217 protein-coding genes, 1 tRNA gene and 1 pseudogene (2 of these 219 cut by a window edge) are annotated in these 224340 nt (G+C 69.3%); 83 read left to right on the forward strand and 136 right to left on the reverse strand.

Going from position 1 to position 224340, the window contains the following annotated elements:
- A protein-coding gene (locus ACP699_RS09605; RefSeq protein ID WP_151485712.1) for a hypothetical protein crosses the window boundary here: on the reverse strand, positions 1–309 show its beginning. Its footprint begins 312 nt before the window's first position; only the first 309 of its 621 coding nucleotides appear in the window; it begins with the start codon at positions 307–309; the stop codon falls past the left edge of the window.
- 90 nt (positions 310–399) lie between these two features.
- Between ACP699_RS09605 and ACP699_RS09610 the strand changes: the two genes are divergently transcribed.
- Positions 400–1839 (forward strand): MFS transporter, encoded by a 1440-nt coding sequence (locus tag ACP699_RS09610; RefSeq protein ID WP_082524284.1) that lies wholly within the window; start codon positions 400–402, stop codon positions 1837–1839.
- A 15-nt stretch (positions 1840–1854) separates the two neighbouring features.
- On the opposite strand, the gene ACP699_RS09615 is transcribed toward ACP699_RS09610, so the two are convergent.
- The 5 genes from ACP699_RS09615 to ACP699_RS09635 all read right to left on the reverse strand — a co-directional run bounded on the left by ACP699_RS09615 (position 1855) and on the right by ACP699_RS09635 (position 7186).
- The gene (locus tag ACP699_RS09615) at positions 1855–2256 is read right to left on the reverse strand and encodes a hypothetical protein (protein WP_426170800.1); all 402 of its coding nucleotides are present in this window, start codon (positions 2254–2256) and stop codon (positions 1855–1857) included.
- Between the two features lie 29 nt (positions 2257–2285).
- The gene (locus ACP699_RS09620; RefSeq protein ID WP_017829562.1) at positions 2286–3251 is read right to left on the reverse strand and encodes a serine hydrolase; all 966 of its coding nucleotides are present in this window, start codon (positions 3249–3251) and stop codon (positions 2286–2288) included.
- Between the two features lie 110 nt (positions 3252–3361).
- A complete protein-coding gene (locus ACP699_RS09625) occupies positions 3362–5326 on the reverse strand; it encodes a M13 family metallopeptidase (RefSeq protein WP_426170803.1) in 1965 nt (654 codons plus the stop codon).
- 10 nt (positions 5327–5336) lie between these two features.
- The gene (locus tag ACP699_RS09630; protein WP_151486602.1) at positions 5337–6485 is read right to left on the reverse strand and encodes a sensor histidine kinase; all 1149 of its coding nucleotides are present in this window, start codon (positions 6483–6485) and stop codon (positions 5337–5339) included.
- Between the two features lie 2 nt (positions 6486–6487).
- Entirely contained in the window at positions 6488–7186 is a 699-nt protein-coding gene (locus ACP699_RS09635; RefSeq protein ID WP_426170805.1) for a response regulator transcription factor, read from the reverse strand.
- 167 nt (positions 7187–7353) lie between these two features.
- Between ACP699_RS09635 and ACP699_RS09640 the strand changes: the two genes are divergently transcribed.
- Entirely contained in the window at positions 7354–7800 is a 447-nt protein-coding gene (locus tag ACP699_RS09640) for a DM13 domain-containing protein (protein ID WP_055866216.1), read from the forward strand.
- Positions 7797–8273, forward strand: coding sequence for a DoxX family membrane protein (locus tag ACP699_RS09645; RefSeq protein ID WP_426170807.1), 477 nt, complete (start codon positions 7797–7799; stop codon positions 8271–8273). The genes ACP699_RS09640 and ACP699_RS09645 overlap by 4 nt, the downstream gene beginning before the upstream one ends.
- 5 nt (positions 8274–8278) lie before the next feature.
- Here ACP699_RS09645 and ACP699_RS09650 read toward each other — a convergent pair whose 3' ends face one another.
- Positions 8279–8830 (reverse strand): DUF1992 domain-containing protein, encoded by a 552-nt coding sequence (locus ACP699_RS09650; protein WP_055874714.1) that lies wholly within the window; start codon positions 8828–8830, stop codon positions 8279–8281.
- A 102-nt stretch (positions 8831–8932) separates the two neighbouring features.
- Between ACP699_RS09650 and ACP699_RS09655 the strand changes: the two genes are divergently transcribed.
- Together ACP699_RS09655 and ACP699_RS09660 are read left to right on the forward strand one after the other, a co-directional pair.
- A complete protein-coding gene (locus ACP699_RS09655) occupies positions 8933–10255 on the forward strand; it encodes an MATE family efflux transporter (protein ID WP_127483114.1) in 1323 nt (440 codons plus the stop codon).
- Positions 10256–10388: 133 nt separating this feature from the next.
- Positions 10389–10700 (forward strand): hypothetical protein, encoded by a 312-nt coding sequence (locus tag ACP699_RS09660; RefSeq protein WP_055866925.1) that lies wholly within the window; start codon positions 10389–10391, stop codon positions 10698–10700.
- 27 nt (positions 10701–10727) lie between these two features.
- Here the strand turns inward: ACP699_RS09660 and ACP699_RS09665 are convergent, their stop codons facing one another.
- Entirely contained in the window at positions 10728–11408 is a 681-nt protein-coding gene (locus tag ACP699_RS09665; protein ID WP_426170811.1) for a TrmH family RNA methyltransferase, read from the reverse strand.
- Between the two features lie 139 nt (positions 11409–11547).
- Between ACP699_RS09665 and ACP699_RS09670 the strand changes: the two genes are divergently transcribed.
- Both ACP699_RS09670 and ACP699_RS09675 read left to right on the forward strand, forming a co-directional pair.
- Positions 11548–12816 (forward strand): Nramp family divalent metal transporter, encoded by a 1269-nt coding sequence (locus ACP699_RS09670; RefSeq protein ID WP_426170813.1) that lies wholly within the window; start codon positions 11548–11550, stop codon positions 12814–12816.
- Positions 12817–12835: 19 nt separating this feature from the next.
- Positions 12836–13132, forward strand: a complete 297-nt coding sequence (locus ACP699_RS09675; protein WP_017829573.1) for a hypothetical protein — start codon at positions 12836–12838, stop codon at positions 13130–13132.
- A gap of 27 nt (positions 13133–13159) precedes the next feature.
- Here the strand turns inward: ACP699_RS09675 and ACP699_RS09680 are convergent, their stop codons facing one another.
- Positions 13160–14605, reverse strand: coding sequence for a Na+/H+ antiporter NhaC family protein (locus ACP699_RS09680; protein WP_426170815.1), 1446 nt, complete (start codon positions 14603–14605; stop codon positions 13160–13162).
- Positions 14606–14615: 10 nt separating this feature from the next.
- Complete coding sequence (locus ACP699_RS09685) at positions 14616–16286, reverse strand: amidohydrolase (RefSeq protein ID WP_426170817.1); 1671 nt, start codon at positions 16284–16286, stop codon at positions 14616–14618.
- A gap of 83 nt (positions 16287–16369) precedes the next feature.
- Here ACP699_RS09685 and ACP699_RS09690 point away from each other — a divergent pair, with 83 nt between their 5' ends.
- Genes ACP699_RS09690 through ACP699_RS09710 form a run of 5 tightly spaced genes read left to right on the forward strand, consistent with a single transcriptional unit; the run spans position 16370 to position 19281 of the window.
- Positions 16370–17026 carry a TetR/AcrR family transcriptional regulator gene (locus ACP699_RS09690; protein WP_426170819.1) on the forward strand — a complete coding sequence of 219 codons (657 nt, stop codon included), beginning with the start codon at positions 16370–16372 and terminating at the stop codon, positions 17024–17026.
- Between the two features lie 9 nt (positions 17027–17035).
- Positions 17036–17668 carry a metal-dependent transcriptional regulator gene (locus ACP699_RS09695; RefSeq protein ID WP_055866231.1) on the forward strand — a complete coding sequence of 211 codons (633 nt, stop codon included), beginning with the start codon at positions 17036–17038 and terminating at the stop codon, positions 17666–17668.
- A 54-nt stretch (positions 17669–17722) separates the two neighbouring features.
- Positions 17723–18535 (forward strand): HAD-IIA family hydrolase, encoded by an 813-nt coding sequence (locus ACP699_RS09700; RefSeq protein ID WP_021198233.1) that lies wholly within the window; start codon positions 17723–17725, stop codon positions 18533–18535.
- 3 nt (positions 18536–18538) lie between these two features.
- Positions 18539–19117 carry a YdeI/OmpD-associated family protein gene (locus ACP699_RS09705; protein WP_426170822.1) on the forward strand — a complete coding sequence of 193 codons (579 nt, stop codon included), beginning with the start codon at positions 18539–18541 and terminating at the stop codon, positions 19115–19117.
- Positions 19114–19281, forward strand: coding sequence for a hypothetical protein (locus ACP699_RS09710; protein ID WP_167497469.1), 168 nt, complete (start codon positions 19114–19116; stop codon positions 19279–19281). The genes ACP699_RS09705 and ACP699_RS09710 overlap by 4 nt, the downstream gene beginning before the upstream one ends.
- A 25-nt stretch (positions 19282–19306) precedes the next feature.
- Here ACP699_RS09710 and ACP699_RS09715 read toward each other — a convergent pair whose 3' ends face one another.
- From ACP699_RS09715 to ACP699_RS09755, 9 genes are all read right to left on the reverse strand, one after another.
- Positions 19307–20935 (reverse strand): ABC transporter ATP-binding protein, encoded by a 1629-nt coding sequence (locus ACP699_RS09715; RefSeq protein WP_426170825.1) that lies wholly within the window; start codon positions 20933–20935, stop codon positions 19307–19309.
- Positions 20932–22080 (reverse strand): serine hydrolase domain-containing protein, encoded by a 1149-nt coding sequence (locus tag ACP699_RS09720; RefSeq protein ID WP_426170827.1) that lies wholly within the window; start codon positions 22078–22080, stop codon positions 20932–20934. Before ACP699_RS09720 ends, ACP699_RS09715 begins: the two co-directional genes overlap by 4 nt.
- Positions 22077–23228, reverse strand: a complete 1152-nt coding sequence (locus ACP699_RS09725) for an enolase C-terminal domain-like protein (RefSeq protein ID WP_426170829.1) — start codon at positions 23226–23228, stop codon at positions 22077–22079. The genes ACP699_RS09720 and ACP699_RS09725 overlap by 4 nt, the downstream gene beginning before the upstream one ends.
- 13 nt (positions 23229–23241) lie before the next feature.
- The gene (locus ACP699_RS09730; RefSeq protein ID WP_302793660.1) at positions 23242–23745 is read right to left on the reverse strand and encodes a GNAT family N-acetyltransferase; all 504 of its coding nucleotides are present in this window, start codon (positions 23743–23745) and stop codon (positions 23242–23244) included.
- Positions 23742–24932: an anhydro-N-acetylmuramic acid kinase gene (locus ACP699_RS09735; protein ID WP_055874749.1), complete on the reverse strand. Its 1191-nt coding sequence runs from the start codon at positions 24930–24932 to the stop codon at positions 23742–23744. The genes ACP699_RS09730 and ACP699_RS09735 overlap by 4 nt, the downstream gene beginning before the upstream one ends.
- A complete protein-coding gene (gene murQ, locus ACP699_RS09740) occupies positions 24932–25837 on the reverse strand; it encodes an N-acetylmuramic acid 6-phosphate etherase (RefSeq protein WP_017829586.1) in 906 nt (301 codons plus the stop codon). Before murQ ends, ACP699_RS09735 begins: the two co-directional genes overlap by 1 nt.
- A complete protein-coding gene (locus ACP699_RS09745; protein WP_017829587.1) occupies positions 25834–26721 on the reverse strand; it encodes an ABC transporter permease in 888 nt (295 codons plus the stop codon). The genes murQ and ACP699_RS09745 overlap by 4 nt, the downstream gene beginning before the upstream one ends.
- A complete protein-coding gene (locus ACP699_RS09750; protein WP_017829588.1) occupies positions 26718–27689 on the reverse strand; it encodes an ABC transporter permease in 972 nt (323 codons plus the stop codon). The genes ACP699_RS09745 and ACP699_RS09750 overlap by 4 nt, the downstream gene beginning before the upstream one ends.
- 66 nt (positions 27690–27755) lie before the next feature.
- Entirely contained in the window at positions 27756–29303 is a 1548-nt protein-coding gene (locus ACP699_RS09755) for an ABC transporter substrate-binding protein (RefSeq protein ID WP_017829589.1), read from the reverse strand.
- 165 nt (positions 29304–29468) lie between these two features.
- Between ACP699_RS09755 and ACP699_RS09760 the strand changes: the two genes are divergently transcribed.
- The 3 genes from ACP699_RS09760 (at position 29469) to ACP699_RS09770 (ending at position 31860) form a co-directional block, all read left to right on the forward strand.
- Positions 29469–30371, forward strand: coding sequence for a MurR/RpiR family transcriptional regulator (locus tag ACP699_RS09760; RefSeq protein WP_017829590.1), 903 nt, complete (start codon positions 29469–29471; stop codon positions 30369–30371).
- Positions 30368–31516: an MFS transporter gene (locus ACP699_RS09765; RefSeq protein ID WP_426170835.1), complete on the forward strand. Its 1149-nt coding sequence runs from the start codon at positions 30368–30370 to the stop codon at positions 31514–31516. The genes ACP699_RS09760 and ACP699_RS09765 overlap by 4 nt, the downstream gene beginning before the upstream one ends.
- Before the next feature lie 119 nt (positions 31517–31635).
- Positions 31636–31860 (forward strand): hypothetical protein, encoded by a 225-nt coding sequence (locus tag ACP699_RS09770; protein WP_426170837.1) that lies wholly within the window; start codon positions 31636–31638, stop codon positions 31858–31860.
- A 19-nt stretch (positions 31861–31879) separates the two neighbouring features.
- Here the strand turns inward: ACP699_RS09770 and ACP699_RS09775 are convergent, their stop codons facing one another.
- A complete protein-coding gene (locus ACP699_RS09775; RefSeq protein ID WP_055874767.1) occupies positions 31880–32782 on the reverse strand; it encodes an ROK family protein in 903 nt (300 codons plus the stop codon).
- Positions 32779–33339 (reverse strand): orotate phosphoribosyltransferase, encoded by a 561-nt coding sequence (gene pyrE, locus ACP699_RS09780; RefSeq protein ID WP_017829594.1) that lies wholly within the window; start codon positions 33337–33339, stop codon positions 32779–32781. The genes ACP699_RS09775 and pyrE overlap by 4 nt, the downstream gene beginning before the upstream one ends.
- A gap of 185 nt (positions 33340–33524) precedes the next feature.
- On the opposite strand from pyrE, the gene ACP699_RS09785 reads away from it, so the two are divergent.
- Positions 33525–34370: an exodeoxyribonuclease III gene (locus ACP699_RS09785; RefSeq protein WP_017829595.1), complete on the forward strand. Its 846-nt coding sequence runs from the start codon at positions 33525–33527 to the stop codon at positions 34368–34370.
- A gap of 11 nt (positions 34371–34381) precedes the next feature.
- Complete coding sequence (locus tag ACP699_RS09790; protein WP_055866249.1) at positions 34382–35191, forward strand: Cof-type HAD-IIB family hydrolase; 810 nt, start codon at positions 34382–34384, stop codon at positions 35189–35191.
- A 3-nt stretch (positions 35192–35194) separates the two neighbouring features.
- Here ACP699_RS09790 and ACP699_RS09795 read toward each other — a convergent pair whose 3' ends face one another.
- Positions 35195–37234, reverse strand: a complete 2040-nt coding sequence (locus ACP699_RS09795) for an MSCRAMM family protein (RefSeq protein WP_426170841.1) — start codon at positions 37232–37234, stop codon at positions 35195–35197.
- 245 nt (positions 37235–37479) lie between these two features.
- On the opposite strand from ACP699_RS09795, the gene ACP699_RS09800 reads away from it, so the two are divergent.
- From ACP699_RS09800 to ACP699_RS09820, 5 genes are all read left to right on the forward strand, one after another.
- Positions 37480–38745 (forward strand): sensor histidine kinase, encoded by a 1266-nt coding sequence (locus ACP699_RS09800; protein WP_270410995.1) that lies wholly within the window; start codon positions 37480–37482, stop codon positions 38743–38745.
- Positions 38742–39422 (forward strand): response regulator, encoded by a 681-nt coding sequence (locus tag ACP699_RS09805; RefSeq protein ID WP_055866254.1) that lies wholly within the window; start codon positions 38742–38744, stop codon positions 39420–39422. The genes ACP699_RS09800 and ACP699_RS09805 overlap by 4 nt, the downstream gene beginning before the upstream one ends.
- A 54-nt stretch (positions 39423–39476) precedes the next feature.
- Positions 39477–40649 (forward strand): benzoate/H(+) symporter BenE family transporter, encoded by a 1173-nt coding sequence (locus ACP699_RS09810; protein ID WP_141386989.1) that lies wholly within the window; start codon positions 39477–39479, stop codon positions 40647–40649.
- A gap of 97 nt (positions 40650–40746) precedes the next feature.
- Positions 40747–41631, forward strand: a complete 885-nt coding sequence (locus ACP699_RS09815; RefSeq protein WP_302794608.1) for an ABC transporter ATP-binding protein — start codon at positions 40747–40749, stop codon at positions 41629–41631.
- Positions 41628–42716 (forward strand): ABC transporter permease, encoded by a 1089-nt coding sequence (locus ACP699_RS09820; RefSeq protein ID WP_426170845.1) that lies wholly within the window; start codon positions 41628–41630, stop codon positions 42714–42716. Before ACP699_RS09815 ends, ACP699_RS09820 begins: the two co-directional genes overlap by 4 nt.
- Positions 42717–42819: 103 nt before the next feature.
- Here the strand turns inward: ACP699_RS09820 and ACP699_RS09825 are convergent, their stop codons facing one another.
- Positions 42820–46290: a proline dehydrogenase family protein gene (locus ACP699_RS09825; protein ID WP_127483140.1), complete on the reverse strand. Its 3471-nt coding sequence runs from the start codon at positions 46288–46290 to the stop codon at positions 42820–42822.
- Positions 46291–46425: 135 nt separating this feature from the next.
- Here ACP699_RS09825 and ACP699_RS09830 point away from each other — a divergent pair, with 135 nt between their 5' ends.
- Both ACP699_RS09830 and ACP699_RS09835 read left to right on the forward strand, forming a co-directional pair.
- On the forward strand, positions 46426–47334 hold the full coding sequence (locus ACP699_RS09830; RefSeq protein ID WP_055866264.1) for a LysR substrate-binding domain-containing protein: 909 nt from the start codon (positions 46426–46428) through the stop codon (positions 47332–47334).
- A gap of 120 nt (positions 47335–47454) precedes the next feature.
- Entirely contained in the window at positions 47455–48042 is a 588-nt protein-coding gene (locus ACP699_RS09835) for a nitroreductase family protein (protein WP_055866266.1), read from the forward strand.
- A gap of 87 nt (positions 48043–48129) precedes the next feature.
- Here ACP699_RS09835 and ACP699_RS09840 read toward each other — a convergent pair whose 3' ends face one another.
- Together ACP699_RS09840 and coaBC are read right to left on the reverse strand one after the other, a co-directional pair.
- Positions 48130–50337, reverse strand: a complete 2208-nt coding sequence (locus ACP699_RS09840; protein ID WP_017829611.1) for an ATP-dependent Clp protease ATP-binding subunit — start codon at positions 50335–50337, stop codon at positions 48130–48132.
- A complete protein-coding gene (gene coaBC / locus ACP699_RS09845) occupies positions 50315–51628 on the reverse strand; it encodes a bifunctional phosphopantothenoylcysteine decarboxylase/phosphopantothenate--cysteine ligase CoaBC (protein WP_426170849.1) in 1314 nt (437 codons plus the stop codon). The genes ACP699_RS09840 and coaBC overlap by 23 nt, the downstream gene beginning before the upstream one ends.
- Positions 51629–51696: 68 nt before the next feature.
- On the opposite strand from coaBC, the gene ACP699_RS09850 reads away from it, so the two are divergent.
- Positions 51697–52398, forward strand: coding sequence for an NRDE family protein (locus tag ACP699_RS09850; protein WP_127483143.1), 702 nt, complete (start codon positions 51697–51699; stop codon positions 52396–52398).
- A gap of 37 nt (positions 52399–52435) precedes the next feature.
- On the opposite strand, the gene ACP699_RS09855 is transcribed toward ACP699_RS09850, so the two are convergent.
- Positions 52436–53410, reverse strand: a complete 975-nt coding sequence (locus tag ACP699_RS09855) for a GlxA family transcriptional regulator (RefSeq protein WP_426170852.1) — start codon at positions 53408–53410, stop codon at positions 52436–52438.
- 86 nt (positions 53411–53496) lie between these two features.
- Here ACP699_RS09855 and ACP699_RS09860 point away from each other — a divergent pair, with 86 nt between their 5' ends.
- Genes ACP699_RS09860 through ACP699_RS09870 form a run of 3 tightly spaced genes read left to right on the forward strand, consistent with a single transcriptional unit; the run spans position 53497 to position 54965 of the window.
- Positions 53497–53658 (forward strand): hypothetical protein, encoded by a 162-nt coding sequence (locus tag ACP699_RS09860; RefSeq protein WP_426170854.1) that lies wholly within the window; start codon positions 53497–53499, stop codon positions 53656–53658.
- Between the two features lie 55 nt (positions 53659–53713).
- Positions 53714–54346 carry a LysE family translocator gene (locus tag ACP699_RS09865; protein WP_426170856.1) on the forward strand — a complete coding sequence of 211 codons (633 nt, stop codon included), beginning with the start codon at positions 53714–53716 and terminating at the stop codon, positions 54344–54346.
- Positions 54347–54404: 58 nt separating this feature from the next.
- Positions 54405–54965: a hypothetical protein gene (locus ACP699_RS09870; protein ID WP_170287836.1), complete on the forward strand. Its 561-nt coding sequence runs from the start codon at positions 54405–54407 to the stop codon at positions 54963–54965.
- Positions 54966–54994: 29 nt separating this feature from the next.
- Here the strand turns inward: ACP699_RS09870 and ACP699_RS09875 are convergent, their stop codons facing one another.
- Complete coding sequence (locus ACP699_RS09875) at positions 54995–56218, reverse strand: glycosyltransferase (protein ID WP_426170859.1); 1224 nt, start codon at positions 56216–56218, stop codon at positions 54995–54997.
- A 6-nt stretch (positions 56219–56224) separates the two neighbouring features.
- On the reverse strand, positions 56225–57457 hold the full coding sequence (locus ACP699_RS09880; protein WP_055874809.1) for a glycosyltransferase: 1233 nt from the start codon (positions 57455–57457) through the stop codon (positions 56225–56227).
- 125 nt (positions 57458–57582) lie between these two features.
- Here ACP699_RS09880 and ACP699_RS09885 point away from each other — a divergent pair, with 125 nt between their 5' ends.
- A complete protein-coding gene (locus ACP699_RS09885; protein ID WP_055866278.1) occupies positions 57583–58170 on the forward strand; it encodes a hypothetical protein in 588 nt (195 codons plus the stop codon).
- A 47-nt stretch (positions 58171–58217) separates the two neighbouring features.
- Complete coding sequence (locus ACP699_RS09890; RefSeq protein ID WP_426170862.1) at positions 58218–59561, forward strand: DUF2252 domain-containing protein; 1344 nt, start codon at positions 58218–58220, stop codon at positions 59559–59561.
- A 24-nt stretch (positions 59562–59585) separates the two neighbouring features.
- Here ACP699_RS09890 and ACP699_RS09895 read toward each other — a convergent pair whose 3' ends face one another.
- The 5 genes from ACP699_RS09895 to ACP699_RS09915 all read right to left on the reverse strand — a co-directional run bounded on the left by ACP699_RS09895 (position 59586) and on the right by ACP699_RS09915 (position 67328).
- Positions 59586–62594 (reverse strand): alpha-mannosidase, encoded by a 3009-nt coding sequence (locus ACP699_RS09895; RefSeq protein WP_426170864.1) that lies wholly within the window; start codon positions 62592–62594, stop codon positions 59586–59588.
- An 81-nt stretch (positions 62595–62675) separates the two neighbouring features.
- Positions 62676–64142 (reverse strand): family 20 glycosylhydrolase, encoded by a 1467-nt coding sequence (locus tag ACP699_RS09900; RefSeq protein ID WP_426170866.1) that lies wholly within the window; start codon positions 64140–64142, stop codon positions 62676–62678.
- Positions 64139–65053, reverse strand: a complete 915-nt coding sequence (locus ACP699_RS09905; RefSeq protein WP_426170868.1) for a carbohydrate ABC transporter permease — start codon at positions 65051–65053, stop codon at positions 64139–64141. The genes ACP699_RS09900 and ACP699_RS09905 overlap by 4 nt, the downstream gene beginning before the upstream one ends.
- Positions 65050–66003, reverse strand: coding sequence for a carbohydrate ABC transporter permease (locus ACP699_RS09910; RefSeq protein WP_055866286.1), 954 nt, complete (start codon positions 66001–66003; stop codon positions 65050–65052). Before ACP699_RS09910 ends, ACP699_RS09905 begins: the two co-directional genes overlap by 4 nt.
- 35 nt (positions 66004–66038) lie before the next feature.
- Positions 66039–67328: an ABC transporter substrate-binding protein gene (locus tag ACP699_RS09915; protein WP_426170871.1), complete on the reverse strand. Its 1290-nt coding sequence runs from the start codon at positions 67326–67328 to the stop codon at positions 66039–66041.
- 163 nt (positions 67329–67491) lie between these two features.
- Here ACP699_RS09915 and ACP699_RS09920 point away from each other — a divergent pair, with 163 nt between their 5' ends.
- Positions 67492–68778 (forward strand): glycoside hydrolase 5 family protein, encoded by a 1287-nt coding sequence (locus tag ACP699_RS09920; protein ID WP_426170873.1) that lies wholly within the window; start codon positions 67492–67494, stop codon positions 68776–68778.
- A gap of 10 nt (positions 68779–68788) precedes the next feature.
- On the opposite strand, the gene ACP699_RS09925 is transcribed toward ACP699_RS09920, so the two are convergent.
- Positions 68789–69811 (reverse strand): LacI family DNA-binding transcriptional regulator, encoded by a 1023-nt coding sequence (locus tag ACP699_RS09925; RefSeq protein ID WP_302793691.1) that lies wholly within the window; start codon positions 69809–69811, stop codon positions 68789–68791.
- A 123-nt stretch (positions 69812–69934) separates the two neighbouring features.
- On the opposite strand from ACP699_RS09925, the gene ACP699_RS09930 reads away from it, so the two are divergent.
- Positions 69935–70933 (forward strand): EndoS/ChiA family endoglycosidase, encoded by a 999-nt coding sequence (locus ACP699_RS09930; RefSeq protein ID WP_426170876.1) that lies wholly within the window; start codon positions 69935–69937, stop codon positions 70931–70933.
- A gap of 31 nt (positions 70934–70964) precedes the next feature.
- Here ACP699_RS09930 and ACP699_RS09935 read toward each other — a convergent pair whose 3' ends face one another.
- On the reverse strand, positions 70965–72599 hold the full coding sequence (locus tag ACP699_RS09935) for a fucose isomerase (RefSeq protein WP_426170878.1): 1635 nt from the start codon (positions 72597–72599) through the stop codon (positions 70965–70967).
- Entirely contained in the window at positions 72596–74128 is a 1533-nt protein-coding gene (locus tag ACP699_RS09940; RefSeq protein WP_302793696.1) for an FGGY-family carbohydrate kinase, read from the reverse strand. Before ACP699_RS09940 ends, ACP699_RS09935 begins: the two co-directional genes overlap by 4 nt.
- 195 nt (positions 74129–74323) lie before the next feature.
- On the opposite strand from ACP699_RS09940, the gene ACP699_RS09945 reads away from it, so the two are divergent.
- Positions 74324–74614, forward strand: a complete 291-nt coding sequence (locus ACP699_RS09945) for a hypothetical protein (protein ID WP_017829636.1) — start codon at positions 74324–74326, stop codon at positions 74612–74614.
- Between the two features lie 17 nt (positions 74615–74631).
- On the opposite strand, the gene ACP699_RS09950 is transcribed toward ACP699_RS09945, so the two are convergent.
- From ACP699_RS09950 to ACP699_RS10005, 12 genes are all read right to left on the reverse strand, one after another.
- Positions 74632–75618 (reverse strand): LacI family DNA-binding transcriptional regulator, encoded by a 987-nt coding sequence (locus tag ACP699_RS09950; protein ID WP_017829637.1) that lies wholly within the window; start codon positions 75616–75618, stop codon positions 74632–74634.
- Between the two features lie 179 nt (positions 75619–75797).
- The gene (locus tag ACP699_RS09955; RefSeq protein WP_055866303.1) at positions 75798–76238 is read right to left on the reverse strand and encodes a DoxX family protein; all 441 of its coding nucleotides are present in this window, start codon (positions 76236–76238) and stop codon (positions 75798–75800) included.
- Positions 76239–76343: 105 nt separating this feature from the next.
- Positions 76344–77213, reverse strand: coding sequence for a dihydrodipicolinate synthase family protein (locus tag ACP699_RS09960; protein WP_302793699.1), 870 nt, complete (start codon positions 77211–77213; stop codon positions 76344–76346).
- Complete coding sequence (locus tag ACP699_RS09965) at positions 77210–78865, reverse strand: tripartite tricarboxylate transporter permease (RefSeq protein ID WP_055866307.1); 1656 nt, start codon at positions 78863–78865, stop codon at positions 77210–77212. Before ACP699_RS09965 ends, ACP699_RS09960 begins: the two co-directional genes overlap by 4 nt.
- The gene (locus tag ACP699_RS09970; RefSeq protein ID WP_055874848.1) at positions 78862–79419 is read right to left on the reverse strand and encodes a tripartite tricarboxylate transporter TctB family protein; all 558 of its coding nucleotides are present in this window, start codon (positions 79417–79419) and stop codon (positions 78862–78864) included. Before ACP699_RS09970 ends, ACP699_RS09965 begins: the two co-directional genes overlap by 4 nt.
- Before the next feature lie 64 nt (positions 79420–79483).
- The gene (locus tag ACP699_RS09975; RefSeq protein WP_302793702.1) at positions 79484–80452 is read right to left on the reverse strand and encodes a tripartite tricarboxylate transporter substrate binding protein; all 969 of its coding nucleotides are present in this window, start codon (positions 80450–80452) and stop codon (positions 79484–79486) included.
- 120 nt (positions 80453–80572) lie between these two features.
- Entirely contained in the window at positions 80573–81235 is a 663-nt protein-coding gene (locus tag ACP699_RS09980) for a GntR family transcriptional regulator (RefSeq protein ID WP_055866313.1), read from the reverse strand.
- Positions 81236–81287: 52 nt separating this feature from the next.
- Entirely contained in the window at positions 81288–81701 is a 414-nt protein-coding gene (locus ACP699_RS09985; RefSeq protein ID WP_164743761.1) for a heat shock protein transcriptional repressor HspR, read from the reverse strand.
- Between the two features lie 40 nt (positions 81702–81741).
- Positions 81742–82725, reverse strand: a complete 984-nt coding sequence (locus ACP699_RS09990; protein WP_017829652.1) for a DnaJ C-terminal domain-containing protein — start codon at positions 82723–82725, stop codon at positions 81742–81744.
- A gap of 7 nt (positions 82726–82732) precedes the next feature.
- The gene (locus tag ACP699_RS09995) at positions 82733–83386 is read right to left on the reverse strand and encodes a nucleotide exchange factor GrpE (protein WP_055866319.1); all 654 of its coding nucleotides are present in this window, start codon (positions 83384–83386) and stop codon (positions 82733–82735) included.
- Positions 83387–83388: 2 nt separating this feature from the next.
- Positions 83389–85254 (reverse strand): molecular chaperone DnaK, encoded by a 1866-nt coding sequence (gene dnaK / locus ACP699_RS10000; protein WP_055866321.1) that lies wholly within the window; start codon positions 85252–85254, stop codon positions 83389–83391.
- Positions 85255–85428: 174 nt separating this feature from the next.
- Entirely contained in the window at positions 85429–86727 is a 1299-nt protein-coding gene (locus ACP699_RS10005; RefSeq protein WP_426170886.1) for a DUF222 domain-containing protein, read from the reverse strand.
- Between the two features lie 172 nt (positions 86728–86899).
- On the opposite strand from ACP699_RS10005, the gene ACP699_RS10010 reads away from it, so the two are divergent.
- A complete protein-coding gene (locus tag ACP699_RS10010; protein ID WP_055866328.1) occupies positions 86900–87700 on the forward strand; it encodes a MerR family transcriptional regulator in 801 nt (266 codons plus the stop codon).
- 20 nt (positions 87701–87720) lie between these two features.
- On the opposite strand, the gene ACP699_RS10015 is transcribed toward ACP699_RS10010, so the two are convergent.
- Entirely contained in the window at positions 87721–88131 is a 411-nt protein-coding gene (locus ACP699_RS10015; protein WP_055866330.1) for a hypothetical protein, read from the reverse strand.
- Between the two features lie 180 nt (positions 88132–88311).
- Here ACP699_RS10015 and ACP699_RS10020 point away from each other — a divergent pair, with 180 nt between their 5' ends.
- Together ACP699_RS10020 and ACP699_RS10025 are read left to right on the forward strand one after the other, a co-directional pair.
- Positions 88312–89292: an NAD(P)/FAD-dependent oxidoreductase gene (locus tag ACP699_RS10020; protein ID WP_302793708.1), complete on the forward strand. Its 981-nt coding sequence runs from the start codon at positions 88312–88314 to the stop codon at positions 89290–89292.
- Between the two features lie 63 nt (positions 89293–89355).
- Complete coding sequence (locus ACP699_RS10025; RefSeq protein WP_302793709.1) at positions 89356–90018, forward strand: hypothetical protein; 663 nt, start codon at positions 89356–89358, stop codon at positions 90016–90018.
- 30 nt (positions 90019–90048) lie between these two features.
- On the opposite strand, the gene ACP699_RS10030 is transcribed toward ACP699_RS10025, so the two are convergent.
- Positions 90049–90510: a DUF3817 domain-containing protein gene (locus ACP699_RS10030; protein ID WP_017829660.1), complete on the reverse strand. Its 462-nt coding sequence runs from the start codon at positions 90508–90510 to the stop codon at positions 90049–90051.
- A gap of 153 nt (positions 90511–90663) precedes the next feature.
- Here ACP699_RS10030 and ACP699_RS10035 point away from each other — a divergent pair, with 153 nt between their 5' ends.
- Positions 90664–91581, forward strand: coding sequence for a helix-turn-helix domain-containing protein (locus ACP699_RS10035; protein ID WP_151485660.1), 918 nt, complete (start codon positions 90664–90666; stop codon positions 91579–91581).
- A gap of 26 nt (positions 91582–91607) precedes the next feature.
- Here ACP699_RS10035 and ACP699_RS10040 read toward each other — a convergent pair whose 3' ends face one another.
- Positions 91608–92804, reverse strand: coding sequence for an MFS transporter (locus ACP699_RS10040; protein WP_302793710.1), 1197 nt, complete (start codon positions 92802–92804; stop codon positions 91608–91610).
- Positions 92805–92918: 114 nt separating this feature from the next.
- On the opposite strand from ACP699_RS10040, the gene ACP699_RS10045 reads away from it, so the two are divergent.
- A complete protein-coding gene (locus ACP699_RS10045; RefSeq protein WP_302793711.1) occupies positions 92919–94040 on the forward strand; it encodes a hypothetical protein in 1122 nt (373 codons plus the stop codon).
- A 188-nt stretch (positions 94041–94228) separates the two neighbouring features.
- Positions 94229–95131 (forward strand): serine protein kinase RIO, encoded by a 903-nt coding sequence (locus ACP699_RS10050; protein ID WP_426170891.1) that lies wholly within the window; start codon positions 94229–94231, stop codon positions 95129–95131.
- On the opposite strand, the gene speB is transcribed toward ACP699_RS10050, so the two are convergent.
- Genes speB through ACP699_RS10070 form a run of 4 tightly spaced genes read right to left on the reverse strand, consistent with a single transcriptional unit; the run spans position 95125 to position 100743 of the window.
- Entirely contained in the window at positions 95125–96081 is a 957-nt protein-coding gene (gene speB / locus ACP699_RS10055) for an agmatinase (RefSeq protein WP_426170893.1), read from the reverse strand. The genes ACP699_RS10050 and speB overlap by 7 nt on opposite strands.
- A gap of 48 nt (positions 96082–96129) precedes the next feature.
- Entirely contained in the window at positions 96130–97731 is a 1602-nt protein-coding gene (locus ACP699_RS10060) for a thiamine pyrophosphate-binding protein (protein WP_426170895.1), read from the reverse strand.
- Positions 97732–97741: 10 nt separating this feature from the next.
- Positions 97742–99409: an amidohydrolase gene (locus ACP699_RS10065; protein WP_055874882.1), complete on the reverse strand. Its 1668-nt coding sequence runs from the start codon at positions 99407–99409 to the stop codon at positions 97742–97744.
- Positions 99406–100743, reverse strand: coding sequence for an MFS transporter (locus ACP699_RS10070; RefSeq protein ID WP_055874885.1), 1338 nt, complete (start codon positions 100741–100743; stop codon positions 99406–99408). Before ACP699_RS10070 ends, ACP699_RS10065 begins: the two co-directional genes overlap by 4 nt.
- Positions 100744–100965: 222 nt before the next feature.
- Here ACP699_RS10070 and ACP699_RS10075 point away from each other — a divergent pair, with 222 nt between their 5' ends.
- On the forward strand, positions 100966–101862 hold the full coding sequence (locus tag ACP699_RS10075) for an Lrp/AsnC family transcriptional regulator (protein WP_017829669.1): 897 nt from the start codon (positions 100966–100968) through the stop codon (positions 101860–101862).
- A 3-nt stretch (positions 101863–101865) separates the two neighbouring features.
- On the opposite strand, the gene ACP699_RS10080 is transcribed toward ACP699_RS10075, so the two are convergent.
- From ACP699_RS10080 to ACP699_RS10095, 4 genes are read right to left on the reverse strand one after another with little or no spacing between them, the layout of a single operon-like run.
- Positions 101866–102849 carry a serine hydrolase domain-containing protein gene (locus tag ACP699_RS10080; RefSeq protein WP_426170899.1) on the reverse strand — a complete coding sequence of 328 codons (984 nt, stop codon included), beginning with the start codon at positions 102847–102849 and terminating at the stop codon, positions 101866–101868.
- Between the two features lie 13 nt (positions 102850–102862).
- The gene (locus tag ACP699_RS10085; protein ID WP_017829671.1) at positions 102863–103780 is read right to left on the reverse strand and encodes a carbohydrate ABC transporter permease; all 918 of its coding nucleotides are present in this window, start codon (positions 103778–103780) and stop codon (positions 102863–102865) included.
- Positions 103780–104754 (reverse strand): carbohydrate ABC transporter permease, encoded by a 975-nt coding sequence (locus tag ACP699_RS10090; RefSeq protein WP_055866355.1) that lies wholly within the window; start codon positions 104752–104754, stop codon positions 103780–103782. The genes ACP699_RS10085 and ACP699_RS10090 overlap by 1 nt, the downstream gene beginning before the upstream one ends.
- Positions 104755–104809: 55 nt before the next feature.
- Complete coding sequence (locus ACP699_RS10095; protein WP_055866357.1) at positions 104810–106093, reverse strand: ABC transporter substrate-binding protein; 1284 nt, start codon at positions 106091–106093, stop codon at positions 104810–104812.
- Positions 106094–106329: 236 nt separating this feature from the next.
- Here ACP699_RS10095 and ACP699_RS10100 point away from each other — a divergent pair, with 236 nt between their 5' ends.
- From ACP699_RS10100 to ACP699_RS10110, 3 genes are all read left to right on the forward strand, one after another.
- Complete coding sequence (locus ACP699_RS10100) at positions 106330–107196, forward strand: MurR/RpiR family transcriptional regulator (RefSeq protein ID WP_051056561.1); 867 nt, start codon at positions 106330–106332, stop codon at positions 107194–107196.
- A gap of 2 nt (positions 107197–107198) precedes the next feature.
- The gene (locus ACP699_RS10105; RefSeq protein ID WP_151485653.1) at positions 107199–108374 is read left to right on the forward strand and encodes an exo-beta-N-acetylmuramidase NamZ family protein; all 1176 of its coding nucleotides are present in this window, start codon (positions 107199–107201) and stop codon (positions 108372–108374) included.
- A gap of 81 nt (positions 108375–108455) precedes the next feature.
- Positions 108456–109862: an MFS transporter gene (locus ACP699_RS10110; protein ID WP_426170904.1), complete on the forward strand. Its 1407-nt coding sequence runs from the start codon at positions 108456–108458 to the stop codon at positions 109860–109862.
- Positions 109863–109874: 12 nt separating this feature from the next.
- Here the strand turns inward: ACP699_RS10110 and ACP699_RS10115 are convergent, their stop codons facing one another.
- Positions 109875–110510 (reverse strand): MarR family winged helix-turn-helix transcriptional regulator, encoded by a 636-nt coding sequence (locus tag ACP699_RS10115; protein ID WP_241244587.1) that lies wholly within the window; start codon positions 110508–110510, stop codon positions 109875–109877.
- 119 nt (positions 110511–110629) lie between these two features.
- Between ACP699_RS10115 and ACP699_RS10120 the strand changes: the two genes are divergently transcribed.
- Positions 110630–111400: a hypothetical protein gene (locus ACP699_RS10120; protein ID WP_426170908.1), complete on the forward strand. Its 771-nt coding sequence runs from the start codon at positions 110630–110632 to the stop codon at positions 111398–111400.
- Positions 111401–111526: 126 nt separating this feature from the next.
- The gene (locus ACP699_RS10125; RefSeq protein ID WP_426170910.1) at positions 111527–112558 is read left to right on the forward strand and encodes an FUSC family protein; all 1032 of its coding nucleotides are present in this window, start codon (positions 111527–111529) and stop codon (positions 112556–112558) included.
- Between the two features lie 18 nt (positions 112559–112576).
- Here the strand turns inward: ACP699_RS10125 and ACP699_RS10130 are convergent, their stop codons facing one another.
- Both ACP699_RS10130 and dcd read right to left on the reverse strand, forming a co-directional pair.
- Positions 112577–113086: a hypothetical protein gene (locus tag ACP699_RS10130; protein WP_426170912.1), complete on the reverse strand. Its 510-nt coding sequence runs from the start codon at positions 113084–113086 to the stop codon at positions 112577–112579.
- Position 113087: 1 nt separating this feature from the next.
- A complete protein-coding gene (gene dcd / locus ACP699_RS10135) occupies positions 113088–113693 on the reverse strand; it encodes a dCTP deaminase (protein WP_055874903.1) in 606 nt (201 codons plus the stop codon).
- 106 nt (positions 113694–113799) lie between these two features.
- On the opposite strand from dcd, the gene ACP699_RS10140 reads away from it, so the two are divergent.
- Positions 113800–118245, forward strand: a complete 4446-nt coding sequence (locus ACP699_RS10140; RefSeq protein WP_426170914.1) for a glycoside hydrolase — start codon at positions 113800–113802, stop codon at positions 118243–118245.
- A 125-nt stretch (positions 118246–118370) separates the two neighbouring features.
- Positions 118371–118444, forward strand: a tRNA-Gly gene (locus ACP699_RS10145).
- Between the two features lie 263 nt (positions 118445–118707).
- Here the strand turns inward: ACP699_RS10145 and ACP699_RS10150 are convergent.
- The 5 genes from ACP699_RS10150 to ACP699_RS10170 all read right to left on the reverse strand — a co-directional run bounded on the left by ACP699_RS10150 (position 118708) and on the right by ACP699_RS10170 (position 122317).
- Positions 118708–119160, reverse strand: a complete 453-nt coding sequence (locus ACP699_RS10150) for a DUF6855 family protein (protein WP_426170916.1) — start codon at positions 119158–119160, stop codon at positions 118708–118710.
- Between the two features lie 4 nt (positions 119161–119164).
- Entirely contained in the window at positions 119165–119836 is a 672-nt protein-coding gene (locus tag ACP699_RS10155; protein WP_426170918.1) for a hypothetical protein, read from the reverse strand.
- Positions 119837–119955: 119 nt separating this feature from the next.
- On the reverse strand, positions 119956–120405 hold the full coding sequence (locus tag ACP699_RS10160; RefSeq protein ID WP_151485646.1) for a hypothetical protein: 450 nt from the start codon (positions 120403–120405) through the stop codon (positions 119956–119958).
- Positions 120406–120478: 73 nt separating this feature from the next.
- A complete protein-coding gene (locus ACP699_RS10165) occupies positions 120479–121648 on the reverse strand; it encodes a hypothetical protein (protein ID WP_426170920.1) in 1170 nt (389 codons plus the stop codon).
- A gap of 213 nt (positions 121649–121861) precedes the next feature.
- Entirely contained in the window at positions 121862–122317 is a 456-nt protein-coding gene (locus ACP699_RS10170; RefSeq protein WP_426170922.1) for an OsmC family protein, read from the reverse strand.
- Positions 122318–122453: 136 nt separating this feature from the next.
- Here ACP699_RS10170 and ACP699_RS10175 point away from each other — a divergent pair, with 136 nt between their 5' ends.
- The 3 genes from ACP699_RS10175 (at position 122454) to ACP699_RS10185 (ending at position 125644) form a co-directional block, all read left to right on the forward strand.
- A complete protein-coding gene (locus ACP699_RS10175; protein ID WP_151485643.1) occupies positions 122454–122657 on the forward strand; it encodes a hypothetical protein in 204 nt (67 codons plus the stop codon).
- A 219-nt stretch (positions 122658–122876) separates the two neighbouring features.
- Positions 122877–124703 carry an AMP-dependent synthetase/ligase gene (locus tag ACP699_RS10180; protein WP_426170925.1) on the forward strand — a complete coding sequence of 609 codons (1827 nt, stop codon included), beginning with the start codon at positions 122877–122879 and terminating at the stop codon, positions 124701–124703.
- Between the two features lie 17 nt (positions 124704–124720).
- Complete coding sequence (locus ACP699_RS10185; RefSeq protein WP_055874926.1) at positions 124721–125644, forward strand: DUF1295 domain-containing protein; 924 nt, start codon at positions 124721–124723, stop codon at positions 125642–125644.
- A gap of 4 nt (positions 125645–125648) precedes the next feature.
- On the opposite strand, the pseudogene ACP699_RS10190 reads toward ACP699_RS10185, so the two are convergent.
- Positions 125649–126383, reverse strand: a pseudogene (locus ACP699_RS10190) (2-oxo acid dehydrogenase subunit E2); the annotation flags it as partial.
- A gap of 170 nt (positions 126384–126553) precedes the next feature.
- Here ACP699_RS10190 and ACP699_RS10195 point away from each other — a divergent pair.
- The 7 genes from ACP699_RS10195 (at position 126554) to ACP699_RS10225 (ending at position 134307) form a co-directional block, all read left to right on the forward strand.
- Positions 126554–127984 carry an MFS transporter gene (locus tag ACP699_RS10195; protein WP_055874930.1) on the forward strand — a complete coding sequence of 477 codons (1431 nt, stop codon included), beginning with the start codon at positions 126554–126556 and terminating at the stop codon, positions 127982–127984.
- A gap of 40 nt (positions 127985–128024) precedes the next feature.
- The gene (locus tag ACP699_RS10200) at positions 128025–128525 is read left to right on the forward strand and encodes a universal stress protein (RefSeq protein ID WP_055874933.1); all 501 of its coding nucleotides are present in this window, start codon (positions 128025–128027) and stop codon (positions 128523–128525) included.
- A 162-nt stretch (positions 128526–128687) separates the two neighbouring features.
- Positions 128688–128900, forward strand: a complete 213-nt coding sequence (locus ACP699_RS10205) for a heavy-metal-associated domain-containing protein (protein ID WP_055866402.1) — start codon at positions 128688–128690, stop codon at positions 128898–128900.
- Positions 128897–129862: a hypothetical protein gene (locus ACP699_RS10210; RefSeq protein ID WP_055874936.1), complete on the forward strand. Its 966-nt coding sequence runs from the start codon at positions 128897–128899 to the stop codon at positions 129860–129862. Before ACP699_RS10205 ends, ACP699_RS10210 begins: the two co-directional genes overlap by 4 nt.
- Before the next feature lie 69 nt (positions 129863–129931).
- Positions 129932–132199: a heavy metal translocating P-type ATPase gene (locus ACP699_RS10215; RefSeq protein ID WP_055874939.1), complete on the forward strand. Its 2268-nt coding sequence runs from the start codon at positions 129932–129934 to the stop codon at positions 132197–132199.
- 53 nt (positions 132200–132252) lie between these two features.
- On the forward strand, positions 132253–132528 hold the full coding sequence (locus tag ACP699_RS10220; RefSeq protein WP_055874941.1) for a YHS domain-containing protein: 276 nt from the start codon (positions 132253–132255) through the stop codon (positions 132526–132528).
- A 222-nt stretch (positions 132529–132750) separates the two neighbouring features.
- Positions 132751–134307, forward strand: a complete 1557-nt coding sequence (locus ACP699_RS10225; protein ID WP_426170930.1) for a serine hydrolase domain-containing protein — start codon at positions 132751–132753, stop codon at positions 134305–134307.
- Positions 134308–134323: 16 nt separating this feature from the next.
- Here the strand turns inward: ACP699_RS10225 and ACP699_RS10230 are convergent, their stop codons facing one another.
- The 9 genes from ACP699_RS10230 to ACP699_RS10270 all read right to left on the reverse strand — a co-directional run bounded on the left by ACP699_RS10230 (position 134324) and on the right by ACP699_RS10270 (position 138973).
- On the reverse strand, positions 134324–134527 hold the full coding sequence (locus ACP699_RS10230) for a hypothetical protein (RefSeq protein ID WP_017829698.1): 204 nt from the start codon (positions 134525–134527) through the stop codon (positions 134324–134326).
- A 38-nt stretch (positions 134528–134565) separates the two neighbouring features.
- On the reverse strand, positions 134566–135180 hold the full coding sequence (locus ACP699_RS10235) for a hypothetical protein (protein WP_017829699.1): 615 nt from the start codon (positions 135178–135180) through the stop codon (positions 134566–134568).
- Positions 135177–135761: a DUF6286 domain-containing protein gene (locus ACP699_RS10240; RefSeq protein WP_017829700.1), complete on the reverse strand. Its 585-nt coding sequence runs from the start codon at positions 135759–135761 to the stop codon at positions 135177–135179. The genes ACP699_RS10235 and ACP699_RS10240 overlap by 4 nt, the downstream gene beginning before the upstream one ends.
- A complete protein-coding gene (locus ACP699_RS10245) occupies positions 135758–136153 on the reverse strand; it encodes a hypothetical protein (protein WP_210699565.1) in 396 nt (131 codons plus the stop codon). Before ACP699_RS10245 ends, ACP699_RS10240 begins: the two co-directional genes overlap by 4 nt.
- Entirely contained in the window at positions 136153–136341 is a 189-nt protein-coding gene (locus ACP699_RS10250; protein ID WP_017829702.1) for a DUF2273 domain-containing protein, read from the reverse strand. Before ACP699_RS10250 ends, ACP699_RS10245 begins: the two co-directional genes overlap by 1 nt.
- A complete protein-coding gene (locus ACP699_RS10255; RefSeq protein ID WP_055866421.1) occupies positions 136338–136853 on the reverse strand; it encodes an Asp23/Gls24 family envelope stress response protein in 516 nt (171 codons plus the stop codon). The genes ACP699_RS10250 and ACP699_RS10255 overlap by 4 nt, the downstream gene beginning before the upstream one ends.
- A gap of 152 nt (positions 136854–137005) precedes the next feature.
- Entirely contained in the window at positions 137006–137641 is a 636-nt protein-coding gene (locus tag ACP699_RS10260; RefSeq protein WP_426170935.1) for a DUF1684 domain-containing protein, read from the reverse strand.
- Positions 137642–137677: 36 nt separating this feature from the next.
- Positions 137678–138487, reverse strand: coding sequence for a sugar nucleotide-binding protein (locus ACP699_RS10265; RefSeq protein ID WP_426170937.1), 810 nt, complete (start codon positions 138485–138487; stop codon positions 137678–137680).
- A 24-nt stretch (positions 138488–138511) separates the two neighbouring features.
- A complete protein-coding gene (locus ACP699_RS10270) occupies positions 138512–138973 on the reverse strand; it encodes a MarR family winged helix-turn-helix transcriptional regulator (protein WP_426170939.1) in 462 nt (153 codons plus the stop codon).
- 115 nt (positions 138974–139088) lie between these two features.
- On the opposite strand from ACP699_RS10270, the gene ACP699_RS10275 reads away from it, so the two are divergent.
- A complete protein-coding gene (locus ACP699_RS10275) occupies positions 139089–140291 on the forward strand; it encodes an MFS transporter (protein WP_426170941.1) in 1203 nt (400 codons plus the stop codon).
- A 65-nt stretch (positions 140292–140356) separates the two neighbouring features.
- Here the strand turns inward: ACP699_RS10275 and ACP699_RS10280 are convergent, their stop codons facing one another.
- Positions 140357–141007, reverse strand: coding sequence for an MIP/aquaporin family protein (locus tag ACP699_RS10280; protein ID WP_017829708.1), 651 nt, complete (start codon positions 141005–141007; stop codon positions 140357–140359).
- A gap of 251 nt (positions 141008–141258) precedes the next feature.
- Between ACP699_RS10280 and ACP699_RS10285 the strand changes: the two genes are divergently transcribed.
- A complete protein-coding gene (locus ACP699_RS10285) occupies positions 141259–142644 on the forward strand; it encodes an APC family permease (RefSeq protein WP_426170944.1) in 1386 nt (461 codons plus the stop codon).
- A complete protein-coding gene (locus ACP699_RS10290; protein ID WP_426170946.1) occupies positions 142631–142846 on the forward strand; it encodes a multidrug transporter in 216 nt (71 codons plus the stop codon). Before ACP699_RS10285 ends, ACP699_RS10290 begins: the two co-directional genes overlap by 14 nt.
- A gap of 181 nt (positions 142847–143027) precedes the next feature.
- On the opposite strand, the gene ACP699_RS10295 is transcribed toward ACP699_RS10290, so the two are convergent.
- From ACP699_RS10295 to ACP699_RS10335, 9 genes are all read right to left on the reverse strand, one after another.
- The gene (locus ACP699_RS10295; RefSeq protein WP_426170948.1) at positions 143028–145010 is read right to left on the reverse strand and encodes a putative Ig domain-containing protein; all 1983 of its coding nucleotides are present in this window, start codon (positions 145008–145010) and stop codon (positions 143028–143030) included.
- 162 nt (positions 145011–145172) lie between these two features.
- Positions 145173–146498: an RNA polymerase sigma factor gene (locus ACP699_RS10300; protein WP_426170950.1), complete on the reverse strand. Its 1326-nt coding sequence runs from the start codon at positions 146496–146498 to the stop codon at positions 145173–145175.
- Between the two features lie 156 nt (positions 146499–146654).
- Positions 146655–147242: a cysteine hydrolase family protein gene (locus ACP699_RS10305; RefSeq protein ID WP_127483197.1), complete on the reverse strand. Its 588-nt coding sequence runs from the start codon at positions 147240–147242 to the stop codon at positions 146655–146657.
- 136 nt (positions 147243–147378) lie between these two features.
- Positions 147379–148146 (reverse strand): SDR family NAD(P)-dependent oxidoreductase, encoded by a 768-nt coding sequence (locus ACP699_RS10310; protein WP_055874971.1) that lies wholly within the window; start codon positions 148144–148146, stop codon positions 147379–147381.
- Complete coding sequence (locus ACP699_RS10315; RefSeq protein ID WP_055866457.1) at positions 148143–148757, reverse strand: nucleoside/nucleotide kinase family protein; 615 nt, start codon at positions 148755–148757, stop codon at positions 148143–148145. The genes ACP699_RS10310 and ACP699_RS10315 overlap by 4 nt, the downstream gene beginning before the upstream one ends.
- A gap of 94 nt (positions 148758–148851) precedes the next feature.
- Entirely contained in the window at positions 148852–149859 is a 1008-nt protein-coding gene (locus ACP699_RS10320) for a sugar ABC transporter substrate-binding protein (RefSeq protein WP_127483200.1), read from the reverse strand.
- A 51-nt stretch (positions 149860–149910) separates the two neighbouring features.
- Positions 149911–150942, reverse strand: coding sequence for an ABC transporter permease (locus ACP699_RS10325; protein ID WP_017829716.1), 1032 nt, complete (start codon positions 150940–150942; stop codon positions 149911–149913).
- Positions 150943–150944: 2 nt separating this feature from the next.
- Complete coding sequence (locus ACP699_RS10330) at positions 150945–152444, reverse strand: sugar ABC transporter ATP-binding protein (RefSeq protein ID WP_127483201.1); 1500 nt, start codon at positions 152442–152444, stop codon at positions 150945–150947.
- Positions 152441–153496: an NAD(P)-dependent alcohol dehydrogenase gene (locus ACP699_RS10335; protein ID WP_055866465.1), complete on the reverse strand. Its 1056-nt coding sequence runs from the start codon at positions 153494–153496 to the stop codon at positions 152441–152443. The genes ACP699_RS10330 and ACP699_RS10335 overlap by 4 nt, the downstream gene beginning before the upstream one ends.
- Positions 153497–153749: 253 nt before the next feature.
- Between ACP699_RS10335 and ACP699_RS10340 the strand changes: the two genes are divergently transcribed.
- Complete coding sequence (locus tag ACP699_RS10340; RefSeq protein WP_055874985.1) at positions 153750–154817, forward strand: LacI family DNA-binding transcriptional regulator; 1068 nt, start codon at positions 153750–153752, stop codon at positions 154815–154817.
- Positions 154818–154843: 26 nt separating this feature from the next.
- On the opposite strand, the gene ACP699_RS10345 is transcribed toward ACP699_RS10340, so the two are convergent.
- The 3 genes from ACP699_RS10345 to ACP699_RS10355 are packed head-to-tail and all read right to left on the reverse strand — an operon-like array spanning position 154844 to position 157658.
- Positions 154844–155500, reverse strand: coding sequence for a transaldolase family protein (locus tag ACP699_RS10345; protein WP_055874988.1), 657 nt, complete (start codon positions 155498–155500; stop codon positions 154844–154846).
- Positions 155501–155511: 11 nt separating this feature from the next.
- Positions 155512–156969 (reverse strand): xylulokinase, encoded by a 1458-nt coding sequence (xylB, locus tag ACP699_RS10350; protein ID WP_426170956.1) that lies wholly within the window; start codon positions 156967–156969, stop codon positions 155512–155514.
- Positions 156966–157658, reverse strand: coding sequence for an SIS domain-containing protein (locus ACP699_RS10355; RefSeq protein ID WP_055874994.1), 693 nt, complete (start codon positions 157656–157658; stop codon positions 156966–156968). The genes xylB and ACP699_RS10355 overlap by 4 nt, the downstream gene beginning before the upstream one ends.
- A 97-nt stretch (positions 157659–157755) precedes the next feature.
- Between ACP699_RS10355 and ACP699_RS10360 the strand changes: the two genes are divergently transcribed.
- The gene (locus ACP699_RS10360; RefSeq protein WP_055874997.1) at positions 157756–158706 is read left to right on the forward strand and encodes a sugar-binding transcriptional regulator; all 951 of its coding nucleotides are present in this window, start codon (positions 157756–157758) and stop codon (positions 158704–158706) included.
- Positions 158706–159332: a hypothetical protein gene (locus tag ACP699_RS10365; RefSeq protein WP_426170959.1), complete on the forward strand. Its 627-nt coding sequence runs from the start codon at positions 158706–158708 to the stop codon at positions 159330–159332. The genes ACP699_RS10360 and ACP699_RS10365 overlap by 1 nt, the downstream gene beginning before the upstream one ends.
- Before the next feature lie 147 nt (positions 159333–159479).
- On the opposite strand, the gene ACP699_RS10370 is transcribed toward ACP699_RS10365, so the two are convergent.
- The 4 genes from ACP699_RS10370 to ACP699_RS10385 all read right to left on the reverse strand — a co-directional run bounded on the left by ACP699_RS10370 (position 159480) and on the right by ACP699_RS10385 (position 163981).
- Entirely contained in the window at positions 159480–160106 is a 627-nt protein-coding gene (locus ACP699_RS10370) for a hypothetical protein (protein ID WP_426170961.1), read from the reverse strand.
- A gap of 171 nt (positions 160107–160277) precedes the next feature.
- Positions 160278–161588, reverse strand: a complete 1311-nt coding sequence (locus ACP699_RS10375) for an FGGY family carbohydrate kinase (protein ID WP_055866491.1) — start codon at positions 161586–161588, stop codon at positions 160278–160280.
- 47 nt (positions 161589–161635) lie between these two features.
- The gene (gene corA / locus ACP699_RS10380; protein ID WP_055866495.1) at positions 161636–162652 is read right to left on the reverse strand and encodes a magnesium/cobalt transporter CorA; all 1017 of its coding nucleotides are present in this window, start codon (positions 162650–162652) and stop codon (positions 161636–161638) included.
- Between the two features lie 36 nt (positions 162653–162688).
- Positions 162689–163981, reverse strand: coding sequence for a serine hydrolase domain-containing protein (locus ACP699_RS10385; protein ID WP_426170965.1), 1293 nt, complete (start codon positions 163979–163981; stop codon positions 162689–162691).
- 95 nt (positions 163982–164076) lie between these two features.
- Here ACP699_RS10385 and ACP699_RS10390 point away from each other — a divergent pair, with 95 nt between their 5' ends.
- The gene (locus ACP699_RS10390) at positions 164077–164391 is read left to right on the forward strand and encodes a DUF2470 domain-containing protein (protein ID WP_426170967.1); all 315 of its coding nucleotides are present in this window, start codon (positions 164077–164079) and stop codon (positions 164389–164391) included.
- A gap of 46 nt (positions 164392–164437) precedes the next feature.
- Positions 164438–165085, forward strand: a complete 648-nt coding sequence (locus tag ACP699_RS10395) for a heme oxygenase (biliverdin-producing) (protein WP_055875006.1) — start codon at positions 164438–164440, stop codon at positions 165083–165085.
- A 21-nt stretch (positions 165086–165106) separates the two neighbouring features.
- Here ACP699_RS10395 and ACP699_RS10400 read toward each other — a convergent pair whose 3' ends face one another.
- Complete coding sequence (locus tag ACP699_RS10400) at positions 165107–166501, reverse strand: ATP-dependent DNA helicase (protein ID WP_055866505.1); 1395 nt, start codon at positions 166499–166501, stop codon at positions 165107–165109.
- A 113-nt stretch (positions 166502–166614) separates the two neighbouring features.
- Between ACP699_RS10400 and ACP699_RS10405 the strand changes: the two genes are divergently transcribed.
- Positions 166615–167685, forward strand: a complete 1071-nt coding sequence (locus ACP699_RS10405) for a hypothetical protein (protein WP_219869899.1) — start codon at positions 166615–166617, stop codon at positions 167683–167685.
- 18 nt (positions 167686–167703) lie between these two features.
- Here the strand turns inward: ACP699_RS10405 and ACP699_RS10410 are convergent, their stop codons facing one another.
- The 11 genes from ACP699_RS10410 to ACP699_RS10460 form a co-directional block, all read right to left on the reverse strand.
- Positions 167704–169704 carry a cytochrome c oxidase assembly protein gene (locus tag ACP699_RS10410; protein ID WP_426170970.1) on the reverse strand — a complete coding sequence of 667 codons (2001 nt, stop codon included), beginning with the start codon at positions 169702–169704 and terminating at the stop codon, positions 167704–167706.
- Between the two features lie 88 nt (positions 169705–169792).
- Complete coding sequence (locus ACP699_RS10415; RefSeq protein WP_017203554.1) at positions 169793–170080, reverse strand: HU family DNA-binding protein; 288 nt, start codon at positions 170078–170080, stop codon at positions 169793–169795.
- A 241-nt stretch (positions 170081–170321) separates the two neighbouring features.
- On the reverse strand, positions 170322–171158 hold the full coding sequence (locus tag ACP699_RS10420) for a hypothetical protein (RefSeq protein ID WP_426170973.1): 837 nt from the start codon (positions 171156–171158) through the stop codon (positions 170322–170324).
- 124 nt (positions 171159–171282) lie between these two features.
- Positions 171283–171588 carry a 30S ribosomal protein S14 gene (gene rpsN, locus ACP699_RS10425; protein WP_017829734.1) on the reverse strand — a complete coding sequence of 102 codons (306 nt, stop codon included), beginning with the start codon at positions 171586–171588 and terminating at the stop codon, positions 171283–171285.
- 3 nt (positions 171589–171591) lie between these two features.
- Entirely contained in the window at positions 171592–171762 is a 171-nt protein-coding gene (gene rpmG / locus ACP699_RS10430) for a 50S ribosomal protein L33 (protein WP_017203558.1), read from the reverse strand.
- Positions 171762–171998, reverse strand: coding sequence for a 50S ribosomal protein L28 (gene rpmB, locus ACP699_RS10435; RefSeq protein WP_017203559.1), 237 nt, complete (start codon positions 171996–171998; stop codon positions 171762–171764). The genes rpmG and rpmB overlap by 1 nt, the downstream gene beginning before the upstream one ends.
- A 161-nt stretch (positions 171999–172159) precedes the next feature.
- Positions 172160–174283, reverse strand: a complete 2124-nt coding sequence (locus tag ACP699_RS10440; RefSeq protein ID WP_426170977.1) for an alpha-galactosidase — start codon at positions 174281–174283, stop codon at positions 172160–172162.
- A gap of 61 nt (positions 174284–174344) precedes the next feature.
- Positions 174345–175676: an ABC transporter substrate-binding protein gene (locus ACP699_RS10445; RefSeq protein WP_288969281.1), complete on the reverse strand. Its 1332-nt coding sequence runs from the start codon at positions 175674–175676 to the stop codon at positions 174345–174347.
- Positions 175677–175750: 74 nt separating this feature from the next.
- Complete coding sequence (locus ACP699_RS10450; RefSeq protein ID WP_017829737.1) at positions 175751–176635, reverse strand: carbohydrate ABC transporter permease; 885 nt, start codon at positions 176633–176635, stop codon at positions 175751–175753.
- Positions 176632–177558 (reverse strand): carbohydrate ABC transporter permease, encoded by a 927-nt coding sequence (locus ACP699_RS10455; protein WP_047524211.1) that lies wholly within the window; start codon positions 177556–177558, stop codon positions 176632–176634. Before ACP699_RS10455 ends, ACP699_RS10450 begins: the two co-directional genes overlap by 4 nt.
- Positions 177555–179564 (reverse strand): beta-galactosidase, encoded by a 2010-nt coding sequence (locus ACP699_RS10460; RefSeq protein WP_426170980.1) that lies wholly within the window; start codon positions 179562–179564, stop codon positions 177555–177557. The genes ACP699_RS10455 and ACP699_RS10460 overlap by 4 nt, the downstream gene beginning before the upstream one ends.
- A 140-nt stretch (positions 179565–179704) precedes the next feature.
- Between ACP699_RS10460 and ACP699_RS10465 the strand changes: the two genes are divergently transcribed.
- On the forward strand, positions 179705–180715 hold the full coding sequence (locus tag ACP699_RS10465; protein ID WP_426170982.1) for a LacI family DNA-binding transcriptional regulator: 1011 nt from the start codon (positions 179705–179707) through the stop codon (positions 180713–180715).
- On the opposite strand, the gene ACP699_RS10470 is transcribed toward ACP699_RS10465, so the two are convergent.
- The 12 genes from ACP699_RS10470 to ACP699_RS10525 all read right to left on the reverse strand — a co-directional run bounded on the left by ACP699_RS10470 (position 180655) and on the right by ACP699_RS10525 (position 193419).
- Positions 180655–181434, reverse strand: a complete 780-nt coding sequence (locus ACP699_RS10470) for a DNA-3-methyladenine glycosylase (RefSeq protein ID WP_426170984.1) — start codon at positions 181432–181434, stop codon at positions 180655–180657. The genes ACP699_RS10465 and ACP699_RS10470 overlap by 61 nt on opposite strands.
- A gap of 1 nt (position 181435) precedes the next feature.
- Positions 181436–183352 (reverse strand): hypothetical protein, encoded by a 1917-nt coding sequence (locus ACP699_RS10475; RefSeq protein WP_426170986.1) that lies wholly within the window; start codon positions 183350–183352, stop codon positions 181436–181438.
- Entirely contained in the window at positions 183342–184142 is an 801-nt protein-coding gene (locus ACP699_RS10480) for a TIGR03943 family putative permease subunit (protein ID WP_141386919.1), read from the reverse strand. Before ACP699_RS10480 ends, ACP699_RS10475 begins: the two co-directional genes overlap by 11 nt.
- Complete coding sequence (locus ACP699_RS10485) at positions 184135–185175, reverse strand: permease (protein ID WP_082524298.1); 1041 nt, start codon at positions 185173–185175, stop codon at positions 184135–184137. Before ACP699_RS10485 ends, ACP699_RS10480 begins: the two co-directional genes overlap by 8 nt.
- Complete coding sequence (locus ACP699_RS10490) at positions 185172–185588, reverse strand: Fur family transcriptional regulator (RefSeq protein ID WP_017829745.1); 417 nt, start codon at positions 185586–185588, stop codon at positions 185172–185174. Before ACP699_RS10490 ends, ACP699_RS10485 begins: the two co-directional genes overlap by 4 nt.
- A gap of 46 nt (positions 185589–185634) precedes the next feature.
- On the reverse strand, positions 185635–186513 hold the full coding sequence (locus ACP699_RS10495; RefSeq protein ID WP_373695463.1) for a metal ABC transporter permease: 879 nt from the start codon (positions 186511–186513) through the stop codon (positions 185635–185637).
- Positions 186510–187343 carry a metal ABC transporter ATP-binding protein gene (locus ACP699_RS10500; protein ID WP_055866537.1) on the reverse strand — a complete coding sequence of 278 codons (834 nt, stop codon included), beginning with the start codon at positions 187341–187343 and terminating at the stop codon, positions 186510–186512. Before ACP699_RS10500 ends, ACP699_RS10495 begins: the two co-directional genes overlap by 4 nt.
- On the reverse strand, positions 187340–188353 hold the full coding sequence (locus ACP699_RS10505) for a metal ABC transporter solute-binding protein, Zn/Mn family (protein WP_426170990.1): 1014 nt from the start codon (positions 188351–188353) through the stop codon (positions 187340–187342). The genes ACP699_RS10500 and ACP699_RS10505 overlap by 4 nt, the downstream gene beginning before the upstream one ends.
- Before the next feature lie 164 nt (positions 188354–188517).
- Complete coding sequence (locus ACP699_RS10510; protein ID WP_426170992.1) at positions 188518–190206, reverse strand: glycoside hydrolase family 13 protein; 1689 nt, start codon at positions 190204–190206, stop codon at positions 188518–188520.
- A 50-nt stretch (positions 190207–190256) separates the two neighbouring features.
- On the reverse strand, positions 190257–191135 hold the full coding sequence (locus ACP699_RS10515; RefSeq protein WP_055875050.1) for a carbohydrate ABC transporter permease: 879 nt from the start codon (positions 191133–191135) through the stop codon (positions 190257–190259).
- Entirely contained in the window at positions 191135–192073 is a 939-nt protein-coding gene (locus tag ACP699_RS10520) for a carbohydrate ABC transporter permease (RefSeq protein WP_055866606.1), read from the reverse strand. Before ACP699_RS10520 ends, ACP699_RS10515 begins: the two co-directional genes overlap by 1 nt.
- Positions 192070–193419 (reverse strand): ABC transporter substrate-binding protein, encoded by a 1350-nt coding sequence (locus ACP699_RS10525; RefSeq protein WP_426170996.1) that lies wholly within the window; start codon positions 193417–193419, stop codon positions 192070–192072. Before ACP699_RS10525 ends, ACP699_RS10520 begins: the two co-directional genes overlap by 4 nt.
- 100 nt (positions 193420–193519) lie before the next feature.
- Here ACP699_RS10525 and ACP699_RS10530 point away from each other — a divergent pair, with 100 nt between their 5' ends.
- Positions 193520–194740: an ROK family protein gene (locus ACP699_RS10530; protein ID WP_426170998.1), complete on the forward strand. Its 1221-nt coding sequence runs from the start codon at positions 193520–193522 to the stop codon at positions 194738–194740.
- Positions 194741–194747: 7 nt separating this feature from the next.
- On the opposite strand, the gene ACP699_RS10535 is transcribed toward ACP699_RS10530, so the two are convergent.
- The 4 genes from ACP699_RS10535 to ACP699_RS10550 all read right to left on the reverse strand — a co-directional run bounded on the left by ACP699_RS10535 (position 194748) and on the right by ACP699_RS10550 (position 199411).
- Positions 194748–196094, reverse strand: coding sequence for a dihydrolipoamide acetyltransferase family protein (locus ACP699_RS10535; RefSeq protein WP_426171000.1), 1347 nt, complete (start codon positions 196092–196094; stop codon positions 194748–194750).
- Between the two features lie 28 nt (positions 196095–196122).
- Entirely contained in the window at positions 196123–197088 is a 966-nt protein-coding gene (locus ACP699_RS10540; RefSeq protein WP_055866953.1) for an alpha-ketoacid dehydrogenase subunit beta, read from the reverse strand.
- A gap of 11 nt (positions 197089–197099) precedes the next feature.
- A complete protein-coding gene (locus tag ACP699_RS10545; RefSeq protein WP_288969859.1) occupies positions 197100–198227 on the reverse strand; it encodes a thiamine pyrophosphate-dependent dehydrogenase E1 component subunit alpha in 1128 nt (375 codons plus the stop codon).
- A gap of 116 nt (positions 198228–198343) precedes the next feature.
- On the reverse strand, positions 198344–199411 hold the full coding sequence (locus ACP699_RS10550) for a histidinol-phosphate transaminase (protein ID WP_055866622.1): 1068 nt from the start codon (positions 199409–199411) through the stop codon (positions 198344–198346).
- Positions 199412–199496: 85 nt separating this feature from the next.
- Here ACP699_RS10550 and ACP699_RS10555 point away from each other — a divergent pair, with 85 nt between their 5' ends.
- Genes ACP699_RS10555 through ACP699_RS10565 form a run of 3 tightly spaced genes read left to right on the forward strand, consistent with a single transcriptional unit; the run spans position 199497 to position 200523 of the window.
- Positions 199497–199703: a ribbon-helix-helix protein, CopG family gene (locus ACP699_RS10555; protein WP_055866625.1), complete on the forward strand. Its 207-nt coding sequence runs from the start codon at positions 199497–199499 to the stop codon at positions 199701–199703.
- A gap of 3 nt (positions 199704–199706) precedes the next feature.
- Positions 199707–200087, forward strand: coding sequence for a type II toxin-antitoxin system death-on-curing family toxin (locus ACP699_RS10560; RefSeq protein ID WP_426171003.1), 381 nt, complete (start codon positions 199707–199709; stop codon positions 200085–200087).
- A gap of 34 nt (positions 200088–200121) precedes the next feature.
- Positions 200122–200523, forward strand: a complete 402-nt coding sequence (locus ACP699_RS10565) for a phage holin family protein (RefSeq protein ID WP_055866628.1) — start codon at positions 200122–200124, stop codon at positions 200521–200523.
- 11 nt (positions 200524–200534) lie between these two features.
- Here the strand turns inward: ACP699_RS10565 and ACP699_RS10570 are convergent, their stop codons facing one another.
- Positions 200535–201851: a hypothetical protein gene (locus ACP699_RS10570; RefSeq protein WP_426171006.1), complete on the reverse strand. Its 1317-nt coding sequence runs from the start codon at positions 201849–201851 to the stop codon at positions 200535–200537.
- Entirely contained in the window at positions 201848–202159 is a 312-nt protein-coding gene (locus ACP699_RS10575; protein WP_288969956.1) for a hypothetical protein, read from the reverse strand. The genes ACP699_RS10570 and ACP699_RS10575 overlap by 4 nt, the downstream gene beginning before the upstream one ends.
- Positions 202160–202319: 160 nt before the next feature.
- On the opposite strand from ACP699_RS10575, the gene ACP699_RS10580 reads away from it, so the two are divergent.
- Both ACP699_RS10580 and purB read left to right on the forward strand, forming a co-directional pair.
- On the forward strand, positions 202320–202769 hold the full coding sequence (locus ACP699_RS10580) for a low molecular weight protein-tyrosine-phosphatase (RefSeq protein ID WP_426171568.1): 450 nt from the start codon (positions 202320–202322) through the stop codon (positions 202767–202769).
- 23 nt (positions 202770–202792) lie between these two features.
- Positions 202793–204175, forward strand: a complete 1383-nt coding sequence (purB, locus tag ACP699_RS10585) for an adenylosuccinate lyase (protein ID WP_051056563.1) — start codon at positions 202793–202795, stop codon at positions 204173–204175.
- 45 nt (positions 204176–204220) lie between these two features.
- Here purB and ACP699_RS10590 read toward each other — a convergent pair whose 3' ends face one another.
- Genes ACP699_RS10590 through ACP699_RS10600 form a run of 3 tightly spaced genes read right to left on the reverse strand, consistent with a single transcriptional unit; the run spans position 204221 to position 206716 of the window.
- The gene (locus ACP699_RS10590; RefSeq protein WP_055875077.1) at positions 204221–205654 is read right to left on the reverse strand and encodes an MFS transporter; all 1434 of its coding nucleotides are present in this window, start codon (positions 205652–205654) and stop codon (positions 204221–204223) included.
- A 58-nt stretch (positions 205655–205712) separates the two neighbouring features.
- Entirely contained in the window at positions 205713–206069 is a 357-nt protein-coding gene (locus ACP699_RS10595) for a hypothetical protein (protein ID WP_017829767.1), read from the reverse strand.
- The gene (locus ACP699_RS10600; protein WP_426171009.1) at positions 206066–206716 is read right to left on the reverse strand and encodes an acyl-CoA synthetase; all 651 of its coding nucleotides are present in this window, start codon (positions 206714–206716) and stop codon (positions 206066–206068) included. The genes ACP699_RS10595 and ACP699_RS10600 overlap by 4 nt, the downstream gene beginning before the upstream one ends.
- 305 nt (positions 206717–207021) lie before the next feature.
- Here ACP699_RS10600 and ACP699_RS10605 point away from each other — a divergent pair, with 305 nt between their 5' ends.
- Positions 207022–207945, forward strand: coding sequence for a hypothetical protein (locus ACP699_RS10605; protein ID WP_017829769.1), 924 nt, complete (start codon positions 207022–207024; stop codon positions 207943–207945).
- Here ACP699_RS10605 and ACP699_RS10610 read toward each other — a convergent pair.
- A complete protein-coding gene (locus ACP699_RS10610) occupies positions 207933–208772 on the reverse strand; it encodes a sulfurtransferase (protein ID WP_127483233.1) in 840 nt (279 codons plus the stop codon). The two genes, ACP699_RS10605 and ACP699_RS10610, sit on opposite strands and share 13 nt — an antisense overlap.
- A gap of 119 nt (positions 208773–208891) precedes the next feature.
- Between ACP699_RS10610 and ACP699_RS10615 the strand changes: the two genes are divergently transcribed.
- Positions 208892–209803 carry a DMT family transporter gene (locus ACP699_RS10615; protein WP_426171012.1) on the forward strand — a complete coding sequence of 304 codons (912 nt, stop codon included), beginning with the start codon at positions 208892–208894 and terminating at the stop codon, positions 209801–209803.
- On the opposite strand, the gene ACP699_RS10620 is transcribed toward ACP699_RS10615, so the two are convergent.
- Positions 209793–210812: a zinc-dependent alcohol dehydrogenase family protein gene (locus tag ACP699_RS10620; protein ID WP_219869886.1), complete on the reverse strand. Its 1020-nt coding sequence runs from the start codon at positions 210810–210812 to the stop codon at positions 209793–209795. The genes ACP699_RS10615 and ACP699_RS10620 overlap by 11 nt on opposite strands.
- 129 nt (positions 210813–210941) lie before the next feature.
- On the opposite strand from ACP699_RS10620, the gene ACP699_RS10625 reads away from it, so the two are divergent.
- The 4 genes from ACP699_RS10625 to ACP699_RS10640 all read left to right on the forward strand — a co-directional run bounded on the left by ACP699_RS10625 (position 210942) and on the right by ACP699_RS10640 (position 213484).
- Positions 210942–211601, forward strand: a complete 660-nt coding sequence (locus ACP699_RS10625) for a GTP cyclohydrolase II (protein ID WP_017829773.1) — start codon at positions 210942–210944, stop codon at positions 211599–211601.
- A gap of 17 nt (positions 211602–211618) precedes the next feature.
- The gene (locus tag ACP699_RS10630; RefSeq protein WP_055866647.1) at positions 211619–212092 is read left to right on the forward strand and encodes a MarR family winged helix-turn-helix transcriptional regulator; all 474 of its coding nucleotides are present in this window, start codon (positions 211619–211621) and stop codon (positions 212090–212092) included.
- Positions 212093–212162: 70 nt separating this feature from the next.
- Positions 212163–213053, forward strand: a complete 891-nt coding sequence (locus ACP699_RS10635; RefSeq protein ID WP_426171015.1) for a helix-turn-helix transcriptional regulator — start codon at positions 212163–212165, stop codon at positions 213051–213053.
- 65 nt (positions 213054–213118) lie between these two features.
- On the forward strand, positions 213119–213484 hold the full coding sequence (locus tag ACP699_RS10640; protein ID WP_426171017.1) for a helix-turn-helix domain-containing protein: 366 nt from the start codon (positions 213119–213121) through the stop codon (positions 213482–213484).
- 112 nt (positions 213485–213596) lie between these two features.
- Here ACP699_RS10640 and ACP699_RS10645 read toward each other — a convergent pair whose 3' ends face one another.
- From ACP699_RS10645 to ACP699_RS10660, 4 genes are all read right to left on the reverse strand, one after another.
- Positions 213597–214187 carry a ClpP family protease gene (locus ACP699_RS10645; RefSeq protein ID WP_426171019.1) on the reverse strand — a complete coding sequence of 197 codons (591 nt, stop codon included), beginning with the start codon at positions 214185–214187 and terminating at the stop codon, positions 213597–213599.
- Positions 214184–214798, reverse strand: a complete 615-nt coding sequence (locus tag ACP699_RS10650; RefSeq protein WP_055866661.1) for a ClpP family protease — start codon at positions 214796–214798, stop codon at positions 214184–214186. Before ACP699_RS10650 ends, ACP699_RS10645 begins: the two co-directional genes overlap by 4 nt.
- Positions 214795–214917 carry a hypothetical protein gene (locus tag ACP699_RS10655; RefSeq protein WP_258185869.1) on the reverse strand — a complete coding sequence of 41 codons (123 nt, stop codon included), beginning with the start codon at positions 214915–214917 and terminating at the stop codon, positions 214795–214797. The genes ACP699_RS10650 and ACP699_RS10655 overlap by 4 nt, the downstream gene beginning before the upstream one ends.
- Before the next feature lie 87 nt (positions 214918–215004).
- Positions 215005–216432 (reverse strand): hypothetical protein, encoded by a 1428-nt coding sequence (locus tag ACP699_RS10660; protein WP_426171022.1) that lies wholly within the window; start codon positions 216430–216432, stop codon positions 215005–215007.
- Between the two features lie 214 nt (positions 216433–216646).
- On the opposite strand from ACP699_RS10660, the gene ACP699_RS10665 reads away from it, so the two are divergent.
- Positions 216647–217120: an acyl-CoA thioesterase gene (locus ACP699_RS10665; RefSeq protein ID WP_017829781.1), complete on the forward strand. Its 474-nt coding sequence runs from the start codon at positions 216647–216649 to the stop codon at positions 217118–217120.
- A gap of 28 nt (positions 217121–217148) precedes the next feature.
- Here the strand turns inward: ACP699_RS10665 and ACP699_RS10670 are convergent, their stop codons facing one another.
- Complete coding sequence (locus tag ACP699_RS10670) at positions 217149–218399, reverse strand: trans-sulfuration enzyme family protein (protein WP_426171024.1); 1251 nt, start codon at positions 218397–218399, stop codon at positions 217149–217151.
- A 112-nt stretch (positions 218400–218511) separates the two neighbouring features.
- Between ACP699_RS10670 and ACP699_RS10675 the strand changes: the two genes are divergently transcribed.
- Both ACP699_RS10675 and ACP699_RS10680 read left to right on the forward strand, forming a co-directional pair.
- Positions 218512–218979 (forward strand): Lrp/AsnC family transcriptional regulator, encoded by a 468-nt coding sequence (locus ACP699_RS10675; protein ID WP_017829783.1) that lies wholly within the window; start codon positions 218512–218514, stop codon positions 218977–218979.
- Positions 218980–219057: 78 nt separating this feature from the next.
- Positions 219058–220767 carry an AMP-binding protein gene (locus ACP699_RS10680; protein ID WP_426171027.1) on the forward strand — a complete coding sequence of 570 codons (1710 nt, stop codon included), beginning with the start codon at positions 219058–219060 and terminating at the stop codon, positions 220765–220767.
- 4 nt (positions 220768–220771) lie between these two features.
- Here the strand turns inward: ACP699_RS10680 and ACP699_RS10685 are convergent, their stop codons facing one another.
- Together ACP699_RS10685 and ACP699_RS10690 are read right to left on the reverse strand one after the other, a co-directional pair.
- Positions 220772–221203, reverse strand: coding sequence for a hypothetical protein (locus ACP699_RS10685; protein ID WP_426171029.1), 432 nt, complete (start codon positions 221201–221203; stop codon positions 220772–220774).
- A gap of 135 nt (positions 221204–221338) precedes the next feature.
- The gene (locus ACP699_RS10690) at positions 221339–222811 is read right to left on the reverse strand and encodes an MATE family efflux transporter (RefSeq protein ID WP_055875119.1); all 1473 of its coding nucleotides are present in this window, start codon (positions 222809–222811) and stop codon (positions 221339–221341) included.
- 155 nt (positions 222812–222966) lie between these two features.
- On the opposite strand from ACP699_RS10690, the gene cycA reads away from it, so the two are divergent.
- On the forward strand, positions 222967–224340 hold the 5' portion of the coding sequence (gene cycA / locus ACP699_RS10695) for a D-serine/D-alanine/glycine transporter (RefSeq protein ID WP_426171031.1). It continues 96 nt past the right edge of the window; 1374 of the gene's 1470 nt are visible here — the first part of the coding sequence; the start codon lies at positions 222967–222969; the stop codon falls past the right edge of the window.

The raw sequence follows: 224340 nt of genomic DNA on the forward strand, positions 1-224340 counted from the left end.
CTCACGCGGGGCGATCGCGCCGATGAACGGCAGCCCACCGATCTCCCACCCCGCGCGCACCTGCCAGTGCTCGTCGTGCCAGATCGTGAACTCGCTCGGGGCGCAGGGTCCGCATTCGGCCGGGTCCTGCTCGCCGCCGCGGGGCTTCTCCGGCACCAGCATCGGTTCGAGCGGTCGCATCGTGATCGTCTCGAAGGCCCACGGCAGTCCCTCGGCGACGGCAGAGGCGTCGAGTGCCTCGCCGATCGGGAGCCTGCGGTGGAACGCGGAATCGGCGGGATGCTGGTCGATCGTGGCGTCTTCGCTCATCTCCCCATGCAATCACGGACCGCGTGCCGCCGGGTCGATCGAGCCCGGGTGTTCGACCCCGTGACACTCGATCGCCGATAGCCTGAGTCGGTGGGTGCGAGCGAGGACAGAGCCAGGAAACGTCTCTCCCGGACCCCACCCAAGTGGGCGATCGTCGCCGTGCTCGCCTTCGCGGGCCTGTGCTCCTCGTTCATGTTCACGCTCGTCGTCCCGCTGCAGGCCGAGCTCCCGCAGCTGCTGAACGCCTCCCGCGAGGACACCACCTGGGTCGTCACCATCACGCTGCTCGTCGCCGCCGTCGCCACCCCCATCTCGGGCCGGCTGGGCGATATGTACGGCAAGCGCCGGGTCGTGATCGCGCTGCTCGCGATCCTGATCCTCGGCTCCGTGATCGCTGCGGTCTCCGGTTCGATCGTCGGAGTCATCATCGGTCGCGCACTCCAGGGTGCGGTGACGGGGGTCGTCCCGCTCGGCATCGCCATCATGCGCGACGTACTGCCTCCGGAACGGCTCGGCACCGCCGTGGCCCTCATGAGCGCGACCATGGGTGTCGGCGGAGCGATCGGCATGCCGGTCGCCGCCCTCCTCGCCCAGAACGCCGACTGGCACATGCTGTTCTGGCTCGCGGCAGCCCTCGGCGTCGTCGGCCTCGTCCTCGTGCTGGCGGTGATCCCCGAAGACGTGCTGCGCTCCCCAGGCCGCCTCGACGTGATCGGCGCCATCGGCCTCGCGATCGGCCTCACCGGCGTCCTGCTCTTCGTCTCCCGAGGTGCGCAGTGGGGCTGGACCTCGCCGCTGACGCTCGCCTGCATCCTCGGCGGACTCGCGGTGCTGCTGGTGTGGGGCTGGTATCAGCTGCGCACCAAGGATCCTCTGCTCGACCTCCGGGTCGCCGCGCGACCCGCCGTGCTCTTCACGAACATCGCTGCGATCGGCATGGGATTCGCGCTCTTCGCCTCGAACGTCACGTTCCCGCAGCTGCTCGAAGCTCCGTCGATCGGCGGGGGCTTCGGCCTCGACATGGTCGCCGCGTCGCTCGTGATCATGCCTGCGGGCCTCGTGATGATGGTGATCTCGCCGCTCTCCGGCTGGCTGGAGCGCACCGTGGGTCCGCGCCCCCTGTTCACGGTCGGCGCCACCGCGATCGTGCTCGCCTACGTCTTCGTGCTGCTGTGGTCTTCCGAGGTGTGGCACGTCCTCGTCGCGAACCTGCTGATCGGCGTGGGCATCGGGTTCACGTTCGCCGCGATGCCCATGATCATCATGCGCTCGGTTCCGGCCAACGAGACCGGCGCATCGAACGGCCTGAACGCGCTGTTCCGCTCGATCGGAACGTCGGGAGCCTCGGCCGTGATGGGCGGCGTGCTCGCCGCGATGAGCATCGACATCGACGGCGTGGCCGTGCCCACCAGGGCCGCTTTCGAGGTGTGCTTCTGGCTCGCGATCGCCGCCGGGGTGATCGCGATGGTGCTGTCGCTGTTCATCCCGAAGCAGCGCGCGTCCGAGCAGCATCCGTCGCTGCCGGGGTGAGGACGCCTCGCGCGTTCAGCGGGAGATCGTGCGCGGGTCGGGGTCGTCGTCGCGCGGTGTGCGCAGCCGGTCAGGGATCGGCCACGCCAGGATGAACTGCGCCGTCGCAGGCCGCGTCATGTCGCCGAAGTCGTCGATCTTGACGACGATCCGCCCTGGCACGCCGTCTTCGTCGGGCGTCACCTCGAGGATGCGCACCCGCAAGGGGCGCTCGTCCTCGCCCTCCAGCATCCACGGATCGGCGAGCCAGGCGATCCCGTGCTCGTCCAGCGCCGCTTCGGCTTCGAGCCACTCCGTCGCTGCGGTGACGGGCCGCCCGAGCACATCGACGCCGACCCAGTCGTCGCCGGCGGGGTGGATCCATCCGAGCAGTTCGCCGTCGTCGCGGCGGTGCGGGGTCCAGTCAGGTCGTGGCATCCCTCGATGCTAGCGACGTGACGACGGCGTCAGTGCGTGTATTCCATGAGCTCGACGCCGAGCACCCGGAAGGCGTCGTGCGCACGCAGGCGGTGCGTGATCGAGAGATCGTCGAAGCACACGATGAGCGAGTAGGCGACGCCGGCGCGGGGCCCGGCCAGCACACCAGCCTCGGCCCGAACCCCGCGATCGCGGCCGGTCTTGTTCACGAACAGCAGGCCGTGGGCATCGTGATCGTGCGCGAACGGATCGAGACCCGTGGATGCCGCGACCAGGCTCAGGTCCTGATTCAGGCTCAACCACTCCGACACCTGTGCGCTGACGGCGGCATCGACCACCTGCGAGTTCACGAGGGCGGAGAAAAGTCCGGCGAGCTCGCGTGCGGATCCCACGGCCACCTGCGGGGCGTCGTCAGGACCACGGCGGTCGCGGAAGCGGTCGAGAAGGGCCGTGCGGCGCAGACCCAGCGACTCGATGCGCTCGCGCACCCGGTCGTGGCCGACCTTGTGAAGCAGAGCGTTCACCGCGATGGGATCCCCCGCGGTCGCCGCCATCACGGCGAGGTCTTCCAATGGCAGGGCCGGTGCGTGCAGATGCCGCCACAGGCCCGAGGTCTCCACCGGCTCGAGGCTCTCGCGTTCGACGATCTCGAACGGATCGAGAGCACCGCTCTGGAAGCCGGCAGCCACCTCGATCAGCAGAGGCACCACTCCGAGACCCGCGATCGGCATCGTGACATGGTCGTCGCCGGCGAGCACGTGCACATGGTTGTCGAGGTCGACGACGTGCACCGAGACCTGCGCCCCGGAGTCGACCAGGCCCTCCAGCGAACGCAGCGTGGCGGTGAACGACCGGCGTCCGGCAGCGGCGCGTCGGGGAAGCCGGCGACTGGTGCGCTGCGAGCGGCGACCCGCACCGGAGGCCTCCTGGGCAGCGCCGAGAGACTCGGGGGCCGAGGAGTTTCGGAGACCTTCACCAGGCTCGAGAGCGCCCACGCTGATCCTTAGGGGGGTGGATGTGCGGGATACCGAGGGGAGACGCTCCCCAGCGGCAGGGCTATCGTAACCCCACCGCCGGGGGACGGTTCACAGAGTGTGACGATTGGTCACCAGATGGTCACTCGCGACGCCGCAGGCAGCCAGAGGGCGTCGTTCTCGCTCACACCGAACGCCTCGTAGAACGCGTCGATGTTGCGAACGATCTGGTTGCAGCGGAACTCGTTCGGCGAGTGCGGGTCGATCGTCAGCAGGCGCAGCGTCTCGGCGTCACGACTCTTCTGCTGCCACACCTGCGCCCACGAGAGCAGCAGGCGCTGCACGCCCGTGTATCCATCGATCACCGGGGCCTCCGCGCCGCCGAGCGAGAGCTCATAGGCCTTGAGCGCGATCCCGAGGCCGCCGAGGTCGCCGATGTTCTCACCGATCGTGAGCGCGCCGTTCACGTGGTGCTCGGCGTCGAGGCCCTCGGGCACCAGCGCATCGTACTGGGCGATCAGCGCCTTGGTGCGCTCCTCGAACGCCGACCGGTCGGCATCCGTCCACCAGTCCTGCAGGCGTCCGTCGCCGTCGTAGCGGCTGCCCTGGTCGTCGAAGCCGTGGCCGATCTCGTGGCCGATGACCGCACCGATGCCGCCGTAGTTCGCCGCCGCGTCACGACCGGCGTCGAAGAACGGGTACTGCAGGATCGCCGCGGGGAACACGATCTCGTTCATGGACGGGTTGTAGTACGCGTTGACCATCTGCGGCGGCATGTGCCACTCGGTGCGGTCGATGGGCGTGCCTACCTTGTCGATGTTGCGGTCGTGCTCGAAGATCGAGGCGCGGCGCACGTTGCCGAACAGGTCGGCCCTGTCGATCTCGAGGCTCGAATAGTCGCGCCAGACCTCGGGGTGCCCGATCTTCGGGGTGAAGGAGTCGAGCTTGGCGAGTGCGCGCTCGCGGGTCTCGGCCGTCATCCACTCCAGCTCGGTGATGCTCTGCCGGTACGCCTCGATGAGGTGGGCGACCAGCTCGTCCATCGCGGCCTTCGCCGTCGGCGGGTAGTGGCGCTCGACGTACACCTTGCCGATCGCCTCTCCGAGCGCACCCTCGGTGAGCGAGACGCCGCGCTTCCAGCGCTCGCGGATGGTGGGGACGCCGGTGAGCTCGGTGCCGTAGAACGAGAAGTTCTCCTGCACGAGGTCGTCGGTCAGGTACGGGGCCGCGGCGTGCACGGCCTTGGCGCGCAGCCACGCCTTCCAGTCGTCCAGGCGCTCGGGGGTCAGCAGCGAGCCGAGGCCTTCGAAGAAGCTGGGCTGCGAGACGACGACCTCGTCGAAGGCCGCGGGGTTCGACGGCGAGACCGCCTCTCGCCACGGAGTCAGGTCGATGCCGGCGAGCGCCTGCAGCTCTTCCCACGTGTTGAGGTTGTACGTCGCCACCGCATCGCGGCTGCGCACGTTGTCCCAGTGATGACCGGCGAGCTCGGTCTCGAGCGCGATCGCACGGTCGGCGTTCACGGCGGCATCGGCCACGCCCGCGAGGCCGAGCAGACGCTCGAGGTGCGCACGGTACGCGGCCCGGGTGTCGGCGAAGGTGTCGAGACGGAAGTAGCTCTCGTCGGGCAGCGACAGACCGGCCTGCACGAGCACCGGAACATAGCGCTCGGGGTCGCCGGGATCGCCGTCGACGTACAGGCCGATGATCGACGCACGGCCGTCGCGGTCGTAGGCGCCCACCGTGCGCAGGAACGTCGGAACGTCGGCGATCGCATCGATCTCGGCGAGCGTGTCGGCAAGCGGCGCGACGCCGGCGGCATCGATGCGCGCGGTGTCCATGAAGCTCGCGAACAGGTCGCCGATCTTGCGGGCGAGAGTGCCCTCCGGGGCATCCTGCGACTCCTCGATGATCGCGCGCACGTCTTTCTCTGCCTGCTCGGCGAGAAGATGGAACGAGCCCCAGCGCGCCTTGTCGCCCGGGATCTCGGTGCGGGCGAGCCAGGCGCCGTTCACGTGACGATAGAGGTCGTCCTGCGGGCGGATGTCGGAGCTGAACTCATCAAGGGCGAGGCCCACGGGAAGAACGTCAGTCATGCTCCCCAGCCTATGACCCGCCTCCCCCGGACGGCAGGAGCACGTTCATGCGGAACCCCTCATCGGTGCGCTCGGCGAACACCTCCCCGCCGTGAGCACGTGCGAGACCGCGCGCGATCGACAGCCCGAGGCCCGCGCCGGAGGCCACCCCGTCGCGATCGGTCGGAGCCGTGCGCGCCGCATCCTCGCGCCAGCCGACGTCGAACATGCGGTCCAGATCCTCCACCGCGACCCCGGCGCCGTGATCGAGGATGCCGAGCACGAGACGGTTCCGGTCGATCTCGGTGGCCGAGATGACGATCTCCGTGCCGCGTGGGGCGTGCCGGATCGCATTGGTCAGCAGGTTCACGATGATCCGTCCGAGCTGATGCGGATCCGCCCACAGCACGTGCGCGCCCACCCCGCGCTCGACGATGCGCACGCCGTGGCGGGCGGCGGCGGCCGCGACATCGGCGACGGCATCCGAGACCACATCGAGCAGGTCGACCTGCTGCGTCTGCAGCTGCACCGCTCCGGAGGTCAACGTGGACAGCTCGAACAGGTCGTCGACCATGCGGCTCATGGTGTCGACCTGCACCCGAACCTGCCCCGCGAAGCGCTCAGGGGCATCGGCAGCCCCCTCCTCGATCGACTCGGCGAGCGCGCGTACCGCCGTCAACGGAGTGCGCAGATCGTGTGATATCCAGGCGAAGAACCGCCGCCGCGCCGAGTCCAGCCGCTCCAGTTCGGCACTCGCGGCGTCCACCTTCCCCGACACCTCGGCCAGCTGCGCCGACAGGTCGTCCAGCTCGCGGGATCCGCCCTGCTCGGCGACGATCACGCCGCCGCGGCCGACCTCGTCGAGCGATGCGGACAGGCGATCGAACGACGACCGCATCGCCCTGGCCACGACCCAGGCCGTCGCGAGGCCCAGGATGAGGGACACCGCGATCACGGCGAGGAGCACGGTCAGGTCATGCGTGGAGATGTACATCTCCAGCGAGATCGCGACGACGGATGCCGCCATCGCGACGACACCCGCGCTCGCGACCAGCATCAGCTGCGCACGGAACGACCGGCGGCGCAGAACCCGCAGCAGGACGAGGGTGAGCGCCGCGACGCACGCGGCGACGAGCAGGCACGTCAGCACGATCAGCAGCACGTCGGCTGCGGAGAGCATGATCACGAGCGGTCCCCCTCCGCCGAGAATCGATAGCCGACGCCCCATTGCGTGCGCAGGTGGATGGGGTCTCGAGGATCTACCTCGATCTTCTCCCGCAGCCGGCGCACGTGCACGGTGATCGTCGAGGCCTCACCGAAGCTCCACCCCCAGGCCTCACGGAGGATCTCGTCGCGCCCGAGCGGACGCCCCTGGTTGCGCACCAGGAAGTGCAGCAGGTCGTACTCGCGCGCGGTGAGGGGGACCTCCTCCTGGCGCACCCAGACCCGACGCCGGAGGGGATCGATCACGAAGACGCCGGCCCGCACCTCGCCGACCGAGGCCTGCACCACCTGCGAGCGGCGCACGAGCGCCCCGACCCGCAGGAGAAGCTCCCGCAGCGAGAACGGCTTCGCGAGGTAGTCGTCGACGCCGAACTCGAAGCCCTCGATGCGGTCATCCACCTGCCCGAGCGCGGTGAGCATCATGATGGGCACGTCGGAGAACGAGCGCAGATCGCGGCACAGCTCGTCGCCGCTGATGCCGGGCAGCATTCGATCGACGATCACCACATCGGGGACGGTGTCACGCAGCGCCGTGCGCGCCGAGACCCCGTCACCGAAGCTGGAGACCGCGTAGCCGTTGGCCCGCAGGTACGCCCCCACCGCCTCCCTGACGGTGGGGTCGTCTTCGACCACGACGACCTCGGTTGCCTCCTGCATGGGGTCGACACTAGTCGCGCGATCCGCGCCATCGTGCGGTTCCTTACGGTCCCGAAAGGTCTTCCCCGCGGCGCTCGTCTCGTTCGTAGCGTTCTTCGAAGTGCGATCCGCCGCGGCATCCGTCGTCGCGGCCACACCGTCGCACACACAGTGAACAGGAGAACCTCATGCGCAAGATCGCTCTCGCCGCCACAGCGGCCCTCACCCTCGCCCTCGCCCTGTCGGCGTGCAGCTCGCCCGCAGCGACCGAGGACACCACGCCCTCCTCGTCGGCGTCGCAGAGCGCGGACTCGGGTGCCGCGATGACGATGACAGAGAAGACCGGGGCGTTCATGGGCCTGAACGAGAAGACGGTGTCCGGCACCGTCACCGTGACCGACGACGAGATCACCCTGTCCGGCTTCTCGTCCGACGAGGGTCCCGATCTGCACGTCTATCTCACCGACGGCACCGATGAGGCCGCCGTCTCCGCCGGCATGCTCGTCGACGCCGTCTCGTTCGACACCGCCACGCAGACCTTCACGCTCGACGGTGTCGACACCTCGAAGTACTCGTATGTCGTGATCCACTGCGACAAGGCGAAGGCCGTGTTCGGAGCAGCCGAGCTCTCATGACCGGATCGCGACCCGCAGGCGCCCTGGCCCTGTCGCTGCTCGACGGCGGGGCCAGGGTGGCGGTCGGGGTGCTCTGGATGATCGAGGGCTTCCTGAAGTACCGCGCCGGATTCGGGGCGGCCGACATCGAGTTGGTGGCGCAGAGCACGGAGGGGAACCCTCGGGTGCCGTGGTTCTTCGAGCCGCTCGGGTCAGTCATGGGGACGGCGCCGGCCCTGTTCGGTGTGGTGATGCCCGCTCTCGAGGTCGTTCTCGGAGTGCTGCTGGTCGCGGGATCGCTGACCAGGATCGCGGCCTTCGTGTCGATCGGGACGCTGATGCTCTATTGGAGCGCCGATCAGCTGATCGCGCAGTATCCGGCGATGGTCGTGCTCTCCGCGGTCGTCCTCCTCCTGCCCGGTTCGGGACGGTTCGGGATGGACGGATGGTTTCGTGCACGTCGGTCGCGAGCGACCGGGCGGAGACCCGGGTGAATCCGTCAGCTGCGGCGCCGCACGCGGAAGCGTCGGCGTCGCGGCTGCTCGGCGGGGGCGGCCTTCGGCCGCGCCGCCCGACGCTCCGCCCAGGCGGCCACCTCGGCGTCGACGTCGCGGGGTGACGTGACGACGGGCGGACCGCCCTGAAGCTGTCGGCGCGCTTCCCGCACACGCCGGTTGAAGTCTTCGACGACGGTGCGCACATCCGACTCGCGACCGAGCAGATCGAGCTGGTCGTTCAGTTCCCGGTCTTCCGTGCGCAGCAGGATCGCCGGGGGCCCGAGACCGGTCAGGTTCTCGGTCTCGATCTTCCGGCGGATCCACCAGTCGGGGTCGTGGTGGGTGCCGAGTCCTTCGAGGGGCTTGCCCGCGCCGGGCAGGTCGTCGAACTCTCCGCGGCGGATCGCCACCTGGATGGCCGTCTCGATGAACGCGGCACGATCGACGGCCGCAGCGATCCCCGGCGGCGTACCCGACTCCTCGTCACCGTCGGCGCTCTCACCGTTCTGCCTGCTCGCGAGATACCGCGCCGCCGCGTCTCGGGGATCCGTCATGAGGCACCTCCGTGCATCCGAGCTCCCTCCCACCCTACGACGGCGGCCACAGACGGAGGCAGCACGGAAGGCGGGGTCGGTCCCAGGTCATAGGCTCGGAGGATGACCGCGCGTGCCTCCCTCAATCGAGACATCCTGCGGTTGGCCGTCCCGGCTCTCGGCGCTCTGATCGCGGAGCCGGCGTTCCTGATCGTGGATGCCGCGCTCGTCGGACACCTCGGAACCACCCCGCTCGCCGGTCTCGGCATCGCGGGCGCCGTGCTCCAGACGATCGTCGGGCTGATGGTCTTCCTGGCCTACTCGACCACCCCCGCTGTCGCCCGACGCTTCGGGGCGGGGCAGCCCGGCGAGGCCGTCTCCGTCGGCGTCAACGGCATGTGGCTCGCGCTCGGGCTCGGCGCCGTGCTCGCGGTGATCGGCGCCGTCTCCTCTCCGTGGCTGGTCTCGCTGTTCGGTGCGGGTGAAGCCGTCGCCGCTCAGGCGAACGAGTACCTGGTGATCTCGATGTGGGGCCTGCCGGCGATGCTCATCGTGTTCGCCGCGACCGGACTGCTGCGCGGCATGCAGGACACCATGACGCCGCTGTGGATCGCGGGACTCGGTTTCGGTGCGAACGCCCTGCTCAATTGGCTGTTCATCTACGGACTCGGCTGGGGCATCGCCGGATCCGCCGCCGGAACCGTGACCGCGCAGTGGGGGATGGTCGCCGCCTACGTGCTGGTCGTCCGCCGCCTCGCCACGCGTCACAGCGCCTCGTTGCGCGCGCAGAGCGCGGGCCTGCGCAACACCGCGACGTCGGGTGGATGGCTGTTCCTGCGCACCGTGAGCCTGCGCGTGGCCCTGCTCGCGACCGTGGGTGTGGCGACCGGCATCGGCACCGACGAGCTCGCCGGATGGCAGATCGTGTTCACGATCTTCTCGGCGGCGGCCTTCGCCCTCGACGCGCTCGCGATCGCGGCCCAGGCGCTCATCGGCAAAGAGCTCGGAGCCGGAGACGAGCAGCAGGTGCACCGTGTGCTCGCCCGCACCGTCGCCTGGGGAGCCTGGTTCGGCGTGATCGTCGGCGGACTGATCGCCGCAGCTTCCGGGGTGCTCGGAATCGTCTTCACGGGCGACGCCGAGATCGCGGCGCTCGTGCAGCCCGCGCTGCTCGTGCTCGCGGTCGCCCAGCCGATCGCCGGTGTCGTCTTCGTGCTCGACGGGGTGCTCATGGGGGCGAACGACGCCCGATACCTCGCGATCGCTGGTGGCCTGAACCTGGTGCCGTTCCTGCCCGCGCTCTGGATCGTGGCCGCGACCGGGGTCGACGGCACCGCCGGTCTCGTCTGGCTCGCGCTCGCCTTCTTCGGCGTCTACCTTCTCGCACGGCTCGGCACCCTGGGGTGGCGCGTGCGATCGGGGCGCTGGCTTGCCGCCGCGGCCTGACGGCGAGTGGTCTCATGCTGCACTGATCTGCACCTTCACCACTTCTCCACAACCGCCGGAATCCGCGGAATACTACGTCGCCGACCCCTGGCGCCTTCGACGATGATCGGGTGACACTGAAGGGATGCTGGGGATGACGGAACCACAGGTCTGGACACTGATCGGCGTCTTCGCCGCGGGGATGTTCGGCACCATCACGCTGATCTCGACGATGTTCCTTCGCACGATGCAGAACGGGTTCGACGGCGTGCGGACGGAGATGCGGAACGAGTTCGCGAGCGTGCGGACCGAGTTCCGGAACGAGTTCGCGAGCGTACGCACCGAGATGCGGAGCGAGTTCGCGAATGTGCGGACAGAGATCGGAGCGGTGCACGGGCGAATCGATCACCTGGATCGCGACGTCAACGCGATCTACCGTCACCTGTTCGGCATCGACCGCGGGTGACGCCGTGCGCTCTCAGGCTGGAGAGCGTCAGCCCGCGTATCTCCGGCACCACTCGTACATGATCACGGCGGCTGCCGCGCTGGCGTTGATCGAACGGGTCGAGCCGTACTGGGTGATCTCGATGTGCGCGGAGGCAGCGGCGAGCGCCTCGTGCGAGAGCCCCGGTCCCTCCTGACCGAACAGCAGCACGCAGCGCTGCGGCAGGTCGGCTCTGTCGACCGGCACCGCACCCTCGACGTTGTCGACTGCGATGATCGGGAGCGCTTCGGAGGCGGCCCAGGCGGCGAACGTCTCGACGTCTTCGTGGTGCACGACGTGCTGGTAGCGGTCGGTGACCATGGCCCCCCGCTTATTCCATCGACGGCGACCGATGATGTGCACGGTGTCGGCGAGGAAGGCGTTGGCGCTGCGCACGATCGACCCGATGTTCATGTCGTGCTGCCAGTTCTCGATCGCGACATGGAACGGATGCCGCTGCGTGTCGAGGTCGGCGACGATCGCCTCCATCCGCCAGTAGCGATAGCGGTCGATCACGTTGCGGGTGTCTCCTGCAGCGAGGAGCTCGGGGTCGTACTGCTCACCGGCCGGCCACGCATCCTCGCCCCCCGGCCAGGGGCCGACGCCGTAGCCGGGCTGGGCGATCGAACCCGTGCTCACCGCGTCCGCGGGAACCTCGGGGGTCGTGCTGTCCGGCGCGGCGTCTTCCATCCCGCCAGGCTATCGCCGCCGCGCACTCCTGCCTGCCCTCGCCCCTGCGAACGCGACCCGAGCAATGAGCGCCCGAGATATTTAGGTGGACCGAAAAATGCGCTACGGTTTCGGTGTGCCTAAAAATTCCTCACTCCCGATGACGGCTCCCGCCGCGCCCGCGGCCCGGGCTCCGCGGAGCCTGTGGCTGCTCGGACCCGCACTCGTCGCCGGCGTCGCCTACCTCGACCCCGGCAACGTCGCCAGCAACATGACCGCAGGCGCGCAGTACGGCTACCTGCTGGTGTGGGTGGTGCTCGCCGGCAACGTGATGGCGTGGCTGATCCAGTACCTCTCCGCCAAGCTGGGGGTCGTCACCGGGCAGAGCCTTCCCGAAGTGCTGGGCGCACGGCTGAAGCGGCCCTGGGCGCGCCGCGCCTACTGGCTGCAGGCCGAGCTCGTCGCGATGGCCACCGACCTGGCCGAGGTCATCGGCGGCGCGGTCGCCCTCAATCTGCTGTTCGATGTGCCGCTGCTGCTCGGCGGCCTGATCACCGGTGCGGTCTCGATGATCCTGCTCACGGTGCAGAGCCGGCGCGGCGCCCGTCCGTTCGAGTTCGTGATCATCGGGCTCATGGCCATCATCACGATCGGCTTCGTCGCCGGAGTCTTCGTCGCACCACCGGACCCGGCAGGAGTCATCGGCGGGATGGTCCCCCGCTTCCAGGACACCGGTTCGGTCCTGCTGGCCGCGTCCATCCTCGGGGCGACCATCATGCCGCACGCGATCTATGCGCACTCCTCGCTCGCCCGCGACCGTTTCGGTGCGACAACCTCCCATGCCGGCGACGAGGCCGTGCGCACCGAGACCTCGCGCATCCGCCGCCTGCTCACGGCCACCCGCTGGGATGTCTCGATCGCCATGGTGATCGCCGGTTCCGTGAACCTCTGCATCCTCCTGCTCGCCGCGGCGAACCTCGCCGGCGTCGAGGGCACCGACTCGCTGGAGGGGGCCCATGCCGCCCTCGCCGCCGGACTCGGACCGGTCGTGGCGACCTTCTTCGCCGTGGGCCTGCTCGCCTCGGGCCTGGCCTCGACCTCGGTCGGCGCCTACGCCGGGGCGGAGATCATGCACGGCCTGCTGCATGTGCGCATCCCGCTGCTCGTGCGTCGACTGGTGACGCTGATCCCCGCGCTCGTGATCCTCGGCATCGGCTTCGACCCGACGCTCGCCCTGGTCCTCAGCCAGGTGGTGCTGTCGTTCGGCATCCCGTTCGCGCTGATCCCCCTGGTCGTGCTCACCGCGCAGCGACGCACCCTCGGCGCCTGGGTCAACCGACGGTGGACGACGGCGGCGGGGGTCCTCGCCACTGTGCTGCTGATCGCGCTCAACGGCGCCCTGCTCTGGCTGGTGCTGACGGGAGCCTGAGCCCGGATAGGCTCGATGCATGTCTGCCGAGAGCGCCCGCCGCAACGTCCGCATCCTCACCTGGATCGGCTTCGCGACCGGCGTGATCGGCGGCCTGCTGATCGCCTTCCCCACGGTCATCGGCCTCGCCAGCCCCTGGGTGCAGGTCGCGCTCGGCGTCGCCACGCTCGTGATGGCATTCCGTGCGCGCAAGATCGGCATGGCCGAGGTCGAGGGGTTCGACGGCCGACTGTCACTGGCCGCCGCCCTCCTCGGATTCCTCGTCCTGTTCTTCGCCGGTCAGGCCGCCTTCATCATCCTGACGACACTGGGCTGATCCGCGCGAGGATCGGGTCGGCGCGGACTACGCCGTGACGAAGCCCGTGACCAGGTAGAGCACGAACGACAGCCCTGCGGCGATGCCCGCGTACGGCAGGATCGCGAGCATGAGGTTGATCGGCTTGATGCCGATCGACCTCGACGCGAGGATGATGCCGTCGCCGTAGAGGCAGGTGGTACTGCCCAGCGCCGCTCCCGAGAACACCGCGGCGCCCGCGAGGATCGGGTCGGCGCCGAGCGCGAGCGCCAGCGGCAGGACGACCGGGGTGATCACCGCGGCGAGGTCCCAGAACGATCCGGTGGCGTACGCGTAGATGCCGCACACTGCGAACACGATCGCCGGCAGCAGTGCCGGGGTGAGCACCGGCTCGGTGACCTGGATCACGAACTCGGCGAGCTGCAGGGTGATGTTCATCTCCTGCACCATGAACGCGAGGACCGTGAGGATCATCACGAACAGCATGCTCTCGATACCCTCGAGCGCGGCATCCAGCACCCCACGGATGCTGAGTCGGCGCTGCACGAGCACGATCACCAGAGTGACGGCGAGAGCCGCGGCCGTGCCGGCCACGACGTTCGCGTTGGTGGCGATCGTCACCCCGACCAGCACGGCCATCGCGATCAGGAAGCCCCAGGGCTGCGGCTTGCGCCCGGTGTCGGCAGAGGTCGCGAGCGCGGTGGCCACCCGCTGCGCGGTCGATCCGTCGGGGTCGTCGGCCTTGAGCTCGGCGAGGAGAGTGGCCCCCTCGGCCCGCCGCTCGTCGTCAGTGGTGCCGAGCGGGAAGACGTCGCCGTCTCGCTCCGCCCGGATCGCGTCGCGCTTGATCACGCCGAGCTTCGGCAGCCAGCCGATGCTCATCAGCAGGGCGACGGCGAGTGCCGCCCACCCGAAGAAGATGAACGGGATCGCCTGCAGGTAGGCGCCGAACCCCGTGCCGCCGACCGTGACGCCCTGCGCCTCGAACAGACCGGAGAAGAACAGCGCCCACGTCGAGACGGGGACGAGCACGGCGATGGGTGCGGCCGTCATCTTCATGATCGCGCCGAGCTGGGTGCGGGGTACCCGGTAGCGATCGGTCACGGGCTTCATCGAGGTACCCGTGGTCAGCACGTTCAGGTAGTCGTCGACGAACAGCACGACCGAGAGCAGGAACGTCAGCACGGTCGACTTGCGCCGCGAGGTGACGAATCGCTCCGCCCAGCGTGCGAAGTCGGTGACGATGCCCGACTTCTCGAACAGCATCATCAGGATGCCGAACAGCGCGACGATCAGCAGCAGCCACTGCGCCGTGGCGTTGGAGAGGGCTTTGCCCGTGTACTCGACCCAGACGTCGAAGCCACCCCAGCCACCGAGGATCAGCGCCCCGGCTACGGTGCCGCAGAACAGGGCGAACAGGGTGCGGCGGGTGGCGACCGCGACGATCAGGATCACCACGATGGGCAGGAGCGCGAGTGCGCCGAATTCAGGCATGGGAGTCACCTCAGTGTGAAGGGATGCGGGTGCGAAGAGCGTGCGAGTGGTGCGGTCGAGCCGGGGGCCAGGGCTCGACGCCGCCGACGACCGTCCCCTGTACGGGAAGGTCGGGGAGGTCGTCCGGGGCGACGTGCAGCGGGTTCTCCGCCCACACGGCGTAGTCGGCGCGGAACCCGGGGGCGATGCGGCCGAGGTCGGCATCTCCCTGGGCGAGGGCGGCGCCCACGGTGTAGCCGTGCAGCGCCTGGTAGGGGGTGAGCGCCTGGTCGGGCTCGAACACCGGGGCGTCGGGGTCGCCGGGACGCCGGCGCAGCATCGACCACGCGAGGCCGATGCGGGCATCGTTCTGGGCGATGGGCCAGTCGGATCCGAGGGCGAGGCGCGCTCCGGCCTCCCAGTAGTCGCGCACTCGCCAGGCGCGGGCGGCGCGAACGGGACCCAACCGGTGCGACCAGTCGTCCGAACCGTCGGCCTTGCGCCACTGCATGTGCAGAGGCTGCATGGAGGCGGTGATCCCCGCGGCGGCGATGCGTGCGACGTCGCGGTCGGTCGTCGTCTCGAGGTGCTCGATGCGGTGCGGGGCTCCACCGGCGCTGCGCACACCGGCGGCGAGATAGGCGTCGACGACTTCCCCGACGGCACGATCGCCGATCGCGTGGGTCGCCACCTGGAACCCGGCTTCGGCGTATCGCCGCACGGTGCGGGCGTATGCGGCGGCATCCTTCCAGAACGGCTCCAGGCCCGCCCCTGCGGTATCCGGCTCGTGGAGCCAGGCGGTTCCGGTCTCGACCACGCCGTCGGCGTAGAGCTTGACCACGCCGCCGCGCCACCGGTCGCCGCGGCGGTCGCGCATGGCGAGGTTGGCGGCCGTGCGCTCCTCGTCGAAACCGGGTTCGTGGTCGATGGCCGACACGATGCGGATCGGCAGTCCTGGTCCCTGCTCCAGGGCGTCGAGCAGGTCGAGCGTGGCGAAGCCGCCGTCCATGATCGTGCCGCCGGTAAGGCCGGAGTCGCGCAGGCCACGCAGCAGTTCGTGTCCGACGGCGAGGGTCTGATCGCGGGTCAGCGCAGGGGCGCTCAGCCGCACGGGCTCGTAGGCGCCGAGCTCGCGCAGCTCCCCGGTGGGGCGGCCATCGGCATCGACGACCACGCACGACGAGTCCTCGAACGCGCGCGCGCCGGTGATGCCCGCACGCGCGAGTCCCGCACGACTGGCGAGGGCGGTGTGCCCGTCGAACACGATCAGCAGCGCCGGGAGTCCGCGCACCGCGTCTTCGATCGCCGCCGCCGTCATCGGCAGCTCGTGGAACACGTCGTAGTCGAGGTTCCAGCCGCGCACCCACGGGTCGGAGTCCTCGGCGAGCGCGCGATCGGCTTCGGCTCGAAGCGCCGCGAGGAGCGCGGAGCCGGTGGTCAGGCCGCCGAGGTCGATCCCCGCCGTCAGCTCGATGCCCTGAATGGGATGCAGGTGCGCGTCGATGAGTCCGGGGGTCACCGCTGCGCCGCCGAGATCGCGGACGACGGTGCGGGGTCCGCGCAGCTCACGCACCAGGTCGTCGTCGCCGACGGCGAGGAAGCGGCCGTCGCGCACGGCGAAGGCTGTGGCGTGCGGGCGGCGCGGGTCCATCGTCACCACGTGCGCGCCGGTGACAATGGTGTCGGCGTCGAAACCGGTCATGGGCTGTACCTTCGTCGTGGTGAATCGTTCGGTATTGAAAGAGTTTCAATAAAATACCAGACGCCTGAGCAGAATCGAGCACGATGACGAAATCTCCGCGCAGAGTCGGTCGCCCGTCGACCCAGGTGCTCACCGAGGAGCGCATCCTGAAGGCCGCGTTCGCGCTCAGCGCTCAGCGCACTCCGCGCCAGTTCACGATGACCGCACTCGCCGAATCGCTGGGTGTTCGCACCTCGGCGCTCTACCACCACTTCGCGAACCGGGACGCCGTGATCCGGGCGATGCGCGGGCAGGTGAGCCGCGCACTCGTCTCCCCCGTGCTCCACGAGATGCCGGTCGAAGACGCGCTTCTCACCTGGGCGCACAGCTACCGTGACGCCGCGATCGCCGCACCGGAGGCCATGGTCATGCTCGCGACCTCGCCGATCGACGCCGACGAGGGCTCGTTCGCCGACTACGAGCAGATCGCCCGATTGCTCTCCGCCGACAGCTGGCCGACCGACACCATCGTGGACGCCATCGTCGCCCTGGAGTCGTTCATCATCGGCTCCGCACTGGATGCCCTCGCCCCGGCGGACAACATGGCTCCGGGCGCGCTCGCTGCGCAGTTCCCCACCTTCGCCGAGGCCGAGGCCGCCCGCGCGCGGCTCAGCACGGATCCAGCCCGGCGCACGTTCGAGATCGGCGTGCGCGCCCTCATCCACGGACTCACCGCATGGGCACGCGAGAGCACCACGTAGGCTGGTCCGGTGGCATCCCCTGCAGCTGACGACTATCTGAAGACCGTCTACGCGCACACCGAGTGGCAGGACGCACCGATCACTCCCTCGGTGCTCGCCGCGAAGCTCGGCATCGCTCCGTCGTCGGTCACCGAGATGGTGAAGAAGCTCGCCGCCGCCGGACTCGTGTCGCACGTGCCCTACGGTGCGGTGCGACTGACGGAGGCCGGCACCGCCCGCGCCCTCGCCATGGTGCGCCGGCACCGGCTGGTCGAGACCTGGCTGGTACAGGAGTTCGGCTACGGCTGGGACGAGGTGCACGACGAGGCCGAGGTGCTCGAGCACACCATCAGCGACCGACTGCTCGAGGGCATCGACGCCCGCCTGGGACGCCCCCGCTTCGACCCCCACGGCGATGCGATCCCCGACGCCGACGGCCGCATCGAGCGCGAGCCGTTCGTGCTGCTCGCGGATGCGCCGGTCGGGCACACGGGGCGCGTGCTGCGGGTCGACGACCGCGACCCCGAGCTGCTCCGAGCCCTCGAGCCCCTCGGGCTGACGGTCGCATCGACCGTGACGGTCACGGCATCCGGGGTCGAGATCGACGGCGCGCAGACGGCTCTTCCCGACGAGGCGGCACAGGTGGTCTGGCTCAGCGCCTAGCTCCCTCTGCAACACGGTCAGGTGCGCGTCACCCCTGCCCTCTAGGCTGTGCACATGGCACAACGTGATGACATCGAATGCTGGCTCACCGACATGGACGGCGTGCTCGTCCATGAGAACGACGCCATCCCCGGAGCGTCCGAACTGCTCGCCGGATGGGAGAGCGCGGGCATCCCGTACCTGGTGCTCACCAACAACTCGATCTTCACCGCTCGCGACCTGTCGGCACGCCTGCGCATCAGCGGACTGCACGTGCCGGAGGAGCGCATCTGGACCTCGGCGCTCGCGACCGCCGATTTCCTGAAGCAGCAGCTTCCCGGAGGCTCGGCCTTCGTGATCGGAGAGGCCGGCATCCTCACCGCGCTGCACGACGCCGGCTTCATCATGACCGAGACGAACCCCGACTTCGTGGTCGTCGGCGAGACGCGCAACTACTCGTTCGAGGCGATCACCAAGGCGATCCGCCTCATCATCGGCGGCGCGCGCTTCATCGTCACGAACCCGGACGCCACGGGCCCGAGCACCGACGGACCGCTCCCGGCCACCGGCGCGATCGCCGCCCTCATCACGAAGGCCACGGGCAAGGAGCCCTACGTCGTCGGCAAGCCGAACCCGATGATGTTCCGCTCTGCACTGAACAAGATCGGCGCGCACTCGAAGCGCACGGGCATGATCGGCGACCGCATGGACACCGACGTCGTGGCCGGCATCGAGGCGGGCCTGCACACCGTGCTGGTGCTGACCGGCATCAGCGACCAGGCCGAGATCGAGAAGTACCCCTTCCGCCCCGACGAGATCGTGCAGTCGGTGGCCGACCTGCTGCCGCGGATCACCGAGACGATCACGACGGTGAAGACCAAGAAGTAGCCCATGGGCGCACTGGACGACGGCGAGCGGATCAGGGCGGCGGATGCCGCGGCCTGGCGCGCTTGGCTCGCCGAGAACCACGAGCGCACGGGAGGCGTCTGGCTGCTGAGCGTGCGAGGTGCCTCCGACGGCGTCGGCTACGAGGATGCCGTGCGGCACGCCCTCTGCTTCGGTTGGATCGACGGGCCCGTGCGTGTGTTCGACGACGGGACGAACGACCGTGCCTCCGGGCAGTGGTTCTCCCCTCGGCGCCCCGGCAGCGGGTGGGCGGCGACGAACAAGGCGCGCATCGCCGAGCTCGAAGCCGCGGGGCTTCTCGCCCCGGCCGGCATCCGCGTGCTCGAGGCGGCGAAGGCGAACGGCTCCTGGACGCTGCTCGACGGACCGGAAGCCGGGATCGAGCCCGACGAGTTCGCCGCCGCGCTCGATGCCGTGCCCGTCGCGCGTGCGAACTGGGATGCGTTCCCGAAGTCGATCAAGAAGTTCGGTCTCACGCAGATCGCGATGGCCAAGCGGCCGGAGACGAAGACCGCCCGCATCGCGAAGATCGTGGCGGATGCCGCGGAGGGGAAACGTCCATGAACCAGAACGACCTGCTGTTCCTCGTCGTCTTCCTGATCCTGCTCAGCTCGCTGACGGTGTTCGTCGTGCAGTTCGTGCGCTCGCGCCGCGGACGCGGCGGCTCGGACGACGGCCGCGCCGGCTGGTGGGAAGGCCCCTGGGACGACGACGACCGCAGGCGCTGAGCCTGCGGTCGCCGGAGAAATCCGTTCAGGACGCCAGCGAGGCTCCAGGGATCGCCGCGAGCAGCTCGCGCGTGTAGGGATGCTGCGGGGCGTCGAAGATGCGCTCCGGCGTGCCGCTCTCGACCACGACGCCGCGCTGCATGACGTGCACCTCGTCGGAGATCATCCGCACCACGGCGAGGTCGTGACTGATGAAGAGGTAGCTCAGCCCCAGGCGCTTCTGCAGGTCGGCGAGCAGGTCGAGGATCTGCGCCTGCACCAGCACGTCGAGCGCCGACACCGCCTCGTCGAGCACCACGAGCTCGGGTTCGAGCGCCAGGGCGCGGGCGATCGCGACGCGCTGGCGCTGCCCACCCGACAGCTCGTGCGGCAGGCGCTCCGCCATCGCCGCGGGCAGCGCGACCTGCTCCAGCAGCTCGAGCACCCGGGCATGCCGCGACGCCGTGGTGCCGATGCGGTGCACGCGCAGCGGCTCGGCGATCGACTGCTCGACCGTGTAGCGCGGATCGAGCGAGGCGTAGGGGTTCTGGAACACCGGCTGCACGCGACGGCGCAGGGCGAACAGCTCCTTGCGGCGGAGCGTGGTCAGGTCGAGCCCGTCGAACAGGATCGACCCCGACGTGGCGTCTTCGAGCCCGAGCACCATGTTCGCCGTCGTCGACTTGCCGGAGCCCGACTCGCCCACGATCGACACCGTGGTGCCGCGGCGGATCTCGAAGCTCACGCCGTCGACCGCCGTGAACGTCTGCGGCTCCCCGGCCTTGGGGGCGCGGAGGGCGAACTCCTTGCGGAGGTCGCGGATCTCGACGAACGGCGTCCCCGTGGCGGCCTCGCGCTGCGGCAGGACATCGCGGCGCGAGGCGAGACTGGGCGCCGCAGCGAGCAGCTGCTTCGTGTACTCGTGCTGCGGGGCGCCGAGCACCTGCGCCGAGGTGCCCTCCTCGACCACCCGGCCGCGGAACATGACGACGATGCGATCTGCGCGCTCGGCGGCGAGGGCCAGATCGTGCGTGATCAGGAAGACCGCGGTGCCGAGCTCGTCGGTGAGCGTGTCGAGCTGGTCGAGGATGCGGCGCTGCACCGTCACGTCGAGGGCGGAGGTGGGCTCGTCGGCGATCAGCAGGCGCGGCTTGCAGGCGAGGCCCATGGCGATCAGCACGCGCTGGCGCATGCCGCCGGAGAACTCGTGGGGGTACTGGTGGGCGCGCTGCGCGGCATCCGCGATCCCCACCATCTCCAGCAGCTCGACGGCTCGGGCCTTGGTGGCGTCGCCGTGCGTGTGGCCGTGCACCTCGAGCGCCTCGCCGATCTGCTCGCCTACGCGCATGAGCGGGTTGAGGTTCGACATCGGGTCCTGCGGCACGAGGCCGATCCCGGCACCGCGGAGCGAGATCATGGCGTTCTCGGGGAGGTCGGTCAGCTCGCGTCCGTCGAAGCGGATGCTGCCGGCCGTGATCACCCCGTTCTCGGGGAGCAGACGGTTGACCGCGGCCGCGGTGGTGGACTTGCCCGACCCCGACTCCCCCACGATCGCGACGGTCTCACCGGCGGCGATGTCGATGTTGACGTCGCTGATCGCGGTGACCAGCTCGGAACCGGTCCGGAAGGCGACGGCGAGGCCGCTGATGCTCAGCACGGGCTCGGTGGTGCTCATGGTGTTCTCGTTCCTTCGTTGTCGTCGGGATCGTTGTCGTCGGGATCGTTGTCGTCGGGATCGTTGTCGTCGGGATCGTTGTCGTCGGGCACGAGCGCGGGGAGTGCCGTGCGCCAGAGCGCCTCGGTCGGTGCGGGCTCGGCGGCGAAGAGGCGGGTGCTCAGCAGCACCACGGCCGTGCCGGTGCCCGGAAGGAGTCCGAGTGCGCATCCCGTGTAGCCGGGGTGCCAGAGCAGACGGGTCCGCCCACCGGCGACCGCGATCGCATCGCTGCGCCAGCCCAGTGCCTGTCCGGGGTCCGGTCCGTCCCGGAACAGCTCGGCGACGGCATCCGGATCCCACAGCTCAGGGTGCCGCTCGGGCGCGGCCAGCGCGGCACCGAGGGTCAGCAGATCACCGGCGGTGCTGAAGAGTCCGGCGTGACCTGCGACGCCGCCGAGGGCGTGGAAGCAGTTGCCGTCGTTCACGACTCCGGCGATCTCGTCGTCGCGCCAGGTGAACTCCCGCGCGGTCGTGAGGATCGGATAGGGCTCACCCGTGGCCACCATGCGACGCTCGGCGGCATCGCCGACGGCGGAGGAGGCGACGGGCGGGGCGAACGGGCCGTATCCGGTGCGGTCGAGGCCGAGGGGTGCGGTCACGAGCTCGCGGACGGCGGCATCCAGCGGCGCGCCGGTGACGGCCGCGATGATGCGGCCGAGGAGCATGAAGCCGAGGTCGGAGTAGTGGCGGCCTTCGTCCAGGCCGTAGCGCAGCTGGATCGCATCGACCGCGGCGGCGGGGTCGCCGGCGTGCTCACGATCGAGGTAGAGCGGCTGCCATTCCCAGAGTCCTGCGCGGTGCTGCAGGAGGTGGCGCACGGTGGTTCCCGCCGCGCACGCGGTGCCGCGGACGAACCGCTCGACCGGGTCGTCGAAGCCCAGCTCGCCCCGGCTCACGAGTCGCAGGATCGCGGTGGTGGTCGCGGCGACCTTCGACACCGAGGCGATGTCGAACGCGGTCTCTGTGGTCATCGCCGTTCCGGCGAGGTCCGCCAGACCGCCGGCGGCGATGTCCCGCCCGGCATCGGTGACGACACCCGCGACCACGCCGCGAGGGGCGGATTCCATGGCGAGCACGGCGCCGACGGCTTCGGCGGCAGTCATGCGCGCACCTCCGCACCGACGGGGAGGTCGAGCAGGACCTCGTGGTGCGCATCCGCGGCGAGGGCGCTGATGCCGAGACCCGCGTCCGCCTCCAGCAGCAGAACGTCTCCGGACGGCACGACGCCGCCGATCACCGGCGACCGCTGCAGCCAGAACGCCGCATCCAGGTCGTGCACGACACCGGGGGCGACGACAGCTGCGAGGTGGGCGGCGGCGCTCACTCCGACATGCGACTCCATCATGCAGCCGATCACGACACCCAGGCCCGCCTCTCGTGCGGCTTCCGCGGCGGCGAGGGCCTCGGCCAGTCCACCCGTCTTGGCGAGCTTGATGTTCACGAGATCGGCGGCTCCGCGCTCGGCGACCCTGCGCACGTCCTGGGCCGTGCGCACCGACTCATCGGCCATGATCGGGGTATCGACGGCCGCTGTCACGGCGGCGAGAGCATCGAGATCGTGCGCGGCGACGGGCTGCTCGACGAGTTCGATCCCGAGGCCTGCGTCTTCGGCGGCACGGATCACGCGGATCGCGGTCTCGGCGTCCCAGGCCTGGTTCGCGTCGATCCGCAGCGTGACGTCGGGCCCGACAGCGGCACGAACGGCGCGGAGTCCGGCGACCGTGTCGTGCGCAGCGGAGGCCTTGAGCTTGAGGCATCCGAACCCCGCGGTGACGTACTCCTCGGAAAGCGCTGCCACCGCATCCGGCTCCCCCACGGACAGGGTCATGTCGGTGCGGATGCGCGACGTCCTCGAGGAGTCGTGCACGGCGTATGCGCGAGACAGGCCGGCCGCGAGCGAGACCCCCTGCTGCTGTGCGGCGAGATCCGCGACGGCGCACTCGACCGCGCTGCGGGCGGCGGCGTTGCCCCAGATCGACCGCGTGATGTCGACAGCAAGCCCGGGGTCGCCGGCGTCGCGACCGCGTACGGCCTCGGCGAGCGGACCTGCGACGGCGGCGGCGACACTCTGCGGGCTCTCCCCCGTGACGCGCCAGCTCGTGGCGGCCTCACCGTATCCGCGGCGCCCGTCGGCGTCGGTCGCCTCGACGAGCACGACGTCGAGGTGATCCGTGCGGCGCACGGCTGTGATGAACGGCCGCACCAGGGGCGACGGCACCCGGAGCACGCGCAGGCGCATCACCGCGCTCATGGCGATACCCCGCTCATGTCCACTCCCTGCGCATGCGCTGTTCGGGTTCTCCGAACTCCGGCTGCGTGCGGGTGGCTCCATCGGGGTGCCAGCCCTTCGCCTCGTAGAAGCCGATCGACGGCGCGTTGGCCGCGAACACCCACAACGTCGCGGCCTCGGCCCCGGCCTCCTGCAGGTCAGCGGTCGCCCGCGCCAGCAGCGCGCCGCCGATGCCCCCGCCGTGGGCACGGGGCGAGACGTACAGGGAGTGCACGGCACCGTCGATCCGACCCTCGCCACCTGCGGTCGCGGCGTACCGGGTGAGTCCGACGATCCCGCCGTCGCGCACCGCGACGAGCACGACGCCCACCGGATCGGCGAGCACCCGCTGCCACAGCACCTCGGCGCGCTCGTCGGTCATGGCATCGATCGCCCCATCGGGCAGCACCCCGCGGTAGCTCTCCCGCCAGCAGGCGAGGAACACCTCGATCACCCCGGACAGGTCGTCCGGGGTGGCGGGGCGCACCTGGAGGCTCACGATGCTGCGGCCTCCGTGAGCACGAGGGAGTCGATGGCAGCGACCGGCTCCGGCATCTGCAGAGGACCGACCCCCGGGGTGATGGTGCCCAGGATGCGCGGCTCGCGCGCACCTGTTCCCCCCGGGACGATCGCGGGAACACCGTGCATCGTGGACCAGCCGATCAGCGCGAGGAGGATCGCCTCCTTGCTGTCGGCGGCCGCGCCCAGCTCGTCGGCCAGCACGACCTCGGTCGCAGGGAGCGCGGCGCGCAGTCCGTCGAGGATCAGCGGGTTGCGGCAGCCGCCGCCCGACACGGCGAGGAAACCGATACCTGCAGCCTCCACATCACGCGCGACCGTGCGGACCGTGAGCTCGGTCAGGGTGCGCACGACATCCGCGACGGCGATCTCGCGACCCTGCGCAGCGAGGTGCTCCTGCACGTAGCCGAGGTGGAAGTGCTCCTTGCCCGTGCTCTTGGGCGGCGTGAGGGCGTAGTACGAGTCCTCCAGCAGCGCGGCCAGCAGCGCCTCGTCGACCTGACCGGTGCGGGCGATCGCGGCATCGTCGTCGTAGCCGAGCGGGTTGAGGCCGTGCTCCACGATGACCGCATCCACCAGCGCGTTCGCGGGGCCGATGTCGTAGGCGACCAGGCCGTCCTGCCGCACCACCGTCATGTTCGAGATGCCGCCCAGGTTCAGGGCCGCCGACACCCCGGCGCGCGAGCGCAGCAGCAGCTCGTCGAGGAACGACACCAGCGGGGCACCGTGCCCGCCGACCGTGATGTCGCGGATGCGGATGTCGGAGACCACGGGGGCACCGACCTTCTCCGCGATCCAGGCGGGCTGCCCGATCTGCAGGGTGCCCAGCGCGTGCGCTCCGTCGACCCAGTGGTACACGGTCTGTCCGTGCGAGCAGACAGCGTCGACACCGCCCACCTCTGCGGCGATGTCGGCGGCGACCTCGGCGAACGCCTGTCCGATGAGGGTGTCGAGCTCGCACACCTCGGCGAGGGTGGTCTGCGCCGGTGGCAGCGCAGCGATCAGCCGCGCCCGCAGCTCGGGCGCGTAGGGCACGCTCGTGGCGGCGAGCACCGTGCCGTGCAGATCCACCCCGTGCGCGGTGAAGCCGCCATTGGTCGTGAAGTCGACGACGGCGGCATCGATCCCGTCGTGCGAGGTGCCGGAGATCAGTCCGAGGACGCGCATCAGTTCTCCTCCAGTGCGGTGCGCAGCCGACCGTCGGCGGCGCCCAGTCGAGCGGTCGCCGCGGCGAGATCCTCACCGCGGCGGATCATGATCGACGCGAGCTTCACGTCGTAGGCGGCGGCCTCCAGCGCAGCCACCGCCGCGTCGCGGTCGACCTCGGCGATGGTCTGCACCATCCGGATCGCCCGCTCGCGCAGCTTGTGGTTGGTGGCCTTCACATCCACCATCAGGTTGCCGTAGGCCTTGCCGTTTCGCACCATCGAGATGGTCGAGAACATGTTGAGCACGAGCTTCTGCGCCGTGCCCGACTTGAGGCGGGTCGAACCGGAGAGCACCTCGGGGCCGACCTCGACCTCGATCCCGTGTTCCGCCGCCGCGCTGAGAGCGGTACCGACGTTGCACGAGAGGCCGATGCTGAGCGCTCCGAGCTCGCGCGCGCGGCGGACGGCGGCGATCACATACGGCGTGCGTCCGCTCGAGGCGATGCCGATCACGGTGTCGAGCGGGCCGATGCCCGCCGCGTCGATGGCCGCAGCGCCCGCTTCCGCGTCGTCCTCCGCGCCCTCGACGGGGTTCACGATCGCGCCGGGACCGCCCGCCATGATCGCGAACACCAGCTCCGGCGGAGTGCTGAACGTGGGAGGGCACTCCGAGGCGTCGAGCACGCCGATGCGGCCGGGGGTTCCCGCGCCGACGTAGACAAGGCGTCCGCCCTGCGCCATACGGGCGGCCGTGGCCTCGATCGCCGGAACGATCTCCCCGAGTGCGCGCTGCACGGCGGCCGGCACCGTGGCATCCGCCTCGTTCATGGTCTGCGCGAGCTCCGCCACGCTCATCAGGTCGAGTTCGGCGTAGCGGGGATCGCTGGCCTCCGTCGCCAGTGCGCCGAGGTCCTCCATGGTCATCGCTTTCCTCTGTTCCGGGGGTCGAGGCTGTCGCGCAGGCCATCGCCGAGCAGGTTCAATCCCACGACGAGGAGCACCACGATCACGCCGGGCGCGATCATGGTCCACGGGGCGATCGTCACGAGCGTGCGCGCCTCGAAGATCATCGAGCCGAGCGAGGGCGCGGGCGGAGGTGTGCCGAGGCCGAGGAAGCTCAGCGAGGCCTCGGTGAGCACGGCCCAGGACAGCGAGAGCGTCACCTGCACGATGATGATCGACGTGATGTTCGGCAGCACGTGCCGGAACATGGTCGCCATGCGGCTCTGACCCGTGCTCTTGGCGGCCTTGACATACTCGACCTCGCGCAGCGACAGCACCGGCCCTCGGGTGACGCGGATGAAGATCGGCACGTAGACGATCGCGATGGCCACGGCGATGGTGAACCAGTTGCGCTCGAACACCGAGGCGAGCGACAGCGCGAGCAGCAGCGGAGGGAAGGCGAACAGCACGTTGGTGACCGCGGTGATCGCGCCGTCGGAGAAGCCGCGGTAGAAGCCGGCGATGAGCCCGCACACGGTACCGACCACGGTGGCGAAGGCCACGGCTACGACCGAGATCAGCGCCGAGTTGGCGACGCCGGCGGCGACGCGCGAGAACACGTCGCGACCGAACTGGTCGGTGCCGAACCAGTGCACGGCCGACGGCGGCTGCAGGCGGGAGGGCGGATCCTGCGCGAGCGGGTCGAACGGCAGCAGCCCGAACGCCGAGACGAGGCTCAGCACGGCGAGAAGTGCGACGATGATGAGTCCCGTGAGCCCGCTGCGGCTGCGCAGCAGGAGACGCACGCGCTCCATGGTGCGCCCGCCGCCGGGGGCGAGGGCCGGGGTCTGAGAGATGTCGGTCATGCGGCACGCACCCGAGGATCGATGACCCGGTACAGCAGGTCGGTGAGCAGGTTGACGATGACGAAGGCGAGCGCGATCACGAGCACGGTGCTCTGCACGAGCGCGTACTCCTTCTGCTGGATGCCCAGCAGCACCTGACGCCCGATGCCGGGGAGCGAGAAGATCTGCTCCACCACCACGGCACCGCCGAGGAGGTAGCCGAACTGCAGCCCGGTCATCGTGACGATGGGCACGAGCGCGTTGCCGAGCACGTGGCGCACCTGCAGGCGACGCGGGGGGACGCCCTTCGCCCTGGCGGTGCGGATGAAGTCGTTGGAGCGGATCTCGAGCACGGCCGTGCGGGTGGTGCGCATGATCGGCGCGGCGATGCCGAAGCCGAGCACGATCGAGGGCAGCAGCATCTGCTGGAGGTTCAGCAGCGGGTTCTCGAACAGCGTGGCGTAGGCCTGGCCGTTGGGGTTGAAGCCGAACGACGAGGCGAGGATCGCCAGCAGCGCCGTGCCGAGCAGGAACGCGGGGATCGAGAGACCGGCGAGGCCGACCACCTGTCCGACGCCGTCGCGGAACGAGTCGGGCTTCGAGGCGGAGAGCATTCCGAGCGGGATGCCGATGGCCAGCGCGATCACGATCGAGAAGATCGCGAGCTCGAACGTCACGGGGAGGGCGGCGGCGGTGAGATCGAGCACGCTCGTCTGCGCCCGCGACGAGAAGCCGAGGTTGCCGGTGAAGATGTTGCCCAGCCACGAGAAGAACTGCACGAAGAGCGGCTGGTCGAGACCGTAGTACGACTCGAGGGCGGCGCGCTGCGACGGCGTGAGGGCGGCGGCCTCGGTGCCGAGGCCGGAACTGATCTGGTCGCCGGGGATGGCGCGCAGCATCAGGAAGACGAAGATGGCGACGCCGAGGAGCGTGCCGAGGGCTGCGAGGATGCGTCGCAGCACGCTGTTGCGGAGGATCTGTCTGAACATGCGCGTGTGTGGGTGCCTGTCGTCGGGGAGGGAGGGGGCGCGGGGTGGCCGCGCCCCCTCGATCCGCTACTTGATGGAGGTGGTCCGCAGGTACTGCAGCGAGCCGTTCACCATCGGGACGAAGCCGTCGACGTTCGACGCGGTCGCCGTGTAGGTGTAGCTCGTGAACAGCCAGATCCACGCGGCGTTGTCCTCGAGGTTCTCGGAGACCTGCGCGTAGATGTCCTTGCGCTTCTCCGGGTCGGCCGTCTGGCGGCCCTCGGCGAACAGCGCGTCGAGCTCGGGCGAGGAGTAGCCGGCGACCTTGTTCAGGTTGCCCGTGCTGGTGAAGTACCGGCCGTACATGCCGTCGGGGTCGGGGCGACCGCCGTTGAGGGCGACAGCGGCGTCGAAGTCGGCCGCGATCCAGCGATCGACGAAGGCACCGGACTCGAGCACCTCGAGGTCGAGCGTGATGTTCGCGTCGGCCAGCTGCGCCTTCAGGTTCTGCGCCTCGTTGACCGAGGTCGCGTACTCGCCCTGGGAGACGATCGTCTTGATGGTGACGCCGTCCTCCTTGCCCGCCTTCTTCAGGTACTCGGCCGCCTTGTCGAGGTCGCGCTCAGGGCACGGGCGTGCGTCGGGGTCGGACTTGTACGCGGGAGACGTGATGGGACCGGTGACCTCGCCCTCGCCGAGGGCTGCGGTGTCGAGCACCTCCTGGCGGTCGATCGCGCACTGGATCGCGAGGCGCACGTTGACGTCGGTGAGGTCGCCGCGCGTGGCGTTCAGCTGCAGCGCGTGGTAGCTCAGCTGCGGGGTCGTGGCGACCTCGACGTTCGCACCCTCGGCGGTCTGCGCGACCAGCGGGTCATCGAACACGGCCAGCTGCACGTTGCCGGACTGCATCGCCGAGACGATCGAGGACTCGTCGGGGATCACGCGGAACTCGACGGTGTCGAGCAGCGCGGTGTCTCCCCAGTAGTCCTCGTTCTTGGCGAGCGTGATCGACTGGCTCGCCTTGCGGTCGTCGAGGATGAAGGGACCGGTGCCGTTCGGGGTGGTGTTCAGACCCTCTTCGGTGTCGTCCGAGGACAGCATCGCCATGTTGATCACGGCGAGGTTAGCCGGAAGTGCGGCGTCGGGAGCGCTGAGGGTGAGGGTGACGGTGTTCTCGTCGGTGGCCTCGACCGCGGTGACGGAGGCGAGAGAGCTGCGCGACACGGCGGCGGTGGCTTCGGCCGCGATCGCATCGAGCGAGTACTTCACGTCTTCGGATCCGAACGTGCTGCCGTCGGCGAACGTGACGCCTTCCCGCAGGTGGAAGGTCAGGGTGAGGCCGTCTTCCGAGACGTCCCAGGACTCGGCGAGGCCGGGGACCACGTTGAGGTCCTCGTCGAACTCGGTCAGGGTGCCGTACAGGTTCTGCAGCACGTTGACGGCCTGGAACTGGGTCGCCTTCCAGGGGAAGAGCGTGTCTGGGTCGCTGGTGACGCCGATGACGAGGTCGCCGCCTGCAGCACCCGCTGACGGCTGGGGGTCGGATGCGGGTGCGGAACAACCTGTGATCACGAGCGCCAAAGCGACACCCGTGGCAGTGAGAGCGCCGAATGACGCCCGCCGTGCTGTGCTCATTGCTGATTCCTCCTGGCTGGGACGCGTCGCCGTGGCGTCGGGTCAGGCGCTGTTGCCTGCCGCCCCGCGAACATCGTCGGTCTTGGTTGGTACTAAAAGTACACGACAGACACTACTGATGTAACAGAAGTTCCTTTACTGTTATGAACAGCGATCGGAGACCCCATGCCCCATGAAGCCGCCCGCGACGACGCCGGCGCACACCCCGTGCTCGTCCGCATGCGTGCGATCCGCCCCGAACTGCGGCCGAGCGAGCAGCGCATCGCCGACCTGTTCCTCGCCGATCCCGCGGGGACCGCTGGCCTGTCCGTCGCCGAACTCGCCCAGCGCTGCGACACCTCGACCACCTCGGTCGTGCGATTCTGCAAGCGCCTGGGCTACGAGCACGTGCGGGAGCTCCGCAACCACGTGCTGCGCGACGTCGAGCGCGAGACGTTCGACACGGCCGCGCTTCCCGCCGTCTCCGGGGACATCGACCGCAACGACACCCTGGCCGACATCGTCGCGAAGGTCTCGCTCGCCGAGACCCTCTCCCTCGCCGACACCGCCAAGGTGCTCGACACCGAGTCGCTGCGGGCCTCCGTCGACGCCATCACCTCATCGACCAGGGTCGACATCTTCGGTGTGGGCGCGAGCTCCATCGTCGGCCTCGACCTGCAGCGCAAGCTCACCCGCATCGGGCGCACCGCTCTGGACTGGTCGGACCCGCATGCCGCGTGGACGTCGGCGGCGACCCTCGGGCCCGGCAACGTCGCGATCGCGGTGTCGCACACCGGCGCCACCACCGACACGATCGAGTTCCTGCTGCTCGCCCGTCAGGCCGGAGCCACCACCATCGCGATCACGAACCATGCGGGCGCTCCCCTGGCCGATCAAGCCGACATCGTGCTGACGACCGCCGCCCGCGAGACCGGCTTCCGCTCGGGCGCACTGGGCAGCCGGATCGCTCAGCTCATGGTGGTCGACTGCATCTTCATCGGCGTCGCCCAGTCGAACTACGACCGTTCGATGGAGGCGCTGCGCGACACGTTCGCCGCCGTGCACCGCGTGCGGACGGCGGGGGCGTGACCGACGACACCCGACGCGCGCGAGCGGGGCTGTTCACCGCATTCGCAGGTCTCGGGGTCACGGCCGCCTTCGTTCCCGCGATCCTCCCCTCCGCCGAGCGCGCGATGACCGCCGACCTCAGCGCCGCCGTGCCCGCACTCTTCGCCGGGCTCCTGGTCGGGGTCCTGGCGTCGGGCCCGCTGCTGACGCGACAGCCGCCGCGCACCGCGCTGATGCTCGGCAGCGCCCTCCAGGCCGCCGCCGTCGTCGTGGTGGCACTCTCCGGCACTCCCGCGGTCTTCATCGTCGCGGCCGCGATCGCCGGGGTCGGGTTCGGACTGGTCGAGGCCTCCGGATCCGTGGCCGCGAAGTCCCTGGCCACCGGCAGCGCGACGGGACTGCTCAGCGCCCTGCTCGGCACGGTCGCCGTCTGCGCGGCCGTTACCCCGCTGCTCGTCGCCGTGGGGTCGCCTGCACGCGCGCTGCTCGGCATCCTGGCGATCGTGCCGCTTCTCACGGTCGCGATCCTCTCCGGAGCGGCAGCCCCTTCCTCCCGCGCCGAGGTTCCCGCGCAGCGCGACGTGCGCGGGCTGCTCGTCCTCCTGCCGTTCGCCGTGGCGCTGCCGCTGTATGTGGGCGTCGAGACCGTGCTGTCCGGTTGGTCGGCGGTGATCCCGGAGCGGATCCTCGCGGTCGATCCCGGCCTCGCCGCACTGGGAACCTCGGCGTTCTGGACGCTCATGGCGATCGGCCGCTTCGGCGCAGCGGGTCTGCGGCGACTGTCCGTATCGCCGATCGTGATCCTCGCCGGCGCCACGAGCGTCGCCGCCCTCCTGATGGCCGCCGCGGGGATGCTGGTGGACTCCGCTCCCGTGGGCGCGCTCGTCGCACTGGCCGCCGTGGTCGTGCTCCTCGCTCCCAGCTACGGCCTCATCCTGGGACTCGCCCTCGACCGCCTCGATCCCGCTCGCAGCGCCGCGGTGACCGGCGCGCTCGTCGCCTGCGGTGCGGTCGGCGGCACGTTCGTGCCGACCCTGATCCTGCTGATCGGCCGAGACCCAGCATCGAGCACGACGTTCTTCGCGTCGGCGGTGCTGTGCGCGCTCGTGCCGGCACTGATGCTGGTCGCCGCGCGGTCGCCGCAGCGGACCTCGACGGCGAACTGACACCTCGTCCACACCTCGCACCGCCGACGACCTCTTCACAGATGCTGGAATACCGGCGCGCACACCGGTGAGGGCGGCGTAACGTCGTCGACACACCCATCCGAGCAAGGAGAGTACGCGTGTCCACGGAGGTCCTCGCGATCATCATCAGCGCCGTCGGCGTCGTGGTGACGCTCGGCACGAGCATGTTCGTCGGCGCCGCCCGGATGGTCCGCCGCATCGACGCCGTCGACGAGAAGCTGACCGCCCGCATCGATGCTGTCGCCGCCGACGTCACCGACCTGAAGATCTCCGTGGCGCGGCTCGAAGGACCACCCCGGCACCTGCTCACCGCGCGCCGCTGAGCAGCGCGCCTGGAAGCTCCTACCGGAGCACGAGGGCGGCAGCGCCGATGAGCGGCCCCTCGTCGCCCAGCCCCGAGCGCACGACTCGGGTTCGGCGCGAGTACTCATGCGCCGCGCTCGCGGTGAGAGCCTGCTGCACGAGGTCGATGTAGTCCGCCGACACCCGTGAGAATCCGCCGCCGATGGCGACCACGTCGAGGTCGACGAGGGTGGCGGCATCTGCGAGAGCCTCGCCCACCTCGCGGGCCGAACGCTCGATCGCCGCCCGTGCGACCGGGTCGCCTGCGGCCGAATCGCGAGCCAGATCCTCGCCGGTCGCTCCTGTCCAGCCCTGCTGCTGCGCCCAGGCGGCGCTCGCGGGCCCCGAGGCGATCTCCTCGAGGGTCAGGCCACCGTGACGACGCACCTGACCGAGATGCCCGGCGTTGCCGGTGGCACCGGGGATGTAGGCGCCGTTGGCGACGAACCCGCCGCCGACACCGGTGGAGACGACGATCGACAGCGAGGCGCCGGCGCCCTGCGTGGCACCGAGCCACGACTCGGCGAGCGCGAGTGCACCGCCGTCGTGACCGAGCACGGTGGGCACGTCGCGTCCGAGGACGGTGGATGCCGCAGCACGGACGGCCTCTTCGAGGCCGAAGCCGCGGGCGAGGGGCATGTTCACCGGCATGATCGCGCCGGCTGTGCGGTCGATGGGTCCGGCGCTGCCGACTCCCGCTCCGACGAGCTCGGCGTCCGCGGGAAGAGCCGCGAGGGCGTGCTCGACGATGGCGACGACCGAGGCGGTGAGCGACGCGAGCGTGGCTTCGCGACCGGTCGCCTGCCGGCTCCTGCTGCCCTCGACGAGCAGACCGTCCTCCGCGACGAGCGCGGCCTCCATCTTCGTGCCGCCCACATCGACGGCGAGCGCGTAGCGCGTCACTGGGGGTCGAGCCCGAGGTCGTCGAGGTCGAAGGCCGCGCGCCATTCCAGGCCCTCGGCTTCGATCGCGGCCTGTGCGCCGGTCTTGCGGTCGACGATCACGGCGACCGCGACGATCTCGGCGCCTTCCTTGCGCAGGGCTTCGACGGCCTTGAGCGCGGACTGGCCGGTGGTCGAGGTGTCTTCGAGCACCACGACGCGCTTGCCCTTGACGTCTGCGCCTTCGATCTGACGGCCACGCCCGTGGTCCTTGGGCTCCTTGCGCACGACGAAGGCGTCGAGCGGGGTGTCGGTGGCGACCGACGCATGCAGCACCGCGTTCGCGATCGGGTCCGCACCGAGGGTGAGGCCGCCGACCGCCACGACATCGAGGTCGCCGATCAGGTCGAGCATGATGCGACCGATCGCGGGAGCGGCACGGTGGTCCAGGGTGAGCTTTCGCATGTCGACGTAGTACGTCGCCTGCTTGCCGCTGGAGAGGGTGAAGTCGCCGTGGAACACCGCCTCCGCCTTGATGAGGTCGAGAAGTGTCTGGCGGTCTGCGTCGAGTGCGGTCACGGCATCCAGTGTAGGAGGCAAGCCGGCGTCGACGGGATCCGAGACTTCGGATGCATGGGCCCCGACCGGATGCATGAGAACCGGGGCCGCACCGCTCATGCGCCCGTCCAGCACTCATGCAGATGTCGGCGAGGGACGTCCGTTCGGCGGTGATCCGTGTAGGAGGTGGGCCCTAGGCTTGAGGCATGCGCTTGGCCACCTGGAACGTCAACTCCATCCGCACCCGCGTCACCCGCACCGTCGAGTTCGCCGTCCGAGAAGACATCGACGTGCTGGCGATGCAGGAGATCAAGTGCAAGCCCGAGCAGTTCCCCTACGGTCCGTTCGAAGAGGCCGGCTACCACGTCGAGGTGCACGGGCTGAATCAGTGGAACGGCGTCGCGATCGCGAGTCGACTGCCGGTCACCGATGTGCGCACGTCGTTCGATGGGATGCCGGGCTTCGCGAAGGGGCATGAGGGGCCGGATGCGCCGCTCGAGGCCCGCGCGCTCGGCGTGATGGTCGAGGGGGTGCGGGTGTGGAGCCTGTACGTGCCGAACGGACGTGCGCTCGATGACCCGCACTACCTCTACAAGCTGCACTGGCTGGAGCAGCTGAAGAAGTCCACGGCCGCCGAGCTGTCTGCGAACCCCGACCTTCCGCTCGCTCTGGTGGGCGACTTCAACATCATCCCGTTCGATGTCGACAACGGCGACCCCGACATCGTGATCGGTCGGTCGACCCACGTCTCCCCGCAGGAGCGCGACGCGTTCTTCGCGTTCCAAGACGCCGGGGTCACCGACGTCGTGCGCCCGCTCATCCCCGAGGGCTTCACCTACTGGGACTACCAGCGTCTGAAGTTCCCCCGCAACGAGGGTGTCCGCATCGACTTCGTGCTGGGCTCGCGCACTCTCGCCGAAGCGGTCAAGGGCGCGTCCATCCACCGCGACGAGCGCAAGGGCGAGCAGCCCAGCGACCACGTCCCGGTGGTCGTCGATCTCGATTTCGGTGGCGCCGATGACGACGACGACCTCCCGATGATCTTCTCCTGAGTGCCGATCTGATGAGCGTGCGGCTGATCGCCACCGATCTCGACGGCACCCTTCTCGACTCGACGCCCGCCGTCACCGCACGCACCCGTGCGGCCCTCGACGCGGCACGGGAGCGCGGAATCCACGTCGTGCCGGTCACGGCGCGTCAGCCGATCGGCCTGCGTGCCATCGCGGCGGATGCGGGCTTCGACGGCTGGGCTCTGTGCAGCAACGGCGCCTACGCCGTGCGCCTCGACGACGGGCGGATGCTGTTCGCCGAAGAGCTTCCGCCCGAGACGATCCGCTCCCTGGCCGAGGCCCTCCGCGCGAGCATCCCCGACCTGCTGTTCGCGAGCGTGCGCGACGCCGGCGAGACGTTCGTGGCCCAGCACGGCTATGCCGCGATCGCCGCTCTCGCCGACCACAAGCGCGACCCCGCCACCATGGGCGGCGTTCCGTTGGATCAGGTGCTCGCCGCTCCCAGCCTGAAGTTCGTGATCCGGCACCCCGAGCTCGCCCCGGCCGCCCTGTTCGACACGGTGCGCTCGCTCGGGCTCACCGGCTTCGAGGTCACGCTCTCGGGTGCGCCGTTCGTCGAGGTCATGGCCGAAGGCGTCACCAAGGCCACGGGTCTCGCCCGCCTCTGCGAGCACCTCGGCATCGACCGCGCCGACGTCGTGGCCTTCGGTGACGCGCTCAACGACGTCGAGATGCTCCGCTGGGCAGGGCACGGGGTCGCCATGGCCGACGCCGAGCCGCTCGTGCACGACGCGGCCGACGAGACGACCGCGTCGAACGACGAAGACGGTGTGGCGCAGGTGATCGAGCGGCTGCTCGGCTGAGGATCAGCTTTCGACGCGACGACGACGCACGAGCATCCCGCCCATCACCGACAGGATGACGCCGATCGCGACGACGGCCACCGGGGCGTCGAGACCGGTGCTGGCAAGCCCCGCGCCCGGCGCCGCTGCGCTGCCGCCCGCCTGCCCGCCGGTGCCCGTACCCGTGCCCGCAGCTGCGGTGACGGTGAGCGCCGTACGAGCGATCACTGTGGTCCCCGACAGCGCCACCAGGGTGTGCGCGCCCGCCGGCGCGGTCGCCGGGATGCGGAGGGTGCCCTGGAGCGCTCCGTCCGCGTCAGCCGTCAGCGTGCCGAGCGCGATCGGGTTGGAGTGCAGCTCGAACGCGATCGACGCTCCAGGCGCGAAACCGGTGCCCGAGATCGTGATGTCCTTGCCGGCGCGGATCGAGCCCGCGGCGAGCGCGAGGGTGGGCTTCGGCTGAGGCTCGGGATTCGTGACCGCGACGAGGGTGAAATCGATCCCCGTGACGGGGACACCCACGGTCGCCACGACGGGCGTCGCCAGCGCCGAGGTGGCGACACCGTCATAGAACTGAGGCTGCGCGATCGTGGTGCCGTCGTCGTGGAACAGAGCAGATGCCTTGAGGATGAATGATCCTTCGGGGAGCGCCAGGGAGTAGGCACCGGTCTGAGGGTCGGCGAAGGTCGTGCCGACGATCTGGTTTCCGGACCAGGCCTCGACGGTGACCTCGCGCTCGACGGCGGCGTCGAGGGTGACGGTGCCGGTCACGATGGCAGCTGCGTCGAGCTGCGCATCGATTCCCCCGACGTTCACTCCCGACGACACGGTGACGGCCGTCGCGGATGCCTTCGTGAAGGCGTCCGCCCAGTACTCCGCCCGCAGGTCGGAGTCGAAAGGCTCGAAGAGCACGCGGTACTCGCCAGGGGCGACGGCGACCTGATAGGTGCCGTCGTTCGAGACGCCGGAGAAGTACGCGTGGCGGTCGTCGTCCACGCTGGTGATGGTGACCCTGCCGAGTGCGCGGGTCCCGTCGCTGCTCTTGGTCACCGATCCGCTGATGTATCCCACCGTCTCGAGCGCCGCGTCGATTCCGGTGGTCGTCTGCGACTCGGTGACGACGACGATCTTCGCAGCGTCGAAGCTGTACGCGTTCTCCCAGTACTCCGCAGAAAGCCCGGGGCCCGGCTCGGCGAACTGCACACGATAGGAACCCGCGGCGAGTCCGTCGACGTGGTATCCGCCCGTGAGATCGGTGCGGGCGAAGGCGGCGATCTCGCCGTTCATGTCGAGAGCGTTGACCGTGACGTTCGCGAGCGCCTCGCCGTTGTCGGTGCGCGTGACGACGCCGGCGATCGATCCTCCCGCCGCGAGGGCGGCATCGATCCCGGAGGTCGTCGTGTGCTCGGCGATCACGATCGGCTCGGCTTGCGAGTATTCGGAGGCGTTCCTCCAGTATCCGCGCTTCAGGTCGGTCCCCTCCGCGTGGAATCCGATGACATAGGAGCCGCCGGGAAGACTGCCGAGCGTGTATCGCCCGGCCCCGTCGGTGAGGGTCGAGGTCCAGTACCCGTCCGTGCCGTCCGCGGTCACACGGGCCCCGCTGACGGGCGTGCCGTCATCGGCACGCGTGACAGTGCCGCTGATCGATGAGGTCGGAGTGGGTGCGAGCGCGGCATCGACACCAGGATGCGCGGAGCCGTCGACGACGGCGACGCGCTGCGCGCCCAGAGAGTCCCTGGCGTCGTCCCAGTACTCGGTGGCGTAGTCGCCCGCCGGATCGAAGAATCGCACGAGGTAGCTGCCCTCGGCCAGGCCGCTGAACGTGTAGGCGCCGCTCGCGTTGGTGACGACGGTGTGCCATCCGGTATCGCTATCGCGCTGCGCCCGCACCTCGATGCCGGCCAGGGCTGTTCCGCCTACGGTCGATGTCACCGTCCCGGAGATCGAACCGGTGACGACCGGGTCGTCTTCCGCGGCGGCCGCCGTCACGCCGCCCAGAGCGAGCGCGAGTGCCGCCGCTGCGCCGAGTACCGCCCGAATGAATGCGCGTCGTCGCGCCATGTTCCCACCCTCCGAAGAAGGACGATCTCGCGAAGGATGTCGCGGTCGACCTCGAGCCCGAGCCGATCGCCCGGTAACGCTCACATCGAATCTAGAGGCTCGGTGCAGAGGAAAGGAATAGTCGATACACAGGAGTTACTCGTGCTCGGGTGAGGAAACACCCCGTCTTCAGCACTCGATCCCTCCATCCCCGATCCCCCGCACGGGGGATGCGACGCCGACACACCCCGCCCTACGGTGGAGGGATGCCTGCTGTCCCGTTCCTCCGCACGCCGACCGAGCGCGAACGGCGCGGCGACATCGTCCTCGCCGTGGTCATGTTCGTGGGAGCCGTGCTGAGCGCCGGGCTCTCCTCGATCGCCCAGGTGTACGGCGACGAACAGGCTCCGTTGTGGACCGCACTCGTGTACGCGGTCGTCGTGACCGCTCCGCTCGCGGTCCGCCGCCGCTGGCCCGGCACGGTCGCCATCATCGTGGTCGTCGCGTACTTCATCGCGGTGACGATCCGCGTCCCCGAGATCTACGTCGGCAACATCGCGATGTTCATCGCGATCTACACGGCGGGGGCGTGGATGAACGATCGTCGCCGCGCGGTCATCGTCCGCATCGGGATCATCGTGAGCATGTTCGTGTGGCTGCTGATCACGATGTACCGCGATGCGATCCTCGAAGCCGACAAGGCGGACGTCATCGCCGGAGCCATGTCTCCCTACGTGGCCTTCATGCTCATCCAGCTGCTGCTGAACGTGCTCTACTTCGGCGGGGCCTACTACTTCGGCGAGCGGTCATGGGCTGCAGCGACACAGCTCGCGGTGCTCGAGCAGCGCACGGCCGAGCTCGAGCGCGAACGCGAGGTCACCGCGGCACAGGCGGTGGCCCTCGACCGGGTGCGCATCGCCAGGGAGCTGCACGACGTGGTCGCCCACCACGTGTCGGTCATGGGCGTGCAGGCGGGAGCCGCGCGCCTGGTGCTCGAGCGGGACCCGGCAGAGTCCGCACGCATCCTCACCGGGATCGAGGGGTCGGCGCGTGACGCCATCCACGAGCTGCGCCAGCTGCTGGAGACTCTGCGGACCCCCGGAGGAGAGACGACGGATGCCGCCTCGACCCTGGCCCTCGACGACATCCCCGAACTCGTCGACGCCTCGACCGAGGCGGGGCTGCCGACGGCGTACACGGTGATCGGCGACCCGACGCCCGTGCCTTCGCTCGTCGCCGTGAATCTGTATCGCATCGCCCAGGAGTCGCTGACGAACGCCCGCCGCCATGCCGGGCCCGATGCGACCGCCGACGTCCGCGTGCGCTACGACGATGACGGCGTCGAGGTCGAGATCGTCAACACCGGGCGCCCGGTCGCCCAGGTGCGCCCAGGACTCGGACAGCTCGGGATGCGCGAGCGTGCCGCGGCGTCCGGCGGCACCCTCGAGGTGACCCCCCGTCCGTTCGGCGGGCTGCGCGTGCGCGCCCGTGTGCCCCTGCCCTTCACGAGCGAATCGAGCGTGAACCGATGACCGCCCCGATCCGCGTGCTGCTCGTCGACGATCACGCACTGCTGCGCGCCGGCTTCCGCACGATCCTCGACACGCAGACCGACATCGCCGTGGTCGGGGAGGCATCCTCCGGGGCCGAGGCGGTGGCGCAGGCCGCGGCCCTGCATCCCGACGTCATCATGATGGACGTGCAGATGCCCGACATGGACGGCATCGAGGCCACCAGGCGCATCGTCGCCGACCCGGGCGTCGACGCGGCCATCGCGATCGTCACCACGTTCGACCGCGACGACTACCTGTACCGGGCTCTGGACGCGGGGGCCGGCGGGTTCCTGCTCAAGAACGCCGGCGCCGAGGATTTGATCGCGGCGGTGCGGGCACTGGCCGCGGGCGATGGCATGCTCGCCCCCGAGGTGACCCGCCGCGTGTTGGCGCGCTTCGCCGCGACACCCGCTCCCGCCGCCGCATCGGCCACGAGCGGCGCCCTCCCGAAAGTCGCACTCGCCGAGCCCCTCACCGATCGTGAGGCCGAGGTGCTCACGCTGCTCGCCGATGCCCGCAGCAACGCCGAGATCGCGCAGGCGCTGTTCATCGGCGAGGCGACCGTGAAGACGCACGTCTCGCGCGTCCTGCAGAAACTGGGCGCCCGGGATCGCGTGCAGGCGGTGGTGCTGGCTCATCGCATGGGGCTCGCGTAGCGCGGCGCACCCGGGCTCCGCGCCGACCTCCCGCTCCGCGATAACCTCGGAGCCATGTCCGACGCCGCACCCCTGTCCCGCCCGATCCTCGCGGGGGTGGTGACGGCACTGGTCGGCTTCACCAGCTCGTTCGCGGTCGTGCTGACCGGGCTCGATGCCGTCGGGGCGAACGCGGCGCAGGCGGCGAGCGGACTCCTCGCCGTCAGTCTCACGATGGGCCTGGCCTGCGTGGTGCTCGCCTGGCGGTATCGGATGCCGATCACGGTCGCCTGGTCGACGCCCGGTGCCGCCCTCCTCGTGGCGACCGGCGCTGTCGAAGGCGGGTGGTCGGCAGCGGTCGGCGCCTTCCTGATCACCGCGGCCCTCATCCTGCTCACCGCTCTCTGGCCGGCGCTCGGTGCGCTGATCGCCCGCATCCCGCCCTCGATCGCGCAGGCGATGCTCGCCGGTGTCCTGCTGCCGCTGTGTCTCGCCCCGATCACCGGTATCGTCGCGAACCCCTGGGGCGTGGTACCGGTCGTGCTCACCTGGCTGCTTTTCGCCCGTCTCGCACCGCGCTGGGCGGTGCCGCTCGCGTTCGTCGCCGCGGCCGTCGTGGTCGCCGTGTCGCTGATCGGAGAAGGCGCACCGTTCGACCCCGCACTGCTCCTCCCGCGCCTCGAGTTCACGGCACCGACGTTCACGGTCGGCGCTCTCGTCGGCCTCGCGCTGCCGCTGTTCATCGTCACGATGGCCTCCCAGAACGTGCCGGGCATCGCGATCATGCGCAGCTTCGGGTACGAGGTGCCGTGGCGTCCGGCCATGCTGGTGACCGGGATCGGCACGGCCCTGGGAGCGACGGCAGGCGGACACGCCATCAACCTCGCCGCGATCAGCGCCGCACTCGCCGCGTCGCCGGACGCCGATCCCGACCCGAGGCGACGGTGGGTCGCCGGGGTCTCGACCGGGGCGTCGTACCTCGTGCTCGCCGTGTTCTCCGCCGCGTTCGCCGCCCTCGTGGTGCTCGCGCCCGCCGCCGTGATCCCCGCCGTCGCGGGGCTGGCTCTATTCGCCGCGTTCGGCTCGGCGGTGCAGCAGGCGATCGACGATCCGAACGAGCGGATCCCCGCCGTGGTGACCTTCCTGGTGGCCGCATCCGGGATCGCCGTCCTCGGTGTCAGCGCCGCGTTCTGGGCCCTCGTGGCAGGGCTCCTGGTGCGCACGGTGCTGCACACCCGACGCCGCTGATCCTCCCCTCCCCCTGACGGGTGATCCTCTCGCGTCCGCCGCAGGGGGGATGCCCCGCGATGCCTGTGCTCCGTAGCGTGAGGGTATGACCACAGGAATGCTCGAACTCTCCGGCATCACCAAGAGCTACGGCTCTCGGCGCGTGCTCGATGACGTGTCCTTCACCGTCGCCCCCGGGCGGCTGACGGGCTTCGTCGGCGGCAACGGCGCCGGCAAGACCACCACCATGCGCATCGTCCTCGGCCTGCTGTCCTCGGACGGGGGCACGGTCGACCTGGACGGTGCCGCCCTCACCGCCGAGGACCGCCGCCGCTTCGGCTACATGCCCGAGGAGCGAGGGCTCTACCCGAAGATGAAGGTCCTCGAGCAGATCGTCTATCTCGCCCGCCTGCACGGCTTCGGCAAGCAGGAGGCCACGGAGCGGGCGAGCGCCCTGCTCACGGAGCTCGGACTCGGCGAGCGGCTGAACGACACGATCGAATCGCTCTCGCTCGGCAACCAGCAGCGCGCGCAGATCGCCGCCTCTCTCGTGCACGACCCCGAGGTGCTCATCCTCGACGAGCCGTTCTCCGGCCTCGACCCGCTCGCGGTCGACGTGGTCGCGGGAGTCCTGCAGGCCAGTGCCGCCAAGGGCGCCTCCATCCTGTTCTCCTCCCATCAGCTCGACGTGGTCGAGCGCCTGTGCGACGACCTCGTCATCCTCGCCGGCGGCACGATCCGTGCGTCCGGTTCCCGCGAGGCGCTGCGTTCCGAGCACGCCAGGGACCGCTACGAGCTCGTCTCCGCGGGCGACGCCGGATGGCTGCGCACCGAGCCAGGAGTGACGGTCGTCGACTTCGAAGGCGGCTACGCGCTGTTCGACGCGGACGGCCCCGAGACGGCGCAGCGCGTGCTGCAGTCCGCCGTACAGCGCGGCGATGTCGCGAGCTTCGCCCCCAAGCATCCGTCCCTCGCACAGATCTTCAAGGAGGTCATCCAGTGAGCGCCCCCACCCCCGTCCGCGCCTCCAACGGCATCTGGCTCGTCGCCGAGCGCGAGATCGGATCGAAGCTGCGCAGCAAGGCGTTCCTGATCTCCACCGGCATCCTGCTGGTCCTCGCGCTCGCCGGCATCCTGTTCGGCGGTTTCGCGAGCAAGAACACCGACACCACGCCGATCGCCGCGACGGCGGAGACCGCGTCCGCCGTCTCGGCCATCCCGAACGTCGAGGTCACCACGGTCGCCGACCAGGCCGAGGCCGAGAAGCTCGTGCGCGACGACAAGGTCGATGCCGCAGTGCTGCCCGGCGACAGCCCCTCCGGCTACACGGTCATCGCCCTGCAGGATGCCCCTGGTTCGATCATCTCCGCGCTGTCGATCTCTCCCGAGGTCGTCATCCTGGAGCCGGCCACCACCAACCCGCTGCTGCGGTACTTCATCGCGATCGCGTTCGGCCTGGTGTTCATGATGGCCGCGGCGACGTTCGGCGGCACGATCGCGCAGAGTGTCGTGGAAGAGAAGCAGACCCGCGTGGTCGAGGTGCTGCTGTCGGCGATCCCGGCGCGCACACTGCTGGCGGGCAAGGTCATCGGCAACACGGTGCTGGCGATGGGGCAGATCCTGGCTCTCGCAGCGGTGGCCACGATCGGGTTGATCGTCACGGGTCAACGCGAGGTGCTCACGACGCTCGGGGCGCCGATCATCTGGTTCGCCGTGTTCTTCCTGTTCGGCTTCATCCTGCTCGCGGCGATGTTCGCGGCCGCGGCCTCCATGGTCTCTCGCCAGGAGGACATCGGCTCCACGACCACCCCGATCACGATGCTGATCATGGCGCCGTACATCCTGGTGATCGTGTTCAACGACAACCCGCTGGTGCTGACGATCATGTCGTACGTGCCGTTCTCGGCCCCGGTCGGCATGCCGATGCGCCTCTTCGTCGGGGAGGCCCAGTGGTGGGAGCCGCTGCTGAGCCTGGTCATCCTGCTCGCGAGCTGCGTGGCCGCGATCGTCATCGGCGCGAAGATCTACGAGAACTCGCTGCTGCGCATGGGTTCCCGGGTCAAGCTCTCCGAGGCCCTGCGCGGCTGACGCCGGGGACGCCGAAACCCACACCGCACGCCGAAACCCACCGTCGCAGACGTCTGCGACGGTGGGTTTCGTTGTGGCCGATGGGTCTCGGCTGCCCCGCGGGTCAGATCACGCCGTCAGCGAGGGTCGTCGGGTTGCCGAAACGGTGGTTCGTGATCGACACGGCCTGCTCGTGCAGGAACGGCAGCATCTCGACGCGACCGGCACCGGTCACGGCGTGCGACCAGACCGCCACGTCGGGGCTTCCGTCGAGCGCTTCGTGGAGAGCGGCGGCGTCGCCACCGACCAGACGCACGCGGTGCCAGGAGTTCGCCGCCTTCGCGTAGCGCTTTGTCCATGCCGCATCCGACTCGTGCTTCACGCTCACGCCGTGCGCACGCAGCGCCTTCTCGATGCGCGAGGGCAACGCCTGCGCCGACACCGTGAACGGGCTGCCGCTGCGCAGGGCGGCGGCGAGCACGCGGATGCCGTCGACGAGCGGGGAGTTCTCGGCGATGCGCACGTCGACCGCGACCGGACGGTAGCGGAAGAGGTTGCGCTCGACCCCGAGTCCGGACTTGTCGCTCACCGCGCCGAACTCATCGACCCAGGCGCGCTCGTCGGACGCCGCGGCGCGGTGCAGCCATTCGGCCTCTGCCGCGTCGACCTCGGCTCCGGCCGCATCCAGCAGCGCAGCGACCACGGGTACGACGGCCGCACTCGGCGCCGCAGCCGGAAGGTCGGCCGGGGCCCACTCGCCCAGTCCGAAGAGGTAGTTCGGCCCACCGGCCTTCGCACCCGCTCCGACAGCCGAGCGCTTCCAGCCGCCGAACGGCTGACGCTGCACGATCGCCCCGGTGATGCCGCGGTTCACGTACAGGTTGCCGGCCTCGACGCGATCGAGCCAGGTGGCGACCTCCTCGGAGTCGAGCGAGTGGATGCCGGCGGTCAGGCCGTAGTCGACCGCGTTCTGCAGGCGCAGGGCCTCATCCAGGTCCTTCGCGTGCATGATGCCGAGCACCGGGCCGAAGAACTCGGTCAGGTGGAAGTACGAGCCCTCGCGCACGCCGGTCTTGACGCCGGGCGTCCACTGCTTCCCGTCTTCGTCGAGCTTGCGCGGCTCGACCAGCCAGCGCTCGCCCTTCTCGAGCTTCGTGAGCGCCGTGAGCAGCTTGCCGTTCGCGGGCTCGATGATCGGACCCATCTGCGTGGCCGGGTCATCGGGCAGGCCGACGCGCATCGAGGTCACGGCATCCACCAGCTGACGCTCGAACCGCTTCGAGTCGGCGACCGATCCGACGAGGATCGCCAGCGACGCGGCGGAGCACTTCTGCCCCGCGTGGCCGAACGCGCTGCGCGCCACATCGGCGGCCGCGAGGTCGAGGTCGGCGGAGGGGGTGACGATGATCGCGTTCTTGCCACTGGTCTCGGCCAGCAGTGGCAGGTCGGAGCGGAACGAGCGGAACAGCTGCGCCGTCTCGTACGCTCCCGTGAGGATCACGCGGTCCACCGCGGGGCCGGCGACCAGGCGCTTTCCGAGGTCGCGCGAGGCCAGGTCGACGAGGGCCAGCAGGTCGCGCGGCACACCGGCGGCCCACAGCGCTTCGACCATGACGGCGCCGCAGCGCTGGGTGAGCTTGGCCGGCTTGATGATGACCGCGGAGCCGGAGGCCAGCCCCGCGAGCACGCCGCCGGCGGGGATCGCGACCGGGAAGTTCCACGGCGGGGTGACCACGGTCACCTTCGACGGCACGAACTCCGCACCCGAGACGGTCTCGAGATCTTTCGCGCGCTCGGCGTAATAGTGCGCGAAGTCGATGGCCTCGCTGATCTCGGGGTCGGCCTCGGCGATGGTCTTGCCCGCCTCGTTCGCCATGATCTCGATGAGCTGACCGCGGCGCGCGGCGAGCTCGTCTCCGGCGCGGTGCAAGACGGCGGCGCGGTCGGCGGCCGGCAACGCGGCCCACTTCTCGGCGGCGGCGGTCGCTGCGGCGAAGATGCCGTCGAGCTCGGCATCCGTGTCGACCTTGGCGAGCGCGATGGTGTCGAGACCGAGCGTCGAGCCGACCGAGCGGCTCAGGATCTCACGACCCCAGGCGCGGTTCGCGGCGATGGCGGGGTCGGTGTCGGCCTGGTTCTCGAAGCCGGTGGTGGTTCCGGAGGGAGCCTCGACGGTACGGTCCTGCACGCGGTGGGGGCCGGGGACGAATCCCGCCTCATCGGTCGCGAGCGCGGCCAGCGAGCGCTCGAAGCGCTCCCGTTCGCGGGTGAGCAGGGTCGGGTTCGAGGCCAGCTCGAACACCGCGGACATGAAGTTCTCGGGGCTGGCGTTCTCCTCGAGGCGGCGCACGAGGTACGCGATCGCGACGTCGAACTCGGCCGGGTTCACCACCGGTGTGTACAGCAGCAGGCGTCCGACATCCTTGCGGACCGCCTCGGCCTGACCCGTCGCCATGCCCAGCAGCATCTCGTACTCGACGAGGGGGTCGGCGCCGGTCGGGTCGGCCACACCGCGCGCCTGCGCGAGCAGCCAGGTGTAGGCGATGTCGAACAGGTTGTGACCCGCGACGCCGATGCGCACGGCGTCGAGCCGCTCGGGCGTCATCGCCCAGTCCAGCACGCGCTTGTAGTTCGTGTCGGAGTCCTGCTTGGTGCCGTAGGTGGCGAGCGGCCAGCCGTGCACCTTCGAGTCGACCTCTTCCATCGCGAGGTTCGCGCCCTTGACCACGCGCACCTTGATCGGGGCTCCGCCCTTCGCACGGCGGGCGGCGGCCCACTCCTGCAGGTGCTGCATGGCGCCGAGGGCGTCGGGGAGGTAGGCCTGCAGCACGATGCCGGCTTCGAGGTCCTCCAGGCCGGGCTGGTCGAGGATGCTCGTGAAGGCCGCGATCGTCAGGTCGAGGTCGCGGTACTCCTCCATGTCGAGGTTGATGAACTTCGCCTTGCCCTGGGCTTCGGCACGGGCGGCGAGCTCGTAGAGAGGAGTGAGCTTCTCGACGACATCGGCCACCGCCTCGTCGAACGACCACATCGACAGCTGGCTCACGACGCTGGACACCTTGATCGAGACGTAGTCGACGTCGTCGCGGGCGAGGAAGTCGCGGGTGCCCTGAAGACGGTGCCCCGCCTCGCGCTCGCCGAGCACGGCCTCGCCGAGGAGGTTGAGGTTCAGGCGGTTGCCGCTCTTGCGCAGCTTCGCGATCGCGGGGCCGAGCTTGGAGGGCGTGGCATCCAGCACGAGGTGCCCGACCATGGCGCGCAGCACGCGACGCGAGATCGGTACGACGACGCCGGGGATCTTCGGCGCCCAGAAGCCGCCGGTCTTGATCGCGGCGCGCAGGTAGCCGGGCAGCAGCGCCGGGGTGATGTCGCTCAGCTCGGCGAGCTTGCGGCCGGCGACGCGCAGGTCTTCCGGACGCATCACGCCGTCGACGAAGCCGACCGTGAACGCGAGTCCGTTCGGGTCCTTGAGCACTTCGGACAGGCGCTGGGCGGCCGGCTCGACGGGGTGGGTCTCGCTCTCGACGAGCCAGCGCTGCACCAGGGCGGCGACGTCTTCGGTACGGGGAGTGGTGGTGTCGGCGGCGACAGGCATCGGTGGGACCTTCCAAGAGAGCGCACACCGGGATTTCGTGTGCGGGCTGGATCATTGTCCTGCCGCTCGGTAGGCTCCGTCTATCAACCGATTTGCGTGGATTCTGTTCACTCAAGCTGAACGAAGGATGCCGCCGTGCTGGATGTGAACCGACTCCGGATGCTGGTGGAGCTCTCGCGCCGCGGAACGCTGTCGGCCGTCGCCGACGCCCTCTCCTACAGCAAGGCCTCGGTGTCACAGCAGCTGAGCGCGCTGGAGCGCGATGTGGGTGTGCCGCTGCTGCGCCGGGTGGGGCGCGGAGTGCAGTTCACCCCGCAGGGGAACGTGCTCGTCGCCGAGGCCATCGGCATCCTCGATCAGCTCGAGCACGCCGAGGTCGCCGTCGCCGAATCGCTCACCGAAGTGACCGGCACCGTGCGCATCGCGGTGTTCCAGTCGACGGCGCACTCCCTGCTTCCCCGCGCGCTCGAAGCCCTCAAGGACCGGCATCCCGCGCTGCGGGTCGAAGTCACCGAGTGCGACCCGGAGACCGGACTGGTCGGGGTGTCCAGCCGCGACTTCGACCTGATCCTCGCCGAGCAGTACCCGGGCCGCACACGTCCGATCCACGCCGACCTCGACCGGGTGGTGCTCGCACACGACGCGATCGCGCTCGCCCGCCGCCCCGGAACCCCCGCGCACGCCGACGCCTTCGCTGCACTGTGGTCGACGCGGGAGGAGCCCTGGGTGCTCGAGCCCGCGGGCACCGCCTCGCGCGCCTGGGCCGAGCAGCTGTGCCGCACAGCGGGGTTCGAACCCGACGTGCGGTTCGAGATCGCCGACCTCACCGCGCACGTGCGGCTGATCCACGCCGGGCTCGCGGTCGGGCTGCTGCCGGAACTCGTGTGGGCGGGCGACACCCCGACCGTCGATCTGGCGCCGCTCCCCCACGAGCCCCGCCGCGAGATCTTCTCCTCTGCGCGGCGGGTGTCGGCCGACGCCCCCTCCATCCGCGCGGTGCGCAGCGCGCTCGCCGACGCGGCCTCGCACAACCTGCCCGTCTGAGCGGGCACCACCCTGAGCAGACGCAGAGGCACCCAGCGGGAATATGCATGCACATGCATCTGTTCACCCCCGTGTACCCGGACGAAGGAGTCCGATCCACTCCCTTCGAAAGGCACTTCTGTGAGCACTCCCGTCATCGACCGCACCGCACCGACCGAGCACCCCGTCCTAGATGTCCTCGCCGGTCGCTGGAGCCCCCGCGCCTTCGATGCGCAGAACTCGATCGACGAGGCCAAGCTCGCCACCGCCCTCGAGGCCGCCCGCTGGAGCCCTTCCGCCAACAACTCGCAGCCCTGGCGCTTCATCGTCGCCCGCCGTGGCACGGCACTGCACGCGCAGGTCGTCGACGCCCTGATGGGCTTCAACCAGGCATGGGCGGGCAACGCCGCCGTGCTCGTGGTCGCGATCGCCGAGACGGCCGACGCCTCCGGCACCCCGATCACCCACGCCCTCTACGACCTCGGCCAGGCCGTTGCGCACTTCTCGGTGCAGGCCCACCACGACGGACTGGTGGTTCACCAGATGAGCGGCTTCGACCCGGAGGTCGTCCGCGAGTTCGCCGACCTCGAAGAGCGCTTCGTGCCCTTCACCGTCTTCGCCGTCGGCGAGTTCGGCGACATCGAAGCCCTTCCTGAGGTGCTGCAGGAGCGCGAGGTCGCCCCGCGCGTGCGTCGCCCCATCGCCGAGACGGTCATCCTCAGCGCCTGAGCGCAGACCGCACGAACAAGAGCGCCGCCCCGGTTTCATCCGGGGCGGCGCTCTTGTGCACGCGGTGATGCTCAGTCTTCGAGCAGCTCAGTCCTCGAGCAGCTCGGCCTCGATCACGTCGTCGTCGGCCGCGGGTTCGGGCGTCGTCGAGGTGAGCACGAGGCCCATCCCATCGGCGGCCACATCCACCCGCACCGTGTCGCCGTCATGCACGCCGCCCGAGAGCAGCGCGGTGGCCAGCTTGTTCTGCACCTCGCTCTGGATGAGGCGGCGCAGCGGTCGGGCGCCGAACATCGGGTCGTACCCGCGCTCGGCGAGCCACGACCGGGCGTCCGGGGTGACTGCGAGCGTGAGCCGGCGATCCTTCAGACGCTTGTGCAGCTGATCGATCGACAGCTCGACGATCTGGGCGAGGTCGTCTTCGCTCAGAGCCGAGAACATCACGATGTCGTCGAGACGGTTCAGGAACTCCGGACGGAACGCCTGTCGCACGAGAGCCATGACCTGGTCGCGCTTCTCATCGGGTGCGAGCACCGGGTCGATGAGGATCGGCGATCCCAGGTTCGATGTCAGGATCAGGATCACGTTCGAGAAGTCGACCGTGCGGCCCTGCCCGTCGGTCAGTCGACCGTCGTCGAGCACCTGCAGCAGCACGTCGAACACCTCGGGGTGCGCCTTCTCGACCTCGTCGAGCAGGATCACGCTGTACGGACGACGCCGCACGGCCTCGGTCAGCTGACCGCCCTGCTCGTAGCCGACGTACCCGGGAGGGGCACCGACGAGCCGCGAGACCGAGTGCTTCTCGCCGTACTCCGACATGTCGATGCGCACCATGGCGTGCTCGTCGTCGAAGAGGAACTCGGCCAGGGCCTTGGCCAGCTCGGTCTTTCCCACACCGGTCGGTCCGAGGAACAGGAACGAACCGGTCGGGCGACCGGGGTCGCTGATGCCCGCGCGCGAGCGTCGAACCGCGTCCGACACCGCCTTGACGGCATCCTTCTGACCGATCAGGCGCTTGCCGAGCTCGTTCTCCAGGTGCAGCAGCTTCTCGCTCTCGCCCTGCAGCAGACGCCCGACGGGGATGCCGGTCCACGCCGCGATCACGGCGGCGATGTCCTCATCGGTCACCTGCTCGTTGACCATGCGGGGTTCGGCGGGGGTTGCCGCCTCGGCTTGCTCGGCCTCGGCGATGTCGCGCTCCAGCCGCTTGATGGTCTCGTACTCCAGCTTCGAGGCCTTCGTGTAGTCGGCGTTGCGCATCGCGAGATCGCGCTGGGTGATCGCGTCGTCGAGCTGCTTCTTCAGCTCACCGACCCTGTTGAGCCCCTGACGCTCGCGCGCCCAGCGGGCCTCGAGCTCGGCGAGCTGCCGCTCCATGCCCACGAGCTGCTCACGCAGAGTGCTCAGGCGCTCCTTGGAGGCGGCGTCCTTCTCCCGCTTCAGCGCGAGTTCTTCGAGCTTCATCCGGTCGACCTGGCGCTTGAGCTGGTCGATCTCGACCGGCGACGAGTCGATCTCCATCTTGAGCCGCGACATCGACTCGTCGATCAGGTCGATCGCCTTGTCTGGAAGCTGGCGCGCAGGAAGGTACCGGCTCGACAGTGCGGCCGCGGCCACCAGGGCGCTGTCGGAGATCGTGACGCCGTGATGCGCCTCGTACCGCCCCTTGAGGCCGCGGAGGATCGCGATCGTGTCCTCGACCGTCGGCTCGCCGACGTACACCTGCTGGAAGCGGCGCTCGAGAGCGGCGTCCTTCTCGATGAATTCGCGATACTCGTTGAGCGTGGTCGCACCGATCAGGCGCAGCTCGCCACGGGCCAGCATGGGCTTGAGCATGTTCGACGCAGCCACGGAGCCCTCGCCGCCGCCCGCACCCATGAGCACGTGCAGCTCGTCGATGAACGTGATGACCTGACCGTCGGACTCGGTGATCTCTTTGAGCACCTGCTTCAGCCGCTCTTCGAACTGCCCGCGGTACATGGCGCCGGCCACGAGTGCGGAGATGTCGAGCGTGACCAGCTCCTTGTCCTTGAGGGACTCGGCGACGTCGCCCGCGACGATGCGCTGGGCGAGTCCTTCGACGACGGCGGTCTTGCCGACGCCCGGCTCACCGATCAGCACGGGGTTGTTCTTCGTGCGGCGGGTGAGCACCTGGCTGACGCGACGGATCTCGCTGTCGCGTCCGATCACGGGGTCGAGCTTGCCCTCGCGGGCACGGTCGGTGAGGTTGATGCCGAACTGCTCGAGGGCGGACTGCTGCTCTTGATTCTGGTTACCGGTCTGCGGGGTGGTCATGCGCTCCTCCTGGAGATGCTCCTTCTGGTCGTCTCCCGCCTGCCGGATCGGAAGACGGGATCAAAGTTGAGTGTTGTTGACTCAAGTTTAGCACGCGCTGCTCTGCGATGACATCCCAGATCGCGACGGCGACCGCCCGCTTGGACCCCGAAGCCGCACCCGCCTCGACGCCCCCTGGCCCGAGGATGTGCACCGCGTTCTCGACGGACTCGAAGCCGCGCTCCCACCCGACCTCGTTCACCACGAGGAGGTCGACACCCTTGCGCTGCTGCTTGGCGCGTGCACGGGCGAGCATCTCGGCCTGATCCTCAGGAGTCTCCGCGGCGAAGCCGACGACGAGCTGCCCCGGTCGCCGCGCCGCGGCCAGAGCCGCCACGATGTCCTCGTTCTCGATCAGCTCGATGGCCGGCACCCCGCCGCCCTCTTTCGTGAGCTTGCGCTCCGACACCTGCACCGGTCGGTAGTCGGCGACCGCCGCCGCCATCACGACGACGTCGGCGACCTCGGACTCACGCGTCATCGCCTCGGCGAGGTCAGCGGCGGCGCCGACGGGCACGATGCGGATCGACGGATGCCGCGCCTCGGCGAGCACATCGCCGGAGATATGGGCCGACACCAGGGTGACCTCGGCCCCACGGGCGGCGGCCTCGGCGGCGAGCGCCACCCCCTGCCTTCCGCTGGAGCGATTGCCGAGGAAGCGCACCGGATCGATCGGTTCACGCGTGCCGCCGGCCGAGACCACGACGCGCACCCCGGCGAGGTCGCCAGGAGTCAGCAGCGCTTGCGCGGCGGCGAAGATCTCCTCCGGCTCCGACATCCTGCCGGGACCGCTGTCGCCGCCGGCGAGCTCGCCGTCGGCGGGTCCGACCAGATGTACCCCGCGCTCCCGCAGGGTGGCGATGTTCGCCTGCGTCGCCCGGTTCCGCCACATCTCCGCGTGCATCGCCGGGGCGAGCAGCACCGGGGCTTCGGTGGCGAGCACCGTCGTTCCCAGGAGGTCGTCGGCGAGGCCCGCGGTGATCTTCGCGATCGAGTTCGCGGTCGCCGGGGCGACGATCACGAGCTCGGCGGCCTGGCCGAGGGCGACGTGCCGCACCTTCGCCACGTCGTCGTGCACGCTCGTGGTCACCGGGTGCCGGCTGATCGCCTCCCACGTGGGCAGACCCACGAAGCGCAGCGCATCCTCGGTGGGCACCACGGTCACATCGTGCCCGCCCTTCGTGAGCAGGCGCACGAGGTGCACCGTCTTGTACGCGGCGATGCCGCCTGTGACTCCGACGACGATGTTCACGTCTCGATTCTGCCCCAGCATCCGCCGTCGTGGGCCGACGCTGGCATCCTCGACCTAGACTTGGCACCGTGTGCACGGTCGTGATCGATGTCGAGAATGCCGGTTCCGCACGACTTCTCGCGGTCCGGGACGAAGACCCGCTGCGGGCGTGGGACTCCCTCGGAGCCTGGTGGCCCGAGGAGCACCCCGGCGTGATCGGGATCCGCGACCGTCGGGCCGGTGGGGCCTGGCTCGCCGTGAACCCCGCCGAACGTCGCCTCGCCGTGCTGCTGAACCGTGCGGATGTGCAGGGCCTCCCCGAGGCGCACGTCGTCTCGCGCGGCGCCCTCGCCCTGGAGTCGGTCAGCGGCCGCTCCCCCGTCGCACCGCTGTCGATGCATGGCTTCAATCTGCTCGAAGTGCGGCCGGAGGGCGCCAGGGTGCTGTCGTGGGACGGCGTCGACCTGCGTGAGACGCCCATCGATCCGGGCACGCACATGATCGCTCACGACGACCTCGACGATGTGACGACCCCGAGGATCGAGGCCTGGCTGCCGGAGTTCCGAGCCCTCGGGCCGACCGCTGACAGCGCGGACTGGACGGCCGAGTGGACCGCGCTGCTCGCATCCTCGACCGCCCTGGCCCCGGAGGATGACCGGGCGATCATCCGCGACAACCGTCCGCACGGCTACCCGACGCAGTCACTGCTCTACTGCGTCGCCACGGTCACCGGCGACGGTGTCGAGGTGCGCGACGTCACCCTCCCGACCCCGGCGCACTGGACCGAGTAGCCGGCGCGACCGGCTACTCGTCCGGCCCGACCCGGACTCAGGCTGCGGGCACCGCCGACTCCTCGGCGCAGGAGAACCGCGCGCGGTAGGCCGTCGGTGTGAGGCCGAGCACCCTGGCGAAGTTCTGCCGGAGCACGGCCGCCGAGCCGAATCCGCACTCGTCGGCGATGTGCTCGAGCGGGAGGTCGGTGCGCTCCAGCATCCGCTGCGCGTGGATGATGCGCTGACGCGCGAGCCAGGCCGCGGGCGTGGCACCGTACTCGGCCTTGAAGCGGCGGGCGAAGGTGCGCGGCGACATCAACGCCCTGGCCGCGAGCTGGTCGACGCCGAGGTCGTCGCGGAGGTTCGCGACCGCCCAGTCGGCGACGGCGGCGAGCGAGTCGGTCGGTACCACCGGGATCGGACGGTCGATGAACTGCGCCTGGCCACCGTCGCGCTGGGGCGGCACGACCATCCGGCGGGCGATGCGGTTGGTGAGCTCGGCGCCCACCTCCTGCCGGAGCAGGTGCAGGCAGGCGTCGATCCCTGCGGCCGTTCCCGCGCTCGTGATGATCTTGCCGTCCTGCACGAACAGCACGTCGGGGTCGATGTCGATCTCCGGGTACATCTCGGCCATGACGTGCGCGTACATCCAGTGCGTGGTGGCGCGCCGACCCTCGAGCACTCCTGCCGCAGCGAGGATGAACGAGCCGCTGCAGACGCTCATCACCCAGGCGCCGCGGTCGACCGCGTGCCTGGCGACGTCGAGCAGGAGCGGGTCGATGTCGCCCCACCGCTCGCGAGGAAGGGGACAGAACACCACGAGGTCGGCTTCGTACGCGAAGGCCAGATCGTGCTCGACGTTGACCGAGAAGCCGATCTTCGAGGTCACGACCCCGGCACGGGGAGCGACGATGCGGAAGTCGAAATTCGGCACGCCGTCATCGGCGCGGTCCAGGCCGAACGCCTCGCAGGCGACGCCGAACTCGAAGGGTGCGAATCCGTCTTGGATGACGCAGGCGACCGTCTTCATGCTCACACTCCCGTTGGCGGTTTTCTGACGTTGATAGTCAATCCTGCCACTCGTGGCGGTTCGACATCGAACGTAGCGTTTCTGCCATGATACTCCTCATCGCACTCCTCATCCTCGCCGCGTGGGCCACCGTCGCCACCGTCATCGAGCTGCGCCGCGACGGCTACCGACGCACCCCCACCGATTGGACGCGCGTCGCCGGCCGCGACATCGACCAGCAGGCCGAATCGGGCCACGTCTACCGCTGATCACCGCGGCACAGCACCCGGACGCTCCGGGTGCTGTGCGGTGTATCGTCGGCTCATGATCCCGCTCGACAACCTCGTCGCGTTCGCCGTCGCCTCCGTCGTGATCATCGCGATCCCCGGACCGAGCGTGCTGTTCGTGATCGGTCGGTCCCTCTCGCTCGGTCGCCGCGCAGGTGTGCTCAGCGTCGTGGGCAATGCCCTCGGCACCGTGCCCGCCGTGCTCGCCGTGGCCTTCGGAGTCGGTGCGATCGTCGCCTCGTCGGTGGTCGCGTTCACGGTGATCAAGATCATCGGCGCCGGGTACCTCGTGTGGCTCGGGGTGCAGGCGATCCGCCACCGCCATGCCCACACGACGGACGCGGACCGCACACCGGCCTCGACGGGAAGGCTGTTGCGCCAGGGGTTCATCGTCGGGATCACCAATCCCAAGACCATCGCCTTCTTCGTCGCGGTGCTCCCGCAGTTCGTCTCCCCGTCGACCGGCCCGGTGTGGGCCCAGCTGCTGCTGCTCGGACTCCTCTTCCAAGCGCTCGCGCTCGTCTGCGACAGCGTGTGGGCCCTCGCCGCCGGAACCGCGCGCACCTGGTTCGCCCGCTCGCCCCGCCGCATGTCCACGCTGTCCGGCACCGGCGGCGTGATGATGATCGGGCTCGGGGGCACGCTCGCCCTCAGCGGCGCCAAGAGCTGAGACCGCACCGGCGCTCGTCGCCGTGCACGACACAGCACCCGGGGCTACGCTCGTCGTCATGAGCGAGCCTCAGCAGCCTCCCGTTCCGCCCGCCGTGCATCTGCCCGCCGCGCCGCAGTACCCGGCGGTCCCGCACCCCACCGCTCCGCCATATTCGACCGCCGCGCAGCACCCCGCCCCAGCTGCCGGAGCCCCGGCTCCTCCGACGGCACACCCGACCGCGTACCCGACGCCCGCGCCCGGTTCCCCGGCCTCCCCGCCCGCGAGCCCGCTGTTCCCCGGTCACCTCGCGTACCGGCCTCAGGCCCGTGAGGGCAACCCGCTCGGCGTCACGGCCTTCGTGATCGCGGTGGCCACTCTCGCCGTCAACCTGTTCGGTGCCGTCGCCCGGCCGCTGGTCTACAGCGGCGACGGAGGGTTCGAGTTCATGCTCGCCCTCGACAACGGCATCGGCATCCTCAGCTTCTTCACCTACGTCGTGGCGCTGGTGCTGGCACTGGTGGCGGTGCGCCGTTCCTCCGCGCGACTGCTCGCCGGGATCGCCATCGGGGTGGCCGGAGCCGGTGCCATCGGGCTCGCATTCACCGGTCTCACGATCGCCCTATACCAGTACTACTGAGCCGGCGCCCGCTCCGGGAAGCCGCCGGGTCAGCCGCCGGCGAGCACCCGCTCGTAGACCTCGACCATCGCCGCCGTGCGCGATGACTGCCGGAACGCCTCGGCGACCCCCGGAAGGGGCGTCGGAGCCGTGCCGTCGGCGATGTCGGATGCGGCCCGCCGCAGGGTCTCGGCGAGCGCGGCGGTCCGCCGGTCTTCACCGGCCGCATCAGGAACAGCCCAGAGCCCGCCCCCCAGCTCGGCGGCGATGTCGGGGTCGCAGATCACCGACGGCGTCCCCAGCGTGGCGGCTTCGAACGGGGTCATCCCCTGGGTCTCGAAGCCGATCGACGTCTGCACCAGCGCGTCGGCGGCGGCGATCCGCGCCAGGGTCTGCGGGTAGGTGAGCCGTCCGGCGAAGCGCACGCCGTCGCGTCCGCGGACGATCTTCTCGGCGGCCGCACGCTGGGCCCCGCCACCGATGATCTCCAGGTCGGCGTCGACCCCCGAGGCGACGAACGCCTCGAGGAACGGCAGCAGCCGCTTCTCGGGGCTCATCCGACCGAGCCAGACGAACCGTGGACGCCCGGGGGCACGCTCGGCGGGGCCCTGTGCCAGCGTCTGCGCGCGCAGGTCGTCGTCGATGCCGTTCCAGATCACGTCGACGTGAGGGAAGACGTCGTGCTGCTCGAGGCGTCGGGCGAAGTGCGTCGACGGCGCCGTGACGGCGGAGGCCCCGGCGGCCAGGCCGCGCAGGAACGCCCACCCGTCGCTGCCGCGCACCCGGTCGCGACCGCTGCTCGTGGCGACGCCGCGCATCGCGATGCCGCGCCACATGTTCAATGCGGCGAGCACCGGACGGTGCAGCGGAGTGACGGCCGCGATGCCGACATCGACCCGGTTGTGCATCGTGTGCACGACGGGGACGCCGTGACGCTGCGCGTAGCGGTGCCCGATGAACGCGCCCCAGAAGTCGGCCTGGACATGCACCAGTTCCACGGGCGGCCGGCGGGTCATCGCCTTGTCGAGGAAACGGTCGGTCGCGCGACCCGGCCAGCTCATCGAGTACTCGCGGTCGCTCGTGATCGGCATCGAGGGCAGATCGACGTACGCCCCGCCGTGCGAGCCGGACGATGAGCGCGACCCGTGCATCTTCGGGGCGACGACCGTGACGGTGTGTCCGGCGCGCTCGAGGAACTCGCGCTGGAGTCGCATCGACACCTGCGCTCCGCCGAGGGAGTCGAGGTGCTGATCGCCGAAGAAGACGATGTGCATGGCGGGCTACTCCGGCAGCGGCTCGTCGCGGTACAGCGCCTCGAACGTGTCGAGGGTGCGGTTGATGTCGTGGATCGCGACGCCGTCGAGCGAGGCCCGCTGCATCCGCTCGTACTCCGCAGGCTCCGCAGTGAGCACGTCGGCCAGACGTGCGGCGAGCTCATCGACGTTCCCGGGCTCGAACAGGTACCCGTTCTCGCCGTCGTGCACGAGGTGCGGGAGGGCGACGGCATCCGCGGCGACGATCGGCAGGGCCGAGGCCATCGCCTCCATGGTCGCGATCGACTGCAGCTCGGCGATCGAGGCGATCACGAACAGGCTCGCTCGCGAGAGCAGCGCGCGAAGCTCCTCATCGCTCGTGCGGCCATGGAAGGTGACGCGATCGGCCAGGCCGAGCTGCGCCGTCAGATGCTCCAGCTGCTTGCGCTGATCGCCGCCGCCGACGATGTCGAACGTCGTGGCGAGTGCCGGGTCGAGCTTCGTCATCGCCTTGAGGATGACCTCGACCTGCTTCTCGGCGGTGAGCCTGCCGACGAAGATGATCCTGTTCTTCTCGCGCGGGGCGATCACCGGCGTGTACTGCGTGCGGTCGATGCCGCAGCTGACCGGGATGACGCCCTCCACCTCGACGGTCTTCTCGAGGAAGTCGGCGGCGCGGCGCGTGGGCGTGGTGATGGCGCGGGTCATGTCGAACGTGCGCTTCGCATCCGCCCAGGCGAACTTGAGCACCAGGTCGTCGATGAACTTCGGCATCGTCGTGTGGTCGAGGATGTTCTCGGCCATCACGTGGTTGGTCGCGATGACCGGGATGCCGCGTTCGTTCGCGATGTACGCGAGCCCGCGGCCGATCACGATGTGCGACTGGATGTGCACGACATCCGGCTGCACCTGGTCGAGAACCTTGCGGGCATAGTGCTTCGAGCGCCACGGCCACACGAACCGCAGCCAGTCGTGCGGAGCCCAGCGCAGCGACGGCAGCCGGTGCAGGGTCATCGGCTCGCCCTCGATCACCTCGGTGTGCGGCTGCGTACGCCGATACGCCTGGTTGGGTGCCACGACGTGCACGTCGTGGCCGCGCTGCACCAGTCCGGCGGCGAGACGCTCGGCGAAGCGGGCGGCGCCGTTGATGTCGGGCGAGAAGGTGTCGCAGCCGATCACGATCTTCAACGGTCGGGGCGAGGATTCGGCGGCGGGGCCGCTCGACGGATCGATCGGATCGTCGGAGGAGGTCACAGACATGCTGCCTTACGATGTGGCGGCCAAGGAAGAGCCCTGGTCGGGCGCTGGCCACTCTACCCGAGGGGCCTGATCGCACGGCCGAGGCGTAACGGGCATCGCCCAGGCGCAGCCGATACCGTGGAGCCATGCGACTGACTGCCGAGGCCGATCCCCAGCTGTGGATTCCCGTGACGGACTCGCTCGGCTGGAAGGGGCGCCGCCACCGCAAGGCAGCGATCCGGATGCTGCTCGGCCAGGTGAACGCGGCCGTCGGTGCGACCGAGCGGCCGGGCTCGAAGTTCGGCGCGTGGGCGATGAGCCAGGCGGCGCCGATGCTCATGAAGCGCGCGGACGGCCGCGTGCTGGTGTGGACGTGGAAGGCGGAGCCCGAACTGATCGTGGCGATGGCGACCGCGCAGGTGCTGACCCCGGACGTGCGCATCGCACGCGCCTCGATGCCGATGGACTACGACGACACCGAGTCGTTCCCCACCCGGCTCGGGGTGGGCGAGAAGCTGCTGGTCCCGATGCCGCCCTCGCCGGCGTCACCGCCCTTCGCGACCTACACCTGGGACACGGGAACGCACCTGGTCACCCTGACAGCGGTGTGCAGCGACAAGGAACGCTTCGGCACGCTGATCGGCGCACTCGACGACCTGGCGCGCAGCCTCCGCATCGCCGACGACCTCGCGGGTGGGGAATCGCCCGACGTGCTGAGACTCGATCCCGCCTGAGCGCGCGGACCCGGGCTCCGTGCCCGCGGTCCTGCCACAATGTCCTCATGCTCCCCGCCTGGACACGCCCGCTGTCGCATCGCGAACTCCTCGAACGCGGCGAGGAGGCCCGAAAGCGCGCGCCACGACGCGCCCTCGCCGAACTCGCGAGCGGCACGCGCGATCCCCTCGGCATCCTGGCCGCACAGAACAGCTCCCGCATTGCCGAGCTGCTCCCCCTGCGGGCCGAACGCATGTCGACGAGTCCCTTCGCGTTCTATCGCGGTACCGCGGCGCTGATGGCCGCCGACCTCGCGGATGCGCCGCACAGTGGCATCCTCGTCGCCTCCTGCGGCGACGCCCACGTGTCGAACTTCGGGTTCTACGCCTCGGCCGAACGACGACTGATGTTCGACCTCAACGACTTCGATGAAGCCGCATGGGCGCCGTGGGAGTGGGATGTGAAGAGGCTCGTCGCGAGCATCGTCGTCGGAGGCAGGGCGAGCGGCCGCTCCGATGAGGTCATCGACACCGCCGTCCTCACCGCCGTCTCCGGCTACGCCCGCGGCATCGCACGCGCGACCGAGCTGAGCCCGACCGCCCGCTACTTCACGCACTTCGACGTCGCCTCGTCACGGACCATGCTCGACAAGGCCTCGCAGAAGGCGATCCGCCGGGCGGTGAAGCAGGCGGAGCGACGCACCGGCGAGCGTGCGGTGCGCCGGCTCACGGTGGAGGATGCCGACGGCCGCCGTCGCTTCGTGCCCGACGAACCGACCACCACCGCGGTCGGCCCCGCACTCCTCGACGCCGTGCACGATCTGCTGTCGCAGTATCGCCGCACCACGAACCCCGACGTCGCCCTGCTGTTCGACCACTTCACCGTGAGCGACGTCGCACGCCGCGTGGTCGGCGTCGGCAGCGTGGGCACGCGCTGCTACCTGGTGCTCTTCCAGGATGGCGAGGGGGCCACGATCCTGATGCAGCCGAAGCAGGCGTCGCAGAGCGTGCTGGTGGAGTACGGCCGCATCCCCCAGCCGACCGCGCTGCAGGAGGTGATCGACGCCGACGGCGAAGGAGCGCGCGTCGTCGCGATGCAGCGCATCCTGCAGGCCCTCTCCGACCCGTTCCTCGGGCACATGCGCAACACGAGCGCCGACTTCTACGTGCGGCAGTTCCACGACATGAAGGGCAGCATCGACGTCGAAGACCTCGACGACGGGCCGTTCATCACGTACGGGCAGGCGTGCGCCGCGACCATCGCCCGCGCCCACAGCCAGTCGCTGACAGCCACCGAGGTCGCCGGCTACATCGGCAACGGGCGGGTGCTCGGGCAGGCGCTGCTCGAGTGGGCCCGCGCCTACGCCGCGGTGTCGCTCGCCGACTACGAGGCCTTCCGCGCGTCCCTCTGACGACTCCCGACCAGGACGCCCCTCTCAGCGCACGATGCGCAGCGTCCGCACCTCGAACGGACGCAGCTTCAACTCGCCACCGGTCCGGGCCTCGTCGATGTCGTCTTCGATCAGGCTCACCTCGCGCACCTCGCGGTGCTCGAACCCGACAGAGACCTCGCCGGCCGCACGCCGTCCGAGCGCCTCGTACACGCGCACGATCACGTCGCCCGAACCGTCGTCGGCCAACTTGACCGCCGACACCACGATGCCCTCTCCCTCCACCGACACGAGAGGCTCGACCTCGCGCTCACCGCGCATGACGCTCGGGAGCGCGTTGATCCGGATGCCCTCGGCCGTCGCGATCGCGGCATCCGCTCCGATCACGAAGCCGACCTCGATCTCGTGGTGACCGTGGTCGGTGTCGGGGTCGGGGAAGCGCGGCGCCCGCAGCAGCGAGAGCCGCACGGTCGTCACGACCGCGTCGTCGGACACCTCGCGCGAGGTGTCGTAGCCGTAGATCGAGTCGTTCACCAGGGCCACGCCGAAATCCTGCTCGCGCACCAGCACGAAGCGGTGCATCGACGTCTCGAACTTCGCCGCCTCCCAGCTGGTGTTCGTGTGCGTGACGCGCGACTGATAGCCGAACTGGGTCTCGGCGTCGGTGTGCGCGGCCTGCACGTCGAGCGGGAAGGCGAGCTTGAGCAGCTTCTCGGTCTCGTTCCAGTCGATCTCGTTGCGCAGCAGCACGGTGCGCGACTCCGGCTGGAGGATGATCGTCTGCTCGATGGTCGACTCCGAGAACGGACGCACGACCACGATCCGGGCGGAGCCGCCGACCATCGAGGCCTCGATCGACGAGACGGCCGTGAGGTCGTCGACGCTGCCCAGGTAGTACCGGTCGATGTCCCACGCATCCCACATGTTCGGGAAGTCCTGGTGCAGCTGGAACAGGTTCGCGGCCTTGCCCGGCGCGACGGCATCGCGACCGGTGCCCTTGTCGACGGCCGAGACGATCAGGCCATCGGCGGAGACGAGCACCGAGACGAGCTCGTTCTCCAGGCGCCAGCCGCCGTCCTCCTCGGTGAGCGAGACCGGCGCCGCCGTGGACTCGGCCACGAAGGCCGCCCCGAGTGCGCGGCCGCGGCCGACCGATGTCGGCTCGAACTGCAGCTCCCGATCACCCTCGCCGGCGAGAGAACGGCGGGCGGCGACGGCGATGTCGCGGGCGTCCGAGAGCACATCCGACAGCACCGCGACAGCCTCGCGGTGCACCCACGCGATCGAGGTGCCGGGGAGGATGTCGTGGAACTCGTGCAGCAGCACGGCCTGCCACAGCCGGTCGAACTCGGCCTGGGGATACGCGGCGCCGGTGCGCACGGCATCGGTCGCGGCCCACAGCTCGGCCTCGATCAGCGCGTGCTCCGCCCAGCGGTGCAGCGCCTTGGTGGCGTGCTGGCTGGTGAGCGTTCCGCGGTGCAGCTCGAGGTACAGCTCGCCGACCCACACCGCCGGGTTCGGCAGCTCGGCCTTGGCGGCGTCGAAGAAGTCGTCCGGGTGCTCCCACACGACCTGCGCGCTGCCCTCGAGGTCGCGCAGGCGCTCGGCCTTGCCCGTCATCTCGCGGGTCGTGCCACCGCCGCCGTCACCCCAGCCGACCGGGGCGATCGACCGCGAGCTGAGGCGGTTCTCCTTGAACTGGCGAGCGGCCTTCGCGACCTCCATGCCGCTGAGCTGCGAGTTGTAGGTGTCCATCGAGGGGAAGTGCGTGAACACCTGCGAACCGTCGATGCCCTCCCACAGGAAGGAGTGGTGCGGGAAGACGTTCTGCTGGTTCCAGGAGATCTTCTGCGTGAAGAACCACTCGAACCCGGCGCGGCGCATCAGCTGCGGCAGGGCCGGCGAGTACCCGAAGCTGTCCGGCAGCCAGACGCCCTTCGAGCGGATGCCGAACTCGCGCTCGAAGAACCGCTGCCCGTGCGAGAACTGCCGCACGAGCGACTCCCCCGTCGGCATCACGGTGTCGGACTCGACCCACATGCCGCCGAGCGGCAGGAAGCGCCCCGCGGCAACCGCGGCCTTGACCCGCTCCCACACCTCGGGGCGGTGCTCCTTGATCCACGCGTACTGCTGCGCGCTCGACATCCCGTACTGGAACTGCGGATGCTCGTCGATGAGCGTCGTCATCGACGACGTGGTGCGCGCGACCTTGCGGATCGTCTCCCGCACCGGCCACAGCCACGCCGAGTCGATATGCGCGTGTCCGACGGCCGAGATGCGGTGCGCACTCGCCTCGGCGGGCGCGGCGAGCACGTCGGCGAGGCGGGCGCGGGCGGCGGGCGCGGTTGCCACGATGCGCTGCAGGTCGAGCACGTCGAGCGCGTCGTCCATGGCCTGCAGGATGCGCATGCGCCGTGGCGAGGTCGCCGGCAGCTCGGCCTGCAGCTCGAACAGCACCTCCAGGTCGAGGGAGAGGTCGAAGACCTCCTCCTCGAACACCGCCAGATCCATCCGGCGCGTGCGGTAGAGCGGCTCCTTCGAGGAGGTGAGGATGTCGCCCTCCCGCGTCGGCAGGAAGGGGTGGTAATCGAGCAGCACCGGGTTGGATGCCGCTTCGAGATACAGCTCGACGGGCTCTTCGCCCGCGGCGGCCTCGGCGATCGGGACCCACTGGTTGCGCGGATTGATGCTCTTCACGGGGACCGGATCGGAATCCGTGGCGCCCCGGCGATAGGCCAGCGCCTCGCACTGGAAGCCGGTCATGTTCACGTCGAAGCCGAGATCGATGAGAGCCTCGACACGACGCCCCGCCCACTCGGCCGGCACGCGGCCGGTGAGCTTGAACCAGGTGGTGCCCCAGGCCGGCCCCCAGGGAGCACCGACCGCACCGGGCTCGAAGTCGAGCGCGAGTCCCTCGGCAGGAGCGATGGGCTCCCCCGGCAGCTCGTGGATCTCGACGCCCAGCGGCACGGAAGCGGAGTGGATCGCGGGGCGGATGCGCTCCTCGAGCACGCGCTTGACGCGGCCGACGGTGAGCGAGGTGTCGTCATGCATGGGTGGGTCTCCGGGCTCGACGGTGGGTGGGGGACGGGGTTCTGAACGGGGATGACTCGGATCGGTGCAGACGGCTCGACGCTACCGGGCGCACGGCCCCGGGGCGGTCGCGACACCGATCGCCGCGTCGATCTCGCAGAACTGATCGTGCGAGAGTGCGCTGGTGCCGTTCCACGCGCGCTCGGCCATCGCCCGCAGCGGCCTGCGGACGCCGTCGGCGACCTCTTCGGGGGTCTGCGCCGAAGCATCGTCGGACCAGACGGAGAACGAGGCCCCGAGGAGCCGAGCGGGGTAGGGCATCGGGATCTCCTGCCGGGTGCCGTCCGGGAGCGCAGGGAACAGACCCGGATGCCACTCGGACTCCCAGATGCGCGCGCTCGTCGGATACGTGTAGCCCGCCTTCTCTCCGAGGACGTAGTACAACAGCGCGTCGTGGAAGTTCACGAGGGGGTTCCCCGCGTCGACGGCGGCGGCGAGCGGCCGCATCTCGACGTGCCAGTTCGTCCACCAGGTCAGCACGAGATCCGGGTCGAGGGTGACGGTCTCGCTGCGGAGCATCCCGTCGTTCCAGACGCGCGGGGCGAGGCCGCGTGCACGGAGGTGCGCGGACATGGCGTTCACGAACGCGGTCAGCAGGTCGAAGCCGGTGGCGCGGGGGCCGTGCTTCTCCCTGGCGGAGGCGGCCAGCGCGGGATACTCCTCGATGCGCGCGAAGTCGACGAATTCGTCGCCGCCGAGGTGCCAGCACGTGCTGCGCGGGAACAGCGCGGCGACGTCGTCGATCAGCGCCGCGGCGAAGTCGATCGCCGCGGTGCGGGTGATGTCCAGCGCATGATCGGTCGGCAGGCCGCCGGCGTCCGGCAGCCGGAGCTCCGGATGCGCGGCGAGGGCGTGGCGGAGGTGGCCCGGCATGTCGAGGGAGGGCACGAGGTCGATGTGCAGGTCGGCGGCGGTGTCGGCCACGACCAGGGCCTCGGCGCGGGTGACATGAGCGCTCGAGACGATCTCGGGGAACGCCTCCGAGCCGATCCGGAAGCCCTCGTTCTCGGACACGTGCCATTGGAAGGTCGTGATGCCGACGTCGGCGAGCGCGTGCAGCAGGTCGACGATCCACGGCGCGGGGAAGTGCTTGCGGGCGGCGTCGAGGTGGAACCCGCGCTCCGTGACCACGGGCGCGGAGCGGACCCGGCCGTGCGGCACGAGGCCCTGCGCCCGCAGGTTGTGCAGCAGCTGACGTGTCGCCCGGAACGCCCCGACCGCGGTGCTTGCGGACACCGCGATGTCCTCACCGACCGTGATCTCGAATGACTCGTCGGCCCTGTCGTCTCGCCGCAGACGCACGACGGAACCTTCGCCGTCCGGGATGCCGAGGGCTGCGAGCTCCCGGGTCAACCGCTCCGCCTCCCGAGCGAGCATCGGGTCATCGGCCGCGACCCTGACCGTGGAGGGTCTCCATGCGCCGCTCGACAGCTCCGCCGTCGTCGGCTGCGGGATCGCGAGCCAGGGATGCGGGCTGTCGGCGCGGCCGGTGTCGTGCAGTGCAGTCACCCCTTGACGCTTCCCTCTTCGACGCCCTTGAAGAACTGCCGCTGCAGTACCGCGAACAGCAGGATGATCGGCACCAGCGCGATCATCGTCCCCGCCGCGATCACGCGCGGATTCGCGGCGAAGTTCGAGCTCAGATACTGCATGCCGACGGTCAGCGTGTAGTTCGCGGGATCCGACAGCACGACCAGAGGCCAGAGGAAGTCGTCCCAGGCGCCGATGAAGGCGAACAGCGCGACGACCGAGACCATGCCGCGGACGTTCGGCCACACGATGTGGCGCAGACGCTGCATCGTGTTGGCGCCGTCGATGGTCGCCGCATCCAGGGTGTCCGGGGGGATCATGCGGCAGGCGGCCATCATCAGCAGCACGTTGATCGCCGCGATGGCTCCGGGGAGGAACACGCCCCACAGGGTGTTCGCGAGGCCGAGCGACTTGACCGTGAGGTACTGGCTCGTCAGCGTGACCTCGCCGGGCAGGAGCAGCGTCGAGAAGAAGATCGCGAGCACGATCCACTTGCCGCGGAACTTCATGGTGCCCAGCGCATAGCCGCCGATCGTGGCGAAGACCACGTTGGTGAGCACGGTGCCGACGCCCACGAGCAGCGAGTGCCACGCGTAGTCGAGCACCGGGATCGTGCGGAACACCTCGGCGTAGTTGTCGAGGGTCGGCGCGTTCGGGATCAGCGACGGCGGGAAGTCGTAGATGTTCTCGGCCGCGCCCTTGAACGAGGTCGACATCTGCCACAGGAATGGGAAGACCATGATGGCGAGCACGCCGATGAGCAGCGCGTACTTGCCGATCAGACCAACGAGGGACGGCTTCATGATGTCGGCCGAACCCCGCGTGCGGTAGGGCCGATCGCGCCGCTCTTTCGGAGTGCTCTCCTGAGTGACCATCGCTCGCGTCGTCATCGCCTGGCCTCCTCTGCCGCCGCGAGCCTGGCGAGCTTCGCGTCCTTGGCCGCGCGCCGTCCGGCGAGGGCTTCCTTGATCGTGTCGCTGTTGTTCGCGACACCCACGATCGCCAGGGGCACCAGGGTGAGCAGGAACAGCACGAGCGAGATGGCCGATGCGTAGCCGACCTGACCGTTGAGGCCCTTGCCCATCGATTGGATGAGCATGACCATGCTCATCGCCTGTCCGCCGGGGCCGCCGGAGCCGCCCGAGAGCACGTACAACTCGGTGAACACCCGCATCGCCCCCACGCACACCAGCACCGAGACGAGCATCATCGGACCGCGCACACCCGGAACGGTGACGGACCAGAAGCGGCGCCAGCGTCCGGCTCCGTCCATCGCCGCGGCCTCATGCAGCTCACGTCCGACGTTTCCGAGCGCGGCGAGGTACACGACCATGTAGTACCCGAGCCCCTTCCAGACCGTGAGCCCGATGGCGCAGCCGATCAGGAGCCACCGATCGGAGAGGAACTCGACGGGCCGATCGATCAGCCCGAAGAAGCTCAGCGCCGAGTTGATCGTGCCGCTTCCGGAGAACAGGAACTCCCACACGATCGCCACCACGACCGCCGATGCGATCACGGGGAAGTAGAACGTGGTGCGGAAGAAGCCGATCGCCGGGATCTTGCTGTGCACGAGGAGCGCGAGCAGCAGCGGGAGGAACGTCAGCAGCGGCACGCAGACCACGACGTAGACGAGCGACGTCGTCAGCGCATAGCCGAACCGGTCGTCGCCGAGCATCTTCTCGAAGTTGTCGAGTCCCACGAACTGCGCGGGACGAAGGGGGCGGGCATCCGTGAACGCGAGGGCGATCGTGTTCAGGAACGGCCAGAGGGCGAACACGAACACCCAGATCACACCGGGGAGCACGAGCAGGTACGGCGTGTACCAGCGCTGTCGTCTCATGAGGCATCCACCCCCTTCATCTCCGCGTCATCGGCTCAGCCGACGACGTTCTGCTCCGCGTACTCGACCGCCTTGTCCAGGGCCTCCTGCGCCGTGATGTCGCCCTTGACCGCGAGAGCGATCTGCTGCTTGGCGTAGGTCTCCATGGCCTCGGTGAACTGCGGGGCGCCGAGCATCCGCGCGTCGTTCATCTGCGAGGCGGCGAGGTCGTTGGCCGTGGCCTGCATCTCGTTCTGGGCGGTCTCGGCGAACACCGACGGGTCCTCGTTCGCGGCCTTGGTGCCGGGGAAGAACCCGGTGGCGAGCTTCACGAACTCGATCTGGTTGTCGGTGTTCGTGAGGAACTCGGCGAAGGCCACAGCGGTGGCGGCGTTGTCGGAGTTCGCCGAGACGCTGATGCCCTGCACGAACAGCGGCGGGTTGCCGAAGCCGTTGGTCACGTCGACGTCGGGGAGCAGGGTCGGGGCGTTGACCGCGATGTCCTTGTCGATGTAGTTCGGGCCTGCGGTCGCCCAGGCCACCGTGCCCTTGTTGAAGTTGTTGATGTTGGCGTTCGCGGTGCCGGCGTTCTGCAGCGCCTCCGGCGAGATCGCGCCGGCCTTGTAGAGCTGCGCATAGCGCTCGACGATCGCGACGGCCTCGGGAGTGTTGAAGACGAACTTCCCGTCCTTGTACACATCCTGCGTGCCCCCGCCGTCGGACACCATGATCTGGAGCGATTTAGGGCTCGGCACGTCGGAGATGGTCTGGATACCGGCGGCGGCGAGCTGCTCGGCCGCATCCATCGTCTCCTCGAACGTCTGCGGAGTCGCGGTGACGCCTCCCTGCGCGAGCAGCGCCGTGTTCCAGTAGTTGAGCTCGGTGCCGAGATACCACGGGAAGCCGAACGACCCGTCGATGCCGTCGTAGGTGTAGGCCTCGACACCGCCGTCGACGTAGTCGCCGATGACCTTCGAGGCGCTGCCCAGGTCGAGCAGCTGGTCCGCCGAGGCCAGCGAGTAGGCGTACTCGGGCGGGAGGTTGATGACGTCGGGCAGCTCGCCGGACTCGGCCTGCTGCAGGATCTTGTCCTCGTACCCGTCGGCGGGCTGGTCGATCCACTTCACCGTGGTGCCGGGGTTCGCCTTCTCGAAGGCGTCGATGACGCCCTCGAAGTACGGGGTGAACTTGTCGTTCTTGAGCGACCAGGTCTGGAAGGAGATCTCTCCCCCCACCTCCCCGTCCGCGGCCGATCCGCCGGAGGTCGAGGCCCCGCCCGTGCAGGCCGTGAGCGCGAATGCTGTGGCCACCGCGATGCCTGCGGCGACACTGGTGCGGATCTTCATGGACATTCTCCTTCGAAGTGATCCAGGCTGCGGCGTCTCGTTCGAGTCGCTGTGACAACCCCTACTAAAACGATATAGTGACCATAGCATGCCATAACGGCGCGCTCGGGGTCCAGCCCCGCCGCACGCCGCTCCCCCACCGTCCGTCCCGGAAAGGACAGCGATGACCACCTCCGCCGCCCCGCTGCGCTTCGGCGCCAACTACACCCCGCGCTCCCAGTGGATGCACGCGTGGATGTCGCTGGATCTCGACGAGGTGCGCCGCGACTTCGCCGCCCTCGCCGACCTGGGCCTCGACCACCTGCGCATCTTCCCCCTGTGGACCGTTCTGCAGCCGAACCGCACGCTGATCCGCGACGAGGCCGTCGACGACGTGCGGGCCGTGGTCGATGTCGCTGCCGAGTTCGGGCTGGATGCGAGCGTCGACGTGATCCAGGGACACCTGTCGAGCTTCGACTTCGTCCCGTCGTGGCTTTTCACGTGGCACGACAAGAACATGTTCACGCACCCGGATGCGCTCAGCGGCCAAGCCGAACTCGTCACCCGCCTCGGCGAGAGACTCGGAGGCGCCTCCAACTTCCTGGGCTTCACGCTCGGCAACGAGACCAACCAGTTCTCGGCGCAGACGCATCCCTCCCCGTGGCCGGTCAACGAGGCGGAGGCCGCGAACTGGATCACGACGCTCCTGGACGCCGCGCACGCCGCGGCCCCCGCGCAGCAGCACGTGCACAGCGAGTACGACGCCGCCTGGTACATGGACGGACACGGCTTCACCCCCGCACTGGCCTCGCGCCTGGGCGACATCACGACCGTGCACTCGTGGATCTTCAACGGCACCGCGCAGAGGTACGGCGGGCGGTCGGTGGCGTCCGACCGCCACGCCGAGTACATGATCGAGCTCGCCCGCGGATTCGCCACCGACCCCGCGAAACCCATCTGGCTGCAGGAGGTCGGCGCCCCGTCGAACTGCCTGACGCCCGCGCAGACCCCCGACTTCCTCGAGGCGACCCTGCGCTCGGTCGCCCGCACCGAGAACCTCTGGGGCGTGACCTGGTGGTGCTCGCACGACGTGAGCCGCAGTCTCGCCGACTTCCCCGAGCTCGAGTACACGCTCGGGCTCGTGGATCAGAACGGCGAGGCCAAGCCGATCGGCCGCCGTTTCGCCGAGCTCATCCCCGAACTGCGCGAGCGCAGACCCGCCCCCACCCGCCCCGTCGGCATCGTCGTCGAGGTCGATGAGAACGACACGCCCGTCAGCCGCGGCGCGATGAGCCCAGGCGGCACGATCTTCCAGGCCTGGGTCGACGCCTGCGAAGCGGGCGCGGACCCCGCCATCGTCACGTCGAGCGACGCTGCCCGGCCCGAGGTGCTCGCCGCGCGCGGGATCACCGAACTGATCAGACCTGTCGTCGAGCGCACCGAGTACGCCTCACGGAACACCGTCGTCTGAGCCCTCCCCCTCAGCGCGGCGCGGCCGTGCTCTCGCGAACCGTGAGCTGCGGGACCGCGGCCACCCGATCGGGGAGCATCTCGGCGGCGTCGATCTGTTCGAGCAGGAACTCCGCCGCATCCGCCCCGAGCCCGAACGTGTCGCGGGTGATGCAGGTGATCGAAGGGTGCACGAGTCCGGCGACGACGGAATCGTCGAACGAGGCGATGGAGAGATCGGACGGCACGGCCAGCCCCATCTCCTGAGCCACGCGCAATCCGGCGATCGCCATCACGTCGTTGTCGAACACGACGGCGGTGGGCCGGTCGGCACGGCTCAGCAGACGACGCATGGTGGCGGAGGCTGCGGCCGGCGAGAAGTCGGTGGCGATGGTCTCGCCCGTGACGCCGCGGCCGCTCAGCCCGTGGAGCACATCGGTGCGCAGACGCGTGTGCTGGAACTCTGCGGGCCCGGCGACGTAGGCGATCGAACGGTGCCCCAAGGCCACGAGGTAGTCGAAGAGCGAGTGGGCGACCTGACTGTCATCCAGCCAGATCGTCGCGGGGTGCCCGTCCTCCGAGGCGTCGCTGCCGATCACGACCGCCGGGAGCGGCAGGTCGCGCAGGACGGGGAGGCGGGGATCGTCGTCTCGCGGGTCGATCACGATCACTCCGTCGACCTGATTCGCACTGCGCCAGCGCCTGTAGGTCGCCACCTCCTCTTCGATCGAGGAGACCAGCACCATCTGCATCGCGATGCGTCTGGCGGCAAGAGCGGACTGCGCTCCGGCGATCAGGTCGGTGAAGAAGGCTTCGGTGCCGAGAGTGTCTGCCGGGCGGTTGACCGCGAATCCGACGACGCCGGCGCGGGCCCCCACGAGTGCCCTGGCGGCGGAGCTGGGGAGCCATTGGTGCTCCTCGGCGATGTCGAGGATGCGCTGCCGGGTCTGCTCGCTGACGCCCGGGCGGCCGTTGAGCGCGAAGGACACGGCTCCCGGCGACACTCCTGCCAGCCGGGCGATGTCCGTGATGGTCACGCGCTTCGCTTTGGACATGCCCCAACTGTAGCGATACAGGTCTGAGGCGGTTCTTGGACTGTGCACAACAGCCCAACGCTGCTACCGTGCTACTAAATCGCTTAACCCCTGCGATCCGACGACGAAGTCTGGAGTGTGAAGATGAAGAAGTCATGGTCCGTCGCAGCAGCCGCAGGGCTCGCCGCGTCATTGTTGGTGGCCGTCGCGCCCGCGTCCGCCACCGCGCCCGGAGACACCGCCTCGACGGACGGCGCATCCGCCGCCTCGTGCGCAGCCGACCCGCAGTACTTCGCCTACTACCGCACGTGGCGTGACGCGAACGCATCCTGGCCGGGCAGCGAGAACGACCCGGAGAACCCGGCGGACAACACGCAGCGGATGGACGATCTCCCCGACGGCGTGGACGTCGCCTTCGTGTTCAACGCCTATGTGAGCGACGATTCCGGGTTCTGGGACGTGCTGAAGAACGAGTACGTGCCGAACCTGCATGCGCAGGGCACTCGGGTCGTCCGCACGGTCGACATCGGTGTGATCCTCGACGCACCCGCGGCCGACACCCCGGCCGCCTATGCCGCGGCAGCTGACGAGATCCTCGCCGAATACGTCACCGACGACGGCCTCGACGGACTCGACGTCGACATGGAGCGCTCTCTCACGGCCGCCCAGGTCGCTCGGGTGACTGGCGTCTTCCGGGCCCTGTCAGAGCACCTCGGACCGCAGTCCGGCACCGACCGGCTCTTCATCTACGACACGAACCAGGAAGGCACCCACCCGCTCACGGCCGGGATCGCCCCCTACGTCTCCTACGTCCTCGTGCAGTCCTACGGCCGCTCGGTCTCCGGGCTGCAATCGACATGGGAGAGCTACGCACCCTACTTCGACGCGTGCCAGTACCTGATCGGGTTCTCGTTCTACGAGGAGCGCGGGCAGGACTGGGGCGACACGACGGAGCCTTTCGACGCCTCCCGCGCCGCCCGCTACGCCGACTGGCAGCCCACGGGCGCGACCAAGGCCGGCATCTTCTCCTACGCCGTGGACCGCGACGGCAAGGTCCCCGGCGACGACACCATCACCGAGTCCGACTTCTCGTGGAGCACTCGGCTCATCAAGCAGCAGGATGCCGCAGCGGTTTCTCACTGAGACGGCCCGAGCCGAGAGGCTCACCGGCGGATCAGACCGTCACATCTCCCACCAGGTTGACCTTGATGCCCATCCCGGCGAACATCGCGGCCTTCGCGATCAGGGCCTTGTCCGCCGTCTCCGCATCCGGGGCGTAGACCAGCTGCGCATGGTTGGCCTTGTGGCGGGCCATGAACTGGTCGCGCGAGATGCCGTGCAGCACCACGTGGGCGATCGGCCATTCCGGGTTGGTGGCGTCCTTGCGGCGCTGCGTCTCCTCCTCCGGCAGCTCCACGACCGACGCCCGGAAGATGTCGGCCTGCAGGATGCCCTCGGCGATGAAGACGCGCGACAGCACGATCTCGCCGGGCTTCGAGACACCGTTGATCGTGGCACCGCCCGCGGGGAAGAACACGTGGCCCTGACGCCAGCCCTCGGCGTTCTGCCACCCGCCCAGGTGCGAGGCGGGCACCGAGCCGGAGATCTCATAGACCCAGACGAACCGACCGTCGTAGTCCTCGCCCCAGCGCACGTCGTGCAGGGTGTTGTCGGGCACGAGACCCATCGCGCGCCACACCCGGTCGGTGACGAGCGCGTCGACCGCGACGCCCTCGTCTGCTTCGTTGAAGTGCGGGAAGGCGCGGCCCTCGTGCAGCACGCGCGAGCCGTCGCGCGAGGTCACCGGCGGGCGTTCGGTGGAGTTCAGGATGCCCTCGGCGAGGTCGGACGCCGGCACCAGGTCCTTCAGCCCCTGCTGGTACTGGATGCCGACCGCGTCGAGCCCGAAGTCGTCGGCGATGCGGAGCGCGGCGATGTACATCTTCAGCTGCCACTGCACCTGCTCGCGCGTGAGCTCGGTGGCGGCGTCCTCGCCGTACCGGAAGGTCATGCCCGCCTCGATCAGCCAGTCGTAGGCGGCATCCGCCTCGTCCTCGGTGACGTTCAGCATCTCGGCGTACAGCGCCGACTGCGACAGGCGTTCCTTGTAGATGCCGGTCTGGTTGAGCAGCTCGTCGTCGAAGATCGCGTTGTACATGCCCATGCAACCCTCGTCGAAGACGCCGATGATGGCCTTCTCGGCGAGCATCTCTGCCGCGAGCGCCTCACCCAGCTGCTTCTCGGGGCTGTCCGGCAGCGCGGGCAGCGCCCGCACGTGCGAGGCGTCGTGCGTGATGGCGCCGGTCTCGGTCCACTCCCTGATGCCGTCGGTGAACCACTCGTCGGTGAAGTCGACCGACCAGGTCGTCGCGTACGGCTTGTCCATCTTGGTGAGCCCCGCGTTCAGACCGAGCAGCCCGACGAGGCCGGGCCAGTCCCCCGCGAAGTTCGCGACCGTGAGGATGGGCCCCTCATGCGACCGGAGACCGGCGAGCACGTGGTGGGAGTACTGCCAGTTGGCGATCGCGACGATCAGAGGAGCATCGACGGGGATGCCCTTGAACACCTCGAGGCCCATGCGCTGGCTCGAGATGAAGCCGTGCCCGGTCTGCGGGTCCACCCCGAACGGACGGATGACCTCCCAGCCGAGCGCGTTCAGCACTCCGGTGACGCCGCTCTCGAGCTCGACCTGGGTCGGCCAGCCGGCGACGTTCGCCGACTCGCGCAGGTCGCCGGACGTGATGATGTACGCGGTCTTCGGCGCGGTGGCGGGGCGGGGAGCCGCGGTCGGCAGGGTGTACGTGGTCATGATGCCTCCGGGGCGATGGGGGTGGTGGTCGGGGTGGTCGGGGCGGCACCGCGCTGCGCGGCGGCGAGTTCGTGCACGACGGATCTCGATCCCTCATAGAGGCGCACATAGCGTTCGAACAGGGAGTCGTAGAGCGGCCGCAGCGCCTCATCCGGGCTGATGCGCTCCGAGATCGGGTTCCAGGCGGTGATCGTCGGCTCCTCGCCTTGTGCAGCGGTCGCGGTCGCCGCGAGGAAGGCCGCGCCGTAGCTCGCGCCGATCGTCGTCGCAGGCACCTCCTGCACGAGGCAGGTGACGTCGGAGACGATCTGCATCCACAAGCGCCCCTGCGTTCCGCCGCCGACCGCGACGATGCGGCGGATGTCGGCACCCGCCGCCCGCATGGTCTCGACGTTGTGCCGCACCCCCAGGGCGGTCGCCTCCAGCGCCGCACGGTACAGATCGCCGCGCGTGTGCGCGAGGGTGAGGCCCGCGATCACGCCCCGAGCGTCCGGATCCTGGATCGGCGTGCGCTCGCCCGCGAAGTAGGGCAGAACGAGGAGGCCGTTCGCGCCGGCGCCCGACGCGGCAGCCTCGGTGAGCAGTTCGGGATAGTCGGCACCGGTCAGGCCTTTGAGCCATGCGGTGAGAGCGCCGGACGTCGAGAGGCCGCCGGCGAGGTTGCGGGTGCCGGCGAAGGCCCCGGCCGTGGTCCACATCGACGGCGTCCGCAGGGTCTCTTCGCCAGTGGCCACGAGGAACATGGTCGTGCCGTACATCAGCATCAGGTCGCCGACCTCGTGCGCGCCGACGCTGACGGCTTCGGTCCAGGCATCGATCGTCCCGGCGATCACGGGCGTGCCCACGGGGATCCCGGTGAGGGCTGCCGCCTCGGCCGTGACCTCTCCGGCGATCTCGCCCGCCCAGTGCAGCCGCGGCCGCTCGATCTCCCCCGCGTATCGCGCCCACCACGGGTCGTGCCAGCACTCGCCCTCGATGTCGTAGAGGGGAGAGACCTGACTGGCGGACTGGTGATCGAGCACGTACGCACCGGTGAGCCGGCGCGCGAGCCAGGACGCGGGCATGTACAGCCGTCGCGCTCGCTCCCATGCCTCGGGCTCCTCCTCCTCGATCCAGGCGATCTTCGGCCCGCCCGCCTGCGAGGTCAGGGTCGATCCGCCGATGCGCGTGATCTCGTCGACGCCGAGCTCGGCGGTCATGCGCTCGATCTGCGCGGTCGAGCGGGTGTCGACGCCGTAGAGGATGGCCGGGCGCACGGGTTCGTCGCGTTCGTCGGCGAGCAGGATGCAGGGCCCCATGCCGCTGACGCCCACACCGACGATCTCGGCATCGGGGACTCCGGCGAGCAGTTCGCGCGCGATCGCGACGAACTCGTCCCACCAGATCGCGGCGTCCATCTCGACCCAGCCCGTGCGAGGGCGTTCGACGTCGTGCGCTCTGGTCGCCGTCGCCAGGATGCCGCCGTCGGCACCGACGAGCACGCCCTTGCTGCTGGACGTGCCGATGTCCACCCCCAGGGTGCAGCGCATGGAGTCCTCCTCGTGCCGGGACGACGGAGTCCTCGGTCTGATCGCCACTGTACGCGAAATCGATTTCATGCCGCAAGGCGCGAGTAGTCCTGCACCACTCGCGCCAGAGAGTGATCTGCCCACCGAGAGCGGCTTTCTGGCTGACCAGCACCGGAATACCGTGACATTCTGGGCACCCCGAATCAGACTGGAGGCATGCGCTTGGACGACCCGCAGGTATGGACGCTGATCGGCGTGTTCACGACGATGATGCTCGGCGGCATGACCCTCATGACGATGCAGTTCAGCCGCGTGATCCGCGCCGAGATCGGTGGTCTGCGCGGCGAGCTGCGAGGTGAGATCGGCGGGTTGCGCGGCGATCTGAGCGGGCGGCTGGAGAGCCTCGAGGGCCGGCTCACCGGCCGCATAGACGCCCTGGAGCATAAGGTCGACAGCCTCGACAAAGAGGTGGCGAACCTCGCGACGCGGTTCTGGCGCTCACAGTAGTCCGCCCGACCGCCCGCTCAGCTCCGCGTCGCGCTCGCGGGCTGGAGCTCGTTGCGCAGCACGACCGTCCGCGCCGGCTGCGTGTCACCCTTGATGCGATCCAGCAGCATCCGCGCCGCGGTCACGCCCATGTGCCGCGCCGGCAGTCGCACCACGGTCACGGCCGTCGGCGAGAGTGTCGTGAACGGCAGGGAGCCGATCACCGCGACACCGACATCCGGCGGAGTGCGCCCGTGCTCCGTGAGCACCTGGATGGCGCCGACCCCGATCAGGTTGTTGCCGGCCACCACCGCATCCGGCGGCTCGGGCAGCGCGAGCAGCTCCTCCATCGCCGACCGGCCACCGTCGACGCGGAAGGTCGTGAAGCGCTCGAGCCCGTCGAGGTCGAGGTCGGGGTGGGCCGTGGTGAGCGCGGAGCGCCACCCCGCGGCGCGCTCGGCGGCGGTGTCGATGTGCGCGGGGCCGCCGATGTAGGCGATGCGACGGTGGCCCGCATCGATCAGGCTCCGCGTGGCCGACGTACCCGCCGCGCGATTGGCCATCGTGACGCCGTCGATGTCGTAGGCCGTGCTGCGGTCGACGGCCACGACGGGCCGGCCGGTGGCGAGGATGCCGTCGAGGTCGGAGTGCTCGTCGGCTGTCGCGATGATGACGCCGGACATGTTCTCGGCGATCGCGATGCGGAGATACGTCGCCTCCTTCTCCACCTGCGCGTCGGAGTTGCAGAGCACGACGGAGTATCCGGCTTCGGAGGCGACGTCCTCGACCCCGCGCGCCATCTCGGTGAAGTACGGGTTCTCGATGTCGGGGATCACGAGGGCGATGACCTCGGAACTCTGTCGACGCAGCGAGCGGGCGGCGCGGTTGGGGGTGAAGTCGAGCGTCGCCGCGGCCGCACGGACGGCCGCCACCTTCTCGTCGGAGACGCTCGTGCCGTTGAAGACGCGCGAGACCGTCGCGGGTGAGACCCCCGCGAGCTCGGCGACGTCGTAGATCGTTGCCATGCGCTCCCTGCTCCCCCGCGGACTCCTGCTCCCGCCGAGCGCGGCGGGTGCTGCAACAGTATCGCGCGGTGGCCGAGGATCAGCGCCTCGGTGAAATCGATGCCGCGCACATCTTCACCGCCCACGCGACGGATGCCGCGACCCCTCGGTCGCGGCATCCGTCGTATTGCTGAGGTTCTTCAGCTCAGCCAGGCCGGCGCGCGTCCTCGCAGGAACGCTCCGTCGAGGGAGAACCGCCCCGCACCCGTGAGCGCGAGGGCGAGAGCTGCCGCGCCGAGGACCGCGACGAACTCGTAGCCGCCGTCACCGACCCAGAGACCGGCGGGAAGGTGCACGGCGACGAGGGCGACGATCATGTCGATCGCGAGCAGGATGGCGACCGGACGGGTGAGGAGCCCGAGGATCAGCAGGATGCCGCCGATGAGCTCGACGAAGGCGACGACCGGACCGGCGATCTCCGGCAGAGGGACCCCCATGCCCGCGAAGCTGCCGATCGTCCCGGGAAGCGTGAACTCGAAGATCTTCTGTGCGCCGTGTGCGGCGAAGATCGCACCGACGACCACGCGGAGGACCAGGAGTCCCAGCGAGGGTGCGGCGGATGGGGCTTTGGTGTTCGTCATGAGGAGTTCTTCCTTCGTGGCAGGACACCCGCGCGCCAGGCGCGGAGCAGGGTCGTTCCCTGCTTCCACGCTAGGAAGGCGACATTTCCATCTCCTGTGACCGGGTCACCGGTGCGCGGCGACCACCTCGGCGACGGCGGTGCGCTCGGCGGCGCTCGGCTCGGCGATGGCCATGCGGCAGTGCGTGTCGACGACGTCGAGCACGCGGTACGCCTCCTTCATGCGCGCCATGTCGCCCCCGATGAGCGCGACGACGTCGTCGACGGCGGCCTGGGCGGCGACGATGGCCGCCGCGTCTCCCGCTCGGCCCGCGTCGGCGAGCGCGCGGAAGGGCTTCGGTGTGACCGATGACACCCCGGAGACGACGCCCTGCGCGCCCACCTCGACGGCTGCGATCAGGTCGCGATCGGCGCCGGTGTAGAGGTCGAAGTCGGCGGGCACGACGGCCCGGTACGCGGCGATGTCGTCGAGCGAGAGCTCGCTGATCTTGGCACCGACGACGTTGGGCAGTTCGGCGAGCCGCACCAGAAGCTCCGGCGAGACCGGGTTGCCGCTGCGAGCCGGGTAGATGTACACGTACATGCGACCGTCGCCGACGGCATCCGACACCGCGCGGTAGTAGTCGAAGATCGCGTCGTCGGTGGCTCGCAGGTAGTACGGCGTCAGCGCGGCGAACTCCACGGCGCCCAGTTCGCGGGCGATGCGGGTCAGCCGCACAGCCTCGAACGTGCTGGGGCGGCCGACGTGCACGACGACGCGCATGCGCCCCTGCAGCTCGGCCAGCGCCGCTTCGACGATGGCCGCGAACTCCTCGGCGTCCACCGCGGGGAACTCCCCCGTCGTGCCGAGCACGAATGCTCCCTCGTTCCCCGAGTCGGCGACGAATCGGAAGATCGCACGCGAACCCTCGATGTCGAGGGCGCCGTCGCGGTGGAACGCGGTGGGCACGGCGGTCAGGATGTCGTAGCGGGTCACTTCTCGGTCTCCTCGGAGTTCTTGCGGGGCTTGCGGGAACGACGCCGCGGGGCGTCGACGTTGCGGACGGTGGAGGTGAGCAGGTCCGGCTGCGCGGCGAGCTCGTCGTGCGCCTTCTCGATCTGCTGGATGCTGTCGTCGTGCAGGATCGAGTCCGCGAGCGAGGCGCGCTCGGCACGGGGACGACGGGCGGCACGGATCGCCGGCATCACGATCGAGAGCACGGCCAGGGCGAGGAGCACGAGCGCGATGGGGCTGACGACCTCGAAGAACGGACGCGTGGGCAGGATCGCCAGCGTCCGGGCGAGGTTCTCCTCGGCGAGGGGTCCGAGCAGGAGCCCCAGCACCACGGGGCCCGCCGGCACCTGCATGCGCTTGAGCATCACTCCGATCACACCGAAGACGAGCATCGTCACGACGGTGGAGAGGCTGTTCGAGGTGGCATACGTGCCGATGATGCAGAAGATCAGGATGCCGCTCCACAGATACGGCTGCGGCACGTCGAGCAGCTTGACCATGCCCTTCATGCGGATCAGGCTCAGCACGAGCGACAGGATCGTCGCGATCAGCATGATTCCCACGATCGAGACGACCAGGTCGGGGCGGTTCGTGAACAGCGTGGGACCGGGCGTGATGCCCCAGATGATCATCGAACCGATCATCACGGCCATCACGGAGTCGCCGGGGATGCCCAGCGCCATGGTCGTGGTGAGCGAGCCACCGAGCGTCGCGCTCGAGGCGGTGTCGGAGGCCGCGACGCCCTCGATCGATCCCTTGCCGAACATCTCGGGGTGCTTGGACACCTTGCGCGCCCGCTCCCACCCGATGAGTCCCGCGATGTCGCCGCCGGCCGCGGGGATGAGCCCGACGCCGAGTCCGACCGCACCGCCGACCGCCGTGGCCCGACCGCTCTGCTTCAGCTCGGCCCGGTTCGGCCACCAGCGTCCGAGGCTCGAGATGGGCCGCACGTGCGACTTCCGGTGCGTGAGCAGCTGGTCGAAGAGTTCGGCGATGCCGAAGAGTCCGATGATCACGGCGATGAAGTTCACGCCCTCGACGAGTTCGAGCACTCCGAAGGTGAAGCGCTGATCGGCCGTCGCCGCATACGTGCCGACGCTGCCGAGCATGAGGCCGAAGAGCCCGGCGAGGATGCCCTTGAGCATCGACTTCGACGAGATGCCGATCATGATCGAGATGCCGAAGACCACCAGGGCGAACAGTTCCGGGGATTTGAAGTAGTCGCGGGCGAAGCTGGCGATCGGCACGGCTGCGACTGCGAAGAGCACGAGCGAGGCGAGGATGCCGACGGCCGAGACGATCGCGGAGATCGTCAGGGCGAGACCGGCCCGCCCCTGCTTGGCCATGGGATAGCCGTCGAGAGTCGTCGCGATGGACGCGGGAGTGCCGGGGGTGTTGATGAGGATCGAGGGCACCCGATCGCCGAAGTTCGCGGCGACGTAGATCGTCAGCAGCACCGCGAGACCCTGCACGGGCTCGAGGGTCATCGTGAAGCCGGCGGCGAGCGCGACCGCCATGGTCGCGGTGATGCCGGGAAAGGCGCCGACCATGAAGCCGAGCACGAGGCCGACGAGCATGTAGAGCAGGATCGAGATGTCGAGGAGCGAGTTCAGCCCCTCCATGAGCGCGTTCACAGGGGGATCCTCAGGAGCATCCCGAACACGACGTAGACGAACGCCGTGACGGAGGCGGAGTAGATGATCAGGCTCAGCCAGCGGCGGTGGCCGTAGAGGAGCATGAGGGAGGCCATCAGCAGAGCTGCGGCGATCGGGAAGACCTCGATGCGGTAGCCGAAGAGGATGACCGAGCCCAGCGACCACAGCGCGATGAAGGCGCCGGTGATCGCGAGCGTGGCGATGACGCGGAGGTAGCCGCCGGGCTGGATGCGTTCGAGGTCTTCGCGGGTGGGTGCCGGGCGGGTGATCGCGACGGCGAGCAGCGCGATGGCGACGACGACTCCGGTGACCCCGATCACGAGCGGCCAGAAGCGGGCGTCGATCTGCCCGGGGGCTGCCTCACGGCGCAGCGGGATCTGCGTCGAGAGGAAGAGGTATCCGGCGGTGAACGCCAGGGCGACGACGGCGAACACGATCTCGAGGGTTCGCGACGCGGGCGCGCCTTCGTACTCGTCACCGGCGGATTCGTCGCGGCCTGCCGGTTCTGCAGCGGTGTCGGGGGTGGACATCATGCTCCTTCTCCTTCGTCGAAGGGGAACGGCTGCGGGGCCGGTCTGCACCGGCCCCGCAGTGTTCTCAGCCCAGGAGATCCTTGAAGAGGTCGAACTGCTCGTCGACGAACGTCGTCCATTCGGCGGAGTCGCGGTACACGACGAGGTTTCCGGCATCGGCCTGGAACTTCTGGTATCCGTCGGACTCGACGGCTTCCTTGACCGCAGCCTCGAGCGTCGACTTCACGTCGTCGGGCAGACCCTTGGGGGCGTAGATGCCGCCCCAGCCACCGAAGACCACGACTTCGCCGATGGCCTCTTCGACCGTCTCGACGTCTTCCGCGTCGGGGTGACGCTCGTCGTTCATGACGGCGAGGATGCGCACGGCCTCGCCCTGCGCCAGGGCCTCGCCGAGGCCGGAGACGGCCGCGACGGTCTCACCGGATGCGGCCGCAGCGACGGCTGTCGCTCCGCCGTCGTAGGGGACCGGAGTGAAGTCGGCGTCGGTCGCGGCACCGAGTCCGAGGGTCGCCGCCTCCCAGATGGAGCCGGCACCGGAGTTGGCGACCGTGACGGCGCCGGACTTCGCCTGGGCGACGAGGTCTTCGAGCGTCTCGATGCCGCTGTTCGCGCCGACCGTGACGACCCCGGGGGCGAGCATGATCTGGCCGAGCAGGTCGAAGTCGTCCGGCAGCACGTTCGCGCTCTGCGTGGTGTTGAGCATCGCGATCTCGACGGGCGCGAATCCGATGACGTAGCCGTCGGCATCTTGCGCGCCCACGTACTCCATCGCGAGGGCGCCGGCGGCACCGGGCATGTTCTCCGGGATGACGCTGACGCCGAGGATCTTCTCGAGCTCCGTGGCGAGCGCGCGCGACGAGAGGTCGGATCCTCCGCCGGGGTTGGCCTGGATGATGAGTCGGATGTCGTTCTCGGGGAACGCCGATCCGGCTTCCTCGCCCTCTTCGACCTTGGTGCAGGCCGAGACGATGAGAGCGGTGGCTGCGAGGGCGGCGATCGCGGCAGCCGCCCGGGTGATGCGCTTGCGGGGCATCTTTGCTCCTCTACGTGGGTCGACCTTGTTGTCGACTCCCCGACCGTAGCAGTGTTGACTGTTAACAGTCAACACTGACAAACGTGCGCCCCTCCCCCGACGGGCAGAGGCCCGCCCCGCTCAGGCGCGGGTGGCGATCTCGCTCAGCATGCGCTCGCGGGCGCCGTCGAGGTGCTCCGACAGCACCTTCGCCGCCTGCGTCGGCGTACCGCTTCGCATCACGTCCATGAGCTTCACGTGGTCGCCGGACGACTCGTGCAGATCTTCATCGTGGTTGATCGTGACCTCGAGGAGCGCCGTGAACGTCGGGAGGTACTGGTTCCACGCCCCCTCGAGGCGTGGATGGTCGGCGAGCGCGTAGATCTGCGAGTGGAACTCGAGGTCGGCCGCCACGAAAGCGGCGTGGTCACCGGCATCCGCGGCCTCGCCCATGCGTCCGACCGCCGCAGCCATCGCCGCCCAGCGCGCATCGTCGTCGACACGCATGGCGCGCGAGAGGGCGAGCTGTTCGAGGGCACCGCGCAGGCTGTACAGCTGATCGACGTCGTCGTGCGTGAGCCCCACGATGTAGACCCCGCGCGGACGCTGCACCTCGACGAGCTTCTCGAAACTCAACTGGGTGAGGGCATCGCGCACCGGTCCGCGGCTGACCGAGAACTCCTCGGCGAGCGCCTCTTCGGTGATGCGCGCGCCGGGGGCGAGCTCGCCGCGCACGATGCGCTGGCGGAGCACCCGCGCCACCTGGGCGCCGAGGGATTCTCCGCGCGTGACGGTCTGCGTCATGGTGACCTCCTGTTAACAGTTGACAGGATACACACCACGGCGGCGCCTGGGCCTAGGCGCTCCCGCGCGGGTCCCAGAGCACGACCTCCGTCGAGCGACGCAGGCGCCGTCCGGTCGGCATGGGTACGACTCCGGCGGAACCCGCGGCGAACACGCGCACTCCGGGGCGGCTCTCGCGCTCGGTGCGCAACGCACTCTCGAGCACGGCGATGCGGTTGTGCAGCGCCCTGTTCTCGTCTTCGAGGTCGAGCAGACGGGCGATCGCGGGCAGGCTCACGCCCTCGGAAGAGAGCTGGGCGACCTCGCGCAGCTGCTCGATGTTCCGGGGGGAGTACCGGCGCGAACCGCCGGAAGTGCGTCCGGGGACGACGAGCCCGATGCGGTCGTACTGCCGCAGCGTCTGGGGATGAAGGCCGGAGAGCTCGGCGGCGGCCGCGATCGCGAACACCGGGGTGTCAGCATTCATCATGAACGCCTCCGCCCCCGGTGCCCGCTTCGACGATCGGTCATCGCCGCGCCTTCGCCATCAGCTCGGCCCGCGGGTTCTCGTCGGGCTCGAGTTCCTGGAACTTCTCCAGAGCCGCACGCGCGGCGTCGTCGAGGTGCGTCGGCACCGCGACCTGGAGCTCTGCGAGCAGGTCGCCCGTGCCCTTCGAGGTCGCAACCCCTCGGCCCTTGACCCGCAGCACCCGCCCGGAGGGAGTACCGGGTGCGACGCGGAGCTTGACCACGTCGCCGCCGAGGGTCGGGACCTCGATGGTCGCACCGAGAGTCGCCTCGGTGAACGTCACAGGCACCACGACGCGCAGGTTGAGTCCGTCGCGCGTGAAGACCGGGTGCGGGCGCACCGCGATCTGCACGACGATGTCGCCGCTCTCTCCCCCATCGGGCGAAGGACGACCGCGACCGCGGAGACGGATCTTCTGTCCGTCGGCGACGCCCGCCGGGATCTTCACCTTGAAGGGCTTGCCGTCTTCGCCCTGCAGGGAGATGGTCTCGCCCTGCACGGCGGTGACGAAGTCGAGCGTGGTGCGGGCCGTGACATCGGCTCCGCGCTGTGGGCCGCCGAAGCCGCGGTATCCGCCGCTCGGCTGCCCGAAGCGTCCGTTGCCGAAGCTCGCACCCTGCCCTTGGTTGAACATCGCGAAGATGTCCTCGAAGTCCGCCGTCTGTCCGCGGCCCTGCTGTCCGAACCGGCTGAACACGTCTTCGAAGCCGCCGGCACCCGCACCGCTCGCCGTGAAGCGAGCGCCGGATCCCATGGCGCGGATCTCGTCGTATTCCTTGCGCTGTTCGGTGTCGGAGAGCACCGAGTAGGCCTCGCTGATCTCCTTGAACTTCGCTTCGGCTTTGGCATCACCCTGATTGGAGTCCGGGTGGTACTTCCGCGCGAGCTTGCGATACGTCTTCTTCAGATCCGCATCACTGACGTCCTTGGAGACCCCGAGGGTCTTGTAGAAGTCCTTGTCGAACCAATCCTGGCTGGCCATCGATCACCTACTCCGCAGGGACAGCGACGACGACCTTCGCGGGGCGCAGCTCGACGTCTCCGAGGCGGTAGCCCACCTCGACGACCTCGAGGATCGTGGTCTTCTCGGCGCCGGGGGTCGGCTGCTGGAAGATGGCCTCGTGGCGCTGCGGGTCGAATTCCTCGCCCTTCGCGCCATACGCGACCACTCCGAGACGCTCCACGACCGTGCGCACCTTGTCGGCGATCACGGCGAAGGGCGTGCCCTCCACCAGATCACCGTGCTGAGCCGCGCGGTCGAGGTCATCGAGCACGGGGACCAGGCCCTTGGCGGCCTCGCCCTTCGCTCGCTCGATCTCGACCTGACGCTGCTCTTCGGTGCGGCGACGGTAGTTCGCGTATTCGGCCTGGAGGCGCTTGAGGTCGTTCAGCAGCGTGGACTCGAGGTCGGCGAGCACGGCGTCTTCCGCCGCAGCCTCACCGGTCTGCGTGGCACCGAGGATGTCGTCGACCGTGAGGTCATCGGCGCCGTCGTCAGGAGTCTCGTCCGACCCCTCGGCGGCCTTCGCCTCGGTGGAGTCCGGGTTCTGCGGCACGGGGCCGGATGCCTGAGCATCCGACCCCTCGCTGCGACCTTCGGCGGACTCAGGAAACTGGTTCTCGTCGAAGTTCTTGTCCGTCATGATTACTTCTTCTCGTCCTCGTCGTCGACGACCTCGGCGTCGATGACGTCTTCCTCGGAGGAGGGAGCGTCACCGGCCGGGGCCTCGCCGTCAGCCGAAGCGCCGGCAGCGGCATCCGCCTGCGAGGAGGCGTAGATGGCCTCGCCGAGCTTGGACTGCGACTGGTTGAGCTTGTCGAACGCGGTCTTCACGGCCTCGTCGTCTTCGCCGGCCAGCGCCGTCTTGAGCGCGTCGACGTCGGCCTTGACCTCGGTCTTCACGTCTTCGGGCAGCTTGTCGTCGTTCTCGGTGATCAGCTTGTCGATCGAGTACGCGAGCGTCTCGGCCTGGTTGCGGACCTCTGCGGCCTCGCGGCGCGCCTTGTCCTCAGCGGCGTGCTCCTCGGCCTCGCGCACCATGCGCTCGATGTCTTCCTTCGACAGCGACGAGCCGCCGGAGATGACGATCGACTTCTCGGTGCCGGTGCCCTTGTCCTTGGCGGACACGTGCACGATGCCATTGGCGTCGATGTCGAAGGTGACCTCGATCTGCGGGATGCCGCGGGGAGCCGGAGCGATACCCGTCAGCTCGAACGTGCCGAGCGGCTTGTTGTCGCGCGTGAAGTCACGCTCGCCCTGGAAGACCTGGATCGCGACGGACGGCTGGTTGTCGTCTGCCGTGGTGAAGGTCTCGCTGCGCTTGGTCGGGATGGCCGTGTTGCGCTCGATGAGCTTGGTCATCATGCCGCCCTTGGTCTCGATACCGAGGCTCAGCGGGGTGACGTCGATGAGGAGAACGTCCTTGCGCTCACCCTTGAGGACACCGGCCTGGAGCGCGGCGCCGACGGCGACGACCTCATCCGGGTTGACGCCCTTGTTCGCGTCCTTGCCGGTCTCGCGCTTGACGAGTTCGGCGACCGCAGGCATACGCGTGGATCCACCGACGAGCACGATGTGGTCGATCTCGGACACCTTGATGCCGGCTTCGCGGATGACGTCCTCGAACGGCTTCTTGGTGCGGTCGAGAAGGTCCTTCGTGAGGTCCTCGAACTTCGCGCGGGTGATGGTCTCGGAAAGCGACACCGGGCCCGACTCGGTCAGCGACAGGTAGGGCAGGTTGATGCTCGTCGACGTCGAGGAGGAGAGCTCCTTCTTCGCCTGCTCCGCAGCCTCCTTGAGACGCTGCAGGGCGATCTTGTCACCCGAGACGTCGACGCCCGTGGTCTCCTTGAACTGCTTGATCAGGTAGTCGACGAGACGCTGGTCCCAGTCGTCTCCACCGAGACGGTTGTCACCGGCGGTCGAGCGCACCTGGATCGTGGAGAAGTCGTCGTCCTTGCCCACCTCGAGCAGCGAGACGTCGAACGTTCCGCCACCCAGGTCGAAGACCAGGATGAGCTCGTCTTCCTTGCCCTTGTCGAGACCGTAGGCGAGCGCGGCCGCGGTCGGCTCGTTGATGATGCGCAGCACGTTGAGGCCCGAGATCTCGCCGGCCTCCTTGGTGGCCTGACGCTCGGCATCGTTGAAGTACGCGGGGACGGTGATGACCGCGTCGGTCACCGTGTCACCCAGGTACGCCTCGGCGTCGCGCTTGAGCTTCATGAGGATGCGCGCGGAGATCTCCTGCGGCGTCCACTTCTTGCCGTCGACGTCGAAGCTCCAGTCGGTGCCCATGTGGCGCTTGACGGAAGCGATCGTCCGATCGACGTTGGTGACGGCCTGGCGCTTCGCGGTCTCACCGACGAGCACCTCCCCGTCCTTGGTGAAGGCCACGACCGAGGGGGTCGTGCGGAAGCCCTCGGCGTTGGCGATGACCTTGGGCTCGCCACCCTCGAGGACGCTGACGACGGAGTTGGTGGTTCCGAGGTCGATACCGACAGCACGTGCCATGTGTTCTCTCCTTTGTTGGAAGTTCGTTGTGGTTCGGAAGATCTGCGGCGATCAGGAAAACCTGAGTCGCGATGACTCAAGTGTACCCAGGGGTCGAGAAGGAGTCAAATGAACTTGATATGAATTGGCTCAACTTTGAGATACGGCGCCGTTCCGGGTGCTCAGCTGCGTCACTCAGAACGGGGCGACCTCGGGATCCTCGGTGAAGGTGACGGTGTTCTGGGGAGGCGGCCGGTCGATGTAGACCTTGCCGGTCGGGCTCGTCCAGGCGTAGAGGCCACCACCCAGAGGCTCGACCGTCCACGGCGAATGGTGCTTGAGCACATGATGGCGTCGACACAGATGGCCGAGGTTCGACTCGTCGGTGGAGCCACCGAGCACGGCATCGCGATGATGATCGATGTCGCAATCGGTGGACGGATACCCGCAGGTGGGGAATCTGCAACGCTGATCCCTGGCGCGAAGATGTCTCCGCAGATCCGAACCCGGCCGATAGCGGTCGACCGCGAGGACCGTCCCGGTGATGGGGTGGGTGAGGATACGGTCCCATCCGGATGCCGCACCGGCGAACCGGCGGGCGGTCACGGGGTCGATCGGGGTGCGGCCGTTCAGCTCGGCCGGTGTCGCGTCGCCCGCGATCAGGGTCATGACGGGAACAGTGATCGACACCGTTCCGCGGATCGCCGCGAGGGGCCCCTCCGAGCCGTCGTGCCCGACCGGGGCACCGGTGAGGAGCAGGTCGAGGGCGAGATCGGCGCGGAGCTGCGCGATGGTGCGCCGATCGGGCACCGGGGACTCGGGCTCCGGGGGCTCGGGCTCCGGGGACTCGGGCTCCTGCATCGCCTCGGCCATCTGCGTCAGGCGATCGAAGACACCGTGGACGAGCGCCGAGGGACCGAGCACCCCGAGCTGTGCCATCCCGTCGCCGACGTCTTTCACCCACACGGCTCTCTTCTCCCGCGCGTCGAGATGCCGCTCCTCGATCGACCGCGCCTGGAACCGCTCGGCCACCCGCCGAGCCATGCGGCCGACGCGGGCGGGAGACTCGGTCTCGGCGAAGACGATCATCTGCGTCGCGTAGGCATCGCGGCTCGCCGCATCGTCGAGATGCTCGCCCGCTTCGCACACGACGCGGGCGTGCGCCGCGCTGATACGACCGGCGCCCTGCGCTTCCCAGACCATCGGGAAGCGCTCTACGACCCACACCGCATCCGCCATCCGCCGCTGCACCGTCCGATCGCTCACTCGCAGGGCTGCGGCGAACTCCGCGGCGACGGTGCGCGCAGACATCTCCCCCTGATCGGGATGCTCCGCCTGCTCAGCGACTTCGAGTGCGAGCCGCGAGCCCACGGCCAGCATGCCGTCGCGTGCGGCCTGCAGACTGCTGATCGTGCGCTCGACCTCGACGAGCATCTCGGTGAGCGCAGCGAGCGCAGCCACCTGCTCGCGAGTCGCATCCGCCAGTGCCGTCATACCTTCAGTGAACCAGGGGCCACCGACATTCAAAGGCCCAGATCAGGGCCTAAAAACGATATACCGGAACTCCGTTCGGGAGCTCCTCGGACCGGCAGCGCGCGACGCCGCAGGGCGCCCGCATGGACGCGATACTTGACTCTGACACAGTGGCAGACGGGAGAACTGAGACATGTTGTCCATCGGAGCGTTCGCGCAGATCGGCCAGGTGACCCACCGGATGCTCCGGCATTGGGACACGGCCGGCCTGCTCGAGCCCGCCCACGTGGACGAGTTCACCGGATACCGCTCCTACGATCCCTCGCAGCTGGAACGGCTGCACCGGATCGTCGCCCTGCGCCAGCTGGGTTTCGGTCTCGATGACGTCTCGGCGATCCTCGAACGCGGCGTCGATGCCGAACGCATCGCCGCCCTGCTGAGGATCCGTCGCGCAGAAGTCGAGCAGGAGCATCGGATCGCCGCGGAGAGACTCGTCGACGTGGAGAGGCGCCTCCACCTCATCGAGAGAGAGAAGCACATGTCCCAGATCGAGATCATCGACAAGCCCCTCCCCGCCGTGCGCCTCGCTGCCATCCGCACGGTCGTGGCCGACCAGCCGGCCGTCGCCGGAGTGGTCGGGCCCGCCTTCGACGCCGTGGCCGAGATCATCGGCGACACGCACTCCCTGGCCACCCCGATCGCTCAGTACGAGACTCTCGACGACGGGCTGCAGGTCATCGCGGGCTACACGTACAGCGGCCCCGCGCGCGAGGGCTTCGAGATCGTCGAGCTCCCCGCGGCGACGGAGGCCGTGTGCGGCATCCATCTCGGAGCGATGGAGCACATCGCCGAGAGCTGGCACGCGATCCACACCGAGATCTTCGCGCGGGGCCTGGTGCACGACGGCCCGTGTCGCGAGCTGTATGTGCGCGCGGTCTCCGAGGACCAGTCCGATTGGGTCACCGAGCTGCAGCAGCCCGTCCGTCGCAGCTGAGCGCACCGAGCCCTTCGCGCTCAGGCGGCGCTCTCGACGGTCGGCGCTGGCGAGAGGAGTCGTCGCGCGGCGCCGCGCGCGAGCATCAGGACGACGATCAGCAGGGTCACCAGGAAGAACCCGCCGAGTTGGACGGCATCTCCGAACACGACGTCCACCAGCTCCAGCACGAGGAACTTGCTGCCGGGGAGGATCAGCAGCAGCACGACGACACCGACCGCTCGCCTGGCCGCCGTGCCGTCGGATCGGATGTGGGCGATCGCCCTCCCCTTCACCCAGACGACGGCCTCGAGGACGATCTTCAGGAGGATCGCCGTCAGAAGCGACAGCAGGAACGTCTCGGAGATGACCGCGGGGAACAGCTGACTGAACGTGCCGAGCACGATCAGATACATCAGGACGTCGACGAGGTCGATGGCACGGAGCCGCATAGGGGGATCCTAGCGAGCACGGGTTCCTGGCCTCGGGCGCCCGAGACACCGTCGAACCGACCGAGACAGCCTCGAACAGTGGCAAAATGAGAGTAAGGCGAGCCTTAGCGGCCGCCCGGCGGTGTCGCCCCGGCAGACGCCGCGCGATGGATCCGCCCCTTTCTCGGAAGGACCGTGCGGATGACATCACCGATGGCGGACATGAACGAGCGTGCCGACTACGACGTGCTCATCGTGGGCGGCGGACCGGCCGGTCTCTCCGCCGCCCTCAACCTCGGCCGCGCGCTCGCACGCGTGCTGGTGATCGACGCCGATCGTCCGCGCAATGCGGCGACGCTGCGATCGCACGGGTTCCTGACCCGCGACGGCATCCCGCCGCACGAGCTGCGGCGCCTCGCCAGAGAAGAGCTCGCGGCCTATCCGAACGTGGAGGTGCGATCGCGGACGCGCGTCACCGCCCTCCGGCAGACGGACGGAGAGGGGACGGGACCGCACGGCGATCGACGTGTGTTCGCGGCGGACATCGGCCGGCGGGATACCGAGACCACCGTCACGGCCGGGGCGGTGCTGCTGGCCACCGGGCTGCGCGAGACGCTCCCCGATGTCCCGAACCTGCGCGGGTACTACGGCATGAGCCTGTTCAGCTGCGCCACCTGCGATGCGTGGGAGCTGCAGGGCCGCCGCCTCGCCCTGATCGGCGAGACGCCCGACATCGCCGACCGCGCGCGACTCATCGGACGCTGGACCGAGAGCCTCACCGTGTTCACGCACGGGGCGGACGTCGTGACCGCGGACGAGGAGGCGGAGCTCGCCGCCTCCGGCATCGACGTGCGTCGCGAGACGATCGTCGAGCTCGTGGGTGAGCGGGGAAGCCTCGACGCCATCCGTCTGGCCGACGGCACGTCGGTCCCGGTCGACGGCGGTTTCGTGCGCCCCGAGTGGGAGAACGCGCTGACGTTCCTCGACGGGATCGCGCCCACGCTGGATCACGCCGGGCATCTGCGCACGGACCGCTCGGGTCGCACCGATGTGCCGGGGCTCTACGCCGCGGGCGACGCCGCGACACCCGGTCCGCAGCAGCTCATCGTCGCGGCGGGTGCCGGCGCTCGGGTCGCGACGGTCATCGTGCACGACTCGATCGGGGTCGTCAGCGCCCACTGATCAGTCGGCCCGGGTGGAACCGTGGACCGGAGACGATGACGGTCCGGGACTAGGCTGACCGGCATGACGCGCCCCTCCTCCTCGATCCCCCTGCGCCTGGCCAGCACCGCGATCGCCGCTGTGGCCGTGCTGTCACTGAGCGGATGCCTGTACGCGCAGATCCCGGTGGGGTCGCCCACCGATGTCCCCTCGTCGAGCCCGGAGACCGATGCGCCGAGCGACGAGTCGTCCGGCTCGACCCTGACCTTCACCGAAGGCCTCGATCTCGCGAGCGACACCTACATCGAATGGGGCGACGGGCTCGTGGTCGACGAGGGCTGGAAGATCGTCTCGCCCGACGACGGCAACGGCGCCTGGACGTACGGCACGGTCGACGGCACCTGCACGGCGCGGTTCTGGCAGGGATACACGACCGACGTTCCCGTGGTCGCCGGAGACGACAGCGCCTCGTCCGACGCGATCCTCGGTGTGCTGCTGCAGACTCCGACCAGCGAGGTCACCCCGCTCGCCACTACCGGCGAGTTCAGCTACATGGCGGGCGGCAGCGGAGGCGTCGAGACGCGCCAGGTCGTCGGCGTGGACGGCAGCCGCACCTGGCTCATGGCCGCGCGTGCGTTCACGCAGACCGGGGTGGGCCTGTCGGTGGTCGTGGACTGCACCGCCGCGGATGCAGAGGCGACGCTGGCTGCGATCAACGAGGAGAACGCGGTCGTCGTCACGCCCTGAACCCGGCGAGGGATCCGACCCCGCCGGGCGTCACTTGCCGCCGGGAGGACCCACCAGCAGCAGGATCACGTAGAGCGCGACGATACCGACGACCAGAAGCAGCGCGAGAACCCACGGCCGCTGCAGGAACCACCGCATCAGCCGGTCGTACCAGCGGCGATCGCGCGGGTCGTCGGTCGCCTCGAGACGCCAGGCCCCGGTGAGCCGCCCGGTGCGGTGCAGCCAGATCTCGGTCGGGATCGTCGCGTACGGGATGACGGCGCTGGCGACGGCGAGAACACCCACACCGACATGCCAGCGCTGGTTCAGCGCGACCAGGATCGCCGTCGCCGCGTAGCTCAGGAAGATGAACCCGTGGATGCCTCCGCCCACGGTCACCACGACTCCGGGGGCGCCGACGGCGCGGGCGATGATCGCGGCGATCAGGATCGTCCAGGTGATCGCCTCCGCGATCGCGAGAACTCGGAACAGTCGGTCGGGGGTGCGGAACACGGTACTCCTCGGGTGGTGTCCCTCCACCGTATCCGGCGGTCACCCCCTTCGAATCAACCGAATGGTTGAGTCCGTCAGCACGACGCGACCCGTTTCGTGCCTCGACGCGGCCGACGGCGGAATAGCACGCCGCGCGACGACGTTGCCGAAGGCATGGTGACAGTGGATGCAGACGCGCTCTCGAACGTGCTCGGTGCGGTCGACCTGCGCGTCGGCATCGGCCGTCGCACCTCGGTAGCTGCGGGAGCGCTGCTGCCGATCCCCGCCGACACCATCACCCTGGTCTACATCGCCGAGGGCGCTGTGCAGGGGCATCCTCCGCTCGGAGACGGCTGCCGCCTCGACGTCGATCCCGACTCGCAGCGACTCAGGGTCGACACGAAGGCCCGCCATGACCTGCTCGTGGCGGGCGACGCGTTCCTGACCCTCGGCCGTTCGCCGTTCGTGCTCGAAGCGCGGGACGACACGAGCCTGATGATCGCCGACATCGAGCTCGCCGATGCGGCCTCGCCGCTGCCCGCCCTGCTGCCGCCGTTCCTCACCGTCACCGGGTTCGACGCCGTCGAGCCCGCCGCCGCCGCCCTGGCGCTGAACATGGGGGTGCTCGGCGACACGGTGATGCCCGCCCGCCAGGGCGACCCCATCATCTGCCGCATGATGGCGACGACCGTGCTGCTGTCGGTCATCCGCGCCTGGGCTGCGAACGGCTGTGCCCCGACGGGCTGGCCCTCGCTGTCGAACGACCCGTTCCTCGACCGCGTCGTCGACGCCATCCGCGAGGAACCGGGCCGGGACTGGACGGTGGAGCGCCTCGCCGGCATCGGCGCCATGTCGCGCTCGACCTTCGCCGAACGGTTCCGCAGCACCGTCGGCCGCTCCCCCGCCGACTACGTCACCGAGGTGCGCGTCGACGCGGCCAAGCGGATGCTCGAGGCTGGGCGAAGCGTCTCGGACATCTCCCGTGAGCTGGGCTACGCCTCCGACGAGGGGTTCAGCCGGGCCTTCCGCCGCCGCACCGGGCAGACCCCCTCGTCGTGGCGTCTGGCGAACCGCACGCCGATCTCGGCCTGAGGATCTCGGCCCGAGGATCTCTGCCTTCAGGCCCTGCTGCTGACGTGGTTGGACGCGCCGAACAGCACCGCGCCGGCGAGCAGCGCGATCGACCCGATCAGGTAGACCAGCTCGACGTTCAGGGTGTCCACGAGCAGTCCGCCGATGCCGGCCGCGAGGGTGATCGCCCCCTGGAACCCCACGACGACGAGACTGCCGCCGGCTTCGAGCCGATCCGGCATCCGGTGGCCGACCCACGTGTTCGCCACGATCAGCCAGGACGAGAAGAAGAAGCCCCACACCAGCACGACGATGCCGACACCCACGATCGACCCGGAGAACAGGATCATCGACATCACGGACACGGCGATCACGAGCGGCGCGAACACCGCGAAGAAGGCGAACGTGCGGTCGATCACGAGCCCGATCGTGATGTTGCCGAGGAGGCCGCCGACGCCGAACAGCGCGAGCAGCACGACGATGGTCGAGGCGTCGACCTCGGGGATCCGCTCCAGCGCGAGCCGCACGTACGTGTAGGCGAGGAAGTGCCCGAGCACGACGAGCACGTGGCCGACCATGCCGAGACCGATGCCGGGGCGGCGCAGCGTGTCGACGAGCAGACGCAGGCTCGACGCCCGCTCGGCCGGCACCGACGGCAGCGCGAACCGCAGCACCACCGCGAGCACGACCATCAGCACGCCCGCGATGGCGAAGACCATCCGCCAGTCGACGAGTTCACTCAGCATGACGCCCAACGGCACACCGGCCACGGTCGCCAGCGACACTCCCGCCGAGGTGAACATGACACCGCGTCCGAGATTCTCCGGTCCCGCCAGGCGCGCAGCGACCGTGATCGACATCGCCCAGAAGGCGCTGATGGCGGCGCCGAGCAGAAACCGCGCCAGCAGCACGATGATCAGGTTCGGCGCGATCGCCACGATCAGGTTCGACACGGCGGCGGCGAGCGCCATCCACACCAGCAGCGACCGCCGATCCAGCCGCGGGAACATGAGTCCGACGGTCGGCGCGACGATGAGTCCGACCAGCGCCGTCACGGTCACGGTCTGTCCGGCCTGACCCGGAGTGACCCCCAGCCCGTCGGCCATCTCGGTGAGCACGCCGTTGGGGAGGAACTCGGCCGTGACCAGCAGGAAGCCCATCAGCATCAGCACGATGAGTCCGCCGTAGCGGATGCGGGACGCCGCGGAGGGCGGCATGGTGGGAACGGGCGCTGTCGTGGTCATGGTTCCACGTTCGCAGCACCCGGAGGCCGTCGCCCGACCGGTCGTCCGCGGCATCCGACCATTCGTCCGACGCGCTCTCGGTCGGTTCCCAGCCCGAGCTTGCAGAGTGTCAGCATGCGGGATCGGAGACGGAGACGGGCGCGCCTGTGGTGCGGTGCCGCCGCCGTCGCGGCGATCATGCTCACCTCCGGATGCACCGGGCAGCGCGCCGCCGGCCCGGACGACTGGGCTCTCGAACCGATCTCGTTCCAGAGCTCCTTCGTCGGTTCCGGACCGGAGGCCACCCCCGCCGGTCCCCCGACCGACCTGTCGTACGGGATGCACGTGCTGTCGGCCGACGGCGCAGGCGGGTTCTGGGCCACATCTTCCGGATCGTGGCTGCACGTCGGCGCCGATGGCGAGACGCTCGCGAGGTTCGACACCGATCCCGGCGCCCCGGTCTCGCGGATCGGGGCGATGGCTCCGCTCTCGGCCACCGAGCTCGTCGTGCTGCAGGGCGACCGCGCCCACGTGATGCCGATGATCTCGGTGCTCGACACCACCACCATGACGATGAGGGACCTGCCGGGTGACGTCGTGGGCGACCAGGGCGACTTCGACTACGGGGACTTCGAGTTCGGCGATGTGGCCGTGTACGACGGCGACGCCATCGTGGTGCGCTACCAGCCGCGCCCTCCCGACGCCTACCTGGACTACGAGGTGCTGCGCGTGGATCTCGAGAGCGGGACACGGACCCTGCTGCACAGCGGCCCGGTCGCACTCGACGAGGCGCCGAGCGCTCGACCCGGCATCCCACCGATCGGCATCGACGTCGACAGCGCGGGACGCGTGTATCTGGCGACCCCCTCCGCACGGATCGTGCTCGCGGCCGACGGCACCGAGCTGAGTCGGGATCGGCAGGTCGCTGAGCACCCCCTCGTCGCCGTCGCTCCCGACGGCACGGCGCTGTGGTGGGGCGGAGAGCCGGAGCAGAGCGACGTGCAGGGCGTGATCGTCGGCGGCTCCCCCGATGCGCGGACGGCGGTCGAACGCCGCCTGCACTGCGCCGAGACCTCGAACGGTGACATCCTCCGCCGCGACGACGCCCTCCGTCTCGGCGACGCCGCCGGACAGCATCCGCTGCCGTTCCTGTGCGGCGCGAACGCCGCCGCGTGGACGGGTGGGTCGTGGGTGGTCGCGACCGGCGGCGAGGGCGACGGAGTGCTCATCCGCCTCACCCCGCCCGTCGGAGGCTGACCCCCGCCTGTGGACAGCGGCGCATCGACGCCCTAGGCTCGACGACGCACCGGGACCGGCCCGGGAAGCCCGAGCGGAAGGAGCCGAGGACATGAACACCGTCTTTGTCGCGCTCTCCGCCGGCCACCTTCCCTTCGAGGCCACCCCCTCCTGATCCTGGTGTGGTCTCCTGCTCCCGGAGCCACATCTTGTCTGATCCCTTCGCTTCCTCGGAAGCCGCGTCCTTCGACGCACCCTCGTTTGACACACCCTCGTTCGACGCCGCCGCATTCGATTCCCTCGAAACCGAGCTCGCCTTCGCCGACGTCGACCCCGGCGAGGGCCAGCGCTGGTCCACGTGGCCGGCGATCACCCCGTCCGAGCGCGGCCCCGAGCCGTGGCCGGCATGGGTGGTGACCTCGGCCGGCGCACTCGACACCGAGCACGGAATCCTCAAGACCGGCAAGGAGGCCGACGTGTTCCTGCTCGAACGCGGCGTGCCGGGCGACCCGAGCCGGCACACCCTCCTCGCGGCGAAGCGCTATCGCAGCACGGAGCATCGCAGCTTCCACCGGTCATCCGTCTACACAGAGGGGCGCAGCATCCGGAACACCCGCGACGCGCGCGCCCTCGCCAAGAAGTCGGACCACGGCCGGGAGGTGGCCGCCGCGCAGTGGTCGTTCGCCGAGTTCGAGGCGCTGTGCCGGATGTGGGAGCTCGGGGCCCCGGTGCCGTATCCCGTGCAGGTCAACGGCACCGAGGTGCTGATGGAGTTCCTCGGCGACGCCGACGGCACGGCCGCACCCCGCCTCGCCCAGGCCCGCGGCGACCGCACCGAACTGCAGGGGTACTACGCGCAGGTCGTCGACCTGATGCGCATCTTCGCGGCGGCGGGGTTCGCCCACGGCGACCTCTCGGCCTACAACCTGCTCGTGCACGAGGGGCGGGTGCGCGTGATCGACCTGCCGCAGATCGTCGACATCATCGCGAATCCGCAGGGGCTCGATCTGCTGCATCGCGACTGCGTGAACATCTGCGACTGGTTCACCCGGCGCCGTGTCGAATGCGACGCCGAGGAGCTGTTCGCGGAGCTCCTCGCCGCGCTTTACTGAGAGTGAGACCCCACGCGGGCTGCCAGCAGGCACACGAGCTCGTAGACCACGTGGCTCGCGGCGATGCCGGTCATCTGCGCGTGGTCGTAGGCGGGCGAGACCTCGACCACATCCGCGCCGACGATGTTCTGCGAGGACAGGGCGCGCAGGATCCGCAGCAGTTCGCGGCTGGTCAACCCGCCCGCCTCGGGGGTGCCGGTGCCGGGCGCGTGGGCGGGGTCGAGCACGTCGATGTCGATCGACACGTACAGCGGCTTGTCGCCGATGCGCTGCATGATGCGGGCGATGCCGGCCTCCACGCCGTGCTCCTCGATGTACTCGCTCGACACGATGGAGAAGCCCAGGCGCTCGTCGTCTTCGAGGTCCTGCTTCGAGTACAGGGGACCGCGGGTGCCGACGTGGCAGCTCGCGGTGAGGTCGATCAGCCCCTCCTCGCTCGCGCGACGGAAGGGTGTGCCGTGCGTGATGGGCGCCCCGAAGTAGGTGTCCCACGTGTCGAGGTGGGCATCGAAATGCAGCACAGCGACCGGACCGTGCTTCGCGGCGACAGCCCTCAGCAGCGGCAGCGCGACCGTGTGGTCGCCACCGATCGTGACGATGCGCTGCACCTGCTCGCCGAGGGCCAGCGCCGCGCGCTCGACCTCGCTCACGGCCTCGGTGAGGTCGAACGGGTTGACCGGGATGTCACCGGCATCCACCACCTGCGCGATCGCGAACGGCGACACGTCCTGCGCAGGGTTGTACGGGCGCAGCAGTCGCGACGACTCGCGCACATGCGACGGACCGAACCGCGTGCCCGGCCGGTAGCTCACGCCGGAGTCGAAGGGGATGCCGACGACGGCGATGTCGGCGCGCGGCACGTCTTCGATCCGCGGCAGGCGCGCGAAGGTGGCGATGCCGGAGTAGCGGGGGTTCACGGACGCGTCGATGGGGCCCACGTTCTCGGTCATTGCTCGTTCCTGTTCGTCGGGGTGAGGGAGAGTTCCAGCGGCTGGAGGTCAGAGGGCGTTCTGCGGGAGGTGCACCAGCTGCACTCCCCCGTCGGCGATCGCGGCGCGGATGCTGGAGGCGATGTCATCGCGGTTCTCCACCCGCCGCCCGGTCGCGCCGAAGGCCGTGGCGAGGGCCGCCCAGTCGGGCTGCACCAGGTCGACGCCGATCGGGGTCATCCCCCTGTCGAGCTCGTTCTGCCGGATCTCGGCGTAGCCGCCGTTGTCGACGCACACGATCGTGAGGTCGAGACGCTGCTCGATCGCCGTGACCAGCTCGTTCACGCAGAACATCAGCGCGCCGTCGCCGATCACGGTCACGACCGGATGCTCGGTCTGCGCGACCCGTGCGCCGATCGCCGCGGGCAGGCCGTAGCCGAGGGTCGCGTAGGTGGGGGTGTAGAGCAGGGAGTGCGGATGCGCCGACGCCAGCACGCTGCCCAGCGCCATGTAGACGATCTGGGACGAGTCGCCGGCGACGATCGCGTCGTCGGGCAGGGCGCCGGCGATGATCTCGGCCAGCGCGACCGTCTCGGGGGCGGTCTCCCGCATCTCGGCGGCGATCGCGGCGCGTTCTGCGGTCAGCTCACGCGGCGGGCGGGTCTCTGCGGGGAGGGCCGCGAGCAGCGCTTCCAGAACCGCGGCCGCGTCGCCGGCGATCCCGACCGTCGCTGCGAGGTTCTTGTCGCGCTGCGCCGGCGAGATGTCGATGCGGATCACGGATCCTCGCGCCTCGAGTCGCGGTGCCCAGAGCTCGGCCTCACCGAGCTTCGAGCCGACCACGAGCAGCACGTCCGCGTCCTCCGCGACCGTGCGCGCCGCAGCGAGACGCAGGTTCGAGCCGAGCGCGAGCGGATGCCGCTCATCCACCACGCCCTTGCCGTTCAGTGTCGTCAGCACCGGCGCGCCGAGGCGCTCGGCGACGACCGTGACCTCGTGCGCGGCATCCACCGCTCCGCCACCCGCCACGATCACCGGGGTCTTCGCTCCGGCCAACAGGCGTGCGGCCTCGGCCAGCGCCTGCGGATCGCCGGAGGCCCGCGCGGGGACCGGACGCGGCCGTCGCGCCTCGGCGGGAACCCCGGCCGGCGCCTCCAGCACGTCGAGGGGGATCTCGATGTGCACGGGACGAGGGCGACCGGTGCGGAACAGGGCGAACGCATCGTGCACGGCATCGACCGCCTCGGCGGCGCTGGTCACGCGGCGCGACCACTCGGCGATCGCGCCGACCATGGCCGTGGCATCCTTCGTCTCGTGCAGCGTGCCCACGTCGGCGAACTCCGCGCCGAGCGGCACACCGGGCGAGAGGACGATGAGCGGTCGCGACTCGCAGAACGCCGTGCCGATCGCGCTCATCGCGTTCTGCAGACCGGGGCCTGAGGTCGTGATGACGACGCCGGGGAGACCCGTCTGCTGCGCCCAGCCGTCGGCACCGTAGCCGGATCCCTGCTCGTGGCGGTTCGTCACCGCGCGGATGCCGAGGTCGGCGAGCGGCCGGTAGAGCTCGAGGTTGTGGGTGCCGGGAATGCCGAAGATCGCGGTCACGCCGTAGGCGCGGATCGTCTCCAGCACCGCGCGGCCGGCGGTGTCGGTGTACTGCTCGGAGTTCATCGGATCATCCTCACACCCGGTGACGGCGAACACCGTCGACCCAGGTCTCGCGCACCGTGATCGCCGAGATCTCCTCGGCGGGAACAGCCAGCGGGTCGCCGGAGAGCACCGCGAAGTCGGCGTACTTGCCGACCTCGAGCGAGCCCAGGTCGTCTTCGCGCCCGATCGACACGGCGCCCTCGATCGTGTGGGCGCGCAGGGCTGCGAGCGCGGAGACGCGCAGATCGTCGGGGCCGAGCTTGTGCCCGCGGCGGGTGACGCGGGTGACGGCGGTCTGGATGGCCTCGAGCGGGATGGGCTCGGCGACCGGTGCGTCGGAGGAGATCGTGAAGGGCACGCCCGCACGCTCGAACTCACCCAGCGGGTTGAAGCGCTCGCCCGGAGTGCCGATGGCCTCCTCGACGCCCTCGCCCCAGTTGAAGTAGTGCTGGGTCTGGTTGACCGGGCGGATGCCCGAGGCGGCCATCCGCCCGATCTGCTCGGGGGTCGGCAGCCCGCAGTGCTCGATGCGGTGCCGGGCGTCGGCATCCGGATGCTCGGCGAGCGCGGCCTCGATCGCCGACACGACCATCTCGATCGCGGTGGGCGACTGCGCGTGCGTGGCGGTCTGGAGACCGGCGGCGTGCGCCTTGCGGATGAGGCCGGCGTACTCCGCGGGCTCGTGGTACAGCTGGCCGGTGCGGCACGGGTCGCCCACGTAGCCGTCGGGGAAGTACGCGGTCCAGCCGCCGAGCGTGCCGTCGGCGTAGAACTTGATGCCCGCGAAGCTCAGGTGGGCGTTGCCGAACTGGCCGACGAGTCCCATCTCGAGGGCCTCGTCGAGCAGGTGCGAGAGCAGGTACATCGACACGCGCAGTTCCAGGCGTCCGGCCTCGGCCAGGCGCAGGTACATGTCGAACTCCCGACGCGTGACCTGGGCGTCGCCGATCGAGGTGACCCCGCCTGCGAGGAAGCGCTGCGTCGCCGCATCCAGCTGGCGCAGGTGCTCCTCCGGCTCATCGGCCAGGTGGAAGTTCGGACCGTGGTGACCGATCTTCACGCCGTGCACACCCGTGAGGATGTTGCACGCGGCATCCGACAGCTCTCCGGTCAGCTCGCCCTCCGCGTCGCGGAAGAACTCGCCGCCGTCGGGGTTCGGGGTGTCCCGGTCGACGCCGTTGACGGTGAGGGTGTGCGAGTTCACGACGCCGCCGTGACCCGACGCGTTCATGAGGTACACCTCGCGATCGGCCGCGACCTCGTCGAGCTCGAAACGGGTGGGGTGCCGCTTCTCGGCGAGGTTGCGCTGTTCGTAGCCGTAGCCGCGCACGGGGCGCCCCTCAGGGAGGGCGGCGGCCGCCGCCTTCAGCAGGGCCACGATCTCGGGGATGCTGCCGGCCTTCTCCGGCCCGCAGTCGACCCAGCTCATCATCTGCCCGAACATGAGCGGATGCGCATGGGCGTCGACGAAGCCCGGGACGACGACGGCGTCGCCGAGGTCGATGCGCTCCGGAGAGAGCCCACCCCGTTCGGCCGCCGCCTCGCACTCGGCGGGGGTGCCGATCGCGAGGATCCGCCCACGGTCGGTCAGCATCGCCGTGGCCGTCGTGGCGGCGGCATCCGCCGTGTGGATCGTGTGCGCGGTCAGAAGGACGGGTGCCGTCTGGGCCGAGCGGTCGAAGGGGGTGAGCTTTCTCATGGCAGCCTGTTCGCGGTCGTGTCGGTGCGGGCGGTGAAGGAGGCGGTGACGGGGGCCTCGTCGGAGTGCTGCGGTGCGAGGCGCGTGCAGATGCCGGCGATGACGGCCATGCCGATGAACATCGCGATCACCGACCAGATGCTTCCGGTCCAGGCGATGAGCTGCGTCGCGAACCAGGGCGAGAAGCCGGCCCAGACCGCTGCGCCGACGCCGTAGGACAGCGCGATCGAGGTGTAGCGGGCCTGTGGGCGGAACATCTGCGAGAGCAGAGCAGCGATCGGCGCGTACGTCGCGCTCATCGCGATGCGCACCAGCGAGGCGAACAGGAAGATGAGCGGTTCCACGCGCCCCGGCAGGATCAGCAGGAACGGCACGAAGGTCAGCACCGAGGTGATCAGACCGATGTACATGACGTTCTTGCGGCCCCACTTGTCGCCCAGCCAGGCGACGGGGAGGGTCACCACGAACTCCACGAAGGAGGCGATCGTCATGGCGTCCAGGATCACCTGCTCGCTGATGGCGACCGTGTCACCGGTGGCGTACGCCGTGGCGAAGGTGGTGGCCAGGTAGTAGCCGCCGGTCGAGATGGGCAGGATGCCGATGCCGAGGAGGATCGGACGCCAGTTGGTGCGCAGCGCGAAGGCCAACGGCATCGACTGCTTGCGGCCCTCGACCTTCGCCTCGAAGACGGGCGTCTCCTCGACGCGGTAACGCACCCAGAAGCCGACGCCGACCAGCACGATCGACAGCAGGAACGGGATGCGCCAGCCGCCGTTGATGATGAAGTCGTCGCCCATGCGGGTCATGATCGCGAAGATGCCCGAGGCGAGCAGCGCGCCGGCCGGGTTGCCGAGCTGCGTGAAGCCGCCGTAGAAGGTCTTGGACTTCTCGGGGGCGTGCTCGACGCTCATGAGCACCGCACCGCCCCACTCGCCGCCGACGGCGAGCCCCTGCACCGCACGGAGCAGGATCAGCAGGATCGGGGCGAGGATGCCGATGTTCTCGTAGGTCGGCAGGCAGCCGACGAGAACCGTGGCCGCGCCCATCATCACCAGCGTGATGACCAGCGACGTGCGCCGACCGAGCTTGTCGCCGATGTGGCCGAAGATGATGCCACCCAGCGGGCGGACGAGGAAGGCGACGGCGAAGGTCGCGAAGGCCGCTGCGGTCTCGGCCAGCCGGTCGCCGCTCGGGAAGAACAGCGGACCGAAGACGAGCGCCGCGGCGGTCGCGTAGACGTAGAAGTCGTACCACTCGATGGTGGTACCGACGAAGGCGGCGATGCCGGCGCGTCGCGCCCGGCTGTGGGTGCCGCTGGTGGGGGTAGTGGTCATGGGGTGCCCGCTCCTTTGCGGAAGATGTCGGATAGCGAAGGATGCTACGGACGTGCGGCCCGGCCAGCAAGCACAGAACTCCAGCGATAACGCGGATTCACTGAATATATGATCGCGCATTCGTGCAATGCGCGCCTACCCGGTCGCCGAGAAGGCTCCTACACTGGCTTTACGCACCACGAAGCGTGCGATCGCGGGAAACTGACCGAATCGAGCGGAACCATGGATTTCGACGCAGAGCTCATCCGTGCGCTGCAGGAAGACGGTCGCGCCAGCATCCTCTCGCTGGCACAGCGACTCGGGCAGTCTCGGGCCGCCGTCGCCGCGCGGCTGCGCACGATGCTCGCCGACCGCACGGTGCGGGTCGTCGCCGCCGTCGACCCGGTCTTTCTCGGTCAGCACGTGCTCGCCCACGTCTCCATCCGCACCGACGGCTCGGTCGAGCTCGTGGCAGAGCACCTGCGCGACATGAGCGAGACCGTGCTGGTGTCGGCCGTCGGCGGGGCGCACGACGTGGTCACCGAGGTGCGCGTGGGCTCGATGTCGGAGCTGCACGACCTGCTGGCCCTGATCCGTGCGATCGACGGCGTGCTCGACATCAGCACGATCATCTACTCGACCGTGATCAAGGGCTTCTTCGTCTCGGAGTACCACGGCGGTGTCACCCTCGACACGATCGATGAGGCGCTGATCGAACAGCTGCAGGCCGACGGACGCAAGAGCTTCCGCGCACTCGGCGAGGAGGTGCGCCTGTCGCCCTCGGCCGTCGCGACCAGGGTGCAGCGGCTGATCGACGCCGGGGTGATCAAGATCAGCGCGGTCGAGGCGCGCGGGCTCGCCCACCGGCAGCTGTCGATGGGGGTGGGCATGACGCTCGGCGACGACGACGAGGCCGTGATCGACGAACTGCGAAGGGGGCGCGGTGTGGACTTCGCCGCCCGCACGCTCGGCCGGTTCGACGCCGTGGCCACATTGGTCGAGCCCTCGGCGGGGGCGCTGTACGCCAGCCTCGAGCGGCTGCGCGCACTGCCGGGGGTGACGCGCATCGAGGCCTGGCTGCACCTCGCCGTGTTGAAGGAGGACTACGCGCGCACGCTGCGGCCACTGCGCACGGACTGAGGTTCAGGACGCGAGCGGTGCGAGGAAGGCGCGACGGACGGCGGCGATGTCGGCGTCTTCACGCGATGGATGCACGCGGTTGACGAGCAGCACACCGAAGCCGCCGGAACCGGTGTGGACGGCGAAGCATGTGCCCGTGAATCCGGTATGCCCCACCGCGTCGATGCCGGACATCCACGACTCGTCCCGTACCCGCAACCCGATCGCCTGGCCGTAACCGGCATCGGCACGCACGGTCGGCACGCGGAGTGCGCGCGTGGAGTCCGTGGACAGCACGCGCTCCCGCGGCCCCTGCCCGTCCTCACGGATCATCCGCGCCAATGCGGCGACGTCGTGCACCGACCCGAACAGCCCGGCGTGACCCGCCGGGCGTTCGAGCGCGTGCGCCAGCTCGTCATGCACGTCTCCGCGCACCGGACCGCGGTGCGGCTGATCCTCCGTCGCCACGGCCTCGCGCGGATCGGGCGACGATGTCAGCGACCCCGCGCCGATGGCCGTCGCCACCTCCGCCCACAGCTCGGCGAGGGGTCTCCCCGCGACGCGCTCCAGGTACTCCCCTGCGGCGATGTACCCGACGTCGGAGTAGAGGTGACCACCACCGGGTTCAGATCCGAGCGGTCGCTGCAGGACCCGCGCGCGCAACTCATCGCCGCGGATCCCGTCCCGCCACTCGCGTCCCTCGGCCGGCAGCCCTGAGCTGTGCGTGAGGAGGTGGCGGAGGGTGATGCGTCCAGCGCCCTCACCCGAACCGGCATCCAGGACCGGCGCGACGGGCGCGTCGAGGTCGACCCTGCCCTGGTCGACGAGCCGCAGTGCGGCGACTGCGGTGAAGACCTTCGTGAGCGACGCGAGATCGAACAGGTGCCGCTCGTTCAGAGGCGTCCGATCGTCGTGGGCCGGGGTGCCGAGGATCAGCAGCTCGTCGACTCCCCGCCCCGGCGTCGTGCGCAGGGAGGCCCACGCCGACCCCGGCGCCCCGTTCACCACGGCCGCTCTCCCGTCACTTGCTCATGCCGGAGGTGAGTCCGTTGATGATCTGCTTGGTCGCGAGCAGGAACAGCACGATGAGCGGGATCGTCGCGATCGTGAGCCCGGCGAACAGCTGCGGCCAGTCGGTGGAGTACTCGCCGAAGAAGCGGGTGAGTCCGACGGGAAGGGTGTACGAGTCCCGGTCGCGCAGCAGGATCAGCGGGTAGAAGAAGTCGTTCCACACCGGCACGAAACGGAAGACGATCACGGTCGCGAGCGCCGGACGCACGAGCGGCAGCAGGATCTGCACGAAGGTGCGGAACGGACCGGCGCCGTCGATGCGCGCGGCCTCTTCGAGTTCGATCGGCAACGCGCGGAAGAAGACCGTCAGCACGAACGTCGTGAACGGAATGCCGAGGGCTCCGTAGACGAGGATCAGGCTGAACACGTTGCTCGTCATCTTGAGCGAGTCGAGCAGGTAGAACAGCGGCAGGATCGCCAGGTGCACCGGCAGCATGAGCCCGGACAGGAAGACCGCCTCGATGCCACGGAAGAACTTCGCCCGAGCCCTCGCGAACGCGTACGCGGCGAGCACCGAGACGACGGTCGTGACGATGACCGAGCCGACGGTGACGGTGATCGAGTTGAGGAAGTAGGTGTCGAACGACGCGGTGATCCACGCGCTCTGGAAGCTCGTGAACGTCGGCGGGACCGGGAGTCCGAGCGGCTCGGTCGCGATCTGCTGCTGTGTGCGCAACGAGTTGTTGACCATCAGCAGCAGCGGGCCGATGGCGACCAGCGCGTAGCCCCAGAGGAACACGTTCGCGAACAACCGCCCGATGAACGGGGCATCGGCGGTGCGGCTGGAGCGGCGGCGGGGGGCGGAGGAACGACCGGAGACGATCGCTTCGGTGGTGGGCTCCGGACGGGTGTCGAGGGCAGTGCTCATCAGAACAGCTTTCGTTCAGCGCGACGCATCGTCGAGGTGATCACGACCGAGATCACCATGATGAAGATGAACAGGACGGTCGCGAGCGCGGAGGAGACGCCGATCGAGTTCGGGTTCCCCGATTCGAAGGCGGTCCGGTAGAAGAGGAGCATCATGACGTCGGTCGACCCGGCGGGCGCCCCGTTCGAGCCGGCGAGCGCGAACGGAATGGCCATCGCCTCCATGCTGCCGATGAAGGTGAGCACCGTGATGATGCCGATCGTGGGCGTGAGCATCGGCAACGTGATGTAGCGGAAGCGCTTCGCCGCGGTCGCCCCGTCGAGCGAGGCGGCCTCTTCGATCTCCTCCGGGATCCCGCCGAGGGCGGCGCCGTACAGCAGGATCGGGAAGCCGATCCACTGCCAGGCGCTCACGAGCACGATCACCCAGATCGCGAGCTGCGGGTCGCCGAGCCAGGGAAGGGCGAGGCTCTCGAGGCCCACACCGCGGAGGATCGCGTTCACCGGACCGAACAGCGGCGAGAGCATGAGCGACCACAGGTAGCCGATGACCATGGGGCTCACCAGGTAGGGCAGCGCGAAGATCGTCTGGAAGAAGCGCTTGGTGCGCTTGCGGCGGTGCAGCAGGGTGGCGATACCGAGGCCGAGAGAGTTCTGGAAGACCAGCGCACCCGCGAACAGCAGCAGGTTGTGCCCGAACGCGTTCCACAGCTCGGAGGCGTAGGGCTCCTTCGTGAGGAGGGTGATGTAGTTCGCGACCCCTGCGAAACCGCCCTGCTTCGTGCCCTGCCAGTCGAAGAACGAATAGCTGAGCGCAGCGAGCATCGGATAGAGGATGAGCACGGCGAACAGCACGGCGGCCGGCAGCACGAACAGGGTGGCCGTCGGGGTGGATAGGGCGATGCCTGCGCGTGTGCGTCGCTTCGTGCCCTCGCGCTTCGCGGGGTCGCGCCGGACGGGGATGGTCAGTGCCATGGTGTGTCTTTCGCTCCGCGAGGGGGCGCCGGATCGACGCCCCCTCGTGTTCGGATCAGGAACCAGGGGTGAACCAGGTGGAGACCCCGGACTGCAGGTCGGCACCGAGCTGCTCCGGCGTCTTGTCGCCGAGGAACATCGCCTGGATGTCCGGGCCCAGGACCGCGGTTCCGGTCGGGTCGCCGTAGCGGAAGTCGACGAGCAGCAGGTACGGCGCCGGGTTGGCGGTGTACTGCTCGTTCATCTCCTGCATGAGCGGGTCGGAGTACTTCACTCCGGGGAGGGCGGAGAACTGGTCCACCTCATCGGCGACGAGCTGACCGAATTCCGAGGTCGTCATCCAGTTCAGCAGCTCTGCCGCCGCCTCCTGGTTCTCGCTGGAGGCGTTGATGCCGAAGCTGCCGTCGGCGTAGCCCGGGGTGACCGCATGGTCCAGAGCGCTGCCGGGGGCCGGGGGCACCTCGTACACGCCCCATTCCGTGTCGGGCGCGGAGTTCTGGAACGTCGGCAGATCGAACGATCCACCGGGCCACTGGGCCGCCTGCCCCGAGGTGAACTGCAGCACGGCGTCGGCGACGGCGATCGCGTTGACGTTCTTGTCGAGGTACTTCTGCATGTCCTTGACGATCTGCAGCGACGACACGTACGTCGGGTCGGTGAAGTCGATGTCGCCGGCGAGCACCTTCTCCTCGAACTCGGATCCGCCGTAGTTCGCCGAGCCCATGATGTCGTGGAACATCGGCAGCACCCAGTCCTCGCGGGCACCGAGTGCCATCGGGGTCACGCCCTCTTTCAGCAAGGTCTCCTGCAGGTCGATGAACTCGTCCCAGTCGGTGGGCTCCTCGAGACCCATCTCGTCGAACATGGTCTTGTTGTAGAACATCTGCATCGTCTGGTACGCGAACGGGACGCCATAGGTCTTCCCGTCGTCCTTGCCCTGAGCTGCCCGCAGCACGGTCGGATCGAACTGATCGAGTCCGTCGACGATGTCGTCGATCGGCACGATCTGCTCCGACTGGATCGCCGGCTGGATGCCGCCGTACGCGCGGAGCATGGCGATGTCCGGTCCATCGCTCCCCTCGAGACCGGTCGCCAGGATCTGGTTGTACTCGGTCGGCTGGAAGCCTTCGAACTGGATCGTGACCCCGGGGTGGGACTCTTCGTACTTGTCGAAGACGGCCTCCCACTTGGGCGAGGAGGAAGCCTGCCACGACCAGATCGTGAGCGTGACATCGCTCTCGGCTTCACCGCTGGACGCGGCGGGGGCACAGCCCGCGACAGCGAGCCCAGCGACGAGAATGCCTGCTGTGGATGCGAGGCGGACGGGGCGGTTTCGCATGATGTTCCTCTCGGACGGTGGCAGCTGCCTGGCACGTCGTGGGCTGCCGTTACTTCGGGGGGAACGCCCTTCGAAGTGCCCTCGGTGCTGAGGACACGTCGCGTGACGTCGATGTCATGCGGCATTCCCGTGGTTGGGGAGATGCCGACATGCCCACTTTGGGCAATCTCTTACAGAAATGCAAGCAAATCTGAAAATTTCTTCCGAAGTGGGTTTCGGCCTGACATCATGGGCACGTGCCGAACAGTGTCGTGACAGCCATCCATCAGCGTCTCTCCGAGTTGACCCCGACCGAGCGCCGTATCGCCGAGTACGTCCTCGCCGAGCCCCAGGCCGTCGTGGAGAGCTCCATCACCCGGTTGGCCGAGGAGTGCGAGGTCTCCGTCGCCAGCGTCGCCCGCTTCACCCGCAGCGTCGGCTTCGGCGGCTACCCGGACATGCGATTGGCGCTCGCGACCGAGCTCAGCCGCAGCGCCTCCGACCAGGAGAGGTTCCAGGTTTCTGCGGGCGATGTCAGCCGCTACGACGACGTCGCGACGACCGTGCGCAAGATCGCCTTCGCGGAGGCCGCCGCGATCGAACGCACCGCCCGCCAGATCGATCTCGACGAGCTCGAACGCTGCGTGGCCGAGGTCCGAGACGCGCGACGCATCGACATCTACGGTGCCGCCTCCAGCGGACTCGCCGCCCAGGATCTGGAGCAGAAGCTGCACCGAGCAGGACTCGTCGCCCAGGCCCGCACCGACCACCATCTCGCGCTGACGGGCGCCGCGCTGCTGGATGGGCGGGATGTGGCGATCGCCATCTCCCATTCCGGACGCACGCTCGAGATCGTGCAGGCGGCGCAGGTCGCGGGCAGAGCCGGGGCGACCACGATCGCCATCACGAACAACCCGAAGTCGCCTCTGGCCAGAGCGTGCGACCTGGTGCTCGTCACCGCGGTGTCGGAATCGACGTTCCGCTCCGGCGCGATGGCGAGCCGCATCGCGCAGCTCGCGATCCTCGACTTCCTCTACACCCGCATCGCGCAGGCCGACTACGACACCATCTCGGCGAACCTGCAGCGCACCCTCGACGCCGTCACCACTCACAGAATCGACTGACCATGCACCTCGGTATCGACCGGCTCCTCCGGCACGACCTGCCCCCGCGCCTGCTGACCACGCTGCGCACCGCGCGGATCGGGATGCTCACCAACGACCTGGCGCTGACGTCGCAGCTCACGCGTGGGCGGGCCGCGCTCGTGGCGGAGGGGTGGTCGCTGAACCTGCTCTTCGGCCCGGAACACGGGATGGACGGACGGGCGAAAGAGGGAGCGCTCATCGACGACGTGCGAGACCGCGTCACGGGCGTTCCCGTGCGCAGCCTGTACGGCCCCTCCGTGCGCCCCTCCGCGGAAGACCTCGCCGACCTCGACGTCGTCCTGGTGGATCTCCCGGATGTCGGCGCACGCTTCTACACCTACATCTGGACCATGAGCCACATGCTCGAAGCCTGCGCGCATGCGGGGGTCGCCGTCATCGTGCTCGACCGCCCCAATCCGCTCGGCGGTCTCCTCGAACAGGCAGAGGGTCCGATGCTCGACGAGGCGGCGCAATCGCTGGTCGGGCGCTGGTCGATGCCGATCCGTCACGGACTCACCATCGGAGAACTCGCTCGGCACTGGGTGCGCACCCGCGGCATCGATGTCGAGCTCGACGTCGTCGAGCTCGACGGCTGGCGACGCGGGGACACCGCGATCGGTCGCGAAGAGCTCCGCTGGATGCCGCCGTCACCGAACCTGCCGAGCGCGGCGACAGCCCTGCTCTACCCCGGGACGTGCCTCGCCGAGGGCGTGAACGTCTCCGAAGGGCGCAGCACCGCGGTGCCGTTCCGTGTGATCGGGGCACCCTTCATCGACGCCGAGGACTATGCGCAGGCGGTGGTCGACCTCGATCTCCCCGGGGTGACCGCCTCCCCCTACGGATTCACCCCCCTCGTGCGCGACCATGCCGGCGCGCAGTGCGAGGGTGTGATCCTGCACGTGACCGATGCCGCGGCCCTGCGGCCGGTGCACACCGGGGTGCGCCTCCTGTCACTCCTGGCGGAGATGTACCCGGAGTCCCTCGCCGAGCGGTCGCTGATCCCGATGCCGGGAGAGTCGAACTGGTCGCCGCTGGAGAAGCTCTTCGGCGTGCGCGGCGCATTCCGCCAGATCGCCGACGGGAGCTGGAACGACCCGGCGACACTCGCGGTACCGAACTGGCCCGCGGCCGTCGAGGCGGATCTGCTCTACGCCTGAGCATCGCTGCGGCTCCGATCTCTGCCCCCTGGCGCGGCGCGCCGTCACCGGGCGTTCACCGTGGCCCGCCAGACTTCCCCCATGAGCGAACCCGAACCTCGCCAGGGCGTTCCCGAGCCCGTGGCGACCGCGAACAGCGGCGCCGTGGCCGTCGTCGGCCTGGATCTGCGCGGCGACACACCCGCGCCGAAGAAGCAGGTGTACTCCTGGGCGCTGTGGGACTGGGCGACGCAGCCCTTCAACACCGTCATCCTGACGTTCGTGTTCACGGCGCTGTATCTCGTCGGCGAGGGCTTCCTGCCACCAGAGGTCGCGTCGCTCGATGTGAACGACCCGGTCCGACTCGCCGCCGAGGCGGATCTCGCGGCCGGTCTCGGCCTGGGATCGACGATCGCTGCCTTCGGCATCCTGCTGCTGGCCCCCGTGCTGGGTCAGCGCGCGGACGCCGCCGGGCGCCAGAAGCTGTGGCTCGGAATCGGCACCGGCGCACTGGTCATGTGCATGCTGGGCCTGTGGTTCGTCGAACCCACACCGAGCCTGTTCTGGCTGGGAGTCGCCCTGATCTCGGCCGCGACGGTGTTCCAGGAGATCGCGGCGGTGAACTCCAACGCGATGCTCATCGGCATCGCGAACCCGAAGAACGTCGGTCGCATCTCGGGCCTCGGCTGGGGCTTCGGCTACCTCGGCGGCATCATCGCTCTCGTGATCGTGGTCGTGCTCGACACCTTCGACTGGTTCGGCATGTCGACCGACAACGGCCTGGCCTACCGGCTGATCGCGGTCGGATGCGCGGTATGGGCGATCATCTTCAGCATCCCGATCTTCCTCAACGTGCCGGAGCCCTCACTCGGACGCCCCGAGCGCAGAGTCGGATTCTTCGCCTCGTACCCGCTGCTGGTGAAGGACGTCGCCGGTCTGTACCGCGACCCGGAGACCCGGCCCACCTTCTGGTATCTGCTGGCGAGCGCCGTGTTCCGCGACGGCCTCGGTGGCGTGTTCGCCTTCGGTGCGATCATCGGCACCGCGGTGTTCAAGTTCGAGACGCAGGAGATCATCATCTTCGGCATCGCCGCGAACCTGATCGCGGGGGTCTCGACGATCGCCGCCGGACGACTCGACGACTACCTGGGGCCGAAGCGGATCATCCTCGCCTCGATCGGGTCGATGATCGTCGCCGGCCTCGCGGTCTTCTTCTTGAGGGACGCGGGCGCCATCGTGTTCTGGATCGGCGGACTCATCCTCTGCGCGTTCGTCGGCCCCGCGCAGGCGGCGGCACGGTCGTTCCTGGCCAGGGTCACCCCGGCCGGCCGCGAGGGCGAGATCTTCGGCCTGTACGCCACGACCGGTCGGGCCGCGAGCTGGATGGCCTCCGGCGCCTGGACCCTGTTGATCGTGCTGACGGCCCAGACCGCGTTCGGCATCCTGGGCATCGTGATCGTCCTGATCGCCGGTTTCCTGCTCCTGCTCCCGGTGAAGGCGCCGCGCTGATCCGAGTCCGGGTCAGCGCTGCCAGTTGTCGGCGAGCTTGTTCAGCAGCCGGGCGAGCTCGACGCGCTCCTCTTCCGTGAAGGAGGTGAGCGCCGTCGCCAGCATCTCGCGACGTTCGCCGCGCATACCCCTGGCGAGGCGACGCCCCTCGTCCGTCAGCGCGATACGTGTGCGCCGCGCGTCGTCGGGGTCGGCCTCGCGGCGCACGTAACCGCGTTCGACACCCTGCTGCACGAGCCGTGACGCGCGGGGCTGATCGACCCCGATCGCGGCACCGAGGTCGCTCACGCTCAGCGGCGCGGATGCCGCGGCCAGCGCCTCCAGCATCCGCATGCGGGCGGGGCCGCCGAGGCGACCCGAGGGGTCGGCCATCCACGGCGGCATCCCGGGGTGACCGCGATGGTGCTCGAAGTGGTCGCGAGGATCTTCCCCCGGCGCGACGCCGTGGGGCCCTCCGTGCCATCCGCGCGGTCCGCCATGACCACGGCCGCCCTGACCCCGCTCGCCCGCGCCCCTCTCCCCCGGTCGGCGTCCTCGCAGACGGGACAGCGCCTGCGCGATGGCCTCGGCGGAATCCGACTGTGCGGAATCCCGCTGGGCCGCGTCCGGTGCGGCGTCGTTCGCGGCATCGTTCGATTCGGTGGTCACGGATCGATTTTACATGCGACTTGACATGCATTGCGAGTCCATGTCACACTACATGTACATGCACTGTGACATACACATGCACACTGACAACAAAGTCACCCCGACACGAAGGACTTCCCATGAACACCTCTGAATCACAGAACTCCGAGAACACCTCCCGCCCCTTCGGCTACTGGCTGAAGGCCGCCGACCGCCTCATGGCGGCCGAGTTCGCCACCGCGTTCGACAGCGAGCACGCGAGTCGCCGCGACTGGCGCCTGCTCAACATCGTCGACGGCACCGTCGCATCCGACCGCCCGCTGAACGGCCACAAGCTGCATCGACTCGTCGAGCGCGGCTGGGTCTCCCCCGAGGGAGAAGGCTGGACGCTCACCGACGACGGCCGCGCGGCGAAGGAACGCCTCGGCACCCTCGTCGACGAGATCCGCACCACGGTCACCGAGGCCGTGTCCCCCGAGGACATGGCCACCACGCTGGCCTCACTCGAGAAGATCGCCCGTGCGTTCGGCTGGGACGAGGAGACTCCTCTTCCCCGCGCACGCCGGCATGGCTTCGGCGGCCCCCGCCACGGTCGCGGCTTTCCCCGCGGCTTCGGACGCCCGTTCGGCCGAGGCTTCGGCCGCGGCCCCGAGCGCGAGGCCGTGCACGGCTTCGGACACGACCGTGAGCACGGCTTCGGCCCCGGACACGGCTTCGGCCCGCACGCGGACGCCGAGAACGGATGCCGCCACGGCGAGCCCGGCGCCGGTCACCGCGGTCACGGCCGCGGACACGGACACGGCGGACACGGACACGGACACGGACACGGCGCGCACCGTGCAGAGCGGATCGCTCAGCACGCGTTCGAGCGTGGTTTCGACGCGGGATTCACCCGCGGCCGCGACGCCTGACATCCGCACACCCTCGAAACGCCTCTCCCGACATCCGGGTGGGGCGTTTCGTGTATCGAGCGACCGCCCGGCCGAAATGGAGGCCCAGCCGCGATGGAGGCCCGGGCTCGGACGTAGGCTGGATCGGTGGCGGATTCACGGGGCAGAGTGTGGACGGGCGTTCTGCGCGTCGAACCGCACCGCGGTGACCACCGGGTCGCGCTCCGCGCCGCGATCAGCGTCGCGGTCCCCCTCCTCGTGCTCTGGATGCTGGGGCGCCTCGACCTCAGCATCTATGCGAGCTTCGGCGCCTTCGCCGCGCTCTACGGGCGCCATGACGTGTTCCGCGATCGCTTGCGGATGCAGGCCACCGCCGGCGGGGTGATCCTCGCCTCGATGCTCGTCGGCACCGCCCTGTCGGTCCTCGCCGCTCCCGCCCCGGTCAGCATCCTCGTCGTCGCGGTCATCGCATCCGCCGTCACCCTGCTCGCCTACACGATGCGGTGGCACCCTCCGGGGCCTCTGTTCCCGGTGTTCGCGGTCGGGGCATGCGCCACGATCCCGGCGACGACCGCCTCCTTCGGCGACGTGCTGCTGGTCGGCGGTCCGAGCGTGCTGTTCGGGCTGGCCATCACCGCCCTCATCGGCGTCTTCACGCGCAGCACTGCCGATGCGTCGTCGAGGTCCCGGCAACCCGTGGGCCCCATAGCCGGAGAGATGGCGGCATCGGTCGGAGTGGCGATCGTGGGAGCAGGCTTCGCCGGCCTGCTGATCATGGACTCCCACTGGTACTGGGCAGCCGTCGGCGCGGTCGCCGCCGTGAGCGGACCGCAGCTGAACGCCCGGGTGATCCGCGGCATCCAGCGCCTCGTCGGCACCCTTCTCGGCGTGCTCGTCGCGGCGGCGATCCTCGCGATCGATCTGCCGCCGCTCGCCGTCATCGTCCTCGTGGTCGTGCTGCAGGCCGCCGCCGAGCTGTTCGTCGGCCGCAACTACGGCATCGCGATGGTGTTCATCACCCCACTCGCGCTGCTCATGGTGCACCTCGCCGCACCCACCCCCGTCGACATGCTCCTTCAGGACCGCGCGATCGAGACAGTGATCGGCGTGGCCATCGGCACTCTCGTCGCCGTGGCATCGGCGGCGCTTCGGCGCCGGCAGGGACGCACACGCGCCTGAGTTCGCCTGCGCCGAGGTTCAGGAACGCAGCGCGAAGGTGATCGCCGTCGTGGCGGCCTCGTCGGCACCCGCGAAGGGGAAGGTCGTCGTGTTCAGCAGGTACACCCCGACGATGATCGCGGCGACGAGGAGCACGAACAGGAACGCGAAGATCACGACGGTGAGCACGCGATAGCCGCCGGATGTCGGCACCTCGGGCGCGACCGACGGCTGGGACCAGTCGTCCGCCACTGCGGCGGGCGGCTCTCCTTCGAGGATGGCGGGGGTCGGGCGTGCACGGTCGGAACCACGACGCGTCGCGGGTGGCGGCGGGACGACCGCATCGACGGACGACACATCCGAGGGGATGTCCGACGCAGGCTCCGCCAGCAATCCCTCCGGGATCGGGATCTCGGGCGGCGGAGGCGGGATGACGACGTCGGCGGGCGGGATCAGCGGCTCATCCGGCATGGCCTCCCGCGCGTCGGGAAGGTCGGCCCCCTCGGGGACGACGGGCTCTTCCGGCGGTGTGCCGCTGACGTCACTCATCTCAGCCTCCGACTGCTCCGATGTCGGTGCTGCCGACATCCGTTCGATGGAAGTTCTGGAACGACCGCGAGGCCGTCGGTCCGCGCTGCCCCTGGTACCGGTTGCCATAGGGGCCGGAGCCATACGGGTTCTCGGCGGGAGACGTGAGCCGGAAGAAGCACAGCTGCCCGATCTTCATCCCCGGCCACAGCTTGATGGGCAGGGTCGCGACGTTCGCGAGCTCGAGCGTCACATGCCCCGTGAAGCCCGGGTCGATGAACCCTGCGGTGGAGTGCGTGATGAGCCCGAGGCGCCCCAGGGACGACTTGCCCTCGAGGCGTGCCGCGATGTCGTCGGACAGCGTGACCTGCTCGAACGTGGCACCGAGTGCGAACTCCCCGGGGTGCAGGATGAAGGGCTCGTCGGGGTCGACCTCGATCAGGCGCGTGAGCTCGGGCTGGTCGACCGAGGGATCGATGAACGGGTACTTGTGGTTGTCGAACAACCGGAAGTACCGGTCCAGGCGCACGTCGATGCTCGACGGCTGGATCATCCCGTCTTCGCGAGGCTCGAGGCCGATGCGGCCGGATGCGAGTTCTGCCTTGATGTCGCGGTCGCTGAGAAGCACGGCACCAGCCTAGTTGTCGCGAGCGGGAACTTGTCCGGCCGATCAAGATCCGCTAGATTGTGTTGACGTCGACATGTTAACGTCAACACAATCTGAATGGACAACGATGTCTGCAAGAACAGCGACCACATCCCGGCGCGCACTCGCCATGGCCGCGGTGCTCGCCGCGACCGCGAGCGGTCTCGCCGCCTTCCCGCAGGCGGCCACGGCTGCCGAATCCGATGTCACCCTGACCCCTAATCCCGCCTATGCGGGCGCCCCCTTCAAGGGGTGGGGTTCGAGTCTGGTGTGGATGGCGAACGCGACCGGCTCGTACCCGGCAGAGCTGCGCGATGAGCTCATCGACAAGGTCTTCGGCGACGAGGGCCTGAACCTCAACATCGCGCGCTACAACATCGGCGGCGGCAACGCGACCGATGTGCCCGACTACCTGCGCCCCGGCGGAGCGGTCCCAGGGTGGTGGAACCCGGATGCTCCGCTCACCGACGACGACGGCGCGATCACGTCAAACTTCGCCGACCGCGACCGCTTCCGCGCCGCGTGGACGGGCGAGAACGCGAGCGACTACGACTTCTCGGCCGATGCCGCACAGCTCGCCTGGGTCTCGGCCATCAAGGACCAGGTCGACACCTGGGAGGCCTTCAGCAACTCCCCGCCCTACTTCATGACCGAGAGCGGCTTCGTCAGCGGCGGTACCGACCCCTGGGCCGACCAGATCCGCCGCGACTCCCTCGACACGTTCGCGACGTACCTCAAGACCGTCGTCGAGCACGTCGAAGACACCCAGGGCATCTCGTTCGACACGATCGACCCGCTGAACGAGCCGAACACCAACTACTGGGGCACCACGATCGGTGGCGACGGCTGGCCCACGAGCGCGAGCAGGCAGGAGGGTGCCCACGCCGGCCCCGCGCTGCAGGCTGACGTGATCAAGGCGCTCGCCGCTGAGCTGGCCGCCTCCGACACCACGACCGACGCCGTGATCTCCGGCCCCGACGAGACGAATCCGCAGCGATTCGTGGAGGACTGGAACGGATGGGACACCGCGGCGCGTGACGCCGTCGCCCAGCTGAACGTGCACACCTACTCCACGGGAGGCCGCCACCTGGCTCGTGACATCGCGAAGAGCGCGGCCAAGCCGCTGTGGATGAGTGAGGTCGAAGGCAACTGGGGCGGCGACAGCTGGAACCCGGATGCCATCGAGAACGGGCTCGGCATCGCCCAGCTCGTCAGCTCCGACCTGCGCGAGCTCGAGCCGGAGGCCTGGGTGCTGTGGCAGCCGGTCGAAGACCTCTACAACATGGAGAAGGTCGAGAAGAAGAACTGGGGCTCGGTGTTCATCGACTTCGACTGCAACGCCGAGGGCGACTCCGCCCGTCGCCTGGCCGACGGCGACGCGGACGCGGGATGCCACGTCCGCACGAACGCGAAGTACAACACCCTGCGCAACTTCACGCACTACATCGAACCCGGCGACCAGCTGGTGCGGGTCGCCGACAACGACACCACGGCGGCCATCGACGGCGACGGCTCCGGCGCCACGCTCGTGCACACGAACGAGAGCGACCAGGCCCGCACGATCACGATCGACCTGTCGCTGTTCGGCGACATCGATCAGGGCGCCACGGTGACCCCCGTCGTGACGACGGAGTCTCCGGCATCCGACCCGACGGCGAACGCTCTGCGCACCGGGACAGCGGTCGCGGTCGGCGCAGACGGGACCGCCGTGCTCACGGTTCCCGCGAAGTCGGTGACCACCTTCGTCGTCTCCGGCGTCGAAGGCATCGCCGCCGAGGCACCGGCGCTCCGCGACGGTGAGACCTACACGATCACCGGCGTCCAGAGCGGGCATGCACTGACCGCCTCCGATGACGGCGCCCTCCTCGGCAGCGCCAGGGATCCCGAGCTGATCCCCGTGCAGACCTGGACGGCCTCGCTCATCGACGACCAGCCGGGCACCTCGCGCGACCGCTTCGCCCTGCGTGCGGCCGACGGACGTGCGCTGGTTGCCGACGGCGACTCCACGGCCCTGCGTGTGCTCGACGACGCCTCCGCAGCGACCGACCCGTCTGCGCTGTGGATGATGACCTCGACCGACGGCGCGGAGTTCAGCCTGCTGAACGCCGGACGCGGTGCCGTGCTGGATGTCGGAGGCTCCTCGACCTCGGTCGGTGCGAGCGTCGGGGTGTGGCAGTCGAACTGGGGCGCCAACCAGCTGTGGCGGCTCGAGTCGGCACGCGACGACATCGCCCCGTACGCGAGCTTCCGCCCAGGACAGGAATGGCTCGACTCCGACGGCGAGGTGATCCAGGCGCACGGCGGTCAGGTCGTGCCGTCGAAGGATGCCGACGGTCGCACCATCTACTACCTCTACGGCGAAGACCGCACGAACGGGTACCACTCGGCTCCCGGCGTGCACGTCTACAGCTCGTACGACCTGTACAACTGGGACGACCGCGGGGTGGCGCTGCGAGCGCTGTCGTCGAAGGACCAGTTCGAGGACGATCCCTACTTCGAGGCGCTGTACGGCGACTACTCCGCCGCCCAGCAGGACGCCGTCTACCGCGATCTCGGCACCGTGCCCGTCGACGGCGTGACCCCGCCGATCATCGAACGTCCGAAGGTGATCTTCAACGAGAAGACCGGCAAGTGGGTGATGTGGGCGCACATGGACGGCCCGTCGGCGACGTCGTCCGCGCAGTACGCCAAGGCCAACGCCGGGGTCGCGGTGGCGGACTCGCCGTTCGGTCCCTTCAAGTACATCGACAGCTACCGGCTGCACTACGCACCCGCCGATGCCGAACCGACCAACCACGCCCCGAACAACCGTGGCATGGCGCGCGACATGAACCTGTTCGTCGACGACGACGGCACCGGCTACATCATCTATTCGAGCGAGGAGAACGCGACCATGTTCATCTCCAAGCTCAACGACGACTACACCGACCTGGCGACTCCCGCCGATGAGGCCGTGCTCGGTGTGGACTACAACCGCATCTTCGTGAACCAGTCGAGGGAATCCCCGGCGATCTTCAAGCACGACGAGCGGTACTTCCTGATCACCTCGGGCACCACGGGATGGAGCCCGAACCCCTCACGGTGGGCGAGCTCCAGCGACATCATGGGCGCGTGGACCGAGATGGGAGACCCGTTCCCCTGGTGGGCGCAGAGCAACTCCTGGAACTCGCAGCCCAGCTCGGTGATCCCGGTCGATCGCGAGCACGGCAAGTACATCTACATGGGCGACCGATGGAACGGCGGCGGCGACCTCAAGAACGCGCAGATGGTGTGGCTGCCGATCAACATGGGCGAAGGCGGCGACTCGCTGGCGGTCGAGGTGCACGACGAGTGGACGCTCGACCAGCTCGACCAGTGGTCGGCGTGGGATGTCTCGGCCGTGCCCGAGACGGTTCCGGTCGGGGGCGCACTCGACACACCGGTGGTCAACGTCACCCAGAACGGCGTGATGACCGAGCAGCCCGTGACCTGGAGCATCGCCGGCTCGTTCGACGCACCGGGGATCGTCACCGCGACGGGCACCCTCCCCGAGTTCGGCGGACGCACGTTCACCCGAACGATCGCGGTCGTTCCCGAGGGGCTGCGCTACGCGGTCAACGCCGGTGGACAGCAGACCGCGGACTGGTTGGCCCTGCGGGACGCCGCCGAGGACGAGGGTGACCTGCTCAACAGCCGTGCCGATCAGGCGTATGCCGAGGATGCCGCGAGCGGCGCGTCGTGGGGATACGTCAGCGAGGGCAGCAAGAGCGCGGGCACCGTCGACGGAACGATGTTCTCGACCATGCGATACGCGGTCGACGGTCGCGACATCGCCTACCGTTTCGGCGACCTCGAGCCCGGTCGGTACAGCGTGCATGTCGGCTACGCGGACCCCTGGGACCAGTGGGACGACCGCGGCGCGAAGGTGAGCGTGAACGGCGCCATCGTCGAGCAGGACCATGATTACGGCGCGGCCGACGAGGTGCGCAGCTACGGCGACATCGCCATGGGCGACGAGGGTCAGATCGAACTCGTGCTGCAGCCGACTCGCGACGCCGACGTGCAGGTGAGCTGGATCATGGTGACGCTCGACGAGGCGACGACGCCGGAGCCCGCGCAGGTCACGCTCTCCGCGGATGCCGTCACGGCCGGTCAGCAGATCACGATCGACGTCGCCGGGCTGGAGCCCGATGAGGTGGCGTCGTTCGCGCTGCACTCCGACCCGATCAACATGGGAACCGTCACGGCGGATGGATCCGGAGCCGGGACGCTGTCTTGGCGCGTGCCGACCGATGTGGCCGCAGGACAGCACCACGTCGTGATGACGCGCGCCGACGGCACGGAGGTGCGGGCTCCCCTGACGGTGCGGGCCGCGCAGCCGGGAACGGGCGGAGTCGGCGGAGGGAACACCACCGGAACCGGCTCCGGCGCCGCCGGCGGCCTGGCCTCCACCGGACTCGACACCGCCGGGCTCACCTCGGCGCTGGCCCTCGCAGCGCTGCTGCTCGCGGCCGGCGGCCTGGCGTTCGCCCGACGACGGGGCGTCCGCCGCTGACCGACGCGATCATGGGGTGCCATCGCAGACCACCGTCTGCGATGGCACCCCGACGCGTCCCGTGCTTTGGCCATCGGGCGGCGTACAGGTAGGCTGGCCTTCGCTCGCTCCTCGGATGCGAGTACGGGGCTGTAGTTCAATGGTAGAACTTCTGCTTCCCAAGCAGATAGCGCGGGTTCGATTCCCGTCAGCCCCTCCACACAGAGCTTCCCTCATGAAGAAGCCGGCCATCCAGGCCCATAGCGCCGACGGCGGGGTTTGGACACCCCCTTACCATCTGCGTCGCGCGGGTCTAGCGTTGCTGGCCGCAGTCGGTACTGCTTGCCTGGGGAGGGCGTGCAGGAGCGCTGCGTAGCCGGCGGTCCGCTGTGGTGCGAAGGGGCAGCGCGGCGGGCCGCTGGTGATCCGGGTTCGTCGGAGCTGGAATCCGTCGCCGACGACGAGTTCCACCGGGCGGCGGCCTTATGCGCGCGCGATCGCCCTGACGCGATTATTGCGAGCATTGTGCTCGAGCTCGACGAGTCCGAGGGCTTCGAGAAGGGGCGGCAGGTACATGCCGAAACGGCCTCGGTATCCCTTCCGCTGGCCGTACCACCCACCCACGGGGTTGTCCTCAGAGCGGCCCCATGCCTCGACCGAATCCGGCGCCGGCTCCTTCTTCTCGTCGGCGGCGCCCAGCGTCACCCAGTCGCCACGTCGGAGCAGCTCTGCGTGGAGGTCGTCGATCGCGCGCGCGAGGTACGTGAGCCTGGTCGACCCCACCTGGCAGACCACGAGGGCTGGATCGTTGTCGTCATCCCGAAAGATCGTGTACTCGGATGATAAGGGCGCGGTCTTCAGGACCCAGGGGTCCGTCGGAGTCCCTGCGCCGGACCAGTGCTGCTCGTTCATGCTCTCCTCGGCGCTGTCGACCATGCGCTCACGATACTCCCGAAGGCCCGGCGGGGTCTCCCTGTTGCCCGGCTCCCTGCTGGCGAGCGATCTCCACCATCTTGCGTGCGGTCAGGAGGCGGCTCACGAAGTCGGTCACCTTCGGCGTCTCACCCTCCCCACGGGGCGGGTTTCGGTAGAGCTTGTCCTTCCTGATCTTCGTCTGCTGGAACAGGACGACGGCTGCATGCGCCTTCGGCTGCTTGATCACGCCGCCAGCAGTGGTCAGGTCCATGAGCAGGCCTAGTGACTGACCGTAGAGTCCGGCCAGCTCCTGGCCGCGTTCGGCCATTTCCGTGTAGCGGTTGACCTTCGACACGAGTGCGCATATGGCCGAAGCGAACGCCACCCCCGACACGACGATCCCGGCGACCAGCGGCGGGGCCTGCTCGGTGATCAGGGGCCAGATGGCAAGACCGGTCAACGCCGCGAGGGCGCCCGACCCGATGGCCCAGCTATTGCCTGCCCGTCTCTCTGCATCGGCATACGCCGGCATCTTGTCGTACCAGTACGCGGCGCTCTCCAGGCAGATGAGAAGCCGCGCGAGTGTGACATCCGTCTCCTGTTCCGCCTCCACGGCATCCACCGTCGCTTCTCGGTCCTCGGCCGCGGGATCGCCCACGGCTTTCCGCCCGGCGGGGACGCCATCAGGGAGAGTCATCCTCACCACCCCCTCACACGTCTTTCGCCGATGCGGTCAGCGGGCCGTCGGCTCCAGTTGACCCTCAATGGCACGCGGTCATCAGAGCCGAAGCTCCCGCGCGCAATGTCCGGCGTGTTCTACCGCCGGTCCTGGGAAGACCGTGAGGCAGGTAGTGGTGCGCGCGGGAGCCAGGCGGCGACGCCGAGCAGAGCCATCACGAGGATGAGCTGAGCGATGCCCGTGGCGAGGTAGAGCACCTGAAGCCAGGACGTCCCTCTGATCATCCCCGTCTCGACGTAGATCCAGAGGATCATTCCGAAACCCGCGACTGCGGACCAGAACAGTCCCGCCTCCCTCCGAGCCAGCAGCAGCCCCATCGCGATCACCTGAGTGCCCCCGACGACGACGAGCAGGATGACACCCGGCCCTATGAAGTTCGAGAACGGACCGGTCGCGAGGAAGGACGAAGGCATCCCGAGCCCCGCGGTGGCCATGAGGCCTACCCCGCCGCTGATGGCTGACGCTGCCTGAAACCCGGCGAGCGCGACCAGGGACCAGAAGGCGGTGTTCCGCAGCCGTTCAGCCATGTTTCCTGCTCCTGTTTCGATGCCGTCGCTGATCCTCTGACGCCTCCCTGCACGATTCGACCGCCGTGGCGGATCACAAGTCGGACGCCGGAGACGTGTCCTCCGTCGGGCCGGGGCGTTCCGACCGCTCCTGGGCCGAGTCCCTCGACGCGGCCCACGGCCTCTGGCGATGGATCTCCAAGAGCTGGGCGCCCAGGCCGAAGCACACCATCGCGAGCCACACCACGATGTTGAGCCAGGGAACCTGCAGCGCCGCGATCAGGATGAGGCCGCCGAGCAGGGATTCGACCACGGGCCGCCGCCTGTCTCGGAAGACCAGCCGGCCGACGTAGTGCGCGACGTAGGGGAATGCGGCCAGCGTCATCGCCAGCCACACCACGGCACCGATGAGCGCGAGCGGAGCGCCGACGACGGTGACGAGAAGGAAGAGGAGCACGAGGGGAACGGTGATCGCTGCGACGAAGCCCACGAGCAGCGCCTTCCACGGCGAGGGGAGCAGATGGCCCGTCACGCGGTCCAGCCAGCGCGGGAACGCCAGACCCGCCACGAGCGTGACGAGACTGAAGGCCACCAGGGCATAGAGCAGGCCCAGGAACCACCCGAAGACGACAGCCCACGGGGAGATCTCCACTCGCGGCGATTCGGTCGGGGCGATGCGTTGCACGGTGCCGGCGACCGCCCCTTCCGCGATCCGCGCCTCCCGGTCACTGTGATAGGTCAGGCTTCCGCCGACCGCTCCATCGACGGTGAGGGTTCCGACGCTGAGCATCAGATCCCGGCCCACGGCGCCGGCGACGCGCATGTCGCCCGCGGCGCCCACGAGATCATCGCCGAAGGAGCCGGTCTCGGTGACCGTCACGTCGGCTGCGAAGATCGTCCCGCTGCGGGACACCTCGCCGCTGATCGTGACCGCCTGGCCCGAGAGCCGCACATTTCCATCGACCGTCCCGGTGATCGTGATGCTCTGCGCTGCGGCGATGACGTCTCCGGTGACGTCCCCGCTGATCGTGACGCTCTGACCGGCAGCGTAGACGTCACCGTTCACGACTCCGGAGACGTCGACCGTCACGCCGGAATAGAACTGCGGCCCGTCTTGGTCGCCCGCAGCCGCGCGCACGCCCACATCCGCTGCTGTCGCCGGCGCCCGAGGAGAGGCGACAGCGCCTGCCCCGGTTCCGATGACGAGCACTCCGAGCGTGAGAGCAAGGGCGATTCGCCTCACCGTGCGAGAACTGTTGCGCATGTCATGACCTCTCAGTGGCCCGCACCCGGACGCCGCCTGACGCCGCCGCAGGACAGACAAGCACCGACGCTCCCATCGGTATCGCCCGCCCCGAAGAGCCGCGCTCAGTGTGCTCCGATGCCGGACGGTGGTCATAGGGCCAGAGGTCCCGCGGGTCCCTCAGGTGGGGTCGCCGAGGGCGCGCACGATCTCGCGGAACTCGTCCGGGCTCCGTCAGGGCCCCGACGGCTCGGTGGCGGCGACGACGGTCCCGTCGAGCTCACACACGACGGCCAGCGTGTTGTACACGGTCCCGTAGCGGCGCAGATTCTCGTGCAGCAGTTCGATGCGACGCGGGGACTCGTCCGTCACCAGCGAGAGCTCGTACCAGAGTCGCGTGAAGAACGGCGGCCGGTCCTGCCGATGTGCCGTGACCACCACATCGGCGCGTTCATACCGAAACGGAAGGAGTGCGGAGCATCTCTCGACATTCTTCAGTAGACACGCTGCCAGAGCGGAGGCGAGCAGATCCGCAGGCCCCGGGAGAGCTACCGGCTGCGGGCGGCCCCAACTGGCATCGAAGGCGATCCGCTGTGTCCCCGCCTCGATGACGGCCGCCCCTGCTTCTGTAACGCTCGCATGAACCGTGTAGGCCGTCGTAGGCCGGTCTGCCGGACCCGTCATAGTCATGCGTCCAGCTTGGGCGGCTCACAGCCGGAACGAGGGGCGAACGTCCTACGGACATGGACACACTCGGAGAATCCGAGTGCGCATGAACAGGACCTTCGGCCCGACGACCCGAGCGAATCCGCCCGACGATTGCTCCATGGGTGAAGAACGGAGCACGATCAAAGTCGTCGAGAAGGCGGGCCCGTGGGGGTTCTTCTTCCTCCTTGCCTACGTGGGCGCTGCCATCTACTTCATCTCACGCTCCGGCGGGGCGTTCTGGGATGTCGTCCTCGGCCTTCTCCAGGCAGCCGTCTGGCCCGTCTACCTGACCTTCCACGTGCTCGAAGCGCTGGGGGTATGAGGCCTGCCCACGACGCCCATCGTCGGCGGACAGTGGATCGAGCCGTATCATCTGGAAGTGACATCCATGAAGCCCCCGGACCCCGGGGGCTTTGTCGTCGGGTCGACCACTTCGCGCCCGGCAGAGCATCCCATCCGAATCGTCATCGGTTCCGAACAAGAGCGGATGGGCGATGCTCGCGCGCCCTCCGAGCCGCCCGCACGACCGAGAGGAGCCCCGATGCTCGAGTCATCGACCCCGCCGCTTGCCGCCCTCGACGGCTACCGCAACGTCACCGACCTGCTCGTGGCGCGGGCCGCCGCCGCCCCCGGCCACGTGGCATTCGAGGTCGAAGACCCGTCGACCGGCTCGTGGCGACCGATCACGACGCGTGGTTTCGAAGACGAGGTGCGCGCTCTGGCGAAGGGCTTCATGGCCCAGGGCATCCAGGCAGGCGACCCGATCGCGATCATGGCGCCCACGCGCTACGAGTGGGCCGTCGCCGACCTCGCGGCCTGGTTCGCCGGCGCCGTCGTCGTGCCGATCTACGAGACCTCCTCGCCGTCGCAGGTGAACGCCATCGTCGCGGATGCCGGTGTGCGTCTGGCGATCGGCGGCACCTCGGAGCACACGGCGCTCCTACAGGAGGCGCTCGCGAAGACGAACGCCGTCACGCTCGGCGCGTGGACGATGGATGCCGAGACGACCGGCACCCTTGCCGATCTGGTCGCGGGCGGTGTCGGCGTCACCGACGAGGAACTCGAGGCCCGCAGAACGACCGCCACCCAGGACGATCCTGCGACGATCGTCTACACCTCGGGCACCACGGGCGAGCCCAAGGGCGTCGTGCTCACCCACCGGAACTTCCTCGGTCAGGTGCTCAACATCGCCGCCGCGTACAGCGAGATCGTGAACGAAGACGGCAACACCGTCATCTTCCTGCCCCTCGCCCATGTGCTGGCGCGCGGGCTTCAGCTGATCTGTCTGGCCAGCGGCATGCGCATCGCGCACCTGTCCGACCCGTCGACGGTCGTCGCCACCCTCGATACTCTGCGTCCCACGTTCCTGGTCGTCGTGCCGCGGGTGCTGCAGAAGATCCAGGCGGCCGCCGCGGGCAAAGCCGCCGACAAGGGCCTCGCGGGAGTCTGGGCGAAGGCCGAGGCCACGGCCATCGCGTGGGGCCGCCGGGCCGAGCGGATCGACGCCGGCAGGCGCATCGCCAGGAACCGCGGCCTCCGCGTGCGCCACCGCGTCTTCGACGCCCTCTTCTACCGGCGTCTTCGCACCGTGATGGGTGGGAGGGTCGGGTACATCCTGTCGGGCGGAGCGGCCCTCGACACCGAGCTCTCGCTCTTCTTCCGCGGCGTCGGGGTCCCCGTCATCGAGGGCTACGGCCTCACCGAGACGACGGCGCCCCTCACCGGCAACCTGCCCGGTCGCATCGCTTCGGGCAGCGTCGGCTCGCCCCTGCCGGGGCTCACCGTTCGCATCAGCGATGAGGGCGAAGTTCTGGCCCGCGGCCTCGGCGTCTTCAGCGGCTATCGCAACCCGGCCCACGACGAGGGCGCCTTCGTCGACGGCTTCTTCCGCACCGGCGATCTCGGGCGACTCGACGAGCAGGGCAGGTTGATCCTCGAAGGCCGGCTCAAGGACGTGATCGTGACGTCGAACGGCAAGACGATCGTGCCAACCCGCTGGGAGAGCGCGGTCGAAGCGAATCCGCTCGTCTCGCACGCGGTGATGGTCGGCGAGGGCAAGCCGTACCTCTCCGCGCTGCTCGTCCTCGACCCGGAGCAGGCCAGGGCGTGGGCCGCCGCGGAAGGCACCAGCATCCCCCTGGCCGCGCCGTCCGACATCCGTGCGGTGAACGACCCGGCGCTGCGCGCCCACCTGCAGCGCGCCGTCGACGCCGCCAATGCCCTCGTGGCGCGCAGCGAGCAGGTCCGCCGGTTCAGCGTGGTCTTCGCCGACCTCGACGACCGCGGGCTCGTCACACCGACCATGAAACTCAAGCGGAACGTCGTGCTGGATCGCGCAGCCGTCACCGTCGAAGACCTGTACCTCTGAGAAACAGAAAGCACGCCATGTCCTCCCCCGCACCCACAGCCCCCAAGTCCTCCCGCTCCTCACTCATCGCGATCATCGCCGCGCTCGTGATCGGCGCGCTCGTCGCGCTCGCCGGCAGCCAGAACAGTGCGACGCTAGGCGGCATCCCGCTGTTCGCCCTGGCCGTCGCCGCGGCCTTCGCGATCCAGGTCATCGCTTTCATCCCCGCGATGATCCTGCAGACCGAGCGGTTCTTCGATCTCACCGGCAGCCTCACCTTCCTCGTGATCTCCGCCGCACTCGTCCTCCTGTCGCCCCTGCCCGACGCGCGTAGCTGGATCCTCGCGGCGATGGTGATGCTGTGGGCCGCCCGCCTCGGATCCTTCCTGGCCCTGCGCGTGCACAAGGCCGGATCAGACGGCCGTTTCGACGAGATCAAGAGCTCCCCGCTGCGCTTTCTTCAGGTGTGGGTGATCCAGGGCGCGTGGGTGTCGCTGACCGCGGCCGCCGCCTGGATCGCGATCAGCACGGATGCCGGTGCCCGCGCCCCCATCGGGTGGCTGACCGTCGTGGGCATCATCGTGTGGGTCATCGGCATGGCGATCGAGATCGTCGCCGACGCGCAGAAGTCGGCGTTCCGCGCAGACCCGCAGAACCGGGACGAATTCATCCGCACCGGCCTGTGGTCGCGGTCGCGCCACCCCAACTACTTCGGCGAGATCGTCATCTGGGTGGGCGTGTTCGTCACCGCCGCTCCGGTGCTGGCCGGATGGCAGTGGGTCGCACTCCTCTCGCCGCTGTTCGTGATCCTGCTGCTCACCCGGGTCAGCGGCATCCCGCTGCTGGAGGCGCGCGCCGAGAAGAAGTGGGGCGATCGCGCCGACTACATCGCCTACCGCGAGAACACGCCCTCCCTGATCCCGCGGCTCACGCGGCCGGCCGTGCGCGAGAAGGCCGCATAGACCCTCAGCGCACCTCGATACCGAGGTCCCGCGTGAAGGCGCCCTCCTCGAGCCGCGCCTTCACTGTGGCGAGGAACCGCGCGGCATCAGCGCCATCGATGATGCGGTGGTCGTAAGAGAGCGCCAGATAGACCATGGAGCGCACGGCGATCGCCTCCACGCCCTCCGCGGATTCGACCACTGCGCGCTTCACGACCATTCCCGTGCCGAGGATCGCAGATTGGGGCTGGAAGACGATCGGGGTGTCGAACAGCGCGCCCCGCGACCCCGTGTTGGTGAGGGTGAACGTGCCGCCGGCGAGCTCGTCCGGCTGCAGCCGATTGCTGCGCGTACGCTCCGCGAGGTCGGCGATCTGCGCGGTGAGACCGGCGATGTCGAGGTCTGCGGCGTTGCGGATCACCGGCGCCAAGAGGCCCCTTTCCGTGTCGACCGCGATGCTCAGGTTCTCCCGATCCGGGTAGACGACGTCATCTCCATCGACGATGGCGTTGATGATCGGGTGGGTGCGCAGCGCTTCGGCCGCAGCGATCGCGAAGAACGGCAGGAACGTGAGGCGGTGGCCGGTCGTGCGAAGGAACTCGGCCTTGACCCGATCCCGAAGGTGAGCGACGCGACTCACATCGACCTCGACGACGCTCGTGACCTGCGCCATCGACGTCATCGACGCGACCGCCCGCTGGGCGATCACTCGCCGTAGCCGCGTCATCGGCACCGTGGTGCCGCGCAAGGGTGATGGCTCGTTCCGCTTACGTGGGACGGATTCACTCATGTGTTCTGCCTCCTTCGTGGCGCAGGGCTCTTCGCCGCTCGTGCGGCAGTCGAGGTCGACAAGATTGATACCCCCACCCCCTATGGGTATAGGCTACACCGCGACCCGCCACTCGGCGCCGCTTCATAGGAGGAACGACAATGTCCACACCCCGACCCCTGTCACCAGCGAAGCGGTGGCTCGGCCTCGTGCTGATAGCCACCGCACAGTTCGTCGTCATCATGGACACCTCGATCATCGGTGTCGCCCTGCCTGATATCCAGCGGGACCTCGGCTTCACGCCGGAGTCCCTGTCGTGGGTGTTCAACGCGTACGTGGTCGCCTTCGGGGGACTGCTGCTCTTGGGAGGCCGACTGTCCGACGCCTTCGGCGCTCGAAAGATCTTCGTGCTCGGCTGGCTCATCCTGATCGCCGGTTCGATCCTGGCGGGAGCGGCCGGGAGCGTCGGTGTCGAGATCGCCGGTCGCGCGATCCAAGGCGCCGGATCAGCGCTGATCGCGCCGGCCGCCCTGACCCTTCTGATGATGCTGTTCGGCGGCACATCTGATCTACCCAAGGCATTCGCCGTCTACGGCGCCGCAGCGCCCATCGGCGGCACTGCCGGCGTCTTCCTCGGCGGAGTCCTGACCGAGTACGCGAGCTGGCCATGGGTGTTCTACGTGACCGTGCCGATCGCGCTCTTCGTGCTCGCATTCTCCGCGACGACACTCCCCCGCACCGTCCGAAAGGCGACGGGGTCGATCGATGTCGCCGGAGCCGTCACGGTCACGGTGGGACTGGCCGCCGTGGTCTACGCCGTCGTCAACGCCCCGGAAGTCGGCTGGCTCACCTGGTCCACTCTGGGCATGCTGGCGGCCGGCATCATGCTCCTGGTCATCTTCTTCCTGATCCAGGCGCGCAGCCGCACCCCGCTGCTTCGTCTCGGCCTGCTCCGCGCCCCTCTCCTGGGCGCCGCGAACGGTGCACAGCTCATGCTCGGCGCCGCGTGGGTGTCGATGTGGTTCTTCCTGAACCTCTACCTGCAGCAGGTCCTCGGTGCGAGCGCCTTCGCCGCCGGCGCCGCACTGCTGCCGATGACCGGCCTGGTCGTGATCGTCATGATCGCGCTGGCGCCGCGACTCCAGGAGCGGTTCGGGGCGAAGTCGCTGATCGTCAGCGGCCTCCTGCTTCTGGCAGCAGGACTGGCCTGGCTCGCGTTCGTACGGCCCGACGGCAACTATGTGGTGGACGTTCTTCCCGCATCGCTGCTCGCCGCCCTCGGCATGTCGCTCGCGTTCGTGCCGTCGCTGGGCACGGCCATCAACGCGGCCCCACCCGCCGAGACCGGCGTCGCGTCCGGACTGGTGAGCACCAGCTACCAGATCGGATCCGCGCTCGGGCTCGCCGTGCTCACGGCGATCGTCTACGGGATCGCCGGCGCGGAGGCCTCGAAGGTGGAGCTCACCCAGGGGTACTCCGCGGCCTTCGTCGGTGCGGCGATCCTCGCTCTCCTCGGAGCGATCATCACGGCGATCACCATGACGAAGCCACGGGCGTCCGCCGCGGTTCCCGTCGAGTCGTACTCGATATAGCCGCAGCCCTCCCGACCACCGATCAGCAAGGAACGAACCGATGCCCTCTCCCACACTGCTCATCGCCTACGACGGATCACCGAACGCGCAGAGCGCGGTGCACACCGTTGCCGGCCTGTTCCCCGGCGCCACCGCGCTGCTCTTCTATGCTCGTCAACCCCTCGAGGGCTTCGCCGCTCATCTGGAAGGCCATCCAGCCTTGGAGAAGCTGCAGGACCTTGACGCTGCGGCACTCGACGCGTCAGAGCGGATCGCTGCCGACGGCGCGCAGCTGGCCCTCGACCTCGGACTGAAGGCGGAGGCTCTCATCTCCTCGACGATGGCCACCGCCTCCGAGGCGATCGTCGAGGCCGCCGAGGTGCGGGGTGTCGATCTGATCGTCCTCGGATCCCGCGGCCTGCGGGGGTTCACCGCGACCGTGCTGGGAAGCACCTCCGCGAATGTGCTCCACCATGCCACCCGTCCGACCCTCGTGATCCCCTCGGACGACGTGGCCGCAGCCCGCCGCACCAACCGAGGGGCCACCCCGCCCCGTAGGTGAGCACCGACCGGATCTGCGCCGGATCTGTCACGCCTCAGGGGTGACAGATCCGGCCCTCCCCCGCGCGGAGGAGAACCGGGCCGGTTGAAGGAATACCCCACCGGGGTATACGGTTATGACGAGTACCCCATACGGGTACTGACCACGAGAAGAGGAAACGCGATGACCACGAACGAGTTCCAGGTGACCGGCATGACCTGCGGACACTGCGAGATGTCGATCCGCGAAGAGGTCTCCGAAGTCCCGGGTGTCGAAGACATCCAGGTGAGCGCACAGACGGGCACGCTCGTCGTCACCGGCTCCGGTTCCCTCGACGATGCGCAGATTCTGGCTGCCGTCGCGGAGGCGGGGTACTCGGCGGTGCGGACGGTATGAACGCCGGGGCGCGCCTCACGATCTACGGGATCGGCGTGGTGGTGGCGTTCGGTGGGGCCTTCGGCCTCGCCAGCGCCATCGTTCCCCCGAGCGTTGTCAGCGAGTGGAAGGAAGGTACGGAGATGAACAGTCACGACGGCGGCCACGATGCTGCCACGACGGCCGCGGAGGAGTCCGCGAATGTCGCTGCGGACAGCCTGAAAGGCCTCTCGCTCGGCCTGGAAGGATACGTCCTGTCGCCGGTCGAGGCGCCGGGAGCCGTCGCAACCTCCGGCGAGCTGCAGTTCCAGATCCTCGACGCCGCAGGCACCCCGGTCACGGACTACACGACCGCGCATGACAAGGACCTGCACCTGATCGTGGTGCGCTCGGACGGGAGCCTGTTCCGTCACGTCCACCCGACGCTGGATGAGAGCACGGGCATGTGGTCACTGCCGTGGGAATGGACGGAAGCCGGGACCTATCGCGTCTTCGCGGACTTCACCCCCGCCGGCACGGATGCCCCTTCGCTCACTCTCACGCGCACGGTCCAGGTGGCGGGCGAGTTCACCCCGGTGGCGCCGCAGCCGACGCAGACCGCACAGGTCGGCGACTTCACGGTCTCGCTCGACGGCGACCTCACGGCGGGAACAGCGAAAGACCTCACCCTCACCGTGACGCGAGACGGCAAGCCCGTCACCGCTCTGGAGCCCTACCTGGGGGCTTTCGGCCATCTCGTCGCATTGCGCGACGGCGACCTCGCCTACCTGCACGTGCACGCCAAGGGGGAAGAGCCTGAGGTCGGCGAGACCTCAGGGCCCGAGATCGAGTTCGCCGCCGAGGCGCCGACCGCCGGCCGGTACTTCCTGTACCTCGACTTCCAGGTCGACGGACAGGTGCACACCGCCGAGTTCGTGGTCGACGCCGCTTCGGGGGATGACGCGGCCGTGTCCGACGGCGACTCCCACGACGACGGGCACTGAGCGACGAGCATCGCCCTGCGGCAGCTCCGCGCTGCTGCCCGCACACACAGCCGACAGAAGGAAAAGCACATGAGTACATCAGCACCTCCGAGCATGGGGTCAGGCGTCGAGTTGGAGATCGGCGGGATGACCTGCGCGTCGTGCGCGATGCGGATCGAGAAGAAGCTGAACAAGCTCGAGGGTGTCGTGGCGACCGTGAACTACGCGACCGAGAAGGCGAAGATCACGGTACCTGACGGCTACGACCCTGCGGTGCTGATCGCCGAGGTGGAGAAGACGGGGTACTCCGCGGCCCTGCCCGCCCCGAAGGGGAAGAGGAACGACCAGGCGGCCGCCGGTGACGCCGATGACGCGGATCCTGAATTGCGGTCGCTGCGCAACCGACTGATCGGCGCGATCGTGCTGACCGTGCCCGTGATCGCGATGGCGATGATCCCCGCGCTGCAGTTCACGTACTGGCAGTGGGCCTCGCTCGCGCTGGCTGCTCCTGTGATCCTCTGGGCGGCATGGCCCTTCCATAAGGCCGCATGGACCAACCTGAAGCACGGCGCCGCCACGATGGACACGCTCATCTCGATGGGCACCTCGGCCGCGTTCCTGTGGTCGTTGTACGCACTGTTCTTCGGCACAGCGGGCACGCCAGGCATGACGCACCCGTTCGAGTTCGCGCTGGCCCCGTCCGACGGGGCGGCGAACATCTACCTCGAGGTGGGCGCAGGGGTGACCATGTTCATCCTCGCCGGGCGGTACTTCGAGAAGCGGTCGAAGAAGCAGGCCGGCGCGGCCCTGCGCGCGCTTCTCGAACTCGGCGCGAAAGAGGTCGCCGTCCTGCGTGGCGGTGTGGAGACGAAGATCCCCGTCGAGGATCTCCAGGTGGGCGACGAGTTCATCGTGCGCCCCGGGGAGAAGATCGCCACCGACGGCGTGGTCGTCTCCGGCACCTCGGCCGTGGACGCATCCATGCTCACCGGAGAGGCCGTCCCGGTCGAGGTCGCCGAGGGCGACGCCGTCACCGGTGCCACGACGAACGTCGGCGGCCGACTCGTGATCCGTGCGACGCGAATCGGGTCGGACACGCAACTGGCACAGATGGCGCAGCTGGTCGAGGACGCCCAGACCGGGAAGGCCGAGGTGCAGCGCCTCGCCGACCGGATCTCCGGGGTGTTCGTGCCGATCGTGATCGTGATCGCCTTCGTGGCGCTCGGCGGCTGGCTCGGGGCAGGATTCCCCGTGACCGCGGCGTTCACGGCGGCGGTCGCCGTGCTCGTGATCGCCTGCCCGTGCGCGCTCGGTCTGGCGACCCCCACGGCGCTTCTGGTCGGCACTGGTCGCGGCGCGCAGATGGGCGTGCTCATCAAGGGCCCAGAGGTTCTGGAGTCCACCCGCAAGGTCGACACCGTCGTGCTCGACAAGACCGGCACCGTCACCACCGGCAAGATGACACTCGTCGGCGTGTTCACAGAGGACCGCACAGATCGTGCAGAACTGCTGCGGCTGGCCGGCGCCCTGGAGGATGCCTCGGAGCACCCCATCGCACAGGCGATCGCCAAGGGGGCGACCCAGGAGGTCGGTTCTCTGCCGACCCCCTCGGACTTCGCGAACATCGAGGGCAAGGGAGTACAGGGGATCGTCGACGGCCACGCCGTGCTCGTCGGCCGCGATTCGCTCCTCGCCGAGTGGTCGCAGCAGCTGAGCCGTGAACTCGCGTCGACGAAGGCCCGCGCCGAGAGCGAGGGAAAGACCGTCGTCGCCGTGGGGTGGGACGGTCAGGCCCGAGGCATCCTCGTCGTGGCCGACACCGTGAAGCCGAGCAGCGCCGAAGCGATCGCTCAGTTCAAGGCGATCGGGTTGACCCCGATCCTGCTCACCGGAGACAACGAGGCCGTGGCCCGGCAGATCGCGGCCGAGGTGGGTATCGAGGAGGTCATCGCCGAAGTCCTCCCGAAGGACAAGGTCGATGTCGTCACCCGATTGCAGCGCGAAGGCAAGGTGGTCGCGATGATCGGCGACGGCGTCAACGACGCCCCCGCGCTCGCACAGGCCGATCTCGGACTCGCGATGGGTACCGGCGCGGATGTCGCGATCGAAGCATCCGACATCACCCTGGTGCGCGGCGATCTGCGCAGCGCGGTCGACGCGATCCGGCTGTCGCGAAAGACACTCGGAACGATCAAGACCAACCTGTTCTGGGCCTTCGCCTACAACGTCGCGGCGATCCCCGTCGCCGCACTCGGAATGCTCAACCCCATGCTCGCCGGCGCGGCGATGGCGCTTTCCAGCGTCTTCGTCGTCGGCAACAGCCTGCGCCTGCGCGGGTTCAAGAGCATCGCCAAGTGATGACACGCACCATCTCCCTCCGCCAGAAGCACTCGAGAAAGGAACCATCCCGCATGACGAACAACACCGAGGCCGCTCCCAGCTGTTGCAGCACCAGCGCCATCAACCCCGCCGCCACAGGCAACGGCCGCGAGAACCTGTTGACCGGCAGTGCAGGCGACGACCTCACCACCTGCCCGGTCATGGTCGGCAACCCGGTCAGCAAGAAGGCCGCGGAGGCCGCCGGCCTCTACCGTGACCACGAGGACGAGCGATACTACTTCTGCTGCGCCGGGTGCGGTCCGGCCTTCGACTCGGACCCCGCCAAGTACGCCGCCCAGATGGCGTGAGCCCGACGCGGGGTTCGCGGCGCCTCTGCGTGCGCCGTGAACCCCGCGGCGTCGTGGAGAGAAGCGCCGCCGAGGCACCGGCCCCACAGCGCGCAGCCGCCTTCGTGACCCCGCACACATCCGGTCGCGACACTCGGTTCCCGCGGACATGACTTCGTGCGCCGGGCACGACAGGCTGGAGACGAACCGGCGTTCCTGCCACCCCAGAACAAGGGAGTCTCCATGTCCAGCGAAACCCTCGTGGTGCCGCTCATCGATCAGCTCGATGCCTTCTTCGGCCAGTACACGGCGGCGGGCCAGTCGCCGGGGCTCGTGTACGGACTCGTCGGGGCCGACGGCCTCGAGCACACCCGGGGGTTCGGGACCGCCGACGACCAGGGTAACGCCCCCGACGCCGACACGGTCTTCCCGATCGCGTCGATGACCAAGAGCTTCGTAGCGCTCGGCGCGCTGCTCGCCCGGGACCGCGGACTCCTCGACCTTGACGCCCCCATCACCGACTTCTATCCGCAGTGGCACGGCACCGTGGGCGATGAGCCGGCTGTCGTCCCGACCCTGCGGCAGCTGCTCAGCATGGGCGGCGGTCTCACCGAGGACAACTCGTGGGTCGACCCGTTCCTGGGCCTGTCCGAAGCGGAGCTCGTCGAGCGGATCCGACCGGGCTTCAACTACAGCAACCATCCCGGCAGCGCCTTCGAGTACTCGAACATCGGCTTCACGATGGCGGGGCTCGCGGTGGGCAAGGCCGTCGGTCGGCGCGTGGAGGACTGGGTCACCGACGAGATCCTGCGGCCGCTCGGGATGAACAGCACGTGGTTCGACAATCGCGCCCCGGAGGGCGGCACTCTCCGGGCGGTCGGCTACTCGCTGAACACCGAGGGCGAATGGGCGGGCTTCCCTCCGGCCGTGTCCGACGCCATGGCCGCGGCCGGAGGCATGCAGTCGACGATCACCGACCTCAGCGTCTGGGTGCGCTTCCTCGCCGCGGCCACCCGACCAGCCACGGCCAGTGCGGACGATGACGACGCGGTCGTCAGCCGGGCCTCACGGCGCGAGCTGCAGCGCATCCATCAGGTCGACATCCCCTCCCTCCAGGCGCGACCCGATGGCACCTGGAAGTTCGTCACGGGCGGCTACGCGCTCGGCCTCTTCGTGCGTGAAGACCTGCACCGCGGCCGGATCGTCACCCACAGCGGCGGTCTTCCCGGGTTCATCCTGAACATGGTGTGGCACGCCGATTCCGGTGTCGGTGTGGTCGTGCTCACCAACAGCCACCGGGGCAACCCCGTGGCTCTGTCGGAGGATGCGCTGTTCCGCGCCCTCGCCGTGCACGACACTCCCGCCCGGACCGTACGGCCGTGGCCGGAGACGCGGCGGCTGATGTCGGCCGCAGACGCGCTGGTGCGCTCCTGGGATGACGATGCGGCCGCCGAGATCTTCGCCGACAACATCGACTTCGATCGTCCGCTTCCTCAGCGCCGCGCCGCGATCGACGAACTCGTCGCCCAGGTGGGTCCGCTGCGCCAGGATGCAGGAGCACCGGAGATCGTCTCCTCGGCGACTCCGGCCGACATCACGTGGTCGATCCCCGCCGAGCGGGGCGAGCTGATCTGCATGATCCACCTCACCCCGGTGCGGCCAGCGCAGATCCAGGAGTTCGAGGTGATCGCGGTCGACCGCGGCGTGCCGCGCGCGGCCCGGCCCACCGACATCTCCGCCCGGCGTCGCACCTACGCCCGCCCGACCGTGAGCCCGCTGCCGAACACGCACGTCGTCTGAGGGGCCCGCGCGTCGGTCAGCCGCGAAGTGCCTTGCGCGCCTTCTTGGCCGCCTTCTCGGCGGCCTTGTGGCGCTGCTTCCTGGCCTTGGGGTCGTTCCACATCCGCACCAGCTGATGCCTCACCGACTCGCCCTTGTTGATCTGCACGGTCGCCGACCGGCTGCCGAGGACGTACGCGACGAAGGCGACGCCGACGACGAGGAGGATCTTGTTGCGCATGATGTCTGCTTTCTGCGGAGGTGCGGCGACCCGCGCGCTCAGGAGAGTCGACGCTGGTCGTGCGCGAGGCGGGCCCGAAGGCTCGTGTGGACCGAGACGAACGTCTCTGTGTCGCGGCCGGTCAGGACCGCGAGGTTGGCGAGCAGTCGGTCGACATGGTCGACGAGCTCGCGCGGATCGGTGTTCTGCCGCGGGGTGACCGACACGTGCAGCACCGGCCGGCGGCGCACGTCGTTGGCCGTGACCTGCGCCGAGAGGACCTCGTCCCGAGTGGTGAGGGAGTTCTTCACCGCATCCGAGACGAACGACTCGTTGACGGTCACGCGGCCCAGAGGGTTCTGCGCTCCCGTCGAGCGGAGCACGGTCTTCGAGCGGCGACCCGCGATGCTGGTGAGCGCGAGGATCAGCAGGACGATGACGACCACGATCGCCGCGACAGCGCCGATGCCGATCCATGACAGGCCGCCACCGGCGATCGCGGTCGCGGCGATCGCCTGGTCGAGCCAGGACTGCGCGTCCTTGCCGCCTGCGGCCCAGATGTCCGACGCCGTCGGCCAGCTCATGATGGCGATGCCGAGGGCGCCGAGCCCGAGGAACAGCACCCCGATGATCAGGAGCAGGGTGCGATTCAACGCACGATTGGTGTTGTTCACAGTTCGTCCTCCTTCTCGGCGGGTCGCTCGATGCGCACCCGGGTGCGGACCCGGTGGGCCAGCCGGTAGGTCTGCAGCTCCGCCTCGGCGGCCGAGGCCACGTCGGCCTTGTCGAGCGGGATGCCGATGCCGGGGCGCACGGTCACGTCGACGGTGCGATGACCGACGCCGACGGTGATGCTGTCGCGGGCGAGGCCGGTCTCCTCTGCGAGGTGCTGGGCCAGCGCGCTGGCGATCACACCGTTGTCCACGACCACGGCCCGTCCACCCCCGTCCAGGACGTGCTTCGAGAGCCGCCCCGGGGTGATGGCCAGCACGATGAAGATCACGCCGATGAGGGCGAGGACGACGCTGCCGGCGATCACGAGCCCGGCGGGCTGCGCGGTGGGAAGCCCGATGAGCCACCCTCCGGCTGCGGCGGGACCGATCAGGAGCGCGGGCTGCGCGGCGAGGCTCAACACGATCTCGAGCCCGATGTATGCGAGGGCCAGGATCAGCAGGACCACCGCGACGAACATCGCGACGGTCCGCGGCGAGTGCGTCTCGCGCCGGATGACGCGGCGCAGAACCGGGGTGCTCATTGCACTCGTCTCCTTTCCGGGATGGTGGCACCGGTGACGGTGAGGTTGATGCGGATGACGTTGCGTCCGAGGATCGTGCTCAGGTGCTGCTGCAACTGCTCCTGCAGATCCCGCGCCCGCTCGAGAACGGGGACGGTCTGAGCGATCGCGGCCGTGTCATCCAGGCGGGGGACGGGAAGAGGCGCGGCGATGCGCACCGTGATCCCCCGGGGGTGCTCCGCGACATCGACCTTCACGTCGCCGCGAGGCACCCCGATCAACGTCGCGGACGCCTTCTCGGTGACCGTGCGATAGACGCGCTCCTTCACCTCGACGCGACCGCGGAGGGCGGCCCCGCCGGCGGCGACTCCCGAGAGAGCGTCGCCGCCGGCGATGTGCTGGTCGGCACGCATCAGGAGGTGCGCCGCCCGGTGAAGACGTCTGCGAGACCGCGGACGTCGAGCTTGCCGGAGGCGATTCGGCCCACGAGCGCCCCGATGCCCGCGAACACGGCCATGAGGAGGAACCCCCAGAACCCGAACAGCAGGGCGGCGAGGGCCAGCAGAGCGCCGATCAGGGCGCCGACCGTTGTGGCACTCATGAGACGCGCGACTCCTCGTCGTCGCTGTCGTCGCCGGGCACGTGCACGTCGTTGACCTCGACGTTGACCTCGACGACCTCGAGGCCGACCAGGCGGCTGATCGCACCGGCGACAGCAGCACGGACGTTGTTCGCGACGTCCTGGATGGGTGCCGGGTACTCGACGACGATGGTCAGGTCGGCTGCGGCCTGCGTGTCGCCGACCTCGACCTTGACGCCCTGAGCGAGGTCGGTGGCGTTGATGACGTCGCGGATGGCGCCGAAGGCGCGGGCTCCGCCGCCACCGAGCGCGTAGACGCCGGGGACCTCACGCGCGGCGATGCCGGCGACCTTGGCCACCACGCCGTCGGCGATGGTCGTCTTACCCGCGGCGTTCTCGTCGGCGGGGACGCGCGAAGCGGAGAATCCGCTCGACCGGTCGACGCGCGACGCGGAGGCGCCGGCAGCCTTCGGAGCAGCCTGAGCGAGCTCCTTCTCGGCCGGAGCGGGGGTGTTCTGGTCCTGGTTTGCCATGAGGTGTCCCATCTCGATCTGAAGACCGGTCGCGGGTCCCGTGTGAGACTCCCGCCGGGAGCGAAACGCTCGCTCGGAGATAGGACGTGCGCGCACGTCGATTCGTCACAAAGTCGTTCCGGATCCGTGCGGGAGCCCGGAAGATCAGGCGCTCAGGCGCTCCCGACCCCGTGCATCTCCCCGACCGGGACGGCGGTCGTGAGCACGTTCCCCGGTTGCGCGAGTGGGCAGGCCCACGCAGGGTCGTAGGCGCACGAGGGGTTGTAGGCGAAGTTGAAGTCGAGCACGATCGTGCCGCGCCGGGCGTCGGATCCGAGGTCGGCGCCCTTGACCGTGTCGATCAGGTAGCGTCCGCCGCCGTAGGTTCCGCCGGGGCGGCCGGCCAGCGCATCACGCACCGGGATGAAGAGACCGCCGCCGTAGGAGGCCAGCCGCCAGACGTCGAGCGATCCGGCATCCGGGATCTCCACACGGCCGATCCGCTCGAACGGGACGATGCCGTCGGTGCCGGTCGCGAACTCGAAGCCGCCGGGGTCTGCGGGGAGGATCGGCAGTTCGAAGCGCCACTGCGGGTCGTACGAGGCGATCGGGAGCCCCTCGAACAGCGCCCTGTCCTCGAGCAGCAACGGAGTGGCCGGGTGGTGGAGCATCAGATCGTCCCGCTCGATCCGCCAGAGTTCGTGCGCCTCCTCCGGGGAGTCCGCGATCCGCACGGCGTCGTACAGGGCGAAGACCCGACGCCGCCAGTCGACGACCTCCATGGCGGTGCGCGCAGCTGTGCTCGTCATGGGCCCAGGCTACGCGGCGCTGCCGACGACGGCGCCTCAGCTCGCGGTGGGGCCCGCGATCATCTCGGCGTATCCCTCGCGATAGGTCGGATACTCGAGGGTGCCGAGCAGCGACCACAGCAACGACCCGTCGTACACGAAGCCGCCCGGGTCCGCAGAGCCGATGTCGGGAGGCACATCGACACCGAGCTCGCGCGCGATGAACCCGACGACCTCTCCCAGCGGTGCCGGGCTCTCGTCGACGGCGTGCACGAGCCGCGGAGGGGCGGGCGTCCGCAGCAGCAGTTCGAGGGTGCGCACCAGGTCGGTCTCGTGGATGCGGTTCGTGCGCCGCGCGTGTTCGACCGCCGCGCCTTCGCGCACCTTCCGCAGCAGGAAGTCGCGGCCGGGTCCGTAGATGCCGGCCGGCCTCACCACGACCGCATCGAAGATCTCGACGGCCGCCCGCTCGCCGTCGCGCAGTCCTCGCGAGCGCGCGCTCGTCGGTTCCGGATCGTCCTGCTCGGTGATCGGCCGCGCGGCCCCTGGACCGTCGAACACCCCGGTCGACGACACGAACACGGTGCGGGCCGGGATCGCGGGCAGCGCCTCGGCGAGATGCGTCAACGCCGTGCGGTAGGCCGACACGCCCTCACCGGGCGGAAGCGTGACGACCATCGCGTCGACCGCGGGAAGTCGCGAGGCGAGCGGCGCCGCGAGGTCGGCGCGGATCCCGGTCACGCCGGCCGGCGGCTCGGCGTCGCTCCTACGCAGCGCGAACACCTCGCCGTGCGCGAGGATCAGCGGTGCGAGGCGGGCGGCGATCTTGCCGGAGCCGACGAGGAGCGTGCGGGAGGGGGTGGTCATCATGGAGCCGTCGATCTGTCGGGATCAGCCTGCGGCGAGCGCGGGCAGCGCGACACCGTGCAGTGCCTCGACGACGGGGGCCAGTTCCGGCTGCGCCGCCGCGTCTTCGAGCACCCGCTCGAGGGCGGCGTCATGGATCGGTCGCGCTTGTTCGTAGAGCTCGCGACCTGCGGGAGTGAGCTCGGTGTAGATGCCGCGACGGTCATCGGCACACAGGATGCGTGTGAGGAGACCGCGGTCCTCGAGGCGGTTGACCAGGCGGGTCGTGGCGCTGGGGCTCAGGGCTGCCGCGCGCGCGAGCTGCTGCATGCGCATGTGCCATCCGTCCTGCCTGTCGAGCGCGTCGAGCACGGTGTACTCGACGACCGAGAGCGATGCCGCCTCTCCCAGGCTGCGCTCGAGCGCGGTCTCGATCAGGCCGTGCAGTGCGGCGAGCGTCCGCCAGCCCTGCACACGCACCTCGACCGCGTCGTCACCGATACCCATGGACATCCTCCGAGATAGTTGCTTGCGCCAGATACTTGCGTGTGCAATCATTAACGTTCGATGCGCAATATGCGGCGTCTGCAAGTATCCTCACCAATCTATCAGGAGAATCGTCATGCCTCCAGGACTGATCGCCCTCGCCATCGGGGCGTTCGGCATCGGACTCACCGAGTTCGTCATCATGGGCCTGCTGCCCGAAGTCGCCCACGACTTCGGCGTCACCGAGTCGGCAGCCGGCTGGCTCATCTCCGGCTACGCGCTGGCTGTGGTGGTCGGCGCACTCGTGCTCACCGCCGCGGCCACCCGGCTACCCAAGAAGCCCGTGCTGCTCGGGCTCATCGTGCTGTTCATCATCGGCAACGCCCTCACCGCTCTCGCCGACGACTACGGCGTCGCGATGCTCGGCCGCATCATCGCCGCCCTCTGCCATGGTGCGTTCTTCGGCATCGGGTCGGTCGTCGCCGCCGGCCTCGTCGCCCCGGAGAAGAAGGCCGGCGCGATCGCGATCATGTTCACCGGCCTCACCGCCGCGAACGTCTTCGGTGTGCCGTTCGGCACCTTCCTCGGTCAGGAGCTGGGCTGGCGCTCGACCTTCTGGGCGATCTCCGGCATCGGCGTGCTGGCCTTCCTCGGCATCGCCCTCCTCGTCCCGCGCCTTCCCCGCCCCACCGCCCAGGTCAGCCTCCGCGGTGAGCTCGCCGCCTTCCGCTCCGGACAGGTGTGGTTCTCGCTCGTCGTCACGATCCTCGCGTTCGGCGGGATGTTCGGCGCCTTCACCTACATCGCCTACACGCTCACCGAGGTGAGCGGCTTCGCCACCTCCGCCGTGCCGTGGCTGCTCGTGCTGTTCGGCGCCGGCCTCGTGCTCGGCAACTGGCTGGGCGGACGCCTCGCCGATCGCGCGATCGACCGCACCCTGGTCATCTTCATCGCCGCTCTCGTGATCGTCCTCGTGCTCTTCGCCGCATCGGCGCAGTCGGGCGTGGCCACGATCATCGCCCTGTTCCTCATGGGCGGCTTCGGCTTCGGCACGGTCCCGGGTCTGCAGAGCCGCGTCATGCAGTACGCGGGCGGCGCGCCCACCCTCGCCTCCGGCGCGAACATCGGGGCGTTCAACATCGGCAACGCGCTCGGCGCCTGGGCGGGCGGAGTCGGCATCTCCGCCGGTCTCGGCTACACCTCGCCGATCTGGATGGGGGCGATCCTCACCGGCGTCGCACTCGTCGTGATGGTCGTCGCCGCGGCCCGCGCCAGAGTCCGCGCCGCGGATGCCCGGGATGCGGAGCCGACCCCCACCGCATCGGTGCCGGTCGGCTGACGCTTCCGCACGCAGAAGCGCCGCACCCTCCGAGGAGGATGCGGCGCTTCGGTCGTGCGGGAGGACTACTCCGCTGCGGCGATCTTCTTGGCGTCGTCCGTGTTGAGCACCCGGAACAGGATCGCCGCGATCACGGCTCCGACGACGGGGGCGACGAGGTAGAGCCACAGCGAGCTCCAGGCGAAGTGCCCGCTGACCGAGAGGCCGAGCGCGACGGCCGGGTTGAAGCCGCCACCCGAGATCGAGCCGACGGTCGCCGCGCCCACGAACACGGTCGCACCGATGGCGAGACCGTAGAACGAGTTGCCCGCGGTGTCCTTCGACGTGGCGGTGTTGAGCACGACCCACACGAGGATCAGCGTGAAGAGCGCCTCGACGAGGAACGCAGGGCCGACCTCGACGATCATGGCCTTCTCGCCGACGGGCCACACGGACATGCTGACGAGCGCGGCCAGTGCGCCACCGACGAACTGGGCGATGAGGTAGGAGATGAAGTCGGCGACGCTGAGGCCGCCTCGCAGGAACACGCCGACCGAGACGGCCGGGTTGAGGTGTGCACCCGAGATGTGGCCCGTCGAGAACACGAGCACCATCAGGGTGAAGCCGATCGCGAGCGGAGTCAGCGGGCTGCCGCTGTTCACTGCCGCGATGATCGCGAGGACGAAGAGGAAGGTGGCGAGCGCCTCTGCGAGCGCCTTGCGTGCCGTACCGGTCATGAGAGTGCCCTTTGTGTCGGAGATTCGAGAGAGGAAGCCCGTCCTGCCCGCATACTCCGGTCGACCGAGCCTCTTGCGGCACTGACGCTATCGCCGGATCCCGCGGAATTCCGGGAGCCGCGCGGACTTTCTGTGAATTCGCTGAGCCTGGAAACGGACGACGATCCGCGAGCGGTCGGTCGGCGAGGAGGCCACGGCGCCGGGATGTCAACCCCGTGGCCGCTGTCGCCTCTCCCCCGTAGCTTTCGAGGATGACGACCGAGACCGCGCCCGCCGCCGAGACCTCGACCCGGCTGCGGAGGGCGATCACCGGGCCTCTCCTGTTCGCATTCATCCTGGGAGACGTGCTGGGCGCCGGCATCTACGCGCTGATGGGCGTGCTCTCCGAGAAGGTCGGCGGGATGCTGTGGGCACCCCTGCTCCTGGCACTGCTTCTCGCGATGCTCACCGCGGGCTCGTATGCCGAGCTCGTCACCAAATACCCTCGTGCCGGTGGAGCAGCGGTCTTCGCCGAGCGCGCCTTCCACAGCCCCCTGGTGTCGTTCCTGGTCGGATTCAGCATGCTCGCGGCGGGCGTCACGAGCGCGGCCGGACTCGCGATCGCGTTCGCGGGCGACTACCTGGGCACGTTCCTCGACCTGCCGACGATCCCGGTCGCCATCGCGTTCCTCGCCGTCGTCGGCCTCCTGAACGCCCGCGGCATCCGGGAGTCCATGGGAGCCAATCTCGTGATGACGGCGATCGAGCTCAGCGGCCTCGTCATCGTCGTCGCCGTGGTCGCGATCTTCGTCGGCGGTGGTGGCGGTGACCTCTCCCGTGTCACCGAGGTGCCGGAGGGCACGAATGCTGCGATCGCGGTGCTGTCGGGCGCCGTCATCGCCTACTACTCGTTCGTCGGGTTCGAGACCTCCGCGAACATGATCGAAGAGGTGAAGGATCCGCGCCGCACGTACCCCCGCGCCCTCTTCGGCGCTCTGTTCACCGCCGGAGCGGTGTACGTGCTGGTCGGGTTGGCGAGCGCGATCGCGCTCCCGCCCGCAGCGCTGCAGGAGTCGAGCGGACCCCTGCTCGCCGTCGTGGAGGCCACCGGCGTCAGCATCCCCTCCTGGCTGTTCAGCCTCATCGCGCTCGTCGCCGTCGCCAACGGCGCACTGCTGACGATGATCATGGTCAGCCGCCTGACCTACGGCATGGCCGAGCAGAACCTCCTGCCCGCCACCCTCGGCCGCGTGCTCCCGAAGAGGCGGACCCCCTGGGTCGCGATCCTCACCACCACCCTCGTGGCGATGGGCCTGACCCTCGTCGGGGATCTGGCGACGCTCGCCGAGACCGTCGTGCTGCTGCTTCTGGTCGTCTTCCTCAGCGTCAACGTGTCCGTGCTGGTGCTGCGTCGGGACCGCGTCGAGAACGATCACTTCCGCGTGTGGACCTTCGTCCCCGTGCTCGGCATCGGCTCCTGCATCCTGCTGCTGACCCAGCAGCGTCCGGCCGTCTGGCTCTTCGGCGGGATCCTGCTCGCCGTCGGCGGTGTGCTCTACCTGCTCGCGCTCTGGGGCAGGAAGCACGCCGAGAAGAGGAACGACGCTTCCGGCGGCGACACCGTCGGCAACCCGAAGGAGAACCATGAGCACGCCTGAGCACGCATCCGACGAAGAGATGACGAGCGCGCAGAAGCGACACGACCAGCTGACGGCAGCGCCGGAGGCCACCGAGGCCGACGCCGCGCCCCGCATCGAGGTCAGCGAGCACGACGGCAACACCCGCATCGACATCGCCCCGGAGGCGCCTGTGCGTCCGGGACCCGGCCCGGGAATGCCCGAGGCCGATCCCGAGGACTGACGCATCCGGTCGGGCTCAGGACGAGCCCGAAGGAGGTAGGGGCGGCACGTGGGGGTGTGCCGCCCCTGTTGGGGAGGTGCTGTGCACCAGGTGACGGGGAGGTGTCACCGAGCCCGGGGAGGACTCATCTAGAACAACGGATATCCGGGCGGAATCTGTCGGCGCGTGCAGCGCCGACGCGTCACACCCGTCGACGGCTCCTGGTGAACAGCAGATAGCCGCTGCCGGCGACGATCAGGAGCGCTCCGGCCCCGGCCGCGTACGCCGCGAACGCCGCGGTGCCGCCGGTGACGGCGAGCGAGGCGCTGCCGCCGGACGTGCTTCCTCCGCGAGGCGGGCCGGTCGGGTCGGTCGGATCGATCGGATCGGTCGTCGGGATCACCGTCCGCTCACGGATCACGACCACGTACTCCTGGGTGTCGGTCCCGTACTGATTCGTCGCCGTCACCGTGAAGGTGAAGGTGCCCGCGGTCGTCGGGGTGCCCGTGAGCGCTCCCGTGGTCGGATCCAGGACGAGTCCCGGGGGCAGCGAGCCCGTGGTGACCGCGAGCGTGATCGGCCCCGGCCCCGTCGCCTCGACCGTCGAGGTGTAGGTGGTCCCGACCGTTCCGTCCGGGAGGGAGGGGGTGACGATGACCGGCGGTTCGAGGTACGTGAACCCGCCGGGGTAGGTCGTCGCGGACTGATACGGCGTGGCGGTGGTCCCCGCGATCAGGCCCGTGCGGACGACGACGTCGACGGGACCGTGAACGTGCGGCGGGGTCACGACGCTGATCGGGCACCCCGACGCGTCGAGGTCGGTGCCGGGGATGCCGTCGAAGGTGACCTCGGTCACCCCGAAGCTGAGTGCGAGGCCCGGCCGCATCCGCCCCTCGCTCGCGTAGCTGCCGAGCTGTGCGGGACCGGAGATGCTGCCCCAGGTCGGACGCATTCCTCCCCAGCTGTAGAGACGACCGTCCGAACCCAGCGCGAACGACGCCTGCAACCCGATCTCGACATCCGTGGCGATGACACCGGCGGGGATGTCGCTGGTGTCGACCTTGACGGGCGCCGCCGCGTCGACGACCGAGTTGATGCCGAGCTGACCGTCGGGGTTGTAGCCCCAGCTGTACATGGTCCCGTCGTCGGCGAGCACGAGAACGTGGAACTCGCTCGCGACGATCTTCTTGATGCTGAGGCCTGCGGACATGTCGCCCGCGGAGACGAGCACGGGGGCTCCGACGGCGGTCACACCGGTGTCACCGATGCCGAGGCGGCCGTTGCCGTTGTACCCCCAGGAGTAGATCTTTCCGTCGGTGCCGAGCCCGTAGCCCACATACGAGCCGGCAGCGACCTGGGTGAACGTGACGCCGGCGGGAACCGCCCCCTGTGCGATCCGCACCGGTGCGAGCCGGTCGGCTCCACCGACGTTGCCATCGCCGTTGCCGCCCATGAAGCTGCCACCCCAGGAGTAGATCCAGCCGTCGCTGCCGAGCGCGTAGGTGTTGCCGTTGCCGTTGGCGAGCTGGGTGATGGTGACACCTGCGGGGATCTGCCCCTGCGCGAGCGCGACGGGCTCGGGACGCCAGTTGTTCGTGCCCTCTCCGTTCGACGGCTCGCCCCAGCTGTACACCCAGCCGTTGTCGGCGAGCACGGCGGCACGCCCCGAGCCGGCGGCGATCGAGACCGGCTTCACTCCCGCCGGGATCTGCCCCTGGTTCACCTTCACGGGCGTCGCCGATTCCTGCGGGTTGAAACCGCCGATGCCGAGTTGGCCGGAGGAGTTCATGCCCCAGGCGTAGATCGCACCGTCGGCGGCGACCACGTAGCCGGCGTACTGGTCGTAGTCGGCGTCGACGATGTCGGCATCCGCGGGGATAGCCCCCTGCGAGATCTGCCCTGGCCCTGATCCCCCGCCGTTCCCGTTGGATCCGTACTGCCACGCGCCCCAGGTGAGGACCTTCTCCTCCTTCGTGACGATCATGGCGTTCATCCCGCCTGCGGCGAACATCTCGATCGGCGAGACGTCCGAGCATTCGATGAGAACCGTGGTTCCTCCGGCCACAGGGCCGGAGTCGGGTGTGGGCGCGGCCCACCCCGCGGTCGGAACCGCGAGAGCCGCGGCGACGCCGATGACCACGGCACCTGCCAGGCGACGACGGACGTGTGTGTTCCCAGTAGACATTGCTGACCCCCAGCATCTTCGGGCGTTGTCCCCGCGACACACCCGGAAGGAGAGACTCCGTTCGGGCGCTTTCCATTACGCGGACAGTGCGAATTCGCAGGCACGCCAGCCGGCGTGACCCCTCGGAGGTACAAACGAACGAGCCGAAGGAATCTGTCGGAGTCAGCCGACCGTCGCCGTGACGGTCTGCGTCTCGGAACGCACCTGCCCCTCGGCGACACCGCTGACCGCGCGGTCCCCGCGATGCCCGGCCAGCAGGAGCCGGTATCCGCCGGCCTCATCAGGGCGGGAGTCGACGAGGGCGAAGGTGACGCGGGAGGTCGCATCCCCCCGGCAGATGGCACCCGTCGAGGAGGGCGAGCAGTCCCACGCCTCGGGAGTGCTCAGAACGCTCAGTCCGGGCGGAAGAAGGAGCTCGACCACGACGTCCTCGGTGTCTCCCAACCGCAAGTCCACGTCGATCTCGGCACGCTCGGCCGGAAGCGCTCGTGAGGTGACGGCGAGTTGGAGCCCGCCGATCGGCCCTCCCGAGAGGAGGTTCTGCACCGCAGGAAGAGCCAGCGCGATCAGGAGCACCCCCACCACGACCGAGGCGATCGCCATGATCTGCGGCACCAGGGAGATCCGTCGCGCGCCGGAGAGCCGTCGGACCACCGACGGTGGCGCGGTCGGCCTCCCCCGCGGGCGATCATCGGCCTCGGCAGAGCCGGACGGGCCGAGCACGCTCCCGGCGACGAGGAGCGCGACCGTGCCGAGCGCGGAGGTGAGGGCGCCGAACCGGCCCCAGGCGGCCCTGCACCGATCACACGTGCGGATGTGCGCCATGCCGCGCGATCGAGAGACATCCTCCATCTGCACCGCAACCGACTCCGGGAGGTCGCCGGCGGCGCGACGGCAGTCCGCTGGCGCGTCTTCTTCGAGGACCACCCGCAGCGTCGCCCGGCGCAGGCTGAGCTTGGCGCGCCGCAGCAGGGACGAGATCGCCGGCGCCCGCCGCGCCAGTTCTCCCTCGAGGTCTCCCGGCTTGCGCCCATCGACGACGACGGCTTTCAGCACCAGCTGCTGATCCGGCGGGAGGGACTGCAGAGCGGCGGCGACATACGCGTACTCGCGGTGAAGATCGGTGCGCCTGGTCGAGTCGAAGTGCGGCTGGAGCTCCTCATCCGCATCGAGGATGCCGCCGACGCGGGAGCGCGGTGAACGGTACTCGTCGATCAGACGGTTCCTCATCGCTCGCGAGAGATAGGCGTTGGGGTTCGAGGTCGGTCCCCTGCCCTCGGCCCACAGCGCGAGGAGGGCGGCGATGGCGTCCGCGGCGAGGTCGTCGGGATCGAGCACGCCGTTGGAGATCCGTCGCGCTATCGACAACAGGTACGGGAGATTCTCGGCGAGGTACTCCCCGGCCGCACCACGGTCCCCCGCGTTCGCCTCTCGGGCCCGTCGATCATCGACGACACGCCGATCGACCTGGTCCGTTGCTTCGCCCATTGCCCACTCCCCTGAGTGCGCCCCCCTCCGCTACTGATGAGATTACGCGATGGCACGCCGCGCATCTCCCCGCGGGAACGCCCCCTTCCGGACAACGAGCATCGCGACGGAATCTGTCGGTGGGCGACGACGTCGTGGGGAATCCGGGCGGCGCTTCTAGGGGAGACCGGGCGCCCGGACCGCTCCGATCCGTTCGCTCGTGCTCGCGATGGTCGCGAATCCCCGGGCCGCCAGGATGCTCTCCGTACGGCGCATGATGTCCTCCCCCGACACGGCGGCCAGCCCGCCGTGCGCAGGGATCGCCGAGGTCGTGGTCGCATCGGTGACGAACTCCACCTCGTAGCCGAGGTCGGCGGCGACGCGGGCCGTCGTCTCGCAGCACTGCTCGGTGCGGATGCCGCAGATCACGACGCGACGCACCCCCGCCCCCTGCAACCTGTCATGCAGGTCCGTCGAGCCGAATGAGTTGACCGTCGTCTTGGTGAGGGCTGCTTCGGATTCGCGCGGATCGAGGTCCTCGATCACACGCACGAACCCCGATGCGGGGTCGAACACACCCCCGCTCCCCGGCTCGGAGTGCGTAATCCACACGACCGGGTCGCCGACCTCTCGCGCGTGGGCGACGAGGAGCGCGATGTTGTCGATCACGGCAGGATTCGCCGTGGCCGCCCAGTCGTCGACACGCCGGCGGAAGGACTCCTGCGCATCGATGACGAGCAGGGCGGTGTCGGAAGAAGAGGTCATGCGCTCATCGTGCCCGCCCTCGCGGACGCGGACAAGACCGCGCACTGCCGACGACCGCAGGGATCCGGACAGACGGGCCGGACGGGAGGAGCGGACGCCACCGAGGATTCATCCCCGGCGGCGTCCGCCGTGCCGCTCAGAACAGCGTGTAGCCGCCGTCGACGACCAGCACGGTGCCTGACATGAAGCTCGCGGCGTCCGAGGCGAGGAACACGATCGAGGGGCTCACCTCGTCCGGCGTCGCATAACGCTGCTGCGCGGAGTCCTCGATCCAGAAGCGACGGTACTTGGGCTCGTCGACCGGCGACATGTCGGTCTTGATGTACCCGGGGGCCACGGCATTCACGCGGACGCCGGACGGCGCCCACTCCGCCGCGAGCGACTTGGTGAGGTGGTGCACGGCGGCCTTGGACGCGTTGTACGCCGGCTGGAACTGCGGCCGGTTGACGATCTGCGCCGAGATGGAGCCGACGTTGACGATCGAGCCCGAGCCACGTGCGACCATGTGTCCGCCGACTGCCTGCGACATGCGCCACAGCGCCGTGAGGTTGGTGTCGATGACGTGCGACCACTCGTCGTCCGTCACCTCGAGCGCGGGACGGTGGATGCACGCGCCGGCGTTGTTGATGAGGATGTCGAGGTGCCCGGCCGCACCGATGGCCTCGGCGGCGATGCGGTCGACCGAGGCGCGATCGGTGAGGTCCCCGAGCACGATCCACGCGCGGCGTCCGCGCGCCTCGATCTCGGCGGCGACCTCCTTGGCCGCCTCCTCGTCACGGCCGTGCACGACGATGTCGGCTCCGGCTTCGGCGAGGGCCCGCGCGAACTCGCGACCCAGCCCTCGGGTGGCACCGGTCACGAGTGCCGTGCGGTCGGTGAGGGCGAATGCTTCCATGACGCTCATGCGTCTTCTCCTTCGGTCAGGGTGATGATGGCGTCGGCCCGGTGGCGGGTGGCGCGGATGAGGACGGCGTTGGGGCCGTCGACGTCGGAGGCCCACCGCACGGCGTCGTCGTGCGTGCGGCCGAACGACTCGTGGCGGGCGACGAGCCGGCGCAGCCGGAGATCCTCCGGCACGTCGATGTACCAGACCTCGTCGAGCAGTGGGCGGATCCGCTCCCACCCATCGGCGTCGTGGAGCAGGTAATTGCCCTCGACGACGATCAGGCGGTCGGCGGCGGAGAGGGACAGGGCACCCGCGACGGCGGCATCGATCTCGCGGTCGAAGCGAGGCGCCACCACGTCGCGCCCCGCCCGCAGGCGACCGAGCTGGGCGGCGAAGCCGTCGACGTCGAACGTCGCCGGCGCCCCCTTCCGGTCGCGCAGGCCGAGCCGATCCAGGTGCTCGTTGGCGTAGTGGAACCCGTCCATGGGGAACGCGGGTTCGCCGAGTGCCTCGGCGAGGGTGGACTTGCCGGCGCCGGGCGGACCGACGATCCCCAGCAGGAAAGGACGCCCATCCTGGGCGAGCCGCCGCGCGCGGTCACGGGCGTCGGCGAGAGCAAGAGCGAGCATCGCGGGATCTGCCTTCCAGGAGGTGTGCGGGCAGACGTCGGGGGAACGGGCAGGCGCCCGCTCCCCCGACGTCGGTGTCACCGGTCGGGCGACGTCACTTGTCGAGGAGTCCGGCCTCCTTGTACAGGTCGATGTACTCCTGGACGTTGTCCTTCGTGATCAACGGGTTGCCGATGTCGACGTTCACCTCGTCCTCCGCGCCCGTGAGCAGGTCGTGCACGGCCTTCAGGTTGAGCTGTGCCAGTTCGCGGGCGTTCTGGAGCGAGGTCGCGGTCATCGTGCCGGCCTCGATCAGGAGCACGGCCTCGGGGGTGCCGTCGACGCCGTAGGCGAGGATGCCGTCGAAGCCGCCCTTGCCCTTCACAGCCTCGAGCGCACCCGACGCCATGTTGTCGTTCATCGAGATGATCGCGTCGACGTCGGGGTTGGCCAGCGACCAGTCCTCCATGAGGGTCATGGCCTCATCCTTGTTCCAGTTCGCGATGTCCTCCGCGACGATCTTCACGTCGGGGCGCTTCTCGAAGAACTCCGCCTCCCACGCTTCGCGGCGTGCGGTGCTGTGGAAGTTGCCGGCGGGGCCGTTGAGCACGACGACGTTCGCGTTCTCCGGGATCTCCTCCAGCGCGAGCTGCGCGACGACGGCGCCCTGCTTGTACGGGTCGGCGTCGACCGAGTTGCCGCCGGTGAGTCCCTCCACGCGCGGGTTGGTGGTGATGGTCACGATGCCCGCGTCGATTGCCTGCTGGATGTAGGGCAGCTGGGCGTCGGCGTTGTTCGCCTGGATGATGACCGCGTCGAACTTGTTGGCGATCGCGTTCTCGATCATCTTGTTCTCGATCTCGTCGTCGGCCTGGCCGTCGAACACCTCGAGGGTGATGTCGTCGTAGTTGCCGGCCTCCGCCTTCATCTCGTTGGCGAGCCAGGCGGCGAACGAGTCGGCCTGGGCTCGGGCGATGTACGCGACGCGGTACTCGTCCTTGTCCTCGGTGGCACCACCGCCGCCTCCGGTCGGGTTTCCGGTGGTGACGGCGCAGCCGGCGAGGCTGATCGCTGCAGCGGCTGCGGCGCCGAGGGCGATGATCCTGCGGGTAAGACTCTTCATTGTCTTCTCCTGTTTTCGTTGGGTGGGTGAAGCGTTGCGGAAAGGGGAGGGTCAGGCTTTCACCCGACCGCCTCCCGGATCGGTCGAGGAGGCCCGAACGGGGAAGGGATCGCCCTTCGCGTCGGACTTGAGGATCGTGGTCTTCGCCTTGCCGCGCTTGCTGAAGACGTCGTAGGCGACGGCGATCACGATGATCGCGCCCATCACGATCTGCTGGATGTACGAGCCGATCCCGATGAGGTTCATGATGTTGCCGAGGATGCCGACGATGAGCGCACCCGCGAGTGTTCCCATCACGGTGCCGACGCCTCCGGAGAAGCTCGTGCCACCGATGATCGGCGCGGTGATCGCCTGCAGCTCGTAGCCGACGCCGGCGTTGGGCAGACCGGCGTTGACGCGCGACATGAAGATCACGCCGGCGATGCCGACCAGGGCGCCGTTGACGAGGAACGCCTGGTATTTCACACGCGCGACCGAGATCCCGGCGGCCCGCGCCGCCTCCTCGTTGCCGCCGACCGCGTACACCGAGCGGCCGTACCTGGTCTGGTTCATCAGGTACCAGATCACGATCGTCACGCCGATGAGCACCAGCACCGGGATCGGCAGCCAGCCGAGGTTGCCCTGTCCGATCAGGACGAAGTCACCGAGCTGGAGCACGTTCTGACCCTGCGTGAGCTCGAGCACCGCGCCGCGGGCCATGAGCATCATGCCGAGGGTGACGATGAACGCCGGGGTCTTCAGCGTCGCGACGAGGAAGGCGTTGACGAGGTTGCAGATCATGCCGATCGCGATGCCGGCGAGGATCGCGAGCAGCAGGTTGCCGCTCGACTTGTAGACCATGACCGACACCACACCCGCGAACGCCATCACGGCGCCGGCGGAGAGGTCGATCATCCCGCCGATGATGAGCGTCATCGCGCCGAACGCGAGGATGGTGATGACCGACACCTGCCGAAGCACGTTGAACAGGTTGTCCGAGCTCAGGAAGTTCGGGCTCAGCAGGCTCGCCGCGACGATGACGATCAACAGGATGATGTAGATCGAGAAGCGGCTCACCTCGAGTCTCTTCAGGTTGGAGAGCATTTTCATGCCACCTCGATTTCATTCATGGCGTACGTGAGGATGGTTTCCTGCGAGAACTGATCAGGTGTCAGCTCCGCGGTGAGGCGTCCGGCCGACATCACGTAGATGCGGTCGCACATCCCGATGAGCTCGGGCAGCTCGGACGAGATCATGAGGATGCCGCGGCCCTGCTTGGCCAGCTCGGTCATGATCTTGTAGATCTCGAACTTCGCTCCGACGTCGATGCCGCGGGTGGGCTCGTCGAGGAGGAGGATCTTCGGGTCGGAGATCAGCCAGCGGGCGAGGAGGACCTTCTGCTGGTTGCCGCCGCTGAGGTTCGCGATGCGCGTCTGCAGGCTGGGCGCCTTGACGTTCATCTTGTCGAAGTACTCGGTGACGAGCTTCTCCTCCTCCCGGCGCCGGGCGAAGCCGCCGTGGATCACCTTGCGCATGCTCGCCAGCGTGGCGTTCTTCATGATGCTGAGCTGCGGCACGATGCCGACCAGACGCCGGTCCTCGGAGAGCATGGCGACACCGGCTTTGATCGCCTGCGTCGGGTTCTTGATCTTCACGGTGGCCGTGTCGATCTCGATCTCGCCCGCATCGAGCTTGTCGAGTCCGAACACCGCGCGGATGACCTCGCTGCGACCCGCGCCGATGAGTCCGGCGAGCCCGACGATCTCGCCCGCGCGGATGTTCAGGTCGATGTCCTCGAACATGTGCGCGGACGACAGCCCGGTGGCACGGAAGACCGTGTCACCGATCTCGACCTGCTCCTTGGGGTAGGCCTGGTGGTCGAGGTCACGACCGACCATCTGCGCGATGATCTGGCTGGAGCTGATCTCGGCGGTGGGCTGCGAGCTCACGACGGTGCCGTCGCGGAGCACGCTGACGTCGTCCGCGAGCTCGAACACCTCGTCCATCTTGTGCGAGATGTAGATGATTGACTTGCCCTGTGCGCGCAGATCGCGGATCTTCGCGAACAACGACTCGACCTCCTTGTGGGCGATCGCCGAGGTGGGCTCGTCCATGATCAGCACGTCGGCGCTGTGGTAGACCGCGCGGAGGATCTCGAGGGTCTGGATCTCCGAGACGGTGAGCGTGCCGAGTCGGCGGTTGATCGAGAAGTCCAGCCCTTCCGCTGCGAGGATGCGACGCGCCTCGCTGCGGATGAACTTCCAGTCGATCTTGCCGAGCTTCATGGGCAGGCGACCGAGGAAGAAGCTCTCCGCGATGGTCATGCCCGGCACGTAGTTGAGCTCCTGCGAGATCATCGCGATGCCGCGGGCGCGGGCGTCGATCGGGTTCTTGATCCGCACCTCCTCGCCGCGCACTCGGATGGTGCCGGTGTCGGGCTGGTAGATCCCGTTGATGATCTTCATCAGGGTCGACTTGCCGGCGCCGTTCTCGCCGCAGAGAGCGTGCACGGTGCCGGGGCGCACATCGAAGGACACGTCGTCGAGGGCCTTCACACCGGGGAACGACTTCGAGATCCCCTGGACGGACAGCAGCGCGTCGGTCATGACGCCGCCCTGACCTCTGGCTCGTCGACACGACGCACGCGCGGCAGGACGATCCGCTTGAGGGAGTCGACCGATCCTTCGCCGGACAGCGCCTCCTCGACCTGCTCGATGCCGTACACGTGCGTGACGAGCGAGTCGAGCACGACCTGGCCGGATTCCAGCAGGGCCCGGGCGATCGGCCAGGTGCCGGTGTAGCGGAAGATGCCGGTGACGTTCAGCTCGCGCATCGCCACGTCGGGCACCGAGAGCGGGAACTCGTCGGCGCTGCCGACCAGGACCACGGTGCCGCCGGCACGGGTGGAGCGAATGCCGTTGACGATCGCGGGCGTGGCACCGGAGGCATCGATGAAGACGTTCGCGGCGAGGTCGACGGTCGACTGTGCCGCCGGGTCGACGACGCGGGCACCGTACGATGCGGCGAGCTCCCGGCGGGCCGGGTTGATGTCGGCGACCACCACGTCGACGGCGCCGAACGCCTTGGCCACCTGAGCGGCGATGATGCCGATCGGTCCGCCGCCGGCGATCAGCACGGTGTCACCCACCTTGATGCCGCCCTTCTGCGCGGCTGCGATGCCGACGGATAGCGGCTCCATGAGCGCTGCCGCGTGATCGCTGATCGAGTCGGGCACGTCATACGCGAAGTCGTCCTGGATGATGACGTAGTCGCAGAACGCGCCGTCGATCGGCGGCGTCGCGTAGAACTCCATCTGCGGGCACAGGTTGTAGTCGCCGGCTCGGCAGAAGTCGCAGCGACGGCAGGGCCGCTGGGGCTCGATGGCCACACGTCGTCCGATGCGCTCCGGGTCGACGTCAGCACCGACGGCGACGATGCGACCGCTCACCTCGTGACCGAGGATCAGCGGGGTGTCGACCACGTACGGACCGATGCGGCCGTGCTCGTAGTAGTGCACATCGGAGCCGCAGACGCCGACGCTCGCGACCTCCACCAGCACCTCGTCAGCGGCGGGCACCGGGACGGGGCGCTCTTCCAGCACCAGGTCCTTCACCCCTCGCAGCACGCTGGCGGTCATCGTCGACGGGATCTCAGTCATGAGAAACCTCTCTCTCCTGTGAGAACGGGGTGGTGCGGGGCTTCGGGCTTCTGCGCCCGGAGCCGTTCGGGTATCCGGCGACGAGCCTGCCCGGGCGACGCGTGTCGATCCGGGGGCTTGCGATCGCTTGAATATTAGAACGTAAATCTATAGACGTCAACAACTCCTCATCCATCCTTGATTTATCAATGAAACAGTGCAGAGAGGAGTGGTCCACTCGCTCTTGAAACGTCAAATCCACTAGGCTGAAGAGATGACCAAGACGCCCGGAGCGCCGCCGCCGACGCTCACGAGCATCGCCCGGTCGCTCGGCCTGTCGCCGGCCACGATCTCGAACGTCTACAACCACCCGGAGCGGGTCAGTGACGACGTCAGAGAACGTGTGCTCGCCACCGCCGAAGCCGTCGGCTATGCGGGACCGGATGCCGCGGCCCGCCGCTTCCGCCGCGGGAAGTCCGAGACGATCGGCGTGGTCTTCACCGACGAGATGCCCTTCGCCCTGGCCGACCCCGCCTCCGTGGCCCTGCTGGCGGGGCTCTCGACCACGCTCCAGGAGGCGCGGCTCAACCTGCTGCTGCTGCCCACCGGCCCGCCCGTCGGGGCGTCGCGGGTGTCGAACGTCATGGGGGCCGTCGTCGACGGCTTCGTCTTCTACTCGGTCCCGGAGGGTGATCCGCACCTCGACGCCGCACTGCGGCGCCGCCTGCCCACCGTGGTGGTGGACGAGCCGCGCGACGGCCTCACCGCCGACTGGGTCGGGCTGGACGATCGTGCCGCCGCCGCCGAGCTCGGGCAGCATCTGGCCCATCTCGGCCACCGGAAGGTGGGCGTCATCACCTCGCGCCTCGGGCGCGCGCGCTACAACGGCCCCGCCGACGAGGACCGCTGGACGCAGGCCGTCTACTCGGTGCAGCGCAACCGGATCGCCGGTCTCCGCGACGGCCTGGGCGGCGTTCCGCTGGTCGTCGAGGAGCGCTTCGAGAACGCGGTCGAGTCCGGCGCCGCCGCCCTCCAGGCCCTGCTCCAGCGCCACCCCGACCTCACGGCGATCTGCTGCTTCGGAGACGTCCTCGCGATCGGCGCACTCGACGCCGCACGCCGTCAGGGTCTGAGCGTGCCGGGCGACCTCACGATCACCGGCTTCGACGACATCCCCGAAGCGGGACGCGTCGGCCTCACCACGGTGAGCCAGCCACTCGTCGAGAAGGGCCGCATCGCCGGCGAGATGCTGCTGAGCCATGCACTGGCCGAGACCCCGCGGCGACGCTTCCTGCCGACCTCGCTCGAGGTGAGGGCGACGAGCGGTCCTCCGCGTCCCTGAGAGCGCGCGGCAGGAGTCCGGCGGGGTCATGACGGCACCGCCGCTGCACGCGCCGCCGCTGCCACGAGCTCCTCGAACTCCGCGGTCGCGGCGAGCGTGAGCTCGTCCTCGAAGAGGGCGCCGGCGATCGCCGGAGCGAGCGTGAGATCGTGCGCGCCGGCCCCGGCGACGGCCGCGACCTGGTCGGCGGAGCGCAGGCTCGCGGCCAGGATGCGCACGCTCGGCACGCTTCGGGCGATCGCCGCGACGAGCGCAACGCCTTCGCGACCGTTCTCGCTCGCCCTACCCACGTAGGGTGCGACCTCCTGCGCGCCGGCAGCGGCGGCGAGGAGGGCCTGGGCCGGGTGGTACACCGCCGTGATCAGCACCTCGCGTCCGGCGTCCGTCAGCTCGCGAGCGACAGTGAGCGCCGGGGCTGACGCCACGAGCTTGATCACCACGTCGCCGCCGAGATCCGCGATCTGACGGGCGGTGTCGCGCAGCTCTTCGATCGTCGTCCCGGTCGCCTGTGCGTAGAAGCGGGTCACGCCACGATCCCGCAGCCAGGTGGCGAGAGCGGGCAGGTCGTCGGCGGTCAGTCCGGCGCGATCGAGGATCGCGGGGTTGGTGGTGACACCGGCGAACAACCCGGTCGCCAGAAGCGGCGCGAGCAGGTCACGGTCGGCGCTGTCGATGTAGAGCACGGGTCCTCCTCCTAGAAGCGTTCGCCGTCGGACTGCAGGTCGGCCAGACGGATGTAGCGGTTCCAGATGTCACCGCGGTCGGCGACCGGCTCGGTGACCGAGGTGGCCTCGGGGCGCCAGGCGTCCGTGACGGCGGCGACGGTCTCGCCGCGCACCACCGCTGCGGCCTGGATCGCTGCGCCGCGCGCCGTGCCTTCCGGCGCATCGACGGTGTGCACGGCGCGACCTGTCAGGTCGGCGATGATCTGCCGGTAGGCGTGCGACCGCGCTCCCCCGCCGATGGCGATAGTGCGTCCCGTCACGGGGATGCCGAGAGACGCCAGCCCGCGCTCTCCTCGCACGAGGCCGAGGGCGACCCCCTCGAACGCGGCCAATGCGAGCTGCTCGCGGCTGGTCGCGGTGCTCAGACCCGCCAGCATGCCGCGCGCCGAGGGCAGTCGCGGCGAGCGCTCACCGTCGAGGTAGGCCGCGAGCAGGGGGCGTTCCGGGTCGAGCGGCGCGGCGAGGGCGAGGGCGGCGAGCGCGGCGTGATCGACCGCGAGCAGCCGCGCGATGGTGTCGGTGACCTTGGTGGCGTTGAGCGTGCAGACGAGCGGGAGATAGCCACCCGTGACATTCGCGACACCGTCGACCGAACCCGTGACGTCGACGACGGGGTCGGGGGTGGTCGCGAACACGACGCCGGAGGTGCCGAGGCTGTACGCCACGTCGCCTTCGCCGAGCCCGATGCCCTGCGCGGCGAGATGCTGGTCGCCACCGCCCGCGCCGACCAGTGCGCCGGGGTCGATTCCGAGCTCTGCGGCCGCGGCGGGTGCGATCCGTCCGGCCGCCTCATCGGGTGCGAGCACCTCGGGAAGCAGCGGGGCCCAGTCGCGCTCCCCCACGACCTCGTCGAGGATGTCGGTGCGCCAACGCCCGGTGTCGGCGGAGTAGTACCCGGTTCCCGAGGCGTCCGAGCGATCCGTGACACGGCGTCCGGTCAACCGGTACGTGAGCCAGTCGTGCGGCACCGAGATGTGGCGGACGCGGGCGAACGCATCCGCGTCGGTCTCTGCCAGGAGCGCGAGCTTCGAGATGGTGATGGCGGCCGAGGGGACGATCCCGATCTGCTGGGCCCACCAGGAGGCGGGATGCCTGTCGAGCAGCGCGGCAGCCTGCGGCCCCGAGGTGGTGTCGTTCCAGAGGCGCGCGGGGCGCAGCAGGCGACCGGCCTCATCGGAGACCACCAGACCGTGACACTGCGCGCCGACGCTCACGCCGATGATGCGCACCTCGACGTCGCGGCGCGCGTCTCCCATCGCCGCGACCAGCGCCTGCCACCAGGACTCGGGGTCCTGCTCGCTGATCGGCGGGTGGGTGACCGGATGCGGGGCGCGGCCGGTCGAGACGAGCGCTCCGGATGCGGCGTCGCGGAGCTCCACGGTGCACGACTGGGTGGAGCTGTCGACTCCGGCGACCACATCGATCATGACGCGACCTCCCGGTACGCGGGGATGACGATCCGGTCGGCGTCTGCCGGAAGGTCCTCGAGGCGACCGACGGCGCCGGCGGGATGCGTGGTCATGAACTCGGCCCAGGTGTACCCCCGCCCGCGCATGAGCACCTCGGCGAGCGCGTCGCCCCACGCCGACTGCGCGATCGTGATGCCGGTCGCGACGATGCCGCCGATGTCGGCCGCAGGCTGCACGGCGACGGCGACGCTGTGGTCGGCCAGGAGCGCGAGCGGCGTCGAGTGGCTGCGCGAGAGGGAGATCACCCGCGCCCCACGACCGCGGGCGATGCGGGCGAGCTGCACGACCTCGCCGGAGGCTCCGCCGTTCGAGATGAGCAGCACGATGTCGGCAGCCGTGATCGCACCGGAGGCTCCGTGCAGGCCGTCCATGGGCGAGAAGGGCAGCGACGGGGTGCCGGTCACTGAGAGGATGTGCGCCATCCGCCGCGCGACGGTGCCGGATGTGCCGGAGCCGCCGATGAAGAGCTTGCCCGTGCCGGAGAGGATCAGCGACGCCGCGGTGACGAGCGAGTCGTCGACCGTGTCGATCAGCGCTGCCACGGCATCGGCCTCTGCACGCAGGCGTCCGCGCGCTACCGCGAGGATGTCGTCATTGACCGTCAACTCTTGCTCCTTCAATCGCACGATGGAATCAGTCGCGCTCATCTGTGATGCTTGGATGTACGTTTGAGCATAGGAAGCTCCTCGTGCCGAAGAAAGGCAGCCGTCACATATGTCACAGTTTCGTGATTTCGACGCTCAAATGAGCGAGGTATCGACGGGCATGGACCACGATCGCGCCCTCATGGCAGCCGTCGCCCGTGCCCACTACCTCGAAGACCGGTCCCGCGTCGACATCTCCGACGCCCTGGGGATCTCGCGTTTCAAGGTGGCCAGGCTGCTCACCCGCGCCCGCGAAGAGGGCGTCGTCACGATCGAGATCCACGACTGGGGTCTGCCCGACGTCGAGCTGAGCCAGCGGCTGCAGGAGAAGCTCGGCCTCGAGCGATGCCTCGTCGTGCGCTCTCACGGCGACGACGACACCGTGCGTCGACAGATCGGCGGGGCGGCGGCGCGGGCGCTCAGCGAGAGCCTGCGCGAGGACGAGGTGCTCGGCGTCACCTGGGGCCGCACCCTGACCGCGACCGTGAGTCAGTTCGACCACCTCCCCCGGCTGTCGATCGTGCAGCTCACCGGCGTCGTGGCCGGCGACCTGGCATCGTCACCCATCGAGGTCGTGCGCCAGACGTCGCGCCGCTCCGGCGGGGATGTCTACCCGATCTTCTCCCCGCTGATCGTCGACGACCTCGAGACCGCGAAGAGCCTGCGCCGCCATCCCGACATCCGCTCGGCCATGGACCTGTTCCCCGCGGTCACCACCGCCCTGCTCTCGGTCGGCGCCTGGAACCCGCCGGTGTCGCAGGTGCGGGACGTGCTGCCCATCGACGACCTCGCCAACGCTCTCAGCAAGGGATGCGTCGCCGACATCGCGGGCATCCTCATCCAGAGCGACGGCACCCCGGTCGACCCCGATTTCCAGGACCGCTGCGTCAACATCTCGTACGAGCAGCTGCAGAAGGTGCCGCGTGTGGTCGCCGTCGCCGGTGGAGCCGCGAAGGCCGATGCGATCCGGACGGTGTCCCGTGTGGGGCTCATCACCGAGCTGTTCACCGACCACACTCTCGCCGAGGCCGTGCTCGCGGAGGATCGCTGATGCGGATCGCCGGCTCGCTGTGGTCCGTTCCCGCCGAGGATCGCCTGACCACCGCGCTGCGGCTGCGGGACGCCGGTCTGCGTCGGCTGCACTGGGACACGACCGACGGCAGCTTCGCCGCGGCGGGAGGGTTCCCCCCGGACTCCGCCGCCGAGCTGGCCTCCGCGACCGGGCTCTCTGCCGAAGCCCACGTGATGGCTCATCGGGCTGGGCGGGACGTGGACGCCTGGACCACGTTCTGCGACCTCGTCTTCGTGCACATCGAGAGCGACGACTGGCAGGATGCACTCGTGCGCATCGAGCGGCGCGGCGCCACCCCCGGCCTCGCGGTCTCACCGCAGACCCGCGCCGCCGACGTGCCAGCCGATGTCGCGGTGCTGTGCATGTCGATCGTCCCCGGTCAGGCCGGAAGCGCGTTCGACACCGCTGTCCTGCACAAGCTCACCGCCCTGCGCAGAGCCTCGCCCGACCGTCGGCTCGCCGTCGACGGCGGCGTGCGCCGCCTGCACCACGACGCCCTCGCCTCCGCCGGCGCCGACTGGGCCGTCGTCGGCACCGACCTGGTGTTCGACCAGGAGGACGCCTGGGCCGAGGTCCTCGCCGCCGGGGCCGACGCCTCGGCCTGACCTCCCGGCTTCCCGACCTGCAGGTGCCCTAGGGCGTGTTGATCAGGGTCTGGTATGCGCGATCACGCTCTCAGCTGTTCTGCTCTGACTGAGGGAACCTCACTGAGGGGGGCATAAACGCCCCGCAAACGATCCCATCACTCGCGCTCAGCGGTTGATGGCTAGCCTCGGCGTCGGGAGCGGGTCGTCTGGGGTGATGTCGAAGACGAACGCGATGCCGTCGCTCATGAAGTTCGCGGCGCTTACCGAGCTACCGGCTACTGCTACCCGCAAGTCCTGGTCTCCGATATACGCGGAAACTTCCTCACTCGGCTCGATGGCGGTGATCCAGTTGTCAACCTGAAAGAGCAGCTGCCTCGGCCGTGGTGGAACATCACTAGGGCCGTTTCCTGTCCAATATGGTGCCCCGCCGGCCTTCGTGAGCTTGTTCGAGTCGAAGCCGTGTACCGCTGTGATCTCATCAGGCAATGCCCAGAACGCGACGGGGTCGTCGATCTGGCGCGCCTGCTCAGCCGTGATTCCGTCGTCCGACGGTACCCAATCGCGCACCCATAGCCGCGGGAGGATGGGAGTCTCTCCGTTGGCCCCGGCGGAAGGGACGTGCGACTCGCCTGCCAACCCTGTCGACGGAACCAGCAGGCACCGATTAGCGACCTCATCTGGCTCCCAGAAGTCACAAACAGCGTCGCTCTCGCATTTGAACACCAGCAGCACGCAGCTGGCGGGGACCCGCGGCAGCCACGGCCCCGGCGCGAGTTGAAGCAACGGCGTCATGACCGCGCCGCACTCTCCGCACACCGGCCAACGGTCCGCAGCCAGACCTGTCGGAACACCGCCAAACCAACTCGCCCCTTCAGAGTCTTGTGGCGGGTGCACCGACCATTGCGGAACCCATATCTGCATAGCGCGAGGATATCTACACGCCACTGGCTTGATCAACACGCCCTAGGCGGCCGGAGGCAGCTCGAGTCCGAGCGTGCGCGCCGCCTGGCGGGCCATGCCCCAGGCGACGAACTCGCCTGCGGGCGGCGCGGTCATCGGGATGCCGAGGATCTCGGGAGCCATCGCGCGCACGGCCGCGGACCGGGCGCCACCGCCGATGAGGATGCCCCGCTCCGTGGGCACGCCGAGGTCGCGGATCGCGTTCAGGCCGAACAGCAGACCGCCGAGCACGCCCTCATAGGCCGAGCGAGCGACGTTCTCTCTCGTGGTCGAGGCCAGCGTCATGCCGAACAGGGTTCCGGTCGCATCCGGGAGGTTCGGGGTGCGCTCGCCCTCCAGGTACGGCTCGAGCACCAGACCGCCGGCACCGGGAGACGCAGCAAGGGCGAGTCGGCTGAGTTCTTCGTGATCCACTCCGAGGAGGGCGGCGAGCGTGTCGAGCACCCGCGCGGCGCTGAGGGTCGCGACGAGCGGCAGATGGCCGTCGGCTGCGTCGGCGAATCCGGCAACCGTTCCCGAGGGGTCGATCGTGCGATGAGCGCTCGTCGCGAAGACCGTCCCGCTCGTGCCGATCGACACCACCACGTCTCCGACACGAGCTCCCAGACCCAGCGCGGCGCCGGCGTTGTCCCCGGATCCCGGTCCGACCGAACGGCCGTCGGCATCGCGGACCGCTGCGTCGTGGGCGAGGACCCGCGGCAGCACCGCGTCGTGCCCCAGCGCCTCGGCGAAGAGCTCCCGGTCATAGCCGGCATCCGTCCAGTACCCGGTTCCCGAGGCCTCGGAACGGTCGGTCACGAGCTCATCCAGGTCGGCGCCGAGACGGGAGTCGGGGCCGAAACCCCGCAGACGCCAGGTGAGCCAGTCATGCGGGAGCGCGACGGCACCGACCGCACGGGCGCGCTCGGGCTCGTGTTCGCGCAGCCAGTGCACCTTGGTGAGGGTGAACGAGGGCACGGGCACGAGGCCGGTGCGCTCCGCGAGGGCCGTCGCGCCGTACCGGGCGATCAGTGCCGTTGCCGCATCCGACGAGCGCAGGTCGTTCCACAGCAGGGCGGGCCGCACGACGCGTCCCCTGCTGTCCAGCGCCACCATCCCGTGCTGCTGCCCGCTGATCGCCCACGCGCGCACGTCGCCGAGCCCGCCCGCCGCGGCGATCGCCTGCTGCAGCGCCTGCCACCAGGCCTCCGGGTCGACCTCGGTTCCCGGCGGGTGAGCCGCCCGCCCTTCGCGGACGACCGTGCCGGAGACCGCGTCTGCGATGACGACCTTGCAGGACTGGGTCGAGGAGTCGATTCCCGCCACGAGTTCCATGCTGCGATCATCCCATGCGGGGCGACGGGCACTCATCCGGCTCGGTGTCAGAGCCAGCCCTTGCGTTTGAACGCGGCGTACAGGCCGAAGCCCAGCGCGATCATCATGCCGACCGCCATGGGGTAGCCGAGCAGCCAGTGCAGCTCCGGCATGTGGTCGAAGTTCATGCCGTAGATGGTGCCGACGAGCGTGGGCGCGAACAGGATCGCCGCCCATCCCGAGATCTTCTTGACCTCGTCGTTCTGACGGATGCTGAGCTCCGTCATCCGCCGCATCTCCTCGTTCTGGCGGCGTGCGACGATGGTCGATTCGACGGTGAGCGCGTTGTCGAGCACGGTGCGGAACGTCGTCGCGCGGTCGCTCACGCGCAGGGTGTGATCCAGCACGTCGCGCAGATACCGCTGCAGCTCTTCGGTCACCTGGTACTTGTCCGACCCTCGAAGCAGTGCCTCCAGCATCCCCGACAGCGGCTGCGTGGCCCGCTGGAAGTCGATGACCTCCCGACCCAGATCGTAGATGCGCTGCGTGGCGTCGGTGTTCTCCTCGAACAGCTGGCTCTCGATCTCGTCGATGTCGTTCTCGAGCCCCGCGAGGACGGGCGTGTACTCGTCGACGACCTCGTCGAGGATGGCGTACAGCACGGCTTCGGGGCCGTGGGCGAGGAGCGCGGGGTCGGCTTCGAGGCGACGCCGGACGCGGCCGAGGTCGGGGGACTCCGCGTGCCGGATCGTCACCACGAAGTCGGGACCGACCAGCACATGCACCTCCCCGAACTCGACCTCTTCGAGGTCGTCGAGATAGCGGGCCGGCCGCAGCACCATGAACAGCACGTCTCCGTAGCGCTCGAGCTTCGCGCGCTGGTGCCCGGAGAGGGCGTCCTCCACGACGAGCGCGTGGATCCCGAACTCCTCGGCGACCTCGCGGATCTCGTCCTCGCTCGGTCGATAGAGGCCTATCCACCCCATGCCGTCGCGTTCGCGCATGCGCTCGAACGTCTCGCTCAGGGTCACCGGGTTCTCGGTGCGGACGCCATCCACGTAGATCGCATTGTCGATGATCGCCATCGTCGCCCCTTCGAGTACCTGTGGGTCAGCCCGGGTTCACTCCGCGGCGGGAGGAGCGACGCAGGCGATCGCCGCGTCGGTGATCGTCTGGTGGTACTGCTCGGCGGTGAACGGCAGACCGAACTCGGGCGCCGTCTGGCCTTCGGCGGCCGGCGCCTTCGAGGCGATGGCTGCGAGCTCCCACGAGAGGTGCTGGGCGAACTGGGCGCCGGCCGTGGAATCGTTGAGCACGACCGCCACCGTGAATCCGGTCGCCGGGTCGGAGTACGCCGCGGTGGCGTATCCCGGAGTCCAGCCGTGCTGGCCGATCATCGATCCCACCAGGTAGCCACCGCCGGCGGCCTGGAACCAGGATGCGGCGCCGTCTGCCGCCGAGAGCGGATCGGCGAAGCGCTCCGGCTTCTCCTTCGTGCGCAGGACCTGCTTCGCCTCCGCCTGGGCGTAGCGACCGAGGTCGGTGATGGTGGAGACGACACCGGAGTCGGTGAACCCCGAGCTGGACGACAGCTTCGTGATGTCGACGGGGGCCGCGCAGTCGTATCCGCCCTCGACGGCATTGAGGTAGTGACCGTCGAGCACCGCGCCGGTTCCCGGCACTGCCGGGGTCGGCCCGGGAAGCGAGGTGTCGGGCAGCGCGAGAGGTTCGGTGACGTACTCGGCGATCAGCTCGGAGGCCGTCATGCCCGACGCGCGCTCGAGGGCGAGGCCGAGCAGGAGGTAGCCGGCGTCCGAGTCGCGGAAGGTCGTGTGGGGCGCGACGCGCTCGCGCGCCAGCCCGAAGCCCGCGAGCTCCAGCGGCGACCACACCCGCTCAGGGGTGTTCAGCCAGGCCGACTTCACGGTCCCCTCGGAGGATCCCGCGCCACTGGTGCCGTTGCACAGATCGAGGAGGGTGATGCCGTCGTCGCGCATGTCGGCGACGCCCGAGACGTAGTCGGCGACGTTGGCGTCGAGCTCCACCACGTCACGGTCGGCGAGGGCATAGAGCACGTCGCAGGTCATCAGACGGGTGACGTCCGCGATGCGGAAGGACATGTCGGTCGACAGCTCCGCACCGCCTTCGCGATCCTGCGTGCCGATGCCCGCCACCCAGCTCCCGCTCCAGGGCGCCCACACACCGACGATCGCACCGGTCGCACCGGAGGAGACGAGCGCGTTGTCGACCGCGGCCTGCATCGCGGCGACCGTGTCGTCCGGGAGCGGACCGTCGACCTGTGCGGGCGGCGTGTAGGAGAAGGACTCCTCGGACGAGCATCCGGTGAGAGCGAGAGCGAGCACGGCTGCCGTCGCCGTTGCGGCGCGCCACCGGCGCGACGAGAGAAGCTGCATGAAAGGGACCCCCGAGGACGTGTCTCCCGAGTCTAGAGCGCCGAGGCTGAAAGTCGGCCCCGGAGCGATCTCGGAGCCGCCGTAAGGTGGTCACCGTGCCCCATATCTTCGACGCCGACGTGATCACCGCCGTCCTCCGCCACATGAACGGCGACCACACCGATGACAACATCCTCATCGCCCGCGCCTTCGTGGAGCCGTCGGATGTCGAGGTGACCGGTTCGGTGATGACCGGGTTCGATGGAGACGCCGGCGTGTGGGAGATCACCCGCGACGGTGAGGTCGCCGAGCTGCGCGTGCCCTGGCCCGGCGGCCCGATCGCCGACCGCCCCGCCGTGCGCCGCGAGGTCGTGGCTCTCTACGACGCCGCCTGCGCCCGCCTCGGCGTCGAGCCGCGGCCTCACGCCTGAACACTGCGACTTCCCTCCGGGGTTAGGTAACCCTTACACTGGCCTCATGCCCGAGATCCTCTCCTTCTCCGCCGCCCTGCGCGAGCGTTCGTCCGGATCGCACTCCCGCAGCGAGACCGCCGGCTTCATGTCCGACCTCCTGAAGGGCGAGGGGTCGCGCGAGGACTACATCTCCCTCGTCGCGCAGCACTACTTCATCTATGAGGCGCTCGAGGGCGCGGGCGAGCGCATGCGTCAGGATCCGGTGGCCTCGGTCTTCATCACCGACAAGCTCACCCGACTCCCCGCGCTGGAGGCCGACCTCGAGTTCCTGCTCGGGGCCGACTGGCGCGAGCAGATCGTCGCCCTGCCCACCACTCAGCGCTACGTCGACCGCATCCGCCAGGTGGGCGCCACCTGGGCCGGCGGCTTCGTCGCGCACCACTACACCCGCTACCTCGGCGATCTGTCCGGCGGTATCTTCATCGGTCGTGTGATGGCCCGTCGCTTCGGCTTCGAGACCAACGGCATCGGCTTCTACCTGTTCGACGACATCGCCGACCCGTCCGCTTTCAAGGACGTGTACCGCGAGCAGCTCGATGCCGCCCCGTGGGATGAGGCCGAGCGCGAGCGCGTGATCGACGAGGTGCTCCTCGCCTACCGCTTCAACACCGAGCTGTTCGAAGACCTCGACCGCGCTCGCGCCGCCGCCTGAGCGGATCCCGCGCCCGGGAGCTCAGCTCTTCGGCAGCTCGGGGGCGGATGCCGCGAGCCAGGCATCGCGCATGAACCGACGCACGTCTTCGTCCACCCGGATGTCGCGGGGTCGCAGCGCACGCGACAGATACAGCCCCTCGAGCGAGGTCAGCCGGCTGAGGGCGACATAGGTCTGCCCCGGCGCGAACGCCCCGGAGCCGAGGTCGATGATGGCCCGCTCGTAGGTCTTGCCCTGCGACTTGTGGATCGTGACAGCCCAGGCCAGACGCAGCGGGAACTGCGTGAACTCGGCGACGACGTCACGGGAGAGCTTCTTCGTGTTCTGGTCGTACGCGTAGCGGAACCGTTCCCACACGGCGGGCTCGACATCGACCTCTTCACCGTCGATGTCGACGCGCACGGCACTGCCGAGGATGCGCACCACCGTTCCGATCGTGCCGTTGACCCAGCGCGGCGGCTCGCCGGACATCGCGGTGTCGTTGCGCAGGAACATGACCTGCGCCCCCACCTTGAGCTTCAGCTCCGACTCGGCCGGGAGCGCGGCCTCGCCCCTGCCGAAATCTCCGCTCACCTCGGCGCGCGCGGTCTGCTCCTTGCCCGGCAGCGCGGCCAGGTGTCGGCTGTTGATGCTGTTCACGATGTCGTTGCGGGTTGCGAGCGTGATCATCGGGACCTCGCCGGGCTCCGGATCCGGTGGTGTCCGCGCCCCCTGGGTGTTCAGCACGCCCGCGATCTCGGCGGTCACCCGCCCGTAGCGCACGGCGTTCAGCATGGCCTTGAACCCGTCGTCGGACTGCCGGTGGATCTGCACGAGCTCGCGCACGTGCAGCTCGGCGCGCGTGTCGACGGCGAACAGCCCCTCCTGGTCCGACTCGCCGGTGCCGCCGCCGGTCCCCGCCCACACCTTCGCGTCGAAGAACCAGAACGAGCGGTAGTGGTCCTGCACGTATCGGGCCTCGTCGCCGCGGGGCGGCACGGGCGCCAGCTGGTACGGGTCTCCGAACATGACGACCTGCACCCCGCCGAACGGCTCGCCCCTGCGCCCCCGCGCCTGGCGGAGAGAACGATCGATCGCATCCATCAGATCCGCGTTGACCATCGAGATCTCATCGATCACAAGCGTCTCGATGGCGTTCAGGATGCGACGGGTCGCGTCGTTCTGATCGATGTCGGCATCCCCGATCAGACCGATCGGCAGGCGGAACAGCGAGTGGATCGTCTGCCCCTCGACGTTGAGCGCCGCGACGCCCGTAGGTGCGCAGATCGCGATCTGCTTCTTCGTGTTCCATGCGAAGTGCTGCAGGAGCGTCGACTTCCCGGTCCCGGCTCGCCCGGTGATGAAGACGTGCTCGCCCGTGTCCTCGATGAGTCGGAACAGCTCTTGCTGCTCCTCGGACAGGGCGGGAAGGGACACGGTTCTCACAGGGGCAGCGGACGGACAGGGCGCTCGTCCATGCTACGTCCCGGCATCCGCACACGGCCGCCGACGCTCGGCGTCCCCCCAGGACGCCCTCCTAGACTGACGCCATGGACCGGGCACGTGCGAGCGCGCCCCGGCGTGCGCGCCTGGGGGTCGATCTGGCGATGCTCGCCGTCGTCGGCCTGCTGCTCATCGCGGCTCTGGGAGCGGGCGGCGTCACGCTGTACCAGCAGTTCTACGGCCCGTCCGCGTTCGTCGTCCGCTACCTCGACCTGCTCTCCTCCGGTCGCGCCGCCGATGCGCTGCGCGTACCGGGCGTCGCGATCGACCGCGAGACCCTCGACGCCGCCGGGATCGATCCCGGAGCGTCCGAGGCGATGCTCCGCCGCGCCGCACTCGCCCCGCTGACCGACGTGACGATCACCTCGGAGAAGCCGGCAGAGGGCGGCACGGCCGTCACCGTCAGCTACCAGGCGAGCGGACACGCCGGCACCAGCACCTTCCTGGTCGAGCAGGACGGTTGGGCGGGCGTCACCCCCAACTGGCGCTTCACCACCAGCCCCCTGGCCGTCGTGGATCTGACGGTGCGCGGCGCCGACCAGTTCGCGGTGAACGGGTTCGAGGTCGACCGGCGCCAGGTGTCGATCGACGGCGTCGATGCGGTCGCGCTCGACCCGCTGCCGCTGCTCGTGTTCACGCCGGGCCTGTACGCGGTGACGGTGGACACCGCGATCTCGACCGCCTCGGGCCACGGGGTCCTCGCCGACACTCCCCTGGCCGTCACACCGCTCGATGTGCAGACCGAGCCGACCGACGAGTTCGTCGACGTGGTTCAGGAAAGGGTCGAGGCCTTCCTCACGGAGTGCACGACGCAGGAGGTGCTCCAGCCGACGGCCTGCCCGTTCGGCCTGCGCGTCACGAACCGACTCGCCTCCGCGCCGAAGTGGTCGATCGCGACGCAGCCCCAGGTCACGGTCACCCCCGACGGCGGGCAGTGGCAGATCCCGACGACGGACGCGGTCGCCCACGTCGAGGTCGACATCCGCTCGCTGTTCGACGGCAAGACCCAGCCGTTGGCGGAGGACGTGCCCTTCCAGCTCACCGGGACGATCGCGATCCTGCCCGACGGATCCGCGTCGATCAGGATCGGCTCCCCCGGCGACCCCGCCGTCGACTGACCGGGTCGGGCGTCGGCCTCAGCGGCTTCCGCGCTGGTCGCGCTCGGCGAGGGCTGCGAGCTTGGCGTTGTACTCCTCGAGCTCGGCGTCTCCCGTGCGGTCGGCATGCCGGTCTGCGCGGCGCTGCAGCTTGGTGTCGCTGCGGCTCCACTGGATCGCGACCGTGATCGCGAGGATCAGCGTCGGGATCTCGCCGATCGACCAGGCGATGCCGCCACCGACGTACTGGTCCTGCAGCGGGTCCACACCCCAGTCGCGGCCCATCGACCCGAACCAGTCGGCGACCATCAGCCCTTCCTGCATCATGATCGCGATGCCGAAGAAGGCGTGCATCGCCATGACGGCGATCAGGGTGATCAGGCGACCGGGGTAGGGCAGACGGTACGGCACAGGGTCGGCGCCGATCAGGCTCATCACGAACAGGTAGCCCGAGATCAGGAAGTGGATGACCATCCACTCGTGACCGAGGTGCTCGTACATCGACCAGCGAACCAGGTCGGTGAAGTAGAAGGCCCACAGCGACAGGATGAAGATCGCCGCTGCGACGAACGGATGGGTCACCACGCGGGAGAACGGCGAGTGCACGGCCCACATGATCCACTCGCGCCCACCGCGGGTGCCGTCGTCGCGCTTGTGGATCGCACGCAGAGCGAGCGTGATGGGGGCGCCGGAGACCAGCAGCAGCGGGATGGCCATCGACAGCATCATGTGGCCCATCATGTGGATGCTGAACAGGTACTCCTGGTACGCGTTGAGCGGGCCGCTCGTCACCCAGACGAGCATCAGCATGCCGAGCACCCAGAACACGGTGCGGTGGATCGGCCAGCGGTCGCCGCGCAGGCGCAGGCGGCGCACACCGGCGAGGTACAGGAAGAGGCCGAAGCCTGCGGCGACGAGCCAGAGCACGTCGAAGTCCCAGGCCGTGAACCAGCGCTCGAGCGTCAGCTCCGGAGGCAGCGTCGCGCCGGTGAGGATCTGCGCGGGCGTCTGGGCGAAGGCGGCGACCTCGCCGGTGGGCGGAGGCGTGCGCGCGAGCGCGGCGGCCGCTCCGGAGGCGAGACCCATCAGCGCGACCTCGCACAGCACGAGGAGCCAGAACCAGCCCGCCGCCCGCTGACCTGCGAGCCGGGGGATCAGACGTGCGCGATACCAGGCGCCCAGCAGTCCCATGCCTCCCAGCAGCACGACCTTGGCGAGCACGATCCAGCCGTAGGGCGTCGCCCACAGCGCGTCCCAGCCTCCGACGGCCACGATCGACCGGGTGACCCCGGAGAACGCGACCACGGCGAAGGCGGCGATCGCGAGGGACGAGTAGCGTGCGACGAGCCGCGGGGTGTCGATGTCGGCGCGCCCGCGCAGCAGCACCAGCAGCAGGAGCCCACCGAGCCAGACGGCGGCGCCGATGGTGTGCAGCAGGATCGAGTTGACCGCCATGTTGTGCCCGGCGAGGTCGCCGGCATGCCCCTGCGTCGCGAGCGGGAGGAAGGAGACCGCGGCGAGCAGCGCCGTGATGAGGGTGGGCGTCCACGAACGCCACGCGAACGCGAGCACCGTGATGATCGCGCCGAAGATGGTGGTGATGAGCCAGGACTGCCCCAGCGGCAGCTCCAGCAGGAAGCGCCCGAGCTGCGTGCCGAACTCGCGCTCGATGCTGAGCTTGGGGTTGAACGCGGCCATGAAGGCGAGGAACCCCGCGAGGCCGGCCGAGACCGTGAACACGGCCGCACCGACCGATGCGATGTTCAGAGCGGCGTCGAACGATCGCTCCCCCGCGCGCAGGCCGAACAGCGCGAGCACGAGCGCGCCGAGCATGACCGCGCCCGAGACGTTCATGACGAGCTTCGCGATCGGCGTACCCCAGAGCACGAAGGGGCCGGGGTCCTGCAGCAGCGGCGGCTTGGCGCCTCCGCCGACGAGGAGCGCCAGCACCAGCGCCGCCAGGGCGGCGATGAGGAGGATGATGACGCCGGCGACTCGATACGCCGAAATCCGACTCGTCGACTCGCTGCGGGAACTCACCCCTCCAGCCTAGGCGCGCCCGACGGTGAGAAAGCACGCAGGCCGCCCCCGTCGGAACGGGAGCGGCCTGCGAAGAGGTGCGGTCGAATTACTTGACGGCAGCCTTGAGCTTGGAGCCAGCGGTCACCTTGACGCGCTTGCCGGCCGGGATCTTGATCTCGGCGCCGGTCTGCGGGTTGCGGCCCGTGCGAGCAGCGGTGTCGACCTGCTCGAAGGAGATCCAGCCCGGGATGGAGACCTTGCTGCCCTTGGCAACGGCGTCGGAGACCGTGGCGAACAGCGAGTCGAGGACACCGGAGACGGTGGCCTGGCTCTGGCCCGTGGCGCTTGCGATGCTCGCGACGAGCTCGGTCTTGGTGATGGACTTGTCAGCCATGTCATCCTCCAGCGACGAGTTCCCGTCGCATCGTTGTGGGTGTCGGAGCGGATGCTCCTGGTCTAGCGACCGCCTTGAATGTACCAACCACCACCCTCATTTCCGCGTCATTTCGCGGGTTTTGGGCAATTACTGGGCGTGTCGCGTCACTTTTGTCACTCCAGTCACAGATTCGAGGGGCGGATCCGCGCCCCGGAAGCCGGATCGGCGCGGTCGCGGATGCCCGCGGCGGTGCCGGAGGTCAGGGCAGGTTGCTGAGCAGACGCACCTCGAGCACCGGATTCGCGGCGGTGACCTCCGCCCTGATGCCTTCGCCGACCGAGGCCGAGACCCAGCCGATGATGCCCGTGGTGAACGCCCCCTCCGTGAGGATCGTGTCCTCCCACTCGACGTCGCAGTTCGTCAGCTGCCAGCTGCGGGCCGAGTTCACGCCGATGTTCGCATCCTCGGGCAGCACGTCGCCGACCGCGCGGTCATCCGGGATCAGGTACACGTCGAACGTCCCGAGAGGGATGCCGACGAACTGCTGCGGCTCGGCCTCGGCGCTGCGGATCGGAGTGCGCCACGCGATGGCGCGGGTCTCGGCGTCGACGAGGATCAGCCACATCGGCACAGGACCAGGCACGTAGTCGGTGTCGCACTGCGCGAGAGCCGTCTCGAGCGGGATCGTGTCGGTGCCGCGCTCCTGTTCGGGGTTGTACAGGGCCACCGTCTCCGGAACACGGTCGTGCGTTCCCGCCCACTCCTGGGCGCTCGCACCGAACACGTCGAGACGCGTATCGACGCCCGGCTGGGGCTGCGGGTCCGGCTGCGGCTGCGGCTGCGGCTGGACCGCGGGGCACGACTCGGCCGCGGTCGCCGAAGAGGGCGCGGCGATCAGGCCCCCGCCGGCCACCGCGAGGGCGAGCAGCAGCGCTCCTCCGGCGAGACGGCCGCGGCGCCCGCGCCCACCGACGCGGACCGTCAGCACGAGGCCGCCGGCGATGAGCAGCACGGCCAGGACGAGAAGACCCGAGAGCGTCAGCGGGTCGGCACCGGACTCGGCGAGAAGGCCGGAGGCGGGGATGCAGTCGTTCATGAGTCCTCTCCACCCCCCGGTTCACAGTGAGGGTATCGGTATCGCGGCGCGCTGCGCATCCCCCGGATACGCGAAAGGGGCGAGGATCCGAAGATCCTCGCCCCTTTCGACTGTCTGCTGAGACTTACCAGCTCGACTTGGTCACGCCGGGCAGCTCGCCACGGTGTGCCATGTCACGGAAGCGGACACGCGAGATGCCGAACTTCGTGAGGACACCGCGGGGGCGGCCGTCGATGACGTCGCGCGAACGCACGCGAGCCGGCGACGCGTTGCGCGGCAGCTTCTGCAGGCCGACGCGTGCGGCCTCGCGGGCCTCGTCGGTGGCGTTCGGGTCGACCAGGGTCTTCTTCAGCTCGGCGCGACGCTCGGCGTAACGCTCGACGATGACCTTGCGCTGCTCGTTGCGAGCGATCTTGCTCTTCTTAGCCATTGATCAACGCTCCTCTCGGAATTCGACGTGCTGACGGATGACCGGGTCGTACTTCTTGAGCACGAGGCGGTCGGGGGTGTTGCGGCGGTTCTTCTTCGTCACGTACGTGTAACCCGTACCTGCCGTCGAACGCAGCTTGATGATCGGACGTACGTCCTGAGCCTTCTTGGCCATTAGAGCTTCACACCCTTCGCCTGGAGGTCCTTGACGACGTTCTCGATGCCACGGACGTCGATCACCTTGATGCCCTTGGCGGACACGTTGAGCGTGATCTTACGACCGAGCGACGGAACGAAATAAGTCTTCTTCTGCACGTTCGGGTCGAAGCGGCGCTTCGTCCGGCGGTGCGAGTGCGAGACGTTGTGACCGAAGCCGGGAACAGCTCCGGTCACCTGGCACACTGCTGCCATGGTGGTGACTCCTTCTATACCGTGAGGCCGGACGGCCTCACCCAAGATCCCTTGTCTGCACGCGACCCCGCCTCGCCGATCTCTCGGCCGCAGAAGGGGAAGCACGCGAACTGCGCACAGGAGTGTGCGCAGACAAAGAGTCAGTTTAGCACGGCGGCGATTCAGGCTCGAACGGCCTCGATCAGCAGAGCCGCCCCCGGAGCCAGCAGCGGCAGCGGCACACCGACGGTCTCGAAGAAGGCACCGGATGCCTCCACCCCGGCGTCGGTCCACGCGGGGTCGGCGACCTGATGCCGCGCGACCCTCCCGAGGTCCTCCCGCATCCGCAGGCGATAGCGCTGCGCCGCCGGCAGGCCGGGGATCCGCGTGCGCGGGGTGAAGCCGTCGACGGATGTGCCCAGGCGCACCCAGGCGTAGACGGCGCGCGAGCCGTCGGCGGCGACCACGCCGTGCAGCAGCGTCTGGTCATCGACCTCATCGGCGCGCACCGTGATCCCCGAGTGCAGCAGCGGGCGCAGCTCGCGGTAGAGCGCCGCCCAGCGCCTCAGCACCTCGCGCTCGCCCTCGTCGGCGCGGGTGATGTCCCACTCGATGCCGGCGTGACCGAACAGCGCCGTCGTCATGCGGAAGGGCAGCGACGCCGCCCGATGGGTCGTCTCGGCGATCGGCGGCCCGACGTGCGAACCCACGAGTTCGGGAGGGATGAGGGTGCCGGTCCACCGCTGGATGCGCTGACGCTCCACAGGGTCGTTCGAATCCGAGGCCCACACGCGCTGTGTGCGCCGCAGGACCCCGAGGTCGACACGGGCGCCGCCGCTCGCGCAGGACTCGATCTCCAGGGAGGGATGCCTCTCGCGCAGCGCGTCGAGCAGGGCGTAGAACGCGGCCGTCTGCGCGTGCACGGACGCGCGCCCGGTGTGCGGGGAGACGGCGGCGTGCAGGTCGCGGTTGTGGTCCCACTTGATGAAGTCGACCCCGATCTCCGAGACCAATCCGTCGATGCGCTCGAGCAGGTGAGCGGCGGCGGCGGGGTTGGCGAGGTCGAGCACCTTCTGGTGCCGCCAGGTGGGCGAATCGGGCGATGCCTGCAGCACCCACTCCGGATGCTGCGTGGCGAGGTCGGACACCGGGTTCACCATCTCGGGCTCGAACCACAGGCCGAACTGCATCCCGAGGCCGTGCACGTGATCGGCGAGAGGGCGCAGACCCTCCGGCCACTTGACGTCGTCGATGTACCAGTCCCCGAGCCCCGACCTGTCGTCGGGGCGTCCGCGGAACCAGCCGTCGTCCAGGACGAAGCGCTCGACACCGACCGAAGCCGCGGCTTCGGCGAGCGCGAGCAGACGCGTCGGGTCGTGGTCGAAGTAGACCGCCTCCCACGTGTTGAGCACCAGTGGCCGCGGCGTCGTGGGGTGCGCGGAGAACGAGCGCACCATCCGGTGAAGCCGTGCGGCGACGGAATCCAGACCGCTCTCCCCGTAGGTGAGGTGCACCCGCGGCGAGACGTAGGTCTCTCCCGCCCCCAGTCGGATCTCGCCCGGCAGCAGCAGCTCTCCCCCGCCGAGCACCGCACCGTGCACTCCGGCGCCCTCGGAAAGCCGATCGACGCCGACCTCGACGTCGCCGCTCCACGCGACGTGCGCCGTCCACAGCTCGCCACGGCGGAAGCCGAATCCGTCGGTGCCGACCGCGGTCAGATAGGGGGCGTCGTGGCCACCACGACCGCGGCGCACCTGACGCAGATGCGCACCGTGACGCAGGGCGCCGCGCTGCGGGTGCCGCTCGCCCGTCCAACGCCCGGTGTGGTCGAGCACCTCCGTCGCGTGCGCGGGGATCGGCAGCAGGATGCGCGTGGCCAGCAGGTCCAGCGGCTGGGCGTCATCGGCGGCTGTGCTCGTGACCGACAGCTGCGCGGTGAGCACGCCATCGACGTCCAGCGCGAGGTCGAGCATGACGGTGGCCTCGGCCTCGGCATCTGCGAACTCCGCCCGCAGCGATGTCGCCGAGGCCTCCCACTCGGTCGGTCGCAGCAGCGGGGCGCTGTGCAGCCCCGCCCGGTGCCAGGCGAGTGCCGGTGCGCCCGACCAGCCGTCCGCCTCGACGGCGAGCAGGGGGAAGGCCCGAGGAGCGTCGAACGAGCTGAAGGTCACGGCGCCGGTCGACGACGCGGCGAGCGCCTCGAGGTCGACGGGGTCGAGCGCCGCACCCCAGTGCAGCAGCCGCGCTCCGGTCGTGTCGATGACGACGCTGACGCCGCCGGAGGTCAGATGGACGAGTTCGCTCATTGCCGCTCCAGACGAAAAGGGAGGCCCGCCCGTGAGCATACGGGCGGGCCTCCGAAAGGCGTTACTCCGTGACGGGGATCGACGCCGCCTTGAGCGCGTCGACGGTCGCCGTCTGGCCCTTCTCGATCGCGTCGAGCAGGGTTCCGCTGCCCGAGACCGCGGCCTTGAAGCCGTCCGAGACGTCGGCGTAGGTCTGGGTCATGGTCGGACCCCACGCGAAGTCGGGAGAGACCTGGGTGGCGGCATCGGCGAAGACGTCGTAGATCTTCTGCCCGCCGTAGAACTCCACGCCCTCGCTGAACACCGGCAGTGCGAGTCCCGCCGTCGTGGCGGGATAGAGGTTGGCCGCCTCGGCGAGCGCGGTCAGCGCCTCATCCGACGTGTTGAGCCACAGCGCGAACTTGGTCGCCTCGTAGAGGTGTTCGCTGCCCTTGAGCACGGCGGTCGAGGAACCACCCCAGTTTCCGGCCGCGGATCCGCCGGCCTTCCACTGCGGGAGCGGAGCGACGGCCCACGAGCCTGCGGTGTCGGGGGCGCCGCTGGAGATCGAGTTGGCACCCCAGACCGCGGAGTTCCAGGTCCAGACCTCGCCCGAGTTGTAGGCGTTGTTCCACTCGTCGGTCCAGGCGGGCACCGTCGCGACGAGGTCGTCGTCGAGCATGCTCTGCCAGAAGTCGGCCACGGTGGTCGTGGCGTCGTCGGCGAGCGTGACCGTCCAGCCCTCGTCGTCGCTCGAGAACCACTGGGCGCCGTCCTGCCACGCGAATCCGGCGAACTGGTTGATGTCCGACTGCGAGAAGTTGGTGATGTAGCCGCCCAGGTCGCGGATCTTCACGGCCGCCTCACGGTACTCGTCCCAGGTGGTGGGGATCGCGATGCCGTTCTGCTCGAACAGGTCGGCACGGTAGAACAGCGCCATGGGTCCGGTGTCCTGCGGAACGCCGTACACACCGTCGGTGCCGAGGGTCACCTGTCCCCAGGCCCAGTCGACGAACTGGTCCTCGGCGGCGACGACGTCTTCGCAGGCGCTGAGGTCTTCGAGGCCGTCCTGCACAAGGAAGTTCGGCAGGGCGTCGTACTCGATCTGCCCGAGGTCGGGCGCGTCGCCCGCCTTGATCTGGTTGAAGAAGTTCTGGTACGTGCCGCCGTTGCCGTTGGGGCCGGTCTGCACGTCGACCTGGATCTCGGGGTTGGCATCGTTCCAGATCTTCACGACGTCTTCGATGCCGGGGATCCAGGAGGTGAACTCGAGGGTGACGTCACCGTCGGCCGGGGTGCAGGAAGCTGCGGCGTCGCCGCCTCCGGTGCTGTCTCCGCCGCCGGCGGAGCAGCCTGCGAGCGCGAACGCCGAGATGGCGATGACGGCCGCTGCCTTCTTCTTCGAATGCTGCATTTCGATCCTTTCGTGGATGCGATGGGGTGGTGCAGGGGTGGTGCGTCACGCGGGAGGTCCGCGTGACGACCTGCTCACTTCAGGGCGCCGGCGCCCAGTCCGTTGCGCCAGAAGCGCTGGAGCAGGAGGAATGTCACGATCAGCGGGATGACCGACAGCAGGGCGCCGATCAGGACGAGACCGCGGAGTTCGGGGAGCTGGTTCAGCTGGTTGTTCCAGTTGTAGAGACCGAACACGACGGGGAAGAGGTCTTCGCTGCGCAGCATGATCATCGGCAGGAAGAAGTTGTTCCAGATGGCCACGAACTGGAAGAGGAACATCGTCACCAGTGCCGGGGTCATCAGACGGATGCTGACGGTGAAGAAGGTGCGGATCTCCCCCGCCCCGTCGAGTCGGCTCGCCTCGAGCAGTTCGTCCGGCACCGAGGAGGCGGCGAAGATGCGCGCGAGGTACACGCCGAACGGGCTCACGATCGAGGGGAGGAAGACCGACCAGAACGTGTTGGTCAGCTGCGCTTGGCTGAAGATCAGGAACAGCGGCAGCGCGAGAGCCGTCGCGGGGACGAGCACACCTCCCAGCACGATGTCGAACAGCACGTCGCGGCCGGGGAAGCGGTACTTGGCGAGGGCGTACCCGGCCATGGCGGCCAGGAGCGTGGCGATGGCCCCGCCGAGAGCGGCGTAGAGCATCGAGTTGCCCAGCCAGCGCAGGTACACGCCGTCCCGGTAGGTGAACAGCTCCGCGATGTTGTCGAAGAGGTGGAAGTCGGCGAACCACAACGGCGCGGTGGTGAGGATGTCGCCGGTCTCCTTGCTGGAGGCGACGAGCAGCCACCACAGCGGCAGCAGGAAGTAGACCGTGAACACGGCCATGATCAGCATGGCGCCCGTGCGGGAGATGCCCGATTCCCGAGCGGTGCTGCGGCGCCGGCCGGGCGCGACGATCGACGCGGTGGTCATGCGTTCTGCTCCTTGCGCTGCATGTACTTCATGAACCCGAACGACAGCACGAACGTCGTCACGGCGAGCACGACCGAGAAGGCGGCGGCCAGGTTGGTGTTCGGGATGGATGCGGTGGCGTACACGGTCATGTTCGGGGTGAAGGTGCTGGTCACGGCCGAGCTGAACGACCGGAACACCTGGGGCTCGGCGAGCAGCTGCAACGTGCCGATGATCGAGAAGATCGCGGTCATCACGATCGCGGGCCGCACCAGCGGGATCTTGATCGACCAGGCGATCCGCCATTGGCCTGCGCCGTCGAGGCGAGCCGCTTCGTACAGCTCCTGCGGGATCGACAGCAGTGCCGAGTAGATGATCAGCATGTTGTATCCGACGTAGACCCAGGTCACGACGTTCGCGATCGACCACAGCACCAGGTCGGCGCCGAGGAAGTCGATGTTCTTGGTGATCGCGGTGAAGGGCGAGAGGTTGGGCGAGAAGAGCGAGCCCCACATGATCGCGGCGATCACGCCCGGCACCGCGTAGGGCACGAAGAACGCCAGACGGAAGAAGCGCTTCCCGCGCACGAGAGGCGAGTCCAGCAGCAGGGCGAACAGCAGGGCGAGGCCCAGCATGACGGGCACCTGCACGACGCCGAACAGCAGCATGCGCCCCATCGAGCTCCAGAAGGCCTCGTTCTGGAAGACGAGCACGTACTGGGTGAGGCCGCCGAACACCTGCTCGGCCTTGCCGAAGGTGCCGTCGCGCTCGACGACGAGTAGGGACTGCCAGAACGCGTAGGCGATCGGCACGACATAGAAGAGCGCGAACAGAACGCCGAACGGCACGATCAGGAAGGCGATGGCTCCCTTGTGCGGGACGCGCCGACGGGCTCGCGCCGCGGTGGGCGCAGAGACCGCCGAGGCGGTGAGCGTGGTGGTCATACATCCTCCTTGATGATGCGGACGGCCCCAGCCGGCACGATGCCGGTGGCGGGGGCGTCCGTGACGAACTCATGACCGGACGCCGTGACCTCGGCGTCGGTCGCCCCGTGGTTGACGACGAACAGGAAGCTGCCGGTGTCCCCGACACGTCGGACGATCTCGACGTCCGGCCCCGCGCCCGGCGTCCGTGCGACCCCGGCGCCGGCGGCGATCCGCGTCATCAGCCCGGCGTAATCCGCTCGCGAGAGCTGGGTGGAGAGGAACCAGGCCGCGCCGTCGCCGGCCGTCCGCCGCGTGATCGCCGGACCCCCGGCAGCGGGGCCGTCGACGAACGATGCGATGACCTCGGCGTCGGTCGCCGCGAGCCGCTCGCTCCAGACGGTGCCCGTCGTGCCGTCGGTGAGGGTGACGACCTCGCCAGGGCGCAGCGGAGCGAACTCCTCGGAGCGGATGCCCAGCAGATCGCGGAACGCCCCCGGATAACCGCCGGTGCGCACGCGATCCTCTTCGTCGACGATGCCGCTGAAGAAGGTGATGAGCGCGACGGCACCGCCCTCGACCGCGCGTGCGATGGCCGCGGCATCCGCATCGCTGATGAGGTGCAGGGCCGGCACGATGAGCAGGCGGTAGCCGTCGAGGTCGGCGCCAGGGCGCACGACGTCGGTGGTCAGACCCGCGTCCGACAGGGCCGCGTGAGCGGCATGCACCTGCCCGAGGTAGGTCAGCGCCTCGCTCGGACGCCCTTCGTTCTCGGCCGCCCACCAGCTCTCCCACGAGAAGAACAGCGCGGTATCCGCCGCGACCCTGGTGCCGGCGACCTCGCCGAGGCGATCGACCAGCGCGCCCAGTTCGACCACCTCGCGCCACTGGTCGGAGTCCTCGCCGGCGTGGGGGACGAGAGCGGTGTGGAATTTCTCCGCGCCCTGCGTCGACGCCCGCCACTGGAAGAAGCAGATCCCGTCGGCGCCGCGGGCGAGGTGGGAGGCGATGTTGCGCCGCATCTCCCCCGGCGCCTTGGCGAGGTTGTACGGCTGCCAGTTCACCGCGCCCGTCGAGGTCTCCATCAGCAGCCAGGGCTCGCCCTGCGCGAGGCCGCGCGTGAGGTCGGCGGCGAACGAGAGCTCCCCGCGGGCATCGTCGAGACGGCGATCGAGATAGTGGTCGTTGGCGATCAGATCCATCTCGCCCGCCCAGGTCCAGTAGTCGAGGTTGCGGATGTGCGCAGTGACCATGAAGTTCGTCGTAACCGGAATGCTGCTCCGCTCCCGCAGGATCGCGGCCTCCGCGCGGTACAGCGCGAGCTGCTCGTCGGAGCTGAACCGCTGGAAGTCGAGCATCTGCCCGGGGTTGCGCAGCGACAGGGCCTGGGCGGGCGGACGCACATCCTCGAAGTCGCTGTACCGCTGGCTCCAGAACGTCGTCCCCCACGCGCGGTTCAGCGCGTCGATGTCGTCAAAGCGCTCACGCAGCCAGACGCGGAACGCCTCGGCGCTGACGTCGCAGTAGCAGAGGGCGTTGTGACAGCCGAGTTCGTTCGACACGTGCCACAGCGACACCGCGGGGTGATCGCCGTAGCGCTCGACCACGTGCGTCACGACGTCGGCGGCATAGGCGCGAAAGAGCGGAGAGCTCGGGCAGTACCCCTGACGACCGCCCTGCTGGAACACGGTGCCGTCCGCGCCCACCGGGAGCATCTCGGGATGGCGGGCGGTGACCCACGGGGCGGGCGAGGCGGTTCCCGTGCCGAGGTTGATGCGGATCCCGCTCGCGTGCAGAAGACCGATGATCTCGTCCAGGGCGCTGAAGTCCCAGACGTCCGGGGCCGGGTTGATCAACGACCAGCCGAAGATGTTGATCGCGACGAGGCCGACACCCGCCTGCTTCATGAGGCGCACATCCTCGGGCCACACGCTGCGATCCCACTGCTCGGGGTTGTAGTCGCATCCGAAGACGAGGCCGCGCCCTGCGGAGAGGGCGGCGATGCGGTCGGACACTGCGGCGGCCATACGGAGACGCTCCTTTGCGAAGATGTGTGCACGTGCACAGAGTCAGTCATGAAAATACTGATCGGGATTTCTGTGAACGTGCACACATGGTTGCATGTCGCCGTGGAGGTCGTCAAGTCCGGGTCGCTAGGCTGTCGATCATGACCACTTCCGCCCGCCGCCGCAGCACCGTGCACGACGTGGCACGGGTGGCCGGGGTGTCGAGGGGAACCGTGAGCCGCGTGATCAACGGCGGCTATGTGTCCGACACCGCTCGGGCGGCGATCGAAGAGGCGATCCGCGAGGTCGGATACGTTCCCAACACGGCGGCGCAGAACCTGGTGCGCCAGCGCACCCAGGCCATCGCGTTCATCGTGCACGAACCGCACGCGCTGTTCCTGGAAGACCCGAACATCGGCGCCATCATGCTCGGTACCAACGAGACGCTGTCCCAGGCGGACTACCAGATGGTGTGCCTCGTGGTGGACTCGGTGCGCGACACGGAACGCGTCGCCCGCTACCTCAACGGCGGCTTCGTGGACGGTGCAGTGATCGTCTCGGCCCGCGCGCAGGATCCGATCACGAACGCGGTCATGCGACTCGACCTTCCCGTCGCCTACGTGGGCCATCCCCCTGATGTGGATGCGGCCTGGGTCGGCGTCGACAACCGCGGGGCCGCGAACGCCGTGACCTCACGCCTGATGGCGACAGGACGTAGGCGCGTCGGCATGATCGCCGCGGCGCTCGACCGCGACTCGGGCACCGATCGCCTCGCGGGGTTCACCGACGCACTGGGCCCCGACTTCGACCCGGACCTGGTCGAGGAGGCGCCGCTGTACTCGTACGCCGAGGGAGCTGCGGCGATGACGCGGCTGCTCGCGCGTGCCCCCGACATCGACGGGGTGTTCGGCGCCTCCGACGCGGTCGCCGCCGGAGCGATGCTGGCACTGCGCCAAGCCGGCCGCCGCGTTCCCGAGGACGTGGGCGTCGTGGGATTCGACAACAGCTCCTGGGCGACCAGGACCACCCCGCCGCTGTCGACCGTCGACCAGCCGGCGGAAGGACTCGGTGCAGCCGCAGCGGCCGCCGTGCTCGCGCAGCTGCGCGACGATCAGCGCCCGCGCGCCGGCATCATCCTGCCCACCCCGGTCGTGTGGAGAGACTCCGCCTGAGCACCTCTCCCCCACCGGAACGGAGACACGGTCGGGTCCTCATCGATCCAGAAGCGCCAGGGGAAGGCCGCGGTTCCGGCCACGCCGGCGACGCCGACGCGCGGGCCGCTCACCACGTCGTCCCGCTGCGGGCCCAGCCACAGCTCGGCTCGCATTCCGTGCTGCTCCTCGCCCGTGATGGCATCGATCCCGTCGTGCAGCGGATGACGCAGCCCCACGGCCTGCCCGAGGCGACCCGGCCCCCGTGCGAGGTCGCGCGACGTCGTGCGCCGAAGCGGAAGGGCGGCACCGCGACGGGTGGCCGCGGCCTCAGCGCCGGCCACGACCTCGCCGGCCCGGAGCAGCACGCCGTCACCCTGCCCCTCGGGCCCGCACACGACGTTCACGCACGAGTGGATGCCGTGGCTGAGGTACACGTACAGATGCCCCGGCTCGCCCCACATGGTGGAGTTGCGCGCCGTGCGGCCCATGCGGGCGTGGGAGCCAGGGTCCGGGATCCCGCCCGTGCCCTGCCCGTGATAGGCCTCGACCTCGGTGATGCGCAGCCGCACCTCGAGCGCGACGGCATCGGCCGAGGGCGCGACGAACGTGCGCAGCTCTCCCCCCAGCAGGCGCGGCGCGACGTCGACCGCGGAGTCGCTCAGGTCGGCGCGGACGGCACGGCGCAGCGCCTCCTGCGGCCGGTCGTTGCCGCGGGCGACATCGGGATCGCCGGGCATCTCAGAATCGCGGGGCCGTCTGGCACCACGAGGCGTCGAAGCCGGTGAGGGCGACGATCTCCTTGCCGGAGGCCATGTCGATCAGGTGCGTCTCGACGTTCTCCGGCAGCGGCAGCAGCATCCCGTCGTAGGCGTTGTTCGCCAGGTCGGGTGCGACCACCACGGCGGCATACTGGCCGCTCGGCGATGCGCACGCCTGCAGGATCGAGTCGGTCGAACCGACCTCCACCAGCGGGGTCGCCGCCCCGTCGTCGTCGACACGCACGACCACCTGTCCGATCGGGAGTCCCTCGTCGTCGCGGGCGACGACGTGGCGCAGCGTGCCCCCGGGGAACGGCGTGATCGAGCTCGCGATCCCGTAGTCGGGATCGGATGCCGCGAGCGGCTGCTCAGAGCCATCCGCCAGGTTGAGCTCGACCACCGCACCGTCGAGCCTCTCGACGATCGCGGTGTAGGTACCGCGGGAGATCCCCTGGATGGTGGCGGCGAGGCCGAGCGCCTGCACGCCGGCGTCGGTCGAACGGTCGACGAGCGACAGCGCACCGTCGAAGTCGATGAACAGCACCGCCGCGCTGTCGGGCACGAACTGCCAGACGAACACGCTCGCCTCGGCTCCGGCGACCTCGATGATCTGCGGGTCGCCGTCGCCGGTCAGCGACTGGGTCACGAGCACGCTGGCACGGCCTTCGGTGTCGCTGAGCTCTTTGTCGGAGTAGCTGTAGCCGACGAGGCCGCCTCGCTCGGAGACCTGGATCGCACCCACATAGCCGTCGCCGGGGAGCTTCAGCTCGCGCGGGTTCTTGCCGTCGCGGTCCATCACGAGCAGCCGGGACCCCTCGTCCTCCTCCACCGCCACGACGAGCTTCGTGGAGGTCGCGCGGAAGTCGTTGATCTTGTCGTGCTCGAAGACCGGGACGGCCTTCTCGCCGCTGAGGTCGGTGAGGAAGATCTTGTCCTTGCCCTCGACGTCGCGGCGCAGCAGGAAGATGTTCGAAGGCGGCGTCGTGAAGCTCGTGGTCAGCGTCGTCTTCGGCCCGCCGCCGGCGCCCACGGCATCGGCCACACGGATCGTGTACTCGGTCGAGTCGTCGAGCGGGACGGTGAATCGCACGCCGACGCCGCGACCGGAGGCGTCGACCGTGAACGGCACGGCCGGTTCGACCGTCACCTGCGCGGGGTCGATGTCGGCGAGGGCTTGGTTGGCGGTCAGGATGACACGGCTTCCGGACGACTCGATCGCCTGCGCGGCGTTCACCTGCACGTCGCTGATGCGCGGACCCTGCAGAAGACTGGCGATGCCCAAGCCGGTTCCGACGACGACGAGCACACCGAGAACCGCGACGAGCGTGAGCGCGAACCGGCGACGACTCACGGGCGTGTGCGGGGCCTCCCGGCCCACAGGGGCGCGAGGCGCCGGCGGCGCAGGGAATTCCTCGGCGGCCTCGGCCTCAGCGGCAGAGATCGGGTCGGCAGAGATCGGGTCGGCAGAGATCGGGGCGGCACCGACGAACACCGGCTCCGTCGCGAGCGGGACGGGCGGAAGCGCGGTTGCCTCGGCATCCTCGCGCGCCGCGGCCTCGAAGGCGGCCATCTTGCGGGCGGCGGCCTCCTGCTCGGCGACCTCGCGGTCACCCGCCTCACGCACGGCGGCCTCACGAGCTGCGGCCTCGCGGGCGGCAGCCTCACGAGCGGCAGCCTCACGAGCTGCGGCATCCTCTGCACCGGCGGCGGGCTGTGCAGCGGGCTGCGCGGCGGGCTGTGTGCCCTGGTCGACGGGAGGGGCGACGTGGTCGGCGGATGCGACCGCGCGGTCGATCCGCTCGGCCTCCGCCGCCTCGGCGGCTTCTCGCGCTGCACGCATCTCCGCACGGGTGCGCGGGACGGCGGGCACCTCTGGGCGCTCGTCGTCAGTACTCATACGGGTCTCCCGGCTCGTCGATCGCGACGACATCGGTCGGTTCGATGCGCAGCTTGCCGTCGGCATCCGCTCGCACGGTTCCGGTGATCTCGACCCATTGGCCGGTCGCGTACTCGTCGGCCTTCACATCCACCGGCAGGACGGCGGTCTGGGCGTCGATGACGCAGTGGGTGATGACCAGACGAGTCAGATTCACACCGTCACCCGATTCGCCGGGCGTCACGAAACCTCTGAGCGTGACCGCTGCACCGTCGTAGGCGGCCGTGTTGGTCGCCGCCGAGAAGACGCTGGCCCAGTCGCCGACGCCGAAGGTCGAGGTGTCGGCCACGCCGAGCGCTACCGTGTCAGCGCCGACGAACAACGCGCTCTGCTCCCCCGCGCGCGACATGGCGAGCTCGACCGACAGCGAGGCCGGCGGCAGGATGAGACCGGCGACGACGACGCCCGAGGCGATGACGCCACCGGTGACGGCCGCGACGGCACCGAGCGTGCGGCGGGAGGAAGCCGGGACCTCGCGCCCCTCCGTGTCGTCCACAACAGCGGCGGCAGGCCCGTGGTCGTGGCCGTGGTCGCCCTCCTCGCCGAGCGGCAGAGTGCACGACCAGATCGCTCCGGCCAGGGTGACGACGGCGGCGGCGCAGGCGAACCACACCGACTCGGGGCTGATGTAGAGATTGAGGCGTCCGGTGAGACCGAGGCCGAGCGTGACCACCGAGATCACGGCGGCGAGTCCCACCCCCAGCCAGCGGGTGCCGAGTGCGCGTGCGCGCGTTGCCGTCTGCTCAGACAAGGACGTTCACCCCGATCCCGATCGCGAAGGCCGCAGCCAGGACGATACCGACGATGCCGACCAGCGTGCGAGCGGTGAACGTCGTGCGCATGAGCGCGAGCATCTTGATGTCGACGAGCGGACCGACCAGCAGGAAGGCGACGATGGCGCCGGAGGAGAACGTGGAGGCGAACGACAGCGCGAAGAACGCATCGACGTTCGAGCAGATGGCCACGGTCATCGCGAGTGCCATCATCGCGACGATCGACAGCACCGGGTTCGATCCGATCGCCAGCAGCCACTCCCGCGGGATCAGCACCTGCACGGCTCCGGCGAGCGCGGAGCCGATCACGAGGGCGGGCATCACGGCACGCAACTCGACGAGGAACTGCGTGAGGCTGCGGCGAACGGGCGTTCCCGGTTCGTGGGTGACGCGATCACAGGTGTCGACGAAGCGCTGCGTGAGCATGCCGTCGGGATCGGGGTGCCGGCTGTAGATCCATCCGATCAGGTTGGCGATGAGGTAGCCGCCGACGAGGCGGGCGACCAGGATGCCGCCGTCCCAGCCGAAGGCCGCGTGCGTGGTGAGGATCACGATCGGGTTCACGATCGGCGCCGCGATGAGGAACGTCATCGCCTCGGCCGGGGCGAGCCCTCGCATCATGAGTCCGCGGGCGAAGGGCACGTTGCCGCACTCGCACACCGGGATCAGCATGCCCAGCAGCGACAGCACGGCGCGACGGGCCCAGGCGCGCTTCGGGAGCCACCGGTGGATCACATCGGCCGGAAGCCACACCTGCACCACGATCGACAGCAGCACGCCGAGGACCACGAACGGCAGGGCCTCGATGAGCACGCTCAGCGCGAGGGTGAGCCCGTCCTGCGCCCTGGTGGGCAGCGAGGCGGGGAACAGCGTCGGCAGGAAGGCATCGATCAGGAACAGGGCAGCGATGATCGCGGCGCCGAGGCCGACGCCGATCCAGGCCGATCGCGGCGAGGGTGCCGGGCGATGGGAGTGGCCGTGACGGGTCGCCGTTGCTGCCGAGGAGCTCACGCGGACGCGGCCCTCTCGGCGTCGCGCTTGTTCGCGCAGGGAGTGCACAGACCGAAGATGTCGACCACGTGGGCGGCCTCGGTGAAGCCGTGCAGCGCCGCCGTGCGGTGCGCCCACTGCTCGACATCCTTCGCCTCGATCTCGACGGTCAGACCGCAGGATCGGCAGATGAGGTGGTGGTGGTGGCCCTGCGTGGTGCAGGCGCGGTACAGCGCCTCGCCCTCGGGGCTCTGCAGCGAGTCGGCGTCGCCCGAAGCGGCGAGCCCCGCCAGCGCACGGTACACCGTGGCCAGACCGATACCGGTGTTGTCTTCGCGCAGCGAGGCGTGCAGGCCCTGCGCGCTCACGAATCCGCGGGCGTCGGCGAGTGCTTCGCGCACGCGTTCGCGCTGCCAGGTGTTCCGCTGAGCCATAGGAAGAGTCTAGGCCGCGGGGGTTGGCGAGGGCTGGGAGCGGATCTCAGACCCGCACACGGCGAACCCGGGCACGCGAGCGCTGCACGATCCAGCAGACGACGTAGATCGTGAACGACAGCGTGGTGATGTAGGGGCTCACCGGCAGTGTTCCGGCGAGGGCGAGCAGGATCCCGCCGACCGCCGAGATGAAACCGAACAGCGCGGCCAGCAGCGGCACGGCGATGGGACCGGCGGTGACGCGCATCGCGGCGGCCGCGGGGGTGACCAGCAGCGCCATCACCAGGAGCGCCCCGATGATGTGCACGCTGACGGCGACGATCAGGCCGAGCAGCACCATGAACAGCAGGCTGACGGCACGGGTCGGCACCCCGCGGGCGGCGGCCGATTCCGGGTCGAGTGAATCGAATCGCAGCGGATTCCACATCACCAGCAGCCCGATCAGCACGACCATGCTGATGCCGATCAGCCAGCCCAGGTCGGGGCTGGAGACCGAGACGATCTGCCCGGTGAGCAGGCTGAAGCGGTTGGCGCTGCGGCCGTCGTAGAGCGAGAGGAAAAGGATGCCGAGGCCGAGGCCGAACGGCATGAGCACGCCGACGATCGAGTTGCGGTCCCTGGCCTTGGCTCCGAGGACGCCGATCAGGATGGCGGCGACGAGGGCTCCGCCGAGGGATCCGGCAACGACGCTGCCGCCGAAGAGGAGGGCTGCGGCGGCTCCGGCGAAGGACAGCTCGCTCACTCCGTGCACCGCGAACGCGAGGTCGCGCTGCATCACGAAGACGCCGATGAGTCCGCCGACGATGCCCAGCACCGCGCCCGCGATGATCGAGTTCGCGAGCAGGGCGACGAGCTCGCCGTAGTCCTGGAAGGAGAAGACGTCGCTCCAGTCCACCAGAGGCACCATGCCCAGTGCGACGCTCATGCCGCTCCTCCGTGCTCGTGGTCGCCGTGGTCGTGGTGGGGCTCGGCGTCGGGAACCCCGACGACGACCAGCCGGTCCCCCGCGCGCAGCACGAACACCGGGGTGCCGTAGAGGTCGGTGAGCACGCGGGTCTGCAGCACCTCGTCGGGGGTTCCGAGCAGGAACCGCCCCCCGGCGATGTACAGGATGCGGTCGACCCGCCCGAGGATCGGATTGATGTCGTGGGTGACGAACAGCACCGCCGCCTCGCGTTCGCGGCGCTGACGATCGATGATGTCGGTCACGGCGACCTGATTCGCGAGGTCGAGGTTCGACAGCGGCTCGTCGCACAGCAGCAGGGCGGGTTCGTCGGCGAGGGCCTGTCCGACCCGGAGGCGCTGCTGCTCTCCTCCCGAGAGGAGTCCCACCCTGCGGTCGGCGAAGTGCGAGGCTCCGACCGCTTCGAGCAGACGGTCCACCTTGGCCCGGTCGCCGCGGTGCGGGATCGGGAGGCCGAAGCGGCTGCCCTGCACGCCGAGGGCGACCAGGTCGCGCGCCCGCATGCTGGTGTCGGGAGCGAGGGAGCGCTGCTGTGGGATGTACCCGATGCGGGAGTTTCCGCGGTGCACGGGTTCCCCCGCGACGCGGATCGTCCCCGACGACAGCGGCTGCAGCCCGAGGATGCTGCGAAGCAGCGTGGTCTTGCCCGACCCCGACGGGCCGAGCACCGCGATGAACTCGCCCGGCTCGACCGTGAGGTCCAGGCCCGACCAGAGTTCGCGATCTCCGCGGTGCAGGGACGCGTCGGAGATCGCGAGGACCGGTTTCTCTCGCTGTGCGGCGCCGCTCACGAGGTGACGGCGGCGGCGAGGCTCTGGATCGCGTCACTCATCCACTCAGAGTACGACGATCCGTCCTCGAGCAGCTCCGTGAAGGCGACGACGGGGATGCCGGCGTCCTTCGCTGCGGTCTCGACGCGCTGCGTCTCGGATCCGCCGGTCTGCGCGTTGGTCAGCAGAGCGGTGACCTGACCGCTGCCGATCACGTCGAGCGCCTCGAGCAGCACGGCGGGTGCGACATCGGTGCCCTCCTCGACCGACTCGGCGAATCCTTCGGGCGTGACGTCGGTGAAGCCGGCGGCGGCGGCGAGGTAGCCGGGCAGCGGCTCGGTGATGAAGACGTTGACGTCCGGCGCATCCGTCTTGAGGGTCGCAAGCTCCGTCTCGAAGCCCTCGAGGTCGGCAGTGAGGTCGGCCGCATTGGCGGCGAACTCCTTCGCGCCGTCGGGGTCGAGCGCGGTCAGCTCGTCGGCGATGGCCTCGACGACGTGGATCATGGTGTGCGGATCGAACCAGACGTGCTCGTTGAAGCCCTCGATGTGGTCGTGGCCCTCGTGCCCCGCCTCGTCTTCGGCGTGGTCGTGCTCGGCCTCGTCGGCGTGCGCTTCGTCGCTGTGCGCTTCGTCGGCGTGCGCCTCGTCGTCGTGGCCCTCGATGCCGGGGAAGTCGTGCGAGTACTCGACGGCCGTGACGACGTGCGGGTCCTTCGCATCCTGCAGCAGCGTGTCGATGAAGGCGTCGTAGCCGCCGCCGTTCTCGATCACGAGGTCGGCCTTCTGCACGGTCAGCCGGTCGCGGGCGCTCGCCTCGTAGGAGTGCGGATCCTGCGAGGCGGACGTGATGATCGACTGCACGTCGACGCGGTCGCCGCCGATCGTCGCGGCGATGTCGCCGTAGACGTTGGTGCTCGCGACCACCGTGATGGTGCCGTCGTCGCCCTCGCCCGTAGCCGGGGTGGAACATCCGGCCAGCGTGAGAGCGGCGACGGATGCGAGGGCGAGGGCGACGACGGGCTTCTTCATGCCCTCACTCTAAACGCTAATGAGAACCATTATCAAATCCCCGCCGTTTCTCCCTCGCCCATCTCACCGAGACCCACTCCACGCGCCGAGACCCATCGCCGCAGACGACCGGGGCGATGGGTCTCGGCGAGCGCGATGGGTCTCGGCGCAGATGTGGGCGGAACTCAGGCGCGCAGGGCGGCCGGTGCGATCCAGGCGGTGGACTCACCGGGAAGCGCGGAACCCTCGAGCGGAAGGCTTGCGAGCACCGCGTCGGCGGCGTCCGCACCCAGGTCGAATGGCTCGGCACCGAAGTTCGACACCACCTGCCACCCGTTCGGCCGGGCGAAGCGCAGCACGTCGGCGCGTCCGGTATCGATCCACTCCAGCGTCTCGTCGGTCTGCAGCAGGTGCCGCAGGCGCAGAGCCTCCCGGTACAGCGACAGCGTCGACGACGGGTCGGCCGCCTCGACGTCGACCGCGTACTGCGCGAACCATGCCGGCTGCGGGAGGTGCGCACCGCCCGCGCCGAACCCCAGGGACGAGCCCTCCGCGGTCCACGGCAGCGGTACGCGGCATCCGTCGCGGCCCAGACCGTCGAACTCGGCACCGCGGAAGAAGCCGGGGTCCTGACGCTGCTCCGGGGTGATCTGCGCCACCTCGTGCAGCCCGAGCTCCTCCCCCTGGTAGAGGTAGGTGCTGCCGGGAAGACCGAGCAGCAGCAGGGTAGCTGCGTGCGCCCTGCGGAGCCCGCCGTCACGATCGAGGCCCTCTGCCGGGCCACCGGCCTTGACCCACTCGGTGCCCTGCTTGACCGGGCGGCCGTTCAGCGCCGGGAGTCCGTAGCGGGTGGCGTGCCGGGTGACGTCGTGGTTCGACAGCACCCAGGTCGTCGACGATCCGGTCGCCTGCGCCTGCTGCAGGTTGTCGGCGATGATGCTCCGGAACTGCGCCGCGTCGTAGTCGGCCACCAGCAGGTCGAAGTTGAACGCCTGTCCGAGACCCTCCGCCGAGGCGTACTTCGCGCGGCGCTCCGGTGTCTCCACCCAGGCCTCGGCGACGGCCGTGCGCGGAGGGTCGTACTCGTCGAACACCGCACGCCACTCGGCGTAGATCTCGTGCACGTCGTCGCGGTCGATCATCGGATGCGTGCCCGAGGTGCGGTCCATCGCGTCGAGCTCGGCGCGCGAGGGCAGCGGCTCGCTGAGGTCCTTCGTGAGCATGTGGGCGACGTCGATGCGGAATCCGTCCACTCCCCGGTCCGACCAGAAGCGCAGGGTCTTCAGGAAGTCGGCGCGCACCTCGGGGTGATCCCAGTTGAGGTCGGGCTGCTCCACGGCGAAGTTGTGCAGGTACCACTGCCCGTCTTCGACCCGCTCCCACGCGCTGCCGCCGAACACCGAGTCCCAGTCGGTCGGCGGCTCGGAGCCGTCGGGGCCGGTGCCCTCACGGAAGATGTAGCGATCGCGCGCGGCCGAGCCGCGACCGGCGGCGAGCGCCTCCTGGAACCATTCGTGCTGGTCGGAGGAGTGGTTCGGGACGATGTCGACGATCACCCGGATGCCGCGGGAGTGCAGCGCCTCGACCATGTCGTCGAAGTCGGCGAGGGTGCCCAACCGCGGGTCGACGTCGCGGTAATCGGCGACGTCGTATCCGCCGTCGGCGAGCGCAGACGGATAGAACGGGCTCAGCCAGACCGCATCGATGCCGAGATCGCGGAGGTAATCGGCCCGCGAGACGATGCCCGGGATGTCGCCGATCCCATCACCGTTCGCGTCGGCGAAGCTGCGCGGGTAGATCTGGTAGACGGCCGCCTGACGCCACCAGGCGGCGTCTGGGGCGGTGCGGGTCTCGACGAGAAGCGCGTCGGTCATGAGGGGGGAACTCCTTCTTTCTTTCCGGGGGTCGGGGGCTTCGGTGAGCGTCAGCCCTTGACGGCGCCCTGCGTGACGCCTTCCATGACCCATCTCTGGGTGAACAGGTAGGCCACGATCGCGGGCGCCATCGCCATCAGGTACGAGGCGAACGCGACGTTGTAGTTGTTGCTGAACTGGTTCTGGAACAGGTTCTGCCGCACGGGCAGCGTCTGCAGCGCGGGGTCGGCGATGATGAGCGACGGCATCATGAAGTCGTTCCAGGCGTACAGGAACGCGAAGATGCCGACGGTGGCGCTCATGGGGGCGAGCAGGGGGAAGATCAGCTTCCAGAAGGTCTGCCACGTCGTCGCGCCGTCGATACGGGCGCTCTCCTCCAGCTCGATCGGGATCGACCTCAGGAACGCGGTGAACAGCAGCACGCTGAAGCTCAGCTGGAACATGGTCGCCAGGATGATCACCCCGAACGGGTTGTCGAGACCGACGCGTCCGGTGAGCTGGATCTGCGGCAGCGCCACGACGGGGAACGGGATGAACATCGCCGCGAGCAGGTAGAAGAACGAGTAGCGGAACAGCCGGCGGTCCCAGTTGCGCACGATCGCGTACGAGGCGAAGGCCGCCAGCACGATCGTCGCGATCACGGTGCCGGCGGTGACCAGCAGCGAGATACCGGCGCCGACGGGGAACTTCGTCAGGGTCCATGCCTCGACGAAGCCGTCGAAGCTGAACGGAGCCGGGAGCGAGAAGGCGTTGCCGTCGACCGCCTGGCCCGTGGTCTTGAGGGCCATCGAGATGGTCACGTACAGCGGCAGGAGGACGGTGACGGCGCACAGGATCAGGATGATCGTGCCCGACCAGTTCACCCGCTCCATGCGCACGCGGCGCTTCTTGCCCGAGGTGGGGATGGTGGTGAGTGTCTGCGTCGACATCAGAGTGCGTTCCTTCCGCGCGTCAGCGACAGCTGGAGGAGGGAGATGAGCACGGCGACGATGAAGAAGATGGTCGCGTTGGCCATCTGGTAGGCGTAGTCGCCGCCGTTGAAGCCCGCGATGATCGTCATGGCGACGCTGCGGGTCGAGGTGCCGGGGCCGCCGTTCGTGAGGCCGACGATGATGTCGTAGGCGTTCAGGAAGCCCTTGAATCCGAGGATCACGTTGATCACCACGTACCCCGCCACCAGCGGGAGCGTGATGCGGGTGAGCTGCTGCGTCTTGCTGGCACCGTCGATGCTGGCCGCCTCGTAGACCTCGCCGGGTACCGACAGGAGGCCGGCGATGTAGATCAGCAGCGTGCCGGGCACGGCCTGCCAGGCGGTGACGACGACGATCGCGATCCAGGCGAGGTCGGGGTTGGCGAGCAGGCTCGTCTCGAGCCACGGGATGCCGGCTGCCGCGCCCGCCGCCGGGATCGAGTTGGAGAACAGGAAGTTGAAGACGTAGGCGATGATGATGCCCGAGATCACCATCGGGATGACGAAGATCGTGCGCAGGCCCGTCTTGAACCGGATGCGCGAGGTGAGCCCGACCGCCAGCAGGAACGCGACCACGTTCACGACGATGACCGTGGCGATGGAGAACCCGAAGGTGAACAGGTAGCTCTGCAGGATCGACGGATCGCTGAACAGCGCGATGTAGTTCGTCAGCCCGTTGAAGCTCCACTCGCCGATGCCGATGGAGTCGGTGAAGCTGAAGAAGATGCCGATGACACCCGGCACCGTGATCGCGAGCGTGAAGAGCGCGAGCGTCGGCAGCAGGAACAGGTAGTAGATCGGCTCGACGCGACGCGTGTGCCGGCGGAGCTTTCGGTCGCCGCCGGTGACGATGAGGGTCGTGCTGTCGGCGGGTGCGGTGGGGGTGGTGGTGCTCATGGCGCGGACTCCTCTGTCTCGCCGGAAGCGGATGGGTCGCCCGACGCGGACGCGGTGTCCTTCGTCGAGGGGATCGGCGCGCGGAAGGCGATGCGGGCCCAGTCCGCGTCCATCGTGCGCAGGATGGAGTTCGGCGAGGCGCCGAGCACCATCGCCTGCGCGTAGTTCATCATCGGAAGCGTCTTGGGCACGAGCACCGAGGGGCCCTGATAGATCTGCCCGTTGTCGTAGTACTCGACCATGCCCTCGACCCGGGGGTCGTCGGGGGCAGAAGCGCCCTTCGTCGGGGTGAAGCCGAGCTGCGAGGCGTTGTACTCCTCGATGTTCTGCGGCTGGTAGAGGAACTCGAGGAAGTCGCGGGCGGCCTCCTTGTGGTGCGAGCCCTCCGGGATCATCGCGGCGAGGTCCATGTTGACGCGCACGCCGAGGTCGGCGGGGTCGTTCGTCATCGGCAGCGGGAAGGTGCCCAGCTGCAGGTCGGGCGCGGTCTTCGCGATCTCGCTGAAGGCCCACGGGCCCTGCAGGTACATCGCCGCCTCGCCCTTGCCGAAGGCGAGGTTGCCGTCGCCGTAGCCGCGACTCGGGGCATCCGCGTTCGTGTAGTCGTTCGCGAGCTGCAGCATCCTGTCCATCGGCTCGGTGAAGTCCTTCGAGAACGAGACGTCGGAGTCGGGTCCCACATCCGCTCCCTCGGCGGCGAGCGCGTCGAAGAAGTCGACCACGTCGACCGATCCGCCGGCGGAGTAGTCGTACCACCCCTGCCCCACGGTCCAGTCGTCCTTGAACGTGCCGTAGAACGGATCGATGCCGGCGGCCTTCAGCTGGTCGCACACGGCGAGCAGCTCGTCCCAGGTCTGCGGAACCTCGAGGCCCTGCGCCTGGAAGATCTCCTTGTTGTAGATGACGGATGCGGCCATCACCGAGTACGGCAGCGCGCTCGTGCGACCCTCGCAGGATCCGTACTGGTCCATGAGCGGCTGCAGGTCGTCGCGGATGCTGGCGGCGGCGTCCGTCTCGGAGAGGTCGGTGAGCGCGCAGCGCTGCACGAAGCGGGCGATCTCGTAGTTGTAGTTGGCGAGCATGATGTCGGGCGGATTGCCCCGCACGAAGCTCGCCGAGACGACATCGACGCCCGAGGTGTCGATCTCGACCTTCACATCGCTCTGCGAGGAGTTGTACTCGGCGACGAGGGCGGTCATGAACTCGATCGCCTCGCGCTTGCTGAACGTGAAGCGGATGGTCTCCGCTCCCGTGCCGGCGGCACAGCCTGCCAGCGCCGTGCCGACCAGGGTGACCCCCAGGGCCGCGGCCACCGCTCGCACCGCGTGTGTTCGTCTCTCAGACACCGTCGTCCTTCCGTCGTGTAGATCCGCGTACTAAATCTAGTGAGCGAATTTACTCTGCCGAAGGGTACTCTCTCATTGGAAGACAGGGAGGTCAAGTGCCATGACAGAAGTCTCCGCAGACCTGGGAACAGGGCGCGCGAGCGTCGGCGCCATCCTCGACTTCGCCTGGACGGCCGGTGAGTTCACCGCGACCGAGGCGATGGCGGGCACCTCCCTCACCCGCTCGACCGCGATCGATGCGATCGACACGCTCGTCGGCGCCGACGTGCTGCGCGAGCTCCCGAACGCCCGCGCGGCCGGCACCTACCGCGCAGGTCGCCCCTCGCGCCGCTTCGTGCTGGCCCCCGACCTCGGCGTCGTGATCGGGGTGGATGCGGGAGACACCCACCTCGCCGTCACCGTCGCCGATCCCCTCGACCGGACCCTCGTGCATCATCGCGTCGAGTTCGAGCCGTCGCAGTCGGCCGCCGAGAGGCGCGCGACGATCCTCGAGCGCCTGGGCGATGCGCTCGCCGAGGCCGAGGTGACGCGCGACCAGGTGCTCGCAGTGTGCGTCGGCGTCGCCGCCCCCGTGAACCGCGACGGCATCTCCCCGCCCCACCCCGACGGCTTCTGGGAGCGCACCAACCCGGGCCTCGCCGAGGCCCTGCGCGACTGGGCTCCGGTCGTCCAGATCAAGAACGACGCACAGCTCGCCGCCATCGCCGAGGGCGCTGAGGGCGCAGCTATCGGGTGCCGCGACTATGTCGCCCTGCTCGCGAGCGAGCGGTTCGGCGGCGGCGTGGTCGTCGACGGCCACGTGCTGCACGGTGCGCACGGCGGCGTCGGCGAGGGCGTCGTGTTCGACCACATCGTCGGTGTGGGGTCGGCGTTCGGCCTCCGCTACGCGGTGCAGGATCAGGTGCGCGCGGCGGTGGATGAGGGCGAGATCGCCGCAGACAGCGCGGTCGGCCGGCTCGTCGAGGCCGATCGCATCGATCCCCGGCTCGTGCTGACCCTCGCCGCGTCAGGAGACGCGGATGCCGCGCTGGTCACCTCCCGCGTCGGAGCCACCGTCGCCCGCATCGTCGGCGTGCTCGGCAGCATGTACGACCCGACGCGCGTCATCGTGTGCGGAGCGGTCGCCGAGAGCATCGAGCCCGTGTTGACCGCGGCCCGACGCATCCTGCCCGAAGAGCTGCACCTGCCGGCGCCCGAGATCCTGGCCTCGACGCTCGGGGCCGAGGTCGTGTCACGCGGAGCCGTCGCCACCGCTCGCCGTGCGGCGAGGGAGCATGCCGTGCCGCTGTTGGCCGAGGAGCGCCTGCGCCAGAGCGCCTGACGCGGGGTCAGTCCACGAGCAGCGCGGGCTCCTCGAGCACCGATGCCACGTCGGCGATGAAGCGGCTCATGCCGTCGCCGTCGATCACGCGGTGGTCGAAGGACCCTGCGACCGTCGTCACCCAACGAGGACGCACCTCGCCGTCTACGACCCACGGCTTCTGGCTGATGGTGCCCATCGCCACGATGCCGGCCTCGCCGGGGTTGATGATCGGGGTTCCGGCATCCATCCCGAACACGCCGATGTTCGTGATGGTGATCGTGCCGCCCTGCTGATCGACCGGCGGGGTCTTGCCCTCGCGCGCGGTGAGCGTCAGACGGTTCAGCGCCCGCGCCAGGTCCTTCATGCCGAGGTCCTGCGCGTCCTTGATGTTCGGCACGAGCAGGCCGCGCGGGGTCGCGGCGGCGATACCGAGGTTCACGTAGTGGCGCACGGCGATCTCGGCGCCGGCTTCGGTCTCGATCCAGGCCGCATTCACCATGGGCGTGCGGCGGGCGGCCCAGATCACGGCGCGGGCCATGATCAGCAACGGCGAGACGCGGATGTCGGCGTAGTCGGGCGAGGCCTTGAGGCGCTTGACGAGCTCCATCGTGCGGCTGGCGTCGATCTCCTTCCACACGGTCACGTGCGGGGCCGAGTACGCGCTCTGCACCATCGCCGAAGACGTGGCCTTGCGCACACCCTTGACCGGGATCGACTCGGTGCGGTCGTCGCCGGCAGCCGAAGGCTGGGTCGGAGTGAGCCCTCGCGCGAGCCCAGCCGGAGCAGGCTGGGGTGCGGGCACGGTCTCCTCGCGCACGGTTCCCCACTCGGGAGTCTCGATGTTGCGGAAGACACTGGCCTGCGAGGCGTGCTTCATGACGTCGTCTCTCGTGACCTCGCCGTCGGCGCCGGTCGCGGCGACCGCGGTGAGGTCGACGCCGAGGTCGCGGGCGAGCTTGCGGATCGGGGGCTTCGCGATCACGCCGACGGAGGAGCGCACCGGACGCTCGGCCGGGCGCTTGCGACGCGAGGTGGCCCCGCCTCCCGTGCCGTAGCCGACCAGCACGGAGCCGCCGCCCTCTTCCGCGGCCGGGGCGGCAGGAGCAGCAGCGACCGGAGCACCGGCGGCGGGTTCAGTGACGAACGTGATGATGGGCGTTCCGACCTCGACCGTCGTGCCCTCCGCGACGAGCAGCTCGCCCACCACACCCGCGTGCGGCGACGGCAGCTCGACGAGAGACTTGGCCGTCTCGATCTCGCAGACCACGTCGTTGATAGCGACCGTGTCGCCGGGGGCGACCTTCCAGGCCACGATCTCGGCCTCGGTGAGCCCTTCCCCGACATCGGGGAGGGTGAAGTTCTGCGTGCTCATGACGAGTCCTTTCGGCCGAGCGGGGATGTCAGTATGCCAGGGAGCGATCGACGGCCTCGAGGATGCGGTCGGCATCAGGGAGGTACGCGCCTTCGAGCTTCGCCGGCGGGAACGGGGTGTCGTAGCCCGAGACGCGCAGCACCGGCGCCTCGAGCGCATAGAACGCGCGCTCCATCACGGTCGCCGCGATCTCGCCACCGATGCTGCCGAAGCCCTGGGCCTCCTGCGCGTAGACCATGCGTCCGGTCTTGCGCACCGAATCGAGGATGGGCTCGTAGTCGACCGGCGACAGCGAGCGCACGTCGACGACCTCGCAGCTCGTGCCCTCGGCCTCGGCGAGCGCCGCGGCCTGCAGGAGCGTGGTGACCATCGCACCGTGCCCGACGAGCGTCACGTCGCTGCCCGTGCGGACGACCCGCGAGGAGTGCAGCGGCACGGCGGAGGCATCGAGCTCGACCTCGCCCTTCTGCCAGTAGCGGCTCTTCGGCTCCATGAAGATCACCGGGTCGTTCGAGGCGATCGCCTCCTGGATCATCCAGTACGCGTCGTTGGGCGTCGACGGCGAGACCACACGCAGGCCGGGGGTGTGCGCGAAGTACGCCTCCGGGCTCTCCTGGTGGTGCTCGACCGCGCCGATGTGCCCGCCGTAGGGGATGCGGATCACGATGGGCATGCTGATCGCGCCCTCGTGCCGGTTGGTGAGCTTCGCGAGCTGCGTGGTGATCTGGTCGAACGCGGGGAACACGAAACCGTCGAACTGGATCTCGATGACGGGACGGTACCCGACCATCGCCATGCCGATCGCGGTGCCGACGATCCCCGACTCGGCCAGAGGGGTGTCGAGCACCCGACGGTCTCCGAAGTCGCGCTGCAGATGCTCCGTCACGCGGAAGACGCCGCCGAGCTTGCCGATGTCCTCGCCCATGAGCAGAACCTTCGGGTCGTTCTCCATGGCCTTGCGCATACCCGCGTTCAGCGCCTTGCTGAGCGGCATCGTCTCCAGAGTCACTGGGCTCCTCCTTCGAACGACGCTTCGTACTGCGCGCGCCAGGCCTTCTGCTGGTCGATCAGCGGATGCGGCTCGCTGTACACGTGGTCGAAGATCTTGTCGGCGCTCGGCGGCCCGAGCTCCACGGTGCGGGCGCGCAGATCCTCCGCGGCATCCGCCGCCTCCGCCTCCACGTCGGCGAACAGCTGCGCCGATGCGCCCCGCCCTTCGAGGAACGCGCGCATCCGGACGATCGGATCGCGACCGGCCCAGTACTGCTCCTCGTCGCTGCCGCGGTACTTCGTCGGGTCGTCGCTCGTGGTGTGGGCGCCGAGTCGATAGGTGACGGCCTCGATCGCCTGCGGGCCGTTGCCGGCGCGGGCCTCGTCGAGCGCGACACGGGAGACGGCGTAGCTGGCGAGCACGTCGTTGCCGTCGACACGGACGCTCGGGATGCCGTAGCCGGCACTGCGCTGCACGAGCGGCACGCGCGACTGGGTGGACACGGGCACGGAGATCGCCCAGTGGTTGTTCTGGAGGAAGAAGACGGTGGGCGCCTGGTAGCTCGCGGCGAAGACCATCGCCTCGTGCACGTCGCCCTGACTGGATGCGCCATCGCCGTAGTAGACGATGACCGCTTCATCGCGGTCGGCATCGCCGGTTCCGGTGCGGCCGTCGAAGACGAGGCCCATCCCGTAGCCGGCGGCGTGCAGCACCTGCGATCCGAGCACGAGCGTATACAACCGGGTGTTGCCGTTCTTGGGGTCGGTCGGGTCCCACCCGCCGTGGGAGACGCCGCGCATCAGCTTGATGATGTCGACGGGATCGACGCCGCGGATGCGGGTCACGGCGTGCTCGCGGTACGAGGGGAAGATCGTGTCCTGCGCGCGGGCGGCGCGACCGGAGCCGACCTGTGCCGCCTCCTGCCCCCGGCTCGGCGGCCACAGCGCGAGCTGCCCCTGCCGCTGCAGGTTCGTCGCCTGGGTGTCGATCGCACGGATGACGACCATGTCCCGGTAGAACTGCTCGAGTTCCACGTCGCCGATCGCTTCGATCAGGGGAAGGTATCGCTCAGCGGCGGCGGACGGCGCGTAGCGTCCGGTCTCGTCCAGAACGCTCACAAGGGGTGTCTCGGAGGTGGTCACGCTCTCACGCTACCCGCGCCCGCATGCCAGGTCACGCATACCTAGGACGCCCTTGTAACTGGCGGGAACCCGGAGAAAACCGCGGAAAACCGCCTGAACCAGGGTGAGGGACCGCCTCAGCGGACGGAGGCTGCCACCTCGAGCACGCGGGCGATGGAGTCTTCCTCGCCCACCGAGATGCGGATGCCGTCTCCCGAGAACGGACGGACGATGAGGTCGTTCTCCACGAAGGCCGCAGCCACCTCGTCGGTGCGCTCGCCCGCGGGCAGCCAGACGAAGTTGGACTGGGAGTCTGGCACGTCCCAGCCCTGCGCGCGGAGGCCCTCCAGGAGGCGGGCGCGTCGCTCGACGATCACGGCGACGCGCTCCAGAAGCTCGGGCTCGGCGTCGAGGCTGGCGATCGCGGCGTTCTCCGCGGCGGAGGTGACCGAGAGCGGGATACCGGTGGTGCGCGCGGCGTCGAGCACCTTCTCGTGTCCGATCGCATAGCCGACGCGGAGGCCGGCGAGACCGTAGGCCTTCGAGAAGGTGCGCAGCACCACCACGTTCGGGTGCTGTTCGAACACGCGCTCGGCGAGGCCGTCGACCGCGTCGGGCGCCGTGACGAACTCGGTGTACGCCTCGTCGAGGATGATCAGGACGTCGTTCGGGACGCGCTCGACGAAGGCGGCGAACTCGGCCGAGGTGATGATCGGCCCGGTCGGGTTGTTGGGCGTGCACAGGATGATCGCGCGGGTGCGATCGGTCACCGCGTCCGCCATCGCATCGAGATCGTGGCGGGAATCGGCGGTGAGCGGCACCTGCACCCCGGTCGCACCGGCCACCAGCGGCAGGCTGGGGTACGCCTCGAAGGAGCGCCACGCGTAGATGACCTCATCGCCGACCGACGCGGTCGCGAGGATCAGCTGGTGCAGGATCGACACGCTGCCGGATGCGACGTGCACCTGGTCGGGCTCGACCCCGTAGCGGGCACCGAGACGCGCGCGCAGGCGCCCGGCCGTGGCGTCGGGGTAGCGGTTGATCGGCGTCGTGCTCTGCAGCGCCTCGAGCACCGAGGGCAGGGGATCGAACGGGTTCTCGTTGCTCGAGAGCTTGAACGCGTCGGGACCTGCCTGCTTGCCCTGGCGATACGGCGCGAGCGCGGCGATGGCGGGACGGATGCGGGGCAGGATGGGCTCGGTCACGAGGTCGAGTCTACGAGGGCGGCGGGATCGGCCATTTGCGGCTTCTCCCCTGCCAGCACTCGACACGCAGTGATACCATTCTGGTATGGCGATGACGGTGCGACTTCCGGAAGAACTCGATGCACAGCTCGAGGCGATCGCGCGCGCCCGGCACACTTCGAAGCACGCGGTGATCATCGAGGCGGCAGCGCGGTTCGCGAACAGCGAGTCGAAGACAGACCGCGTGCTCTCGATCGCCGACGAGGTGACCGAACGCTACGCCGAGACTCTCAAGCGACTCGAAGACGCCTGAGCGATGGCGACGGAGTACATCGAGCCGGCGCAGGCCCTCGCCCTGATAGCGAAGCTCGGACTGCACGTCCGTGACGAAGGGTTGCTCTTCTCCGCGCTCGCTCGCGCTTCAGCGGGGATGTTCGGCGTCGATGCGTATCCGACCTTCGCGGAGAAGGCCGCGGCGCTGATCAGTTCGGTCGCACAGAACCACGCGCTGTTCGACGGGAACAAGCGGATCTCTCTGTACCTCACGTTCATCTTCATCCGACTCAACGGATACGAGGTGACGTTCACGAACGACGAGGCATTCGACTTCGTTCTCGACGTCGCACAGAGCCGACTGGACCTGCACCAGATCGCACAGGTCATCTCCGCACACATTGCAGAAGACACCGCAGGCTGACACTCGCGGGCGTCCGTGGGACACTGGTCGGACCATGCGCTTCATCATCCGCGTCGTCGTCAACGCCTTCGCCCTCTGGGTCGTCACCCTGATCCCTGCCCTGCAGGTCGTGATCACCGCCTTCCCGCCGGGCGAGACGCTGCAGCTCGTACTGACCCTGCTCGCGGTGGCCGCGATCTTCGCGCTCGTGAACACGATCATCGGCACGATCGTGAAGATCGTCGCGTTCCCGCTCTACATCATCACGTTCGGTCTGATCGGCTTCCTGATCAACGGCTTCCTGCTGTGGTTGACCGCGTGGATCACGAGCGGCTTCGGCTGGGGCCTGACGGTCGGCGACTTCTGGTGGGGCGTGCTCGCCGCGCTCATCATCTCGGTGATCAACGGCATCTTCGGCTTCATCCTGCGACCGCAGAGCAAGAACCGCCGCGACTGAGTCGGTCGGGTTCACCCCGCCCGCTCGGCATGGAACTCGATACGCTCGACCTCCACGGCTTCACCGAGCTCTTCCCAGTACTCGTCGACGGCCTCGGCCCGCGGGTCGTCTGACGCGTCGACCATCTCCGCCGTCGCGACGTAGGTCTCCAGGCCGTGGGTCTGCAGCTTCAGATCCTGGATTCCGCCGTGCGGATCGCCGACGCGCGACGCGGTGAAACTGTCGGGAGATCCCGTCCCCTCCGCCGACCCGCCCGCGGCTAGCGCGGACACGACGTCGTCGGTATGACGCAGCTGGAGCAGAGTCTGGTCGTCGGTCAGACTCGGCTCGGTGGGACTGCCCGCAGTCATCATGACCGACACCTCGAACTCGCTCTCCATCGCCAGGCGGGCGGCGATCATCCCGCCCTGCGAGTGCGCGACCACGTCGACCCGGTCGCCCGGCTCCACACCCGCCGCCGTGAGGGCATCGAGGGTGGCCTGATACGACGCCGACGGGCCGCCCTGATAGAGCTCGACGTTCGACTTCATGTCCCACGGCTCTGACTCCCCCGCCTGCCACGGCAGCGAATTCCGAGTCCCGGCGATGTAGGCCACGTACCGGGGCGCGCCCCCGACCATCGTGTACTTCTCGACCGCGACCTGCGCGGTCGCTCCTGGCACCCGCCGGAAGGCCGCAGCGAGGCCTGTCGGCGCGTTCGGAGTCGTGGTCTTGACCGGCGTCACCCGCACGGGATCCGTCACCCCCGACAGCACCATGCCCGGTCGGACCTTGCCGAGCCCCGAAGCGACCCCCACCAGGGCGCCGGCCACGAACACCGACGGGAGCGGGCCGTCCGGGTCGTACTGGTCGCCGAGCCCGTCGAAGCGCTGCCGCTTCCAGCCCGCCACCAGCCAGTCCGCCATGGTCCCCAGCCGTGTGTCTGCCTCGACCATCTCGTCGGCGCGCGCCTGCGCTTCGTTCGCCGCCGCGGCGTCGGTGAGAGCGAGGGCCTCCGCCTGTGCTCGCAGCTCGACCACCTCGAACGCATCGGCCATCAACAGCGTTCCGGTGCCGGCGTTCTCGATCTCGGCGCCCAGCATGCCCACCCGTTCGCCGCTGCGTCGGAGAGCACCGAGGTCGACCTGCGGATCCGCCTGCGCGGAGGAGGAGAGGAGCGCCTGCGCGCGACCGACCGCCTCGCGTGCCTCGGCGAACCTCGATGCCACCGTGCGCAGGCGCGCGCCGACCTCGCGCAGCTGCTCGGTGTCGACGGCGATCGCCCCGCCGTGATCGATCTCCAGCTCCCCGGCGTTCGTCGACGCCTCCGCACTCGTGATCCGCCTCATCCGGCACTCCCTTCAGCCAGCTCCCACCGCCTCACCTCGAGGTTCCCGATCTCGACGGCGGTGTCATCACGCACTCGCGCGAGCAGCTCGTTCAGCGCACGGAGACCCGCGGATCGCCAGTCGGACGCATCGATGAGCGAGACCAGCGTCGCTCCTGCCTCCTCGAGCGTCGAGAGGGCCTCGCCGATCTCCCGACACGCCAGGACCTGCCCCCACGCCGTGGAGGAGCCGCCGGACAGGTCGTGCGCGAACGAGTACATGGCCTCAGCATCCGCGATCACGGGCCACCCGCCCCACCCGATCCGCACGACCGGTGGAGAGAGCGACGCCTGCTCGGGATGTGCAGAAGGTCGCGGGAGACGGCTCGCGCTGTGCAGGACGCCCGAGGGCGGGCAGAATGTATCTGTGACATCCCCGGATCCCTTCCGCGTGATCTTCGTCTGCACGGGGAACATCTGCCGCTCTCCCATGGCCGAGGTCGTCTTCCGCGACCTCGCCGAACGGCAGGGACTCGGCCAGCGCATCGTCTCGCGCAGTGCGGGAACCGGCGACTGGCATCTCGGCGAGCGGGCCGACCACCGCACGATCGATTCGCTGGCCCGACGCGGCTACGACGGCTCGCAGCACCGCGCCCGCCAGTTCACCGCTGCGGCGTTCGCCGACAACGATCTCGTCGTCGCGCTCGACCGCACCCACGAGCGCATCCTGAGGGAGTGGGCGCACGACGAGGACGAGGAGGGCAAGGTCACCCTGCTGCTGGCCTTCGACCCGAACGCCTCGAGCCACGATGTGCCCGATCCGTACTACGCGGGAGCGGAAATGTTCGATTCCGTGCTCGGTATGATTGAGGCGGCGACTCGGGGCCTGTTCCGTCAGCTCGAACCCGCTCTGCGTCTCCCCCGCACGCCCCGCCTCTGAGGGGCCCGATCAGGAGGACTCCCCTGACTTTCCAGCCTTCGCTCCCGCCCCAGCCCCTGAGCCCGCTCGACGGTCGCTACCGCGGCGCCGTCACCGGTCTCGCCGACTTCCTGTCCGAGGCGGGCCTGAACCGGGCGCGCGTCGAGGTCGAGGTCGAGTGGCTGATCGCACTCACCGACCGCTCGCTGTTCGAGACGACTCCGCTCTCCGACGCCGACAAGGAGCGCCTGCGCGCCCTCTACCGCGACTTCGGGCAGGCCGAGATCGACTGGCTGGCCGAGAAGGAAGCGGTCACCCAGCACGATGTGAAGGCGATCGAGTACCTCGTGCGCGACCGGCTCTCGACGCTCGGACTCGACGGCATCGCCGAGCTCACGCACTTCGCCGCCACGAGCGAGGACATCAACTCCGCTTCGTACGCCCTCACCGTGAAGCGCGCCGTCGAAGAGGTCTGGCTCCCGGCGCTCGACACCGTGATCGCGAAGCTGCGCGAGCTCGCCGTCGAGCACGCCGACGCCGCGATGCTCTCCCGCACGCACGGTCAGCCCGCGACGCCGTCGACCATGGGCAAGGAGCTCGCGGTGTTCGCGTGGCGTCTCGAGCGCGTACGCGGCCAGATCGCGGCATCCGACTACCTGGCCAAGTTCTCCGGCGCCACCGGCACCTGGTCCGCGCACCTCGCGGCCGACCCCGACGCCGACTGGCCGACCATCGCCCGCGAGTACATCGAGGGCATGGGCCTGGGGTTCAACATCCTCACCACCCAGATCGAGTCGCACGACTGGCAGGTCGAGCTCTACGACCGCGTGCGTCACGCCGGCGGCATCCTGCACAACCTCGCGACCGACATCTGGACCTACATCTCGCTCGGCTACTTCGCGCAGATCCCGGTCGCCGGTGCCACCGGCTCGTCGACGATGCCGCACAAGATCAACCCGATCCGCTTCGAGAACGCCGAGGCCAACCTCGAGATCTCGGGTGCGCTGCTCGCCTCGCTCGGCCAGACGCTGGTCACCAGCCGCCTGCAGCGCGACCTCACCGACTCCACCACGCAGCGCAACATCGGCGTGGCATTCGGGCACTCGCTGCTCGCCCTGGACAACCTGCGCCGAGGCCTGAACGCGATCTCGCTCTCGCGTGACGTGCTGCTGGCCGACCTCGACGTGAACTGGGAAGTTCTGGCCGAGGCCATCCAGACCGTCATCCGCGCCGAGGTCGTCGCCGGACGCTCCACGATCACCGACCCCTATGCGCTGCTCAAGGAGCTGACGCGCGGACACCGGGTGGGGGCCGCAGACCTCGCCGAGTTCGTGCAGGGTCTCGAGATCGGCGACGCCGCCAAGCAGCGCCTGCTCGCGCTGACCCCGGCGACGTACACGGGCATCGCGGAGCGCCTCGCCCGCTGAGCGCGGTTCGCACTCGACGGGTACTCCGAGCGCACGGCCCCGTGACTAGGGAGCCGGCTCTCCGGAGTGCTCCTCGACCCTGTCCTTCGGCATGAACGCGGCGGCGATCAGGGTGAGCACGGCGGTCACGGCGACCGCGACGAACACCCAGACCGACGCATGGATGATCGTGCCGGGGTCGTCAGGACCCGCTCCCTGCGCGATGACCGCGTTGGAGATGGCGCCGAACACCGCGACGCCCACGGCGCTTCCGGCCGACCGTGCGAACGCGTTCATGCCCGTCACCGCCCCGCGCTCGCCCCAGCCGACCGAGGCCTGCGCGGCGATCAGGGTCGGCGCCGCGCTCCACCCGAGTCCGAAACCGAGCACGAAGGCGATGCCGGCGATCACGAACGGGTTCGGCCACGAGGCCACGGCGGCCAGCGCGATGGCGGCGACCGTCGTGATGCTCATGCCGATCAGCGTGGTGCGGCGGAAGCCGATCCGCAGATACAGGCGTCCTGCGTTCGCCGCGGCGAGCGGCCAGCCGAGGGTCAGCGCCGCGACCGCGAGGCCGGAGAGCAGCGGGGCGATGCCGGTGGATCCCTCGAGGTAGGCCGGAGCGAAGCTGGTGACACCGAGCATCAGCGCGCCGATGCCGAGCGACACGAGCGTGGTGGTGAGGATGAGCCGACGAGCCGCGAGACGCAGGTCGACGATCGGCTCGGCGACGCGGCGCTCGACGATGCCGAAGGCCACGAGGGCGATCACCCCGATCCCGAAGCAGAGCGCGCTCTGCACGGACAGCCATGCCCAGGCGTTGCCACCCTCCAGCATGCCGAGGATGACCGCGGTCAACCCGATCGTGAGCAGCACCGCTCCCGCGTAGTCGATGCTGTGGCGCTGGGTCTGCTTCTGCTCCTTGTAGTTGCGCAGCAGCATCCACCCGGCGATCAGGCAGAGCGGGATGTTGATCCAGAAGATCCACCGCCAGGCGTCGAGCTGGGCGAAGATTCCGCCGAGTGCCGGACCGACGACCGAAGAGATGGCCCACACGCTCGCGACATACCCCTGCACCTTGGCGCGCTCGGCGACCGTGTAGATGTCGCCGACGATGGTCATCGCCATGGGGGCGACGGCACCGGCGCCGATGCCCTGGATGATGCGGAACACGATCAGCGCCGGCATGCTCCAGGCGAATCCGCACAGGAGGGAACCGAGCAGGAACAGCACGATGCCGAGGAGGATGATGGGCTTTCGGCCCACGGTGTCGGCGAATCGGGAGTAGATGGGCACGCTCACGGCCTGCGCGAGCAGATACACCGAGAACAGCCACGGGAACTGCTGGTAGCTGCCGAGATCGCGGACGATGCTGGGCACCGCGGTCGCGAGGATCGTGGCGTCGATCGCGATGAGGCCGGTGGCGAGCATGAGCGCGCCGAGGATGGGGCCTCGCTCCGACCGGAGTCCGATGGAGGCGCGGTCGACGGAGGCAGTCACTACAGGGACAAGCCGATCGGTCGCACCGATATTCCGACCGGTGCGCGATACGCGCGGATCAGGAGGAGGCGCGGCGGCCGGTCGCCTCGGAGTCGGGGTCGTCTCCCTCGGGCTCCTCGTCGTACAGCACCGGACGATCGATCGTCTTGGTGACGTCGGCCGGGTCGACGGCGAGGATCAGCATCGCGAGGATCAGCAGCGTCACGATGAAGGCCCCACCGCCGACGACGAGGCCCAGGGCCAACGGGGTCAGCCCGTCGTACGTGCCGTTCGCGATCGACGCGTTCACCCGCGACGTGAAGGCACCGGTGGAGACCAGCGTGACGACCATGGCGAAGACGCCGCAGCCGGCCGCGATGAGGAGCAGGTGCAGGGGCCGCAGAATGTCCCGGCGGGTGGGCTTCTCGTCGCTCATCGCTCTCCTCCGTGCTCCGCGGGAGCGGCGCTGTCGTTCGAATCGGATGCCGCGGTCGCGGCGTCGATCTGCTTCGGCGTGAGGCCGGCGATGCCGAGGAAGACGGCGACGATCGCCGCATAGCCGCCGAACATGCCGACACCGAGGATGATGCCGGAGAGCACGAATGTGCCGGCCTTGTCGATCGTGTACTCCTGCAGGAAACCGGCCGGGATCAGCAGCAGGACGATACCGAGCAGAACACCCAGCGCCCCCACGGAGATCGCGTCGCGGGACAGCATGCCGCCGGTGCGACGAGCCCGGATCCCGGCGAGCAGCTCGATGCCGCCGCTGACGATCGCCCAGGACGACACGACGACGAAGAACAGATCATCGGAGCGCCAGGCCGGGATGCCGCTCACCATGCCGGCGACGATGCCGACCGCTGCGAGCAGCACGTACGACCAGCGCGACCCTGCGGGAACGACCAGCCAGGCCGCGAGCACCTGCACGAGGGCGGTGATGAGGACGAAGCCGCTGAAGACGGACAGACCGACGGGTGCCGAGTGATCGGACGAGAACGTGATCATCAGCGCAGCGACTGCGGCGAACAGAGCGCGCAGCAATTGCACGTGGCGCATGGTGAATGCGCGAGCAGGGGCAGACATGACGGTCCAGAGTCCTCCGGGGTATTGCTCCCAGTCTACGCGGGGCTGCGCAGACGCAACGCCGGGAGCCGCGCGGAGGGAGGATTCGTGAAGCCCGGCTGATCTCCCCAGATCGATTGCCGGGCTTCACGACATACGCAGCAAGGGGGGCATCACTGCGTCAGGCCGGTGATCGCAGGACTGGGCACCCTGCCTGCGAAGACGGCCAAGTGACCCCACATGCCTACCCGGTCCCCTGAGGTACGCGCGTGCGGTCGTATGCTCACTCTAAGGCGCTGATCTTCACATACCGGAGGGGATCTGTGATGAATATCGAAGATGACGCGCGCAGAGCCGAATCCGATGACTTCGCGAACGCCCTGCGCGACGCGATAAACGCCAAGCCGGTGACGCTGTCGTGGCTGCAGCGGCAGCTCAAGGCCCGCGGGAATCGCGTGTCCATGGCGACGCTGAGCTATTGGCGATCGGGCGCGCGACGGCCGGAGGGTGTGCAGTCGCTGGCCGCGCTCTCCGACATCGAGGAGCTTCTCGGGCTCGACGTCGGTGCCCTGAGCAGACTGCTCCGCTCGACGAACCGCACAGGGCCGCTCGGGCCGAACCAGTTCCCGATCGAGGAGGAAGAGCTCGAGCTGGCCGTGATCGAGGCCTTCCGCGCGCTCGGCGCCTCGTATCCCGACACCTCGCGCGAGCTCACGACCCATTCGGTGACCGATGTGGGCGCCGACGGCAACATCGCCTCCAGCATCACGCGCAGCATCGTGCAGTCGACGGTGGGCACCATCACGGCGATCCCCTTCCTGGAGATCAACCCCGGGGTGCGCACCCCGGCACCGGAGCTGGCGGCCGTGTCCGGCGGCAGGATCGCCGCTCGATACTCCCACCCGGACGGTGAGGTGCACGGGGTGCTGTTCGAGCTCGACGTGCCCCTGACAGCGCCGGAGACCGCGATGGTCGAATGGTCGGTCGAGTATCCGCCCGACTATCCCCAGACACGCGACACCGGTCACGCCGTGGCTCAGAAGGCCAGGGAGCTGCTGGTGTGGACGCGCTTTCACCCCGATGCCATCCCGGACTGGTGCGAGGAGCACGTCGAGACGCCGGAGGGCGTGACGGTGACGCCGCTGCCGCCGCCGCGCGGAACATCGGTGCATCTGGTGCGCAGGGCGTTCGGCCCCGGCGCCCTCAGCCTGCACTGGGGATACGGTCCCCGCGAGGATCAGCCGGGCTGATCGCCCGTCGCGACCGGACGGCCAGGGGTGTTGGACCACTGACTCCACGATCCGGGGAAGACCTTCGCGTCGATGCCGACCTCGTGCAGGACCAGCGCCGTGTGGGCGGCCGTCACGCCGGAACCGCAGTACGCCGCGACCGTCGTCCCCGGGGTCACGCCGACCTCGGCGAAGCTGGCCAGGATCGTCTCTCGATCGAGGATGCGCCCCTGCGCGTCGAAGTGAACGGGCTCGGGAAGGTTGCGCGCGCCGGGGATGTGCCCGCCGACCGGGTCGTAGGGCTCGGAGTCGCCGCGATACCGATCGGCAGCACGGGCATCGATCAGCACACCGGATGCCGGGAAGGCGGCAGCCTCGTCGATCGAGATCGCATCGCCGCCGATCGGGCGGAGCACGACGTCGCCCGGTTCCGGGCGCACATCGTCGGTCGCGACGTCGAACCCCGCGGCCTTCCAGCCCTGGATGCCACCGTCGAGCACGCGCACGTCGACGCCGCCCTGACGCAGCAGCCACCACGCGCGGGCAGCCGAGATGCTCTTGAAGTCGTCGTAGGCGACGACCGTGTCACCGGCTCGCACGCCCCATCGACGGGCCGCCTCCTGGAGGGCTGCCGTCGACGGCAACGGGTGCCGTCCCTCCGAGGGCTCGCCGTGGGTGGACAGCTCGGTGTCGAGCCCGACGAACACGGCACCGGGGATGTGGCCGGTGAGGTAGTCGCCATGCCCCGCCTCGGGACGGTCGAGCCGCCAGCGCACATCGATCACGCGCACCGGCTCTCCCCGCGTCAGAAGGTCGTTCAGCTCGACGGCACTCACGAAGTCGCTCATGCTGCGAGGCTACCGAGTCGGCCACGGCATCCGGTGCGCGTACGTCTTCTCCCGTCACGATCCGTGCGGCGGCCGCGGCCCGTTAGGCTCTATCCGGCAACGTCGAGAAAGGGCCAACGATGCCCTCTCGTCTGCGTTTCATGCGGCTGCGTCCGCAGGAGGCCGCGCTCATCGCGATCACCGCGGTCTGGGGCAGCACGTTCCTGCTTGTGCACTGGGCGATGGAGCACGCGGGTCCCTGGTTCTTCGTCGGCATCCGGTTCCTCATCGCAGGGCTCATCAGCGTCGTGATCTTCCGCCGCGTGCTGCACGGCATCCGCTGGCGCGACATCGGCGCCGGCGTCGCGATCGGCGTGATGATCTACCTCGGCTACGGTCTGCAGACGCTGGGGCTGCAGAGCATCGACAGCAGCACCTCGGCCTTCATCACCGCGATGTACGTGCCGCTGGTGCCGCTCGCGCAGTGGGCCGTGTTCCGCAAGCGTCCTCCCGCCATGGCGTTCGTCGGCGCGGGGCTGGCCTTCGTCGGGCTGCTCTTCATCGCGGGACCCGACGCCTTCGCGCTGACACTCGGCGCCGGTGAGATCGCGACCATCATCAGCACCGTGCCGATCGCCGCGGAGATCATCCTGATCAGCCTCTTCGCGGGAAAGATCGACCTCGGACGCATCACCGTCGTGCAGCTGCTGACCGCGGGAGTGCTGGGGCTGCTCACGATGCCGGTGGTGGGCGAGGGCGTGCCGGAGTTCTCCTGGATCTGGGTCGGCTGCGCGGTCGGGCTGGGGGCGGCGAGCTGCCTGATCCAGCTCACCATGAACTGGGCGCAGAAGTCGGTGTCGCCCACCCGCGCGACCATCATCTACGCCGGAGAGCCGGTGTGGGCAGGGGTCATCGGACGCATCGCCGGTGAACGCCTGCCCGCGACCGCACTCATCGGCGGGGCGCTCGTCGTGCTCGGGATCCTCGCGAGCGAGCTGAAGCTCGTCCGGCGACGCGCGAAGCAGGAAGCACCCCCGGAAGTCAGAGGGTGAGCAGCACCTTGGTCGCCCGGCGCTCATCCATCGCCCGGTAGCCCTCCGCGGCCTCCTCCAAGGGAAGGGTCAGGTCGAAGACCTTGCCCGGATCGATCTTCCGGTCCCAGATGAGCTGGATCAGCTCGGGGAGGAAGCGGCGCACCGGCGCAGGACCGCCGTGCAGGTGCACGCCGGAGAAGAACAGCTCGTCGCCCGGCAGCGCCACGTCGTGGGAGACACCGACGTAGCCGACGTGGCCGCCGGGGCGGGTGGAGCGGATCGCCTGCATCATGGACTCCTGCGTGCCGACCGCCTCGATCACCGAGTGCGCGCCGAGGCCGTTCGTGAGCTCCTTGATGCGCGCGACACCCGCGTCTCCACGCTCGGAGACGATGTCGGTCGCGCCGAACTCGCGCGCCAGCGCCTGCCGATCGGCGTGCCGGCTCATCGCGATGATGCGCTCGGCGCCGAGCTCCCGCGCGGCGAGGATGCCGAGGAGCCCCACGGCACCGTCACCGACGACGGCGACGGTCTTGCCCGGTCCGACCTCGGCGGCGACGGCCGCGAACCAGCCCGTGCCGAGGACGTCGGATGCGGCGAGCAGCGAGGGGATCAAGTCGGCATCGGGCTGTCCGGGTGTGACGACCAGCGTGCCGTCGGCGTGCGGGATGAGCGCGTACTCGGCCTGCGTGCCGTATCTGCCCATCGGCACGACGTGCACGCAGCGGGACTGGTAGCCCGCCTGGCAGATCTCGCACGTGTTGTCGGACGCCATGAACGAGCCGACCACGAAGTCGCCGACCTTCAGCGTCTGCACCTCGGCGCCGATCTCCTCCACGACGCCGACGTACTCGTGCCCCATCGGGTCATGATCGACCTCGTTCGCACCGCGGTACGGCCACAGGTCGGAGCCGCAGATGCAGGTCGCCGCGATCCGGATCACGGCGTCGGTGGGTCGGGTGATGGTGGGCTTCTCCCGCTCCTCGACTCTGACGTCGCCGGGGGCGTGCATGACTACTCCGCGCATTCGTGATGCTCCTTCTCTCGCGTGACATCCAGTCAACGCCGATTCCGCCTCGGATGGGAGGTACTGAGGGAACCCCTTCGAGATTCACAGATCCGGGAATACTCCGCAGAAGCACGTGTTGCACCCGACATGATTGAAACTTCAACCGTCGCTCCGGTCGCCACGGAGCGCACGCGCGTCCGCGTGCCGCTGCGCTTCGGCGACGGCTTCTCCACGACCGCCGACGTGGTCACGTTCGACGGACTGATCGACGCCCGCGAGCACCTTCTGCTGGGGCTCGGCGACTGGAACGCCGCGATCGAACGCGCGACCGACGGCGGGGATGCCCCGCTCGTGCGACCGCACAGCGAATGCCTCACCGGCGACGTCTTCGGGTCGGAGCGCTGCGACTGCGGCCCCCAGCTGCGCGAGGCCGTCGAGCGCATCGCCGCCGAGGGCGGCTTCCTGCTCTACCTGCGCCAGGAGGGTCGGGGGATCGGCCTCTACGCCAAGCTCGACGCCTACGCCCTGCAGGACGCGGGGCTCGACACGTACGAGGCGAACGTCGCCCTCGGCCGCGGCGAGGACGAGCGCGACTACACCGTGGCCGCCCAGATGCTGAAGGCCGTCGGGGTCGACGGCATCCGTCTGCTGAGCAACAACCCCGACAAGGCCGTGCAGCTCGAGGAGCTCGGCATCCGCGTGACCGAGCGGGTGCCGACCGAGGTGCACCTGTCGGAGTCCAACTCCCGCTACCTGCAGGCCAAGCGGGACCACACGGCGCACACGCTCGACCTGTCGGCGGCGTGACAGTCCAGGAGGACACCATGACGGCGGAGCAGCCGCATCCGCGTCGACTCGACGACACCGAGATGGACACGTGGCTGCCCGTGATCCGCTTCGTCCAGCTGCTGCCGCAGGTGCTCGATCGCACACTGAAGGACGAGGTCGGGCTCAACCACGCGCGCTACGCCATCCTCGTCACCCTGGCGGGCCGGGGCGAGGGCGCCGTCACCATGACCGAGCTCGCCCGCATCGCCGGGCTCAGCCGTTCGCGTCTGAGCCACGCGCTGGACTCGCTCGAGGAGCGAGGCTGGGTCGAGCGCGCCTCGTGCGGCGCCGACAAGCGCACCCTCTCGGCCGCCCTGACGCCGGCGGGGCGGGAGATGCTGCGCACGGCCGCTCCCGTGCACGTCGAACAGGTGCGCGAACTCGTGCTCGATCCGCTCACCGCCGAGGAGCGCGAACAGCTGAGGGCGATCCTCGGGAAGCTCCTGCCGGGCGTGACGGCGGCGCTGTGAACGGGTGCGGGCCGGTCACCGGTACCGCCAGTACCTCCCTCCACGGTCACTGAGCGCGTAGCGTCGGAGCATGGACACCCGCAGCGAGGTGCGCGAGTTCCTCTCCACGAGGCGCGCACGCATCACCCCCGACCAGGCAGGACTGCCCGCATTCGGTGGCAACCGCCGGGTTCCGGGCCTGCGTCGCGAGGAGGTCTCACTGCTCGCGGGCGTCAGTGTGGACTACTACACACGGCTCGAACGCGGTGACCTGTCCGGCGCCTCCGACAGCGTGCTCGAAGCTCTCGCCCGCGCGCTGCAGCTGGATGAGGCTGAGACCGCGCACCTGTTCGACCTCGCCCGCGCCGCGAACGCCTCCCCGGTCGCGCGGACACCTCGCAAGAAGTCGACGGTGCTGCGGCCCAGCATCCTCCGTCTGCTCGATGCGATAACCGAGGCACCGGCGATCGTGCGCGACAACCACTTCGACTACCTCGCCGCGAACGCCCTGGGGCGAGCCCTGTACGCTCCCGTGTTCGCACAGCCGCAGCCGAACAGCGCCCGCTTCGCCTTCCTCGATCCGGCGGCGCAGGAGTTCTACCCCGAATGGGAGCGCAACACGCAGGAGCTCGTGGCCGCGATGCGGGGCGAAGCCGGACGCAACCCCTTCGACCGCAGGCTCACCGATCTCGTCGGCGAGCTCTCGACGCGGAGCGAGCGGTTCCGCACCCTGTGGGCCGCCCACAATGTGCGCTTCCACCGCACGGGTGTGAAGCGCATAGCGCATCCGGTGGTCGGGGAGATCGAGCTGACATACGAGGCGTTCGAGCTGCCCGCCGATCCCGGCCTGCACCTGTCGACCTATACGGCGGAACCGGGAACACCCTCGGCCGACAAGCTGAGGATGCTCGCCAGCTGGGCGGCGACGGATGCGGGGGCATTCCCCTCCGCGGCATCCGCATCCGACCGCGCGGAGGCCTGAGCCGCGTGGTTCTGCTCTGAGCAGAACCGCTCGAACGCGCCTGATGCCCCGGATTATCGTGAGGCATGGCCGACATCCTCTCGTTCCCGCGCGCCCCTCGCCCCGACCGTCCGCAGCCGAGCGGACCCGAACCGCTCTGGCGGCACATGCTGGGCGACCAGCTGCGGCGTCGACGCCACGACCGCGAAGAGACCCTCACGGAGACCGCGGAGAAGGCCGGCGTCTCTCCGCAGTACCTCTCCGAGGTCGAGCGCGGGTTGAAGGAGCCGTCGAGCGAGATGATCGCTGCGATAGCCGGCGCTCTCGACACGAGCCTCATCGAGCTGACGAGCGCCGTGGCCGATGAGCTGCGCTCTGCTGCGGTGTCGGCATCCGCTGCGGTGTCGATCTCCGCTGCGGTGTCACGTGGCGCGTTCGCCCTCGCCGCCTGATCCCCGGACCCGTCATCTGCATGATCGACGGACGGATGCATGACCACAGGTCCCACTTCGGTCATGCATCCGTCCAACGCTCATGCATCCGTCCGCCAGCCCGGACGCCACCTCAGCTCCGCGCGCCCAGCACCGTGTCGATGAGTCCGTACTCGAGCGCGGCCGCGGCGGTGAACACCCGATCGCGGTCGGTGTCGGCGCGCAGTTGTGCGACCGTGCGGCCGCTGTGCCCGGCGAGGATCTCCTCCATATCCGAGCGCACCCGCACCACCTCGTCGGCCGCGAGGATCAGGTCGGGGATCGCGCCTCGAGACTGCCCGGCCGGCTGATGCAGCACGATGCGGGCGTGCGCGAGGGCAGCCCGCTCCCCTGGCGCTCCGGCGGCGACGAGCAGCGCGGCGGGGCCGATCGCCTGCCCCACGCACGTCGTCGCGATGCGCGGACGGATGTGCCGCATCGTGTCGTAGATCGCCAGCGCCGCACCGGGATCCCCGCCCTCGCTGTTGATGTAGAACTGGACACCGGACTCCGGGCTGTCCGCGTCGAGGTGCAGCAGCTGCGCGATGAGGGCGTTCGCGACCCCCGCATCGATGCCGGTTCCGAGATAGATGACGCGCTCCGCGAGCAGGTGCGAGTACACGTCCATGATGCGCTCCCCTCGCGGATGCTGCGCGATGACGTTCGGGATCGTGTAGCCGCTCATGCGTCCGCCCCCAGCCCGACTCGTGTGCGTCGTCGCGGCATGACCTCGGCGATCGAGGCGACGATGCCGTCGATGAAGCCGTACTCCTGCGCCTGTGTCGCGGTGTACCAGCGGTCGTGCAGCGAGTCCTCGAAGATGCGGGCGACCGGCTGACCCGTGTCGGTGGCGATGAGCCCGAGCACGGTGTCGCGCATGTGTCGGAGGTCGTCGGCCTGCGTCTCGATCTCGCCGGCCGAGCCGCCGATGCCCGCAGACCCCTGATGCATGAGGATGCGCGCGTGCGCGAGCGCCCGCCGTCTGCCCGGCGTGCCGGCGGAGAGCAGGAACTGCCCGGCGCTGCAGGCGAGCCCGAGGGCCAGGGTCGCGACATCGTTGGGGATGAGCCGCATGATGTCGCGGATCGCGAGCATCGATGGCACGGAGCCGCCGGGCGAGTGGATCCAGAGCGCGATCTCGGCGAGGGGGTCTTCCGTCGAGAGCGCGAGCAGCTGCGTCATCAGCAGCGTGCCGTTGTCGTCGTCGAGAGCACCGTCGAGCACGAGCACCCGCTCGTGGAACAGCGCCCGCCGGGCTTCAGGACCGAACTGCCGGATGGGGTTGTCTTCGCTCATGCCCCCAGCATCTGCCGCAGCGCTCCGAGCAGGACCGGATTCTGCCGTGGGCGGCTCTGCCCTGAGCGGATGCGTGCAGACGCGGGCTCACCGGTGGCGTCCACCTCGGAGCTGTTCACCGAGCCCCCTGGGCGGGTGCCGGTGGGGGAGGCATCCGCCCAGGGGGCTCAGGTGGGGGGTGGGGGTGGGGGTGGGGGTGGGTGGGGTCAGGCAGCGAGGGCGAGAGCGCGCCGGTGGGTGATGCGGTGACCGACCCAGAAGCCGATCGCGATCAGCCCGGCCAGGGCGACACCGAGGATCCAGGGCAGCATCGAGGGCGCGGCCCCTGCGGTGGCGGTGGCGAGAGTGCCGGAGCCTTCCGCGATCAGGCCGTTGCCCTCGGCGAGATCGGCGGCTCCGACTTCGAGCTTGTCCCCGCCCGCTGCGAGATCACCAGAGCCGTCCGCGACCGCGGAGGCTCCCGTCGAGAGTTCGCCGATGCCGATGTTGAGGTCGCCGGCACCGGACTGCAGCGCGCCGACGCCGGCGGCGAGCGTGCTCGCGCCGTCGTTCAGGCGGGTCGCGCCCGCGCTGAGGTTGGCCGTGCCCGAGTAGAGGGACGATGCTCCGGTGGAGAGTGCCTGCAGACCGGAGGCGAGCTTCGCGGCGCCGGCCGAGAGCTGAGACGTGCCCGATTGCAGAGTCTGCGCGCCGGCGACGAGGGCGGGCGCCCCCTGAGGTGCGATGAGCGCCGCGGTGCCGGGCCACTTCTGGGACGCGTCACCGCTGATGAGCGCGTTGACGCCGGCCGTGACCCTCGCGGAGCCACCGGCTGCGGCGACGAGCCCCTGTGCGAGAGCGGGAGCCGACGCCGCAGGGGCCACCAGAGCGTCGACCTCCCCGTCGACCTGCATGGCGAGCGTGACGAGGTCACGGAGCTTCGCGTCGTCGGGGGAGGTCGCGAGCAGATCGGCGAGGCCATCGGCGAGCTGCTGGGAGTGGCCGGGGGCCATGGACGCGAGACCCTTGAGCGTCGCCTCGGTGGACGGCTGCGCCAGGCCCTGCACTGCGGGCGTCACACCCTTGCGAAGCGTGTCGCTGAAACCCGTCGCGCCGACGAGCACGCCGTTCGCGTATGCGTGCGCACCGTTGACGCCTGCTGCGAGCGTCGACATCCCGCTGGAGAGCGCCTGGGCCCCGGCATCCGCCGTTACCAGCTTCGACGCGAGCTCCTGAGCCCCGGCGAGCGCCGTCTGCGCTCCCCCGCTGACCTTGCCCGCGCCGGCCACCGCCGAAGAGGCTCCGGCGGCCAGGCTGCTGGCGCCCTCGGCGAGCGTCGTGGCACCGGTCGCGGCCGTCGTGGCACCGTCGCTCAGCTTCTGCGATCCCGCGTGCGCGCTGGCTGCCCCCGCGGAGAGGTCGATGCTGCCCTCGGCGAGCTGCGATGCGCCGGCCGAGAGGTCTGCGGCGCCGGCGGCGAGATCGGCGGAACCGTCTTTCGCCGATGTGGTGCCGTCGGCGAGTTCGGACGCTCCGGCGGCGATCTTGCTCGTCGTCACGAAGAACAGGATCACCATGGCGGCCAGCAGCAGGCTGAGGACGATCACGGCGATGCGCATGCCGATGCCGTGCGAATGGGGTGTGGTACTCGTCATCGAGGACTCCCGAGGTCAGTGGCGTCGTTGCCACCGGCGACTGTATGGGCAGGCTCGACCCCGACCCCCGGATTTGCCGTTCGATACCAAGTCTCAGCGCTCTTGGGACTCAGTTTCTTGTGGCGAGTGCACAAACGATGGGCGCAGACCCCTGTGCCTTCCACGAAAACGGAACGTAACATCGTGGACTCACGGCCCGCCTACTCTCGTGCCCATGGCGAAGCAGAAGGCACCGGCGTGGCAGTGGTCGGAGGACGGACTCAACTTCCGCACCCGCAAGTGGGTGCGCCCGGAGGATCTCAACGCGAACGGCTCGCTGTTCGGCGGCAGCCTGCTGAAGTGGATCGACGAAGAGGCGGCGATCTACGCGATCGTGCAGCTGGGCAACTACCGCGCCGTGACCAAGCACATCTCGGAGATCAACTTCGAGGCCTCGGCCGTGCAGGGCGACCTGATCGAGATCGGCCTGCAGGCGACCCACTTCGGCAGGACCTCCCTGACGATGCGCGCGGTGGCCAGGAACATGATCACGCGCAAGCGCATCCTCACGATCGAGAAGATCGTGTTCGTGAGCCTCGACGACGACGGGACACCGACGCCCCACGGCTACACCGAGATCACCTACGACCGAGACCGGATGCCGACCGAGCACATCGCCACCGGGACGATCCGGCTCCCCTCACCCTGACACTCCTCGAGAGCGCCGAGCCACCTCCTCAGGCGCGAACAGCCCCCCGGTGCGTCTCGCTCGAGGAGGTGACCCGGTCGGAGAGGGGCGCTTCGACCGGGAAAGCCGGCGCAGCGGCGAACGCCTGAGCCAGATCGGCGATGAGATCGTCGACGTCTTCCAGGCCGATCGACAGCCGCAGCACGTCGGCGGCGGGCCGCGCCTCCGGCGGCACCGGGCGATGGGTGAGCGCGGCGGGGTGCTGGATCAGCGAGTCGACGCCGCCCAGCGAGACGGCGTGCGTGAACAGGGTCGTCGCGGTCGTGACGGCGGAGGCTGCGGCGAAACCACCCCGCATCCGCATCGCGATCATCGCACCGGTGCCCCGCATCTGCCGTTCCAGGATGCCGCGCGGGTCACCGTCCAGACCCGGGTAGTAGACCTCGGCGATCTCCGGCCGATCGATGAGCCACTGCACGATCCGTCGCGCACTCTCCTGCTGGTGCCGCACGCGCACCGGCAGCGTCGTGAGGCCGCGGTGCAGCAGATACGCCCCGAGGGGATGCAGCAGCCCACCGGTCACCGCCCGCACGCGGCGCAGCGCCTGCGCCGTCTCCTCCCCGCACGCGACGACGCCGGCGATCACATCGCCGTGGCCGCCGAGGTACTTGGTGGCGCTGTGCAACGACATCGCAGCGCCCAGGTCGATCGGATTCTGCAGCACCGGGGTCGCGAAGGTGTTGTCGACGACGACCGGCACCGACCCGGCCTGACGCACCACGTCGGCGATGTCGGCGATCTCGAGCGTCGGGTTCGCCGGGGTCTCGACGACCACGAGGCCGGTATCGGGACGGACGGCTCCCGCGACCTCGTCGGGATGGCAGTAGGTGGTCTCGACGCCGAGCAGCCCGGATCCGAGCAGGTGGTCGGTGCCCCCGTAGAGCGGACGCACCGCGACCACGTGGCGCGCCCCCGTCGCACCGGTGTGTGCGAGGATCACGGCCGTCATCGCGGCCATGCCCGAGGCGAAGGCGACGGACGCATCGGCGTGCTCGAGTTCGGCCAGTGCCTCCTCGAAGCGGGCGACCGTGGGATTCCACAGCCGCGCGTAGACCATGCTGCCGTCGGCCGGGGGACGCCCGCCCGTCGCCATCGCCTCGTACGAGTCCCCGCCGCGCTCGATGTCGGGGAGCGGATTCGTCGTCGACAGGTCGATCGGCAGCGCGTGGACCCCGAGACCCTCGAGATCGGAGCGTCCGCTGTGGACGGCGACGGTGTCGGGATGCAGCGGTGCAGTCATGTCTCCACGTTGCCGGAATCACGATGAATGCGCAGAAGATCGACAGAAGCCGCCAAAAAATCGATGCGGAACGCTACTCTGTGCAATATCCAGCAGGCAAGGAGGCCTTCCGTTGGCGAAAGCACAACTCGACGAGATCGACCTCGAACTGCTCGCGGTCCTCACTCGTGATGCCGAGACGACGAACAAGGCGCTCGCGCATCGGCTCGGCCTCGCCGAGTCGACCTGCGCGCATCGGGTGCGGGCGCTGCGCGAGCGCGGCGTCATCCGCGACACCCGCATCCGCATCGACGGGGCCGCCCTCGGCTTCCCGCTGCAGGCGATCATCAAGGTGCGCCTCGCGAACCACACCGGGGCGAAGGTGACCGCGCTCTTCGATGCCCTCGCCGACATCCCGCGCGTGCTGCAGGTCTTCCACGTGGCCGGCGTCGACGACTTCCTCGTGCACGTGGCGGTGCAGGATGCGACGGCACTGCGCGACATCGTGCTCGAGCACATCACGGTCCATCCGGTCGTGCGCGGCACCGAGACCCAGCTCGTGTTCGAGCTGCGCGACGGACCGGGAGTGCTCTCCGCCTGACCCGTCCGACCGGAACGAGCGGGGCGTCGATGCGTGCGCGAGGATGGAATGCACGTCAGCCAGGAGCAAGGGAGCACCATGAGCCGCAGCGCCACCGCCGCCACGCACACCGTCCGCGAGATGCGGGACTTCCTCTTCGCGAACGCCACCGACTACGAGGCGGCGCGGTCCGGGTTCGCCTGGCCGCAGGTGCCGGAGTTCAACTTCGCGCTGGAGTGGTTCGACGTGGTCGCGGGCGAGAATCCCGACCGACCGGCGGTGCAGATCGTCGAGGCCGACCTGAGCCTGCGCTCCTGGACCTACGGCGAGCTGTCGGCACGATCCGACCAGGTGGCCGCCTGGCTCGCCGCTCTCGGCATCGGCCGCGGCGACCACGTGATCGTGATGCTGAACAACACGATCGAGCTGTGGGAGGTGATGCTGGCGATCACGAAGATCGGCGCCGTCTCCATCCCGAGCTCGACCCTCCTCTCCGCGGCGGATCTCGCCTACCGCGTAGACCACGGCCGCGCGCGGGCGGTCATCACGCTCGGAGCCCTCGCCGACCGCCTCGACGGCATCGGGCCCGACATCCTGCGCATCGGCGTGGGCGACGGCATCCCGTCCGGCTGGGCGCGCTTCGATGATTCGACCGCTGCCACGGCGGTCTTCGAGCCCGACGGCCCGACCCCCTCGTCCGACACCGCCCTGCTCTACTTCACCTCGGGCACCACGAACCGGCCGAAGCTCGTGCAGCACACGCACGCCTCGTATCCGATCGGGCATCTGTCGACCATGTGGTGGCTCGGTGTGCGCCCCGACGATGTGCACCTCAACATCTCCTCCCCCGGCTGGGCGAAGCACGCCTGGTCGAGCTTCTACTCGCCGTTCCTCGCAGAGGCGACCGTCTTCGTCTACAACTACGCCCGCTTCGACGCGAACACGCTCATGCAGGTCATGGACACCCACCACGTGTCGACGTTCTGCGCGCCGCCGACGGTGTGGCGGATGCTGATCCAGGCCGACCTCGCCCGCCTCACCCACCCGCCGCGTGAGCTGGTGGGGGCGGGTGAGCCGCTGAACCCCGAGGTCATCGACCGGGTGCGCGACGCCTGGGGCGGAACGATCCGCGACGGCTTCGGTCAGACCGAGATGACCGCCTGCATCGGCAACTCCCCGGGTCAGGCCGTGAAGGTCGGATCCATGGGCCGCCCCCTGCCCGGATACCCGGTGGTGCTGCTGGACCCCATCACCGGAGAGGTCGTCGACGCCGAGGGCGAGATCGCGCTCGACCTGTCCCGGCCTCCGCTCGGGCTCATGGCCGGGTACTACGACGACCCCGAGAAGACCGCCGAGTCCCGGGCGGGTGGTTACCACCACACCGGCGACATCGCGGTGCGCGACGGCGACGGCTACCTCACCTACGTCGGACGCTCCGATGACGTGTTCAAGGCCTCCGACTACAAGATCTCGCCGTTCGAGCTCGAGTCCGTGCTGCTGGAGCACGACCTCGTGATCGAGGCGGCGGTGATCCCGAGTCCCGATCCGACGCGTCTGGCCGTGCCGAAGGCCTACGTCTGCCTGACCTCCGATGTCGCAGCCGCCGACTCGGACGCGGCGCGCGCGATCTTCGCCTACGCGCACGAGCGGCTGTCGTCGCACCTGTGGGTGCGGATCATCGAGTTCGTTCCGGAGCTGCCGAAGACGATCTCGGGCAAGATCCGCCGTGTCGAGCTGCGCGCTCGCGAGGCCGCGCGGGTGGAATCAGGAGACGAGAGCGGACAGCACCGCGACCGCGACTACCGCTGAACGCTCAGCGTACGATCGCGACCGATGCCGTCGCCGGCCCGGTCTTCGACAGTGCCGACTTCGCCGACTTCGAGGTCGGAGCCGAGGGTGCCTTCGAGGCGGGAACCGCCTTCGGCAGCGCGTCCTCGGCCTTACGATCGACCCGTCCGTCACCGGCCGCGTTCACGATCGCACGCACGATGGCGCCGACGATCAGCATCGCCACGAGCGATCCGCACGCCAGGATCAGCGGCGTCCAGTCCTGCCCGAACGAGGCTGCGACACTCATCAGTGCGCCCACGATCCACAGACCCACCGCGCCCCCGGCGAGCCCACCGGCTCCTCGGATGATCGCGACCGCCGCGACGATCGCGAAGATGGCGGCGAGCGCCGCACCCGCGTAACCGATCGGCACCATCACCGCGGCCAGATCGCTGGCCACTCTCATTGTCGTCATGACGACCCCCCGTCAGTGGTTACTCCACTCATTCGACATTAGAAGTGTCTCCCGGAAAGGGCATCCGTCTCAAGTGCGACGCGCATCATCCTGGAGGCGGATATCCGTGCGGATCGGACAGACCGAGACGGGGCTTCAGCGGCGTCTCGGCCAGCGCAGGCGGCGCGCCCGCTGCACCCGCACCGGCTGGGTGACGACCGCATCCACGACCATCGACCCGTCGGTCGGCCCGACGATCGCGATGGCCGAGGTCTCAGTCGCCTCCGCGGGGTCGATGGGCAGCCGCCCGAGCGCCCGATGGGCGCGGACGTACGCGGGCACGAGCAGCACGATCGCACCGAGCCACGCGAGCGGGTTGCTCAGGGCGACGCCGTCGAAACCGATCCACGCGCCCAGCACGATGGCCGCCCCCACGCGCATCACGAGCTCGATCACGCCGGTCACGGTGGGCACGAGGGTATGGCCGAGCCCCTGCAGGGCACCGCGCAGCACGAACAGCATGCCCAGCGCCCAGTAGCCGCAGCCGTTGATGATGAGCATCCGGTGCGCGTCGTCGACGACGGCGTCGGACCCTTCTCCGATGAACAGGCGCACCATCGGCGCACCGAACGCGATCAGCAGCCCGCCGAGCACGAGACCGGCGACGACGGCCATCCAGGTCGCCTCGACCACACCGCGGCGGATGCGGTCGGGACGACGTCCGCCGTGATTCTGCGCCGCGTACATCGAGACCGCGAGGCCGAGGGAGGAGAGCAGGGCGACCGCGAGGCTGTCGACGCGGGATCCCGTGGTGTAAGCCGCGACCGCATCGGCTCCGAGGGTGTTCAACGCCACCTGCACGGTGAGCGTGCCTATCGCGATGATCGACGCCTGGAAGCCCATCGGCAGTCCGAGGCGCAGGTGCTCGCTGATGTCGGCCCGGGTGATGCGCCAGTCCGCACGGCGCAGATGCAGCATGGGCAGGCGGCGGCGCACGAACTCGAGGCACAGCGCCACCGAGACGGCCTGCGCGACGACGGTGGCGATGGCGGCTCCGCCCACGCCCCACTCGAGGGGGCCGACCATGAGCACGACGAGCCCGACGTTCAGCACGCACGAGACGGTGAGGAACACCAGCGGCGTCTTCGAGTCGCCGATCGCGCGGATGATCGCGGAGAGGTAGTTGAAGAACATCGTCGCGCTCGCGCCGAGGAAGCTGATCTGCGTGAAGATCGTGGCCTCGGCCATCAGCTCCGGCGGCGTCTGCAGCAGGGCGAGGATCGGGGCGGCGAGGAGGGGCGCTCCCACGGTCAGGATCACGCTCGTGAGGGCGCTCAGGAGAACGCCGGTCGCGACCGAGCGACGCACCGCCGCGTCGTCTCTCGCGCCGAAGGCCTGCGCGATCGGGATCGCGAAACCGCTCGTCAGCCCCCAGGCGAACCCGAGCAGCAGGAACAGCAGGCTGCCGGTCGCACCGACGGCCGCGAGCGAGGTGACGCCGAGGTGTCGGCCGACGACGATGGCATCGGCGAACTGGTACAGCTGCTGCACCACGTTGCCGAGGAGGAGGGGGATGGAGAAGGCAAGGATGACGCGCCACGGACGGCCCGTGGTGAGGGAGGTGGCCATGAAGGAGCGGCTCGCAGAACTGAAGGGATGATCGGGGGTTGAACAAGCCTATCGAATCGATTCGGCGGAGCGGAATACCGGATCAGGATTCCGAGCATCCCGGACTCGGAAGGTACCGTCGGAACGACACCGTCGACGACGACCGGAGGAAGAAAGTGACCACGCAGCACACGGGGGGAACCGGACGCGCGCGCGACGTCGACGCGGACGGAGAGGAACAGCACCTGCGGCGCGCGCTGAGCAACCGCCACATCCAGCTCCTCGCGATAGGCGGGGCCATCGGCACCGGACTCTTCATGGGCAGCGGCAAGACCATCTCGGTCGCGGGCCCGTCGGTGATCTTCGTCTACATGATCATCGGGTTCATGCTGTTCTTCGTCATGAGGGCCATGGGCGAGCTGCTGCTGTCGAACCTGAAGTACAAGTCGTTCAGCGACTTCGCGAGCGATCTGCTCGGCCCGTGGGCGGGGTTCTTCACCGGATGGACCTACTGGTTCTGCTGGGTGGTCACCGGCGTCGCCGACGTGATCGCGATCGCCGGGTACACGGATGCTCTCATCCCCGGCGTCCCGCTGTGGATCCCCGGCGTCCTCGTCATCGTCATCCTGCTCGCCCTGAACCTCCCCACCGTCGCCGCGTTCGGCGAGATGGAGTTCTGGTTCGCGCTGATCAAGATCGTCGCGATCGTGGCGCTCATCATCACCGGTCTCGTGATGATCTTCACCGGCTTCCAGCACGACGCGGGCACGGCGAGCTTCTCGAACCTCTGGGACAAGGGCGGCATGTTCCCGCACGGGTTCATGGGCTTCGTCGCCGGATTCCAGATCGCGGTGTTCGCCTTCGTCGGCATCGAGCTCGTGGGCACCGCCGCCGCGGAGACCAAGGACCCGAAGCGCAACCTGCCCAAGGCCATCAACGCGATCCCGATCCGTGTGCTGCTGTTCTACGTGGGGGCGCTCATCGTGCTGATGGCGGTCACCCCGTGGACCGAGTACGTCGCCGGCGAGAGCCCGTTCATCGCGATGTTCGCCCTCGCCGGGCTCGGCATCGCCGCGACCGTGGTCAACCTCGTCGTGCTCACCTCGGCCATGTCGAGCGCGAACTCCGGCATCTACTCGACCTCGCGCATGGTGTTCGGCCTGGCACAGGACGGCGATGCCCCGCGGGTGTTCGCCCGGCTCTCCCGCCGCCGGGTGCCGCAGAACGCGCTGTTCCTGTCGTGCATCCTGCTGCTCTCCGGCGTCGTGCTGCTCTACGCGGGCAAGGACATCGGCACCGCCTTCGACATGGTCACGACGGTCTCGGCGCTGTGCTTCATGTTCGTGTGGACGATCTTCCTGTGCAGCTACCTCGTGTACCGGCGCACCCGCAAGGACAAGGTCGCCGCCTCGACGTTCCGGCTGCCGGGCGGCGTGTTCATGGTCTACGTGGTGCTGGCTTTCTTCGTGTTCATCCTGTGGGCGCTCACGACGCAGCCCGACACGTTGACGGCACTTCTGGTGACGCCGCTCTGGTTCGTGCTGCTGTTC

This window comes from Microbacterium sp. DWRC1-3 (genome assembly GCF_049896645.1).
Taxonomy (GTDB): Bacteria; Actinomycetota; Actinomycetes; order Actinomycetales; family Microbacteriaceae; genus Microbacterium; species Microbacterium maritypicum.

What these genes read in the sequence shown, in the direction of transcription:
- ACP699_RS09615 (WP_426170800.1), bottom strand. Translation starts at nt 2,256, where the DNA reads ATGCCACGACCTGACTGGACCCCGCACCGCCGCGACGACGGCGAACTG.
- ACP699_RS09625 (WP_426170803.1), bottom strand. Translation starts at nt 5,326, where the DNA reads ATGACTGACGTTCTTCCCGTGGGCCTCGCCCTTGATGAGTTCAGCTCC.
- ACP699_RS09630 (WP_151486602.1), bottom strand. Translation starts at nt 6,485, where the DNA reads ATGCTCTCCGCAGCCGACGTGCTGCTGATCGTGCTGACGTGCCTGCTC.
- ACP699_RS09635 (WP_426170805.1), bottom strand. Translation starts at nt 7,186, where the DNA reads ATGCAGGAGGCAACCGAGGTCGTCGTGGTCGAAGACGACCCCACCGTC.
- ACP699_RS09640 (WP_055866216.1), top strand. Translation starts at nt 7,354, where the DNA reads ATGCGCAAGATCGCTCTCGCCGCCACAGCGGCCCTCACCCTCGCCCTC.
- ACP699_RS09645 (WP_426170807.1), top strand. Translation starts at nt 7,797, where the DNA reads ATGACCGGATCGCGACCCGCAGGCGCCCTGGCCCTGTCGCTGCTCGAC.
- ACP699_RS09650 (WP_055874714.1), bottom strand. Translation starts at nt 8,830, where the DNA reads ATGACGGATCCCCGAGACGCGGCGGCGCGGTATCTCGCGAGCAGGCAG.
- ACP699_RS09655 (WP_127483114.1), top strand. Translation starts at nt 8,933, where the DNA reads ATGACCGCGCGTGCCTCCCTCAATCGAGACATCCTGCGGTTGGCCGTC.
- ACP699_RS09660 (WP_055866925.1), top strand. Translation starts at nt 10,389, where the DNA reads ATGACGGAACCACAGGTCTGGACACTGATCGGCGTCTTCGCCGCGGGG.
- ACP699_RS09665 (WP_426170811.1), bottom strand. Translation starts at nt 11,408, where the DNA reads ATGGAAGACGCCGCGCCGGACAGCACGACCCCCGAGGTTCCCGCGGAC.
- ACP699_RS09670 (WP_426170813.1), top strand. Translation starts at nt 11,548, where the DNA reads ATGACGGCTCCCGCCGCGCCCGCGGCCCGGGCTCCGCGGAGCCTGTGG.
- ACP699_RS09675 (WP_017829573.1), top strand. Translation starts at nt 12,836, where the DNA reads ATGTCTGCCGAGAGCGCCCGCCGCAACGTCCGCATCCTCACCTGGATC.
- ACP699_RS09680 (WP_426170815.1), bottom strand. Translation starts at nt 14,605, where the DNA reads ATGCCTGAATTCGGCGCACTCGCGCTCCTGCCCATCGTGGTGATCCTG.
- ACP699_RS09685 (WP_426170817.1), bottom strand. Translation starts at nt 16,286, where the DNA reads ATGACCGGTTTCGACGCCGACACCATTGTCACCGGCGCGCACGTGGTG.
- ACP699_RS09690 (WP_426170819.1), top strand. Translation starts at nt 16,370, where the DNA reads ATGACGAAATCTCCGCGCAGAGTCGGTCGCCCGTCGACCCAGGTGCTC.
- ACP699_RS09700 (WP_021198233.1), top strand. Translation starts at nt 17,723, where the DNA reads ATGGCACAACGTGATGACATCGAATGCTGGCTCACCGACATGGACGGC.
- ACP699_RS09705 (WP_426170822.1), top strand. Translation starts at nt 18,539, where the DNA reads ATGGGCGCACTGGACGACGGCGAGCGGATCAGGGCGGCGGATGCCGCG.
- ACP699_RS09710 (WP_167497469.1), top strand. Translation starts at nt 19,114, where the DNA reads ATGAACCAGAACGACCTGCTGTTCCTCGTCGTCTTCCTGATCCTGCTC.
- ACP699_RS09715 (WP_426170825.1), bottom strand. Translation starts at nt 20,935, where the DNA reads ATGAGCACCACCGAGCCCGTGCTGAGCATCAGCGGCCTCGCCGTCGCC.
- ACP699_RS09720 (WP_426170827.1), bottom strand. Translation starts at nt 22,080, where the DNA reads ATGACTGCCGCCGAAGCCGTCGGCGCCGTGCTCGCCATGGAATCCGCC.
- ACP699_RS09725 (WP_426170829.1), bottom strand. Translation starts at nt 23,228, where the DNA reads ATGAGCGCGGTGATGCGCCTGCGCGTGCTCCGGGTGCCGTCGCCCCTG.
- ACP699_RS09735 (WP_055874749.1), bottom strand. Translation starts at nt 24,932, where the DNA reads ATGCGCGTCCTCGGACTGATCTCCGGCACCTCGCACGACGGGATCGAT.
- murQ (WP_017829586.1), bottom strand. Translation starts at nt 25,837, where the DNA reads ATGACCATGGAGGACCTCGGCGCACTGGCGACGGAGGCCAGCGATCCC.
- ACP699_RS09745 (WP_017829587.1), bottom strand. Translation starts at nt 26,721, where the DNA reads ATGACCGACATCTCTCAGACCCCGGCCCTCGCCCCCGGCGGCGGGCGC.
- ACP699_RS09750 (WP_017829588.1), bottom strand. Translation starts at nt 27,689, where the DNA reads ATGTTCAGACAGATCCTCCGCAACAGCGTGCTGCGACGCATCCTCGCA.
- ACP699_RS09755 (WP_017829589.1), bottom strand. Translation starts at nt 29,303, where the DNA reads ATGAGCACAGCACGGCGGGCGTCATTCGGCGCTCTCACTGCCACGGGT.
- ACP699_RS09760 (WP_017829590.1), top strand. Translation starts at nt 29,469, where the DNA reads ATGCCCCATGAAGCCGCCCGCGACGACGCCGGCGCACACCCCGTGCTC.
- ACP699_RS09785 (WP_017829595.1), top strand. Translation starts at nt 33,525, where the DNA reads ATGCGCTTGGCCACCTGGAACGTCAACTCCATCCGCACCCGCGTCACC.
- ACP699_RS09790 (WP_055866249.1), top strand. Translation starts at nt 34,382, where the DNA reads ATGAGCGTGCGGCTGATCGCCACCGATCTCGACGGCACCCTTCTCGAC.
- ACP699_RS09795 (WP_426170841.1), bottom strand. Translation starts at nt 37,234, where the DNA reads ATGGCGCGACGACGCGCATTCATTCGGGCGGTACTCGGCGCAGCGGCG.
- ACP699_RS09800 (WP_270410995.1), top strand. Translation starts at nt 37,480, where the DNA reads ATGCCTGCTGTCCCGTTCCTCCGCACGCCGACCGAGCGCGAACGGCGC.
- ACP699_RS09805 (WP_055866254.1), top strand. Translation starts at nt 38,742, where the DNA reads ATGACCGCCCCGATCCGCGTGCTGCTCGTCGACGATCACGCACTGCTG.
- ACP699_RS09810 (WP_141386989.1), top strand. Translation starts at nt 39,477, where the DNA reads ATGTCCGACGCCGCACCCCTGTCCCGCCCGATCCTCGCGGGGGTGGTG.
- ACP699_RS09815 (WP_302794608.1), top strand. Translation starts at nt 40,747, where the DNA reads ATGCTCGAACTCTCCGGCATCACCAAGAGCTACGGCTCTCGGCGCGTG.
- ACP699_RS09825 (WP_127483140.1), bottom strand. Translation starts at nt 46,290, where the DNA reads ATGCCTGTCGCCGCCGACACCACCACTCCCCGTACCGAAGACGTCGCC.
- ACP699_RS09840 (WP_017829611.1), bottom strand. Translation starts at nt 50,337, where the DNA reads ATGACCACCCCGCAGACCGGTAACCAGAATCAAGAGCAGCAGTCCGCC.
- ACP699_RS09855 (WP_426170852.1), bottom strand. Translation starts at nt 53,410, where the DNA reads ATGAAGACGGTCGCCTGCGTCATCCAAGACGGATTCGCACCCTTCGAG.
- ACP699_RS09860 (WP_426170854.1), top strand. Translation starts at nt 53,497, where the DNA reads ATGATACTCCTCATCGCACTCCTCATCCTCGCCGCGTGGGCCACCGTC.
- ACP699_RS09865 (WP_426170856.1), top strand. Translation starts at nt 53,714, where the DNA reads ATGATCCCGCTCGACAACCTCGTCGCGTTCGCCGTCGCCTCCGTCGTG.
- ACP699_RS09870 (WP_170287836.1), top strand. Translation starts at nt 54,405, where the DNA reads ATGAGCGAGCCTCAGCAGCCTCCCGTTCCGCCCGCCGTGCATCTGCCC.
- ACP699_RS09875 (WP_426170859.1), bottom strand. Translation starts at nt 56,218, where the DNA reads ATGCACATCGTCTTCTTCGGCGATCAGCACCTCGACTCCCTCGGCGGA.
- ACP699_RS09880 (WP_055874809.1), bottom strand. Translation starts at nt 57,457, where the DNA reads ATGTCTGTGACCTCCTCCGACGATCCGATCGATCCGTCGAGCGGCCCC.
- ACP699_RS09885 (WP_055866278.1), top strand. Translation starts at nt 57,583, where the DNA reads ATGCGACTGACTGCCGAGGCCGATCCCCAGCTGTGGATTCCCGTGACG.
- ACP699_RS09890 (WP_426170862.1), top strand. Translation starts at nt 58,218, where the DNA reads ATGCTCCCCGCCTGGACACGCCCGCTGTCGCATCGCGAACTCCTCGAA.
- ACP699_RS09895 (WP_426170864.1), bottom strand. Translation starts at nt 62,594, where the DNA reads ATGCATGACGACACCTCGCTCACCGTCGGCCGCGTCAAGCGCGTGCTC.
- ACP699_RS09905 (WP_426170868.1), bottom strand. Translation starts at nt 65,053, where the DNA reads ATGACGACGCGAGCGATGGTCACTCAGGAGAGCACTCCGAAAGAGCGG.
- ACP699_RS09910 (WP_055866286.1), bottom strand. Translation starts at nt 66,003, where the DNA reads ATGAGACGACAGCGCTGGTACACGCCGTACCTGCTCGTGCTCCCCGGT.
- ACP699_RS09915 (WP_426170871.1), bottom strand. Translation starts at nt 67,328, where the DNA reads ATGAAGATCCGCACCAGTGTCGCCGCAGGCATCGCGGTGGCCACAGCA.
- ACP699_RS09920 (WP_426170873.1), top strand. Translation starts at nt 67,492, where the DNA reads ATGACCACCTCCGCCGCCCCGCTGCGCTTCGGCGCCAACTACACCCCG.
- ACP699_RS09925 (WP_302793691.1), bottom strand. Translation starts at nt 69,811, where the DNA reads ATGTCCAAAGCGAAGCGCGTGACCATCACGGACATCGCCCGGCTGGCA.
- ACP699_RS09930 (WP_426170876.1), top strand. Translation starts at nt 69,935, where the DNA reads ATGAAGAAGTCATGGTCCGTCGCAGCAGCCGCAGGGCTCGCCGCGTCA.
- ACP699_RS09935 (WP_426170878.1), bottom strand. Translation starts at nt 72,599, where the DNA reads ATGACCACGTACACCCTGCCGACCGCGGCTCCCCGCCCCGCCACCGCG.
- ACP699_RS09940 (WP_302793696.1), bottom strand. Translation starts at nt 74,128, where the DNA reads ATGCGCTGCACCCTGGGGGTGGACATCGGCACGTCCAGCAGCAAGGGC.
- ACP699_RS09945 (WP_017829636.1), top strand. Translation starts at nt 74,324, where the DNA reads ATGCGCTTGGACGACCCGCAGGTATGGACGCTGATCGGCGTGTTCACG.
- ACP699_RS09950 (WP_017829637.1), bottom strand. Translation starts at nt 75,618, where the DNA reads ATGGCAACGATCTACGACGTCGCCGAGCTCGCGGGGGTCTCACCCGCG.
- ACP699_RS09955 (WP_055866303.1), bottom strand. Translation starts at nt 76,238, where the DNA reads ATGACGAACACCAAAGCCCCATCCGCCGCACCCTCGCTGGGACTCCTG.
- ACP699_RS09970 (WP_055874848.1), bottom strand. Translation starts at nt 79,419, where the DNA reads ATGATGTCCACCCCCGACACCGCTGCAGAACCGGCAGGCCGCGACGAA.
- ACP699_RS09975 (WP_302793702.1), bottom strand. Translation starts at nt 80,452, where the DNA reads ATGCCCCGCAAGCGCATCACCCGGGCGGCTGCCGCGATCGCCGCCCTC.
- ACP699_RS09980 (WP_055866313.1), bottom strand. Translation starts at nt 81,235, where the DNA reads ATGACGCAGACCGTCACGCGCGGAGAATCCCTCGGCGCCCAGGTGGCG.
- ACP699_RS09985 (WP_164743761.1), bottom strand. Translation starts at nt 81,701, where the DNA reads ATGAATGCTGACACCCCGGTGTTCGCGATCGCGGCCGCCGCCGAGCTC.
- ACP699_RS09990 (WP_017829652.1), bottom strand. Translation starts at nt 82,725, where the DNA reads ATGGCCAGCCAGGATTGGTTCGACAAGGACTTCTACAAGACCCTCGGG.
- ACP699_RS09995 (WP_055866319.1), bottom strand. Translation starts at nt 83,386, where the DNA reads ATGACGGACAAGAACTTCGACGAGAACCAGTTTCCTGAGTCCGCCGAA.
- dnaK (WP_055866321.1), bottom strand. Translation starts at nt 85,254, where the DNA reads ATGGCACGTGCTGTCGGTATCGACCTCGGAACCACCAACTCCGTCGTC.
- ACP699_RS10005 (WP_426170886.1), bottom strand. Translation starts at nt 86,727, where the DNA reads ATGACGGCACTGGCGGATGCGACTCGCGAGCAGGTGGCTGCGCTCGCT.
- ACP699_RS10010 (WP_055866328.1), top strand. Translation starts at nt 86,900, where the DNA reads ATGTTGTCCATCGGAGCGTTCGCGCAGATCGGCCAGGTGACCCACCGG.
- ACP699_RS10015 (WP_055866330.1), bottom strand. Translation starts at nt 88,131, where the DNA reads ATGCGGCTCCGTGCCATCGACCTCGTCGACGTCCTGATGTATCTGATC.
- ACP699_RS10020 (WP_302793708.1), top strand. Translation starts at nt 88,312, where the DNA reads ATGACATCACCGATGGCGGACATGAACGAGCGTGCCGACTACGACGTG.
- ACP699_RS10025 (WP_302793709.1), top strand. Translation starts at nt 89,356, where the DNA reads ATGACGCGCCCCTCCTCCTCGATCCCCCTGCGCCTGGCCAGCACCGCG.
- ACP699_RS10035 (WP_151485660.1), top strand. Translation starts at nt 90,664, where the DNA reads ATGGTGACAGTGGATGCAGACGCGCTCTCGAACGTGCTCGGTGCGGTC.
- ACP699_RS10040 (WP_302793710.1), bottom strand. Translation starts at nt 92,804, where the DNA reads ATGACCACGACAGCGCCCGTTCCCACCATGCCGCCCTCCGCGGCGTCC.
- ACP699_RS10045 (WP_302793711.1), top strand. Translation starts at nt 92,919, where the DNA reads ATGCGGGATCGGAGACGGAGACGGGCGCGCCTGTGGTGCGGTGCCGCC.
- speB (WP_426170893.1), bottom strand. Translation starts at nt 96,081, where the DNA reads ATGACCGAGAACGTGGGCCCCATCGACGCGTCCGTGAACCCCCGCTAC.
- ACP699_RS10060 (WP_426170895.1), bottom strand. Translation starts at nt 97,731, where the DNA reads ATGAACTCCGAGCAGTACACCGACACCGCCGGCCGCGCGGTGCTGGAG.
- ACP699_RS10065 (WP_055874882.1), bottom strand. Translation starts at nt 99,409, where the DNA reads ATGAGAAAGCTCACCCCCTTCGACCGCTCGGCCCAGACGGCACCCGTC.
- ACP699_RS10070 (WP_055874885.1), bottom strand. Translation starts at nt 100,743, where the DNA reads ATGACCACTACCCCCACCAGCGGCACCCACAGCCGGGCGCGACGCGCC.
- ACP699_RS10075 (WP_017829669.1), top strand. Translation starts at nt 100,966, where the DNA reads ATGGATTTCGACGCAGAGCTCATCCGTGCGCTGCAGGAAGACGGTCGC.
- ACP699_RS10085 (WP_017829671.1), bottom strand. Translation starts at nt 103,780, where the DNA reads ATGAGCACTGCCCTCGACACCCGTCCGGAGCCCACCACCGAAGCGATC.
- ACP699_RS10090 (WP_055866355.1), bottom strand. Translation starts at nt 104,754, where the DNA reads ATGGCACTGACCATCCCCGTCCGGCGCGACCCCGCGAAGCGCGAGGGC.
- ACP699_RS10095 (WP_055866357.1), bottom strand. Translation starts at nt 106,093, where the DNA reads ATGCGAAACCGCCCCGTCCGCCTCGCATCCACAGCAGGCATTCTCGTC.
- ACP699_RS10105 (WP_151485653.1), top strand. Translation starts at nt 107,199, where the DNA reads ATGCACCTCGGTATCGACCGGCTCCTCCGGCACGACCTGCCCCCGCGC.
- ACP699_RS10110 (WP_426170904.1), top strand. Translation starts at nt 108,456, where the DNA reads ATGAGCGAACCCGAACCTCGCCAGGGCGTTCCCGAGCCCGTGGCGACC.
- ACP699_RS10120 (WP_426170908.1), top strand. Translation starts at nt 110,630, where the DNA reads ATGAACACCTCTGAATCACAGAACTCCGAGAACACCTCCCGCCCCTTC.
- ACP699_RS10130 (WP_426170912.1), bottom strand. Translation starts at nt 113,086, where the DNA reads ATGAGTGACGTCAGCGGCACACCGCCGGAAGAGCCCGTCGTCCCCGAG.
- ACP699_RS10140 (WP_426170914.1), top strand. Translation starts at nt 113,800, where the DNA reads ATGTCTGCAAGAACAGCGACCACATCCCGGCGCGCACTCGCCATGGCC.
- ACP699_RS10150 (WP_426170916.1), bottom strand. Translation starts at nt 119,160, where the DNA reads ATGGTCGACAGCGCCGAGGAGAGCATGAACGAGCAGCACTGGTCCGGC.
- ACP699_RS10155 (WP_426170918.1), bottom strand. Translation starts at nt 119,836, where the DNA reads ATGACTCTCCCTGATGGCGTCCCCGCCGGGCGGAAAGCCGTGGGCGAT.
- ACP699_RS10160 (WP_151485646.1), bottom strand. Translation starts at nt 120,405, where the DNA reads ATGGCTGAACGGCTGCGGAACACCGCCTTCTGGTCCCTGGTCGCGCTC.
- ACP699_RS10165 (WP_426170920.1), bottom strand. Translation starts at nt 121,648, where the DNA reads ATGCGCAACAGTTCTCGCACGGTGAGGCGAATCGCCCTTGCTCTCACG.
- ACP699_RS10170 (WP_426170922.1), bottom strand. Translation starts at nt 122,317, where the DNA reads ATGACTATGACGGGTCCGGCAGACCGGCCTACGACGGCCTACACGGTT.
- ACP699_RS10175 (WP_151485643.1), top strand. Translation starts at nt 122,454, where the DNA reads ATGGGTGAAGAACGGAGCACGATCAAAGTCGTCGAGAAGGCGGGCCCG.
- ACP699_RS10180 (WP_426170925.1), top strand. Translation starts at nt 122,877, where the DNA reads ATGCTCGAGTCATCGACCCCGCCGCTTGCCGCCCTCGACGGCTACCGC.
- ACP699_RS10185 (WP_055874926.1), top strand. Translation starts at nt 124,721, where the DNA reads ATGTCCTCCCCCGCACCCACAGCCCCCAAGTCCTCCCGCTCCTCACTC.
- ACP699_RS10195 (WP_055874930.1), top strand. Translation starts at nt 126,554, where the DNA reads ATGTCCACACCCCGACCCCTGTCACCAGCGAAGCGGTGGCTCGGCCTC.
- ACP699_RS10200 (WP_055874933.1), top strand. Translation starts at nt 128,025, where the DNA reads ATGCCCTCTCCCACACTGCTCATCGCCTACGACGGATCACCGAACGCG.
- ACP699_RS10205 (WP_055866402.1), top strand. Translation starts at nt 128,688, where the DNA reads ATGACCACGAACGAGTTCCAGGTGACCGGCATGACCTGCGGACACTGC.
- ACP699_RS10210 (WP_055874936.1), top strand. Translation starts at nt 128,897, where the DNA reads ATGAACGCCGGGGCGCGCCTCACGATCTACGGGATCGGCGTGGTGGTG.
- ACP699_RS10215 (WP_055874939.1), top strand. Translation starts at nt 129,932, where the DNA reads ATGAGTACATCAGCACCTCCGAGCATGGGGTCAGGCGTCGAGTTGGAG.
- ACP699_RS10220 (WP_055874941.1), top strand. Translation starts at nt 132,253, where the DNA reads ATGACGAACAACACCGAGGCCGCTCCCAGCTGTTGCAGCACCAGCGCC.
- ACP699_RS10225 (WP_426170930.1), top strand. Translation starts at nt 132,751, where the DNA reads ATGTCCAGCGAAACCCTCGTGGTGCCGCTCATCGATCAGCTCGATGCC.
- ACP699_RS10230 (WP_017829698.1), bottom strand. Translation starts at nt 134,527, where the DNA reads ATGCGCAACAAGATCCTCCTCGTCGTCGGCGTCGCCTTCGTCGCGTAC.
- ACP699_RS10240 (WP_017829700.1), bottom strand. Translation starts at nt 135,761, where the DNA reads ATGAGCACCCCGGTTCTGCGCCGCGTCATCCGGCGCGAGACGCACTCG.
- ACP699_RS10245 (WP_210699565.1), bottom strand. Translation starts at nt 136,153, where the DNA reads ATGCGTGCCGACCAGCACATCGCCGGCGGCGACGCTCTCTCGGGAGTC.
- ACP699_RS10250 (WP_017829702.1), bottom strand. Translation starts at nt 136,341, where the DNA reads ATGAGTGCCACAACGGTCGGCGCCCTGATCGGCGCTCTGCTGGCCCTC.
- ACP699_RS10255 (WP_055866421.1), bottom strand. Translation starts at nt 136,853, where the DNA reads ATGGCAAACCAGGACCAGAACACCCCCGCTCCGGCCGAGAAGGAGCTC.
- ACP699_RS10260 (WP_426170935.1), bottom strand. Translation starts at nt 137,641, where the DNA reads ATGACGAGCACAGCTGCGCGCACCGCCATGGAGGTCGTCGACTGGCGG.
- ACP699_RS10265 (WP_426170937.1), bottom strand. Translation starts at nt 138,487, where the DNA reads ATGACCACCCCCTCCCGCACGCTCCTCGTCGGCTCCGGCAAGATCGCC.
- ACP699_RS10270 (WP_426170939.1), bottom strand. Translation starts at nt 138,973, where the DNA reads ATGGGTATCGGTGACGACGCGGTCGAGGTGCGTGTGCAGGGCTGGCGG.
- ACP699_RS10275 (WP_426170941.1), top strand. Translation starts at nt 139,089, where the DNA reads ATGCCTCCAGGACTGATCGCCCTCGCCATCGGGGCGTTCGGCATCGGA.
- ACP699_RS10280 (WP_017829708.1), bottom strand. Translation starts at nt 141,007, where the DNA reads ATGACCGGTACGGCACGCAAGGCGCTCGCAGAGGCGCTCGCCACCTTC.
- ACP699_RS10285 (WP_426170944.1), top strand. Translation starts at nt 141,259, where the DNA reads ATGACGACCGAGACCGCGCCCGCCGCCGAGACCTCGACCCGGCTGCGG.
- ACP699_RS10290 (WP_426170946.1), top strand. Translation starts at nt 142,631, where the DNA reads ATGAGCACGCCTGAGCACGCATCCGACGAAGAGATGACGAGCGCGCAG.
- ACP699_RS10295 (WP_426170948.1), bottom strand. Translation starts at nt 145,010, where the DNA reads ATGTCTACTGGGAACACACACGTCCGTCGTCGCCTGGCAGGTGCCGTG.
- ACP699_RS10300 (WP_426170950.1), bottom strand. Translation starts at nt 146,498, where the DNA reads ATGGGCGAAGCAACGGACCAGGTCGATCGGCGTGTCGTCGATGATCGA.
- ACP699_RS10305 (WP_127483197.1), bottom strand. Translation starts at nt 147,242, where the DNA reads ATGACCTCTTCTTCCGACACCGCCCTGCTCGTCATCGATGCGCAGGAG.
- ACP699_RS10310 (WP_055874971.1), bottom strand. Translation starts at nt 148,146, where the DNA reads ATGAGCGTCATGGAAGCATTCGCCCTCACCGACCGCACGGCACTCGTG.
- ACP699_RS10315 (WP_055866457.1), bottom strand. Translation starts at nt 148,757, where the DNA reads ATGCTCGCTCTTGCTCTCGCCGACGCCCGTGACCGCGCGCGGCGGCTC.
- ACP699_RS10320 (WP_127483200.1), bottom strand. Translation starts at nt 149,859, where the DNA reads ATGAAGAGTCTTACCCGCAGGATCATCGCCCTCGGCGCCGCAGCCGCT.
- ACP699_RS10325 (WP_017829716.1), bottom strand. Translation starts at nt 150,942, where the DNA reads ATGCTCTCCAACCTGAAGAGACTCGAGGTGAGCCGCTTCTCGATCTAC.
- ACP699_RS10330 (WP_127483201.1), bottom strand. Translation starts at nt 152,444, where the DNA reads ATGACCGACGCGCTGCTGTCCGTCCAGGGGATCTCGAAGTCGTTCCCC.
- ACP699_RS10335 (WP_055866465.1), bottom strand. Translation starts at nt 153,496, where the DNA reads ATGACTGAGATCCCGTCGACGATGACCGCCAGCGTGCTGCGAGGGGTG.
- ACP699_RS10340 (WP_055874985.1), top strand. Translation starts at nt 153,750, where the DNA reads ATGACCAAGACGCCCGGAGCGCCGCCGCCGACGCTCACGAGCATCGCC.
- xylB (WP_426170956.1), bottom strand. Translation starts at nt 156,969, where the DNA reads ATGATCGATGTGGTCGCCGGAGTCGACAGCTCCACCCAGTCGTGCACC.
- ACP699_RS10355 (WP_055874994.1), bottom strand. Translation starts at nt 157,658, where the DNA reads ATGAGCGCGACTGATTCCATCGTGCGATTGAAGGAGCAAGAGTTGACG.
- ACP699_RS10360 (WP_055874997.1), top strand. Translation starts at nt 157,756, where the DNA reads ATGAGCGAGGTATCGACGGGCATGGACCACGATCGCGCCCTCATGGCA.
- ACP699_RS10365 (WP_426170959.1), top strand. Translation starts at nt 158,706, where the DNA reads ATGCGGATCGCCGGCTCGCTGTGGTCCGTTCCCGCCGAGGATCGCCTG.
- ACP699_RS10370 (WP_426170961.1), bottom strand. Translation starts at nt 160,106, where the DNA reads ATGACGCCGTTGCTTCAACTCGCGCCGGGGCCGTGGCTGCCGCGGGTC.
- ACP699_RS10375 (WP_055866491.1), bottom strand. Translation starts at nt 161,588, where the DNA reads ATGGAACTCGTGGCGGGAATCGACTCCTCGACCCAGTCCTGCAAGGTC.
- corA (WP_055866495.1), bottom strand. Translation starts at nt 162,652, where the DNA reads ATGGCGATCATCGACAATGCGATCTACGTGGATGGCGTCCGCACCGAG.
- ACP699_RS10385 (WP_426170965.1), bottom strand. Translation starts at nt 163,981, where the DNA reads ATGCAGCTTCTCTCGTCGCGCCGGTGGCGCGCCGCAACGGCGACGGCA.
- ACP699_RS10395 (WP_055875006.1), top strand. Translation starts at nt 164,438, where the DNA reads ATGCCCGAGATCCTCTCCTTCTCCGCCGCCCTGCGCGAGCGTTCGTCC.
- ACP699_RS10405 (WP_219869899.1), top strand. Translation starts at nt 166,615, where the DNA reads ATGGACCGGGCACGTGCGAGCGCGCCCCGGCGTGCGCGCCTGGGGGTC.
- ACP699_RS10415 (WP_017203554.1), bottom strand. Translation starts at nt 170,080, where the DNA reads ATGGCTGACAAGTCCATCACCAAGACCGAGCTCGTCGCGAGCATCGCA.
- ACP699_RS10420 (WP_426170973.1), bottom strand. Translation starts at nt 171,158, where the DNA reads ATGAACGACTGCATCCCCGCCTCCGGCCTTCTCGCCGAGTCCGGTGCC.
- rpsN (WP_017829734.1), bottom strand. Translation starts at nt 171,588, where the DNA reads ATGGCTAAGAAGAGCAAGATCGCTCGCAACGAGCAGCGCAAGGTCATC.
- rpmG (WP_017203558.1), bottom strand. Translation starts at nt 171,762, where the DNA reads ATGGCCAAGAAGGCTCAGGACGTACGTCCGATCATCAAGCTGCGTTCG.
- rpmB (WP_017203559.1), bottom strand. Translation starts at nt 171,998, where the DNA reads ATGGCAGCAGTGTGCCAGGTGACCGGAGCTGTTCCCGGCTTCGGTCAC.
- ACP699_RS10440 (WP_426170977.1), bottom strand. Translation starts at nt 174,283, where the DNA reads ATGAGCGAACTCGTCCATCTGACCTCCGGCGGCGTCAGCGTCGTCATC.
- ACP699_RS10445 (WP_288969281.1), bottom strand. Translation starts at nt 175,676, where the DNA reads ATGCAGCATTCGAAGAAGAAGGCAGCGGCCGTCATCGCCATCTCGGCG.
- ACP699_RS10450 (WP_017829737.1), bottom strand. Translation starts at nt 176,635, where the DNA reads ATGACCACCGCGTCGATCGTCGCGCCCGGCCGGCGCCGCAGCACCGCT.
- ACP699_RS10455 (WP_047524211.1), bottom strand. Translation starts at nt 177,558, where the DNA reads ATGACCACCACGCTCACCGCCTCGGCGGTCTCTGCGCCCACCGCGGCG.
- ACP699_RS10460 (WP_426170980.1), bottom strand. Translation starts at nt 179,564, where the DNA reads ATGGCCGCCGCAGTGTCCGACCGCATCGCCGCCCTCTCCGCAGGGCGC.
- ACP699_RS10465 (WP_426170982.1), top strand. Translation starts at nt 179,705, where the DNA reads ATGACCACTTCCGCCCGCCGCCGCAGCACCGTGCACGACGTGGCACGG.
- ACP699_RS10470 (WP_426170984.1), bottom strand. Translation starts at nt 181,434, where the DNA reads ATGCCCGGCGATCCCGATGTCGCCCGCGGCAACGACCGGCCGCAGGAG.
- ACP699_RS10475 (WP_426170986.1), bottom strand. Translation starts at nt 183,352, where the DNA reads ATGAGTACTGACGACGAGCGCCCAGAGGTGCCCGCCGTCCCGCGCACC.
- ACP699_RS10490 (WP_017829745.1), bottom strand. Translation starts at nt 185,588, where the DNA reads ATGGCTCAGCGGAACACCTGGCAGCGCGAACGCGTGCGCGAAGCACTC.
- ACP699_RS10495 (WP_373695463.1), bottom strand. Translation starts at nt 186,513, where the DNA reads ATGAGCGTCGCACTGGGCATGGTGCCTCTGGTGGACTGGAGCGACGTC.
- ACP699_RS10505 (WP_426170990.1), bottom strand. Translation starts at nt 188,353, where the DNA reads ATGAAGAAGCCCGTCGTCGCCCTCGCCCTCGCATCCGTCGCCGCTCTC.
- ACP699_RS10510 (WP_426170992.1), bottom strand. Translation starts at nt 190,206, where the DNA reads ATGACCGACGCGCTTCTCGTCGAGACCCGCACCGCCCCAGACGCCGCC.
- ACP699_RS10515 (WP_055875050.1), bottom strand. Translation starts at nt 191,135, where the DNA reads ATGTCGACGCAGACACTCACCACCATCCCCACCTCGGGCAAGAAGCGC.
- ACP699_RS10520 (WP_055866606.1), bottom strand. Translation starts at nt 192,073, where the DNA reads ATGAGCACCACCACCCCCACCGCACCCGCCGACAGCACGACCCTCATC.
- ACP699_RS10530 (WP_426170998.1), top strand. Translation starts at nt 193,520, where the DNA reads ATGACAGAAGTCTCCGCAGACCTGGGAACAGGGCGCGCGAGCGTCGGC.
- ACP699_RS10535 (WP_426171000.1), bottom strand. Translation starts at nt 196,094, where the DNA reads ATGAGCACGCAGAACTTCACCCTCCCCGATGTCGGGGAAGGGCTCACC.
- ACP699_RS10540 (WP_055866953.1), bottom strand. Translation starts at nt 197,088, where the DNA reads ATGCCGCTCAGCAAGGCGCTGAACGCGGGTATGCGCAAGGCCATGGAG.
- ACP699_RS10555 (WP_055866625.1), top strand. Translation starts at nt 199,497, where the DNA reads ATGGCGATGACGGTGCGACTTCCGGAAGAACTCGATGCACAGCTCGAG.
- ACP699_RS10560 (WP_426171003.1), top strand. Translation starts at nt 199,707, where the DNA reads ATGGCGACGGAGTACATCGAGCCGGCGCAGGCCCTCGCCCTGATAGCG.
- ACP699_RS10565 (WP_055866628.1), top strand. Translation starts at nt 200,122, where the DNA reads ATGCGCTTCATCATCCGCGTCGTCGTCAACGCCTTCGCCCTCTGGGTC.
- ACP699_RS10570 (WP_426171006.1), bottom strand. Translation starts at nt 201,851, where the DNA reads ATGAGGCGGATCACGAGTGCGGAGGCGTCGACGAACGCCGGGGAGCTG.
- ACP699_RS10580 (WP_426171568.1), top strand. Translation starts at nt 202,320, where the DNA reads ATGGCCGAGGTCGTCTTCCGCGACCTCGCCGAACGGCAGGGACTCGGC.
- ACP699_RS10595 (WP_017829767.1), bottom strand. Translation starts at nt 206,069, where the DNA reads ATGAGCGACGAGAAGCCCACCCGCCGGGACATTCTGCGGCCCCTGCAC.
- ACP699_RS10600 (WP_426171009.1), bottom strand. Translation starts at nt 206,716, where the DNA reads ATGTCTGCCCCTGCTCGCGCATTCACCATGCGCCACGTGCAATTGCTG.
- ACP699_RS10605 (WP_017829769.1), top strand. Translation starts at nt 207,022, where the DNA reads ATGAATATCGAAGATGACGCGCGCAGAGCCGAATCCGATGACTTCGCG.
- ACP699_RS10610 (WP_127483233.1), bottom strand. Translation starts at nt 208,772, where the DNA reads ATGAGCGACTTCGTGAGTGCCGTCGAGCTGAACGACCTTCTGACGCGG.
- ACP699_RS10615 (WP_426171012.1), top strand. Translation starts at nt 208,892, where the DNA reads ATGCCCTCTCGTCTGCGTTTCATGCGGCTGCGTCCGCAGGAGGCCGCG.
- ACP699_RS10620 (WP_219869886.1), bottom strand. Translation starts at nt 210,812, where the DNA reads ATGCGCGGAGTAGTCATGCACGCCCCCGGCGACGTCAGAGTCGAGGAG.
- ACP699_RS10625 (WP_017829773.1), top strand. Translation starts at nt 210,942, where the DNA reads ATGATTGAAACTTCAACCGTCGCTCCGGTCGCCACGGAGCGCACGCGC.
- ACP699_RS10630 (WP_055866647.1), top strand. Translation starts at nt 211,619, where the DNA reads ATGACGGCGGAGCAGCCGCATCCGCGTCGACTCGACGACACCGAGATG.
- ACP699_RS10635 (WP_426171015.1), top strand. Translation starts at nt 212,163, where the DNA reads ATGGACACCCGCAGCGAGGTGCGCGAGTTCCTCTCCACGAGGCGCGCA.
- ACP699_RS10640 (WP_426171017.1), top strand. Translation starts at nt 213,119, where the DNA reads ATGGCCGACATCCTCTCGTTCCCGCGCGCCCCTCGCCCCGACCGTCCG.
- ACP699_RS10645 (WP_426171019.1), bottom strand. Translation starts at nt 214,187, where the DNA reads ATGAGCGGCTACACGATCCCGAACGTCATCGCGCAGCATCCGCGAGGG.
- ACP699_RS10650 (WP_055866661.1), bottom strand. Translation starts at nt 214,798, where the DNA reads ATGAGCGAAGACAACCCCATCCGGCAGTTCGGTCCTGAAGCCCGGCGG.
- ACP699_RS10660 (WP_426171022.1), bottom strand. Translation starts at nt 216,432, where the DNA reads ATGACGAGTACCACACCCCATTCGCACGGCATCGGCATGCGCATCGCC.
- ACP699_RS10665 (WP_017829781.1), top strand. Translation starts at nt 216,647, where the DNA reads ATGGCGAAGCAGAAGGCACCGGCGTGGCAGTGGTCGGAGGACGGACTC.
- ACP699_RS10670 (WP_426171024.1), bottom strand. Translation starts at nt 218,399, where the DNA reads ATGACTGCACCGCTGCATCCCGACACCGTCGCCGTCCACAGCGGACGC.
- ACP699_RS10680 (WP_426171027.1), top strand. Translation starts at nt 219,058, where the DNA reads ATGAGCCGCAGCGCCACCGCCGCCACGCACACCGTCCGCGAGATGCGG.
- ACP699_RS10685 (WP_426171029.1), bottom strand. Translation starts at nt 221,203, where the DNA reads ATGACGACAATGAGAGTGGCCAGCGATCTGGCCGCGGTGATGGTGCCG.
- ACP699_RS10690 (WP_055875119.1), bottom strand. Translation starts at nt 222,811, where the DNA reads ATGGCCACCTCCCTCACCACGGGCCGTCCGTGGCGCGTCATCCTTGCC.